Origin of the sequence: Sphingomonas canadensis (assembly GCF_026013525.1) — a bacterium.
In the GTDB taxonomy this organism is placed as follows: domain Bacteria; phylum Pseudomonadota; class Alphaproteobacteria; order Sphingomonadales; family Sphingomonadaceae; genus Sphingomonas; species Sphingomonas canadensis.
Window position 1 is genome coordinate 1 of record NZ_JAPDRA010000009.1, and the last position, 203,019, is coordinate 203,019.

The 203,019-nt window shown below is 68.0% G+C and carries 183 protein-coding genes, 1 tRNA gene and 1 pseudogene; 82 read left to right on the top strand and 103 right to left on the bottom strand.

The genetic code is table 11. The features are described from left to right. The 4 genes from OM513_RS15815 to OM513_RS15830 form a co-directional block, all read right to left on the bottom strand. The coding region (locus tag OM513_RS15815) for an adenosylhomocysteinase (RefSeq protein ID WP_264945785.1) at positions 1–134 on the bottom strand (134 nt) is incomplete at its 3' end. Positions 135–253: 119 nt separating this feature from the next. Continuing rightward, positions 254–2,023 carry a hypothetical protein gene (locus tag OM513_RS15820; RefSeq protein WP_264945559.1) on the bottom strand — a complete coding sequence of 590 codons (1,770 nt, stop codon included), beginning with the start codon at positions 2,021–2,023 and terminating at the stop codon, positions 254–256. 47 nt (positions 2,024–2,070) lie between these two features. After that, complete coding sequence (locus OM513_RS15825; protein WP_264945561.1) at positions 2,071–2,754, bottom strand: GNAT family N-acetyltransferase; 684 nt, start codon at positions 2,752–2,754, stop codon at positions 2,071–2,073. A gap of 21 nt (positions 2,755–2,775) precedes the next feature. After that, complete coding sequence (locus tag OM513_RS15830; RefSeq protein ID WP_264945563.1) at positions 2,776–3,336, bottom strand: YqgE/AlgH family protein; 561 nt, start codon at positions 3,334–3,336, stop codon at positions 2,776–2,778. A gap of 98 nt (positions 3,337–3,434) precedes the next feature. Here OM513_RS15830 and OM513_RS15835 point away from each other — a divergent pair, with 98 nt between their 5' ends. The 3 genes from OM513_RS15835 (at position 3,435) to OM513_RS15845 (ending at position 5,857) form a co-directional block, all read left to right on the top strand. Then, on the top strand, positions 3,435–3,917 hold the full coding sequence (locus OM513_RS15835; RefSeq protein ID WP_264945564.1) for a peroxiredoxin: 483 nt from the start codon (positions 3,435–3,437) through the stop codon (positions 3,915–3,917). A gap of 109 nt (positions 3,918–4,026) precedes the next feature. Continuing rightward, positions 4,027–4,269, top strand: a complete 243-nt coding sequence (locus OM513_RS15840) for a hypothetical protein (RefSeq protein WP_264945566.1) — start codon at positions 4,027–4,029, stop codon at positions 4,267–4,269. A 148-nt stretch (positions 4,270–4,417) separates the two neighbouring features. Next, positions 4,418–5,857 carry an AMP nucleosidase gene (locus OM513_RS15845; protein ID WP_264945567.1) on the top strand — a complete coding sequence of 480 codons (1,440 nt, stop codon included), beginning with the start codon at positions 4,418–4,420 and terminating at the stop codon, positions 5,855–5,857. Positions 5,858–5,869: 12 nt separating this feature from the next. Here OM513_RS15845 and OM513_RS15850 read toward each other — a convergent pair whose 3' ends face one another. Genes OM513_RS15850 through OM513_RS15865 form a run of 4 tightly spaced genes read right to left on the bottom strand, consistent with a single transcriptional unit; the run spans position 5,870 to position 9,781 of the window. Beyond that, entirely contained in the window at positions 5,870–6,637 is a 768-nt protein-coding gene (locus tag OM513_RS15850) for an SIMPL domain-containing protein (protein ID WP_264945568.1), read from the bottom strand. Positions 6,638–6,669: 32 nt separating this feature from the next. Then, a complete protein-coding gene (locus OM513_RS15855; protein ID WP_264945569.1) occupies positions 6,670–8,535 on the bottom strand; it encodes a M2 family metallopeptidase in 1,866 nt (621 codons plus the stop codon). A 60-nt stretch (positions 8,536–8,595) separates the two neighbouring features. Further along, positions 8,596–9,357, bottom strand: coding sequence for an alpha/beta fold hydrolase (locus OM513_RS15860; RefSeq protein ID WP_380916358.1), 762 nt, complete (start codon positions 9,355–9,357; stop codon positions 8,596–8,598). Further along, positions 9,338–9,781 (bottom strand): GFA family protein, encoded by a 444-nt coding sequence (locus OM513_RS15865; RefSeq protein ID WP_264945570.1) that lies wholly within the window; start codon positions 9,779–9,781, stop codon positions 9,338–9,340. Before OM513_RS15865 ends, OM513_RS15860 begins: the two co-directional genes overlap by 20 nt. A gap of 117 nt (positions 9,782–9,898) precedes the next feature. Here OM513_RS15865 and OM513_RS15870 point away from each other — a divergent pair, with 117 nt between their 5' ends. The 3 genes from OM513_RS15870 to OM513_RS15880 are packed head-to-tail and all read left to right on the top strand — an operon-like array spanning position 9,899 to position 13,082. Next, positions 9,899–10,348, top strand: coding sequence for a MarR family winged helix-turn-helix transcriptional regulator (locus OM513_RS15870; protein WP_264945571.1), 450 nt, complete (start codon positions 9,899–9,901; stop codon positions 10,346–10,348). Then, positions 10,341–11,441 (top strand): HlyD family secretion protein, encoded by a 1,101-nt coding sequence (locus OM513_RS15875; protein WP_264945572.1) that lies wholly within the window; start codon positions 10,341–10,343, stop codon positions 11,439–11,441. Before OM513_RS15870 ends, OM513_RS15875 begins: the two co-directional genes overlap by 8 nt. A gap of 51 nt (positions 11,442–11,492) precedes the next feature. Next, positions 11,493–13,082: a DHA2 family efflux MFS transporter permease subunit gene (locus OM513_RS15880; RefSeq protein WP_264945573.1), complete on the top strand. Its 1,590-nt coding sequence runs from the start codon at positions 11,493–11,495 to the stop codon at positions 13,080–13,082. 102 nt (positions 13,083–13,184) lie between these two features. Here the strand turns inward: OM513_RS15880 and OM513_RS15885 are convergent, their stop codons facing one another. Further along, a complete protein-coding gene (locus tag OM513_RS15885) occupies positions 13,185–14,213 on the bottom strand; it encodes an aspartate-semialdehyde dehydrogenase (protein WP_264945574.1) in 1,029 nt (342 codons plus the stop codon). A gap of 189 nt (positions 14,214–14,402) precedes the next feature. Between OM513_RS15885 and OM513_RS15890 the strand changes: the two genes are divergently transcribed. Then, on the top strand, positions 14,403–14,774 hold the full coding sequence (locus OM513_RS15890; RefSeq protein WP_264945575.1) for a hypothetical protein: 372 nt from the start codon (positions 14,403–14,405) through the stop codon (positions 14,772–14,774). 138 nt (positions 14,775–14,912) lie between these two features. On the opposite strand, the gene OM513_RS15895 is transcribed toward OM513_RS15890, so the two are convergent. From OM513_RS15895 to OM513_RS15915, 5 genes are all read right to left on the bottom strand, one after another. Next, complete coding sequence (locus OM513_RS15895; RefSeq protein ID WP_264945577.1) at positions 14,913–16,778, bottom strand: ABC-F family ATP-binding cassette domain-containing protein; 1,866 nt, start codon at positions 16,776–16,778, stop codon at positions 14,913–14,915. A gap of 95 nt (positions 16,779–16,873) precedes the next feature. After that, positions 16,874–17,671 carry a hypothetical protein gene (locus tag OM513_RS15900; protein ID WP_264945578.1) on the bottom strand — a complete coding sequence of 266 codons (798 nt, stop codon included), beginning with the start codon at positions 17,669–17,671 and terminating at the stop codon, positions 16,874–16,876. Beyond that, positions 17,671–20,304 (bottom strand): TonB-dependent receptor, encoded by a 2,634-nt coding sequence (locus OM513_RS15905; protein ID WP_264945579.1) that lies wholly within the window; start codon positions 20,302–20,304, stop codon positions 17,671–17,673. Before OM513_RS15905 ends, OM513_RS15900 begins: the two co-directional genes overlap by 1 nt. A gap of 76 nt (positions 20,305–20,380) precedes the next feature. Continuing rightward, complete coding sequence (locus OM513_RS15910) at positions 20,381–21,718, bottom strand: DUF418 domain-containing protein (protein ID WP_264945580.1); 1,338 nt, start codon at positions 21,716–21,718, stop codon at positions 20,381–20,383. A 120-nt stretch (positions 21,719–21,838) separates the two neighbouring features. Beyond that, positions 21,839–24,058 (bottom strand): S9 family peptidase, encoded by a 2,220-nt coding sequence (locus OM513_RS15915; RefSeq protein ID WP_264945581.1) that lies wholly within the window; start codon positions 24,056–24,058, stop codon positions 21,839–21,841. A gap of 123 nt (positions 24,059–24,181) precedes the next feature. Here OM513_RS15915 and OM513_RS15920 point away from each other — a divergent pair, with 123 nt between their 5' ends. Further along, positions 24,182–24,580 carry a surface-adhesin E family protein gene (locus tag OM513_RS15920; protein ID WP_264945583.1) on the top strand — a complete coding sequence of 133 codons (399 nt, stop codon included), beginning with the start codon at positions 24,182–24,184 and terminating at the stop codon, positions 24,578–24,580. 7 nt (positions 24,581–24,587) lie between these two features. Here the strand turns inward: OM513_RS15920 and soxR are convergent, their stop codons facing one another. Continuing rightward, positions 24,588–25,034 carry a redox-sensitive transcriptional activator SoxR gene (soxR, locus tag OM513_RS15925; RefSeq protein WP_264945584.1) on the bottom strand — a complete coding sequence of 149 codons (447 nt, stop codon included), beginning with the start codon at positions 25,032–25,034 and terminating at the stop codon, positions 24,588–24,590. Between the two features lie 83 nt (positions 25,035–25,117). On the opposite strand from soxR, the gene OM513_RS15930 reads away from it, so the two are divergent. After that, positions 25,118–25,492, top strand: coding sequence for a VOC family protein (locus OM513_RS15930; protein ID WP_264945585.1), 375 nt, complete (start codon positions 25,118–25,120; stop codon positions 25,490–25,492). Between the two features lie 65 nt (positions 25,493–25,557). Here OM513_RS15930 and OM513_RS15935 read toward each other — a convergent pair whose 3' ends face one another. Next, a complete protein-coding gene (locus tag OM513_RS15935) occupies positions 25,558–26,436 on the bottom strand; it encodes a methylenetetrahydrofolate reductase (protein ID WP_264945587.1) in 879 nt (292 codons plus the stop codon). A gap of 97 nt (positions 26,437–26,533) precedes the next feature. After that, entirely contained in the window at positions 26,534–27,937 is a 1,404-nt protein-coding gene (gene ligM / locus OM513_RS15940) for a vanillate/3-O-methylgallate O-demethylase (protein WP_264945589.1), read from the bottom strand. 196 nt (positions 27,938–28,133) lie between these two features. Between ligM and purU the strand changes: the two genes are divergently transcribed. Then, complete coding sequence (gene purU, locus OM513_RS15945) at positions 28,134–28,994, top strand: formyltetrahydrofolate deformylase (protein ID WP_264945590.1); 861 nt, start codon at positions 28,134–28,136, stop codon at positions 28,992–28,994. 69 nt (positions 28,995–29,063) lie between these two features. Here purU and OM513_RS15950 read toward each other — a convergent pair whose 3' ends face one another. The 7 genes from OM513_RS15950 to OM513_RS15980 form a co-directional block, all read right to left on the bottom strand. After that, on the bottom strand, positions 29,064–29,960 hold the full coding sequence (locus tag OM513_RS15950; protein ID WP_264945591.1) for a bifunctional 5,10-methylenetetrahydrofolate dehydrogenase/5,10-methenyltetrahydrofolate cyclohydrolase: 897 nt from the start codon (positions 29,958–29,960) through the stop codon (positions 29,064–29,066). A gap of 43 nt (positions 29,961–30,003) precedes the next feature. Next, on the bottom strand, positions 30,004–30,873 hold the full coding sequence (locus OM513_RS15955; protein WP_319951625.1) for an amidohydrolase family protein: 870 nt from the start codon (positions 30,871–30,873) through the stop codon (positions 30,004–30,006). A 57-nt stretch (positions 30,874–30,930) separates the two neighbouring features. Beyond that, complete coding sequence (locus tag OM513_RS15960; RefSeq protein ID WP_264945593.1) at positions 30,931–32,448, bottom strand: aldehyde dehydrogenase family protein; 1,518 nt, start codon at positions 32,446–32,448, stop codon at positions 30,931–30,933. 134 nt (positions 32,449–32,582) lie between these two features. Further along, positions 32,583–34,688 carry a PQQ-dependent dehydrogenase, methanol/ethanol family gene (locus tag OM513_RS15965; RefSeq protein WP_264945594.1) on the bottom strand — a complete coding sequence of 702 codons (2,106 nt, stop codon included), beginning with the start codon at positions 34,686–34,688 and terminating at the stop codon, positions 32,583–32,585. Positions 34,689–34,735: 47 nt separating this feature from the next. Continuing rightward, complete coding sequence (locus OM513_RS15970; RefSeq protein WP_264945595.1) at positions 34,736–36,301, bottom strand: AMP-binding protein; 1,566 nt, start codon at positions 36,299–36,301, stop codon at positions 34,736–34,738. A gap of 1 nt (position 36,302) precedes the next feature. Then, positions 36,303–37,085, bottom strand: coding sequence for a glutathione S-transferase family protein (locus OM513_RS15975; protein ID WP_264945596.1), 783 nt, complete (start codon positions 37,083–37,085; stop codon positions 36,303–36,305). After that, the gene (locus tag OM513_RS15980; RefSeq protein WP_264945597.1) at positions 37,082–37,846 is read right to left on the bottom strand and encodes a glutathione S-transferase family protein; all 765 of its coding nucleotides are present in this window, start codon (positions 37,844–37,846) and stop codon (positions 37,082–37,084) included. Before OM513_RS15980 ends, OM513_RS15975 begins: the two co-directional genes overlap by 4 nt. Positions 37,847–38,130: 284 nt before the next feature. On the opposite strand from OM513_RS15980, the gene OM513_RS15985 reads away from it, so the two are divergent. Beyond that, complete coding sequence (locus tag OM513_RS15985) at positions 38,131–39,246, top strand: 5-methyltetrahydropteroyltriglutamate--homocysteine S-methyltransferase (protein WP_264945598.1); 1,116 nt, start codon at positions 38,131–38,133, stop codon at positions 39,244–39,246. Positions 39,247–39,278: 32 nt separating this feature from the next. Here OM513_RS15985 and OM513_RS15990 read toward each other — a convergent pair whose 3' ends face one another. Then, the gene (locus tag OM513_RS15990) at positions 39,279–40,649 is read right to left on the bottom strand and encodes an MFS transporter (RefSeq protein WP_264945599.1); all 1,371 of its coding nucleotides are present in this window, start codon (positions 40,647–40,649) and stop codon (positions 39,279–39,281) included. Positions 40,650–40,821: 172 nt separating this feature from the next. Between OM513_RS15990 and OM513_RS15995 the strand changes: the two genes are divergently transcribed. Then, positions 40,822–41,577 carry an IclR family transcriptional regulator gene (locus OM513_RS15995; protein ID WP_264945600.1) on the top strand — a complete coding sequence of 252 codons (756 nt, stop codon included), beginning with the start codon at positions 40,822–40,824 and terminating at the stop codon, positions 41,575–41,577. 211 nt (positions 41,578–41,788) lie between these two features. Here OM513_RS15995 and desA read toward each other — a convergent pair whose 3' ends face one another. Further along, positions 41,789–43,180: a syringate O-demethylase gene (gene desA, locus OM513_RS16000; protein WP_264945602.1), complete on the bottom strand. Its 1,392-nt coding sequence runs from the start codon at positions 43,178–43,180 to the stop codon at positions 41,789–41,791. A gap of 299 nt (positions 43,181–43,479) precedes the next feature. On the opposite strand from desA, the gene OM513_RS16005 reads away from it, so the two are divergent. Further along, positions 43,480–45,105 carry an MFS transporter gene (locus tag OM513_RS16005; RefSeq protein ID WP_264945603.1) on the top strand — a complete coding sequence of 542 codons (1,626 nt, stop codon included), beginning with the start codon at positions 43,480–43,482 and terminating at the stop codon, positions 45,103–45,105. Between the two features lie 32 nt (positions 45,106–45,137). Here OM513_RS16005 and OM513_RS16010 read toward each other — a convergent pair whose 3' ends face one another. Together OM513_RS16010 and OM513_RS16015 are read right to left on the bottom strand one after the other, a co-directional pair. Then, positions 45,138–45,614, bottom strand: coding sequence for a DUF3237 domain-containing protein (locus tag OM513_RS16010; RefSeq protein WP_264945604.1), 477 nt, complete (start codon positions 45,612–45,614; stop codon positions 45,138–45,140). Then, positions 45,611–47,080 carry a carotenoid oxygenase family protein gene (locus tag OM513_RS16015; protein WP_264945606.1) on the bottom strand — a complete coding sequence of 490 codons (1,470 nt, stop codon included), beginning with the start codon at positions 47,078–47,080 and terminating at the stop codon, positions 45,611–45,613. Before OM513_RS16015 ends, OM513_RS16010 begins: the two co-directional genes overlap by 4 nt. Positions 47,081–47,334: 254 nt before the next feature. Between OM513_RS16015 and OM513_RS16020 the strand changes: the two genes are divergently transcribed. Next, entirely contained in the window at positions 47,335–48,645 is a 1,311-nt protein-coding gene (locus OM513_RS16020) for an MFS transporter (protein WP_264945608.1), read from the top strand. Positions 48,646–48,699: 54 nt separating this feature from the next. Here OM513_RS16020 and OM513_RS16025 read toward each other — a convergent pair whose 3' ends face one another. The 4 genes from OM513_RS16025 to OM513_RS16040 are packed head-to-tail and all read right to left on the bottom strand — an operon-like array spanning position 48,700 to position 52,186. Further along, positions 48,700–49,527 (bottom strand): beta-etherase, encoded by an 828-nt coding sequence (locus OM513_RS16025; RefSeq protein ID WP_264945609.1) that lies wholly within the window; start codon positions 49,525–49,527, stop codon positions 48,700–48,702. 29 nt (positions 49,528–49,556) lie between these two features. Then, positions 49,557–50,312 (bottom strand): glutathione S-transferase family protein, encoded by a 756-nt coding sequence (locus OM513_RS16030; RefSeq protein WP_264945611.1) that lies wholly within the window; start codon positions 50,310–50,312, stop codon positions 49,557–49,559. Positions 50,313–50,335: 23 nt separating this feature from the next. Then, positions 50,336–51,268 carry an SDR family NAD(P)-dependent oxidoreductase gene (locus OM513_RS16035; protein WP_264945612.1) on the bottom strand — a complete coding sequence of 311 codons (933 nt, stop codon included), beginning with the start codon at positions 51,266–51,268 and terminating at the stop codon, positions 50,336–50,338. A 3-nt stretch (positions 51,269–51,271) separates the two neighbouring features. After that, the gene (locus tag OM513_RS16040; RefSeq protein WP_264945613.1) at positions 51,272–52,186 is read right to left on the bottom strand and encodes an SDR family NAD(P)-dependent oxidoreductase; all 915 of its coding nucleotides are present in this window, start codon (positions 52,184–52,186) and stop codon (positions 51,272–51,274) included. A 332-nt stretch (positions 52,187–52,518) separates the two neighbouring features. On the opposite strand from OM513_RS16040, the gene OM513_RS16045 reads away from it, so the two are divergent. Genes OM513_RS16045 through OM513_RS16060 form a run of 4 tightly spaced genes read left to right on the top strand, consistent with a single transcriptional unit; the run spans position 52,519 to position 54,928 of the window. Then, complete coding sequence (locus OM513_RS16045; protein WP_264945615.1) at positions 52,519–53,238, top strand: nuclear transport factor 2 family protein; 720 nt, start codon at positions 52,519–52,521, stop codon at positions 53,236–53,238. After that, positions 53,238–53,633 (top strand): nuclear transport factor 2 family protein, encoded by a 396-nt coding sequence (locus OM513_RS16050; protein WP_264945616.1) that lies wholly within the window; start codon positions 53,238–53,240, stop codon positions 53,631–53,633. Before OM513_RS16045 ends, OM513_RS16050 begins: the two co-directional genes overlap by 1 nt. After that, positions 53,630–54,052, top strand: coding sequence for an acyl-CoA thioesterase (locus OM513_RS16055; protein ID WP_264945617.1), 423 nt, complete (start codon positions 53,630–53,632; stop codon positions 54,050–54,052). The genes OM513_RS16050 and OM513_RS16055 overlap by 4 nt, the downstream gene beginning before the upstream one ends. Positions 54,053–54,064: 12 nt before the next feature. Next, positions 54,065–54,928, top strand: coding sequence for a CmcJ/NvfI family oxidoreductase (locus tag OM513_RS16060; protein ID WP_264945618.1), 864 nt, complete (start codon positions 54,065–54,067; stop codon positions 54,926–54,928). 45 nt (positions 54,929–54,973) lie between these two features. Here OM513_RS16060 and OM513_RS16065 read toward each other — a convergent pair whose 3' ends face one another. From OM513_RS16065 to OM513_RS16075, 3 genes are read right to left on the bottom strand one after another with little or no spacing between them, the layout of a single operon-like run. Beyond that, entirely contained in the window at positions 54,974–55,924 is a 951-nt protein-coding gene (locus OM513_RS16065; RefSeq protein WP_264945619.1) for a tyrosine-type recombinase/integrase, read from the bottom strand. Continuing rightward, positions 55,921–57,702 (bottom strand): hypothetical protein, encoded by a 1,782-nt coding sequence (locus tag OM513_RS16070; RefSeq protein ID WP_264945620.1) that lies wholly within the window; start codon positions 57,700–57,702, stop codon positions 55,921–55,923. Before OM513_RS16070 ends, OM513_RS16065 begins: the two co-directional genes overlap by 4 nt. Next, entirely contained in the window at positions 57,683–57,820 is a 138-nt protein-coding gene (locus OM513_RS16075) for a hypothetical protein (protein ID WP_264945621.1), read from the bottom strand. The genes OM513_RS16070 and OM513_RS16075 overlap by 20 nt, the downstream gene beginning before the upstream one ends. A 170-nt stretch (positions 57,821–57,990) precedes the next feature. Between OM513_RS16075 and OM513_RS16080 the strand changes: the two genes are divergently transcribed. The 5 genes from OM513_RS16080 (at position 57,991) to OM513_RS16100 (ending at position 62,557) form a co-directional block, all read left to right on the top strand. Further along, positions 57,991–58,530: a shikimate kinase gene (locus OM513_RS16080; protein WP_264945622.1), complete on the top strand. Its 540-nt coding sequence runs from the start codon at positions 57,991–57,993 to the stop codon at positions 58,528–58,530. Beyond that, positions 58,527–59,627 carry a 3-dehydroquinate synthase gene (aroB, locus tag OM513_RS16085; RefSeq protein WP_264945624.1) on the top strand — a complete coding sequence of 367 codons (1,101 nt, stop codon included), beginning with the start codon at positions 58,527–58,529 and terminating at the stop codon, positions 59,625–59,627. The genes OM513_RS16080 and aroB overlap by 4 nt, the downstream gene beginning before the upstream one ends. Positions 59,628–59,731: 104 nt before the next feature. After that, positions 59,732–59,887, top strand: coding sequence for a hypothetical protein (locus OM513_RS16090; RefSeq protein ID WP_264945625.1), 156 nt, complete (start codon positions 59,732–59,734; stop codon positions 59,885–59,887). An 80-nt stretch (positions 59,888–59,967) separates the two neighbouring features. Next, positions 59,968–61,848: a M1 family metallopeptidase gene (locus OM513_RS16095; protein WP_264945626.1), complete on the top strand. Its 1,881-nt coding sequence runs from the start codon at positions 59,968–59,970 to the stop codon at positions 61,846–61,848. Between the two features lie 4 nt (positions 61,849–61,852). Continuing rightward, positions 61,853–62,557, top strand: a complete 705-nt coding sequence (locus OM513_RS16100) for a hypothetical protein (RefSeq protein ID WP_264945627.1) — start codon at positions 61,853–61,855, stop codon at positions 62,555–62,557. Here the strand turns inward: OM513_RS16100 and OM513_RS16105 are convergent. The 6 genes from OM513_RS16105 to radA all read right to left on the bottom strand — a co-directional run bounded on the left by OM513_RS16105 (position 62,545) and on the right by radA (position 68,603). Next, positions 62,545–62,892, bottom strand: a complete 348-nt coding sequence (locus OM513_RS16105; RefSeq protein ID WP_264945628.1) for a DUF423 domain-containing protein — start codon at positions 62,890–62,892, stop codon at positions 62,545–62,547. The genes OM513_RS16100 and OM513_RS16105 overlap by 13 nt on opposite strands. A 79-nt stretch (positions 62,893–62,971) precedes the next feature. Next, the gene (locus tag OM513_RS16110) at positions 62,972–64,762 is read right to left on the bottom strand and encodes a cation:proton antiporter domain-containing protein (RefSeq protein WP_264945630.1); all 1,791 of its coding nucleotides are present in this window, start codon (positions 64,760–64,762) and stop codon (positions 62,972–62,974) included. Continuing rightward, positions 64,762–65,205 carry an iron-sulfur cluster assembly scaffold protein gene (locus tag OM513_RS16115; protein ID WP_264945631.1) on the bottom strand — a complete coding sequence of 148 codons (444 nt, stop codon included), beginning with the start codon at positions 65,203–65,205 and terminating at the stop codon, positions 64,762–64,764. The genes OM513_RS16110 and OM513_RS16115 overlap by 1 nt, the downstream gene beginning before the upstream one ends. Positions 65,206–65,286: 81 nt before the next feature. Beyond that, positions 65,287–65,847 (bottom strand): CvpA family protein, encoded by a 561-nt coding sequence (locus OM513_RS16120; protein ID WP_264945632.1) that lies wholly within the window; start codon positions 65,845–65,847, stop codon positions 65,287–65,289. A gap of 83 nt (positions 65,848–65,930) precedes the next feature. Beyond that, positions 65,931–66,491 carry a lipocalin family protein gene (locus OM513_RS16125; protein ID WP_264945633.1) on the bottom strand — a complete coding sequence of 187 codons (561 nt, stop codon included), beginning with the start codon at positions 66,489–66,491 and terminating at the stop codon, positions 65,931–65,933. Positions 66,492–67,232: 741 nt separating this feature from the next. Beyond that, positions 67,233–68,603, bottom strand: a complete 1,371-nt coding sequence (radA, locus tag OM513_RS16130; protein WP_264945634.1) for a DNA repair protein RadA — start codon at positions 68,601–68,603, stop codon at positions 67,233–67,235. A 112-nt stretch (positions 68,604–68,715) separates the two neighbouring features. Between radA and OM513_RS16135 the strand changes: the two genes are divergently transcribed. Then, positions 68,716–69,867: a glycosyltransferase family 4 protein gene (locus OM513_RS16135; protein ID WP_264945635.1), complete on the top strand. Its 1,152-nt coding sequence runs from the start codon at positions 68,716–68,718 to the stop codon at positions 69,865–69,867. Positions 69,868–69,883: 16 nt separating this feature from the next. Here OM513_RS16135 and OM513_RS16140 read toward each other — a convergent pair whose 3' ends face one another. The 3 genes from OM513_RS16140 to ubiM form a co-directional block, all read right to left on the bottom strand. Then, positions 69,884–70,216, bottom strand: coding sequence for a DUF2218 domain-containing protein (locus tag OM513_RS16140; RefSeq protein ID WP_264945636.1), 333 nt, complete (start codon positions 70,214–70,216; stop codon positions 69,884–69,886). Positions 70,217–70,287: 71 nt separating this feature from the next. Further along, positions 70,288–70,878 (bottom strand): PadR family transcriptional regulator, encoded by a 591-nt coding sequence (locus OM513_RS16145; protein ID WP_380916359.1) that lies wholly within the window; start codon positions 70,876–70,878, stop codon positions 70,288–70,290. Positions 70,879–70,963: 85 nt separating this feature from the next. Beyond that, complete coding sequence (gene ubiM, locus OM513_RS16150; RefSeq protein WP_264945638.1) at positions 70,964–72,127, bottom strand: 5-demethoxyubiquinol-8 5-hydroxylase UbiM; 1,164 nt, start codon at positions 72,125–72,127, stop codon at positions 70,964–70,966. A gap of 254 nt (positions 72,128–72,381) precedes the next feature. Between ubiM and OM513_RS16155 the strand changes: the two genes are divergently transcribed. Further along, the gene (locus OM513_RS16155) at positions 72,382–73,704 is read left to right on the top strand and encodes a replication-associated recombination protein A (protein ID WP_264945639.1); all 1,323 of its coding nucleotides are present in this window, start codon (positions 72,382–72,384) and stop codon (positions 73,702–73,704) included. Between the two features lie 14 nt (positions 73,705–73,718). Here the strand turns inward: OM513_RS16155 and OM513_RS16160 are convergent, their stop codons facing one another. Further along, the gene (locus tag OM513_RS16160; RefSeq protein WP_264945640.1) at positions 73,719–74,528 is read right to left on the bottom strand and encodes an energy transducer TonB family protein; all 810 of its coding nucleotides are present in this window, start codon (positions 74,526–74,528) and stop codon (positions 73,719–73,721) included. Between the two features lie 222 nt (positions 74,529–74,750). Between OM513_RS16160 and OM513_RS16165 the strand changes: the two genes are divergently transcribed. The 4 genes from OM513_RS16165 to OM513_RS16180 all read left to right on the top strand — a co-directional run bounded on the left by OM513_RS16165 (position 74,751) and on the right by OM513_RS16180 (position 77,505). After that, entirely contained in the window at positions 74,751–76,205 is a 1,455-nt protein-coding gene (locus tag OM513_RS16165) for a serine hydrolase domain-containing protein (RefSeq protein ID WP_264945642.1), read from the top strand. Further along, positions 76,202–76,549 carry a hypothetical protein gene (locus OM513_RS16170; RefSeq protein ID WP_264945643.1) on the top strand — a complete coding sequence of 116 codons (348 nt, stop codon included), beginning with the start codon at positions 76,202–76,204 and terminating at the stop codon, positions 76,547–76,549. Before OM513_RS16165 ends, OM513_RS16170 begins: the two co-directional genes overlap by 4 nt. Then, positions 76,546–77,412 (top strand): hypothetical protein, encoded by an 867-nt coding sequence (locus tag OM513_RS16175; RefSeq protein WP_264945645.1) that lies wholly within the window; start codon positions 76,546–76,548, stop codon positions 77,410–77,412. The genes OM513_RS16170 and OM513_RS16175 overlap by 4 nt, the downstream gene beginning before the upstream one ends. A 17-nt stretch (positions 77,413–77,429) precedes the next feature. Next, positions 77,430–77,505, top strand: a tRNA-Thr gene (locus OM513_RS16180). 61 nt (positions 77,506–77,566) lie between these two features. Here OM513_RS16180 and OM513_RS16185 read toward each other — a convergent pair. Beyond that, complete coding sequence (locus tag OM513_RS16185) at positions 77,567–78,619, bottom strand: amidohydrolase family protein (protein WP_264945646.1); 1,053 nt, start codon at positions 78,617–78,619, stop codon at positions 77,567–77,569. 141 nt (positions 78,620–78,760) lie between these two features. Here OM513_RS16185 and OM513_RS16190 point away from each other — a divergent pair, with 141 nt between their 5' ends. After that, positions 78,761–79,717, top strand: coding sequence for an NAD(P)-dependent oxidoreductase (locus tag OM513_RS16190; protein ID WP_264945648.1), 957 nt, complete (start codon positions 78,761–78,763; stop codon positions 79,715–79,717). A gap of 12 nt (positions 79,718–79,729) precedes the next feature. Here the strand turns inward: OM513_RS16190 and OM513_RS16195 are convergent, their stop codons facing one another. Continuing rightward, a complete protein-coding gene (locus tag OM513_RS16195) occupies positions 79,730–80,158 on the bottom strand; it encodes a GlcG/HbpS family heme-binding protein (RefSeq protein WP_264945649.1) in 429 nt (142 codons plus the stop codon). Positions 80,159–80,183: 25 nt separating this feature from the next. Then, the gene (locus OM513_RS16200) at positions 80,184–81,683 is read right to left on the bottom strand and encodes an FAD-dependent oxidoreductase (protein WP_264945651.1); all 1,500 of its coding nucleotides are present in this window, start codon (positions 81,681–81,683) and stop codon (positions 80,184–80,186) included. A gap of 80 nt (positions 81,684–81,763) precedes the next feature. On the opposite strand from OM513_RS16200, the gene OM513_RS16205 reads away from it, so the two are divergent. Both OM513_RS16205 and OM513_RS16210 read left to right on the top strand, forming a co-directional pair. Beyond that, the gene (locus OM513_RS16205; RefSeq protein WP_264945652.1) at positions 81,764–83,041 is read left to right on the top strand and encodes a Rieske 2Fe-2S domain-containing protein; all 1,278 of its coding nucleotides are present in this window, start codon (positions 81,764–81,766) and stop codon (positions 83,039–83,041) included. A gap of 176 nt (positions 83,042–83,217) precedes the next feature. Then, a complete protein-coding gene (locus tag OM513_RS16210; protein ID WP_264945653.1) occupies positions 83,218–84,489 on the top strand; it encodes an MFS transporter in 1,272 nt (423 codons plus the stop codon). A gap of 69 nt (positions 84,490–84,558) precedes the next feature. Here the strand turns inward: OM513_RS16210 and OM513_RS16215 are convergent, their stop codons facing one another. Next, on the bottom strand, positions 84,559–85,398 hold the full coding sequence (locus OM513_RS16215; protein ID WP_264945654.1) for a p-hydroxycinnamoyl CoA hydratase/lyase: 840 nt from the start codon (positions 85,396–85,398) through the stop codon (positions 84,559–84,561). Then, entirely contained in the window at positions 85,388–85,891 is a 504-nt protein-coding gene (locus tag OM513_RS16220) for a MarR family winged helix-turn-helix transcriptional regulator (protein ID WP_264945656.1), read from the bottom strand. The genes OM513_RS16215 and OM513_RS16220 overlap by 11 nt, the downstream gene beginning before the upstream one ends. A 112-nt stretch (positions 85,892–86,003) precedes the next feature. On the opposite strand from OM513_RS16220, the gene ligW reads away from it, so the two are divergent. Beyond that, positions 86,004–87,011: a 5-carboxyvanillate decarboxylase gene (gene ligW / locus OM513_RS16225; protein ID WP_264945657.1), complete on the top strand. Its 1,008-nt coding sequence runs from the start codon at positions 86,004–86,006 to the stop codon at positions 87,009–87,011. A 9-nt stretch (positions 87,012–87,020) separates the two neighbouring features. Here the strand turns inward: ligW and OM513_RS16230 are convergent, their stop codons facing one another. Then, positions 87,021–88,211: an alpha-hydroxy acid oxidase gene (locus tag OM513_RS16230; protein WP_264945658.1), complete on the bottom strand. Its 1,191-nt coding sequence runs from the start codon at positions 88,209–88,211 to the stop codon at positions 87,021–87,023. A gap of 25 nt (positions 88,212–88,236) precedes the next feature. Then, positions 88,237–89,346, bottom strand: a complete 1,110-nt coding sequence (locus OM513_RS16235) for a 5-methyltetrahydropteroyltriglutamate--homocysteine S-methyltransferase (RefSeq protein ID WP_264945659.1) — start codon at positions 89,344–89,346, stop codon at positions 88,237–88,239. Between the two features lie 161 nt (positions 89,347–89,507). On the opposite strand from OM513_RS16235, the gene OM513_RS16240 reads away from it, so the two are divergent. Continuing rightward, complete coding sequence (locus tag OM513_RS16240; protein WP_264945660.1) at positions 89,508–91,217, top strand: thiamine pyrophosphate-requiring protein; 1,710 nt, start codon at positions 89,508–89,510, stop codon at positions 91,215–91,217. 21 nt (positions 91,218–91,238) lie between these two features. On the opposite strand, the gene OM513_RS16245 is transcribed toward OM513_RS16240, so the two are convergent. Together OM513_RS16245 and OM513_RS16250 are read right to left on the bottom strand one after the other, a co-directional pair. Then, the gene (locus OM513_RS16245; protein ID WP_264945661.1) at positions 91,239–92,690 is read right to left on the bottom strand and encodes an aldehyde dehydrogenase family protein; all 1,452 of its coding nucleotides are present in this window, start codon (positions 92,688–92,690) and stop codon (positions 91,239–91,241) included. 84 nt (positions 92,691–92,774) lie between these two features. Further along, positions 92,775–93,422: a MarR family winged helix-turn-helix transcriptional regulator gene (locus tag OM513_RS16250; RefSeq protein ID WP_264945662.1), complete on the bottom strand. Its 648-nt coding sequence runs from the start codon at positions 93,420–93,422 to the stop codon at positions 92,775–92,777. A 171-nt stretch (positions 93,423–93,593) separates the two neighbouring features. Between OM513_RS16250 and OM513_RS16255 the strand changes: the two genes are divergently transcribed. Beyond that, complete coding sequence (locus OM513_RS16255; protein WP_264945663.1) at positions 93,594–94,868, top strand: aromatic ring-hydroxylating dioxygenase subunit alpha; 1,275 nt, start codon at positions 93,594–93,596, stop codon at positions 94,866–94,868. Between the two features lie 166 nt (positions 94,869–95,034). Here OM513_RS16255 and OM513_RS16260 read toward each other — a convergent pair whose 3' ends face one another. From OM513_RS16260 to OM513_RS16320, 13 genes are all read right to left on the bottom strand, one after another. Continuing rightward, the gene (locus OM513_RS16260; protein ID WP_264945664.1) at positions 95,035–96,033 is read right to left on the bottom strand and encodes an amidohydrolase family protein; all 999 of its coding nucleotides are present in this window, start codon (positions 96,031–96,033) and stop codon (positions 95,035–95,037) included. Between the two features lie 18 nt (positions 96,034–96,051). After that, positions 96,052–96,705: an RraA family protein gene (locus OM513_RS16265; RefSeq protein ID WP_264945665.1), complete on the bottom strand. Its 654-nt coding sequence runs from the start codon at positions 96,703–96,705 to the stop codon at positions 96,052–96,054. A 2-nt stretch (positions 96,706–96,707) separates the two neighbouring features. Beyond that, positions 96,708–97,373 carry an RraA family protein gene (locus OM513_RS16270; RefSeq protein WP_264945666.1) on the bottom strand — a complete coding sequence of 222 codons (666 nt, stop codon included), beginning with the start codon at positions 97,371–97,373 and terminating at the stop codon, positions 96,708–96,710. 16 nt (positions 97,374–97,389) lie between these two features. After that, entirely contained in the window at positions 97,390–98,403 is a 1,014-nt protein-coding gene (locus tag OM513_RS16275) for a DODA-type extradiol aromatic ring-opening family dioxygenase (RefSeq protein ID WP_264945667.1), read from the bottom strand. Positions 98,404–98,490: 87 nt separating this feature from the next. Continuing rightward, positions 98,491–99,243 (bottom strand): HD domain-containing protein, encoded by a 753-nt coding sequence (locus OM513_RS16280; protein ID WP_264945669.1) that lies wholly within the window; start codon positions 99,241–99,243, stop codon positions 98,491–98,493. Between the two features lie 3 nt (positions 99,244–99,246). Beyond that, a complete protein-coding gene (locus tag OM513_RS16285; RefSeq protein WP_264945670.1) occupies positions 99,247–100,548 on the bottom strand; it encodes an MFS transporter in 1,302 nt (433 codons plus the stop codon). Positions 100,549–100,639: 91 nt separating this feature from the next. After that, entirely contained in the window at positions 100,640–101,431 is a 792-nt protein-coding gene (locus OM513_RS16290) for an alpha/beta hydrolase (RefSeq protein ID WP_264945672.1), read from the bottom strand. Continuing rightward, positions 101,428–101,856 (bottom strand): Zn-ribbon domain-containing OB-fold protein, encoded by a 429-nt coding sequence (locus tag OM513_RS16295; RefSeq protein ID WP_264945673.1) that lies wholly within the window; start codon positions 101,854–101,856, stop codon positions 101,428–101,430. Before OM513_RS16295 ends, OM513_RS16290 begins: the two co-directional genes overlap by 4 nt. 7 nt (positions 101,857–101,863) lie before the next feature. Continuing rightward, positions 101,864–103,036, bottom strand: a complete 1,173-nt coding sequence (locus OM513_RS16300) for a thiolase family protein (RefSeq protein WP_264945674.1) — start codon at positions 103,034–103,036, stop codon at positions 101,864–101,866. A gap of 3 nt (positions 103,037–103,039) precedes the next feature. Beyond that, positions 103,040–103,843, bottom strand: coding sequence for a crotonase/enoyl-CoA hydratase family protein (locus OM513_RS16305; protein ID WP_264945675.1), 804 nt, complete (start codon positions 103,841–103,843; stop codon positions 103,040–103,042). A gap of 32 nt (positions 103,844–103,875) precedes the next feature. Continuing rightward, on the bottom strand, positions 103,876–105,957 hold the full coding sequence (locus OM513_RS16310) for an acetate--CoA ligase family protein (RefSeq protein ID WP_264945676.1): 2,082 nt from the start codon (positions 105,955–105,957) through the stop codon (positions 103,876–103,878). 179 nt (positions 105,958–106,136) lie between these two features. Next, positions 106,137–109,055, bottom strand: a complete 2,919-nt coding sequence (locus OM513_RS16315) for a TonB-dependent receptor plug domain-containing protein (RefSeq protein ID WP_264945678.1) — start codon at positions 109,053–109,055, stop codon at positions 106,137–106,139. A gap of 123 nt (positions 109,056–109,178) precedes the next feature. Further along, complete coding sequence (locus OM513_RS16320) at positions 109,179–109,916, bottom strand: SDR family oxidoreductase (RefSeq protein WP_264945679.1); 738 nt, start codon at positions 109,914–109,916, stop codon at positions 109,179–109,181. A 193-nt stretch (positions 109,917–110,109) separates the two neighbouring features. Here OM513_RS16320 and OM513_RS16325 point away from each other — a divergent pair, with 193 nt between their 5' ends. From OM513_RS16325 to OM513_RS16335, 3 genes are read left to right on the top strand one after another with little or no spacing between them, the layout of a single operon-like run. Then, positions 110,110–111,273: an acyl-CoA dehydrogenase family protein gene (locus OM513_RS16325; protein WP_264945681.1), complete on the top strand. Its 1,164-nt coding sequence runs from the start codon at positions 110,110–110,112 to the stop codon at positions 111,271–111,273. After that, positions 111,270–112,406 carry an acyl-CoA dehydrogenase family protein gene (locus OM513_RS16330; protein WP_264945682.1) on the top strand — a complete coding sequence of 379 codons (1,137 nt, stop codon included), beginning with the start codon at positions 111,270–111,272 and terminating at the stop codon, positions 112,404–112,406. Before OM513_RS16325 ends, OM513_RS16330 begins: the two co-directional genes overlap by 4 nt. A 14-nt stretch (positions 112,407–112,420) precedes the next feature. Next, positions 112,421–114,073, top strand: coding sequence for a thiamine pyrophosphate-requiring protein (locus OM513_RS16335; protein ID WP_264945683.1), 1,653 nt, complete (start codon positions 112,421–112,423; stop codon positions 114,071–114,073). Positions 114,074–114,095: 22 nt separating this feature from the next. On the opposite strand, the gene OM513_RS16340 is transcribed toward OM513_RS16335, so the two are convergent. After that, positions 114,096–115,184 carry an aldo/keto reductase gene (locus OM513_RS16340; protein WP_264945685.1) on the bottom strand — a complete coding sequence of 363 codons (1,089 nt, stop codon included), beginning with the start codon at positions 115,182–115,184 and terminating at the stop codon, positions 114,096–114,098. Between the two features lie 93 nt (positions 115,185–115,277). Here OM513_RS16340 and OM513_RS16345 point away from each other — a divergent pair, with 93 nt between their 5' ends. Beyond that, complete coding sequence (locus tag OM513_RS16345; RefSeq protein WP_264945686.1) at positions 115,278–116,735, top strand: aldehyde dehydrogenase family protein; 1,458 nt, start codon at positions 115,278–115,280, stop codon at positions 116,733–116,735. 47 nt (positions 116,736–116,782) lie between these two features. Here the strand turns inward: OM513_RS16345 and OM513_RS16350 are convergent, their stop codons facing one another. Next, complete coding sequence (locus OM513_RS16350) at positions 116,783–116,953, bottom strand: hypothetical protein (RefSeq protein WP_264945687.1); 171 nt, start codon at positions 116,951–116,953, stop codon at positions 116,783–116,785. A 70-nt stretch (positions 116,954–117,023) separates the two neighbouring features. Then, positions 117,024–117,791: a FadR/GntR family transcriptional regulator gene (locus tag OM513_RS16355; protein ID WP_264945689.1), complete on the bottom strand. Its 768-nt coding sequence runs from the start codon at positions 117,789–117,791 to the stop codon at positions 117,024–117,026. 204 nt (positions 117,792–117,995) lie between these two features. On the opposite strand from OM513_RS16355, the gene OM513_RS16360 reads away from it, so the two are divergent. The 5 genes from OM513_RS16360 (at position 117,996) to OM513_RS16380 (ending at position 124,303) form a co-directional block, all read left to right on the top strand. Next, positions 117,996–119,345: a Rieske 2Fe-2S domain-containing protein gene (locus OM513_RS16360; protein ID WP_264945690.1), complete on the top strand. Its 1,350-nt coding sequence runs from the start codon at positions 117,996–117,998 to the stop codon at positions 119,343–119,345. Between the two features lie 3 nt (positions 119,346–119,348). Further along, the gene (locus tag OM513_RS16365) at positions 119,349–120,554 is read left to right on the top strand and encodes a pyridoxal-phosphate-dependent aminotransferase family protein (protein WP_264945691.1); all 1,206 of its coding nucleotides are present in this window, start codon (positions 119,349–119,351) and stop codon (positions 120,552–120,554) included. A gap of 92 nt (positions 120,555–120,646) precedes the next feature. Next, a complete protein-coding gene (locus tag OM513_RS16370; protein WP_264945693.1) occupies positions 120,647–121,945 on the top strand; it encodes an MFS transporter in 1,299 nt (432 codons plus the stop codon). Between the two features lie 104 nt (positions 121,946–122,049). After that, positions 122,050–123,006, top strand: coding sequence for a PDR/VanB family oxidoreductase (locus OM513_RS16375; protein ID WP_264945695.1), 957 nt, complete (start codon positions 122,050–122,052; stop codon positions 123,004–123,006). Position 123,007: 1 nt separating this feature from the next. Next, positions 123,008–124,303, top strand: coding sequence for an MFS transporter (locus OM513_RS16380; RefSeq protein WP_264945697.1), 1,296 nt, complete (start codon positions 123,008–123,010; stop codon positions 124,301–124,303). A 19-nt stretch (positions 124,304–124,322) separates the two neighbouring features. On the opposite strand, the gene OM513_RS16385 is transcribed toward OM513_RS16380, so the two are convergent. Both OM513_RS16385 and OM513_RS16390 read right to left on the bottom strand, forming a co-directional pair. Next, positions 124,323–125,486: an FAD-dependent oxidoreductase gene (locus tag OM513_RS16385; protein WP_264945698.1), complete on the bottom strand. Its 1,164-nt coding sequence runs from the start codon at positions 125,484–125,486 to the stop codon at positions 124,323–124,325. A gap of 5 nt (positions 125,487–125,491) precedes the next feature. After that, positions 125,492–126,883 carry an FAD-dependent oxidoreductase gene (locus OM513_RS16390; RefSeq protein WP_264945699.1) on the bottom strand — a complete coding sequence of 464 codons (1,392 nt, stop codon included), beginning with the start codon at positions 126,881–126,883 and terminating at the stop codon, positions 125,492–125,494. Positions 126,884–127,019: 136 nt separating this feature from the next. Here OM513_RS16390 and OM513_RS16395 point away from each other — a divergent pair, with 136 nt between their 5' ends. Further along, a complete protein-coding gene (locus OM513_RS16395; RefSeq protein WP_264945700.1) occupies positions 127,020–127,835 on the top strand; it encodes a nuclear transport factor 2 family protein in 816 nt (271 codons plus the stop codon). 6 nt (positions 127,836–127,841) lie between these two features. Here the strand turns inward: OM513_RS16395 and OM513_RS16400 are convergent, their stop codons facing one another. The 8 genes from OM513_RS16400 to OM513_RS16435 form a co-directional block, all read right to left on the bottom strand. Continuing rightward, positions 127,842–128,768, bottom strand: a complete 927-nt coding sequence (locus OM513_RS16400) for a ketopantoate reductase family protein (protein WP_264945701.1) — start codon at positions 128,766–128,768, stop codon at positions 127,842–127,844. Between the two features lie 7 nt (positions 128,769–128,775). Further along, complete coding sequence (locus tag OM513_RS16405; protein ID WP_264945702.1) at positions 128,776–129,279, bottom strand: aromatic-ring-hydroxylating dioxygenase subunit beta; 504 nt, start codon at positions 129,277–129,279, stop codon at positions 128,776–128,778. After that, complete coding sequence (locus tag OM513_RS16410) at positions 129,276–130,625, bottom strand: aromatic ring-hydroxylating oxygenase subunit alpha (protein WP_264945703.1); 1,350 nt, start codon at positions 130,623–130,625, stop codon at positions 129,276–129,278. Before OM513_RS16410 ends, OM513_RS16405 begins: the two co-directional genes overlap by 4 nt. Beyond that, on the bottom strand, positions 130,622–131,950 hold the full coding sequence (locus tag OM513_RS16415) for a spinster family MFS transporter (protein ID WP_264945704.1): 1,329 nt from the start codon (positions 131,948–131,950) through the stop codon (positions 130,622–130,624). The genes OM513_RS16410 and OM513_RS16415 overlap by 4 nt, the downstream gene beginning before the upstream one ends. After that, complete coding sequence (locus OM513_RS16420) at positions 131,947–133,575, bottom strand: thiamine pyrophosphate-requiring protein (RefSeq protein ID WP_264945790.1); 1,629 nt, start codon at positions 133,573–133,575, stop codon at positions 131,947–131,949. The genes OM513_RS16415 and OM513_RS16420 overlap by 4 nt, the downstream gene beginning before the upstream one ends. Then, positions 133,575–134,525, bottom strand: a complete 951-nt coding sequence (locus OM513_RS16425) for a TauD/TfdA dioxygenase family protein (RefSeq protein WP_264945705.1) — start codon at positions 134,523–134,525, stop codon at positions 133,575–133,577. The genes OM513_RS16420 and OM513_RS16425 overlap by 1 nt, the downstream gene beginning before the upstream one ends. A gap of 76 nt (positions 134,526–134,601) precedes the next feature. Next, complete coding sequence (locus tag OM513_RS16430; protein ID WP_264945707.1) at positions 134,602–137,049, bottom strand: TonB-dependent receptor; 2,448 nt, start codon at positions 137,047–137,049, stop codon at positions 134,602–134,604. A gap of 168 nt (positions 137,050–137,217) precedes the next feature. Further along, entirely contained in the window at positions 137,218–137,979 is a 762-nt protein-coding gene (locus tag OM513_RS16435) for an IclR family transcriptional regulator (protein ID WP_264945791.1), read from the bottom strand. 87 nt (positions 137,980–138,066) lie between these two features. Between OM513_RS16435 and OM513_RS16440 the strand changes: the two genes are divergently transcribed. Further along, positions 138,067–138,471 (top strand): nuclear transport factor 2 family protein, encoded by a 405-nt coding sequence (locus OM513_RS16440; RefSeq protein WP_264945708.1) that lies wholly within the window; start codon positions 138,067–138,069, stop codon positions 138,469–138,471. After that, entirely contained in the window at positions 138,468–139,838 is a 1,371-nt protein-coding gene (locus OM513_RS16445) for a spinster family MFS transporter (protein ID WP_264945710.1), read from the top strand. The genes OM513_RS16440 and OM513_RS16445 overlap by 4 nt, the downstream gene beginning before the upstream one ends. Here OM513_RS16445 and OM513_RS16450 read toward each other — a convergent pair. The 3 genes from OM513_RS16450 to OM513_RS16460 are packed head-to-tail and all read right to left on the bottom strand — an operon-like array spanning position 139,823 to position 142,439. Continuing rightward, on the bottom strand, positions 139,823–140,284 hold the full coding sequence (locus OM513_RS16450; protein ID WP_264945711.1) for a DUF3237 domain-containing protein: 462 nt from the start codon (positions 140,282–140,284) through the stop codon (positions 139,823–139,825). The two genes, OM513_RS16445 and OM513_RS16450, sit on opposite strands and share 16 nt — an antisense overlap. Further along, complete coding sequence (locus OM513_RS16455) at positions 140,281–141,930, bottom strand: CocE/NonD family hydrolase (protein WP_264945712.1); 1,650 nt, start codon at positions 141,928–141,930, stop codon at positions 140,281–140,283. Before OM513_RS16455 ends, OM513_RS16450 begins: the two co-directional genes overlap by 4 nt. Before the next feature lie 26 nt (positions 141,931–141,956). Then, on the bottom strand, positions 141,957–142,439 hold the full coding sequence (locus OM513_RS16460; RefSeq protein ID WP_264945714.1) for a DUF3237 family protein: 483 nt from the start codon (positions 142,437–142,439) through the stop codon (positions 141,957–141,959). A gap of 82 nt (positions 142,440–142,521) precedes the next feature. On the opposite strand from OM513_RS16460, the gene OM513_RS16465 reads away from it, so the two are divergent. The 6 genes from OM513_RS16465 (at position 142,522) to OM513_RS16490 (ending at position 151,062) form a co-directional block, all read left to right on the top strand. Next, positions 142,522–142,983, top strand: coding sequence for a MarR family winged helix-turn-helix transcriptional regulator (locus OM513_RS16465; protein WP_264945715.1), 462 nt, complete (start codon positions 142,522–142,524; stop codon positions 142,981–142,983). 118 nt (positions 142,984–143,101) lie between these two features. Beyond that, the gene (locus tag OM513_RS16470) at positions 143,102–144,340 is read left to right on the top strand and encodes an MFS transporter (protein WP_264945716.1); all 1,239 of its coding nucleotides are present in this window, start codon (positions 143,102–143,104) and stop codon (positions 144,338–144,340) included. A gap of 102 nt (positions 144,341–144,442) precedes the next feature. Beyond that, entirely contained in the window at positions 144,443–145,447 is a 1,005-nt protein-coding gene (locus tag OM513_RS16475) for a LacI family DNA-binding transcriptional regulator (protein ID WP_264945718.1), read from the top strand. Positions 145,448–145,640: 193 nt separating this feature from the next. Continuing rightward, on the top strand, positions 145,641–146,798 hold the full coding sequence (locus OM513_RS16480; RefSeq protein WP_319951626.1) for a glycoside hydrolase family 68 protein: 1,158 nt from the start codon (positions 145,641–145,643) through the stop codon (positions 146,796–146,798). Positions 146,799–147,112: 314 nt separating this feature from the next. After that, positions 147,113–149,311, top strand: a complete 2,199-nt coding sequence (locus OM513_RS16485) for a TonB-dependent receptor (protein WP_264945720.1) — start codon at positions 147,113–147,115, stop codon at positions 149,309–149,311. After that, positions 149,311–151,062, top strand: coding sequence for a tannase/feruloyl esterase family alpha/beta hydrolase (locus tag OM513_RS16490; RefSeq protein ID WP_264945721.1), 1,752 nt, complete (start codon positions 149,311–149,313; stop codon positions 151,060–151,062). Before OM513_RS16485 ends, OM513_RS16490 begins: the two co-directional genes overlap by 1 nt. A gap of 92 nt (positions 151,063–151,154) precedes the next feature. On the opposite strand, the gene OM513_RS16495 is transcribed toward OM513_RS16490, so the two are convergent. The 3 genes from OM513_RS16495 to gcvA all read right to left on the bottom strand — a co-directional run bounded on the left by OM513_RS16495 (position 151,155) and on the right by gcvA (position 154,253). Then, on the bottom strand, positions 151,155–152,228 hold the full coding sequence (locus OM513_RS16495) for an alpha/beta hydrolase (RefSeq protein WP_264945722.1): 1,074 nt from the start codon (positions 152,226–152,228) through the stop codon (positions 151,155–151,157). Positions 152,229–152,266: 38 nt separating this feature from the next. Continuing rightward, positions 152,267–153,262 carry an alpha/beta hydrolase gene (locus tag OM513_RS16500; protein WP_264945723.1) on the bottom strand — a complete coding sequence of 332 codons (996 nt, stop codon included), beginning with the start codon at positions 153,260–153,262 and terminating at the stop codon, positions 152,267–152,269. 82 nt (positions 153,263–153,344) lie between these two features. Further along, on the bottom strand, positions 153,345–154,253 hold the full coding sequence (gcvA, locus tag OM513_RS16505) for a transcriptional regulator GcvA (protein ID WP_264945724.1): 909 nt from the start codon (positions 154,251–154,253) through the stop codon (positions 153,345–153,347). Between the two features lie 179 nt (positions 154,254–154,432). On the opposite strand from gcvA, the gene OM513_RS16510 reads away from it, so the two are divergent. The 5 genes from OM513_RS16510 to OM513_RS16530 all read left to right on the top strand — a co-directional run bounded on the left by OM513_RS16510 (position 154,433) and on the right by OM513_RS16530 (position 163,132). Beyond that, on the top strand, positions 154,433–155,629 hold the full coding sequence (locus OM513_RS16510; RefSeq protein ID WP_264945725.1) for an aspartate aminotransferase family protein: 1,197 nt from the start codon (positions 154,433–154,435) through the stop codon (positions 155,627–155,629). A 94-nt stretch (positions 155,630–155,723) separates the two neighbouring features. Continuing rightward, the gene (astD, locus tag OM513_RS16515) at positions 155,724–157,133 is read left to right on the top strand and encodes a succinylglutamate-semialdehyde dehydrogenase (RefSeq protein ID WP_264945726.1); all 1,410 of its coding nucleotides are present in this window, start codon (positions 155,724–155,726) and stop codon (positions 157,131–157,133) included. Positions 157,134–157,238: 105 nt separating this feature from the next. After that, complete coding sequence (locus OM513_RS16520; RefSeq protein ID WP_264945727.1) at positions 157,239–158,258, top strand: 2-oxoadipate dioxygenase/decarboxylase family protein; 1,020 nt, start codon at positions 157,239–157,241, stop codon at positions 158,256–158,258. After that, complete coding sequence (locus tag OM513_RS16525) at positions 158,255–159,682, top strand: FAD-binding oxidoreductase (RefSeq protein WP_264945728.1); 1,428 nt, start codon at positions 158,255–158,257, stop codon at positions 159,680–159,682. The genes OM513_RS16520 and OM513_RS16525 overlap by 4 nt, the downstream gene beginning before the upstream one ends. Before the next feature lie 96 nt (positions 159,683–159,778). Then, positions 159,779–163,132: a hybrid sensor histidine kinase/response regulator gene (locus OM513_RS16530; protein WP_264945730.1), complete on the top strand. Its 3,354-nt coding sequence runs from the start codon at positions 159,779–159,781 to the stop codon at positions 163,130–163,132. Here the strand turns inward: OM513_RS16530 and OM513_RS16535 are convergent. Together OM513_RS16535 and acs are read right to left on the bottom strand one after the other, a co-directional pair. After that, complete coding sequence (locus OM513_RS16535; RefSeq protein ID WP_264945731.1) at positions 163,109–163,747, bottom strand: response regulator transcription factor; 639 nt, start codon at positions 163,745–163,747, stop codon at positions 163,109–163,111. The two genes, OM513_RS16530 and OM513_RS16535, sit on opposite strands and share 24 nt — an antisense overlap. Beyond that, positions 163,744–165,693 (bottom strand): acetate--CoA ligase, encoded by a 1,950-nt coding sequence (gene acs / locus OM513_RS16540; protein ID WP_264945732.1) that lies wholly within the window; start codon positions 165,691–165,693, stop codon positions 163,744–163,746. The genes OM513_RS16535 and acs overlap by 4 nt, the downstream gene beginning before the upstream one ends. Before the next feature lie 182 nt (positions 165,694–165,875). Here acs and OM513_RS16545 point away from each other — a divergent pair, with 182 nt between their 5' ends. From OM513_RS16545 to OM513_RS16565, 5 genes are all read left to right on the top strand, one after another. Beyond that, positions 165,876–167,273, top strand: coding sequence for a porin (locus OM513_RS16545; protein WP_264945733.1), 1,398 nt, complete (start codon positions 165,876–165,878; stop codon positions 167,271–167,273). Between the two features lie 29 nt (positions 167,274–167,302). Further along, positions 167,303–168,970 (top strand): MFS transporter, encoded by a 1,668-nt coding sequence (locus OM513_RS16550; RefSeq protein WP_264945734.1) that lies wholly within the window; start codon positions 167,303–167,305, stop codon positions 168,968–168,970. Positions 168,971–169,085: 115 nt separating this feature from the next. Next, positions 169,086–169,595, top strand: coding sequence for a GNAT family N-acetyltransferase (locus OM513_RS16555; RefSeq protein WP_264945735.1), 510 nt, complete (start codon positions 169,086–169,088; stop codon positions 169,593–169,595). A 10-nt stretch (positions 169,596–169,605) separates the two neighbouring features. Then, on the top strand, positions 169,606–171,498 hold the full coding sequence (locus OM513_RS16560) for an AMP-binding protein (protein WP_264945737.1): 1,893 nt from the start codon (positions 169,606–169,608) through the stop codon (positions 171,496–171,498). A gap of 206 nt (positions 171,499–171,704) precedes the next feature. Continuing rightward, entirely contained in the window at positions 171,705–173,687 is a 1,983-nt protein-coding gene (locus OM513_RS16565) for an asparagine synthetase B family protein (RefSeq protein WP_264945738.1), read from the top strand. Positions 173,688–173,714: 27 nt separating this feature from the next. On the opposite strand, the gene OM513_RS16570 is transcribed toward OM513_RS16565, so the two are convergent. Both OM513_RS16570 and OM513_RS16575 read right to left on the bottom strand, forming a co-directional pair. Next, positions 173,715–173,852, bottom strand: coding sequence for a hypothetical protein (locus OM513_RS16570; protein WP_264945740.1), 138 nt, complete (start codon positions 173,850–173,852; stop codon positions 173,715–173,717). Between the two features lie 91 nt (positions 173,853–173,943). Next, complete coding sequence (locus tag OM513_RS16575; RefSeq protein ID WP_264945741.1) at positions 173,944–174,579, bottom strand: phage tail protein; 636 nt, start codon at positions 174,577–174,579, stop codon at positions 173,944–173,946. Between OM513_RS16575 and OM513_RS16580 the strand changes: the two genes are divergently transcribed. Genes OM513_RS16580 through OM513_RS16595 form a run of 4 tightly spaced genes read left to right on the top strand, consistent with a single transcriptional unit; the run spans position 174,578 to position 177,350 of the window. Then, entirely contained in the window at positions 174,578–175,675 is a 1,098-nt protein-coding gene (locus tag OM513_RS16580; RefSeq protein ID WP_264945743.1) for a hypothetical protein, read from the top strand. The two genes, OM513_RS16575 and OM513_RS16580, sit on opposite strands and share 2 nt — an antisense overlap. After that, positions 175,668–176,585, top strand: coding sequence for a sulfotransferase domain-containing protein (locus tag OM513_RS16585; RefSeq protein ID WP_264945744.1), 918 nt, complete (start codon positions 175,668–175,670; stop codon positions 176,583–176,585). Before OM513_RS16580 ends, OM513_RS16585 begins: the two co-directional genes overlap by 8 nt. 23 nt (positions 176,586–176,608) lie before the next feature. After that, on the top strand, positions 176,609–176,884 hold the full coding sequence (locus OM513_RS16590; RefSeq protein WP_264945746.1) for a PqqD family protein: 276 nt from the start codon (positions 176,609–176,611) through the stop codon (positions 176,882–176,884). Continuing rightward, the gene (locus OM513_RS16595) at positions 176,871–177,350 is read left to right on the top strand and encodes a lasso peptide biosynthesis B2 protein (protein ID WP_264945747.1); all 480 of its coding nucleotides are present in this window, start codon (positions 176,871–176,873) and stop codon (positions 177,348–177,350) included. Before OM513_RS16590 ends, OM513_RS16595 begins: the two co-directional genes overlap by 14 nt. On the opposite strand, the gene OM513_RS16600 is transcribed toward OM513_RS16595, so the two are convergent. From OM513_RS16600 to OM513_RS16620, 5 genes and pseudogenes are all read right to left on the bottom strand, one after another. Further along, positions 177,347–179,056, bottom strand: a complete 1,710-nt coding sequence (locus OM513_RS16600) for an ATP-binding cassette domain-containing protein (RefSeq protein WP_264945749.1) — start codon at positions 179,054–179,056, stop codon at positions 177,347–177,349. The two genes, OM513_RS16595 and OM513_RS16600, sit on opposite strands and share 4 nt — an antisense overlap. A 32-nt stretch (positions 179,057–179,088) precedes the next feature. Then, entirely contained in the window at positions 179,089–180,087 is a 999-nt protein-coding gene (locus OM513_RS16605; RefSeq protein ID WP_264945750.1) for a sugar kinase, read from the bottom strand. A gap of 18 nt (positions 180,088–180,105) precedes the next feature. After that, on the bottom strand, positions 180,106–181,554 hold the full coding sequence (uxaC, locus tag OM513_RS16610; protein WP_264945752.1) for a glucuronate isomerase: 1,449 nt from the start codon (positions 181,552–181,554) through the stop codon (positions 180,106–180,108). 248 nt (positions 181,555–181,802) lie between these two features. Next, a pseudogene (locus OM513_RS16615) lies at positions 181,803–183,116 on the bottom strand (MFS transporter); the annotation flags it as partial. 223 nt (positions 183,117–183,339) lie between these two features. Then, positions 183,340–183,918, bottom strand: a complete 579-nt coding sequence (locus OM513_RS16620) for a DUF924 family protein (RefSeq protein WP_264945753.1) — start codon at positions 183,916–183,918, stop codon at positions 183,340–183,342. Between OM513_RS16620 and mtaB the strand changes: the two genes are divergently transcribed. Genes mtaB through OM513_RS16635 form a run of 3 tightly spaced genes read left to right on the top strand, consistent with a single transcriptional unit; the run spans position 183,918 to position 186,710 of the window. Beyond that, positions 183,918–185,159 (top strand): tRNA (N(6)-L-threonylcarbamoyladenosine(37)-C(2))-methylthiotransferase MtaB, encoded by a 1,242-nt coding sequence (gene mtaB / locus OM513_RS16625; protein ID WP_264945754.1) that lies wholly within the window; start codon positions 183,918–183,920, stop codon positions 185,157–185,159. The genes OM513_RS16620 and mtaB overlap by 1 nt on opposite strands. Beyond that, a complete protein-coding gene (gene ftsY / locus OM513_RS16630) occupies positions 185,156–186,091 on the top strand; it encodes a signal recognition particle-docking protein FtsY (protein ID WP_264945756.1) in 936 nt (311 codons plus the stop codon). Before mtaB ends, ftsY begins: the two co-directional genes overlap by 4 nt. Further along, positions 186,084–186,710, top strand: coding sequence for a septation protein A (locus tag OM513_RS16635; RefSeq protein ID WP_264945757.1), 627 nt, complete (start codon positions 186,084–186,086; stop codon positions 186,708–186,710). The genes ftsY and OM513_RS16635 overlap by 8 nt, the downstream gene beginning before the upstream one ends. An 84-nt stretch (positions 186,711–186,794) precedes the next feature. On the opposite strand, the gene OM513_RS16640 is transcribed toward OM513_RS16635, so the two are convergent. Beyond that, a complete protein-coding gene (locus OM513_RS16640) occupies positions 186,795–187,415 on the bottom strand; it encodes a superoxide dismutase (RefSeq protein WP_264945759.1) in 621 nt (206 codons plus the stop codon). Between the two features lie 219 nt (positions 187,416–187,634). On the opposite strand from OM513_RS16640, the gene OM513_RS16645 reads away from it, so the two are divergent. Then, positions 187,635–188,195 carry a urate hydroxylase PuuD gene (locus OM513_RS16645; protein WP_264945760.1) on the top strand — a complete coding sequence of 187 codons (561 nt, stop codon included), beginning with the start codon at positions 187,635–187,637 and terminating at the stop codon, positions 188,193–188,195. A 45-nt stretch (positions 188,196–188,240) separates the two neighbouring features. Here the strand turns inward: OM513_RS16645 and pspF are convergent, their stop codons facing one another. Then, positions 188,241–189,302 carry a phage shock protein operon transcriptional activator gene (gene pspF, locus OM513_RS16650; RefSeq protein WP_264945762.1) on the bottom strand — a complete coding sequence of 354 codons (1,062 nt, stop codon included), beginning with the start codon at positions 189,300–189,302 and terminating at the stop codon, positions 188,241–188,243. 407 nt (positions 189,303–189,709) lie between these two features. Between pspF and pspA the strand changes: the two genes are divergently transcribed. From pspA to OM513_RS16690, 8 genes are all read left to right on the top strand, one after another. Continuing rightward, entirely contained in the window at positions 189,710–190,378 is a 669-nt protein-coding gene (pspA, locus tag OM513_RS16655; protein ID WP_264945763.1) for a phage shock protein PspA, read from the top strand. 4 nt (positions 190,379–190,382) lie between these two features. Further along, positions 190,383–190,649, top strand: coding sequence for an envelope stress response membrane protein PspB (gene pspB, locus OM513_RS16660; protein WP_264945764.1), 267 nt, complete (start codon positions 190,383–190,385; stop codon positions 190,647–190,649). A 1-nt stretch (position 190,650) separates the two neighbouring features. Further along, positions 190,651–191,028, top strand: a complete 378-nt coding sequence (gene pspC, locus OM513_RS16665; RefSeq protein ID WP_264945765.1) for an envelope stress response membrane protein PspC — start codon at positions 190,651–190,653, stop codon at positions 191,026–191,028. A 33-nt stretch (positions 191,029–191,061) separates the two neighbouring features. After that, positions 191,062–191,352 (top strand): hypothetical protein, encoded by a 291-nt coding sequence (locus tag OM513_RS16670; RefSeq protein WP_264945766.1) that lies wholly within the window; start codon positions 191,062–191,064, stop codon positions 191,350–191,352. A gap of 66 nt (positions 191,353–191,418) precedes the next feature. After that, positions 191,419–191,703 carry a hypothetical protein gene (locus tag OM513_RS16675; RefSeq protein WP_380916361.1) on the top strand — a complete coding sequence of 95 codons (285 nt, stop codon included), beginning with the start codon at positions 191,419–191,421 and terminating at the stop codon, positions 191,701–191,703. Positions 191,704–191,714: 11 nt separating this feature from the next. Further along, positions 191,715–191,984 (top strand): hypothetical protein, encoded by a 270-nt coding sequence (locus tag OM513_RS16680; RefSeq protein ID WP_264945768.1) that lies wholly within the window; start codon positions 191,715–191,717, stop codon positions 191,982–191,984. A 34-nt stretch (positions 191,985–192,018) separates the two neighbouring features. Next, entirely contained in the window at positions 192,019–192,288 is a 270-nt protein-coding gene (locus tag OM513_RS16685) for a hypothetical protein (RefSeq protein ID WP_264945769.1), read from the top strand. A gap of 71 nt (positions 192,289–192,359) precedes the next feature. Then, a complete protein-coding gene (locus OM513_RS16690) occupies positions 192,360–192,548 on the top strand; it encodes a hypothetical protein (protein WP_264945793.1) in 189 nt (62 codons plus the stop codon). Between the two features lie 189 nt (positions 192,549–192,737). On the opposite strand, the gene OM513_RS16695 is transcribed toward OM513_RS16690, so the two are convergent. The 5 genes from OM513_RS16695 to OM513_RS16715 all read right to left on the bottom strand — a co-directional run bounded on the left by OM513_RS16695 (position 192,738) and on the right by OM513_RS16715 (position 198,346). Continuing rightward, entirely contained in the window at positions 192,738–193,673 is a 936-nt protein-coding gene (locus OM513_RS16695; protein ID WP_264945771.1) for a BKACE family enzyme, read from the bottom strand. Between the two features lie 10 nt (positions 193,674–193,683). Further along, complete coding sequence (locus tag OM513_RS16700) at positions 193,684–195,171, bottom strand: NAD-dependent succinate-semialdehyde dehydrogenase (RefSeq protein WP_264945772.1); 1,488 nt, start codon at positions 195,169–195,171, stop codon at positions 193,684–193,686. Then, the gene (locus OM513_RS16705) at positions 195,168–195,638 is read right to left on the bottom strand and encodes a nuclear transport factor 2 family protein (protein WP_264945774.1); all 471 of its coding nucleotides are present in this window, start codon (positions 195,636–195,638) and stop codon (positions 195,168–195,170) included. Before OM513_RS16705 ends, OM513_RS16700 begins: the two co-directional genes overlap by 4 nt. A gap of 437 nt (positions 195,639–196,075) precedes the next feature. After that, positions 196,076–197,098, bottom strand: coding sequence for a helix-turn-helix domain-containing protein (locus OM513_RS16710; protein WP_319951627.1), 1,023 nt, complete (start codon positions 197,096–197,098; stop codon positions 196,076–196,078). A gap of 87 nt (positions 197,099–197,185) precedes the next feature. Further along, positions 197,186–198,346, bottom strand: coding sequence for an iron-containing alcohol dehydrogenase (locus OM513_RS16715; protein ID WP_264945777.1), 1,161 nt, complete (start codon positions 198,344–198,346; stop codon positions 197,186–197,188). A 213-nt stretch (positions 198,347–198,559) separates the two neighbouring features. Here OM513_RS16715 and OM513_RS16720 point away from each other — a divergent pair, with 213 nt between their 5' ends. Then, on the top strand, positions 198,560–199,339 hold the full coding sequence (locus OM513_RS16720; RefSeq protein WP_264945779.1) for an SDR family oxidoreductase: 780 nt from the start codon (positions 198,560–198,562) through the stop codon (positions 199,337–199,339). Positions 199,340–199,456: 117 nt separating this feature from the next. Here OM513_RS16720 and OM513_RS16725 read toward each other — a convergent pair whose 3' ends face one another. After that, positions 199,457–201,355: a nuclear transport factor 2 family protein gene (locus tag OM513_RS16725; protein ID WP_264945781.1), complete on the bottom strand. Its 1,899-nt coding sequence runs from the start codon at positions 201,353–201,355 to the stop codon at positions 199,457–199,459. 344 nt (positions 201,356–201,699) lie between these two features. Here OM513_RS16725 and OM513_RS16730 point away from each other — a divergent pair, with 344 nt between their 5' ends. Together OM513_RS16730 and OM513_RS16735 are read left to right on the top strand one after the other, a co-directional pair. Further along, on the top strand, positions 201,700–202,863 hold the full coding sequence (locus tag OM513_RS16730; protein WP_264945783.1) for a hypothetical protein: 1,164 nt from the start codon (positions 201,700–201,702) through the stop codon (positions 202,861–202,863). 46 nt (positions 202,864–202,909) lie between these two features. After that, positions 202,910–203,019: S-adenosylmethionine synthetase N-terminal domain-containing protein (locus OM513_RS16735; RefSeq protein WP_264946603.1), on the top strand; the 110-nt coding region annotated here is incomplete at its 3' end.

The following is a 203,019-nucleotide window of genomic DNA, read 5'->3' on the forward strand; positions in this document are numbered from 1 at the left end:
CCCGCACCAAACTCCTCGCGAAGCGCCATCAAACCCGGCATCTCCGTCTCCGCAATCTCGATCTCCTTGCGACCAAATGCCGCAAGTCCAAGATCCTTCACGATGTAATCAGGGGTGTCGAGCACGGTAGCCACTTACGCTTCTCCAGATGCGTGAACGGGGGACGCCGGGAATCACCCGGCCTTCGCACGTGCAGTAACGGCTGGGACGGCGATTGGCAATCGAAACATAAAGATATCTTTATATGTACTCCTCAGCCCCGCCGCATCGCGCAATAGCGCCAGTTGGTGGCAGGCAGTTCGATCGGCCGGGCGCCCGCATTGGTGAGACGCAGCACCAGCACTCCCGCCCCTTCGGGATGCGCCGTCCAGGCGAGCGCGGGCGGAAGCTCCTGCGCCGCCACGGGGTTCGCGAAGACGACATGGCCCTCTGCATCCAGGCCCGTGACCGGCAGGCGGAGGCTGACCCCTCCCTGCGGCGGGACCGGGACCGGCGGCGCAGCAACCACGCCGTTGAGCATCCCGTTGATCCGCGTGCCGTCGGCGAACGCCAGGGGAGACAGCATCTCCATGGGCGCGCTGGACCAGAACATCGTGCCGCGGCCATTGTTGCGCAGGCCGGTGACGGTCAGCACCTCGGGCAGGCGGCCGCTTTCCCAGCGCGCCGGATTGGAGAGCGCGGCCCAGGCCTCCTCCACGCAATCCTCGAACCGGAAGCAGGTCCCGCCCGAAAGCCCGCCCTCATCCCCCGCGCCGAAACCCTTGCCGTTGGCGTGGAAAAACCAGCGTCCACGGGGGTTTGGCCCATCGGCGCGGGGTTCGGGAAGCCCCCCCAGCCAGGCCAGCCCGCGCACGATGATCTCGCAATTGGTGCATCCGCGCGCGTCTATCAGCGCCGCGGCATAGGAGCGCACGACCCGCTCGATCACCACCTTGCCGGTCGCGCGGATCTGGAAATTCAGGGTCCCGCGCGGCGCCTCGCAATGGAACATGTCGACGTGGAAGTTCTTGACCACGGGCGACCCCTGGAAGTCGAAAACCAGGTCCGTCGCCGCGCCGTCACCTTCCGAGATGCAGCCGGTGACGCGCACCGCATCCGATCCGAACACCGCGAAGGCCGAGCGCTGGCGGGGGTGGCCGTAAACCCGGCAATTCTCGATCGTGCTGACGTTGCTGGCGGAGTTGCTCTCGGTCGCGCCGGGCCACACCGGGCCGTGATCGCTCCCCGCCCCCGTCTGGAGCACCAGCGCGCGGGCGAAACAGCCCTGATAGAGATTGTCGCGCCAGGCGCTGGCCAGGCAGAAGGTGGCGATCGCGCCATATTCGAGCTGGGCGAAGCTGCACCCCCGCACGACATTGGCATAGGATGCGCCGATGTGGATGCCGGTCTGGCCCGCGGCGCCGGTGCCGCGGAAATGGAAGTTGCGGATATCGTAGCGCGAGCGCCCGATCGTCACCATCGCGTCGGCCTGGTCGCGCGGCAGCCGCGCGAAGATCACGCCCGGACCGGCGATGCGCAGCGTGGCGCCGCCGCCATCGATATCGACCGCCGCCGAAGATGGCACCGTGGGGAGCCGCAACCCCGCCTCCAGCCGGAAGGTGCCGCCCAGGAAGCGCATCGGATAAGGCCGCCCGCGCGCCTCCACGAAATCGAACATCGCCTGGATCGCGGGCGCATCGTCATGGCTGCCGTCGCCGCGCGCGCCGAACTGGAACGGATTGAGATCAGGCTCCGCGAGCTCCCACCAGCCGCCGTCGCGCGAGCGGAAGCCGCCGCGATGCGACAGTTCGCCCCCCGCGCGCCGGTACAGCGCCTGGCCGCCGTCGCCCGGCACCTCATAGCCCAGGCAGAGCACGACCATCGCCGTATCGGCGATCGCGGCCTCCATGGCCGCCGCGCGGCTGGCGATGACGAGCGGAACCTCGCTGCCGCCCGGGGCCGCCCCGGCGGGCACCGCAGCGGCGGCGGTTGCGGCGGCCAGCGCGGCGCCGGTCAACAGGGTGCGTCGGGTTGGCGGCGGCATGGCCGGGAGCCTAGGGCGCGGGCTCTTCGCCCGCAATCGCCCGAATCTCAGCCGCGCACCAACACCGTCGCCAATATCTCCGCGCGGAAGCGGAAGCCGAGCGATTCATAGAGCGCGATGGCGCCCGCGTTGCTGGCGTAGCTGTGGAGAAAGGGCGTCTCGCCGCGCGCCAGGATGCCGGCGATCACGCGCCGCATCAGCGCCCCGGCATAGCCGCGCCCGCGCCAATCGGGATGGGTGCAGACGCCGCTCACCTCGGTGAAGCCCGCGGGCTTGAGCCGTTCGCCCGCCATCGCCACCAGCCGCCCGTCCACCCGCACGCCATGGAAATCGCCCAGCCGGTGGGTGCAGGCGGCATAGGGGCCGGGACGGGTGAGCATGGCCAGCGCGAACATCTCCGCCGCGTCCCCCTCCCCCAGCGGCGCGATCGCGAAGGCGGGCGGCGGCGCAGGCGTCAGCTCCGCAAGCGTCATCTGGTGCAGCATCGCCGCGCGCGCCACCACCGTTCCGGGCAGCGGCGGCACCGGCCCGGACTCGACGAGCCACAGTTCGCCCTCCTCCGGCATCAGCGCGGCGAGCGCGGCCTGGGACGCGGCCGATCCATCCGCAGCCGCGCCGAACAGCCCATGGTCGCGGCGCATCCGCACGGCGAGCGGGCCGCCCTCCGCCAGCGGCGACTGGCGGCCGGTCAGCGCGCTCCAGGCGGGGCGATCAAGCGGGTGGCCGGTCATGGCGCCGTACCTGCGCCGCGCTCAGGCCCGGCCGGTGCTGTTCGAAAGCAGGCGTGGATCGATGCCAGCGGCGGCGAAGGCGCGTTCCCAGCGGTCTTCGGCCGCAACCCCGTAGAGCAGTTCCGTATCGCCCGGCGTGTTGAACCAGCCGTGGCGCGTCAGTTCGCTGTCGAGCTGCCCCTCGCCCCAGCCGGCATAGCCGAGCGCGACCAGCCATTGCGCGGGGCCGGCGCCCTCCGCGATCGCCTTCAGCACGTCGATCGTGCCCGAAAGCGACCAGCGGCCCGCGACGTCGATCGTATCCTGTCCGCCCCAATCGGTGGAATGGATCACGAAGCCGCGCCGCGGCTCCACCGGGCCGCCGAAATGCACGTCCACATCGGGCACGTCGCCCGGCGCGATATCGAACTGGCGCAGCAAATCGTGCAGCCCCAGCCCCTCGATCGTCTCGCCGATGCCGATTCCCAGCGCGCCCTCGCTATCATGGGCGCACATCGCGATCACCGCGCGTTCGAAGCGCGGATCGCCGATTCCCGGCATCGCGAGCAGGAACTGGCCGGTAAGGAACTGGGGCGAATCCATCCTGTTGCAACATATCTGCGCCAGGCCGCCTTCGCCACGCTTGAAAATGGCGGCGGCAACGCCAATTGGTGCGGGACTATTCCAGGAGGAGGACCCCCATGACGATCCAGGCCGGTGACCGCGTTCCCAATACCAAGCTGTTCAAGGTCACCCCGGGCGGGACCGAGCCCGTGCAGAGCGAGGATTATTTCGCCGGCCGCACGATCGCGCTGTTCTCCGTCCCCGGCGCCTTCACCCCCACCTGCTCCGCCAAGCACCTGCCCGGCTTCGTCGAGAAGGCCGCCGAGCTGAAGGCCAAGGGCATCGACGAGATCGCCTGCACCGCGGTGAACGACGCCTTTGTGATGACCGCCTGGGCCAAGGCGAGCGATGTGGGCGACAGCGTGACGATGCTGGCCGACGGCAACGGCGATTTCGCCAAGGCGCTGGGCCTGGAGATGGACGGCAGCGGTTTCGGCCTGGGCGTGCGCGGCAAGCGCTTCTCGGCGGTGATCGCCGACGGCGTGGTAAAGCAGCTCAACGTCGAAGGCCCTGGCGAGTTCAAGGTGAGCACCGCCGAATATATGCTCGAATCGCTCTGATCCGGGCCTTGGCGCCGGCCCCCCGGCGGACCGGCGCCACGAACCGGCCGGCGATCAGGAACCGGCGGCGCCCGCCGGAGTTGGTCATCAAAGCATAGGAGGACTGCACATGGTCACCGATACCCCCGGTTCCGAGACCCCCGCCCCCAAGCCCGAGGCGGAAGAGCCCAAATCGTTCCTGGAACAGGCCCAGGAAGCCATCGAGGACGCTTTCGAAGCCACGGTGGAAACCGTGAAGGAGCATCCGGTGGCATCCGCGGCGATCGCTGCGGGCGCGGCGGCCGCGATCGGCGGCGCGGTGTTCGCGGCCAGCAAGCTGCTGGGCGGCGACGACGAGGCCGACAAGGGCTGATCTCCCGGTCGCGGCACCTCTGCGCGCGGACATCCGGTTCCTCCCCCGGTCAACTGGGGGAGGATTTCCGGCCGTTACACGCGGCGTTTCGTTACGCTCGCGGCATTGGCGGCTTGCCAGAATCGCCCCTATGGCTTAGCCGCCGAAGATGACTCAAGCTTCCCAAATCGTAGAAGAGCTGGACCGGCTCTATCGCGCCTCCGTCGAGCGCCTGCAGGCAGCCATCGAGCGCTACCTGACCGACGGCACCCCGCCCGATCCGCAATCGCGCAACGACGGGTCCTTCGCCTATCCCGAAATCCGCCTGTCCTATCGCGGCGGCGTGAACGAGCAGCAGGCGCCGATGCGCTCCTTCGGCCGACTGACCGATCCGGGCGAATACCGCATCACCGTGACCAAGCCGGCGATGTTCGCGGAATATCTGATCGAGCAGCTCACCTTCCTGATCGAGGACTATGACGTGCGCGTCATGGCCCAGCCGGGGCGGCAGGAGATCCCCTTCCCCTATGTGCTCGATCCCGGCCATGCGCTGAGTCTGGAGCAGGTTTCGGTGATGGACCTGGCCCGCCATTTCCCCGCGACCGAGCTGGCGCATATCGGCGACGAGATCGCCGACGGGTTGTGGATATCCCCCGACGAGAGCCGCCCGCTGGCGCTGTTCGACGGGCTGCGCACCGATTTCAGCCTCGCGCGGCTGCGCCACTACACCGGCACCGCGACCGAGCATGTGCAGCAATATATCCTGTTCACCAACTATCACCGCTATGTCGACGAATTCGTCCGCTGGGCCTGTACCCAGCTTGGCCCGGACAGCCGCTTCACCGCGGTATCCGGCCCCGGCGGGATCGTGATCGAGGACGGCGACGATCCGGACAAGCTGCTGACCGACAGCGCCTGGCGCCGCCACCAGATGCCGGCATGGCACCTGATGGCGCCGGGCCGCACGGGCATCACGCTCGTCAACATCGGCGTCGGCCCTTCCAACGCCAAGACGATCACCGATCACATGGCGGTGCTGCGGCCCGAGGCGTGGCTGATGATCGGCCATTGCGGCGGGCTGCGCCCCAGCCAGCGGATCGGCGACTATGTGCTGGCCCACGCCTATCTGCGCGACGATCATGTGCTGGACGACGTGCTGCCGCCCGAAATCCCGATCCCGGCGATCGCCGAGGTGCAGCTCGCGCTGGCGCGGGCGGCGGAAGTGGTTTCGGGTCAGTCGGGCGACGAGCTGAAGCGGCGGCTGCGTACCGGCACGATCGTGACCACCGACGACCGCAACTGGGAGCTGCAGATCTCGCGCTCCTCGCTGCGCTTCTCGCTCAGCCGCGCGGTGGGCGTGGACATGGAGAGCGCGACGCTGGCGGCGCAGGGATATCGCTTCCGCGTGCCCTATGGCACGTTGCTGTGCGTGTCGGACAAGCCGCTGCACGGCGAGCTGAAGCTGCCCGGCCAGGCCAACCGCTTCTACGAGCGCGCCATCGCCGAGCATCTGAAGATCGGTATCGAGGCGGTGGAGGAGCTGCGCCGCGAGGGCGCGAAGCTGCACAGCCGCAAGCTGCGCGCGTTCAACGAGCCGCCGTTCCGGTAAGGGAGGCCTAGCTTATCGCGTCAGCTGAAATTCGACGACCAAGCTGACTGGTACCACCGTCTCGTCCGAAGCAGGTCCCGGGGCGGCGACATTCGTCATGAAGCTCATAAACTCCATGAAGATGCTCGTTGTTGCAGCCACGAAATCCTGGCGCTCGCTGATCTTGACGACGGTCGCGCGGCGAAGCCCCAGGGTCACGGCATAAGCGTTCGCCTCGTCCTGAGCCTTGGCGATCGCGTCGGCCTTGGCCTTGCGCATCGGGCCGACATAGTCGTCGAGCAGCGCAAGCACGGTCTTCTCCGTCGCGCCGCCGCTGGCCTTCACCGCGGCCTCCGCACCCGAAATCGCGGCGCGGCTCGTGGCGTCGAACGTCACTTCCTCAGTCGCAATATATCCGGGCGCCGCGCTCTCCTCCTCGCCCGTCGTATCGCTCGATATTTCGCTCACCATGTCGAGCGTGACGTTCGGCTTGCTGCGCGTCCCAAAGCTCGAGATCAGGCCGGCCAGCGACCTGGGCGGGCCAGCCAGCGGTCGCGCTTCACGGATGTTCAGCGCAGCCAGCGACTGAACCAGCTTGGCGCGGTTCGCCGCCAGCACCGCAGATGCCGCCGCCTCGTCCTTGCCCTTCGCGGTCAGCTTGACCGAGAAGCGGAAGCGCTGCGCGGGCACCGTCACTTGTCCGTTTGCCACGATTTCCACCGTGACCGGCCCTGGGTTGGCCTGCGCGAAAGCGGTGGCGGGCGCAGCCAGCAACGCCAATGCGAGTGCGTATCTGATCATCCAGTATTTCCCTCTGTATCCCGCGCCGACCCTTACCAGCCCTCGGGCTGGCCCTTCGTCTGCTCGTCGAGCCAGTCCTTCAGCGGGCCGAAATATTCGACCAGCGCCTTGCCCGATATCTCGCGCGTGCCGGTGAAGGCCTCCAGCGCGTCGGGCCAGGGCTTGGACGCGCCCATCGCCAGCATCGCGTTCAGCTTGGTGCCGACTTCCTTGTTGCCGAAGAAGGAACAGCGGTGGAGCGGCCCCTTCCAGCCCGCCTGCTCGCACGCGGCCTTGTAGAACTGGAACTGCAGGATCCGCGCGAGGAAATAGCGCGTGTAGGGCACGTTGTTGGGAATATGGTATTTCGCGCCCGGATCGAACTTGTCCTCGCCGCGCGGCTCGGGCGGGGTGATGCCCTGATACCGCAGGCGCAGCGCGTTCCAGGCGGAATTGTAATTGTCCGTCTTGGTCTCGCCCGAAAAGACGCCCCAGCGCCACTTGTCCATCAGCAGGCCGAAGGGCAGGAACGCCACCTTGTCCATCGCCTGGCGCAGCAGCAGGCCGATGTCCTTGTCGGCGCTGGGCACCTTCGACGGATCGAGCAGGCCGATCTGCACCAGATATTCCGGCGTGATCGAAAGCGCGATGAAATCGCCGATCGCCTCGTGGAAACCATCGTTCGCGCCGGTGCGATAGAGCAACGGCTGATCCTTGTAGGCGCGCTGATAGTAATTGTGGCCCAGCTCATGGTGGATCGTGACGAAATCGTCCGAATTCACCTTGATGCACATTTTGATGCGCAGATCGTCCTTGTCGTCCAGATCCCAGGCGGAGGCGTGGCACTGGACCTCGCGGTCGCGCGGCTTCAGGAACTGCGAGCGGGTCCAGAAGGTGTCGGGCAGGCCCGCGAAACCGAGCGACGAATAGAAATTCTCGCCCGCCTTCACCATCTTGAGATGGTCATAGCCCTTCTGCTGGAGCAGCTCGCCGACATCGAAGCCCAGGTCGCCCGATCCGGGGGGCGCGACGATGTCGTAGATGTTGCCCCATTCCTGCGCCCACATATTGCCGAGCAGATCGGCACGGATCGGGCCGCTGGCGGGCTGCACCGCGCTGCCGTACTTCTGGTTGAGCTTCATGCGCACATAGCGGTGGAGCGAATCGTACAGCGGCTTCACCTCAAGCCACAGCTTGTCGGTGAGCGCGGCGAACTCGTCGGCGGGCATGTCATAGCCGGAACGCCACATCGCGCCGACATCCTTGAAGCCCAGCTCGCCCGCGCCCTCATTGGCGATGCCGACCATCTTGGCATAGTCCGCGCGCATCGGCGCGCCGACGTTGTTGTGCCAACTGATCCACATCTCCTTCAGCTCGGCGGGGTTGCGGTTGGTCCCCATCTCCGCCTCGATGTCGCTGCCGCTGATCTCCTTGCCGCGCAGCGTGCCCCGGCCCTTGCCGTACATCGATCCGATGCGCGTCGCGATCTCCGAAAGCTCACCCGCCGCGCCGGGCCGCGTGGGCGCGGGCAGCACAATCGCGCTGCGCAGGATGTCGAGCTTGCGCTTGGTATCGGGCGAGAGGTCCTTGACGTTCTGGTACTTGGCGGCCTCCAGCGCGAACTTCACCGCCATCTCCGTCCCGCGCGCGCCATAGGCGGCGACCAGCGCGTCGGTATCGTCGGTGATGAAGGTCGCGTTGATCCAGGCGACCCTGCCCGCCTCTAGGTTGAATTCATAGAATTCCTTCTCCGCCCGGGCGACGAAGGCGTCCGCCTCGGCCGCGGTCGGCTCCTGGGCGGCGGCCGCGGCGGCGGGCTTGGCCTTGGCCTTGCCGGTCTGGGCGGCGGCGGGAACGGAAACGGACGGAAGCGCGAGCATCGCGGCGAGCGCGAGCATCGAAGTGCCGATACGGATCATGAAGAAAGCCTCGAACTCGATTTCGGGATGGACGGAGACTGCGCGCCGGGGCGCCGCCGGTCAAGCGGCGAGGAAATCGGCGATCGCGCGGCCCAGTTCGGGCCGGGTGACGGAGCTCATATGGTTGCCCGGCACCTCCACCAGCGTCGCATCGGGCAGCAGCGCGGCCAGCTCGCCCGCCGGCCCGTTGTCCTGATCCTCCGCCCCGCACACCACGAGCACCGGCGCGGCGATCGCCGCCACCGTCTCGCGCGGGGTATCGACGAAGGTGTCGAGGATATGGATCAGCGCCTGGGGATCGCCCTTTGTGGTCTTCAGGAACGCCTCGGTCATCCATTCGGACGAGCCGCGCTGGAAGCTGCCCAGGCCGGTGAGCACGCGCCGGAAATATCCGCCCCGCCCCTCCGTATGGATCAGTCCGCGTAGCCCCATGCCGGAGAGCACCACGCGGCGCGGCGCGGCGCCGTTCGCCAGCATCCGCACGCTGGTCCGCGCGCCGAGCGAATAGCCGCCCAGGTCATAGTCGGTGAGGCCGAGATGTTCGATCAGCGCCATGCCGTCGCGCATCAGCACATCGGGCGGATAGCTGGCCGCGTCGTGCGGCCTGGCGCTTTCGCCGTGCGCGCGCAGATCGGGCATGATCACGCGGAAGCCGCGATCGGCGACCTGTTCGGCATGGCCATAGCGCAGCCAGTTGACGAAGGCGTTTGAGAAATATCCGTGGATCAGCACCACGGGCCGCCCCTCCCCCATCTCGTGCCACGCGAGCTGGGTGCCGTCGAAGCTGGTGAAGCGATGCGTCTCAGTCGGGAATTTTGCCAACGGCCTCGATCCAGCGTTCGTTGAGCTTGTCATAACTGTCGCAGCGGTGCCGCGGCACCGCGGAAGTGTCGATCCACGCTTCGTGCAGGCTCTCCGCGCCGAAATGATGGATCGGGCGGAAGCGCGACGGATCGTCGAAGCTGCCCACGGTCAGGTCTATCTTGCCGCTGTCCGGATAGGCGAACGTCAGCGGCGTGCCGCATTCGCGGCAGAAGCCGCGCGCCGCGATCGGCGACGAGGCGTAGTGGTCCGGCTCACGCTCCCAGGCCACGGCCGCAACCGGCACGTTCTTGAACGCGATCGAGACGCCGCCCGTGGCGCGCTGGCACATGCGGCAATGGCACAGATAGGCGTCGTCGCTGTCGATCGACACGCGATAGCGGATGCGCCCGCATTGGCAGCCGCCGGTCATCTCCTGGGCCATGCGCCCCTCCTAGGCCCGAGCCCCGCCATCCGCAACTTTCCCGGCTTGCGCGCGTTTTCGCATTGCACCATAGGTTGCGCATTGCAATTCATATGCATGCTTATTATATGCCCCGCCATGACTGATACCTTCGGCTTTACGCTAACCGAGCTTTCGCGGCTGATGCGGCGCGGGTTCGATCTGCGCGCACGCGCGATCGGGGTAACGCGCGCGCAATGGCACACGCTGTTCATGCTTTCGCGTAACGAGGGCATCAACCAGGGCGGCCTGGCCGACCTGCTGGAGGTGGAGCCGATCACGCTGTGCCGCATGATCGACCGGCTGGAGGAGGCCGGGCTGGTCGAGCGCAGGGCCGATCCGGCCGATCGCCGCGCCTGGCGCATCTACCTGACCGAAGCCTCGCATCCGCTGCTGGACAAGCTGCGCGGGCTGGGCGTCGAAATGAACGAGCAGGCGCTGGCAGGGCTTTCGCATGGCGAGCGCGATCAATTGCTGGCACTGCTGGCGCGGGTTCGCGCCAATGTGATTCGAGAAGCCCCCCAGGGCTCGGAGGCGATCAATGGCTGATGCGGACCCCAAGATGACCAAGCCCGAAGCCGCCATCGAAATCGAGGCCCCCGCCCCGCTGCCGGGCGCGGACGCCGACGCGAAGCCGCGCCGCCGCTGGGTTCGTCCCGCGCTGATGTTCGGGGTGCCCGCGGTGGTGCTGGCGGTGGCCGGCACGATCTGGATGACCTCCGGCGGCAGCGTCTCGACCGACAATGCCTATGTCCAGCAGGACAAGGTCTCGGTCTCCAGCGACGTCAGCGGACGGATCGTCGAGGTGGCCGTGCGCGAGAACCAGGAGGTGAAGGCGGGCGACCTGCTGTTCCGCATCGATCCGGAGCCTTATCGCATCGCCCTCTCCCAGGCGGAGGCCGCGATCGCGGGCGCGCAGGTGCAGCTCCAGACGCTGCGGGCCAGCTATGCCGGCACCGGCGCCGACATCCAGGCCGCGCGAGACCGCATCGTGGCCGCCGAGCAAGACTATGCCCGCCAGTCCGAACTGCTGAAGCGCGGCTTCACCACCCGCGCGCGGGTGGAGGACGCGCAGCACGCGCTGGAGCAGGCGCGCGCCTCGCTGGAAAGCGCCCAGGCGAGCGCGGCCGAAGCGCGATCGAAGCTAGCGACGGGCGCCGCCGTGCCGGGCGAGAACCCCGCCATCGCCGCCGCCCGCGCCCAGCGCGACAAGGCCGTATGGGACCTTTCCCGCACCGAAGTCCGCGCGCCCGCCGCCGGCACCGTCAGCCAGGCAGACCGGCTGCTGGTGGGCCAGATGATGATGACCGGCCTGCCCGCGCTGACGCTGGTGGCCAACGGCGGATCCTGGGTCGAGGCCAATTTCAAGGAGACCGACCTGGACGAGATGCGCGTGGGCCAGTGTGCCACCGTGAAGCTGGATGCCTATCCCGGGCTTAAGCTGAACGGCCATGTCGCCTCGATCGGCGCGCTTACGGGCAGCGAAACCTCCGTGCTGCCGGCGCAGAACGCCAACGGCAACTGGGTGAAGGTGACGCAGCGCGTGCCCGTGCGCATCGTGCTGGACCAGGCGAGCCCGCGCCAGCTCATCGCCGGGCTTTCCAGCCATGTGACGGTCGACTTCACCAAGATGTGCAAGTGAACCGCCCCCGCGCCGCACCGGCGCGGGCGGCGGCGTAGAAAGAGCGTAGCGATGGCGAGCGCCAGCCCCAGCACCCCGGCAGAAGCCGCCCCGCCCGCGCCGCCACGGCCCGGTGTGGCGGCGCTGCCCGTCAGGAACCGCGCGCTGCTGACGCTGGGCGTGATGCTGGCCACGATCATGCAGATCCTGGACACCACGATCGCCAATGTCGCGCTGCCGCACATGCAGACCGCGCTGGGGGCGACCGCGGACACCATAACCTGGGTCCTCACCAGCTATATCATCGCCACCGCGATCGCGATCCCGATCACCGGCTGGCTTTCCGACAGGATCGGATCACGCAACCTGTTCCTGATCTCCGTGGTCGGCTTTGTCCTCGCCTCCGCGCTGTGCGGCATGGCGACCAGCCTGGCGGAGATGGTGCTGTTCCGCATCCTCCAGGGCGTGTCGGCCGCGTTCATGAACCCGCTGAGCCAGACGGTGATGCTCGACATCAACCCGCCCGAACGCCAGGCGCAGGCGATGTCGATCTGGGGCATGGGCATCATGATCGGCCCGATCCTCGGCCCCGTGCTGGGCGGATGGCTGACCGAGAATTTCGACTGGCGCTGGGTGTTCTACGTCAACCTGCCGATCGGGGTGTTCTGCTTCGCGGTGCTGTGGGCGCTGCTGCCGTCGCGGCCGATACGAAAGCGGCAGTTCGACCTGTTCGGCTTCGCGCTGTTCTCGCTGGGCATCGCCGCGCTCCAGCTCATGCTCGACCGTGGCCAGGGCGAGGACTGGTTCGGATCGACCGAGATCTGGATCGAGGCGCTGGTGGCCGCAATCGCGCTGTGGATGTTCGCGGTGCATATGGCCACCGCCAGGAACCCGATGTTCGAGCGCGAGCTGTGGAAGAACCGCAACCTGATCACCGCGATCGGCTTCATGCAGGTGATCGGCGTGGTGATGATGGCCACGATGGCACTGCTGCCGCCGATGCTGCAGACGCTGTACGGCTATTCGGTGCTGGATACGGGCCTGCTGCTGATGCCGCGCGGGCTGGGCGTGCTGATCACCATGTTCGTTTCCGCCCAATTGGTGATGCGCGGGGTGGACGCGCGCTGGGTGGTGGGCGTGGGGCTCAGCATGGCGGCCTGGTCGCTGTACGAGATGACGCACTGGACGATCGAGATGAACTCCTGGCCGTTCATCTTCTCGGGCTTCATCCAGGGGCTGGGCATGGGGCTGGTGTTCATGCCGCTGAACGGCATGGCCTTCGCCACCCTGCCCCCCAAATATCGCACGGAAGGCGCCAGCCTGCTCAACCTGTCGCGCAACATCGGGGCGTCGGTGGGCATCTCGCTGTGCACCACGGTGCTGGCGCGCAGCATCCAGACGAGCCATGCGGACCTGGTGCCCCACCTCACCGCGCCGGGCCTCGACGGCTTCGATCCGAACCTGTTGCGGATGATGGGGCCGACGGGCGATTCGATCATGGCGATGGCCGACGCGATCGTGAACCAGCAGGCGGCGATGATCGGCTACCTGAACGATTTCAAGGCGATGATGATCGTCACCGCGCTATCGATCCCGCTCGTGCTGCTCCTGCGCCGTCCCAAGACGCCGATCGCCAACGATCCCGCCGCCGCGGGGCATTGAGGCCCTGGGATCGGCCAGGCAGCGCCATCGCGGCGAGCCGTCCCAGGCCGCGCGCAGGGGGCATACGCCCGGATCGGGGCGTCCCCGTGCCTGCGATCCCGCTCAGTCCGCCTTCTTCAGATGCCGCCGGCCGAGCAGCTCGGCGATCTGGACCGCGTTCAGCGCGGCGCCCTTGCGCAGATTGTCCGACACGCACCACAGCGCCAGGCCGTTGTCCACCGTCGGGTCCTCGCGCACGCGGCTGACATAGGTGGCATATTCGCCGACGCATTCGACGGGGGTGACGTATCCGCCGTCCTCACGCTTGTCGACCAGCATCACGCCGGGCGCCTCGCGCAGGATCGACTGGGCCTTCTTCGCGCTGATCTCGTCCTCGAACTCGATATTGATCGCCTCCGAATGGCCGACGAACACGGGCACGCGGACGCAGGTGGCGATCACCTTGATCTTCGAACCCAGGATCTTCTTGGTCTCCACCACCATCTTCCATTCCTCCTTCGTCGATCCGTCGTCGAGGAAGCTGTCGATATGGGGGATGACGTTGAATGCGATCTGCTTGGTGAACTTCTGCGGCTCGGCCGGATCGCCGACGAAGATGTTGCGGCTCTGCTCGAACAGCTCGTCCATCCCCGCCTTGCCCGCGCCGGAGACCGACTGATAGGTCGCCACCACCACGCGCTTGATCCTCGCCGCGTCGTGCAGCGGCTTCAGCGCCACCACCATCTGGGCGGTGGAGCAATTGGGGTTGGCGATGATGTTCTTGCGCTTGTAGCCGTCGATCGCTTCCGGGTTCACTTCGGGCACGATCAGCGGCACGTCCGGGTCCATGCGGTAGAGCGAGCTGTTGTCGATCACGACGCATCCGGCCGCGGCGAATTTTGGCGCATAGATCTTCGTCGCCTCGGACCCGATGGCGAACAGCGCGATATCCCAGCCGGCGGGATCGAAATGCTCGATATTGCGGACCTTCAGCATCCGCCCGGTCTCGCCGAACTCGATCTCGTCGCCGGTCGATCGCGCGCTGGCGACCACGGCGATCTCGTCCGCGGGGAATTCGCGCTCGGCGAGGATGTTCAGCATCTCGCGCCCGACATTGCCCGTCGCGCCCGCGACAACCACCCGATAGCCCATGATATTCCTTCCGTTATCCGGCCCTCAGGTGGCGATGCCGCTTCCCAATGCCAAGAGATCGCCGCGCGCCTAGCAGAGCGCCCCCCGCAGGCATAGCGCCGCAGCGCGCCTGCCCAGCACGCCCGCCCGGCGCGAAGGCCATTCAAAATCCGGATTTCCCACGACGCCGGACCCGATTAGGAGGGCGCCATGATACTGCCGATCATACTGCTGGCGATGCTCGCCCCCTCCCCCGCCCCCCAGGATTCGGAGGCCTGGAAAAAGGAATATAATGTGCTGGTCGACCGCCGGCAGGGCTATCTGGACAAGATGAAGGCTGAGGAAGGCGCCGCCAAGACCGCCGCGACGCAGGAAGAGGGGTGCGCCCACCTGAAAAACGCGATCGGCTATACCCGGCTCGCCCAGGTCGACGCGCGCGACGGATGGGATCTTGCGGATGAGCACGGCGAGACATTCTATGCCGACGTTTCCAGAAGAATGTTCAGCATGCTTGTCGAGCTTGAGAAACGCTACCTTGATGCGCATCGGACATTCTGCGGAGGCGATCCGAAGTTCGATTGATCATTTTCCCCGGCGAAGGCCGCGGAAAGACCTCAGGCGCTAAAGCCGGGTGCGTTTCATCTGACCCGTTCGCCCGTCGGAAAGCGCAGGGCGAACGGCCTGGAGCCTGTCCTGTTCAGGCGGCGCCGGCGCGACGCCCTACGCCGCCAGCCGCTCCAGCGCCTCGCTGGCTTCCATCCAGGTCGTCTCGGCGGCCTCGATCTTCTTCTCCAGATCGGCGCGGCGCTTCATCAGCTCGGTCATCGTCAGCTTCGCAAGATCGGGCGTGGCCGTGGCGGGATCGAACATCGCCCGGTCGATCGCGCTGCGCTTCTCGGTCAGCTTGGCGAGTTCGCTCTCGGCCGCCTTGGCCGCCTTGCGCAGAGCCGCCGCGGCCTCGCGCTCCTCGGCCTCCCTGCGCTTGGCCTCCTGCTTCTGGGCCTTTGTCTGCTTGCCCCCGCCGGCGTCCTTCGCCAGCACGAAGGCGACATAATCCTCCATGCTGCCGTCGAAATCCTTCGCGGTGCCGTTGTCGACCAGCACCAGCCGGTCCGCGGTCATTTCCACCATGTGCCGGTCGTGGCTGATGATCAGCACCGCGCCGGTATAGGCGTTCAGCGCCTGCACCAGCGCCTCGCGCGCATCCACGTCCAGGTGGTTGGTCGGCTCGTCCAGGATCAGCATGTGCGGCGCGTCGCGCGTGATCAGCGCCAGCGCCAGCCGCGCGCGCTCGCCGCCCGAAAGCTTGCCGACCTTGGTCGTCGCCTTGTCGCCCGAAAAGCCGAACCGGCCGAGCTGGCCGCGCACCGCCGCCGGCTTCGCATCGCTCATCAGCCGGGCCATGTGGTCCAGCGGTGTGTCCTCGCGATCCAGCTCCTCCACCTGATATTGGGTGAAATAGCCGACCTTCATGCGTGAGGAGGCGTTCATCTCGCCTTCCATCGGCGCCAGTTGCGCGGCGAGCAGGCGGGCGAAGGTGGTCTTACCGTTGCCGTTCCGGCCGAGCAGCGCGATGCGATCGTCGGGATCGAGCCGCAGGTTCAGCCGCCGCAGGATCGGCGTGTCGCCATAGCCCACCGACGCCATGTCGAGCGTGATCAGCGGCGGGCGCAGCTCCTCCGGATTGGGAAAGTCGAAGCTGAGCGAGGGATCTTCCAGCACGGCCGCGATCGGCTGCATCTTCGCCAGCATCTTGACGCGCGACTGCGCCTGCTTCGCGGTGGAGGCGCGGGCGGAATTGCGCGCGATATAGTCCTGCAGCTTGGCGCGTTCGGCCATCTGCTTCTCGCGCGCCGCCGCCTGTTGCGCCTGGCGCTCGGCGCGCTGGCTCTCGAACGCATCATAGCCGCCCGGATAGAGCGTCAGCTTGCCGCGATCGAGGTGGAGGATGTGATCGACGACATTGTTGAGGAAGTCGCGTTCGTGGCTGACCAGCAGGATCGTCGCGGGATAGGATTTCAGGAAATCCTCAAGCCACAGCACCGCTTCGAGATCGAGGTGGTTCGAAGGCTCGTCGAGCAGCAGCATGTCCGGCGCGGAGAACAGCAGCGAAGCGAGCGCCACGCGCATCCGCCAGCCGCCCGAGAAGCTCTCCATCGGCCGCTGCTGCATCTCCTCGTCGAAGCCGAGGCCCACCAGGATGCGCGCCGCGCGCGCCGGGGCCGAATAGGCGTCGATGTCGTTCAGCCGCTCATAGATATGGCCCAGCCGCTCCGGGTCCTCGCAGGTCTCGGCCTCGGCCATCAGCGCGGCGCGCTCGGTATCGGCCGCCAGCACGCTTTCGATCGGGGTGATGTCGCCGCCGGGCGCCTCCTGCGCGATATAGCCCAGGCGGGTGTTGCGCGGCATCTCCACGCCGCCCGTGTCCGGCTCGATCTGTTCGGTGATGACCTTGAGCAGCGTGGACTTGCCCGCGCCGTTGCGCCCGATCAGCCCGATCCGGCCGCGCGGGGGGAGCGCGGCGCTGGCGCGATCGATGATCGTGCGCCCGCCCAGGCGGACGGTGATGTCTTGCAGCGATAGCATGGTGGGGTGCGCTCTAGCGGGGCGAACGGGCGGACGCCAGAACCAAGCGGCCGTGCCGCGTCATCCCGCCCCCCGGCCGGGGCAGGACAAGGGGTTCAGCGCGCCGTCACCACGGGCACGCGGGCGGCGACCATTTCGGCCTTCCCGCGCGAGATGCCCCACAACAGGCGCGGATCGACCGGGTCCCAGGCGATCGCCTGCCCCTCGACAGGCACGGCGATGGTTGTCACCAGCTCCAGCACCGGTCCGGCCTGGGGAAGCTTCAGCACATACATCTCCGGACGGTCGTGGCCGGTGACGTAGAGATAGCCGTCGCGGTTCCAGTCGCCGCCCGACGCGCTCTTGGGCGCCATGCGGGCCAGCACCTCGGGCGGGAAGATCCAGGCGCCCTGCTCGGCGAAATCGGCCGAATAGCGGACCAGCGTGGTCCAGCGATTGTCGCGGCCGGGCTCGCCGCCCTTGCCCTCGTAATTGGCGAAACAGGCCCACCAGCTTCCGTCGTGCCAGGTCAGCCAGGTGAGCGATCCCCTGCCCGGCCCCAGGCTGCGCGAGGAAACGGGCCGCAGCGTATCGGCGTCGAAGGTCTCGACCGAGCTCGCCATCGGCACGTCGGGATAGTTGGACGCCGCGCACACCAGCCGCCGCGCATGGAGCGTGCAACTGTTCATATGCTTGTAGCGCCGCGGATCACCCTGCCAGCGCGCCGCAACCTTGCCGGTGCGGCGGTCGATCTTGGCGATCCGGGCGTTGTCGATGGCGTAGAGATAGCGGGCGTCCGCCACCACGCCCTGGTTCGCCTCGGGCGCGCCGATCCGCTGCTCCTCCACCGCGGCGGGGCCGGAGGGCTCCGCCTGGGCGGGGGCGAGCAGCAGGATCAGCGCGGCGAGCAGCATCAGAACTTCGCCGATACGCCGGCGTAGAAGGTCCGGCCATAGCGTTCGTTCTGGGTGACCCAGCCGGTGTGATCGCGGTTCCACTGATACTGGCGGGTCGGCTCGTCGGTCAGGTTCTGCGCCTCGGCGAAGAGCGTGACGTTGGGCAGCACGGCGATGCTGAACTTGGCGTCCAGCCGGCGCAGGTCGTCGTTATACTGATCCTGCTCGGCGGTGCCCGCCACCGCCACCGACAGCAGCGAATAGCCGGTGTTGTGATAGGCGACCGAAGCCTCGACGATGCCCTTCTGGTAGAAGAGCTGGGCGCCGTAGAGATACTTCGACTGGCTGGGGAAGGTCGAGGAACGGCCGTTGGGCAGGTCCAGCGACGAATCGGTCAGCGTCGCGTTCAGCTCCACGCCGAAGCCAGAGAGAAGGCCCGGCAGGAAGGTGAACTGCTGCTGATAGGCGACCTCGATGCCGTAGATCTCGCCCTTGTCGGCGTTCAGCGGCTGGGAGAAGCCCAGGACGTCGTACTGGCGGCCGGCGAAGGTCACATTGGTCATCGAATAGGCGTTGGTGAAGATCGGGTTGTCGATGAACTTCGCGAAGGCGCCGATGCTGACCAAGCCGCCGCGCTGGAAATACCATTCCAGGCTGCCGTCCAGATTGTGCGCGCGATAGGGCTTCAGATCCGGGTTGCCGGCCGAATAGCTGCCCTCGAACGTGCCGGGCAGCGTGCCGGGTTCGTAGCTGAGGTTGCCGCCGGGGCTGAGCTGGTTGTAGTTGGGGCGGCCCATGCTCTTGGTATAGGCCAGGCGCACCACCACTTCCGGCGTGGCGTCGACGCGGACGATCAGGCTGGGCAGCCAATCGTTATAGCCGATGTCGCGGCTGTCCGGCACCACGCTGGCCGAACCGCCCAGCGGCGTTTCCAGGCGGAAGCCGGTGATCGTGCCGCCGGTATGCTCGTACCGCAGGCCCGGGGTGACGGTGACCACGCCGAAGCGCAGGTTGGCCATCGCGTAGAGCGCGGTCACGTCCTCATCGATGTTCATATCGTTGAGCGTGGCGTTCGACAGCGAGGTCGCCGCGTCCTTCACGAACATCGCGCTGGAAAGGTTGGCGGCGGTGAAGGTGCGGATCGCGTCGATATCGATCGTCGGGCCGTTGCTGTACGGCGTGTCGCCGTTGCGCGGATAGACGCTGACCGTATCGCCCGCGAGGCCGAACTGCTGGAGCGTGAAGCGGTTGGCGGAACTGCCGCGCGTCCAGGTATCGTTGGCGGCGTCGAAGCTCTTGTCGGTCGCGCGGAACTTGGCGCCGGCCTTTACGAAGCTGCCCGCATCCAGCCCGTCGAGCGTCCAGGTGAGGTCGAGGCGGCCCTGCCAGATGTCTTCCTCGCCGCTTTCGAGCTGCTCGGTATACTGGCGGAAGTTGAGCTGCGAGGTCGCGCATTCGGTGCGCGGCTTGGCGGAGAACACCTTTTCGGTGAAATCGAAGTCGACCGTGCCGGGGTTGCAGCGGAACTGCCAGAGCTGGTTCGGCTCATAGACCTCGTTGTGGACGCGGGCGATGGTCCAGTCGGCCTTGATCGCGCCGAACGTGCTGGAGCCGCCCACCATGCCGGCCAGGATCGACTTCTCCTTATATTCCTGGCGCAGGTCCTGGCGGCGTTCCGGGCCGGTGCCCGCGCCGGTGCCGACGTTCGCCGTCCCGGTGACGGTGCCGGTCAGCCCGTCCGGGTTCATCGTGAAGGCCGGGGTGCCGACCAGCGCGGCGGTGGCGAAATCGAGCCGGTAGCGCTGGCGGTACTCGTCCTCGGTGAACTTCGACCAGATGCCGCGGACATAGAACTGATGATCGTCCGACGGGCGCCAGTCGAGCGACCCGGTGGCGCCGATGCGCTCACGGTGCAGGCTGTAGTCCGTATACTTGATGTTGGTCGGCAGGCCGCCGCGCGCCGCGCCCGCGACCGTGCGCCAATCGTCCGGATAGAGGCCGTAGCTGGCGTAGGTGCGATCCGAATAGCTCATGCCCAGCATCAGGCCGAACTGCTCGTCGCTGCCGAAGCGGCCCGCAACGCTGGCGTCGCCGCGCACGGGCGCCTTCTTGTTCAGCTCCTGATAGCCGACCTGGCCGTTGAGCAGCAGGTTGAACGGCTTGTCGAAATCGAACGCGGTCTGGGTGACCAGGTTGATCGAACCGCCGATGCCCTGGCCGTCCATGTCCGCGGTCTTCGCCTTGGCGATCTCGACGCGGTTGAGGAGCTGGCCGGAGATGACGTCGAGCGGCAGCGAGCGCGTGGTGCCGTCCGGATTGCCCACCTCGATGCCGTTGACGGTGTAGTTGTTGAGGTCGGAAGGCACGCCGCGCACGGCGACATAGCGGCCCTCGCCCTGATCATAGGTGACGCCCACGCCCGGCAGGCGCTCCACCACCTCGGCCACGTTGCGATCCGGCAGGCGGCCGATCTCGTCCGCCGCGGCGACGTCGATCACGCCGATCGCGTCGCGCTTCAGGTCGATCGCGCGCTCCTGCTGCGCACGCTGGCCGGTGACGACGATCTCGCCGCTATCTTCCTGGGCTTCCTGGGCATGCGCGGGAAGAGCCAGCGCGGCGGCGGCCACGGTGGCGAGCAATACGGACTTCATGGATGCGATCCCCCTTTGGTGGTTGAGGGGGCCGCTAGGCGCGATCGGCGACTCCGCGGCGACCGGCCGGGGACTCTTATGTTGCAGTTGCGAGATGATTTTGCGACGGCCGCCGGAACGGCTGGCGCTGGACATAGGCCAGGCTGCGCCACAGCCATTCCAGCGGGCCGCTGGCGAAGAAGCGCAGCCACAGGTTCGCCAGCACGAGCTGCGCGGCGATCGCGGCGAGCACGATGCCGTAGAGCTCGGCCCAGCCGAGCTTGCCCCACAGCCCCGGACCCCAGGGCGCGAACAGGATCCACATGCCCAGGATCGTCTGGAGGAAGTAGAGCGAGAAGGCCATGCGCCCTGCCGCCTTGAACGGAGCGAGCAACAGCCTCCCCGCGGCGGCGCGGACCAGCAGGTTGATCAGCGCGACATGGCCAATCGACACCGCGATCCGCGCGATCTCCGTGGTCATCCAGAAGCTGCGCGGCAGCGGCAGCATCGTCAGTGCCTCCTGCGCGCCGATCCACCGCAGCGGCATGCCGGCCGCATAGCAGGCGAGCATCAGCAACAGATAGAAGCGCGTGCTGCGCCCGCCCTGGATCACCCCCCATTTGAACAGCGCCAGCCCGATCAGCATCATGCAGAACGCCTCCGGCACGGTATCGATCAGCGACGGGGCGACGAAGGTGATCCAGGTGCCGATATTATATCCGGCATAGGCCAGGAGCCCGGTGCGCGACTGTTCCTCCTGCTTTCGCAGCCCCGCGATCTCCTCGCCCCCGGTGCGGCGGCGCTCGACCGACTTCTGCCAGTCGGTCAACGCCTTCCTGTCCTTCTCGCTCAGCGCCTTGCCCTCGGCCTGCAGCTTCTGGGCGGCGACGGTGCGCGCCATCAGGTCGGCACGTTCGGCATAGCGGATGCCGCCGGAGACGAGGACATAGGCGGCGAACGCCAGCCCCAGCCCCAGCAACAGCTTCGGCCCCAGCTTGCGGAACGGGAACAGGAACAGCGCGGCCAGCGCATAGACGTGCAGGATGTCGCCCGCCCACAGCAGCACGAAGATGTCGAACAGGCCGAAGGCGAGCAGCCACAGGTTGCGCCGCGCATAGAGATCGGCGACCGCCACCGGCCCGTCTGGCTCCATCGCGCGGCGGGCGAGCACCATCAGCCCCGCGCCGAACAACAGCTCCAGCATGCCGCGCTGCGTGCCTTCCAGCACCACCTGCACCGCCGTCCAGCTCGCCTGATCGAGCGGCGTCGAGCCGACGCTGCGCGGATCGACGAACAGGTCCGCCAGCCGCGTCGCCATGTAGGGGATGTTCATGAAGAAGATGCCGAGGATGGCGAAACCGCGCAGCATGTCGATCACGTCGATGCGCGATTGCCCGGTAACCGGCGCGAGTTGGGTGCCGCCCGTTTCGCTCATGCCCCGTCTCCCCCTGGATGCCCGGGACGGGAGGCTAGGCGTGTGTCCGGATCGTGTCGATAGTGTCGATAGGGTGCGGCGCTCCTCCCCGGCTTCGGCTCCGGGGAGGAACGGCGCGGCCTATTTCTCCAGGCTGCGGTCCAGGAAGCCGAGGATCGTCTTCCACAGATGCACGCTGACGCCCGGGCCGCCCACGCGATGGGTCTGGCCCGGGTAGAGCATCGTTTCGAACGGCACCGCGCCCTGCTGGAGCTTCGCGAGCATCACCGTGCTGTGCTCCAGCACGACATTGTCGTCGGCCATGCCGTGGATGATCAGCAGCGGATCGGCGATCTTCAGCGCGTCGCCCACCGTATCGGCCTTGGCATAGGCCTCCGGCACCTCGCGCGGGTCGCCCATGTAGCGTTCGGTATAATGGGTGTCATAGAGTTCCCATTTACTCACCGGCGCCCCCGCCACCCCCGCGGCGAAGGTGCCGGGCGCGGCCTCCAGCATCTTCAGCGTCATGTACCCGCCATAGGACCAGCCATAGGTGGCGACGCGATCCGGATCGACGAAATCGAGCGACTTCAGATAGGCCGCGCCGGCAAGCTGGTCGGCGACTTCCACCCCGCCCATCGCGCGATAGATATGGTCTTCGAACGCCTTGCCGCGATTGGCCGAGCCGCGGTTGTCGAGCTGGAACCAGATGTAGCCGCGGGCGACCAGATATTGCTGGAGCGCCCCGCCCCACTGGCGGCTGACCTGCTGCGCGTGCGGGCCGCCATAATGCTGGAAGAACACCGGATAGCGCTTGCCGGGCTCCAGCGGGGGCGTGATCATCTCCCACTGAAGTTCGGTGCCGTCCGCGGCCTTGATCGTGCCGAAGCTGCGCTCGCGATGCGCGGCGAGATAGGGGTGATAGGGGTGCGCCGGATCGGCGACCGCGTTCTGGTTGATCCAGGCGACGCGCTTGCCGTCCGCATCGGCGAGATAGGTCTGTGGCGGCTGGCCCGGATTGGATCGGGTGACGATCGCGCGGGTGGCGCGCGTATCCATCGTCGCCATGTTCCACCAGCCCGCATCGGTCAGCCGGGTGATGCGGTTCCCGTGCGCCAGATCGAGCAGGTACAGATGCCGTTCGAGCACGCCGTCGCGGTTTCCGGCGAAATAGAGCCGGCCCTTGTCCTCATCCAACCGGACGAGCTGGAACACCTCCCAATCGCCCTTGGTGAGCTGGGTCCATTTGCCCGCCTTCCAGCGATAGAGATGGCCGTGGCCGTCGCGTTCGGACCACCAGATCAGCCCGCCGTCGCGCGTGGGGGTCAGCGCGTTCGAAAGGTTCACCCAGCTCCGCTCGCCCGATTTCTCGGTGAACAGCAGCGTGGACCTGCCGCTGTCCGGATCGATGCTGAGCAGGTCCAGCGTCTTCTGGTCGCGGCTCTGGCGCTGGACGAGCAGCGCCTTGCCGCCCCAGGCCCATTGCACGCGGGCCAGATAGATGTCGGTTTCCGTCCCCAGATCAGCCTTCACCTTGCCGCTGCCGTCGGGGCGCATGATCCACAGTTCGTTGCGCACATTGGGCGTGCCCGCCTTGGGATAGCGCTGGTCATAGACGCGCGTGCCCTCGGCGCCGATCGCGGCGCGGCTGACGATGCCGACCGGCGCCTCGTCGAAGCGCTGGACGGCGATGCGGGTGTCGCCGGGCGCCCACCAATAGCCGTCGAACCGGTCCATCTCCTCCTGCGCGACGAACTCCGCCTCGCCCCAATGCACGGTGCCGCCGCCGTCCTGCGTCAGCACGCGCTCGCCGCCGCCGGCCAGATCGACCAGCACCAGATTCTGGCCGCGCACGAAGCTGGCATAGCGTCCGCCGGGGCCCACCTCCGGGTTGAGCGCGTCGCGGCTGTTGCCGGGCAGCTTGCGGACGTTGCCCTCCAGATCGGCCAGGTAGAGTTCGCCGTCGAGCGGAACGAGGATCGATCGGGCGTCGGGCGACCAGTCATAGGAAACGATGCCGCGGATGCCGCCGATGCGCGCGCGCTCGCGCTGCATCTTCTCCGCCTCGGACAGCTCGGCGCCGGAGCCGATCTTGCGGGAATCGACCAGCATGCGCCATTCGCCGCTGGCGGTATCCATCGCCCACAGGTCGAAACGGTCGCGCTCCTCCTCGCGGTTGCGCAGCACGGTGAGCCATTTTCCGTCCGGCGACAGCTTCATCGCACGCGGCTGAGCGCCCGCCAGATCGGGGCTGGCGAAGACGCGCTCGAGCGTGAGTTGCGGCGGCTGGGGACCGGGATCAGCGGCCATTGCGGGCGCCCCCGACGCGAACAATACCAGCCCCATCAACCATGCGCGCATTCCCAAGACTCCGGGTTTCCGATCCCCGCGGCCGCGGGGGTTGCACGTTATCGCGGCTGGCATCGCGCGCGTAAAGCTCCGCGGCATATGGGCAGCCACGCCTGCGGATGATAGCATCGGGCCATGCGCATCCCGATCCGATTGCTCGCCTGGCCCGCCGCCGCCGCCGCACTGCTTTCCGCCGCCCCGGCGCTGGCCGAAGACTGGCAGGTGCTCACAACCAGCAAGGAGGGCATTGTGTTCTGGATCGACCGCGATTCGATCCAGACGGTGGAGGGCTATCCGCAGGCCTGGACCAAATCGGACTATAGCGCGGTCGAAACGGGCGACGTCAGCGAGCGCAAGGCGCTGGAGGATTATGACTGCGCCGCGCGGGCGCTGCGGCTGCGCCGGACGATCGCCTATGGCCGCGACGGCAATGTGCTTCGCACGCTGAACCAGACCGCGTCGGAGGCGAAGTGGTCCCCCGTGCAGGAAGGATCGATCGGCGACGCCAAGATCGCCGAGGTCTGCGGCGGATAAGGCCGCCTCACCCCATCGCGTAGCGCGGGCCGGGGCCGGCCTTCGCGGCGCGGTCTTCCGGATTGTAGAGCGCGCAGCGCCGCAGGCTCAGGCAGCCACAGCCGATGCAGTTTTCCAGGTTGCCGCGCGTCCGCTCCAGCGCGGCGATGCGATCGTCCAGCGCACGCAGCACGCCCTTGCTGATCCGCCGCCAGTCCGCCTGGGTGGGCGTGCGCCCTTCCGGCAGGCCGCCCAGCTCCGCCGCGATCTGGGGGATGGTGAAGCCGAGCTGCTGCGCGATCAGCGCGAACGACAGGCGGCGGATGTCCGAGCGCAGGAAGCGCCGCTGGCCGCCCGCGGTGCGGAACGGATGCACCAGCCCCTTCGCCTCATAGAAGCGGATCGCCGAGACGCTCAGTCCCGTGCGGGCGGCGAGATCGCCGATCGTCAGCACTTCGTTCCCGCGCCCAGCCATCGCCCTTTGCAAATCCCTTGACCTCAACTTAGCTTGAGGTTGTAGCGGGCTTGGGCAGGATGAATCAAGCTGGAGGAGCCGCCATGCCCTATCTCGAACATGTGAACCTGACCGTGCGCGATCCGGAGCGCACCGCGGCGCTGATGGCGCGGCTGTTCGGCTGGCATGTCCGCTGGTCCGGGCCGGCGCAGATGGGCGGGCGCACGGTGCATGTCGGCGACGATCGCTGCTATCTCGCGCTCTACACGCTCGAAGGCGAGGCGACGCCGGCCGAACGCTTCGTGAAGGGGCGCCCGTTCAACCATGTCGGCGTGCTGGTCGAGGATCTAGACGCGATCGAGGCGCGCGTGGTGGCGGAGGGGCTGAAGCCTTTCAGCCACGGCGACTATGACCCCGGCAGGCGCTTCTACTTCCTGGATTATGACGGCAGCGAGTTCGAGGTGGTCAGCTATCGCTGACCCCGGCCGTGCCGGATGCCCGGGCGGGAGCCGTCTTCAGGCGTGCCGAAGACGGCCCCGGCCGGTCACGCGCCGGCGTGGCGCCGTTCGTATTCGCTGATCCATTCGAGCGTCTTGGTCATGCCGCCGAATGGATAGAAGTGCAGCCGCACCCGGCCGTGCTCCGGCCCCAGCCCGCGCTGGAAGGCGTCGACCAGCTTGTCCGGCCCCGCGCTGCCCAGCAGGTTGGTGACCGAGATGCCGTATTTCTTCAGCACCGCGGTGGACGCGCCGACGCCGCAGCGCGCGGCATAGGCGAGCAGGCGCTTGATCCCCGCAGGACCGGGCACGCCGATCCGCACCGGGCAATCGATGCCGCGCACGCGCAGTTCCTTCAGCCACGCCAGGAACGCTTCGGGATCGAACCCGAACTGGGTGACGATCAGCGGCGACATGCCGCGCCGCGCGATCTCCGCCACCTTCGCTTCCAGCACCTCCCAGGTCTGGGCGACGGTCATGTTCGGATGGCCCTCGGGATGGCCGCCGACGCCGATGGCCTGGACGCCCGCGCGCTCGAACGCGCCGGTGGCGATCAGTGCCGATGTGTCGGCGAACGGCCCCTGCGGCTCGGGCGGATCGCCCGCGACGATGAAGCAGCGCTTCACCCCGGCGCGTTCGACCACCGCCTTCAGATAGCCTTCGAAATCATCGGTCGAAAGGATGCGGCGCGCGGAGAAGTGCGGCATCGGTTCGAAGCCCAGCTCGCGCACCGCGGCCGTGGCGGCGATGCGCGCGGCGACCTCCTCGCCAGGCAGGAAGGTGACCGCGATCGGGGTCTCGGCGGGGATGAGCGGCGCGGCGTCGCGCAGCGCCGGCTCGTCCTTGGCGGTCATCTCCAGGCTGAAGCCTTCGGTGATGATCGCGGGGGTCTTGTCCCAGTTGGGATGGATCAACTGCGTAGCCATGGCATTCCTCTCGGGCCTCCCGGGCCGGATGGACGCCCGGCCGCGATGATCCTCGCGGTCCGGGCGTTCATCCTGTGCGCCTTGCGGCTGTGGAGCCTCAGGCGGTGCGGCCGGTGCGCCAGCCCTCCTGATAGGTTTCGCGCGCCACGTTCGAGTAGGGAACGGGGCTGACGACCGCGCGGACCTCGATCTGCTTGTGCGGCTCGACCGTGGTCTTGCGGGTGTTCGGGCCTTCGCCCCAAACGACGCGCAGCTCGGTGCCGACCGGGATCTCGTGATCGATGGTCGCCAGGCTGAGCGCCTTCTTCTCATTGTAGGAATAGCCGGTGAACATCGACAGGCCGACCGTGGTGCCGCCCGCATCGACGACGCGATCGGCGTTGGTGTTGGCATAGTTGGCCAGCGGCAGATCGAAGAACTTGTACTGCTCGCCCTCCGGATCGAACAGCGAGCCCATGACCTTCTTCATGTCGTCCGCGTTCCAGGCCAGCGTCACCTTCTTGCGCTGGGTGGCCGGATCGAGCTTCTCCAGCGCCTCGCGGCCGTGGAAATCGTGGTCGAACTTGACGAACGGGCCATAGCCCAGCTCCCACGGGTTGAGGTAGTAATCCTCGATGTTGTCGGAGACGAAGCTGCCGCCGATCGCGCCGGTCGCCTCATAGGACGAAGCGCTCAGCCACTCGCGATAGCCCTTGAGCTTGTCGCCGGTGTAGATCGCGGGCAGCGGCGAGGGGATCCAGCCGCTTTCCAGCGTGTTCGACGGATAGGCGCGGCTGCCGACCGGGATCAGGCCGAATTCCTTGCCGGCTTCCAGGATCGCGGCGCGGATTTCTTCCTGGGTCTCATAGGGGCCCCAGATCTCCAGGCCCGGCGCACCCGCCATGCCGTGGCGCAGCGTGCGGATCGTGTGGCCGGCGATGTTCATCGTCGACATGTTGAAGAACTTGAGCTGCTCCAGCGGGCCGCCGTGCAGCTTCTCGATCACGTTCCACGCCTGGGGGCCCTGGATCTGGAAGCGCCACGAGATGCGCTTCACCGGCTTGCCCATCGGGCGGCTGGGCGAACGATCGTCATGCACGATCTCGACGTCGTAGCCGCCGGTCTCGCCATGGTACATCAGCCAGTTCGCGGCGGGCGCGCGGCCGACGTAGACGAACTCTTCCTCGGCCAGCCAGAAGATGATGCCGTCGCCGATCACATGGCCATAGGGCGTGGTGGGGACGTACTGCTTGGCCTTGTTGACGGTCCAGCCCTTGGGGCTGTTGATCATGGTGTCGGTGAGGAGCTTCAGCGCGTCCTTGCCGCGGATGTAGAGGTCCACCATGTGGTGGGTCTGGTCGAACAGCACCGCGGAATGCTGCCACGCCCACTGCTCGCTGCGCCAGTTCGAGAATTCCGGCGCAACTACGGGGTAGACGTAAGCGCCAATCTGCGAGTTGCGCAGCATTTCCACGGGGTTACCCGCTGCGTTGAGCACCTCCTCCAGATTCTTCGCGGTCATATCGCTCTCCTACTTCGACAAGATCGGCGCCCACGGCAAAACAGGAAGCCGGTCTCTGCTCCCTGCCCGCCGATCGCGCCGGGTTTCAAAATTCGTTCGCACTGCATACAAAACTTTGTATGTAGGACAAACAGTTTATTGCATCGGTGAACCGCACAAAATTGCGGCACGAAACGACGAGGGACGAGGAAGCACCATGGGAAATGCCTTCACGCTCACGCTATCCTGCGACGACCAGCCTGGGCTGGTGGCCGCAGTCGCGACCATGATCGCGTCGAGCAACTGCAACATTCTGGAAGCGCAGCAATTCGACGATCGCGAATCGGGCCGCTTCTTCATGCGCGTGGTTTTCGAGCGGCTTGAGGGGGCCGCCGAGCTGGACGGGCTGCGCGCCGCCTTCAAGCCGCTGGCCGACCGATTCGCGATGACCTGGAAGCTGCGCGACAACGACACCCGCACCAAGGTGATGCTGATGGTGTCGAAGTTCGACCATTGCCTGGGCGACCTGCTCTACCGCCACCGGATCGGCGAGCTGAACATCGATCCGGTGGGCATCATCTCGAATCACCCGCGCGAGGCGCTGAACCTCACGCTGATCGGCGACATCCCCTATCACTATCTGCCGATCACCAAGACCACGAAGCCGCAGCAGGAAGCGCAGATCAAGGAACTGGTGACCGCATCGGGCGCCGAGCTGGTGGTGCTGGCGCGCTACATGCAGATCCTGTCGGACGACCTCGCAAGCTTTCTGTCCGGCCGCTGCATCAACATCCACCACAGCTTCCTGCCCGGATTCAAGGGCGCCAAGCCGTATCACCAGGCCTATGCCCGCGGCGTGAAGATGATCGGCGCGACCGCGCATTACGTCACCGCCGACCTCGACGAAGGGCCGATCATCCACCAGGACGTGGAGGCGATCAGCCACGCCGATTCGCCCGAGGATCTGGTGCGCAAGGGCCGCGACATCGAACGGCGCGTGCTGGCGCGCGGCGTCCACTATCATGTCGAGGACCGGGTGCTGCTCAACGGCAACCGCACCGTCGTCTTCCGCGACTGAAGATCCGGACCGGAACCGCGGGGATCGCCGCGGTTCCGGAAATCCGGCCTTGCCCCGGCCCAACCGGACCTATTGCAACGCGGCCACGCCGGGGATCACCCGCCCCGCCGCGGCCAGCCGGAATCGCGCGGCCTTCAGCGTGTTTTCCATCAGGCAGGCGATCGTCATCGGGCCGACGCCGCCGGGAACCGGGGTGATCGCGCCGGCGATGTCCTTCGCCTCGTCGAACGCCACGTCGCCGACGATGCGGTGGCCGCCCTCCGGCTTTGGCACGCGCGTGGTGCCCACGTCGATCACCACCGCGCGCGGCTTGATCCAGTCGCCGCGAACCAGGCCGGGCTTGCCCACCGCGCTCACCAGGATGTCGGCGCCACGGCACACGAAGCGCGTGTCGCGGGTGTGGATATGCGTCATCGTCACGGTCGCGCGCGCCTCCAGCAGCAGCGCGGCCATCGGCTTGCCGACGATGTTCGAGCTGCCGATGACGACCGCGTGACTGCCGGTCAGATCGGGGACGATCGACTGGATGATCTTCATGCAGCCGAGCGGCGTACACGGGATCAGCCCGCGCTCCGCCCCCTGCGACAACAGCCCGGCGTTGAGCGCATGGAGCCCGTCCACGTCCTTCGCCGGATCGATCGCGGCCATCACGCGCAGCGTGTTGATCGCGCCCGGCAGCGGGAGCTGGACCAGGATGCCGTCGATCTCGTCGCGCGCGTTGAGCTTCGCGACCTCGGCCAGCACCTGTTCCTCGGTCACATCGGCGGGCAGGCGGACCAGCTCCGACACGAAGCCCACCTCGCGCGCCAGCTTGACCTTGCTGTTCACATAGACGTGGCTGGCGGGATCGTCGCCCGCCAGGATCACCGCCAGCCCCGGCGCGCGCGGCAGCGCGGCCATGCCGGCCTTGACCTCCTCAGCCACCTTTCGGGCGAGCGCGCGCCCGTCGATCACATGCGCCGTCATCGCTTATACTCCATCACGGGGCGTAAAAGGGCGAGCGCGGCCGTCAAAGGCTCAGCACCTTCGCGGCATTCTCCTTCAGGATCAGCGGCATCACCTCTTCGCGGAAGCCAGCCTCCTGCGCGGCGGCGATCCATTTGTCCGGGCGGATCAGCGGGAAATCGGAACCGAACAGCATCTTATGCTTCAACTGGGTGTTGGCATACTGGATGAGCTGCTTCGGGAAATATTTGGGCGACCATCCGGACAGGTCGATGAAGACATTCTCCTTGTGCAGCGCCATCGACAGGCTCTGGTCGGTCCAGGGCCAGCTCGGGTGCGCCAGGATGAACTTCATGTCGGCGAACTCGGCCGCGACCTCGTCGATCAGCATCGGCTCGCCCCACTTCAGCTTCACGCCGCCGCCCGCGCGCATGCCGGTGCCCATGCCAGAATGGCCGGTGTGGAAGATCGCGGGCAGCTTATAGTGATCGATCACCTCATACAGCGGCCAGGCGATGCGATCGGCGGGGTGGATGTCCTGGACGATGCCGTGGAACTTGAATCCCTTGATCCCGTGGTTCTCGATCAGGTCGCGGGCCTCGCGCGCGCCCAGCTTGCCCTTGCGCGGATCGATCGACGCGAAGGGGATGACGATATCGTCATGCTGCGCAGCAATTTCCGCGATTTCGTAATTGCTGATGCGCTTGGCGCCCAGCGCGGATTCGCTGTCCACGGTGAACAGGCAGAAGGCGACATTCTGTTCGCGGTAGAAGGCGATCGTTTCCGGTATGGTCGGCCGCTTGCGATCGGTCTTGAAATAGCGCGAGGCCGCGTCGAAGAATTCCGCCATCACCGGGTCCTCCGGATCGTGGCACGAAACCTCGGCGTGGACGTGGACGTCGATGGCGGTGAACTTGGCGGGATCGATCGGCATTGGGGCTCCTGAACTCCCTCTCCCCTGCCCCTCCCCGAATGCGGGGAGAAGGCGAAATCACAACTGGATGATCACCGATTTGAGCTCGGTGTACATCTCCACGCCCTGGCGGGCCTGTTCGCGGCCCAGGCCCGATTGCTTGAAGCCGCCGAAGGGCAGCGCCGGATCGATCACCGCATGGCAATTGCCCCAGACGGTGCCCGCCTTGATCTTGGCAGCCAGCTTGTGCATCGCGCCCACGTCGCGCGTCCAGATGCCGGCGCCCAGGCCGTAACAGCTATTGTTCGCCTCGCGCGCGACCTCGTCCAGATCGTCGAAGCGCTGCGCCACCACCACGGGGCCGAAGATCTCCTCCTCGACCACGCTCATGCCCGGCTTCACGTCCACCAGCACGGTGGGGTTGACGTAATAGCCGCCCTCCGAAGCGGGCGCGTCGCCGCCCACCGCCACGCTGGCGCCGTCGCGCTTGCCGGCCTCGATATAGCCCATCACGCGATCGAACTGCTCGGCGGAGACCAGCGGCCCCATATGCCCTTCGGGATCGAGCGAGGCGCGCGGCGCCCAGAAGCTGGCGGCGCCCGCCACGCCCTCGATCAGCTTGTCGAAGATCGAGCGGTGGGCATAGAGGCGCGATCCGGCGATGCAGACCTGGCCCGAGTTGAAGAAGATCGCGCCCGCCGCACCCGGTGCCGCGGCCTCCACGTCCACATCGGGCAGCACCACCACCGGCGACTTGCCGCCCAGCTCCAGCGTGACGCGCTTCAGCGTGTCGGTGGCGTTGCGATTGATGATCTTGCCGACCTCGGTCGATCCGGTGAAGGCCACCTTGTCCACGTCGGGATGCTTGACCAGCCGGTCGCCCGCGGTCTCGCCCAGGCCGGTGATCACGTTGATCACGCCCGCCGGGAACCCGGCCTCCGCCACCAGATCGGCCAGGCGCAGCGCGGTGAGGCTGGTCTGCTCGGCGGGCTTCAGCACCAGCGTGCAGCCCGCGGCCAGCGCCGGGGATATCTTGAGCACCGCCATCAGCAGCGGGAAGTTCCACGGCACGATCTGCGCCGCCACGCCCACCGGCTCGCGGCGGACATAGGAATGGAACATGCCGCGCGGCACCGACGAGGGCTCGATCATCTCGCCGCCCAGCTTCGATGCCCAGCCGGCCATATAGTGCATCATGCCGACCGCGCCGGGCACGTCCACCGCCGCGGCCATGCCCTTGGGCTTGCCGTTGTCGATCGCCTCCAGCTCGGCGAACTCTTCGGCATGGGCAGCGATCAGATCGGCCAGCCGGTGCATCATCCCCTCGCGCGCCAGCGGCGGCAGGTTCGACCAGCGGCCGTCGTCGAACGCAGTGCGCGCGGCGGCGACGGCGCGATCGACATCGGCGTCGGATGCGTCGACGATCCGCGTCACCTCGCGCCCGCTCGACGGGTCCATCACCGGCACGGTCTTGTCGTGCGAGGAGGACACCCATTCGTTGTTGATGAACAGCGCCGGCCGGCGGCTCAGCGCCCGCTTGGCGGCATCGGAGTAGGCGTGCTGCGACAGGCGCGGCAAGGCGGCCATCTCATTCATCGATCACTCTCCTGCTCTGGTCTTCTGGCGCGGGAATCGGTGGGCCGGATAGCAATATTTGTTGATGTTGCATACAATTTTTCGCCCTCCCCGGCCCCGCGATGCTGCGCAGCGCGAAGCCGGGGGAGCGGGCGTCACTGCGGGCCGATCTGCTTGTCTTCATTGGCGCGCTTGATGACGTAGAGGCGGATCCGGTCGATCTGGTCCGCGCTCATCACGTTGGACCAGGCGACCATGCCGTTGGCCTTCAGCGCGCCGTCATGGACGATCATCTGCCAGTTCTGCGGGTTATGCAGTACGCTGGAGTGGCGCAGGTCCGGCGTGATGCCCCCCCCGACGGCCGAATCGCCGTGGCAGGTGCCGCAGAAGCGGCCGTAGAGGTTCGCCCCCTCCGCGATCGCCTCCGGCGTGCCGGTGACGGGCGGCGGATCGAGCGGCAGCTTGTCGTTGGGCGGCGGCGCGGGCAGCTTCGCGGTGCCGCCCACCTTGAACACCAGCAGGCGGCTGATGTTGCGCACCGGCCCGGACTTGTCGGAGAGGACCCCGGTGGCGAGCGGCCACACGCCGCCCCAGCCCGCCAGCACGGCGACATATTGCTCGCCGTTGATCGTGTAGGTGATCGGCGCGGCGATCACGCCGGTCTGCGCGTCGAAGTTCCACAGCTTCTTGCCGTCCGCCGCCGAATAGGCCGCGAAGCCGCCCGCCGCATTGCCCTGGAACACCAGGTCGCCGCCGGTGGAGAGCAGGCCGCCGTTCCACGGGCCGGGATAGTCCACGCGCCAGCGCTCCTTCTGCGCCACCGGGTCCCAGGCGATCAGCACACCCTTGGTCGCAGCCTTGGCGCCTTCGCGCACCGCGGGAACGGCGGGCATCGCGCCCGCGGCCATGTTCACGCCGACGTTGAAGCCCTGCGCCGCAGGCTTCCAGTCGGGTTCGGGGAAATAGGGGAAGGCGGCGACCTGCGCGGGGATATAGACCAGCCCCTGCTTCGGGTTGAACGCCATCGGGTGCCAGCTATGCGCGCCGCCCGCGCCGGGCATGCCGATCCACGGCTTGCCAGTCTTGTAATAGCGCGCGTCGGGGTTCTCGATCGGCCGCCCCGTCTTGGGATCGAGGCCCGTCGCCCAGGTGACCGGCACATAGTTGTTGCCGGAGATGAACTGCCCCGTCTCGCGATCCAGCACGTAGAAGAAGCCGTTCTTCGGCGCGTGCATCAGCACCTTGCGCGGCTTGCCGCCCATGGTCAGGTCCGCGAGCATGATATGCTGGGTGGCGGTGAAGTCCCATGCCTCGGCCGGGGTCTCCTGGAAATGCCACACATATTCGCCGGTCTTCGGGCGGATCGCGACGATCGACGAGAGGTAGAGATTGTCGCCCCCCTGCGGCGAACGATATTCGGGGTTCCACGGCGATCCGTTGCCGGTGCCGATGTACAAGAGGTCGAGATCGGGATCATAGGCCATGGCATCCCAAACGGTGCCGCCGCCGCCCAGCTTCCAATATTCGCCGGTCCAGGTCTCCGCCGCCTTCTTGAGATGGTCCTCCTTGTCCGATCCGGGCTCGCCCGGGACGGTGTAGAAGCGCCACATCTGCTCGCCGGTCTTCGCCGAATAGGCGGTGACATAGCCGCGCACGCCGAATTCGGCGCCGCCGTTGCCGATGATCACCATCCCCTTGATCACGCGCGGCGCGCCGGTGATCGTGTAGCTCTTCGACTGGTCGACGGTGACCTTTTCCCAGTTCACCTTGCCCGTATTGCGATCGAGCGAGATCAGCCGCCCGTCGAGCGTGCCCAGGAACAGGCTGTCGCCCCAGGCGCCCAGCCCGCGGTTGACCACGTCGCAGCACGCCTTGACCGCCGTCTCGCCCGGAACCTTGGGATCATATTCCCACAACAGCTTGCCGGAGATGCCGTCATAGGCCTTCACCTTGGACCAAGCCGTGGTGATGTAGATCTTGCCGTCGATGACGAGCGGCGTCGCCTCCTGCCCGCGCGCGGTGTCCAGGTCCGCGAACCAGGCGAGGCCTAGCTGTCCGACGTTGCCCGCGTTGATCTGGTCCGCCGGGCTGAAGCGCTGCTCGTCATAGGTGCGGCCATAGCTCATCCAGCTCGACGTATCCCCGGCCGCATCCTGCAGCTTCTTCGCGCTGACCGCCCCGGGCATGTCGCCGTTGCCGCCGCCGCATCCCGCAAGCACGAGCGCCAGCCCCGCGGCCGCGCCGATCATCCACCGTGTCATCACCCTCTCCCCAGCGTGCCGGACGTTGCCGGCTGCTCAACGCATCATCAGTTCACCATGCGCGCGGCATCGCCCCAATGCTGGGCGCGCAACGCTTTCTTGTCCATCTTGCCCGCGGGCGTGCGCGGGATCTCGTCGACGAATGCGACGCTCTTGGGCGCCTTCACCCCGCCCAGCCGTTCGCGGGCATGCGCGATGATCTCCGCCTCGCCGATGCCGTCCGCGACGACGATGGCGTGGACCGATTCGCCCCATTTGTCGTGCGGCACGCCGATCACCGCGCATTCGCGGACCTGCGCCAGCTCGGTCACGGCGGCCTCCACCTCGGCGGTGAAGACGTTGAACCCGCCGGTGACGACCATGTCCTTCTTGCGATCGACGATATAGAGATATCCGTCCGCATCGCGGAAGGCGACATCGCCGGTATGGTGCCATCCGAACGCGCGCGCCTCGGCCGTCGCCTCGGGCATCTCGAAATATTCCTTCGAGACCAGGACGCCGCGCACCACGATCTCGCCGCGCTCGCCGGGCGGCAGCAAATGCCCCTCATCGTCCATGATGCCCACCTGCACCGATCGCGTCGGCCGGCCGCAGCTCGCCAGCCGCCCGGGATGGTCGCCCGCAGCGGCGGCCGCGACCACCTCCGGCGGGAGCCAGGTGGTGATCATCGGGCTTTCGACCTGGCCATAGGCCTGGCACATGCACGGCCCGAACACCTCGACCGCCTGGCGCAGCTTCTCCGGGCTGACCGCCGAGCCGACCAGGATGAAGATCGCCAGCGACGATGTGTCGCGCCGCCCCAGATCGGGCGAGCCGAGCAGGCCATAGAGCGCGGTCGGCGGCAGATACATGTGCGTGACGCGATATTCCTCGATCGCCGCCAGCACCTTTTCCGCGTCGAAGCCGGGCAGGATCACCTGGGTCGCGCCCAGGATCATCGTCCCCAGCGCCACCGGCCCCGCGGCATGGGTGGCTGGCGCCACGACCAGCGAAACCGGATCGGACGTCCGCCCGCCGACCGCGTCGGACAGCGTTTCCAGCATCGTGCCCCAGCCCAGGTTGGTGACGTTCACCCCTTTCGACGGCCCCGTGGTGCCGCCGGTGGGGAAGATGCCGACGATCTCGTCCATCCGCCCGAACGGATCGGAGAAATCGGGCAGGTCACCTTGCGGGAACGGCGCGATGAACTCCTCCAGCGAGGGATCGGCGCCGTTGCGCCGGTCCAGGCAGACGAAGTGGCGCAGGCCCGGAACGCGCGCCTTCAGCTCGGCGACATCGGCCTCCATGCTGGAATGATAGAACATCCAGCCGCAGCGGACATAGTTCAGGTAGCCCGCGTTCGCGTCGATCGCGTTGCGCGTGTTGACCGGGATCCACTTGCCGTTCGCGCGCCACATCGCGAGCAGCGCGACCATGATCGCCGCGCTGTTGGGGCCATAGAGCGCCACCGGCTGCTGGTTCTCGAACCCGTTGGCGTACATCGCGGTCGCGATCCGCTCGGTCAGCAGCTTGACCTCGGCGAAGCTCAGCCGCTCGCCGCTTGCCGCGTCGATCAGGCAGGCGCGCGACGGATCCAGATCGTGTCCGCGGTCGAAATAGTCGATCGAGCGCATGTCAGCCCCAGCGGTTGATTTCAGGCCCGGGAGCCCAGGCATCCTGCGGCGCCGGGACGGAGGCGAGCGCCAGCGCGCGCGCCACCGACGGCCGCGCCTTCACCCGCGCCAGCCATTCGCGCGTCCGCGGCGCACCGGCGAAGCCATCGGGCACCAGCGCGGCCATGCCGGCGAGCCAGGAATAGGTTTCCAGATCGGCGATGCTGAAATCGCCGAACAGCCATTTGCGCCCGCCCGCGAGCCGCGCCTCCACACGCTCGACCGCCTGGGCGATCTTGGCGCGGCTGTCCGCCACCTGCGCCTCCGGGAAATCGCCCGCGCGGACCGCCTTCCAGCGTTCGGCCAGGTCGATGCTGGCGATCGCACCGGTTAGCTGCGCGAAGGCGGGTTCGGCCATCTCGGCCAGCCGTGGCGCGAGATGCGCCTGCGTGCCCAGGAAGGCGGCGGCGGGCGCGGCGCGCTCGATCACCTGGCGGCACCACGCCATCATCTCCCACCGGGCATAGGGATCGGCCGGGCGCAGCGCAGGGCCGCCGCCCGCATCGTCCAGATAGCAGGCGACGAACACGCTGTCCGCCATCGCCACCCCGTCCGCGACCAGCACCGGCCCCTCCCCCTCGATCGAGAGCGAGACCTCGAAGGGACAGGGCACGGCCCCGCCGTGACGCTCCCCGGCGGCGAGATCGATGCGGCGCAGCTCGACCGGCGCCTGCTTCTCGAAGGCGGCGGCGAGAACGGTGAGCGACGGGCCGTTGGGCTCGCCGTGATAGAGGATGGCGGTCATGCGGGTTCGCTCTCCAGGATGCTGACGCGGCTGGCCATCTGGGTCCGGCCCATCGCCCAGGTCTGCCTGGTCGCGGGGCGCGCATAGATGGCGCGCAGCCAGCGCATGATGTTCGGGGTCAGCGCGTCATTGGCCAGCCCCGGCTGCGACAGCGGCAGCGCATAGCCCGAGTTGAAGCCGTTGATGTCCGCCAGCGAATAGACATCGGAGCCGAGCCATTCGCGCTCGCCCAGCGCGCGTTCGAGCAGATCGATGCCCAGCGCGATGCGGCGCTTGCTCTCCGCCATCTCCGCCTCGCTGAAATTGCCGCTGATCGCCTTGCGCCAGGCGACGCGGCGCTCGGGCAGCGGGATGCGCCCGATCGCGGCGTCCAGCTCCTCCGGATCGCGCTGGCGGACCGAGGGGCCGACGAAGACGCTCCATCCCACCATCGAAAAGCTCGGCCCAAGCCACTGGTCCATGAACTTCATCCACCAGCGCACGCGCCAGCGGTCCGCCGCGCCCGCGGGCATCAGTGCGGGGCCGTCGAACGCCTCATCGACATATTCCATCATCGCGGTGCTCTCGGTCAGCACGCGGCCGTCATGCACCATCGCCGGGATCGTCCCCTGCGGGTTCACCGCCAGATATTCGGGCTTGTGTTGATCGAAGTTGAGCAGATCGAGATAGCGGCTCTCGAACGCCACGCCCTTTTCCACCAGCGCCAGCATCGGCTTGCCGGAATTGGCGTTGGGCTCCCAGTGGTACAATGCAACGCTCATCGCGCACCCATCCCGCTGCGGACGGGGCGGCGCCCATCCTGATTTTCATATGCGCTACGTACCGTCCGGGGGCGGCGCAACGCGGCATCCACGCGGCAACCCGCCCGGCGTTTCATGCTGTGAAAGCAGGCAATTTTGCCGACCGGGGCACGCCGGCTCCGGGCCACGCCGCGCCCGCGCCGCGGCGGGCGGCGCAGCAATTTCGGGTATTCACGATATAAAGATGTCTTTATGTCGCGGGACGAATCCCATATGCAACGCATACAATCAACGGAGTTCAAAGCATGTCCCACAAGCCCCCCTATCGCGCCGACCACGTCGGGAGCTTCCTGCGCCCGGCCGAGCTGCTCGACGCGCGCGCCAAGTTCCACGCCGGGGAGATCGACGCGGCCGCGCTGCGCGCCGTGGAGGACGAGGCGATCCGGGGCGTGGTGAAGTTCCAGGAGGATCTGGGTCTTCAGGGCATCACCGACGGCGAGTTCCGCCGCACCTTCTTCCACACCGATTTCCTGCTCCAGCTCGACGGGATCGAGGAGCAGGGCGGCATGGAGGTCGCCTTCCAGCACGCCGCCGGCAAGGAGGTGAACTTCGCCCCGCCGAAGATGGTCGTCACCGGCAAGGTGAAGCATTCCAAGCCGATCCAGCGCGCCGATTACGAATTCCTGGCGAGCGTGGTCAGCGAAACGCCGAAGGTCACCATCCCCTCCCCCACGATGCTGCACTTCCGCGCGGGCCGCGAAGGCATCAGCGAGGAAGCCTATCCTGACATGGCAGAGTTCTTCGCCGACGTGGGCAAGGCCTATCAGGAGGAGGTCGCCGACCTGGCCGCCGCCGGCTGCCGCTACCTCCAGCTCGACGACACCAACCTGGCCTATCTGTGCGACGACAAGCAGCGCGAGAACGCCCGCAAGCGTGGGCTCGATCCCAACGACCTGCCCCGCCACTATGCCGGCATGATCAACGATGCGATCGCCCGGGCGCCCGCCGACCTGTTCACCGGCGTCCACCTGTGCCGCGGCAACTTCCGTTCGAGCTGGGCGGCAGAGGGCGGCTATGAGCCGGTCGCGGAGGTGATGTTCAACGAGCTGAAGATCAACGCCTTCTTCCTGGAATATGACGATCCCCGCTCGGGCGATTTCGCGCCGCTGCGTTTCCTGCCGAAGGGCAAGATCGTCGTCCTGGGCCTGGTCACCACCAAGCTGGGCGAGCTGGAGAGCCGTGACGACGTGCTGCGCCGGATCGAGGAAGCGGCGAAGTTCGCGCCGGTCGATCAGCTCGCGCTCAGCCCGCAGTGCGGCTTCTCCTCCACCGTCCACGGCAACGACATCGAGCTGGAGCAGCAGGCCGCGAAGATGCGCCTGGTGATCGACGTCGCCAAGGAGGTGTGGGGCACCGTCTGACCCGGCCGGATGTGGCGTGGCGCGGGTCATCTTCAGGCCCGCGCGCCCACGTCGACGCCGCCCGCGGCATAGGCCCGGCCATAGGGCGCCATGCCCTTCCAGAAGATGTAGATCGCGGGCAGCCCGGCCAGCAGCCCCATCGCCGCCAGCGCGAAGCGGATGTTCGCCTCGCCGAACACATATTGGCTGAGCGCGCCGACCACGATGGGGCCGAGCCCCATGCCGATCACGTTCATGATGAACAGGAACAGGAAGGTCATCTGGCCGCGCAGCCGGTTGGGCGTGACCGACTGGATCGCCGCATTCTCCGGCGCCGCCGCCATGATCGAGGTCATCGCCGCGACGAGCGAGAAGGCCACCGCCAGCCACGGGCTGGGCATCAGCGGGAACAGGATGCCGAAGGGCACCGAGAAGAGGGTGGAGATCACCACCACCCGCATGTTGGCGTCCGCCAGGCCCTGCTTCTGGAACCGCTCGGCCAGCCAGTTGCCCAGGATCAGCCCGAGCGGCATCGAAACCAGGATGCTGAACCCGATCGCTACGCCCACCTCTGACGGCCCCCAGCCGAAGGTGCGGCTGTAGAACGCCGCACCCCAGTTCTGCTGGCCGAACATCTGGGCGGAGCGCAGCCCCATGCCGGCGAACAGCGGCAGGTAGATCGGCCAATGCTGCCGCGCGAGCTTGAACACCTCGCTATAGGGGATGCGCTCCGGAATGCCGCCGCGGCGCGGGGGCTCCTTCACCGTCAGCATCAGCAGCGCAACGATGAACCCGGGGATCGAGATCGTCATCAGCACGATCTGCCAGGGGCGCAGCGGCCCGGTGAACGGCAGGCTGACGCCGTCCAGCGTCATCGCCCAGGCGATCAGCGCCGCACCGCCCAGGAAGGCCAGGCCGTTGCCGAGCACGAACCCCACCTGCATCACCGATATCGCGCGCGGCAGGCGATGCGGCGGGAAATAATCCGACATCATCGAATAGGCCGAAGGGCCGCTGGTCGTCTCCCCCACGCCCAGTCCGACGCGCGCGACGAAGAGCTGCGCGAAACTATGCGCCAGCCCGCAGGCGAAGGTCATGATCGAGAAGATGAACAGCCCGCCGGAGAAGATCAGCTTGCGCGTGCCGCGATCGATCCAGCGCGCCACCGGCAGACCGAACACGGCGTAGAAGAAGGTGAAGGCGAACCCCATCACCAGGCTCATCTCGATATCGCTGAGCTTCAGGTCCTGCTTGATCGGCTCGACCAGCAGGTTGAGGATGCCGCGATCGAGGAAGTTGACCATCACCGCCAGCGCCAGGACGATGACGCAGTACCAGCCCTGCGCCGCGGGCGGATAGGGCGCGTCCGCGCCGGCCGCCGCCGGGCTCGCCTCCGCCGATGCTGGCTGGTTGTGCAGGTTCATCGCCCTCTCCTCACGCGCGGGCCGCGTTCGGCTCCGTCACGCCATCGCAGCCGGGAAGCGGCACCCGGGTCAAGAAGTAGAAAAACTGATAGGGTTGGGGGTAGCCAAGCCGCCGACACCCCTTGCCAGAGGAAATACACCGTTTCATGCTTGTGAAAATTTCGAGGGGATGATGGGAAGCAGCGAGACACCGGCCACCGTCAAATCGGCGATGCGGACGCTCGACATTCTGGAATTCCTGGTTGGCCAGGGACGGCCGCTGGCGGCGCACGAGCTTTCCAGCGCGCTGGCGATTCCGGTCAGCAGCCTGTCCTACCTGCTCTCGACGCTGGTCGAGCGCGGCTATCTGGAGCGTGCGGGCCGTCAATATGCGCCGGGCGCGGCGCTGGCGCGGCTGAACCCGAATCGCGAAGGGCCGACGCTGGCCGAGCGCGTCGCGCCGCTGGTGCGCGCGGTGAGCACCCAGCTCAACGAGACCGCGAGCTTCTTCGTGCAGCGCGGCGACGAGCTGGAGGCGCTGGCGACCGAGACGGGCAACCAGTCGCTGCGCTATGCGCTCGATATCGGCCAGCACGCGCCGATGCACGCCTTCGCGGCGGGCAAGGCGCTGCTCGCCCGGCTGCCCGCGGAGGCGCTGGACGCCTATTTCGCCGGCTCCAAACGGCGCGCCTACACCGCCAACACGATCACGGACGAGGCGGCGATCCGCGCCGAGCTGGACCAGATCCGCCAGACCGGCATCGCCTTCACGCGCGAGGAGCACACCGCGGGGATCATCGGCATCGGCCGCGCGGCGATGGCCGACGGCGGGCTGGCGGGCGCGTTCAGCGTCGCCATTCCGGTCGCGCGCTGCGACGCCGGGGCCGAACGCGCCGCGATCGACGCGCTGAAGCGCGCTACCGCGCTGCTGGGATCGGGCGAGGACTGAGAGGCGGCGGCAGCATCGTCCCCCCTACCCTCCCCCGCAGGGGCGAGGGGGACCATGCGGAGCATGGTGGAGGGGGAGGACGTACAACGGCTCGTTCTGGAATCCGCCCCCTCCGTCGCCTGCGGCGCCACCTCCCCCTGACGGGGGAGGATGGGGGAGCGGCCGCACCTGCCCGGAAGCGCAGGCGGGCGGCCGCCGCCCCAGCCGCGGATCAGGCCGTCTGGCGGGTGCGCCAGCTATCGGCATAGGCGTCGCGCGCGACCTCCGAATAGGGCGCGGGGCTCACGGTCGCCTTGATCTCGGTCTGCACATGCGGCTCGACCGTCAGCTTCCGCGTGCCGCCGTTGGGCTCGCCCCACAGCAGCGATACCCGGGTGCCAGGCGCCGCATATTCGGGCTGCAGCATCGCCAGCGTGAGCATCTTGCCCTCGTTCGAGCTGTAGCCGATCCAGGTCGATACGCCCGCATGCTTGCCGTCCGCCAGCACCGCGTCATAGGGGTGCATCGAATAGACCGCGCTGGGGAATTCGAAGAACTTCGCACGGTCGCCCTTCTGGAAGTTCGAGCTGATCGCGCGCAGCACGTCCTCGGTATCGAGCGCCAGCGTCACCTTCTGGCGGTGCGCGTTGCCCGACATGCGCTCCAGCGCGTCGCGGCCGACGAAGTCATGGTCGAACTTGACGAACGGGCCATAGCCCAGGTCCCACGGCGTCAGATAATAATCCTCGATCCGTTCGGACACGAAGCTGCCGCCGATCGACGCCTTGTAGCCATAGCTGTTCTCGCTGATCCACTCGCGGAACGCGCGGCTGCCCTCGCCGGTGTAATAGGCGGGCAGCGGCGACGGGATCCACGCGCTTTCCAGCGTGTTCGACGAATAGGCGCGGCCGCCGACCAGGCGCATCCCGAATTCCTTGCCCGCCGCGACCAACGCAGCATGGACCGCGGCATAATCCTCCCACGGGCCGAACAGCTCATAGCCCGGCTGGCCGGCCATGCCGTGGCGCAGCGCGCGCACGTCCTTGCCCGCGATCTTCAGCGTGGTCATGTTGAAGAACTTGAGCTGCGGCACCTCGGCGCCCGTCGCCCTCTCCATGATCTTGAAGGCGTTCGGGCCCTGGACCTGGAAGCGATAGTTCTTGCGCTTGCCGTCGCTGCGCATCGCGGTGCGCTCGTCGCGCTCCACCTTCACGTTCCAGTTGCCGGTGGCGGCATGGAACTCCACCCATTCGATCACCGGCGCGCGGCCGACCAGGTTGAAGGTGTTTTCCGCCAGGTAGAAGAGGATCACGTCGCCGATCACATAGCCTTCGGGCGTGACCGGGATGAACTGCTTGGCCTTGTCGACCGTGAAGCCCTTGAAGCTGTTGATGCCCAGATATTCCAGCATCGCGAAGGCATCGGGACCGCTCACCTCCAGATCGACCATGTGGTACGACTGGTTGAACAGCACCGCCGTGTTCTGCCAGCCCCACTGTTCGTCGCGCCAGTTGGTGTATTCGGCGGGAACGCCGGGATAGACGTTCGGCCCGGTCTGCTGGTTACGCAGCAGCTCCACGATGTTGCCGGCGCCGTTGAGTGCCGCTTCCAAGCTCCTGGTCATTCGATCTTCTCCCAATCCTTCCGGCTTCGCGAGCGATCCGGCCGGGCGCCGCTTTGCCGCGACCCGATCTTTCATACTCGTGAATCGTTCGCCTATACGAAATATCGTGACCGGACCAGCGGAATCCGCCGCGGGGAGGCGGGCAGAGATGGTAGAAATTGTTCCAGTTGCAGCCGGGCCGCGGCTGCTACCACTATGGCCCGGCGCAACCGGCAGAACGCGCGGGCGCGGCATGGAGGGGAAACGGCAATGGCCAATCCGGCGGGATCGCGATCGGGGCAGCGCAGGACGCGGAGGGCATGAGCGGCGCGGAGGCAAAATCCCCTCCCCCGCTCGGCGGGCGCGCGGCCTGGTATGCGCTGACGCTGGTCAGCCTGGTGCAGGCGATGTCGATGGTGGATCGCCAGATCCTTGCGATCCTGGTGCCGCGGATCAAGGCGGACCTGCACATCGCCGATGCCGAGATGGGGCTGCTCTACGGCACCGTCTTCGCACTGTTCTACGCCATCTTCTCGCTGCCGCTGGGGCGGCTGGCGGACGGATGGATCCGCACCCGCCTGCTGAGCATTTCGATCCTGGGCTGGTCGGCGATGACCGCGCTGGCGGGTTTCGCCAACAGCTTCGCGACGCTCGCCGTTTCGCGCCTGGGCGTGGGCATCGGCGAGGCGAGCGCGCAGCCGGCGGGCATGTCGTTGCTTTCAGACAGTTTTCCGAAGGAGAAGCGCGGCATCATCGGCGCGGCGATGTCTGCCGCGATCGCGCTGGGGCTGGGCGGCGCGCTGGTGCTGGGCGGGTTCACCGCCGACTGGTGGGACCGGACCTGGCCCGCCGGGCAGGCGCCGTTCGGCTTCAAGGGCTGGCAGGCGGCGTTCCTGGCCGCTTCGATCCCGGGAATCGTGATCGGTATCCTGATCGGCCGCATGCCCGAGCCCCGGCGCGGCGCAGCCGACGGGCTGACCCCGCATGAGGACCCCCACCCCTTCGCCGCGAGCTGGCGCACGCTGGCGGCGATCCTGCCCGTCACCTGCTGGCTGAACCTGGCGCGGCTGCGCGCGGGCGCCGGCGCGATCGCGCTGAACGCGGCCGGGCTGATCGCGATCGTGCTGGCGATGTACGGCGTCACGCTGTGGACCGGATCGCTGCGGCCCAACGCGCCGCCGCTGATGATCGGCGGCATGGCGATCAGCGGCAACGCGCTGCAATGGTCGATCGCGGGCTTCGGCTGCTATGTGCTGCTCAACTGGCTGCAATCGCTGCGGCTGACCGACCGGCCCGCCTTCGTGCTGATCCTGCGTTCGCCCGCCGCGCTGCTGGTGCTGGCGGTGGCGTCGCTCCAGACGGTGATCAACTATGGCGTGATGGGCTGGACGCCCGCCTATCTGATCAAGCATTTCCACCAGTCGCCGACGCAGGTGGGGCTGATGTTCGGCACGATATCGGCGGCGATCGGCATCCTGGGGCCGGTGATCGCAGGCCCCGTGGCCGATTGGACGCACAAGCGCGTGCCCGGCGGGCGGCTGTACGTCACGCTCGGTTCGCTGGCGCTCTCGCCCTTCTTCGCGCTCGCCACCTATCGCGCGGAGGATATCGGCGGCTTTTACCTGTGGTTCAGCCTGTTCTCGATCCTGCTCACCCTCTGGCTTCCCTCGATCTATGCGACGCTGATGGACCTGGTGCTGCCGCGGATGCGCGGGGTGATGATGAGCTTCTACATCCTGGTGATGACAATCCTGGGGCTGGGCGTCGGCCCCTTCTGGGTGGGCATGGCGAGCGATCTGAACGGCGGCGACCTGGGATCGGCGATCCTAAGCGTCTTCTGGCTCGCGCCCGCGATCGTGGTGCTCACGGCGCTGGCGATCTGGCGCCTACCCCGCGACGAAGCCGCCATGCTGGACCGCGCGCGGGAGGCGGGAGAGGCGGTGTAGGACCGCTCCCCGCTCCCGGCCGGGAGGGCGGATCAGGTCACCCGCCACACCCACAGCCGGATGCCCGCCGCATAGCGGGCGCCCGAGCAGACGAAGATCGATCGGTTCATCCAGTCATAGCGGCCCGCGGGCGCGATGAATTCCGGCACGGTGCGGAAATAATAATCGGCCGGGTCCACCGCCTCCCCCGCCGCCAGCCGCGCCATCACCTCCGGCGGGCCGTGGCGCAGCCCCTTGTTGCGGATCTGGATGATCACGCCGTCGTCGGTCCTGATCGCGTAGATGGCGTCGGCCACCGTCACACCATCGTGGCGCGTAAGCTGCCAGTCCGCGGCATTGCCCATCAGGCTGCCGCGGATGCTCGGCCCTATCACCGATCCGCCCTCGAAGATCGGGATGATCCGCCGCGCGCCATCGGCGGTTTCGCCGATCGGCACGGGCACGCCCAGGCTGCCCTGCGCCTCATAGACGAACTCCAGCCCGGGAACGATCGCGCCTTCCGGGATCACGCGGCCAGTCCCAGTTCCTTCGCGGTCGCCCAGTTGCCGTGCAGGCCGAAGCGCAGCCGGACCGGGATCTTCGCGGTCGCGATCGGCCCCTTCTCGATGTCGAGCGCGTCGAACAGCAACAGGTCGCTGCGATGCTCCTCCAGCCGGTTGCACACCATCACGATCCAGCCGTCGCCTTCCGGCGCGTCCTTGGAACGCGGGATGAAGCACGGCTCCTGCAACGACGACACCGGGCCGCACCACCAATGCTGTTCGGCGCCGGTCTCCAGGTCCTTGAGGAACAGGCAGTTCATCAGGAAGCCGCCCGCGGAGCCGCCCTTCAGCTCCACCGGACGCTTCATGTCCATCTCCAGCATCCAGCCGTAGCGATAGGGAAGCCCGGCGAAGCGATCGTCGATGCGCGGGAATTCGCCGGAGGTCTCGCTCAGCACGGTCACCGAATCGAATGCGTCGGAGTTGGAGGCCATGTCGACCGTCCAGCGCTTCATCTGGGTCATCGCCTCCATCGGGTTGAACGGCGCGCCGTGAACGTCCGGGAAGAAGGGGAACATGTTGTTCTTCGCCTCCGGCACGTCGAAGTGGATCTTGGTGCCTTCCTGAAAGGCGTTGAAGACGTGGCTGGCGAAGCAGTTCTCGCGCTTGAACCAGCGGATGTCGTCCGCGGTCGCGCCTTCGCGGCGCGGAAGCACGCCCAGATAGACCGGCAGCGTCGTATCGAAGCCGAAATGCGGCAGGCCCTTTTCCAGCCGCTCCCAGTTCCCGATCGATGGCACGATGTGGAACACGGCATAATCCTCCGTGATCCCGAAATCGTGCATCATGCAGTAATAGGGCACCTTGAACCACAGCTCGCGCAGCAGCGTGCCGTCCGGCGCTACCTCGTAATAGGTCACGTCATCGGTGCAGAGCCCGCTGGCGGCATAGCCGAACGCGATCATGTTGCCCGTGCGCGGATCGACCTTCGGATGCGCGGTGAAGGTCTGGCCGGTCATCTTGCCTTCGAAATCGGTGTAGCCGTGCGTATCGAGCGTGCCGGCGTCGACCAGCACCGCGGGCGAATCCTCCTTCAGCGCCCACAGCTTGCCGCCGAACGGAAAGGCATTGGTGTTCGCCGTGCCGCGATACATGCCCTTCACGGTTTCATCGTCGCCGATCGGGTTGCGATAGGCGCCGAACAGCCCCTTGCCCGCCTGGCGCTCCGCCACGAACTTGTCGGTGCGCACCCAGCGCTGGCGGTAGTCGACCTTGCCGCCATGGATATGGAACATGCTGATCGATCCGTCGCCGTTGAACGCGATGTCGTCGCCCAGCTTCGGCGGGAACTGCGGATCGGGCTGGACGCGATAGAAGGCGCCGTCGATCTCCGGCGGAATCGTGCCCGTCACCTCCAGGTCGAGAACCTCGCCCTCGAAACGCATTGGCGTGTTGAAGCCGGTGAAGGAAGGGGTGTCGGGAAAATGGGTCATGGCGTCCGCTCCATGGAATCGTTATTTGTATTCAACACTAACGAATTTTAGGGTCGCGCGCACCTTGTTCCGGATCAATTTCCGCCCCGTGGAATGCGCCCTGCCGCCGCGTGCGCGACAGGGTGGCGCAAGGGCGGCAGGCGGGCGGCACAGGACCGCGGCACAGGGGCTTAGCAGCTAGCCAAGCCAAGGTTTCGCCGTCACAACGGCGGCGAAGCGGCCACAGGCAGCCAACATCGGGAGGGGTTACGAAAATGGCAGCAAATGATCCGCGCCACATCCTGGACGAAGGCCGCATGTCGGTCCGCCAGTGGATCGTGGTCGCAATCATGATCGCGCTGAACGCGCTCGATGGCTTCGACGTGCTTTCCAGCGCGTTCGCCGGGCCGGGCATCCGCAAGGAATGGGGCGTTTCCCCCGCGGAGCTGGGCGTGGTGCTTTCGGCCGAACTGGTCGGCATGGGCGTGGGATCGGTGCTGCTGGGCGGCATGGCGGACAAGTTCGGCCGGCGCCCGGCGATGCTGCTGTGCCTGGCGATCATGGCGGCGGGCATGTGGCTGGCCACCACCTCCACCGCGCCGATGATCCTGGCCACCTGGCGCCTGATCACCGGTCTGGGCATCGGCGGCATGCTGGCCGCGATCAACGCGGTGACCGCGGAATATTCGAACAAGAAGGCCCGCAGCGTCGCCATGTCGCTGATGGTGATCGGCTATCCGCTGGGCGCCACGCTGGGCGGCATCGTCGCCGCATGGCTGCTGCGCGACGGCGAATGGCGGCTGGTGTTCGAATTCGGCGCGATCTGCACCGCGGTATGCATCCCGCTCGTCTATTTCCTGGTGCCCGAGACGATCGATTATCTGAACCAGCATCGCCCGGCGAACGCGCTGACGCGGATCAACAAGACGCTGAAGCTGATGGGCCATCCGCAGATCGAGGATCTGCCCCCGGTCCCGGCGGAGAAGGCCAGGACATCCGTGTTCGACATCCTGAAGCCGGGACTGGTCGGCACCACGCTTACGCTGACGGCCGCCTATCTGTTCCACTGCATCACCTTCTATTTCACGCTGAAATACTCGCCCACGATCGTCGGCGATTTCGGGTACAGCCAGAGCCAGGCGGCGCAGGCGCTGGTTTGGGCCAACGTCGGCGGCGCGACCGGCGGTTTCATCTTCGGCTTCTTCATGCAGCGCTTCGGCATCAAGGGGCCGACGGTGATCATGCTCCTCGCCTCGGTGGTCGCGGTTGCCGCGTTCGGGCTCGGCCAGACCACGCTGACCGGCTGGTATATCGCGGTGTTCTTGACCGGCATCACCACCAACAGCGCGATCGTGGGCTGCTACGCCGCCTTCGCACGCGGCTTCCCCACGCATGTCCGCGCCACCGGCACCGGCTTCGTGATCGGCGCCGGCCGCATCGGCGCGGTGGGATCGCCGCTGCTGGCAGGCGCGCTGTTCCAGAGCTTCGGCGGATATCAGGAGGGGCTGTTCGTCACCGCCTGCATCATGGCGGTGGGATCGGCGATCGGCGCGATCGCCTTCATGACGCTGAAGCTGAAGGACTGAACGGGCTCCCCGTCCCCCGCCGGCCATGCCGGACGGCGGGGGCGCAAGCCGGCGTTACCCGGTCGCCCGTTCGGGCATCTGCGTGCTCTGCGGCCCCTTGTTGACCGGCGCGGCCATGCCCGCATCGCCCTTCACAAAGGGTTCGGGATCGCCGTCACGCAGCTTCAGGCCGAACAGGCTGTGCATGCCGGGGTGACGCCCCAGCCCGCCGTATAGATCGAAGCCGCGATCGAGCCAGTCGCGCAGCGGATCGTCCTCGGTCAGCGGCGGCGTCTTCGCCACCGATGCGGTCCACAGGAACACCGCCAACGCGCTGAAATCGGCGTAGTTCGGGCTATCGCCGCCCAGCCATCTGCTCTCCTTCAGCAACTGGCGCAGCGGTTCGAGCTGCGGCGGGACCAGCGGCAGCCGGTCCTCGCGGCCGGCCTGGACCTCCTCCAGCTTCTGCCCGCCCAGGAACCATTGCTCGCGGCTCCAGCGGACATATTCCTGGTCCTGCGGCAGCGACAGGTCGTGATAGTCGAGGATGTAGCAGCGGAACCACGGCCCGATCGCGGTGCGCCACAGCCAGCCGTCGATGAACTTGGTGAGCAGCTTCATGCTCGGCCCCTCGAACAGCATCGGCCGATCGGGGTATTTTTCGTCAAGATATTCGGCGATCAGCCAGCTATCGAGCACCCATTCGCCATCGTCGACGATGCAGGGCGCGCGCTCGCTGCGCCCGCCGGTGCGCTCCAGGATGCCGGTGAAGCCGCCGGGGACGATGTCGATGTCGAACCCCTTGTGCGCCAGCGCATATTTGGTGCGCCACACGAACGGGCTGATGGTGCAGCCCGACGCGAGCTGAAGGTCATAGAGCGTGATGCGGTTGTTCCGGGCCATGCTTCGATCAATCCCTGTCGCTCGGAGGTTCAGGCGGCCTCGGTCTTGCGCGGGGTCATCACCTCGCGCTTCGACCGGGCGAACATCTCCTGGGCCGCGGGCCGCGCGTTGATGCGCGCGATCCAGTCAACCAGATGCGGCGTATCCTGCGGATTGACCACGTCGGCGAAGCCCTTCTCCATCCCGTTGGCGATGGCGAAGTTGCAGACATCGGCCAGCGTGTAGCTGTCGCCCGCCAGCCACGGACTCTCGGCCAGCCGCGCCTCCAGCCGGGCGACCGAGACGCGGACCTTGCGCATCTCCTCCTCCAGCACCTCCTTGGGGAAGCCGGCGCGCGCATTGCGCCATTTGGTCACCTGCTCGGGGATCGGGATGTGCTTCATCTTCTCCTCGAACTCGTCGTCGGGGATCGATCGCGCCAGCGGGCCGATCATCCGTTCCCAGCCGATCGTCGAGACGCACCAGCAGAAATATTCGTCGACCCATTTGGTCCACACGCGCATCTGTGCGGTCTCCCACGGGTCTGCCGGGCGCAGCTTCACCGCGCAATCGGGGAAGGCATCTTCCAGATATTCGCAGATCACCGTGCTTTCGGTGACGATGCGCCCGTCATGGTCCAGCGCGGGCACCTGGCCGCGCGGATTGATCTTCTTGAACCACGCCTCATGGTGCTCGAACACCGCAGGGTTCAGGAAGCGCTGGTCGAAATCCAGCCCCTTCTCGTAGAGCGCGAGCAGGGGCTTCAGCGAATTCGCGCCCGGCCCGAAGCTGTAAAGCGTCAGCATCTGTATCTCTCCTGGCCGGCGCCTTACGAAAGGCCGCCGGGCACCTTCTGCTGGCCGTCGTAGACCGGGTTGTACATCAGCGTGCCGAACTGGCGGACCAGCGCGGCGCGGGGTTCGTTCAGCGGTTCGTCCGGGATCGCGCGCAGCAGCGCTTCGTTGCGGGCGACGATGCCGTCGCGGAATTCCGGGTGCGACATGATGAACAGGTCGCCGCGCCGGATGCCGCGCAGCACGCGCTCGCCCACCTCGTCGATGGGCATGAACACGGCAGGATCGAAGCCCGGCATCGGCCGCGCGTCGCGCGTGCCCGGGGCGGGCGGCGGCGGCGCATCGTTGCGCAGATGCTCCGGACGCACCGCATTGGTGTTGATCGCCAGCGCGGTCTGCACCGGGCCGGGGAAGAACACCGAGGCGCCGATCGCTGTGCCCTTCAGATCGGTGGCGAGCGATTCCATCATCCCCGCCACCGCGAATTTCGAGGTGCAGTAGAGCCCGGCCCCGCCCACCGCGGAAAAGCCGCCGGTGGAAGAGGTCACCACCACCTGCCCCGCCTCGCCATGCGCCAGCATCCGCGGCAGCAGCGTGACGAGCCCGTTGACCACGCCGCCGACATTGACGCTGAGGCAATAGTCCCAGTCCTTGTAGGTCGCCGTGGTCATCGGCCCCACCACGCCCACGCCCGCGTTGAGCGCCAGCACATGGATGTTGCCGAACGCGGTCTCAGCCTCGTCGGCCGCGCGCACCCAGGCTTCGCGATCGGTGACGTCGAACTGGATCGCATGCACCGCCAGGTTGGTCCTGGAGAATTCCTCCATCGCCGTGTCGATCGCGGACTGGCGCAGATCGGCGATCACCACCTTCATGCCTGCCCGCGCGAACACCCGCGCCATGCCCAGCCCCATGCCGCTGGCGCCGCCGGTGATGAAGGCGGTCTTGCCGCTCACGTCCTCCAGCATCGCTCAGCCCTCCTGCTTGGGCTGCATGAACACGCGGGCGCGGTCGGCCGCCCAGTTCATCAGCGCCTCGGTGCGCTTCTTCGCGCCTTCCGGATCGGCTTCCAGCGGAAGCACCGCGTCCACGATGTTGCGGAAGTGCTTTTCCAGCATCTCCTTCGATTCCGGATAGGGGATGATGTAGAGCGCCCCCTCCTCGATCCCGCGCCTGACGTGGCCGGCCAGCTCCTCGGGCTCCATGCCGTGCTGGTAGATGCTGTGGAGCGAATCGATCGCCTCCTGCGTCTCGACATAGCCGGAGTTGCCGAACCTGGCCGGGCGGATGCGCACCGCCTCCGCGATGTTCGACTTGATGTTGGCCGGGCACAGCACCGATACCCCGATGCCGTATTTCGCCAGCGACTGGTGATAGCCCTCCATCAGGTTGATCACCGCCGCCTTGGCCGCCGAATAGGGGGCGGCCAGCGCGCTGCCCATGAAGCCGCCCATCGAAGATACGGTGACGATATGCGCCGGCTTCCCCGCCTTGATCATGCGCGGGACGAAGGTGACCATGCCGTTGACGACGCCGCCCAGATTGACCCCGATCAGCCAGTCGAAATCGTCGTAGGTGGTGTTTTCCACCGGGCCGAAGCTGTTGACGCCCGCGGTGTTGAACAACAGCGTGGGCGGGCCGCCGAACGCGGCCTCCACCTCGTCGGCGGCGCGGGCATATGCCTCGCGATCCGTGATATCCAGCGGGATGCCGTGGGCGGCGATGCCCTCTGCCTTCAGTTCGTCCAGCGCGCTGGCGATCGCATCGGCGCGCACGTCGGCGATTACGATCCTCGCGCCTGCCCTGCCGAACACCTTGGCCTGGCCCAGCCCGGCGCCAGAGGCACCGCCGGTGATGAACGCCACCTGGTCCTTGAAATCCTTCATCATCCCCTCGTCGCTGTCTGTGTCTCTTGCGGACCTGACCCGACCGTGCGGTTTCGCACGGCGCCCTACAAGGCAGATCGTAGTCATGGAATTGGCGCTAACAGCCAGCGGCGGGGACCGCGCCGGGCGAAGCCGGGCGGCACGGCCTGGCTGGTAGCGGGAATGATAGGATCGGCGGGCAACTTGCGGCCGGACGCGCGCTCTGCTGGTCTTGCCAACGCGCGCCGGCCGGGGCGATGCAGGCCCCGGGACAACATCGTGGGATTCTGCGGTGCCCGGCCGCATGACGCGGCCGGGCATCTGCGGGAAAACAACAGGACAGGAGAGAAGAATTGCCGGACGAGATCGCCGCGCTCAAGGAGCGCCTCGACAAGCTGGAACATGCGCTGGGCATCGAGCAGGACGTCAACCAGATCCGCCGGGTGCAGTACACCTATGGCTATTTCATCGACAAATCGCAGTATAACGAGGTGGTCGACCTGTTCGCCGACGACGGCGAGGTCTGGTTCCTGGGCGGCATCTACAAGGGCAAGGCGGGCGTCCGCAGGCTCTATATCGAACGGTTCCAGACCCAGTTCACCCAGGGGCACAACGGCCCGCGCTATGGCTGGCTGCTCGATCACCCGCAGCTCCAGATGGTCATCGACGTCGCCCCCGACCGCAAGACCGCGCAGGTCCGCGGCCGATCGATGATGCAGGCCGGCCTGCACGAATCCGCCGAGGGCCAGCAGCGCGCCTGGTGGGAAGGCGGCCTGTACGAGAACGAATATGTCCGCGAGGACGGCGTGTGGAAGATCAAGGCGCTGCGCTATTACCCGTTCTGGCACGGCACCTTCCAGGACGGCTGGGCGAAGACGCCGATCGACTTCATCCCGATGGCGGGCGAGGCGGATCTCTATCCCGGCAACCCGCTCGGGCCAGACACGTTGATCGATCCGCGCCCGCGGCTGTGGCCCGCCACCGATACGGTGCCCTTCCACTATCCCCACCCCGTCACCGGCCAGCCGATCGCGATCGACAACAGCCGCGCGCGCGAGGGATATAAGGACTGATGGAGCCGGAGGAGCGCCGCGCGATCGAGTGGGAATGCACCCGCCTGATCAACCTCTACGCCAACCTGAACGATCAGGGCCGGTGGGAAGAGGTCGCGGCGCTCTATACCCACGGCGGATCGATGACGCGGCCCACCGCGCCGGACGCGCCGGTGGTGGGACGCGAAGCGCTGCTCGCCAGCTTCCTCGCGCGGCCGCCGCGCACCAGCCAGCATGTCTGCGCCAATATCGTTATCGACGTGGAAAGTAACACATCGGCAATGGGTTACAGCGTGATCCTGTTATTCACGGCAAAGGATTCCCCGCCGCTGGCCGGGCATTACGCCGACCGGTTCGAAAAGACCGCCGAGGGCTGGCGCTTCGCCGAGCGGCGCGGCGGGCTGAGCTTCGCATGACGCCCTTCTTCACCCGCGCCCTGCGTATCGAATGGGGCCAGTGCGATCCGGCGGGCATCGTCTATGCGCCGCGCTACCTCGACATGTTCGGGGAGACCACGATCCTGCTGTTCGAACATGCCGGGCTGCCCCGCAAGCGCGACATGCTGCGCGAGATGAACGTCGCGGGCTTTCCGATGGTGGACGTGCAGGCGCGCTTCCTGCGCCCCGCCGCCTATGGCGACGATGTGATCATCGAATGCGCCGCGCCCGAATTCGGCAATTCCAGCTTCACGGTGGCCCAGCGGCTGCTGCGCGACGGCGCGCTGTGCGTCGAATGCACCGAGAAGCGGGTGTGGACGGTGCCAGATCCGGAACGCCCGGGCGGCCTGAAGGCCGCGCGCGTGCCCGACGCGGTGCGCGCGCTGTTCGCTGGTTGAGAGAGGAATCCGATGGCGACCATCGCGAGGAGCAAGGCGCCGGCGGCGGTAGAGACGACAATCGACTATCTGCTGCCCACCTCCCGGATCAACCGGCGCTTCTGGGCGCCCGGCGCGGAACTGAACACGGGCGAATACAAGCCCTATCCGGTCACCATCCGCAACGCGCGGCTGGCGCCCCGGCCCTTCACGCTCGACGAGCACGGCTTCTGCATCGCGCGCCACCGGACCGATATCGACTTCCGCGATCCGGAGGCGGCGAAGGCCTATCCGCCGCAGGTGGCGGAGGTGGTGAAGACGCTCACCGGCTGCGATCTGGTGGTGCCGATGGGCGGCCAGCTCCGCTCGCCGGTTATCAGCGGCCCCGGCATCCAGCCGCCCGCGGCGGAGGCGCATGTCGATTTCAACACCAGCACCGCGCACAAGATCGCCAAGGGCATCTATGACAAGGCCGTCCCCGGCGGCCCCGGTTTCGACCGGTTCATCGCCTTCAGCCTGTGGCGCACCTTCTCCGATCCGCCGCAGGACTGGCCGCTGGCGCTGTGCGACTATCAGAGCGTGCTCGGCGAGGACGGCGCCTCGAACGTCAAGGTGGACGTGGATGAGATCCCCACCGGCGACGCGCTGTTCGCCCCGATCGAGGGCGAGGAGGAGATGACCGCGGCCACGGTCTTCTACCACAATCCCGCGCACGCCTGGTGGTATTTCCCGGACATGACCGCGGACGAGGTGATCTTCATCAAGTTCCATGACAGCGATCACAGCCGGGCGTGGCGCGCGCCGCACACCGCGTTCCACGACACCAGCCGCCCCGACGCGCATGTCCGCGAAAGCTACGAATTCCGCGCGATCGCCTATTTCAGCAAGCCGGCATGACGATCCGCACGGCCGCGGCGGCGTGAGCGAGGCGGAAAGCCGCCGCTACTCCCCCGCGCCCTCTGGCTTCGCCGCTCCGCCCGGTGCCTTCCGCAGCGCCTCTCCCAACGCCTCCCCCAACGGATGCCGTTCGTTCACCAGATCGACCAGCCGGCGGCTGTCGACATGGGTGTAGATCTCGGTCGTGGCGATATCGGCATGGCCCAGCATCGCCTGCAGCGCGCGCAGGTCCGCGCCGCCCTCCAGCAGATGCGTGGCGAAGGCGTGGCGCAGCACGTGCGGGCTCACCCGGTCGGGCGGGATGCCCGCCTCCCCCGCCAGCGCGCGGACGAGCTGATAGAGCCGCACGCGGCTGAGGTGCGACTTGCCCGAGGGGAACAGCCAGGGCTTCGCGGCCGGCACATGCGCGCGCCACACCCCCACCGCCGCCCGCGCGCGATCGGAGATGGGCACCAGCCGCTCGCGCCCGCCCTTGCCCTTCAGGATCAGGTACGGCCGGTCCGGGTGGATGGCGTTGCGCGGCAGGCTGACCAGCTCGGTCGCGCGCAGCCCCGATCCATAGAGCAGCTCGATCAGCGCGGCGAGGCGCAGGTCGCGGAGGTCCATCGGCACGCGCGCGATCCGTTCGGCGATCGCGGCGAACATCCGGTCCACGTCGGCGGTGCCCAGCACCTTGGGCAGCCCGCGCGCCGCCCCGGGCCGGGGCAGCGCGCTCCCCGGATCGTCGCGGCGCAGCCCGTCATCGCGCAGGAAGGCGAAGAAGCGCCGCAGCGCCGCCGATTTGCGCGCCACCGTCGCCCGCGCCAGCGCCGCCCATTCGCCCGCCAGCCGCTCGATATCCTCGCGCGCCGCCTGGCCCAGCCGCCCACCCAGCGCATCGGACGCGAGCCGCAGGTCGGTCTCATAGGCGGCGATGGTATTGGGCGCGGCGCCGGCCTCCGCGCGCATCATCTCCAGGAAACGCTCGATCAGCGCGCGGTCTTCGAGGCTGCTCAAGCCGCCCGCGTGATCGCCTCTACCGCGATCATCCGCGCGAACTGGCCCAGTCCGGCCAGCCGCAGCGCCCGGGTGATGTGATAGAGCGCCTCGGGCGTCACCCGCTCCCACGAACGCGATTGCATGCCGACCGCCGCCAGCAGCGCCACCGATCCGGGATCGCGGCGGTTGCCCGCCATGTCGATCGCGCGGGTCCAGGAGTTCGCGCCGTCCAGGTCGAGCGCCAGCCCGCCCGCGGCCCGGCGCGCGGCCCCCGCCTCCATCTTGCCGAGCCCGGCAAGCGCGGCCAGCGCCAGTTGCGCCTTCCGCTCGCCCGCGCCCGAACGATAGGATTCGAAATCGGACGCGCTGAGCAGGCTGCGCGAGGCATCGGCCATCGCCAGCATCATCCAGCCGTCGCTGCCCCGCCGCGCCACGCCGCGCCAGGCGAGCGCCGGCCCCTCGATCCCCGCCGACAGCATCGACGCGATCAGCCGGTCGGCATCCCCCGCGAAAGCCGCGTCCGGCGCCACCGCCGCCGCCGCCCGCGCGGTCAGCACCAGCCGGGCGTAGCGGATCGTCGGCCGCTCGCTCGTCCAGATCGTGCGCAGCGCCGCCACGCGATCGGCCGAGGCGGCCGCGGTGTAGGCGGTGCGCAGCTCCCGCGCGATGGCCAGATCGGCGCTGTCCGCCTCGCCGAGCTGCTCGATCTCGCCATAGAGGTCGACCAGGCCGGAGCTGGAGAAGACGCCTGCCGCCGCCGCCAGCTCGGCGTTGGTCACCCGGTCGCGCGGCTCCGGCGCCGGCGCCAGCGCCTGCCAGTAACGGACCTGCGGCCCCACCGTGGCATAGAGCGAATCGGGGATGGTCTCCCCGGTCCCGACGGCCAGGCCCCAGCGCCATGCGCTCAGCCGCTGGACGCCGTCCCATTCGATGGTCACCGCGCCGCCGCGCGCGCCCAGGCCCAGCACCTTTTCGGCCAGCAGCATGTCCAGGTTGCCACGCGCCGTGCGGCCGCGGGCCTGATCGAGCAACTGGCGCCCGCGCGCCTGCTGCCCCTCAAGGCCCGCGCACATCGCGCGCGCCAGCCGCCAGCCGGTCGAATCCACCACGCGCAACGCGGGCTCGGCCAGCGGGCACATGCCGGCCGGATCGGCGCTGGCCAGCGCCGCCTGCATCGCCACCTCGAACAGGCGGGGGGTGTAATCCTCCACGTCCACCGCCTGCACCACCATCCGCGCCGCCACCGGCTCGCCCATGCGCACCAGCAGCCAGGCGCGCTCGGCGGCATAATCGGCGCCGTTGATGTTGCGCGGGGTGCGCGTCGGCGAAAGCAGCGCGCGGCGCAGCGCGATCGAGGCCCAGCGCGACGCCACGGGCGCCTGCATCCGGCGCATCAGCGTGGCCAGGAAACGGCCGTCGCCGCGGCCGAAGGCGTTGACGGGGAACGGCGGGTTGCCGCGCGCGACCGCGCCGATCACGTCGAGCGAACGGCGCGCGTTATCGGGAAGCTCCCCGGCATTCAGGTCCACGGGCGGCAGATCGGCTGCTGCCACTTCGTTCCCGGCAGGCAGCGGCTCCGCCGGACCTGCCGCGGGCGATGCCGGCGCGGCGGAACCAGACGAAGGCGCAGGCGCGGGCGCGGGGCGCGGCGCAGGGGCCGGCGCGGGCGGATCGTCGAAACCCGGCGGCAGCAGCGATTCGGGGGTTTCCTGGCCCTGGGCCGGCACCAGCCCCGCAGCCGCCACCCCCGCGAGCAGCAGTGCGGCGACGGCGGCCCTAGTTCGCGAGATTTTCAAGCGTTACGCCCTTTTCGACGCGCACCGGCTCCTTGTGCGTATCGCGCATGGAGAGGAAGATCAGCCCGCCGATCAGCAGCACCAGCACTACGGCAAGCAGGACGAGCGAACGGGGCATGCGGCGGTTTCCGTGAACGATGAGATGTATCGGGCGGCCTTTTGCCCGAGGGCGACCCCGGCTGTACAGGGGCTTGTTCGCTCCGCCCGCCCCGGCGCGGGCGGATGCGGGCCGCGCGCCGGGCGAAAAAACCGGTGCGGCGCCGCGAAAATGCTCTATCCCCCCGCGCGATGACCGAGGGACACGTCACCGCAGGCCGCTGGACGGGCAAGCCCATCGTGCTGGTGGGGCTGATGGGCGCCGGCAAGTCCACCGTCGGACGGCGGCTGGCGCAGCGGCTCGACCTGCCGTTCGTCGATGCTGACAATGAGATCGAATCGGCCGCGGGCATGAGCATCTCCGACATCTTCGACCGGTTCGGCGAGCCCCACTTCCGCGACGGCGAGCGCCGCGTGATCGCCCGGCTGATCGACGGCACGCCAAAGGTGATCGCCACCGGCGGCGGCGCGTTCCTGAACGACGAGACGCGCGGACTGATCCTGGATCATGCGCTGGCGGTGTGGCTGGACGCGGAGCCGGAGGTGCTGGCCGATCGCGTGCGCCGCCGCAACGATCGCCCGCTGCTGCGTGGCCGCGATCCGCTGGAGACGCTCAGCGAGCTGGCCAAGGTCCGCAATCCCTTCTACGCGATGGCCCCCATCCGCGTGCAGAGCGTGACCGCACCGCACGAATCCACCGTGAATTCCATCCTGAGGGCACTGGGCCTGTGACCATCGTTCCCGTCGCGCTGGGCGACCGAAGCTATGAGGTGCGGATCGAGGCAGGGCTGCTCGCCCGCGCGGGCGATCTGCTTGCCCCGCTGGCGCGCGGGCGGCCGTTCGCGATCGTAACCGACGGCAATGTCCTTCCCCATCTCGCGGCGTTGCAGGCAAGCCTGGAGGCGCACGGCCTGGGCAGCGAGGCGATCGTCCTACCCCCCGGCGAGGGCACCAAGAGCTGGGCGCAGCTCGAAGCGCTGACCGACCGGCTGCTGGAGCTGGGCATCGAGCGCGGCGACCATGTGATCGCGCTGGGCGGCGGGGTGATCGGCGATCTGGTGGGGTTCGCCACCGCGATCCTGAAGCGCGGCTGCAACTTCGTCCAGATCCCCACCACGCTGCTCGCCCAGGTCGATTCCTCGGTGGGCGGCAAGACCGCGATCAACACCCGCGCGGGCAAGAACCTGATCGGCGCCTTCCACCAGCCCCGGCTGGTGATCATCGATCCGCTTGTGCTGGAAACGCTGCCCCCCCGCGAGCTGCGCGCCGGCTATGCCGAGGTCGTCAAATACGGGCTGATCGACGATTTCGCCTTCTTCGAATGGTGCGAGGCGAACGGCGCCGCGCTGCTGGCGGGCAGCCTGGCGGCGCGCGAGCATGCCATCGCCCATTCGGTCGCCGCCAAGGCGCGCATCGTGGCCGAGGACGAGCGCGAGACCACCGGCGCCCGCGCGCTGCTGAACCTGGGCCACACCTTCGGCCATGCGCTGGAGGCGGAGACCGGCTTTTCGGACCGGCTGCTCCATGGCGAGGGCGTGGCGGCGGGCATGGCGCTTGCCTTCGGCTTCTCGGCGCACAAGGGGCTGTGCCCCGGCCAGGACGCCGAGCGCGTCGCGGCGCACCTGCGCGCCTGCGGCATGCCCGAAGGCCTGGCGGCGGCGGGCGTTGACGCGAGCGGCGCCCGGCTGGTGGAGCATATGCTGCACGACAAGAAGATGTCGGCGGGCACCCTGCCGTTCCTGCTCGCCCGCGGCATCGGCCGGACCTATCTGGACAAGACCGTCGACCTGGCCGAGGTCGCAGCCTTCCTCGACGCACAGCCGCGCTGATCCGGGACGGCTTGCCGCGCGCGGAAGCCTCAGACCCGGTTGATCGCCGGGCCGCGCCTTGCCTATTGTCGCCGCAAGGGTCGTAGCCAAGGAACACCGCAAAGGTGAAGCTGATCGGACGGATTCGCTGCCTGTTCAGGCCGCACAAACGCTCCCACTCGCGCGCGCGGCAGGTGGAGGGCGTCTATCACAGCGTCTGCCGCCACTGTGGCACGGCGATGTATCGCGATCGCGACCGCAACTGGCGGGTGACGCGCTAGGCCCGCGCCCGCATCGCCGGGAGGACGCGAAAACCCCCGCTCAGTTGCGGTTCATCCGCGCCCGGCCTAGCTAGGGCGCCATGCGTATCCTTATTGCCGCCGCGGCGCTGGTCGCCGCCCTCCCCGCCGCCGCCCAGACGGCCCCCCAGTCGATCCCGTCGCCGATCCTCACCACGCCCGAGGCGAAGGACGTGTGGACCCACGCCCAGCCGGAGGTGGCGCGCGTCACCCATGTCGCGGTGGACCTGACCGCGGATTTCGACGCGAAGATCATGTCGGGCAAGGCCGTGCTGGACGTGCTCGCCGCGCCGGGCGCGCGCGAAATCGTGCTTGACGTCGACGATCTGGACATCGCCGCGGTCACCGATGGCGCGGGCAAGGCGCTGGAATGGACGGTCGGGCCGCGCGACAAGGATCTGGGATCGGCGATGACCGTCAAGCTGGACGGCGCGGCCAGGCTGGTCATCACCTACAAGACCCGGCCCGGCGCCGCCGCGCTCCAGTGGCTGCCGCCGGAGATGACCGCGGGCAAGACCAGGCCCTATCTCTTCAGCCAGGGCCAGGCGATCCTCAACCGCACCTGGATCCCCACCCAGGACAGCCCCGGCATCCGCCAGACCTGGGAAGCCACGATCACCGTGCCCGAGGGGCTGGTCGCGGTGATGAGCGCCGAGCGGATCGACGGCGCCAAGGGCAAGGCCGCGGGCAAGAAGATGCGCAGCTTCCGCTTCCGCATGGACAAGCCGGTGCCGCCCTATCTGATCGCGCTGGCGGTGGGCGACCTGAAGTTCAAGGCGCTCGGCCCGCGCTCCGGCGTGTGGACCGAGGCGGCGATGCTCGACAAGGCGGCCTATGAATTCGCCGATATCGAGAAGATGATCGACGCGGCGGAGGCGCTGTACGGCCCCTATCGCTGGGGCCGGTACGATATGCTGCTACTGCCCCCCGCCTTCCCCTATGGCGGGATGGAAAACCCCACGCTGACCTTCCTGACGCCCACGATCGTGACGGGCGACCGTTCGAACACCGATGTCGTCGCGCATGAGCTGGCGCATAGCTGGTCGGGCAATCTGGTCACCAACGCCACCTGGTCCGATTCCTGGCTCAACGAGGGCTTCACCACCTATTTCGAGAACCGGATCATGGAGGCGGTGTACGGCGCCGAGCGCGCGGCGATGTATGCCGATCTCGACTGGGACGGGCTGGTCCGCGACATCGCCGAGAACGGCGGCCAGACCGGCGCGACGACGCGCCTGCACGGCGATCCGGGATCGACCGCGGGACAGCTCGACTATTTCAAGGGTTCGGTGTTCCTGCGCACGATCGAGAAGACCGTGGGCCGCGACAAATGGGACGCCTATCTGCGCGGCTATTTCGATCGCCACGCCTTCCAGCCGCAGACGAGCGCCGGCTTCCTGGCGGACCTGCGCGAGCATCTGCTGAAGGGCCAGCCGGAGCTGGAGCTGACGCTGCAGCTCGATCGCTGGGTCTATGCGGCGGGCCTGCCGGACAATGCCGTCCACGTCACCAGCACCACGCTGGCGGCGGTGGATGCCAAGCTGGCGGCGTTCAAGGCGGGCGGCCCGGCCTCCGCGGTGCAGCCGCAGGGCTGGAGCACGCAGGAATGGCAGCGCTTCCTGAACGGCCTTCCGCGCGAGATGAGCGCGGAGCGGCTGAAGGAGCTGGACGAGACGCTGGGCCTCTCCGCCTCGCCCAACGCCTATGTCCGCTCGGCCTGGTATGTGCTGGCGATCGGCAACCGCTACGATCCCGCCACCGCCGGGATGGGCGACTGGCTGAAGGGCGTCGGCCGCGGGCTGCTGATCCGTCCGGTCTATGCCGCGCTGATGGCGCAGGGCGACTGGGGCAAGCCGCTCGCCGAACGCTTCTTCGCCGGCGCGCGTTCGTCCTACCACCCCTTCACCCAGGGCCAGATCGAGAAGATCGTCGCGGGGAAATGAGTCTATGACCGGTTTCGGCATCCTGCTCGCGGCGGCGCTGTCCGCACCCGCGCCGCTCCCCGCGCAGGAGGCGGCCGACCCGTGCGCGGCGCCGGAGAGCTACGCCCATTGGCTCGCCATCGAGCGCAAGCCGTCGCGCCCCGGCGGCACGCTGAGCATCACGCCGACGCGCGGCCTCTCCTATGTCTGGGAGGACGAGCCCGCCGCCTGCACCGGCGATTGGCAGGTATCGCACCCCAAGATGGTGACCGTCGCGGCCGACCGCCGCTCGCTGATCATCTCGAAGAAGGCGAAGCCGGGGACGGTGGTCACCATCTCCTATCTGGCGCGCGGGCAGCGGCGATCGGCGCAGATCCGCATCGTGAGCAAGGACGCGATCGTGCTGACCGGCACGCGCACGCAGACCGCGATGGAGGGCTGCCCCAACGCCCAGCCGGTCGGCGAGCTGGAGTTCCGTGACGACGGCGGCTTCTCCGTCACCTTTGAACCGTTCGAAACCTATCGCGACTATTGGGGCCGCTTCACCTTCGATCCCGCAAGCGGCACGGTGGAGATGACCACCAGCGGCGGCAACTTCGTGCCCCCGGACCTGAAGCTGAAGGGCAAGGCGACGCTGGACGCGGGCGGGCGGCTGGTGCTGTCGGGCGTGCATCTGGGCACCCGCAACGGCGCGCCGCCGCCGGAACAGGGCTGTACCTATATCTTCTGACCGCCGCCGCGCGCGGCGCCGATCGCCAGGCAGATCCAGCCCGCGATCATCGCCGCGCCGCCGATCGGGGTAACTGCCCCCAGCCAGCGCGGCCCGCCCAGCGCCATCACATATAGCGTGGCCGCGAACAGCCCGGCGCCGCCCACGAACAGCCAGGGCGAAATCCGTGCGCCCATCCGGAGCGCCACCAGTGCGGCGACAGCGTGGACGAGCTGGTAATGCCCGCCCGTGCGCAGCCATTCGGCCGCCTGCCCCTCTGCCCCATGCGCGCCGAACGCCCCCGCGATCACCGCCAGCGCACCCGAAAGCGCCGCGAGCACCGTCAGCAGCTTCACAATCCAATCTCCATCGTCATATGGCGCATGCCCGCTCCCGCCAGGGCAAAGCCGATCCGCTCGCGGAGCGGCCGGTTCTTCACGGGCGCGGCCCTTCCATGTCCTCGGCCTCGGCGGCGGCTTCGGCGGAGGCGTGGGTGAACATCATGCCGCGCGCCGCGCGCAGGTCGCCGGTCTGCTTCTGCACCTGCAGCCGTTCCTGGTCGCGGCGGCGGTATTCGGCCTCGGTCCGGTCGATCTCCGCGCCGTCCACGCCCACCGAGTCCATCGCGCGCCGCGCCATCACGATCGCGCTTTCGTACATCTCGCGCACCGCGCCCGCGATCGGGGCGCCCTTCATCTTCATCACCGATCGCCGGTCGAACGCGCGGACGAAGATCGTCGCCTCCGGAAAGGCATGGTGGATCGCCTCCAGCGCCTCGGTATCCAGCTTGTCGCCGTCCTGGCAGAACAGCAGCAGCTCTGCCTCCGCCGCGCCCGCCTGGCGCAGGATGTCCACGCGGGTACCGTCGCCGTAATAGACCTTCATGCCGAAGCTGCCGGCGGTCTCGATCATCGCCACATCGGTGTCGACCAGCGTGACGCTGATCTTCTGGCCGATCAGCATCTGCGCCACCGTCTGGCCGAAGCGGCCATAGCCGATCACGATCGCGTTGCTGCCGTCGGAGCTGGGGCGTTCCAGCCCTTCCGCGCTCGGTTCCGGCTGGGCGCGCAGCCGGGCGGTGGCCATCATCAGGAACGGCGTGGTCGCCATCGACAGCGTCACGATCGCGCCGAACACGCTTGCCGCCTCATTCTCGATCAGGAAGGCCTGCTGCGCCTCGGCGAACAGCACGAAGCCGAACTCGCCGCCCTGGCTGAGCAGCAGGCCCAGCGCGAACGCCTGGCGCCATTTCATCCCGAACAGCATCGCCAGGCCCATGATGATCCCGGTCTTCACGACGATCAGCGCCGCCGCCATGCCCGCCACGAACAGCGGCCGTTCCGCGATCGCGTGGAGGTTCAGCGTCATGCCCACCGCCAGGAAGAACAGCCCGAGCAGGATCGAGCGGAACGGCTCCACGTCCGCCTCCAGCTCGTGGCGATAGGGCGAATCGGCCAGCATCACGCCCGCCACGAACGCCCCCAGCGCGGGCGAAACGCCCAGCGCGTCCATGATCGCCGCGCTCGCGATTACCGTGAACAGCCCGGCGAAGACGAACATCTCGCGCTCGCCCAGATTGCCGATCAACCGGAACAGAGGGCGCAGCAAATAACGGCCCGCCAGCACCAGCCCCGCAATCGCCGCGAGCGTATAGACCGCCAGCAGCCAGCCCGGCGTGCCCGCCGCATGCGCCGGATTGCGCGACATCGCCGCGATGATCGTGATCAGCGGCACGATCGACAGATCCTGGAACAACAGGATCGAAAAGGCGCGCTCGCCCAGCGGCGTGCGCATCCGCCCGGCCGATTGCAGCATCGGCAGCACCTGCGCCGTGGAGGAGAGCGCCAGCGGCAGGCCCAGCGCCAGCGCCGCCTCCACGCTGAAGCTGGTGCCGATCAGGATCACCCCGCTCACCGCCAGCCCGCACAGCGCTACCTGCAGCGTGCCCAGCCCGAAGATGTCGCGCCGCATCCGCCACAGGCGGCCCGGGCTCAGCTCCAGCCCTACCAGGAACAGCAGCAGCGCGATGCCCAGCTCGGCGATGCCCATCTTGCTCTGCGCGCCGCCCACCAGGCCCAGGATTTGCGGCCCAACGATCGCGCCTGCGACCAGATAGCCCAGCGTCGCGCCCAGCCCGAGCCGGCGGAACAGCAGCACGAAGACGAGCGCGAAGCCGAGCAGCGGCACGCCATCGTGCAGCAGCGCGATCTGGGCGTGCTCCTCCATCAGGCCGCGCGCCCGGTGGCCGCCGCCGCCTCTGCCGCGGCCTCGGCCACCGCCTCGAACGCCAGCCGGATCGATGGGTGGCGCGCGCTGTGTGGACGGGCGGCCGCGAACAGCTCCAGCCCCGGCCAGTCCGGCGCCGCATCGCGCGCGCCCGCCAGCCATGCGGTTAGCTGGTCGCGCGCGCCGGCCAGTTCGGCGGGGCTCCGCCCCTTCGCCGATGCCGCCATCAGCGCGGCGGAAGCCTGGCCCAGCGCACAGGCGCGTACCAGCATCCCCACCGCCGCCACGCGGCCCGCGCCGTCCAGCGCGACGTCCACCGTCACCCGGCTGCCGCACACCGGCGATCGCTTCTCGGATGTCGCCATCGGCGCCTCCAGCCGTCCCGCGAAGGGGATCGAGGCGGCCAGCCGCAATATCTCGTTGTTATAGAGCGGCGCGTTCATCGGCCCCGATGTAGGCCGCGTGCCCGAAGGGTCAAATCAAATCCACGTGCAGCGCGGATGCGCTTTCCGCACAGGCTGGGATCAGCGGATCTCGATCGCATTGCCCGCGGCGGCATTGTCCTCGCCACCGAACACCGGCTCGCCCCGGCGGCGGCGGTCCACGAAGTCGGCGATGCCCGCGCTCGTCCAGTTGAGCAGCGGATAGGTGCGCGAATCGACCACCCAGTCGGGCCGGTGCTTCGGCCCGCCGCCCAGCGTGTCGATCACCAGCATCAACAGCAGAAAGCCCAGGCTGGCCAGGATCAGCCCCTTCACCGCGCCGAAGCCCAGCCCCAGCGCGCGATCGATCGGGCCGAGCACGCCGGTGCGCACCTGCGCGCCGATCGCGCGTGCGCCCATCCGCCCGCCGAAATAGGCCGCGCCCGCCAGGATCACGAAGCTCAGCACCGCCGCGCCCCCGGCCGTGCCCACCGGCTTCGCCAGCGCCTCCGCCAGCGGCGCGTGGAACAGCTTGAGCGCGATCACGATGAGCACCCAGGCGAGCAGCGACAGCGCCTCGGTGACGAAGCCGCGCATGAAGCCGAACGCCGCCGCCGCGCCCACGCCCAGCAGCACGATCATGTCGAGCGCGCTAAATCCCATCGCCTTGTCCCTCGCCCGGCCGTCCGGCCGCCCCGCGCCTTGATATTCCGGGCCGCGGGCGCGCGAAAGCGCCAAGTTGCGTGTCAGGCGTGGCGCGTGCGCCGCAACGCCCAGCGATCATAGCCAAGCTGCTCGACGCGCTTCAGGATCGCCTCGAACTCGGCGGTCTCCAGCTTCGGCTCGCGCGCCAGCACCCACAGGAAACGCCCCTCGGGCTCGCCCACGATCGCCCACTCATATTCCTCGCCATGATCGAGGACCCAGTAATCGCCGGTATAGAGCGGGCCGAAGAACGACACCCGCAGCTTGGCGCCCATATCCTCGTCGGCCACGATCGCGCGACCGCGCACCTCATGCACCTCGCCATCGGGCCACACGCGCCCGCGATTGACGATGCGGATTTCGCCGTCGCCGCGCAGCGAATATTCGGCGGTGCAGGCGTCCAGCCCCTTCTGGTACCGGTTTTCGTGCCGCGCCAGCTCATACCAGGTGCCGAGATAGCGGGTGAGGTCGACCGGCTTCTGCGGGCTGGGCACGGCGGGGTTGATCACCGGCGGCCGCGTAGCGCGCGAATAGACGATCGCGCCCCCGATAGCCGCCGCAGCAGCCCCCGCCGCGATCTTCAGGAGGGTGGATTGTTTCATGCCGCCAATGTGGCGCGTCGCGCGGCGGAATTCCAGCCGGTGCGTGGGCGTTTCGCGGTGCAACTGGCAAGACCCGACAGACATCCCCGGGTTGTGCGCCACAGCCTCCTCAACAACGCAACTGCGGGCGATTCCCGACGCTTCCGCCGCAGATGAGAGCCGTTGCCAGTTGGGATCGAGACAACAAACATGTCGGGGGCGCAATCTACTCGCCTCCCCCGACATACGGCAAATTGCTCTTAGGCCTTCGCGCCACTTGCATTACAGGTTTTCAGTCTCTTCAGCTTTCCGCTGGAATGTGACAGACTCCATGAATCACGAAGTGGATTAAAAGATATTTGCGGATTGAATGTATCATAACACTCTTGGAGACAATCATATAGAACCTCCCCTTCATTCATAATACACAGTTCCGCATCATAATTATATCCACCGTATCTACTATAACAGTAGTTTGCCCTTATATTATAAGTCTGCCAGCATTGTGCTTGGCATTGCTCAAGTGTTTGAGCGCCAGCGCTCACACTCCAAGAAAATATAGATACAATGGACATAATGGTCAGCATTCTCATAAATGTAATCCTTTCTTCGAGTAAAGATTAGTTTACATTAATGCGACCACGCTATATATCATAATGTAAAGATAGAAAATATCAATATAAATGTTCAATAAATAAATAAATGAATTTCACTCTAAGAATATTATTCGAAATCCAATGAAAATCAATTTCTTGTACCTGCCTACCGCCCCAGCAGGTGATCCACCAACTGCCCCAGCCCCTTGAAGCCGGAGAGCGCCAGCCCGCTCTCCCCGCCCGTCGCGGCGGCGGGGGCGAGCGCGCGGGAGAAGCCCAGCTTCGCGGCTTCGCGGCAGCGCAGGTTGGTATGCGCCACCGGCCGCACCTCGCCCGAAAGCGCGACCTCGCCGAACGCCACGCAATCGGCGGGCACCGGCCGTTCGGACAGCGCGGAGACCAGCGCCGCCGCCACCGCCAGGTCCGCCGCCGGATCCTGCACGCGATATCCGCCCGCGATGTTCAGATAGACCTCGCACGACGAGAAGCTGAGCCCGCAGCGCGCCTCCAGCACCGCCAGGATCATCGCCAGACGGCCCGAATCCCAGCCCACCACCGCGCGGCGCGGCGTGGCGCCGCTGGCCAGCCGCACCACCAGCGCCTGGATCTCCACCAGCACCGGCCGGGTGCCCTCCAGCGCGGGGAACACGACCGTTCCCGTCACGCTCTCGTCGCGATGCGTCAGGAACAGCGAGGACGGGTTGCCGACCTCGCTCAGCCCCTCCGCCTCCATCGCGAACACGCCGATCTCGTCGGTGCCGCCGAAGCGGTTCTTCACCGCGCGCAGGATGCGGTACTGGTGGCTGCGCTCGCCCTCGAAGCTGAGCACGGTATCCACCATATGCTCCAGCACGCGCGGGCCGGCGATGCTGCCGTCCTTGGTGACGTGCCCCACCAGCACCACCGCCGTTCCGCGCTCCTTGGCGAAGCGGATCAGCTCGCCGCTGCTCGCGCGCACCTGGCTCACGGTGCCGGGGGCGCCCTCGATCAGGTCCGAATGCATGGTCTGGATCGAATCGATGATCAGCAGCGCGGGCGGCGCTCCCTGGCCGAAGGTGGTCAGGATGTCGCGCACCGATGTCGCCGCCGCCAACTGCACCGGCGCATCGCCCAGCCCCAGCCGGCGTGCGCGCAGCCGCACCTGGTCCGCCGCCTCCTCGCCCGAGACATAGGCCACGCCCTGCCCCGCCCGCGCCAGCCGCGCCGCGGCCTGAAGCAGCAGCGTGGACTTGCCGATCCCCGGATCGCCGCCGATCAGCGTCGCGCTGCCTTCCACGAAGCCGCCGCCCAGCGCGCGGTCCAGCTCGGCGATGCCCGTCGCCATCCGCTCGGGCAGTGGCACATCGGCGTTCAGCCCCGAAACCTCGATCGCGCGGCCGCCGGACTGGAGGTTGTGGCGTGCCTGGAACACCGTCACCACCGCGCCGGCATCCTCCACCATCGTATTCCATTCGCCGCAGTCGGCGCACTGGCCCGCCCATTTGGACGCAATCGTGCCGCATGCCTGACACACATATCGTTTCTGGGGTTTCGCCATGGAAACGCTCTACCTAAAGCGGAACGATAAGGGAACATCCGCCGTCACATCCGGCCGCACCCCTCAGCGTGCGATGGACGCGGCGCGCCCCACCGGTTATTCGCCGAAGCGAATGCACGCTTCCGATCTCCGTGTCGCGCTCTTCAGCGGCAACTATAATTACGTGCGCGATGGCGCGAACCAGTCGCTCAACCGGCTGATGGGCTATGTGATGGCCCAGGGCGCGAAGGTGCGCGTCTATTCCCCCACCACCAGCACGCCGGCGTTCGAGCCGACCGGCGATCTGGTCAGCGTGCCCTCGCTCCCCTTCCCCGGCGGGCGCAGCGAATACCGGCTGGCGCTGGGCCTGACACCGGGCGCGCGGCGCGACCTGGAGGCATACCAGCCCAACCTGATCCATTGTTCGGCGCCCGAATTCCTGTGCCACGGCGCGCTGAAATGGGCGGAGAAGCACGGCATCGCCCGCGTCGCCACCGCGCAGACGCGGTTCGAGACCTATTTCCGCTATTATGGCCTGGGCTTTGTCGAGCCTTCGATCATCCGGCTGCTGACGCGCTTCTACAACCGTTTCGACGAGGTGATGCCCACCGGCCCGATGATGGTCGACCTGCTGCGCAGCTATGGCGTCACCGTGCCGATGAGCATCTGGTCCCGCGGGGTGGACCACGCCAAGTTCAATCCCGCCCGCCGCGACATGGCCTGGCGCCGCAGCATCGGCATCGGCGACGACGAGGTGGTGGTAGGTTTCCTGGGCCGGCTGGTGCTCGAAAAGGGGCTCGACGTCTTCTCCGACGTGATGGCCATCCTGCGCGAGCGCGACGTGCCGCATCGCGTGCTGGTGATCGGGGAAGGGCCGGCCCGCCAGTGGTTCGCCGATCGCGTGCCGGAGGCGGTGTTCGTCGGATTCCAGGTGGGCGAGGATCTCGCGCGCGGGGTCGCCTCGATGGATATCTTCTTCAATCCCTCGATCACCGAGAGCTTCGGCAACGTCACGCTGGAGGCGATGGCATCGGGCGTCGCGGTGGTCGCCGCGCGGACCACCGGGCCGGTGGGCCTGGTGGAAGAAGGTGTGTCAGGCATCCTGGTCGAGCCCGGCGACAACGAAGGCTATGCCGCCGCTATCGCCGGCTATGCGCTCGACGCCGGGCGCCGCCAGGCGGCGGGCGAGGCGGGCCATGCGATCGCCCAGCGCTTCCACTGGGATCGCATCAACCAGGCCGCGCTCGACACCTATCTCCGCGCTGCCGAGAAGCGCACCCAATAGCCGCGCGCGGCGCGGGTCACTCCCAGGGATAGCTTAGCGGCGCCTCGCGGAAGGCGAACCGGTCGACATGCCGCTCGACCGCGCCCTTCAGGCCCTGAAGCTGGCCCTCGATGCTCGCTTCGATGCGGATGCTGAGCGCGTCCGGCCCGGCATCCAGCGTCACCAGCGCATCGCCCGGCCAGTCCGCGCCGCGCGCGTTGCGGGGGAAGCGGATGGTGCCGTGCTCGGGGGTGAATTCCACCTCCAGGTTGTGCGCCCAATGCTTGCAGACCTGCTGGAGGTAGCGGCTGGCGTGCGCCGTCGGCACGCGGGCGGTGGCGGTGGCGGTGGCCGCCGTAGTGGTCGTCATATCTTCGTCTCCCTTGGCCGGCGGCGGCACGATGCCCAGCCGCCGGCGCAGCAATTCCAGTCGCGGCACGCTTACAGCCGCTCGATCTTCTGCACCGCTTCGTCCAGGATCGCGGCGATCTCGTGCAGCGTCTCGCTGTCCGCCTCGCCGTCGCCCAGCCGTTCGCCCAGCACGGTCTTCAGGTTGCGCATCGCGCGGCGCACCGGTCCGCCGCGCGAACGCTCGCGGATCGAGCCGAGATCGGCGAGCCGCGCGAACAGCGCCTCCACCATCTCGTCGCGCTCGGTCAGGTGGGCCTGGCCCGCGACGGTGATGGCATAGACCTTCTTCGCGCCCTCGGCCTGCTGCTCCTCGATCAGGCCCATCTCGCCCAGCAGCGTCAACGTCGGATAGACCACGCCGGGGCTGGGGGCATAGGCGCCGCCGCTGCGCTCCTCGATCTCGCGGATCAGGTCGTATCCGTGGCGCGGCGCTTCCTCGATCAGCTTGAGCAGCAGCAGCCGCAGCTCGCTGCCGTCGAACATCCGGCGCCTGCCGCGTCCACGGCCGCCACCGCCGCCATAATCCACTTCCCATTCGACCTCGAACGGTCCCCAGCGGCGATGTCCGCCGCGTGGGCCGCAATGGCGGGCTGCGCGCTGCGCGCGATGTCTTCCAAACATGCTAAAATGCTCCATTAGCGAATCAAGATACGCTTAAGATATATCTTGAAGGCGAACATGCAACCCCTATCAGGGAATCATGCCCTCAGTTGGCGGTGAGCATCGCCCGCACGCCGCTGCGGAACAGCGGCATCCGCGCGCCGATGCGCAGCGCCGCGCCTCGCGCCGCGCGTGCCGCCAGCCGCTCGTCGGTATAAAGCTTCACGATCATGTTGGTCGCGGCGTAGAGCGGCCGCGCCGCCATCCGGTGCCCCGCCTCATAGCTGCGCAGCACGCCCTCGCTCCCCGGATCGCGCCCGCCGCGCACCGCATCGGCCACCAGCCGCGCGAGCAGCGCCTGCCCCGACAGGCCCAGGTTGAAGCCGTGCGCCGTCACCGGATGCATCCCCACCGCGGCATCGCCGATCAGCGCCGCGCGCGCCGCCGCGAAATGGCGCGACCAGGTAGTGATCAGCGGATAGGCAGCCCGCGGGCTCGTCACGCGCATCTGCCCGAGCCGCCCGGCGGAACGCCGCGTCAGCTCCTCGCCCAGCGCGCCGTCGGCCATGGCGTTGATCCGCGCGATCTCCCCCTCGGGCAGCGTCAGCGCGACCGACGACTGGTTCCCGTTCAACGGCAGCAGCGCCAGCGTCTGGCGGCGGCCGAACCATTCGGTCGCCACGCCCGCATGCGGCTTTTCATGCTGCACGCGGCAGACGAGCATCGAACGGCCCAGCCGGTTCACCTCGGCGGCGATGCCCAGATGCTCGCGCACCGGCGAAAGCCGCGAATCCGCCGCCACCAGCAGCTTCGCGCGCAGCCTCTCGCCCGAAGAGAGCAGCACCTCCGCGGCACCGGCGCCGGTGCGCGCATAGTCCACCGCAGCGCCCGTCACGGTACGCAGCCCGGGCTGGCCCGTGGTAACCTGCCACAGCGCCTCGCGGATGCGGTGGTTGGAGACAAGCCAGCCGAGCTGCCCCTCCCCTTCCGGATCGAACTCCAGCGCGAACGGCGAGAATCCGTCGATCACCCGCGCGGCGACCAGCGGCGCGACATCTTCCGCCGGCAGCCGCTCCCACACGCCCAGCCGCTTCAATATGCTCACGGAGCCATGCGTCAGCGCGATCTCGCGCCCGTCATAGCGAGGGCGCGCCAGCTTCTCCGCCGGCTGGCGCTCGACCAGTACCACCTCCAGCCCGCAGCCCGCCACCGATCGCGCGAAGGCCAGTCCGGCGGGTCCGCCGCCCACGATGATGACGTCGCAATCCATTGCCCGGCTCCTTGTCGCGCGCGAACCTGCCCGCCCGCGCGCCGCCGCGACATGCGCCAGGTCAAAAAACGCGCGGCCCGCGTGCAAGATCGGCGGCGCTGGCCTATCTTGGCAGTGCTTCGGCGCCGCCGAAGCGATGCGGCGCCAGCCCGCTCCCCCACCCGGCCACCCAGCGGCAGCATCTTGTGGGTGGCCGGGTGGGGTAGCAAGCTGGCGCCGCTTCAGCGAAGCTGAAAACCAATCCGGGACCCGCAATGGCCGACCTCTTCGCCGCCGACGACCAGACCGCCTCCCCCGCCCCGCCCCCGGCCGGGGCGCCGCTTGCCGACCGGCTCCGCCCGCAGCGGCTCGACGAGGTGGTGGGCCAGGAGCATCTCACCGGGCCGGAGGGTGCGATCGGGCGGATGGTGGCCGCGGGCCGGCTGTCGTCGATGATCCTGTGGGGGCCGCCGGGCACGGGCAAGACCACCACCGCGCGGCTGCTTGCCGATGCGGTGGGGCTGCGCTTCGTGGCGATCAGCGCGGTCTTCTCCGGCGTGGCCGATCTGAAGAAGGTGTTCGCCGAGGCGCGCGAGCATGCCCGGATGGGCAAGCGCACGCTGCTGTTCGTGGACGAGATCCACCGGTTCAACCGGTCGCAGCAGGACGGTTTCCTGCCCTATGTCGAGGACGGCACCGTCACGCTGGTCGGCGCGACGACCGAGAACCCCAGCTTCGAGCTGAACGCCGCGCTGCTCAGCCGCGCCCAGGTGCTGATCCTGCGCCGGCTGGATCATGCCGCGCTCGGCAAGCTGCTCGATCGTGCCGAGGCGATGGAGGGCCGCCCCCTGCCGCTCACGGGCGACGCGCGCGAAGCGCTGGTGGCGAGCGCGGACGGCGACGGACGCTTCCTGCTCAACCAGGCGGAGACGCTGTTCTCGGTCAGCTTCCCCGCCCCGCTCGACCCCGCCGCTCTGGGCGAGTTCCTCCAGCGCCGCGTCGCGGTCTACGACAAGGATCGCGAGGGGCATTACAATCTGATCTCCGCGCTCCACAAGGCGATGCGCGGCTCCGATCCCCAGGCATCGCTCTACTATCTCGCGCGCATGCTGACCGCGGGCGAGGAGCCGCTCTACGTGCTCCGCCGCATCACCCGCTTCGCCAGCGAGGATATCGGGCTGGCCGATCCCCAGGCGCTGGTCCAGTGCCTGGCGGCGAAGGACGCCTATGAGTTCCTGGGCAGCCCGGAGGGCGAGCTGGCGATCGTCCAGGCCTGCCTCTATTGCGCCACCGCGCCCAAATCGAACGCCGCCTATGCCGCGCAGAAGGCCGCCTGGCGCAGCGCGAAGGAAACCGGCAGCCTGATGCCGCCGCAGAACATCCTCAACGCGCCGACGAAGCTGATGAAGGACATCGGCTATGGCAAGGGCTACGCCTATGACCATGACAGCGCGGAGGGCTTCTCCGGCTCCGATTACTGGCCGGAGGGAATGGCGCCGCAGACCTTCTACGATCCCGTCGACCGCGGCTTCGAGAAGCGCATCCGCGAACGGCTGGACTATTGGGAAGGGCTGCGGCGGGAACTGCGCGGGCGATAGCGCCCGCCGCGGCGCTATCCGCCCCTGAGCCGCGTGATCTGGATTCGCAGCCGTGGATGATCGAACTGGGGGGTTCGGATCGGCCGCCCCTGCGCATCGCGTGCGGGGCTGAACCGCGCTCGCGACTGGAGCGTGGAGCACAGCGTCGTGTCGAATGCCTCGACCCCGCTCGGCATCAGCAGGCGGCATTCATCGACGCGCCCCTGTGCGTTGATCCAATAGAGGAGCGCAAACTCCCTGACGCCGTCTGCCCAGTCGATGAACTCGTGAAGACTGCCGCCCGGCCTTGTCACGGCGCGCTCGATATCCTCCCGCTTCACTCCCCAGCCGTCGTAGAGTTCGCCCATGCAGTTCTGAAGCGCGGTCCAGGCGGCGGGAAATCCGCCGAGCTGCATCTCGATATCGCCGTGTGCCTTCGTCCAGAAGCGGAGCCGTTCCTGCACCTCGCCAAGCGGATGCTGCTGAAGGTTCAGCATATATTCGCGCATCCGGTATTTGCCCGCGACGAAGATGTTATAGTGAAGGTCGCCCGCCATTCGCCGCCCGTCGATGAACATGACCGCGCGGCCATCGCTGCGCTTGCCGCCATCGCCCTCGGTCGCGACCCTGAGCCACACGGTCGGCGTGACCGGTTCGAGCGTGATCTGCAATCGCGTCGGCACCCCGCCTGTCGTCAGGCTGCGATCGAGCACGCATTGCATCTCGCCCTTCACGACGGTCCAGTTGCCCGCAGCCTCGATCCGCACCATGGGTGCAGCGGAAATACTCTGCGCCGCCGCGGGCGACGCCAGAAGCATCCCGGCAAATGCGATATTACGAAGCATCTTCAATCCCCCGTTCCCGATCGCCCACGCCCCGAATCCGGAATTTCATTCCCGGAGGAACGACAGGATGCGTTCTTGCCGGCCGCCGCCAATATGCTTGAACCATCGAAGTACGCCACAGCTATTTCCTGCGTCTTTCTTCGCCCACGCCGGTTTGTGTCGCGGGTATGGGTAAGCCAGAGTAGCCTTCAAATGCGGCGCATCCTGTGCTTCACATCGCGGATGATCCGGCGCCTCTACCCAGCAATCGCGGCCGCGCTGCTCCTCACCGCCCATCCCGCCGCCGCGCAGCAGCAGCCGTCCGCCTACACGCGCAGCATCGCGGCGGGGTACAAGGCGCTGATGCTATGCGGCGCGATCTTCAACGCGGGCCGCACCCAGGCGCAAGCCGAGGCGCTGGAGCTGACCGGCATCTATCCCGAATATGACGCGATCGTGCCGACGCTTAAGGCCAGCGTCCGGCGGTTTCTCGTCGATCCCGCGATGATGCTGTCGGGAGTCCAGTGGCGCGGGGACGGCGATCCGCGCCGGCGCGCCTATTGGAGCGGCGAGGTGATCGTCCCCTTTGACGACCGCCTGCCGCCGCGCGTCGCGACCTGGTATTCGGGCATCGGCTGCACGATCCACCGGCTCGGCCGCGACACCGGCTACACCACGGGCGCGGTCGACTGGACCGACGATCGCCCGCTCAATCCGGGCTTCGGCAGCCTCGACGATCGCCCCTGGCCGATCGGCGAAGGCGGCATCGGCCCCCGAACCCTGCCCGCGCTGGAGGCCCCGATCGCGCGCGCGCTCGAAGGCGGCTTCGGCGGCCGCACTACCGGCGTGCTGATCGTGCAGAACGGCAGGATCGTCGGCGAGCGCTATGCCGAAGGCTTCGGCCCGCACGTCAGCCAGCGCACCTGGTCGGTCGCCAAGAGCATCGCGGGCACGCTGATCGGCATCGCCAACGGCCAGAATCTGATCACGCCGGCCACCGGCTCCTTCCTCCCCACCGATGACGATCGCGGCCGCATCAGCGTCGATCAGCTCCTGCGCATGGCCAGCGGGCTGCGCAGCATCGCTCCCGGCAACCGCACCGACGACATCTATTTCGGCGGCACCACCGTCGACGAGGAGGGCACCTTCTGGCCGATCGAGGCGCTGCCGGGCACGCGCTTCCGCTATGCCAATCTCGACACGCTCCTTGCCGTCCGCGCGCTCCGCAAGGCGCTCGGCGACGACAATCGCTACCACCGGCTGCTCGAAACCGATCTGTTCGCCCGGCTGGGCATGACCCGCACCGTCGCCGAGGGCGACATCGCCGGCAACTACGTCCTCTCCAGCCAGGTCTGGTCCACCGCGCGCGATCTTGCCCGGCTGGGTCTGCTCTGGCTGAACGACGGCGTGTGGCAGGGCAAGCGCATCCTGCCCGAAGGCTGGATGAAATATATGACCAGCCCCTCCGGCCCCCAGCCGCCGAACAACCCCGGCTGGGGCTATGGCGCCACGCTATGGCTGGCGGATGCCTCCACCGGCCTGCCGCCGGGCAGCTATGCAGCGCAGGGCAATCGCGGCCAATATATCCTGGTCATCCCCGCACACGGGCTGGTGATCGTCCGCCGGGGCGAGGATCGCAACGGCACCGCGTTCGACATCTCCGCCTTCGGCCGCGCGGTGGTGGCGGCGCTGCCGTGAGGGACTGGGACGATGCCGTCGCCTTCGCGCGCACCCTGCCGGAGGTGGAGGTCGCGCCCTGGTGGGGAACGCCCTGCCCGAAGGTCAACGGCAAGGGGCTGATGTCCCCCGGCCGCGAGCCGGGCAGCTTCGCGCTGATGGTCAGCCAGCCGGAAAAGCAGCTATTGTTCGAAACCGATCCGGACACCTTCTGGCAGACCGATCACTATCGCAACTATCCGATGCTGCTCGTCCGCTACGGCACCCCGGCGCGCGAGCGGATCGAGCTCTACATCCGGCGCGCCTGGTGGGACCGCGCGAAAAGGCCCCAGCGCATCGCCGCGGGGATGGCGGAACGGCCGTGAGCGGCGCGCCCGCGTTCGACGAGTTCATCGCCATCGACTGGTCGGGCCAGGCCATCGCCCGGCCACCGGGACTGGCGGTCGCGCGGGCCGTGCCGGGCCGGAGCGCGCCACGGCTGGTGCGAGAGGGCGAGCGCTGGTCGCGCCAGCAGATCCTCGACTGGCTGCTGGATCTCGCAAAGGCAGGAAGGCGCGCGCTGATCGGCCTCGATCTCTCCCCCGCCTTCCCCTATCTGGACCAGCGCGGCTATTTTCCCGGCTGGCGCGAAAGCCCGCCGGACGCCAGGGCGCTGTGGGAACGCGTGGATTCGATCTGCGCCGCCGATCCGCATCTTGCCGCCACCAGCTTCGTCGCACATCCCGTCGCGGGCGGCCATTTCCGGCGGCACCGGCTTCCCTCACCCTTCGAAGGACCCGGCCGCTTCCGCCTGTGCGAGCAACGCCAGTTCAGCCACAAGCTTCGCCCGTCGAGCTGCTTCAACCTGATCGGCGCCGCGCAGGTGGGGAAATCGAGCCTCACCGGCATGCGCGTCCTCCACCGGCTCGGGGGCCGCATCCCGGTCTGGCCGTTCGATTCCGTTCCGGAAGCCGGGCCGGTGATCGTCGAAATCTACACCACCATCGCCGCGCGGGCAGGCGGGGTTACGGGAGGCAGCAAGGTCAAGGATGCCGTTTCGCTGGACAAGGCGCTGGGCAAGCTCGCCAGCAACCGCCATGCGCGCCTCACGAGCTACACCGATCACAACACCGACGCGATGATCACCGCGGCATGGATGCGGATCGCTGCCGGCGAAACGGCGCTCTGGCACCCGCAAGGGCTGGAGCAGGTCGCGCAAACCGAAGGCTGGACCTTCGGCGCCGGCTGAAGCATGGGGAGCCCGTCGCCGGATTAGCTCAGTTGGTAGAGCAGCGGTTTTGTAAACCGAAGGTCGCGGGTTCGAGCCCTGCATCCGGCACCATCCCCATCGCGGCGCCTGTTGGGAGAGGCCGGAGCAAGACGCTGCCCCGGCCCCGCGATCGTCAGACCTTCAGCTTGAACAGCCGCCGGGCGTTGTCCTGGAAAAACGCCTGCTTGGCCTCGGCGCTGATGCCCATGGCCTCCAGCTCGCCGACTTCCTCGGGCTTGTACTGATAGGGGTAATCCATCGCGTACATCACGCGGTCCACCCCGATCGTCTCCTGCAGGAAACGGATCGGCGGCTCCCATGCGACGCCGCTGTTGGTGTAGTGGAAGTTGTCGCGCATGTAATCGGACACGCGGCGCTTCAGCGCGGGCATCGTTTCATAGCGCCCGGAAGCGAAGCTGGCCTGATGCATGTAATCGAGCCGGTAGAGCGTGAACGGCAGCGATTCGCCGACATGGCCCAGCACGAGCTGCAGCTTCGGGAACCGGTCGAACACGCCCGCCACGATGATGCGCAGCGCATGCAGCCCGGTCTCGACGCTGAAGCCCCAGATCGCGCCGTCCAGCCCGCGGCCCAGCATCGGCTTGATCAGCCCGTCGCTGGGCGAGGACGGGTGGAGATAGATCGGCACGTCCAGCGCCTCGGCAGCCTCGAAGATCGCCCAGTATTTCGGATCGTCCAGATACTGGTGCTGGGTGTGCGAATTGATGATCACGCCCTTCAGGCCAAGCTTGGATACGCCGCGCTCGATCTCCTTGGCGGCGGCGGCGGGATCCTGCGGCGCGCAGGCGGCGAGCCCGTCGAACCGGTCGGGGCGGCGCGCGATCGCATCGGCCACCCAATCATTGGCATAGGCCGCGAATTCGGTCGCGTCGGCGGCCTTCATCACCTGCACGCCGGGCGAGGTTAGCGCCAGCACGGCGAAATCAACCCCGGCCGCGTCCATATGCGCCAGCCGCACATCGCCCACATCGGTCAGGTGATCGCGAATGAAGCGGCAGCGCGCGCTGTCGGAGCTGCTGTAGAAGCCCCACATGCTGTTGAAGCCGATGTCGTCCACCGCCTTCTCGTCGATCAGCCGCTTGTAGCGCTCCAGCATCTCGGGCGGGCAGAACGCCTCTTCGGTCGCGATCCGCTTGTAGGGCCGGTCTCCGCTCGCTGCCGTCATTTGCGCCTCTCCATTGCTTGCGTCATGCCATCGCCACTAGCAAGCCCGCAGCGCGGCTGTCTATATAATGATATGATAGTTACATGATTGAAGGCACGCGACGGGCGGAAGGCCCCGCGGCCTTTTCCGGGGAGGAAGCCGATGCCGCGTGTTGCCGTTACCCTGCCCTATTTCGATTTCTTCCCGGATCTGTGCGACGAACTGGCCGCACGCTATCCCGGCACCCGCTTTCCGGAGGGGCGCAGGCTGCTTCAGGGCGATGCGCTGGCCGAATATCTGCAAGGCTATGATACCGCCGTGATCGGCGTGCAGCGCTTTACCGAGGACGTCCTGAGCCGCTGCCCAGACCTGAAGGTCATCTCGCTCTGCTCCGCCGGCGTGGATCATATCGATCCGGCGCTGCTCAACCGCCACGGCATCCGCATGTGGTGGACGGCGGGCATCAACAAGGTGTCGGTGTCGGAACTGGCGGTGTCCTATATGGTGCTGGCGCTGCGGCGCGTGCATCAGTTCTCCGCCGTGCTGCGCGCCGGCCAATGGGCCGGGCCGATGGGTTTCGGCGGAGACCTTCGCGGCAAGACCGTGGGCGTCCATGGCGTCGGCCATATCGGCAAGGCGGTGATCGAACTGCTCCAGCCCTATGGCGTCCATATCCTGGCGTGCGACCGCGTGGACATTTCCGCGTTCGCCGCGCGCTTCGCGAATGTCGAGGTGGTCGGGCAGGACGCGCTGTGGGAACGATCGGACGTGGTCAGCATCCACCTGTCGCGCAACCGGTCTACGCTGGGGCTGTACGATGGCGCCGTGCTGGACCGGATGAAGCCGGGGGCGGTGCTGATCAACTGCGCGCGCGGGGGCCTTGTGGACGAAGCCGCGCTGGCCGAGCGGCTGGAGTCCGGCCATATCGCGGGCGCGGCGTTCGACGTGTTCGCCGCCGAGCCTGCCAACGGCAATCCGCTGCTGGATCTGCCCAACTTCCTCGGATCGCCGCACATCGGAGCCACGACGCGCGAATCCTGGCGGGCGATGCTGCGATCGGGGATGGCCGGGATCGAGCGGGCCTATGAGCCCGTTCCCGGCGCCTATCCTTTCGACTGAGCCGGGGGGAGCTTAGCCCGCGGCGATCAGGCCCGCCGCGGCGATGCCCGCCAGCGCGCAAAGCTCGTCATTATCCGAAGTATCGCCGGTCACGCCCACGGCGCCCAACACCTCGCCCGCGTTGTCGATGACGATCACGCCGCCCGCCGCCGGGATCACGCCATGCTGCGAAAGCCCCCCGAGCGCGCCGACGAAGGTGGGCCGTTCGACCGCCATCGTCCCGATCGTGCGCGAGGAGACGCCGAGCGCCAGCGCGCCGCCAGCCTTGCCGCAGGCGATCTGCGGCCGCATCGTCGAACCGCCGTCGCCGCGCGCGAAGGCGATCAGGTGCCCGCCCGGATCCAATACCGCGACGCTGAGCGGCTTGAGCTTCAGTTCAGCCCCCTTGGCGAAGGCGGCGGCAATGATCTGATTCGCCTGCGCGAGCGAAATACGGTTCATCTTGTTGTTCTCCGGAGATTCGGGGTCAGGCCATCTCGACGTTGAGGCCGCGGCTCGCAAGCGTCTGGCGCACTTCGGCCAGCCGGACCTTCGATCGATCGAGGTTCAGCCCGCCTTCCGCCAGCAGCCTGCGCACCTCGGCCACATCCACGCCGCGGGGGGCAACGCCATCGCGTACCGCCACCGCCGCGGCCGTGCCCGCTGCCTCGCCCATCGCGATACATTCGGGCATCAGCCGCACGCGCTGGTGCGCCTCGGCGTCGAACGACACCGTCTTTCCCGCGACGATCAGATTTTCCAGCCCGGCGGGCAGCAGGCAGCGATAGGGGATGCCGAGCAGCGCGACCTCGATCGGCAGTTCGGCCAGATCATGCCCCTTGCCGCCCTCGCTGCCGTCCGGCTTGTGCCGCACCCAGCCCTTCACATTGGGGCCGCGATGCACCTTCAGCGCGATCTCGTCCTCGAACACCGCGCCATCGAAGATGTCGTCACGGTTCAGCGTATAGTCGCCCACGATCCGGCGGCTGTCGCGCACGCCGATCTGCGGCGCCATGTCGATCAGGAATGCCTGCTCCATCCCCGGGATGCGCCGGACGAAGGGCAGGAAATCGCGCGCTCGGCGGCGGCCCTCGATCTCCGCCCCGCTCAGATCCGCGGCATTGGTAGGATCGCGGTTGAGCACCTGAACCGCATAGAGATAGCCGATGCCGTTGCGCAGATTGGCCGGCGTCGCGCCGAAGATCGAGATATGGTGGCCGAAGGTGCCGGGCAGGCTGCCCTCGCGCTTCCCCTGCTCCACCAGCGATTTCCAGCCGGTCAGATGCACATATTGCGCGCCGTCCAGCGCGTTGGCGGGCGTACCCCAAAGCTTGGAGAAATCGTCCGGATTGGCGCGGGCATGCTCCTGCATCCGCTGCCAATCCACCCCGCCCATCCGGCACAGCATCATCATCGGCTGCGGATCGGCTGGCGGATGCAGCGCCACCCCGGCGCGCGCCGCGACATCGGCGTCGCCGCTCGCATCGATCACGACATCGGCCAGGATCGCCTGGCGCCCGGACTTGTTCTCGACGATCACGCCGCGCACGGCGTTGCCCTCGGTCACCACGTCGACGACCTGGGTGTTCAGGAGGATACTGACGCCCGCCTCGACCAGCATGTCGAGCACACAGAGCTTCATCATCTCCGGATCATAGGCCAGGTTGAAATATTCCGGCAGGAACTCGGCCGGCCCCGCGTCGCAGGCGGCAAGCCGCTGCTGCAGCTCGCGCAGGATGCCGCTGATGTTCTCGCAGCTCAGGAATTCGGTGACGAACGACATCGGGCCGGTGCCGCCGACAACCGAATTGCGCTCGATCACCATCACCTCGGCGCCGTTGCGCGCGGCGCGGATCGCGGCGGGATAGCCGGCGGCCCCCGCCCCCACCACCAGCACCTGCACGCGCGCGATCACCGGCGTCTCGCGCGCGGCCTCGACGATGGTTTCCCGGCCACCGGGGGCCGACTGAGTCGTTGCTGTTTCCATATTACTGTCATATCGTTTGTTTGATTGCGATCAACCCGCGCCGATCGAAAATGCGACGCCGCCGGACAGGGAGAAGGATGATGCTGAGCAGGGAGGATAACGAGCTGCTGACCCGGATCGGCCCGGGAACCCCGATGGGCGCGATGATGCGCGAATACTGGTTTCCCGTCGTCCGGTCGGCAAAGCTGGAGGCGGGCGGCGCGCCGGAGCGCGTTCGTCTGCTCGGCGAGAATTTCGTCGCGTTCCGCAGCCCCGACGGGAGCGTCGGCTTCATCGACGAGGCATGCCCCCATCGCTGCGCGTCGATGGCGCTCGCCCGCAACGAGGAAGGCGGGCTGCGCTGCATCTTCCACGGCTGGAAGGTGGATGCGCTCGGAAGCGTGACCGATTGCCCGACCGAGCCCGAGGCGCGGCGCGAGATATTCGCCGCCAAGGTGCCCGTGCGGCGCCACCATGCGCGCGAGATGGCGGGCATGCTTTGGGTCCACATCGGCGGACGCGAAGTGCCGCCGCCGCTCCCCGATTTCGAATGGTCGTCGCTGCCCGCCGAACAGCTCCAGCCGCAGCGCGGCGTCATCCGCTGCAACTGGCTGCAGGCGCTGGAGGCGACGCTGGATTCGGCGCATGTCGGCTTCCTCCACTCGCGCGACGGCGCGCTGCGCGGCACCCGGGGCCAGCGCTCCGAATCCACCTTCATGCGCACCCACAAGACGCCGCGCTTCGAATTCGAGGTGCGCCCCTATGGCTTTCGCGAGGCCGCGATCCGCGATCTGCCGGACGGCGAATGCTACACCCGCATCCGCGAGGTGGTTCTCCCCAATTATTCCATGATCCCGCGCCTGCCCGGGCACACCGGCGTCACCGTGATCTCCGTCCCGATCGACGACGAAGCGGTGATCCAATGGTATCTGCGCTTCGACATGGACCGGCCGATCGATCCGCAGGCCTATCTGGAGTTCGGCTCGGACTCGCTCGATCCGGACTATTTCAATTCGGACATGGGCGATGCCGGCAACATGTGGCACCAGGACCGCGAGGCGATGAAGGCGGGGCACTGGAGCGGCATCGTCGGCCGGACGAACGCCTATGAGGACTTCATCGTACAGGAATCGATGGGGCCGATCGTCGATCGCAGCCGCGAGTTCCTGGGCGCCGCCGACGTGGTGATCTCGCTCGCACGGCGCCAGTTGCTCCAGGCGGTGAAGGCGCATCGCGAGGAAGGCATCGTGCCGTTCCTGGGCCGCGAGCCGCGGCTGGGCGCCCTGCGCGCGCTTTCCGCCACCTATCCCCAGGGCGAGGACTGGAAGCGGATCGACGCCTTCAATCCGCCGGAGATGGCCTGGGCCGGCGCGGAATGACCCGCGCCGCGCCGCAATTGTAGACTGAGTAAACAAAATCGCTTGCTGGCGGAAAGCGCGTTGGGATAGCCTCCGGTCCGGACGACGGCGTCGATCCGGCGGGGGGCCGCGCGCCATCCCCTCCCGGAAATGAGAGCGCCGCGAAAGGGCCGGTCGCGCCCCGCGGAGGATAAGCCATGTTCAATTTCGACGCCGCGTTCCGGGCGGAGTTCCGCACGAGCTGGGCGGTGCTGCTGATCGCCTTCTGTACCTTCCTGTTCGGCTTTTCGGCCCCGGCCTATGTCCTCCCCTTCGTCTTTCCGGAGGTGATCGAACATTTCGGATGGACCCGCGAACAGGCGATGTTGCTGGCGTCGTCCAAATATGCCGTGGGTGCGATCTGCGCGCTGGTCGTGGGGCGGTTCGTCGATCGCACGGGCGTCTGGCTGGCGCTGGTGGTCAACGTGTCGCTGGGCGGCATCGCGCTGCTCAGCTTCCTGTGGATCCAGTCGCTCACCGCCTATTACGCGCTCGGAATCCTGCTGGGCTTCGCCTCGGGCGGTACGATGGTGGCGCTGAAGGTGCTGATCTCGCGCGCCTTCCACCATTCGCAGGCGACCGCGATGGGCGTCGCGCTCATGGGGTCCGTGGCGGGATCGGTGGTACTGCCCTTTGCGATCGGCGGAGCGATCGACGCCTTTGGCTGGCGCGCGGGTATCGCCTGGATGTCCGCCGGCATCTGGCTGGCGGCGGTTCCGATGCTGGTGTTCGGCCTGCTCTCGCCGCGGATGGCGTTCGGCCGCCGCGAGGATGCGACGCAGGCCGAACGCGCGACGGGCGCCGCGGAGCGTAGCGAAACGCTGCGCCGCGTGATGCGCGAGCCGCGCTTCTGGCTGATCGGCACCGCGGTTTTCCTGGTGGCGCTGGTCGATCAGGCGTTCACCCAGCATCAGGTGCTGATCTACAGCGATGCCGGAATCAGCCGCACCTGGATGGAGATCGGCGTCAGCACGATCGGCGTGGCGGGGATCGTCACCCGCCTGATCGTCGGCAACATCTTGGACGCGACATCGAACCGCGGGCTGGCGGTGCTGTGGTGGCTGCTCAGCCTGTCGGTGCTGATGGCGTTCGCGCTGGCCAGCCCGGTGATCTTCATCGCCTATATCCTGTTCCGCGCGATGGGGCATTCGGCGGTGCTGCTCGACACTATCACCATGACCAAGCACGTGTGGGGCAAATCGGCGCAGCTTGGCACATTGCTGGGCATCTACACCGCCTTCGTCAGCGCCGGCTTTGCGGTCGGTCCGTGGCTGATGGGCTGGCTGCACGACGTCTCCGGCTCGTACGGCCCGGCCTATATCCTGTTCGCGATCATCCCAGTCGTGGCGTCGCTGCTGATCTGGCGGGTCGAACCGGTGTTCTGGAAGCAGCTCCGCGCCAGCCGGAGCGAGGCTGGTCCGGCGGCCTGAGCCCGAACGCAGATCGGGCGGCCATCCCCTGGAGGACGGCCGCCCGATCCGGTCTTCCTGGATTCCGGCTCATGCCTCTTCGACGCGCCGGTATCCTTCCAGGCCCGGACGATAAGACTTGTCGTCCAGGAACTGCGACATGCCCTTGCTGCGGCCGCGCTCGGGATCGGAAGCCGCCGCGGATGCCGCCATCGCGCCCAGCATCGCCTCAGACGTATCCCAGTCCAGGCTTTCGACGAACTTGAACGCCGACTTGGCGTGACGAAGCACGGTGGGATTCTTGCTGAGCAGCGTGCGCGCCAGCGTCTCGGTGGCGGCGCGCAGTTCGGCGAGCGGGACGGAACGGTTGACCAGCCCCATCTCGGCCGCCTTCTGTCCGCCGAACGGCTCGCCGGTCATGATGTACCACAGCGAATCGCGGTGGTTCATCACCTGCGCCACCGCGCGGGTGACGTTGCCGGCGGGGATGATCCCCCAGTTGATCTCCGAAAGGCCGAAGGTCGCCTCATCGGCGGCGATCGCCAGATCGCAGGCGACCAGCGGCGTGAAGGCACCGCCGAAGCACCAGCCGTTCACCATCGCGATCGTCGGCTTCGGATAGTGCATCAGCCGGCGCCACATCCAGTCGGTGGCCGCGCGGCGATAGCGCGCCTGGACGACGGCCGACATGCCCTGCGTCTCGCGGAAATATTCCTTCAGGTCCATGCCGGCCGAAAAGGCCTCGCCCTCGCCCGAAAACACGATCACGCCGACGTCCTCGCGCAGCTCGAGCTGGTCGAGCACCTGCATCATCTCGCGGTTGACCGTCGGGCTCATCGCATTGCGCTTCGCCGGGCGGTTCAGCAGCACCCAGGCGATGCCGTCGTCGATATCGACCTTCACGGTTTCGAAGGAGAATTCACTCGTCATTGCCCACAGGCTCCTTTCGTTCGAGTATCGCCACCGAGCGGATCAGGAAGCGGACCACCAGGTCGCGTTCCTCCCCGCTCAGCCCATCCATCAATTGCTCTTCCGCCCGGCGGGCCGCCGCGCTCACCTCGGCCAGGCCCGCGCGGCCGCGCGGAGTCATCGAGATCAGCGAGATGCGCCGGTTGGCCTCGCTCTCGCGGCTGGTAACCAGTCCCTTGGCCTTGAGCTGCGCGACCTGCTGCGTCACGGCCTGCGGCGTGACCCGCTGCGCGCGCGCCAGATCGGCGGCCGAACAAGGCTCCAGCCGGCGCAGGAACGACAGCATCGTATAGTCGCTCGACGTCATGCCATGCGCCCGCGTCATCTCATCGAGCGCGACCTTCGCGGCGGAATAGGAACGCTTGATAAGGTACAACAGCCTGTGCCGGGGCCAGATCGCCGGGGTCTCATCCGCCCGTCCAGCAGCGGTGTCGCGCGCGTGATCGCTGGTCATGGAACGGCTCCGTGAGTTCGATATCAACCTTGTTTATATCAAGGACCTTGATAACATTCGCCAACCGATGTCAATCGGGGATTGCCGGACAGAGCAACACAGGAGGGGTCCCATGCGCCTGATCGCAACCGAGGAAGCCGTATCGTTCCAGCCGATCGTCGACGCGCTGAACGCGCATGCGCGCACCGACGACGACAGCCTGGACATGATCCTGGTCCGCGACATCTATGGCGACAATGGCATCCGCAACGCGATGATCCCCCGCCTGACCGACATCACCGGCGAGCGGCTGGCGCAGATGGATCAGAACGGCATCGACATGCACCTGCTGTCGCTCACCGCGCCGGGCGTCCAGATGTTCGCGCCGGACAAGGGGACGGAAATGGCGCGCATCGCCAACGACCTGATGGCTGAGGCGGTACGAGCCAATCCCACGCGCTTCGCGGGCTTGGGCACCTTCGCGCCGCAGGACCCGCATCGCGCGGCGCTTGAGGTGGAGCGCGTGGCGAACACGCTCAAGCTGAACGGTCTGGTCATCAACAGCCACACCAACGACCGCTATTACGACGATCCCTTCTTCTACCCCGTGTTCGAGGCGATCGAGGCGAGCGGGCTGGCGCTTTATATCCACCCGCGCGCGCCATCGAAGATGATCGACAAGGCGTTCCGCGATTACGGGATGAACTCGGCCATCTGGGGCTATGGCATCGAAACCAGCACCAACGCGATCCGCATGATCCTGTCGGGCCTGTTCGATCGCTTTCCGAAGCTGAAGATCGTGCTGGGCCATATGGGCGAGGCGATCCCGTTCTGGCTGTGGCGGCTGGATTTCATGCACGGCTATGCCGCCACCGCGTTCGGCGGCGCGCCCAAGCTGAAGCTGAAGGTGTCCGAATATTTCCGGCGGAACTTCGCCATCACCACCAGCGGCGTCGAGAACCACCCGGCGCTGCGCTACTCGGTCGAGGTGCTGGGGCCGGAGAATGTGATGTGGGCGATCGACTATCCCTACCAGCCGATGGCGCCCGCGGTGCAGTTCATAAAGACCGCCCCCTTCGCCGAGGATGTGAAGGCGATGATCGCTGGCGGCAACGCCGCGCGGATATTCCGGATCGACTAGATTGGGCGGCTAGGACGGCCCGGCGGGGATTTCCGCCGGACTGCGCCACAGCAGTCCGGCGTCGAGTTCGGAGAGGTCGCGCGCGCCGCAAAGCCCCATGGTGCGGACGAACTCCTCCTTCAGCAGGTCCAGCGCATATTCCACGCCCGCCTGTCCGCCCGCGGCCAGCCCATAGAGCGGCGCACGCCCAGCCAGTACACCCCGCGCGCCCAGCGCCAGCGCCTTGGCGATGTCGCTGCCGCGGCGGACGCCGCTGTCCACCAGCACCTCGGCCCGTCCGGAAACCGCCGCGACGACATCGGGAAGCGCCTCAAGCGTCGCCGCCGCGCAATCCAGGCTGCGGCCGCCATGGTTCGAAACCACGATGCCGTCCACGCCCAGGGCGACCGCCCGCTCCGCGTCATCGGGACGCAACAGCCCCTTGAGCACGAAGCGGCCGGGCCAGCCGTCGCGCATCCGCGCGACCTCGTCCCAGGTGAGCGAATCCCCCCGGAATCGCGCGCGCGGCGCCGCCTCCCGGGTCACGGCGTGCGCCAGCGGCCGTGGCAGGTTCGCCTGGGCGGGCATCCCGCCCTCGCGCAGGTATCGCAGCATCACGGCGGTGAACCAGCGCGGATGCGACAGGATATCGGCGGCATTGCCGAAGCCCAGGCGGAACGGCGAGGCGAAACCGTTGCGGCGGTTATACTCGCGGTTCGGGGATACCGGGATGTCGGCGGTCACGACGAGCGCCTCGCAACCCGCGGCGCGAGCGCGTTCGACGACGGCCATCGACAGCGAACGGTCCTCCCACAGATAGAGCTGGAACCACAGCCGCCCGCCCGCGCGGCAGATCTGCTCCACCTCCATGTTGCTGGCGGAGGATATGGCGAAGGGCACGCCCGCCGCAGCCGCAGCCCGGGCAAGCAGCAGATCGCCATGATGGCGCACCATCCCCGCCCCGCCCGTGGGCGCGACCGCGAGCGGAAAGGCGGCGGGACCGCCGAGCAGTTCGCCAGCCGGATCTGCACGCGATACGTCGCGCAGCACGCGGGGCAGCAGCCGCACCCGGCGGAACGCCGCTACGTCGCGCTCCAGGCAAAGCTCGTCCTCGGCGCCGCGATCGATGAATTCGAAAAGGCCGCGCGGCAGGAAACGCCGCGCGGCCTCGCGAAGATCATGGATATTGTGGCAACCGAAGGCGGCGGCTTTTCGCGTCACCGGCCGCCTCCGCGATGCCGGACGATCAGCCCCAAACTTCCTCGGCGACCTTGACGACCAGCGCCAGCTTCGCCTTTTCGTTCTCGATCCCCATCATGTTGCCGCCGATGCCGCTCGAAAAGCCGCACTGCGGCGACAGCGCGAGCTGATCGATGTCGACGAACTTGGCCGCTTCCTCGATCCGGCGCTTGAGCTCGTCGACGGTTTCCATCTCGCCATGCTTGGTCGTCACCAGGCCCAGCACCACCTTCTTGCCCTTGGGGACGAAGCGGAGCGGCTCGAAACCGCCGGCGCGATCCGAATCATATTCCAGGAAATATCCGTCGATATTCAGCTCGTTGAACATAACGTCCGCCACGGGCTCGTAACCGCCCTCGGCCACCCAACGGCCGGCGAAGTTGCCGCGGCAGACGTGCATGCACACCGCCATGTCGTCCGGGCGGCCCGCGATCGCGGCGTTGATCAGCCGCGCATAGACGTGCGGAAGCTCATCGGGATCCTCGCCGATGCTGGTCTGCACCTGGGCACGCAGCGTGGGATCGCACAGATAGGCGAAGTTGGTCTCGTCAATCTGCAGATAGCGGCATCCCGCGTCGACCAGATCGCCGATCTCCTGGGCATATACCGCCGCCAGATCGGTGTAGAACTCATCCATCGTCGGATAGGCGGTGGTATCGATCGCTTCGCGTCCGCCGCGGAAATGCATGATGGAAGGCGACGGAATCGTGATCTTCGGCGTCTCTTTCGTCACCGATTTCAGATATTTGAAATCGTCGACGAAGATCGGGTCCGGACGGCCCAGCTTTCCGGTGACGCGCACCGTGTGGGGCTTGTTCTCCACCGTGCCCTCGGAGCTGCGGAAGGTGCTCTTGTGCGCCGACTGATGCGGCTCGACATTCTCGAAGCGCAGCAGGAAATCGGTGTGCCAGCTTCCGCGGTTATACTCGCCGTCGGTGATCGAATGGAGGCCGATGTCCTCCTGCAGCGCCACGACCTCGCGAACCGCCTGCTCCTGGATCGTCTTCAGCTCTTCGGCGCTGATCTCGCCGGCCGCGCGGCGCTGGCGCGCCTCGATCAGATAGTCGGGGCGGATGAGGCTGCCGACATGGTCCGCGCGAAACGGGGCTGGCTTCAAGACGTCTCTCCTTCGATTGATTCTCGAAACAATTTTTGTAGTTTCAGGAAACTATTTTCAAGCGAAAACGCGGTTCGCCCGTCGCATTTGCGTCAGGATGGGCCATGCGCGGATCGTTACCGGAGTCAACAAGCCCCAAAGAGGGCCGAGAGGAGTAGAACATGACGGGCACCACGAAGCCGGCGGGCGCGGAACCGGTGATCGAGACAACGGCCGGAGAGATTTTTCTCCGCCGCCTCGCCGCCAACAGGGTGGAGTATCTGTTCGCCAACGGCGGCACCGATTTCGCTCCGGTGATCGAAGGCTATGCGCATGCCCAGATCACGGGGTTCGCGGTTCCCGCGCCCGTGCTCGTCCCGCATGAGACGGCGGCATTGGGGATGGCCCATGGCTATTATCTCGCTACCGGGCGGCCGCAGGCGGTGATGGTGCATACCAACGTCGGCCTGGCCAATTGCGTGATGGGCGTGCTCAACGCCGCGTCCGATCAGGTTCCGATGATCGTCGCCAGCGGCATCACGCCCGCTACCGAGACCGGCCCGCTCGGCCACCGCAATTCGCCGATCAACTGGGGCCAGAACATGCGCGACCAGACGGCGATGGTGCGCGAGCCGGTGAAGTGGGACGCCACTCTGGCGCATCCGGAGCAGATGGCGGGGCTGGTCGATCGCGCGATGGCGATCGCCACCTCCTCTCCCCGCGGCCCCGTGTACCTGGGGCTGCCGCGCGAGACGCTGTGCGGCGTCACCCCCTATCGCGAGACGCCGCCCCGCAACGCGCCGGCCACCGCGGCGCCCCACCCGGAAGCCGTTGCCCAGGCCGCGAAGCTGCTGGGCGGGGCGGAGAACCCGCTGATCGTGGCGTTCCGCGTCGGCGCGCGCGATGGCGGCTTCGACAAGCTGACCGCCTTCGCCGAACGGCATGCGATCCCGGTGGTGGAATTCTGGCCCTCCCAGCCTTCGATCGCGGGCACATCGCCCATGCACGCCGGCTTCGATCCGGCCGAGGATCTGGCGGCGGCGGATGTCGTGCTGGTGCTCGATTCGATCGTGCCCTGGCTGCCGCACCGCCATGGCCTGGCCGAGCATGCCAAGGTGATCCAGGCCGGCCCCGATCCGCACCAGCTCGAAGCGCCACTGCGCGGCTTCGCGGCCGATGTGGCGCTCGTCGGCGAATCTGCCGCGGTCATCGATGCGCTGGACGCGGCGATGCCCCGGCGCGACATCGCCGCGCGCTTCGAGACAATATCCGCCCGCAACGGCCGCCGCCGCGCCGCGCTCGATGCTCGCGCCGCCGATTCCGGCCCGCCGCTCAGCGCCGCCCATGTCTCCCGCGCGATCGCACGGCTGGTGGGAAGCGAAGGCTGCGTGGTGAGCGAACTCGGCGCCAAGCCCGAACATATGCCGGAACTGCGCGCCGGCCAGTATTTTCAGAACGCCATCTCCGGCGGGCTCGGCTGGGGCCTGCCCGCGGCGCTGGGCGTACAGCTCGCCGATCGCGACCGGCTGGTGGTGGCGACGGTGGGCGACGGCAGCTATATGTTCGCCAATCCGGTCGCCTGCCACCAGATCGCGGAGGCGCACGGCCTGCCGATCCTGACGATCGTGTTCAACAACGGCATCTGGGGCGCCGTGCGCGGATCGACACTGGGCATCTATCCCAGCGGCCATGCCGCGCGGGCAAATGTGATGCCCATCACCTCGCTGGAGCCCCTGCCCGACTTCTGCAAGATCGCAGAGGCGTCGCGCGGATGGGCCGCGCGCGCCGAAACCGCCGAAGCGCTGGAGGCCGCGCTGGCTGAAGCCGCCCGTGTGATCCGCGAGGAACGGCGCCAGGCACTGATCGAGGTGAAGGTTGCCCGCCACGCCTGAGCGTGCCGGACAACCGAAAGCTCAGGCGGCCGGCCGGCTGATAACCTGCAGCTCCTGATAGGACCGGATGCCGAGCACCCCGTGCTCGCGTCCGTAGCCGGATTCCTTCATCCCGCCGAAGGGCACGTCGGACTCGTTCAGGCCGTGGCGGTTGATCCACACCGTGCCCGCCATCAGCCGTCCGGCCACCTCCCGCGCGCGCGCCTCGTCGCGGCTCCACACCGACGCGCCCAGGCCGAAGCGCGAATCATTCGCCCGCGCGATGGCCGCATCCACCGAAGCGAAGGTCAGTACCGGCAGCACCGGTCCGAACTGCTCCTCGCGCACCAGCGGCACTTCCTCGTCCAGCCCGGCGATGATGGTCGGCTGGATGAAATAGCCCTCGCCCTCCGGCACCTGGCCGCCCGTCAGCACCTGCGCGCCCGGCCGGGCCAGCGCGTCGGCGAGATAGGCCTTCACCTTCTCGAACTGCACCGCGTTCTGGATCGGCCCCATATCCATGCCGGGCGTGCTGCCCGGCCCGACCTTCAGCGCACCCACCTTCGCCACCAGCTTCTCCAGCAGCGCGTCACGCACGCTTTCGGCCACATAGACGCGCTTGATCGCCATGCAGATCTGGCCGCAGTTGAAGAACCCGCTGCGCGCGATACCTGCCGCCGCCGCATCGAGATCGGCATCGTCCAGCACCAGCGTCGCGTCGTTGCCGCCCAGTTCCAGCGTGACGCGCTTCAACGTGGCCGCGGCGCTGGCCAGCACCTTCTTGCCCGTGGCGACCGATCCGGTGAAGCTGATCTTGTCGATATCCGGATGCGCGGTCATCCAGGCGCCCAGATCGTTCCCTCCGGCAACGACGTTGAGTACGCCCGGCGGCAGCAGATCGGCCGCCAGGCGCCCCACCGCCAGCGTGGTGAGCGGCGTATAGGGCGACGGCTTCAGCACCAGAGTGTTCCCGGTGTAGAGCGCCTGCGCCACCTTGTGCATCGCCAGCGCCACGGGGAAGTTCCACGGTGCGATGGCGCCGACCACGCCGAGCGGGTGATAGCGCAGCTCCACCTTGCCGCGATCGCTGTCGCGCAGCACCTCATCCGGCAGGTCCAGCGACGCGAGCTGCTTCATATGGTGGCCGGATACCGCCAGTTCCATCCGCGCCTGCTCGATCGGCTTGCCATGTTCGTGGGTGAGCAGCGGAGCCAGCTCCTCCGCCGCCGCGGAGATGCGATCGGCCAGGGCGAAGATCAGCTCGCGGCGGCCGTCATATCCCAATGCAGCCCAGGCGGGGAACGCCCCCCTGGCGGCGGCGACCGCAGCGTCGAGATCGGCCGCTGACGCATCGGGGCACAGCGCAAAGGCACGTCCCGTCGCCGGATCGACCACCTCGAACGAAGCATTGCCCGATACCAGCCGCCCGCCGATCAGGTTGCAATCCGCCCCCGGCACCAGCGCCAGACGATCGCGTGCCTCAACCTCTCCCATGCCATCACCTCCGAAATCTGCTTTCGGATGACCATGAATATTGTTGTCTGAATCCACAACCCGAATTTCGCGGGTGGGCGGAATCTACCCCTCGGCAGCCAGATATTTGCCTAGCATGTCGTGCAACTGGCGGGCGAAATTGCGGTCAAGCTCAAAGGATCGCGCTTCTTCCGGCGAATCGGATTCGGGCATGGGGGCCACCGCCGGCGTCGCCGATGCCAGGTCTCCGCCGCTCTCGATCAGGCCGCTCGTGCGGTCCAACTGCTGTTCAAGCGTGGTCAGGAACGACAGGAATGCGTCCACCTGGGCGGATGCGAACGGCAATTGCAGCAGATCGTTCAACGCCAGCGCCATCGCAAAGGTCTCCGCGTGCACCGCCTTGCCCTGTTCGGTAAGCTGCAGCAGCACCGAGCGGCTGTCCGACGGGTTTACCAGCTTCTCCATGATGCCGCGCTCGACCAGCGCCGAGACGACCCGGCTGGCGTAGCTCTTCTCCAGATTCGCCGCGGCGGCCACGCGCTTGAAGGACACCGATCCATAGCCGGCGGTAATGCCGATCACCCGGCATTCGGGCAGCGAGAGATTCAACTGCTTGCGATAATATTGCTCGGATATGCGCTCAGAAATCCGGGCAACGCGATGGAGCCGGAACGTCAGCAGATTTCGAAAACTGGGCGGCGCCTCTTTCCGCTTACCCTTTGCTGTTGCCACGCAAATCCCCTGTTGCAGCATCGCGGCAACATAGCGGCGCGCGTGCGCCGCACAAGAAACGCGCGCGCGTGGCGAGGCGCAAGTGCGATACGGGCTTGACGATTTTTGTTGTCTTAGACAATTAAATTGCATCAAGGGAAACCGCGCGACAGCCGGCAGGGCGGCGGGCGCAAGATTGGAGAGGCGGATCCGATGCTGTCGAAGGAGCAGAATGAGCTGATGACCCGCGTGGGTCCCGGCACCCCGATGGGCGAGTTGCTGCGCCGCTACTGGCACCCGATCGCTGGCGTCAGCGAGTTCGAGGCCAAGGCGACCAAGAACGTCCGGATCATGTGCGAGGACCTGGTCCTCTACAAGGATCTCTCGGGCAACTTCGGCCTGATGGACCGCCACTGCCCCCATCGCCGCGCAGACATGAGCATGGGCATGGTCGAGGCGTGCGGGCTGCGCTGCAGCTACCACGGCTGGCTGTTCGACCATGACGGCAAATGCACCGACCAGCCCTATGAAGACACGGCGAACCCGCAGGGGCGCTATAAGGACAAGGTGAAGATCAAGGCCTATCCGGTGCGCGCGCGTGCCGGGCTGCTTTGGGCCTATATGGGTCCCGCCCCGGCGCCCGAGCTGCCCGACTGGGAACCCTTTTCATGGAAGAACGGGTTCCGCCAGATCGTGATCTCCGAACTGCCGTGCAACTGGCTGCAGGGGCAGGAAAATTCGATGGACCCGATCCATTTCGAATGGATGCACGCCAACTGGAGCAAGCGGTTGCGCGGCGAGACCGGCCCCTATGGCCCGAAGCATCTGAAGATCGATTTCCGCGAATATGACTATGGCTTCACCTACAACCGCATCCGCGAGGATACCGACGAGAACCACCCGCTGTGGACGATCGGCCGCGCCTGCCTGTGGCCGAACGCCATGTTCACCGGCGATCACTTCGAATATCGCGTGCCCATCGATGACGAGCGGATGATGAGCGTCGGCTGGTTCTTCACGCGCGTGCCGAAGGACGCCGAGCCCTATGTGCAGGAAAGCATCCCCGTCTGGAACGGTCCGATCAAGGATGAGAACGGCGACTGGATCACCAGCCATGTGATGAACCAGGATTTCGTGGCCTGGATCGGCCAGGGCACCGTTTCGGACCGCACCGAAGAGAATCTGGGGCTGAGCGACAAGGGCATCGGCATGATGCGGCGCCAGTTCCTGCGCGACATCGAAAAGGTACGCAACGGCGAGGATCCCAAGGCGATCATTCGCGATCCGGCGGCCAACCATGCGATCCCCCTGCCCACCATCCACCGCGACGCGGTGACCGAGGGGATGACCGCCGAGGAGATCAAGGCCGGCGGCGCGCTCCACCTGAAGCGCTTCATCTTCCAATATGGCCAGCCCGAGCATGTCCGCCAGGCGCAGGAAGCGGCGATGGGCATCGCACAGGACAACAAGGGCTACGTCGACGCCTGAAGCGCGGCGGCGGACCGGCTTGGGGGCGCGGTGCCCCCTGCCCTGTCCCGCAACGGAATCTTCGCTCCCTCCTCCTGCGAGCGAAACAAACTGCCCGGCCGGATCGCTCCGGCCGGGCATCTCTTTATCCGGGCACGCACTTCCCCAGGCAGATGCCTAGCGCGGCTCAGACGTCGAGATTGAACACCCTGCGCGCATTATCCTCGAAGATCAGCTTGCGGTCCGCTTCGCTGAGGAAGTCGAACTTCTGGATGAACGGCGCGATGTGATCCATCTGATGGCCGGTGGCGGGATCGACGGTCGATCCGACGCCCGGACATTCGGAGCCGAACAGGCAGCGCTCCGGCCCCACCGTCTCGATCAGCAGGCGCAGCGCGCCTTCGGTGTAGAGCACGGTATCGAAGTAGAGCTTCGCCATCCGCTCCGAGAACAGATGCTTGGTGCGGCGCGACTGGGATTCGAAGCGGCCGAACTGATAGGGGATCGCCCCGCCGCCGTGGCTGACCACCACCTTCAGATCGGGGAAATCGTCGAACACCGAAGATGTACACAGATTATAGGTCGCGATCGTCTCTTCGTTGATGAAGTGGAGCGAATAGGGCGTGCGCTCCGATTGCGATCCGGTGGCGTGGATGTGCGCCGGCAGGTCCAGCTCGCACAGCTTCTCGTACAGCGGATACCAATAACGATCGCCCAGCGACGGCGCCTCTTCCGCGCCGTTCTCATAGGGATCGGGATTGAGCAGGAAGCCCTTGAACCCCATCGAGACGCAGCGGTCCATTTCCGGGAACACCGCCTCGATCGCCTCGCCCGCCACCTGCGGCAGCCCCGCGACGGGGATGAACAGGTCCGGCAGCAGCGTGCATTGACGATGGATGAGCGTGTTCACCTCTTCGCAGAACCAGTGGACCACGCGCGACGGCTTGGCCGAGTTCATCATCTGGAACGGGCGCGGCGAGATGAGCTGCATGTCGGTGCCATGCTTGTGCAGCAGCTCGATATGGCCGTCGGGCCAGGTTTCCTTGTGGTGCGCGGCGGCGATGATCTGCTCGTCGGTGACTTTGACGCTGCCGCGGCCGTGCGACCCGCGATGCGCGAGCAGGCTCGCCTTGTACGCCCAGAGCTCCACCGGAGCGCTGACGTGGCCGTGGCAATCGATGATCATCCCTGGAGTCCTCTCTGATTACTGCTGCCGGGTCTGCAGCGAGTGGTATTTGAACTGCTTGCGTGCGTCGTCGAGGCGCATGCCGGAGCGGCAGGCGGCGCGGATGCGTTCCTCGGCGGCGTGGATCTCCTCGGCGGCGGCGAGGACGGCGTCCTCATGCTCGCGGGGGATCACCACCACGCCATCGGCGTCGCCGCGGATCAGGTCACCCGGCGCCACGCGCGCGCCGCCGATGTTCACCGGGCAATCCATCCGCTCCACCTGGACGCGGTCCTTGCCGGTGCGCATCCAATGGCCTTTCGAAAAGACCGGGTAGCCAAGCTCGCGGCACAGCGCGACATCGCGGCTGATCCCGTCGATCAGCGTCCCCGCCAGCCCGCGCCGGTGCGCGATCTCGGTCAGGATATCGCCCCAGATCGTCGCGTCGTCGCGCCCGCCGTTGTCGATCACCACCACATGCCCGTCGGGTACGTCGTCGATATAGTCGCCCACCGTCCCCGCCGGCTTGCCCGCCGGTCCGCAGATCATCGTGAACGCGCGGCCCGCCATCCGGAACCCCGGATCGCGCCCCGATATGCCATAGCATTGTCCCACGATCCCAAGGCGATCCAGCGCGTCCGACAGCGTCGCCGTATCCAGCGCGGCCGCGCGCGCCACATTGCCATCCGCCATCATCAGTCCTCGCGTTTGAGCATATATTCGTAGTTGGCGCCCAGTACCGCGCTGGCCGGCTCGTCGGCCTCCAGCCGCCGCGTCATCTCCGCCTCGCGCCGGGCGATATCCTCGGCGGCGTCGAGCACGCGATCGATATCCGCGGGCGACACGAACACCGCCGCGCTGGAATCGCACACGACGTAGAAGCCGGGCTCGACGGTGAACCCGCCGACGATGACGGGCACGTCGGTCGCGTCCTCATAGACACGGTTGCGGGCGGTGCGCGCGGTATAGCCGCGGCAGAAGACCGGAAAGCCGATCTCCCGCGCCTCGTCCACGTCGCGCACCAGCCCTTCGGCGATCACCCCGAAAACACCCTTCTGCCGCGCCGCGCGCGACAGGATTCCGCCCCAGCAGCCGGCGTCGATCCCGGTGGATTGTTCGACGACGATGACGTCTCCCGCCCCGCTGGCGTCGATCGCGGCGGCGCCCAGATGCACCGGCGGGCGATCGGCGGGCGCATTGCCGGCCTTCAGCTTCACCGTATGCACGCGCCCCGCGATGCGCGAGCCGGGGGATGCCGAGCGCAGGCCCGTGACGCAGCCGTCGAGCCCCAGCTTGTCGAGCGTATCGGAAACCGCGCAGGCATCCAGCCTGCGGAGCCGTTCGAGGCGCTTGTCGCCCATTTTCACCAACCGTCCCTTACTGCCAGGCCACGAATCCGTTGGCGGTACCGGTGCCAGCCTCCGAACGATAGCAGGCCTCATAGCCGACCACGTCGCCCTTGAGGTTGGTATCGAATAGCGCGCCGGCAGCCGCGATCCAGGTCTTCAGTTCCGAAGTGCCGGACTGAAGGTGCTTGTCCTCGATCGCGCACAGCGCCTCGGCATCGCGGTTGCGCAGCGCTTCGAAGAACTTCTGGTCGAACGCCTCGTCGATCACGAAATGGCTCATCCCGCCCGATCCGAACACGGCCACGCGCAGATCCTTGTCCCATCCGCGGATCACCTGGCCGATCGCCCGGCCCAGCTCGAAGCAGCGGCGCGCGGTCGGCTGGTTGGGCGGGAAGAAGGTGTTGATGATCACGGGCAGGTTGGGAACCACCTGATCGCGCATGATCTGGCGATAGATGAAACCCAGCGAGTGTGGCGCCCCGCTAGACCAATGGCCCGGCGGTTCCGGCAGGCGCTTGGACACGGCCAGATCCCAGCCCTGGGGAACCAGCTCGCGGCACACCTTCATGCCCAGTTCGGGCAGCGTGGGATATTCGCGGCGCTCGGGCGGGCTATGGCCCGGCTCCGCCTCATGGATCCCCGGGGGCATGCGGCTCGCCTGCTCGGGCGTGGCCGGCTGGTCCCAGATGGTATCGCCCAGATAGATGGTCACCGCAGGCGTGACATCCTCAAGGAACAGCTCGCGCTGATCGTTGCCCATGATGACGGCGACGTCCACCTTCGCCGCGGCGAAGCGGTCCGCCATTTCCGCGATCGCGCGCTGGCATCCGTCGGAACGGCGCTCGCGCTCGGCGAGCGAGCAGGCCTCGGCCAGCCCCTCGTCCTTGCGAAGCGCCACCAGCGAGTCGAAGTCATAGGTCTCGCCGCGGAACGGATGCTGCTGGTTGCGCTTGTCTGCGGCTACGCGCAGCAGCCACTGCTCCGGAGTGGTCGAAAGCGTCGGCCCGTGCGACGTCCACATTCCAAGAACGATCTCTGCCATGGCTGTATTTCCTCTGCCTTGAACGTCTCGATTTTGTAGACTGAGTAAACAATATGCGCGCGGCTTACAACATTTTCGCGCGGGCTTTCAGAGAAAACGGGTGGGCATCATGATCGTCCGCCACATGTGCGCGGAGGGGCTGTCGTCGAAGCCCAGGCCTTCCTCCGGCTGGCGGAAATTGCGGCCGATGATGTCGGTGAATTCGTCGAGTTCGACCACCACATCCGGATCGAACGAATAGAGGTCGTTGATCGTCACCAGCCGCGCGCTCATGTACCATTTGTGGTTGCGCGCGGCCTGATAGGCGCGATCGATATGCGGATCGGGCCGGTAATCCGCGCCGAAAAAGCGGACATAGGCCTCCGGATATTCATAGCCCACCGATTCGTCCGGATAGAAGCGCACCACCTGATGCTGGCGGACGGCCCAGGCGACCTCCGGATCGACATAGGGCTCGATCAGTTGCGCGCCCCAGAAGCCGTGATCGGCGCGGATGAAGCCCAGCACCGATATGTCGTGCAGCAGGCAGGCCAGCACGATCTTCTCGTCGTGCCCCGCCCGCAGCGCCAGCCGCGCGCTTTGCAGCAGATGCGCCGACGGGCCGAAGCGATAGCGGAAATAGTCGATCAGCGTCGGCTTGGCCGGCATCGGCTGGAGCCGCGGATCGGGGCCCATCAGGAACGGGCGCCCCTCCGGATTGTCTGGCACGGGCCGTTCGCGCACCGGATCGACATCGCCAGAGACATAGATGATCGACTTGACCGCGAGCGCGTCAAGCTGACGGCTCATCTGCTCCTCGAGCGCGTCCGCCTTGTGGTGAAGCTCCTGCAGCCGATCCATGGTTCAGGCGCCTCCGGTCGCCGCTTCCAGCCGGTTGCGATACACCGGCTGCACGCGCGAGAGCATCAGCGCCGCGACCAGCGCCAGTGCGACGAACAAACCGAACCCGATCGTGTAGCTTCCCGTCGAGTCATAGATCGCCGCCAGCACCGCCGGTCCCGTGGCCGATCCCAGCGAGAAGAAGCCGGTGATCACGGGCAGCACGCGGTTCATGTGCTTCGGGCCATAGACATGCTTGGCAAGCACCGGCCCCTCGCACACCAGGCCACCATGCGCCACGCCGAGCGCGAAGCTGAACACCAGCGCCGTGGCATAGTTGGAAACCGGGAACGCCAGCAGCACCATCACCGCGATCAGCAGGTACCACAGCATCACGCCGCGCACCGAATAGGTGTCGAAGAACCAGCCGGCGACGAATTTCGAGAGCATGCCGATCAGGAAGGTGATCGAAAGCGCGCTGACCGCGAGCTTGGGGCTGAGCCCCGCCTCGCGCGTGAAATAGAGCTGCGAATTCTGGAACAGCCCCTGGTCCACGCCCGCGATGATCATCACGCTCAGGATGATGCACCAGAACATCGGCTGGCGGATCAACTGGCCATAGGTGACATCCAGTTCCGCCGAACGGACCGCCGCGGCCGCTTCGGGCGTCTGGCGGACGCCCTTCTCGCCGGAAATCTCGGGGAGCAGTTCCTCCTCGGTGGGATTCTGGTTGGCGAGGAGGATCAGCGGCACGGCCACCGCGAAGATGCCGATGCCGATCAGCGCGAAGGTCATCCGCCAGCCGAGTTCGGGCATCACCGCGACGATATACCAGGGAAACACGATTCCGCCGATGCTGGAGCCCACCAGCGCCATCGCCCCGGCCAGCCCCACGTTGCGGATGAACCAGCGCGACACCATCAGCTTGATGCAGAGCAGGACCGCCCCCTGTCCGAGCCCGATCAGAAAGCCGGTGAGATAATAGGTCCATACCGAATGCACCGCCAGGAAGGCGGCGAACCCGATCGCCTGGAGGGTCACTACGGTGATGAAGACGGGTTTCAGCCCGAACCTGTCGACCAGCGGGCCTATCAGGAATATCGCGACGACCGCCCCGGTGATCCCTTTCCAGGTGTAGATCAGCGTCGCGGTGGTGCGCGACCAGCCGAATTCGTGGATCACCTCGTTATAGACCAGCGGCATGCTGGCGGTCGGCCCGCCGAACGCGAAGAAGAAGATCAGGAAGCCGGCGGCCACCACCTTCCACCCCGGATACCCGAAGTCGGCATTCAGGATGCCCCTGCCCGTCGTCGCCTTGCTAGCCATGGACGATCCCCTCCACGCCGGCGCCAGGAGCGGGCCGGCGAGTCTATTTATATTATTGTCAGACGTATCGATTGCGCATCCGGAGTGTCAATCATCTTGTTGTCATATGCAACGATTTTTGGGCCGGGGAGGCCGGCGCATTCAGCACGCCCTGCCAGCCCAGGAACAGGCGTGTGCGATCGTGGCCGCGCGCGACCTCTGCCGGCGGATGCTCGGCGGTGAGATGCCCGTCGCTGCACATCGTTACCAGCTCAGCAGGCACGCCGGAAGCGACCAGCGCCTGCTCCAGCAGCACCGCGTCCCTATAGGGCGCGCGCGGATCGCGATCCGAATGAACCAGCAGCGTCGGTGGAAGCCCGGGCCGCACGGCGTGGAGCGGCGACAGGGACAGCGCCACGCCCTCCGGATCGTCCGCCTCCTCCAGCCAGGCCACGGGATCGCCCGCCGTCAGCCGCTCCTCACGGTATCGCGCGAGATCGCACTGGGCGTTCCACGCCACCACGGCCGCCGGAGGATCCGCGGCGCGATAGGCGGTTGCGAGCGCGAGCAGACCGCCCGCCGAATGCCCGGCGGCGACGATGCGGCCGGCGTCCAGCCCGTGCCCGGTTCCATGTTCACGCACCCATTCCAGCGCCGCCAGGGCATCGTCCGCCGCGGCCGGCGCGGGCGCCGCCCCCGCCAGCCGATAGGCGGGTGCCGCGACCGCCAGGCCCATCGCATTCCATGCCCCGGCATGCTGGGCGGCCGAAGCCTTGCTGCCCATCCGCCAGCCGCCGCCGTGGAAATAGATCAGCACCGGGTGCGGTCCCGGCCCTTCCGGCACGTACAGGTCGATCGCCCCGTGCCAGCCGCGGACCTCGCGATAGGCGAGGTCCGCGATCACCGGTCTGGCTCGAACAGCAGCAGGTGGCGGCCGTCGGACAGCGGATGCCAATAGGGTTTCACCCGCAGCCCCTGGGCCAGTTCCTCTTCGGTGCAGCGGATGATGTTGCTCATCACGTTGACGCCTTCGTCCAGCGTCACCATCGCGACGATATAGGGCTCGCGATCGCGGAAGGGCGGGCGCGCGCGCCGCACGATGGTATAGCTGAACACCTGGCCCAGGCCGGAGACCTCCCGCCATTCCAGGTTGCCGCGCCGGCCGGTGTGGATGCTCGTCGGGCGCGGATAGAACTGATAGGCCCCGGCGACGCGATCATACTGGATAACCAGCCTTTTCTCGCGCGTGGCTTCCCAGAAGGGAGCCGAGAAGCTGCGCGCGGGCGGCAGCGGCCGTTCGATGTCGAGCATGTCGTTGAGCTGGGTCATGCCGCCCTCATGCGTTCGGGGTGAGGATCAGGACGGTGCTGGTGTTCCAGTTGCGGCCATAGGGAATGCCGCCGATGCCGGTCACCAATGCGTTCGCGGTGTTCTTCACCTGCCGCTCGCCGCCTTCGCCGAAGAGCTGGCGCACAGCCTCCACCAGGTTGGTGCCGCCTCCCGCAAGTCCGCACTGGCCCGCCGAAATCTGGCCGCCGCCGGTGTTGAGCGGCAGATCGCCGGAGAACAGGAAGTCGGTCTCGTGGATATAGGCCGCGCCCTCGCCATGCTTGCAGAAGCCCAGCATCTCCAACTGCATCATGATGGCGATGATGAAGTCGTCATAGGGGTGGAAGGAGCCGATCTCCCCCGGCTTCATCCCCGCCTGGGCAAAGGCGCGCTCACCCGCGATGCGATGCCCGGTCACCGTGGGATCGACGATCGCGCGCTGCGCACCGACATTGGTGCGCTCACCATAGCCGACCGGCACGGCGCAGCGCGCGAGGCCGCGCTTCTCGGCCGCCTTGCGCCCGGTGACCAGCACGCCGCTGGCGCCATCGCACGGCATCACGCAATCGAGCAGCCGGATCGGATCGTTGATCATCCGCGAGTTGACATAATCATCGACCGTGATCGGCTTGCGCAGCTTCTCGCACGCATTGGGGTTGCGCAGCGCATGTTCGCGCTGGGCCACCGCCAGCTTGCCCAGCGCACGGAAATCCAGCCCGAACTTGTCGTCATAATAGCGGCTTAGCATGCCGAACGCCGCCGGGGCGCCCAGATAGCCGAACGGGCTGGTCCATTCCGCGCCATAGGAGCGCGGCCGTCCGTTGTTCTCGGCAACCGCCGTATCGGCGAACAGGCACAGGACATTCTCGGCCAGCCCGGCGTCGATCGCCGCGCACGCCCGCGCCACCGCGCCGACCGGCGAGCAGCCGCCGATATCCACCGTCTGGCAGAAGTTCAGCTCCAGCGCGAGCTGGTCCGCCACCGTCTGCGACCAGAAGTTGTTGCCCGCGCCGGTCTGCGACGAAGACAGGATCAGCCCGTCGATCTCGTCATGGGCGAAGCCGGTGGCCTCCAGGATGCCGTCGAGCACCTCGGCCGCGAGTTCCCAGACGTCCACCTCGCTGCGGGGGACGATCTTGGTTTCGGCATAGCCGACGATCGCATTGTCGCTGAGCGCCATGGGTCAGACCCCTCCTTCCGGCTTGGCGGTGGGGGCGACCACCTTGTTCTCGCCGCGCTCGACGAAGGCGGCGATGCGGCTGGTGTCGCCGCCGCCGCGCGACGCTCCGCCGATCAGCGCCTCGAAGAACAGGCCGTCGCCGTGGCCCATGTCGTTGAGCCGCGGCAGGCCGGCGCAGATCGCCCAATTGGTGGTCGGCGCGTTGGTGGCGATCGCGCGGGCGAGCTCCTTGGCCTTTTCGAGCGATTGACCGGCGGGCACGACATATTGGCACAGGTTCACGCGCTCACCCTCTGCCGCGCTCAGCACGCGCCCGGTAAGCATCATGTCCGCCATGCGCGCATAGCCCATCAGCCGCTGGATGCGCACCGCGCCGCCGCCGCCCACGAAGATGCCGCGCTTGGCCTCCGGCAGAGCGAAGAAGGTGCTTTCGTCCGCGACGCGGATGGCACAGGCCGAAGCGATCTCCAGCCCGCCGCCGATGCAGGCGCCCTGAAGCGCCGCAACCCAGGGAATCGGCCCGCGCGCGACCAGATCGAGCGGAACCGTCCAGCGGCCGCGTTCCCAGGGCTTCAGCGGGTTGCTGCCGCCGATCCGCGACGCCGCCTCCGCCAGATCGAGCCCGGCGGAGAAATTCCCGCCATGACCGAACAGCACGCCGACGCGCGCCTCGCCCGCCGCGCGCTCGAACGCGGCGTGCATCTGTTCCATCACCGCGGTGTTGACCGCGTTGCGCTTCGCCGCGCGATCGATGCCGACGATGGCGACATCGCCATCCAGCTCATAGGTTACCAGGGATTCGCTCATCGCTGCTTCCTTCAGCTCGTCCGCCACGGTGCTCAGGCTTCGCTGGCGATGACGAGCGCATCCACCGCGGTAAGGCCCTGGCCATCGGGATGGACGAACACGGGGTTGAGGTCGATCTCTTCGATCTGCGGCACGGTCAGCATCAGCCGGCCGACCAGCGCTGCCGTCTCCGCCACCGCACGCACGTCTACCGGCGGGGCGCCGCGAACGCCGCCGAGCAGCTTGGCGCTGCGCAGCTTGCCCAGTTCCGCCACGATATCGTCCACCGCCAGATCCGCCGGCATCAGCCGCACATCGCCCAGCGCCTCGACCCAGATGCCGCCCAGGCCGACAAGGACCACCGGCCCCCATTTCGGATCGCGCTTGGCGCCGATCATCAGCTCCAGGCCCTTCTCGGCCATGCGCTCGACCAGTACGCCATCGAGCGCCAGTCCGGGCGCGGCGCGCGCGACATTGTCGTGCAGCGTCTGCCATGCCGCGCGCAGGCCATCGGCGTCGCGGATGCCCAGCATCACGCCGCCTGCCTCGGTCTTGTGCGCCAGCGCGCCCGCCTGGGCCTTGATGGCGACGGGATAGCCGACCCGCTCCGCGGTCGCCACCGCGTCCTCGACGGTGCGGGCGAGCGCGCCTTCCGGAATGCGGATGCCGATCGCGGCGAGCAACTGCTTGCCGAACCATTCGGGCTGCGCGCCCTTGCCCAGCGCGGGCAGGTTTTCAAACGGCGCATAGCTCGCCGATCGGGCATTGCGCTCCAGAGCGCGGCCGTAATGGGTGACGCGGGCTATCGCGCGCATCGAGCGTTCGATCGAGCGGCTGAGGATCAGCCCGTTGTCGAGCACCGCCTGCGCGAATTCCGCATCCAGCTCCGGCGCGGGGAATGCCAGGATGGCGGGCTTGTCGCGGCCCTTCAGCGCACCGACGAAATAGGGACCATAGGTGTTCTGCGACCTGGCCGTGCCGCTGTTGATCGCCACGATCACGCTGCCGAGATTGGGATCGTCCATCAGCGCCCCGGTGCCGATCCCGGTAAGTTCCGGCTGCCAGATCGCCTGGGTTCCCAGATCCAGCGGATTGCGGGGCGGGATATAGGACGGCAGCTTCGGTTCGAGCGCAGCGCGCACTTCCTCGGTGAGCGGCGGCATCTCCAACCCCTCGCCCTCAAGAAAGTCATGCGCGATCGCGCAAAAGCCGCCCGAGAAGGTCAGCATGCCCGGCCCGGCGACCGGCGGGGTTGGATAACGCGCCAGGATCTCGGCCACATCGACCAGTTCCTCCAGCGTATCGACCAGCGTCACGCCCGCGCGCGACATATGGACCTGCATCGACGCATAGTCCCCCGCCAGCGCGCCGGTGTGCGACTGGACCGCTGCCCGGCCCTTTTCGCCGCGCCCGGGATGGATCGCCACCACCGACTTGCCGGCGGCACGCGCGCGGCGGGCGGCGGCAAGAAACTCCTGCGGCTTGCGCACCTCCTCAAGGTACAGCGCGATCACCGTCGTCGCCGCGTCCAGCGTGAAGAAATCGATGAAGTCGGCCAGGCCGATGTCTGCTTCGTTGCCGGTCGCGACGGTATAGGACATCGGCAGCCCGCGCGCGGCCAGCGTCAGGCTGGCATAGGCCATCAGCCCGCCGCTCTGCGAAACCATCGCGACCGCGGGGTTCTTGCCGCCCACCGGGGTACGCGCGACGACGCGGGCATTGGCGAAGCCGATCGGCATGCCGTCCACCAGGTTGGTATAGCCCAGGCAGTTCGGCCCCAGCATCGCGATGCCGCCGTCGCGGGCGATGCCGACCAGTTCATCCTGCGCGGCGCGATTGCCGACCTCGGCAAAGCCCGAGGAGAAGACCGTGACCGCGCGCACGCCACGGCGCGCACAGGCCTCCATCGCATCCTTCACCGCAGCGGCGGGAAGCGCGAACACGGCGAGATCGACGCCCTCGGGCAGGTCGTCGATGCTCTGGGTTACCGGATAGCCGTCGATATCGCCCTCGGCACGGCCGATGACGTGGATATCGCCCGCATAATTGTTGAGCTTCAGATTGGTCAGCACCGTCCGCCCGGCCGTTGCCGGCTTGGACGAAACGCCCACGATCGCGACCGAACGCGGCCGCATGAACAACTCAACGGCCGCCGCACCGGTTGCTGCGGCCTGAATATCCTGAACTTCGCGGGCAATTACCATCGTTACGCTTTCCGCAGGCAGAATCACGGCCCCTCGGCCAAGCCGGGGGCCGTGAAGGTTGAACGGTGCCCGGGGCGGCAGGCGCGATGCCCGCCGCCCCATCGGGCGGTTTAGAATTCGAACCGCACGCCGATCTTGTAGCTGCGGCCGATACGGTCATAGAAACCGGCGAGCTGCGTCGCCGGGAACGGCGGATCCACGTTCAGCAGGTTGTTCACCACGCCATAGAGCTGGATCTTGTTGTTCCCGCTGTCGACGATGTTCACCGATCCGCTCCAGTTCAGATAGAAGCGGGAGTCGACGTTCATCGGCCCGACCGAGATCGGCGATGCGGCGTTGTAATCCGGATCGCCCGGCTGGACGAGCGTGGCATCGACGATGCCGCTGTCGATCCAGCGCCCGGTGAAGGTCGTCGAGAACAGGTCGTTCGAATATCCCAGGCTGGCGTTGAGCTGCCAGTGCGGGACGCTCGTCGCGCCGGTGTTGAGGCCCGAGGTGAACCCGCCGAGCTGGCCCGCGCGATCGATCACGCTGCCACGGGTCTGGATGATGCCCGCGGCGTTGTAGGTCGGCGCGATGCCCAGGCCATCGTCGGAGACGAGCTTGTGGACATAGGAGCCATAGAGGCGCGTCGAGAAGCGGCCGCCCAGTCCATCGAAGCGATAGGCGACCTCGAAATCGACGCCGTCAGTCTTCAGCGATGCCAGGTTGAGCAGCGCCTGGGTGACCGACACGATCTCCGTGCTGGTGCCCGACCCCGTCAGCACGACGTTGGAGCAGAAGGTGCCCGCACCGCCGCCCTGGATCTCGGCATAGCAGTTGTCGAGAATCTGCTGCGCCGGATAGTTGGAAATCGCGCCGCCGATCTTGATGTTGTAATAGTCGACGGAGACCGACAGGCCCGGGATGAACCGCGGCTCGAACACCGCGCCCAGCGTCAGCGTATCGGCCTTTTCCGGCGCCAGCGTGGGGCTGGGCTTGAAGATGACCTGATACGAACGCGACACGCCGTTGAACGGATTGCGCAGCGTCGACTGGGTGCTGGTGCTGGCGAAGAGCTCCGAGCTGTTGGGCGCACGGATGTCGCGCGAGCGCGTTCCGCGGAGCCGGACGCCATCCAGCGGCTCCCAGGTCAGGCCCGCCTTCCACGTCGTGACGCCGCCCGACGATTCATAGTCGGTGTAGCGGATCGCGCCGTTGAACTCGAGCGACTTGAAGCCGGCCATGTCCTTCGCCAGCGGCACCACCACCTCGGCATAAGCCTCCTTGGTGTTGAACGAACCGGCATAGGGCTGCGGGTTGGAGAAGTTGTAGCCGCGAGCCTCGGCGATCGAGTCCACGATGCTCTCCGCCTTGTCCTGGCGGTATTCCGCACCCACCGCGAGCGAGACAGGCCCCGCCCAGGTCGAGAACGGCTCACCGCGCAGGTTGGCCGCGACCACCGACTGCGAGATGTTGATCTGCTGGAACTGGGTGCCGTTGACATAGTCGATGGCAGCCGCGCTCATCGCGCCTTCGCCGAACAGGTTCAGCGGAACGCAGCCCAGCGCACGCGCGGTGTCGTTGCGGCAGACGATCTGTCCGCTCGGCAGCTTGATCGCGTCATAGGCCCAGAGGAAGTTCTGCTGGATGCGCATGTTGCGGATCTGCGAATTGAGCGAGTTGTGGCCGTACTGGGCATAGGCGTCCCAGGTCCAGCCGCCGCCCAGATCGCCCTCCACGCCACCGACGACGCGGTAGGTGGTGTTGAAGTTCACGATCCGCGTGCGCGAGAAGTCCGGGTTCGATCGGCCCATGTAGAACTGGGTGATGCCGTTGGCGTCCATGATCGACGCGACGGACGCGGGCAGAAAGGCGTTGTCGCGGCGGATCAGGATGGCGTTGGCGCCGGAGACCGCCGTGTCGCGCGGCATCGGTCCCGAATAGTTCGAACCCGAGCTGCCATAGCCGCCCTCGACGAACACCTTGATCGAGTCGTTGACCTCATAGTCGAGCTTCGCGACCACCGAGTGGCGGTTGATCGGCAGCACCAGCGTATGACCCGAGCGGGTGTGGACGCCGGCCGAGCTGGAGAAGTTGATCGACGAGCCACCGGTTTCGGTGCCGTAGGTGAAGCTGCCCACGGTGCCCGGCGTCGGGAAATAGATGCCGCGCAGCACGTCCACGCCGTTGGCGGCGTTCGTGTCCGCGTTGACGCCCAGGATGACGCCGCCGACGAGCGAGTTCACATACTGAACGCCCGTGGCATACATGCGCGAAGGCGTGCCCGCGGGACGGGAGGTAGCATAGGAGACGACCTCGTCGCCCCGCGCCGCCCAGTCACGCTCGAAGAAGCTCGCGACACCATCGGACTTCACATATTCGCCGCCGATGATGAAGCTGCCGCGGCCGTCCGCGAACTTGGTGCCCCAGGCCAGGCTGGCGCGGCGCTCGAAATTGTCGCCCTCCTCGGCGATGCCCAGCGAAACGTCGCCCTTCAGCCCTTCCAGGTTGCGCTTGAAGATGACGTTGACCACGCCCGAAATGGCGTCGGAGCCATAAGCCGCCGAAGCACCGCCGGTCACCACCTCGACCCGCTCGATCATCGCGGTCGGGATCAGGTTCATGTCGACCTGGCCCGTCGAGGCGGTCGGCACGTGGCGGCGGCCGTCGATCAGGGTCAGCGTGCGGATGTTGCCCAGCGCGCGCAGGTCCGCGAAGGTCGCGCCCGACAGGTTCGACGACTGGGTATTGGTCTGGTTGGTGACGCTCGGGCGGAACGACGGGATTTCGTTGAGGAAATCGCCGACGTTGCTGAGGCCGCGCGTATCGAGCGCCTCCGAAGTCAGCACCGTGGTGGGCGTCGGCGCGTCGAAGCCGCTGCGCGCAACGCGCGATCCGGTGACGATGATCTCGCCCTCGCGTGGAGCCTCGTCAGACGCGGCCGGCGTGTCCTGATCGCCTTGCGCGTCCTGCGCATAGGCGGGCGTTGCAACTGCCAGCGCCGCTCCGAAAGCGGCCGTGGCGAGCAACCAAGTACGATGTTTCATGCTCCTCTCCCGTATCCCGCGGTTATTTCCGGCCGCGGTCCCTTATCGATGGATAACTAGCCCCGGAATGGACCCTGTCAATATAATCATCTAACTATAATACTCTTTGCGCTTCCTCCGTCATCAGCCCCTCCCCAGGAATGGCATCGTGTTGGGAAGCATGGTTCCCTCGACGAAGTTCACATGGTCCGGCAGATCCGCCATGGCGAGCACGGCACGCGCCGCGACATCGGCGCCGATCGTCCTCCCCGGAGAGGGGTCCGCGGGTGGCGCGCTCCCTCCGCCCAGCTCCGTCCCGACAATGCCGGGATGGAAGATGGAGGAGGCGATCCCGTGCGCCCGCCCATCGATGGCAAGCGAATGGTTCAGCCCCGAAAGCGCGAACTTGCTGGCGGCATAGGCTGCGGTGTTGGGCCGCGGCGTGATCGCCGAAAGGCTGCCGATATGGATGATCCGCCCCGCACCCTGCCCGCGCATGATGCGAAACGCCTCACGCGCACAGAAGAAGGCGCCGGTAAGATTGGTGTCGATCACCTCGCGCCAGCGCTCGGCAGTGAGTTGATCGGTGGGGGTATGATCGGCGACGCCGGCATTGTTGATAAGGACATCGATCCGGCCGAAACGATCCATGCCGGCCTGGAACAGCGCCGCCACATCGCCTTCGTCGCGCACGTCGCACGCAACCGCGACGGCCGCGGCGCCCAGCCCCTCGATCTCCGCGACAAGGGCGTCGAGGCGGTCCTTGCGCCGCGCGCCGAGCACCAGCCTGGCCCCCGCCTCCGCAAAAGCGATCGCCACTGCGCGGCCCAGCCCGGCACTGGCACCGGTAACGACTACGACCCTGCCTTGGACATATGCCACGTCCGCCGCCTCTCCCTCACATGGACCCTGTCGCCTGGCCCGTCTGGCGCGGGCCTTCATCGCAACGGAGCCGATAGATTCATTGTTGCGCGAATCGATGCTTGTGACAACTATATATCTTGACGCCGGCGATATAAAGCGCCTTGTCATTCAGGCGCCGGGGCACCTGCCCCGGAACGGGAGAGGAGTCGGGATGTATACCGAGGAAGAGGAGGCCTTCGCGGCCGAGGTCCGCGCCTTCGTGCGCGAAAATTGCCCGGAAACGGTGCGCGAGAAGGTGATCGGCGCGATGCGCATCACGTCCGACGAACGCCGCGCCTGGCATCGTGCCTTGCACGCGCGCGGCTGGGCCGCGCCGCACTGGCCCGCCGAATATGGCGGCACGGGCTGGAGCGCGGTGCAGACCTATATCTTCGCGGAGACGCTGTCGGAGGAAGGCGCGCCGGACCTCGGCTCCTTCGGCCTCAAGATGCTCGGCCCGACGCTGATGCGCTATGGCAGCGACGAGCAGAAGGCCCGCTATCTGCCCCGCATCCTTTCGGGCGAGGACTATTGGTGCCAGGGCTTCTCGGAGCCCGGCGCTGGATCCGACCTCGCATCGCTAAAGACCCATGCGGAATTCGACGGCACCCATTGGGTGGTCAACGGCCAGAAGATGTGGACCACCATGGCGCATGAGGCGAACATGATGTTCGCGCTGGTGCGCACCGATCCCTCCGCGCCCAAGCCGCAGATGGGCATCTCCATGCTGCTGATCGATCTTGCGACCCCCGGCATCGACATCCGCCCGATCCTGCTGCTGAACGGCGAGCGCACCACCAACGAGGTGTTCTTCGACAATGTGCGCGTGCCGGCCGAGAATCTGGTGGGCGAGCCGCACAAGGGCTGGACCTATTCGCGCGTCGTGCTGGGCAACGAACGCCTGAGCATCGCGCGCATCGGCCTCAATCGCCGCCAGCTCGCCAAGCTGAAGCGCATCGCCGATGCGGATGGCCTGCTCGATGCGCCGCTGTTCCGCGCGCGCGTGGTGGCGGCGGAGATCGAACTGACCGCGCTGGAGGCGATGGCGGTGGGCATGCTGGAGCGCGCCCGTGCCGGCCTGGCCCCGGGGATCGAGGCCAACATGCTGAAGATCAAGGGATCGGAATTGCAGCAGACGCTGGCGCAATTGCTTGCCGAGGCGCTCGGCCGCCGCGCAGCGCCCTATGGCGCCGATGCGATCGACCCCGAACGGCCCTGGGCGGCGGCGCTGTTCAAGAGCCATTTCGATACCCGTGTCGTGACCATCTACGGCGGATCGAACGAGATCCAGCGCAACATCATCGCCAAGACGCTTGGCCTGGGAGCAGCCCGATGAACCTTTCCACCACCCAACTGGATACCGCCCGGCCCGCCGACGAGGGTTCCGAGATCCGCGGCCTGCTGCGCCAGTCGCTCGAAACGCTGCTGAGCCGCATCTATTCCTTCGAGCAGCGCAGCGCGGGCCGCGCCTCGCCCGGCCGCGAGGTCGAAGGTGCCTGGGAGGCCTATGCCGAACTCGGCCTGCTGGCGCTGACACTGCCCGAGGAACATGGCGGATTCGCCGCGGAGCTGGCCGATATCGCGATGGCGGCGGAGCTGATGGGCGGATCGATGACGGTCGAGCCCTATCGCCCGACGATGGTCGCGGCGCGGCTCATCGCGGCGGCGGGAGCGCCCGATCAGCAAGCACGCTGGCTACCCGGCGTGGCGAGCGGCACCGTCCGCGCCGCGCTGGCGCATGAGGAAGGCAGCGGCCGGCTGGCGGCTCCGATCGCGGCGGCGGCCGTGCGAGAGGGCGAGGGCTGGCGGCTGAGCGGCCGCAAGACCGTGGCCGCGGGCGGCGACAACGCCGATGTCTTCGTCATATCGGCGCTGACCGATGGCGAGACCGTGCTGTTCGCGGTGCCCGCCGGTGCGGTGAAGCGCCGCGCCTATCGCTGCTTCGACTGGACCGGGGCGGCCGACCTGGATCTCGACGGACTGGTGCTGCCCGCGGACGCGCTGATGCCCGGCGGCGGCGATGCGCTGGCCCGCGCGCTGGACGAGGCGACGGCGCTGGCCTGTGCCGACGCGGTGGGCGCGATCCGTGCCGCCAACCGGCTGGTCCGCGAACACACCGGCACGCGCAAGCAGTTCGGCCGCTCGCTCGACAGCTTCCAGGTGTTGCAGCACCGCATGGTCGACATGGCCATCGCCGAGGAACTGGCCGCGCCGATCGCCGAATCCGCGATCAAGGCGTGTGAGCTTGCCGCACCGGCCGACCGGGCGCGTGCGGTGTCCGCGGCCAAGGTGAAGGTCGGGGATTCGGCGCGGCTGGTCGGCCAGGAATGCGTGCAGCTTCACGGCGGCATGGGGCTTACGCAGGAATATCCCGCGTCGCACCTGTTCGCCCGGCTGGGGCTGTTCGAGCGCGCGCATGGCGACCGCGACGATCATATCGAGCGCTACGCCGCACTGATGTCGCGCTGAACGGAGAGGAACGCATGACGAAGATGCAGGCCGGCGCCGCGATCGCCGAGATCCTGAAGCGCGAGGGCGTGGACACCTTCTTCGCCTATCCGCGCAATGCGGTGATCGAGGCGGCGGCGGACGCGGGAATCCGGACCGTGATCGTCCGGCAGGAACGCACCGGCCTGCACATGGCGGACGCGCTTTCGCGGCTCAGCCGGGGCGCACGCATGGGCGTGTTCGGCATGCAATATGGTCCCGGCGCCGAAAGCGCGTTCGGCGGCGTCGCCCAGGCCTATGCCGAAAGCGTGCCGGTGCTGGTGCTGCCCGGCGGGTTTCCCACCCGCACGGCGCACCTGCCCGGCAATTTCAATTCCACCGCGGTGATGGGCCATGTCGCCAAGCATGCCGAGCCGCTGAGCGCGGTCGCCGAGATCCCGAACGTGATGCGCCGCGCCTTCACCCATCTGCGCAACGGGCGCCCGCGCCCGGTGGTGGTCGAGCTGCCGTCAGACGTGATGTACGGCCAGCCGTTCGAAGGGCCGCTGGAATATGCGCCGGTGGTCCGCACGCGCTATGCGCCGGACGCGGAGTCGGTGGCGCGCGCGGCCGATGCGCTGGTCGCGGCCGGACGCCCCGTGCTCTACGCCGGCCAGGGCATCCACTGGTCCGAAGCCTATGCCGAGCTGAAGGAGCTGGCCGAACTGCTCGCCGCCCCGGTCTGCACCAGCCTGCCGGGCAAGAGCTGCTTCGATGAGACGCACCCGCTGGCGCTGGGCTCCGGCGGCGCGGCGATGCCGCGCACGGTGCGCCACTTCCTGGACGCGGCCGACGTGATCGCCGGGCTGGGATGCAGCTTCACCGAGACCGCGTTCGGCGTGGCGATGCCGCGCGGAAAGACCTTCATCCAGGCCACGCTGGACCCCGCCGACATCAACAAGAGCGTGGCCGTGCAGCACGCGCTGGTGGGCGACGCCAGGCTGGCGCTGCGGATGCTGATCGACGCATGCCGCGATCGGATCGGCGCGGACGCACGCGATCCGTCCGCCACCGTCGCGGAAATCCGCGCGGTGGAGGCCGAATGGCTGGCGCACTGGATGCCCAAGCTCACGTCGGACGCCACGCCGATCAGTCCCTATCGCGTCCTTTGGGACCTGCAGCACACGGTGGACGTGGACAATACGATCATCACCCATGACGCGGGATCGCCGCGCGACCAGCTCATGCCGTTCTGGAAGACGCGCGTTCCGATGAGCTACATCGGCTGGGGCAAATCGACGCAGCTCGGCTATGGCCTCGGCCTCGCGATGGGGGCCAAGCTGGCCTGCCCGGACAAGCTGTGCATCAACGTGTGGGGCGATGCCGCGATCGGCTTCACCGGCATGGATTTCGAAACGGCGGTGCGCGAACGCCTGCCGATCCTGTCGATCCTGCTCAACAATTCGGCGATGGCGATGGAGCTGCCCGTGATGCCGATCGCGACGGAGAAGTTCCGCGCCACCGACATTTCCGGCAACTATGCCGCGTTCGCCCAGGCGCTGGGCGGACATGGCGAGCGGATCACCCGCGTTGAGGATATCGTGCCGGCGATCCGGCGCGGGATCGAGGCGACGATGCGCGGCCAGCCTGCGCTGCTGGAGTTCATCACCTCGCAGGAAACCGAGGCTTCGCGCTATCCGCTGCGCTGAGTGCCCGGAGCGGCGGCGGGCCTCAGGCCTTGCCGCCGCCGCCCTGGCTGGGCGATCCGGCCCCGGGCTGGGAAAACACGCCGTTGATGCGCGTGCCGCCGCTGATCGATCCGATGGCACGGCGCGCGAAATCGCCCGGATAGGGGATGCGCGGCTTGCTCACCTCGTCCAGCGCGGCGAGGTCCTCCGCCGGCAGTTCGATCCGGGCCGAGGCGGCGTTTTCCGTAAGCTGATCGATCGTGTGCGCGCCGAGCAGGATCGTTCCCATCGCCGGCTGCACGCGCAGCCAGGCAAGCGCGGCCTGCGACGGGCTGACGCCGTTGCGCTCCGCCACCGCGATCAGCGTGTCGAGGATCGCGTCGCTGCGATCGTCGAGCGCGCGGGTGACGAACACCGCCCGCCCCTCCGCGTTGTGGCCCTCCGGATCGCCCTTGCGATAGCGGCCGCTGAGCGCGCCGTTGCGCAGCGGCGACCAGGCGGCGATGTTCATGCCATAGGCCTGGGCCATCGGCACATGCTCGATCTCGATGCTGCGTTCCATCAGCGAATATTGAAGCTGCAGCCCGGCGATCGGCATATGGTTGCGCCACTGCGCGATCCAGTGCGCCTCGGATATCTTCCACGCCGGCGTGTTCGAAAGGCCGACGTGCAGGATCTTGCCCGCCGAAACCAGATCGTCGAGCGCGCGCAGCGTCTCTTCCATCGGCGTGTACGGATCCCACAGGTGCATCCAGTAGAGATCGAGCCGGTCGGTACGCAGGCGGCGCAGCGATCGTTCGCAGGTCTGGATGATCGCCTTGCGCCCCGCCCCGCCCGAATTGGGATCGCCCGGCTGCGTGTTCGATCCGAACTTGCTCGCGATCACCAGCCGGTCCCGCGCGCCCGGTTCGGCGGCCAGATAATCGCCGATGATCACCTCTGCCTCGCCCCCGCCATAGCTGTTGGCGCAATCGAGGAAATTGCCGCCAAGCTCGCGATAATGCGCGATCATCCGGCCCGCCGCCGCCGCGTCGAGGCTCCAGCTCTGGCTGCCGCCGAAGTTGAACGCGCCCAGCGCGTAACGGCTGACGCGCAGCCCGGAGCGGCCAAAGGTAATGAAGTCGTCGAGCATGATTCGCCTTCCCGCAGCTTGCCGAAACTATCGTACTGTCATATTGTTTAACCCACGTGCGCGAAAGCCCCGCGCGATGCAAGGACCATGTTGATGAGCGATACGATCGAAGCCCCCGCCCCTGCCCTGGACGTTCCGGCGATCGCATCCGGCATGCTGATCGACGGCGCGATCGTGGCGGGCGAAGCGTTCATCGAGGTGGTGAATCCGGCGACCGGCCTGCCCTTCGCCCTTGCCCCGGACGCGACACGCGCACAGCTCGATCGTGCCGTGGCCGCCGCGCGCCGCGCCTTTCCGGCATGGGCCGCGACGCCGATCGAGGAGCGCCGCGCCACCGTGCAGCGCATCGCCGCACGGCTGCGCGAGCATGCCGACGCGATCGGCGCGCTGCTGACCGCCGAGCAGGGCAAGCCGCTGCGCGACGCGATCGGCGAGACGCGCCGTGCGGCCGATCATATGGAGGCGCTGGTCGCGCTCGACATCTCCGGCCAGTTGCTGCGCGACGACGGGAAGGAGCGCGTGTGGATCCGCCATCGCCCGCTGGGCGTGGTTGGCGGCATCACGCCATGGAACGTACCCGTGATCCTGGCGATGGTGAAGGTGGCGCAGGCGCTCTACACCGGGAACACGCTGGTGCTGAAGCCGTCGCCCTTCACCCCGCTCTCCACGCTGGCGGTGGGCCAGGCGATCGCGGACGTGGTGCCGGCCGGGGTGGTCAACTTCGTCAGCGGCGGCAACGATCTGGGCGCCTGGATCACCGGCCATCCGGACATCGCCAAGATCAGCTTCACTGGATCGGTGGCCACCGGCCGCCGCGTGATGGAAAGCGCCGCGGGGACGTTCAAGCGCGTGACGCTGGAGCTGGGCGGCAACGATCCCGCCATCGTGCTGCCCGATGTGGACATCGACGCGGCGGCCGAGGGGATCGTGCGCAGCACCTTCGCCAATTGCGGGCAGGTGTGCATGGCGATCAAGCGCGTCTACCTCCACAGCGCGATCCGCGATGCGATGATCGCGGCGATGGCGGAAAAGGTGCGCGCGATCCGCATCGGCCCGGGCGACGACCCCGCAAGCACCATGGGGCCGATCCAGAACCGCATGCAGTTCGAAAAGGTCGCCGCGCTGATCGATGCGGTGCGCAACACGCCGGGCGCGGAGATCGTGACCGGCGGCACCGTCCACCGCGGCGGCGGCTATTTCATCGAGCCGGCGATCGTCACCGGCCTCTCCGACGATTCCCCGCTGGTGCGCGACGAGCAGTTCGGGCCGGTGATGCCGGTGATGGTCTATGACGATATCGAGGATGCCATCGCACGCGCCAACGCCACCGAATTCGGCCTGGGCGGATCGGTGTGGACCCGCGACGTGGCGGCGGGCCAGGCGATCGCCGAGCGGATCGAGGCGGGATCGGTATGGGTCAACCGCCACCTGGGCAATGCCAAGGATGTGCCCTTCGGCGGCGCCAAATATTCCGGCTATGGCCGCGAACAGGGCGTGGCGGGGATGCTCTCCTATACGGAGATGCAGGCGGTGGCGGTGCCGGTCGCCTGACGGAGGCCGGGCCGGCCCCGGCCTTGCCGGGCGGCCCGCCCCCTTGCCTACAGGTTCACCAGTTCCGGATCGTGCGACATCGCATAGGCGAGTTCGTCGGCATCCTCGATACGCAGGCCGCCGCGGACGGGGCGCGCGTCCTTGATGCTGGTCACGCCCTTGCGATCGCAGACGCACCAGCCGGTTTCGTCCGGGCGGATGTCGTAACGGTCCGGCACGGCGCTGCTCTCCCTGTCGATCGGCGGCCGCAAACTATAATATAGTCAGATTCTTCCGCAAGCAGTTCGTTCAGTCCTGCGTGCTGGAGAAGGCGGGCGCTTTCTTGCGCGATTTGCCGCTAGCCTGCTTCAGACGGTACAGCATCGATTGCCGCCGGTTGAGCAGATGCCTGCGCATCGCGCCGAACGCGCCCTCAGGATCGCGTGCCTCGATCCGCTCCAGGATGCCGTTCAGCCCTTCGTAGCGGAATTCGTTCGATGCGTCGGAATCGATCGCGTTGAACAGGTTTAGCAACGCATGCTCCAGCGCGTGCATCAGCGTGACCAGCGTCCGCGATCGCGACGCCTCGACGATCGCCGCGTGGAAATCCAGAATGCGCTCCACCGACGCGCGACGGCTGAGGTTGGGCGCCATCACCGCCTCCAGCAGCCGGCGCAGCTCCGCGATCTCCTCGTCGGTGGCATGTTCGGCGGCAAGCTCGGCCGCGCGGCACTCCACGCCGATGCGCGCGTCGAAAATCTCCTCCGGCGTCACCTGGACGAGCATGAACTGCACCGCCAGCGCGGTGGCGAACTGGTCCGGCCGCCCTTCCGATATGGTGGCGCCGCCGCCCGATCCGGTTTTGATCGTGACGACGCCCAGCGCCTCCAGCCTGCCCAGCGCCTCGCGAATCGGCACGCGGCTGGTGTTGAACATCTGGGTGAGCTGCGCCTCGGTTCCCAGGAACTGGCCCGGCTCCAACTGGCCGGAAAACAGCGCCTCGATCACCTGATCGACGATGCGCGTCGCAAGCGATTGGGTGCGGATCGAGCTGAATACGGAACGGGGGGGTGGCACGATCTGACGATGATCCCAGAGAGTTCGGTAACGCGCAACAACAGGCAGACAATATTACAGATTTCCCGAACCGATCAACCGCGCCCCCGCATGAACGCCCGCCCGGTCGCTTGACAGGGGGTTCCGGCGCCCCCTAAACTGTATTACAGTTATACCATCGCAGCCTTGCTGCGGCCGACAGACAAGCGGGACAAGAGGAAGCCGATGCGAGCCGATGAAAACGAGCTGTTGACGCGGGTTGGCCCCGGAACGGCGATGGGCGCGCTGTTGCGCGAATACTGGATACCGGCGCTGATGCCGGACGAGCTGGTGGCGGGCGGCGCCCCCGTGCGCCTGCGGCTGCTGGGCGAGAATTTCCTCGCCTTCCGCTCGCCCGATGGCCAGGTCGGCGTGGTCGATCACCAGTGCGCGCATCGCTGCGCATCGCTCTTCTATGGCCGTAACGAGGAAGGCGGCATCCGCTGCGTCTATCATGGCTGGAAGTTCGCCACGAACGGCCAGTGCGTCGAGATGCCGAGCGAGCCGCCGGAGACCGACTACAAGGCCCGCGTGAAGATCCGCGCGCTGCACGTCGCCGAGAAATATGGCGTCGTCTGGGTTCATATGGGCCGGCGCCAGACACCCCCGCCGCTCCCCCATTTCGATTGGGACGAGCTGGAGGAAGGCCAGCAGCTCTCCGTCAGCTTCATGATGCGCGAGTGCAACTGGCTCCAGGCGCTGGAGGGTGACATCGACACCTGCCACGTCGGCTTCCTGCATCTGGGCGCCGCCAGCCCCGACGATTTCGAGGAAGGATCGATCAACTATTACCGACAGCAGCCGGAGAATCTGGCGCCCAAATATGAGGCGCTCGAAACCGCCTATGGCAATCTCTATTGCGCCTATCGCCACGCGGGGCCGGACCAGCTCTATCACCGCATCGGCCAGTTCGCGATGCCGTTCTGGACGATGGCGCCGTCGGAGCCGATGGACCATATCCGCGCCCGCGCCTGGGTGCCGATCGACGATTATCATTCGATGCTGATCGTGATCGGCGGCCCGCGCACCGCGACGACGCTGACCAAGGAAGGCAAGCCGATCGCGGGCACCAGCGATCCGATCAAGTTCCTGCCCAACACCACCGACTGGCTGGGCCGGTTCCGCATCGAGGAAAACCCCCGCAACGACCACCTGATCTCACGCGACGTTCAGCGCGACGCCAGCTACACCGGCATCCAGGGGATTCCGGTCCAGGACCAGGCGGTGACCGAGAGCATGGGGCCGATCGTGGACCGGACCAAGGAGCATCTGGGCACCAGCGACCGGATGATCATGCTCACCCGCCGCCGCCTGCTGCGCGCCGCCACCGCGCTGCGCGACCAGGGAACCGTGCCGCCGGACGTGGAGGACGCCGAGGCGTTCCACTATGTCCGCGCGGGCTTCGCCGTCCTGCCGCGCGAGCGCGACTGGCTGGAATATTACAACGAGCGGCGAACCGCGTGGAGCAAGGGCGCGGCCGAGCCGATCGAACGCCTGGCCCGCACCGGCGCCCGAGCACCCGAAAAGGCAGCCTGATTCATGACCCGACCCAGTTACCAGCCCGGCCGTCACTTCCTGCAACTGCCGGGGCCGACCAACACCCCGCTGCGCGTTTCGGAAGCGATCGCGCGCCCGACGATCGATCATCGCGGCCCCGAGTTCCAGGCGCTGGGCCATGAGGTGCTGTCGCGCGTGCGCGCCATGTTCAAGACCGAAGGGCCGGTGATCATCTATCCCTCCTCGGGCACGGGCGCCTGGGAGGCCGCGCTGGTGAACGCGCTGTCGCCCGGCGATCATATCCTGATGTACGAAACCGGCTGGTTCGCCACGCTCTGGAGCCGGCTGGCGGCGCGGATCGGGCTGGTGCCGGAACTGCTTCCCGGCGACTGGCGGACCCCGGTGGACGCCGCGGCGATCGAGACGCGGCTGCGCGAGGATCGCGCGCACGCGATCAAGGCGGTGTGCGTCGTCCACAACGAAACCTCGACCGGCGTTACTTCCGATATCGCATCGGTGCGCCGCGCGATCGACGCGGCCGGGCATCCGGCGCTGCTGATGGTCGACACCGTCTCGTCGCTGGCTGCGGCCGATTACCGGCACGACGAATGGGGCGCCGACGTCGCCGTCTGCGGATCGCAGAAGGGGCTGATGCTGCCGCCGGGGCTTTCCTTCAACGCCGTATCGCAGAAGGCGCTGCGCGCGTCGGAGAGCGCCGGTTTCGTCCGGTCCTATTGGGACTGGGGCGAGATGCTGGCGTTCAACCGCGACGGTTTCTTCCCCTACACCCCCGCCACCAACCTGCTCCAGGGCCTGAAGGTGGCGATCGACATGCTGGAGGAGGAAGGGCTCGACGCCGTCTTCGCGCGGCACGAACGCGCCGGCCGGGCCACGCGGGCGGCGGTGCGGCACTGGGGCTTCGAGGTGCAGTGTATCGATGCATCTGCGGATTCGCCCGTGCTGACCGGCGTGCGCATGCCCGAAGGGCATTCGGCGGACGCGCTGCGCGCCGCCATCCTGGAACGCAGCAACATGAGCCTGGGCAGCGGCCTGGGCCAGCTAGCCGACAAGGTGTTCCGCATCGGCCATGTCGGCGATTTCAGCGATCCGGCGACGCTGGGCACGATCGCCGCGATCGAGGCGGCGATGCGTGCCACGGGTGTCCCCCATCGATCGGGCGGCACCGAAGCCGCGATCGAGGTGCTGGCGGGGGAAGAAACCCCGGTGCCCAGCACCCAGGCCGCCTGAACGGAAGGATGCCCTGCATCCGGCGATCACGACGAACCATGCACTGACGCGGCACAGACTCGCGCGGGCGATATGACGAGGGAGGAGCCCCGATGCAGAACCTGCTGACGATCGACCGCGCGCGCCAGATCGCTGCCGCTCTGCGCTATCCCGGATGGCGTGCGGTGGCGGTCGCCATCTGCATATTCTTCTTCGCGTTCGGCGCGCCGATGACGATGCCGCTCGTCTATCCGGAGGTGATGAAGGAGTTCGGCTGGTCGCTCACCCAGGCGACGCTGATCTATACCTACAAGAGCCTGACCGGGGCGGTGATGGCGATCTTCATCATCGGCCCGCTGGTGGACCGGATCGGTCTTAAGCCCGTAATGGTCGGCGCGATGCTGGCGGAGGCCATCGGTCTTTCCTCGTTCCTGTTCGTCAGTTCGTTGTGGAGCTATTACCTGTCCGGCTTCCTGATCGGGATCGGGCAGGCAGCGGTGATCATCACCGTGCGGCTCTACATATCGCGCTGGTTCGTCCGCAACGTGGGGCTGGCGAACGGCATCGCGATCATCGGCACCAGCTTCGGCGGCATCGCCTTTCCGCTGATCGCGAGCCAGCTCATCCCGCTCTACGGCTGGCGGATGGCCTTCGCGGGGCTCAGCCTGGGCGTATTCTGCGTATCGATCCCGCTGGCGCTGTTCGCGCGGACCAACCCCAGCGAGGCGGACGTGCTGCCCGACGCGGCGAAGGTGGCGAACAACGCCGATCCGGACAGCCTGCGCGCGGCGGAACTGGACATCAGCTATCGCGAGCTGTTCACCCAGCGCACCTTCTGGCTGATCGCCATCGCCACCTTCCTTTCGGCCGGGGTGGACCAGGCGGTTTTCCAGCACAGCATCTTCTACCTGACCAAGGAGGCCGGGCTGACGCGCACCGTGGCGGCCAGCGCGCTTTCGGTGACCTTCCTGATCGGCATCTTCGCCAAGTTCGGCGCGGGCGCGGTGTATGACCGCTTCTCGGTCAAGGGGGTTTCGGGGTGGAACATCCTGCTGGTCGTGGCGCTGCTGATGCTGCTGCCGGTGCAGGGATATGCGACCGCGCTGACCTTCGCGATCGTGATGGGCGTGGCGCATGCCGGGCTGGTGGTGGACGGGCCGGTGGTTTCCAAGCACGTCTACGGCCCGCGCTACATGAACCGGGTGCTGCCGATCTTCGCGGGCTTCAACACCATGGGATCGGCGACGGGGCCGGTGCTGCTGGCGATGTTCTACGATCATCAGGGCAGTTATGTGATGGGCATCAGCATCTTCGCGGTGCTGGTGGTGATCGCGGCGGCGATGCTGTGGCAGGTCCGGCCCTTCTATCGCGAGCGCCTGCGCGCGCTGGGAGGGGATCAGGGAGCGTCCTGAACCGCCGGCGGCCTTGACAGGCGGCAATGCACGCGGAAGGCGAACCCTAATATCGTAATATCTCTCGCGGCCATTCGTGCCGCGGGTTCGAAGAGGCAACGGCAATGCAACGCCCATGGCTGGAACTGCGGATCATATCCCGGCGGATCGAAGCGCAAGACATCGTAGCGCTCACCCTGGCCGCGCCCGACGGCAGCGCGCTGCCCGCGTTCAGTGCGGGATCGCATATCGATGTGGAGGTCTCGCCGGGGCTGATCCGGCAGTACTCGCTGTGCAACGATCCGGCGGGCAGCAGCCATTATGAGATCGCAGTGCTGCGCGATCCGGCGTCGCGCGGCGGATCGATCGCAATCCAAGAAGGCTTCGGCGAGGGCGATACGATCCGCGTGAGCGAGCCGCGCAACCACTTCCCGCTCCAGCCGGTGCGCGGCAAGGCGCTGCTGATGGCCGGCGGCATCGGCGTCACCCCGCTGCTCTGCATGGCCGAACGGCTGAGCGCGACCGGCGCCGATTTCGCGCTCCATTATTGCGCACGCACCCCGGCGCGCACCGCCTTCCGCGACCGCATTGCCGCCTCCCGCTTCGCGGACCGGGTGCGGTATCACTTCGACGACGGCCCGGACGGGCAGCGGCTCGATCCCGCGGCGCTCTTCGCCAACTGCGGCGAGGCGGATGTCTATGTCTGCGGACCGGCTGGCTTCATCGACTGGATCTGCTCCGCGGCCACTGCCGCCGGCATCGCGCAGGACCGGGTTCATCGCGAATATTTCTCGGCGGTCCCGGCCGAACCGGTGCCGGGCGGCGACCTTCCCTTCCGGCTGCGGATCGCCAGCTCCGGCGAGACGATCGAGGTCGCCGCGGACGAAAGCGCCGCCGCCGCGCTCGCCCGCCACGGCATCGAGCTGCCGATTTCGTGCGAACAGGGCATCTGCGGAACCTGCATCACCCGCGTGATCGAGGGCGAACCGGATCATCGCGACATGCTGATGCTCGACGGCAACAGCGAGTTCACGCCCTGCTGCTCGCGGGCACTGACCCCTGAGCTCGTGATCGACCTTTAGGGTGGGGCGTACAAACAGCGATCCGGGCGGCGCGGCACCGGCCCGGGCGCGCCATCGCAGCGCGCTCTCCGACCGCAGGTTCCTGGTCTACACCATGGCCAATGGCATCTCCTCGCTGGGCCTGTGGGTTCAGCGGCTGGCGATCGGATGGCTGTCGTGGGAGCTGACGCATTCGGAGATATGGGTCGGCGTCATCGCCTTTTCGCTGATGGGGCCAACCTTCTTCCTGTCCCCCTTCTTCGGGGTGTGGATCGACCGGCTGGAGCCGTTGCGCACCGCGACGGCGATCAACGTGCTGACCGCGCTGTGGGCGACGATGCTGGCGCTTTTCTCGCTCGCGGGAATGCTGCGGATCGAGATGCTGTTCGCGATCTCCGTGCTGATCGGCATCACTTCCGCCGCCTATGCGCCGACGCGCATCTCGATCCTGCCGGCGCTGGTCCCGCGCGAACTGTTGCCCAGCGCGATCGGGATCAGCGCGATGATCTTCAACGGATCACGCCTGCTGGGTCCTGCGATCGCCGGGGCGGTGCTGGTGGCGCTGCCGATGGCAGCGGCGTTCCTGATCAACGCGATCACCTATGCCCCGCTGATCTACGCGCTCGCCAAGGTCCGCTCCGCACCGGCCCCCAAGCCGCCCAAGGAACCGTTCTTCCGCCAGCTCGCGGAAGGGTTCGCCTATGCCGGCACGCATCCCTTCATCCGGCTTCAACTGTTGCTGACCGCTTGGGGAGCGTTGTTCGGGCGATCGATCCTGGAGGTTCTGCCCGTCTATGCCGACCGGCTCTATGCGGCGAGCACAGGCGGGCTGGCGATACTCTCCGGCGCGGCGGGTGCGGGCGCGCTGGTCGCGGCCTTCCTGTCATCGCGGCAACGGTTCGACAGCCGCGGGCTCCAACTCGGCAGCATCTCGCTCGCGGTGGTGAACGCCGCCGCGCTGCTGGTGCTGCCGGTCTACGACAATCTGTGGCTGGGCGCCTTCTGCGTGATGCTGGTCGGCTTCGGTTCGACAGGATCGGCAGTGCTTTCGCAGACGCTGGTGCAGGTCGAGGTCGAGGACCGCATCCGCGGGCGGGTGAGCAGCCTGTGGGGCATGGCCAGCCTGGGCGGATCGGCCTTTGGCGGACTGACCCTGGGCATCCTGCTGCGCCTGCTGGACGTGCATCACGCCACGCTGGTTACGGCCGTGATCGCGCTGGTGATGCCCGCGATAGCCTGGCGGATCGTGTGGCGCCGCAAGCCCGAGCCCCGGCGCGGCCTGGAATCCGCCCCGCTGGAGACCGTGGCTCCCGAGTGATTCCAGGAGCCACGCTGGCTCAGGCGGCGGCCGCCTCCAGGTCGCGCGGGGTCACGCCGCTGCGCACCGCCTCGGCCGCCGCCCGGCCGGCGGCATCGCCCAGCGCCGCGCAGTCGATACCGGCACCCGAACGGGCGTAGAAATCCGGATCGAACGAGGCGGCACGCCCCGCGACGAGCAGATTGTCCACGCCCTGCGGCAACAGGCATCCGAAGGGCACCGCCGCGCCCGGCGCCCCATCGGCGAGCGTCGCATCGCCCGCCACATGCCGCGAATGCGTGAGCGCCAGCGTCCCCGCGACATCGACCAGGAAGCTCTCCTCGAACCCCGGCACCGTCTTCAGGAAGGCCAGGAACGCGCGCATCAGCTTGCGCCCCTCGGTCTCGCTGACGCTCAGGTCCCTGCTGTTCCACGCCTGCCGCCCGCCGAAGCGCGGCCCGGCGACGAACGCGATCCCCCGCTCCCGCGCCAGGGGCGTGATACCATAGAGCGCGATCGTATCGGGCTGGCGCGGATCGAGCCGTCCCGCCCGCTTGGCCTCGGCGACCAGCGCCGGCCAGTGTGCGCTGCCTGCCAGCGCGCGATCGAAATCGATGCCGCCGACGCGGGCGTTGATCCCCAGCGGCGTTTCGCCCGGTTCCCGCACCGCGGCACCGGCCCGCACCGCCAGGTCCGCATCGCCGGTGGCGTCGATCACCACCTTCGCGCGCACGGCAAAGCGGCCCGACTTGTTCTCCACCATCGCGCCGCGTACGGCGCCGTCATCCAGGATCGGATCGGACACCCAGGTCGCGAGCAACAGATGCCCCCCCGCCTCGCGCACCAGATCGAGGCAGGCATATTTCAGCGCCTCCGGATCATAGATCAGCGCCCCGCCGGCAGTCTCGTCCGCAGCCGCGTTGCCGCTTGCGCGCAACCGTTCGAAGATCTCGGCGGAGATTCCACCGGACCCTTCGGTCAGCCCGATATCGAACGCCAGCGGCCCGTTGCCGCCAAGGACGACATTGCGCTCGACCAGCAGGGTATCCGACCCCGCCCGCGCAGCCGCGACCGCCGCAGCCACGCCGGCAAGACCACCGCCGCAGACGAGCACGTCCACCGACCGGTAGACCGGCGTCCGCCGCGCCGGCAGGGTGATTTCCACGGGCTTGTCCGCGGCCTGGAGGCTTCTTGCTTCGGTCATCGCGTTCAATCCCGCACCATGTGATGGACCTTGGCCTTGGCGATATCGATCGCGCCCTCGGCCAGATTCTGCCCCTGCTCGATCAGCAGGTCGCGTAGCACATCGATATCGACCCGGCGCGGCGCGATGCCCTCGCGGCAGGCCAGCGCGGCCGCAGTGCCCGCCGCCTGGCCGAACGCCATGCAATCCGGGATCTGCCGGCAGCGCGAATGCGCCTCGTAGCTCATCGACACCGTTTTGCCCGCGACCAGCAGGTTATCGATCTCCTGCGGGACGAGGCAGCCGAAGGGCACCCCGAAGACGGAGGTGACCATCTTCGCATTGGCCAGCCGCTCGCGGAACTCGGCGGTCGCCTCGCTGCCGTCGGTCGGGTGGCGGACGAAGCCCATCGTGTCGGGCAGCCGGTGATAGCGCTTGAAGATATCGGTGGGGTGGAAGATCCCGCCCAGGATATCCTCGCGCGTCAGGGTATATTCGCCCAGGACGCGGCGGGAATCGCGCACGCCGATCATCGGCGCGGCCTTGATCAGGAATGCGTTCTCGAACCCCGGCACCGTGCGCAGGAAGGGCATGAACTCGCGCACGCCCAGCCGGGTGCGCACCTCCGCATCGGTCAGGTCGTCGGCGTCATAGGGATCGCGGCGCAGGATACGGATGCCATAGATATAGCCCATCTCCCCCTCGCGCGTGGACGGGGCGATGCCGAAGTTGGAGAAATTGTCGAGGTACACGTCCTCGGCAAGCCGTCCGTCGGCCTTGGCAGCCTTCACCATCTCCGCGCGTCCGGTGCGGTCCTGGCTCTTGGCGTAATCGACGCCGCCGATCTGGAACAACATCACCATCGGCTGCGGGAAGTTATACTCCTGCATCGGCGCATTGGCGCGCGCGGCGATGTCCGCGTCGCCGGTGCAATCGATCACCACATCGGCAAGGATCACCTGGCGGCCCGACTTGTTCTCGATCACGACGCCCTTGATCGCGCCATCCTCGACGATCGCATCGGTAACCTGGGTGTGTGCGAGCAGCTCGGCGCCCGATTCCTCGAACAGGTCCCACAGGACGAATTTCAGCACTTCGGGATCGAAGGGGACGGCGAAATGCCCCTCCTCCAGATCGGGGTCCGCGCCACCCGAGGCGCGCAGCCGCTGGATCACTTCCTTCATGATGCCGCCGGTGAAGAAGGCCTGGTGATATTCGGTGACGAACGATCGCGGGCCGGTGCCGCCCAAGGTGGTGTCGCGTTCGATCGTGAGTACGCGCGCGCCGTTGCGCGCCGCGCTCACCGCCGCCGCCACGCCGGCCGCGCCGCCGCCGCAGACCAGCACGTCGACCTTGTCCAGCACGGGCAGGGCGCGCGCCGGCTCGTCGATAAATTCTTCGGAGTTTCCGGATGCCATGGATTTAGGGAACCATTCCGCTTGAGGTGCGCGAAAGCATATAACTGTATTATTATTATGCAAGGCGAAAAGCACTTGCGCTGCCCCCCCCGTACGCGAAGATGGCACCGGCACCGAATGCCGGCGGGAGGGGATGATGGACTTTTCGGCCTATGAAGCGCTGTTCAACACGGGCGACGATCGCGCGCTGGTCGAAACCTTCTTTCACGAGGACGTCCGCTTCACCGGCGGCACGCGCGACTATCGCGGGCGCGATGCACTGCTCGCCTTCCTGAAATGGGCGCATGACGGCGTGCGCGAGGTGATGCGCCCCCAACTCGTGCTGCAGGACGCGGATCATCTGTTCGCGGAGATCGACATGGATTTCCACGCGACCAGCGAGCGTGCCGATTTCCCCTTCGGCCATCTTTACCCCGGCGATTCGGTGACCGTGAAGTTCTTCGTCACCTATCGCCTCAGCAACGGCCGGATCGTGGAGCTGAAATCGATGACCTGGGCGCCCGGCAAGGGCGTCACCACCCTGCCCCGCCTGGGCGGACATCCCAGCCAGATCGCCGCCTTCCACGCCTATGTCGCCGCGTTCAGCAACGCCGATTGCGATCGCTTCCGCCAGTTCTACGCGCCCGATGTGGTGCTGACGCTCAATCCCCGCATCCCGCCGATCCACGGGCCGCAGGGCATCGTCGATTTCTATGGCCCGATGTTCGAACGGGTGCGCGAACGGCTGGATATCCATTCGGTCGAGGCAAGCGACAGCGCGATAACGCTGGACGCGACCATGTGCCTTACCGCCATCGCGGATGCGCCCGATTTCGTGATGGGGCCGATGCGTACCGGCGACCGGATCGAGGGCCGGGTGTTCGTCGACTATGCCCTGCGCGACGGGCTGATCGCGCGGATCGGCGTGCGCAGGCAGGGTGACATGATCACCCATCGCCACGCTGCCCATTGAACTGCGCTACCCCAGCTTCAGATAGCCGCGATCGATCATCCGCATCAGCGCGGCTAGCGTCGCGTTGACCGGGGCTTCCAGCCCGGCGTCTGCCGCGGCGCGCACGATCGCGCCGTTGATCGCGTCGATCTCCGTGGTGCGGCCGGCCAGACGGTCCTGGAGCATCGACGCCTTGTGGTTGCGATGATTGGCGAGCGCATAGGCGACCTTGGCGCTGATCGCACCCGGGTCCACCGCGATCCCCCGCGCCTGGGCGACCGCCACGGTTTCCCGCACCACCGCCATCGCGATGTCGCGCCCCTCCTCGCAGTCCAACTGGCCCACGGTGGCGCCCGTGATCGCGGCGGTGACATTAAGTGCCGCGTTGAACGCCGCCTTTTCCCAAACTGCGGCGGCGGCATCGGCCAGCACCGCGGTTTCGAACCCCGCACGGGCGAACAGTGCGCCCGCCGCGTCCGCTCCCCCGCCCGCCGCAGCCACGAAACCGCCCAGCCAGACCCGCCCATGCCCGGTCACGCGCACCTCGGTCGCGCCATGCAGGTCGGCGGGCTGATCGGTCACCCCCATCAGCGTGCGTTCCGCGCCGAACACCTCCGCCAGCGCCTCGGCGTTGCCGATCCCGTTCTGCAGCGTCAGCGCGTGGCAGCCCGGGCCGGCCAGATGCGCCACCGATGCGATGGCGGGGCCGCTGTGCATCGCCTTCACGAACAGGATCAGCAGATCCGGCCTATCGCGCACCTCGCCGGCCAGCGCGGCGGGAATGCGGACGCGGCGCGAACCGCGCTCGTCGGCGATGCCGATCCCGTCGCGATTGAGCAGCGCGATGCGCGGGCGATCAACGTCGATCAGCGTCACCCGCGCCCCCGCCTCGCCCAGCCGGGCCGCGAACAGGCAGCCCATCGCTCCCGCGCCAACGACGACAATCCGCTCCATGGCAGCCTCAGATCGAATAGAAGTCCACGACCGTGGGGATCGTGTCGTTCAGCAGCAATATCTTCTTCGCGGCGATCCGCCAGCCGCCGTCCTCAAGCCGCAGCGTGTGGCGATAGCGGCCGAAGAACTGGTGCGTGCGCGCCGCGCGTACATCGTGCAAATGGACGACGAAGGCCGACGCCACCTCCGCCTCCGCAGCGCCGGCGCTGATGACCCTGACGTTGCTGATGCAATGCAGGCACCGCGGGCGGGGTCGCGACGCGACCGACTGGCCCGATCGCGCGCGGTACACGCGATCCTCCAGTCCCGCGCGGCCGGAATAATAGATCAGCGAAAGCTCGCGATCAGGGTCGGCGGTCGGCGTCTCCTCGTCGCGCCATGCGGGCATCCAGAACAGCGCGTCGGCGGTGTACATGGCCAGCCAGCCGTCCCAATCGCCCTCGTCAAGCAGCTCCGCCTCGCGATAGAGCAGCGCCTCCGCGTCGGCACGGCTGATCGGCTGCACCGTCATGCGCCGCGCGCCATCGCCGGCGCCATGCGCTGGAGCCAGGCGCGATAATAGCTGTGGTAGAGCGTCTCGTCGCAGAGCTGCGAATCCGCCAGCACGCTGCGTTCCGCCCCGGCGCCGATCGCCGCGGACAGCGCGTTGCCGCCCTCCTGGCTGGCCATGGCGCCGCGCGCATAGCCCTGGAGCCAAGGATCGACCCGCCCGGCGAAGCCGCGCTGGCAGCTTTCATAGGCTACCGTATCGTCCGGCGTGGCCATGCCGGAGGGATTGAAGAAATCCTCATACTGGCGGATCCGCAGCCGCCGCGCCTCCGCGCTCTCGCCGCGCGGCGCCAGGCACCAGGTGCGCATCAGCGTGCGCCCGGGCGCCAGCGGCTGGATAATGCGCAACTGGCTCGACGCATTCTCCGCCACCTGCAGGTTGGGAAAGATGGTGAGGTTGCGCATGTTGAAGATCCAGTCGCGCGCGGCCTCCCCGTGGCGCGCGCCCAGCGCCCCCGCCTGCTCGAACAGCGGATGCGTCTCCGATATGCCGATCCGCCCCCAGTTGAGCACATGGCCGTTGGCGAAGCTGTAGCTGCCGCCCTGGACGCCTTCCGATTCCTCGCTCCAGGCCTGCGACTGTTCCCAGATCGACCGGACGGCCGCCGGGCCACCCGCCTGCTGCCGCCGCTCCAGCACCCGGATGTAGGAAGGATGCGCCGAGGTGAAGTGATAGGCGTCCGAACAGTTTTCGAGCTGGAGCTTCCAGTTCGCGTCATAGGTGAAGGTCACCGCGCCGGGCACCAGCTCGATCCCCTCCTCCGGCTGGCCGACGACCAGGTCCAGGAAGCGCGCGGCCTCGCCCAGATGTTCGGCCAGCGCGGGCACATCCGGGTTCAGGCTGCCGAACAGGAAGCCGCGATAGCCCTCGAAGCGGGGCAGCGGGGCCAGATCGTGGCTGGCGCCGGTGAACGCTTCGGAATAGCAGCCCGCGCGCTGCCACTTGATCCCCCGGTTGCTCCCGGCGCTGTCGAACGTCCAGCTATGATAGGGGCAGACGTGGAGCCGTGCGTTGCCGCTCTGGATCTGGGCGAGCTGCGCGCCCTTGTGCGGGCAGGAATTGACGAAGGCGCGAAGCCGCCCGTCCCCATCGCGGCTCACCAGCACGGGTACCCGGCCCGCCGCGGTGGTGAAGAAATCATGCGGCCCCGGCGCCTGGCTTTCCAGCCCCAGGAAGACCCAGCCGCCCTCGAAGACGTGCCGCATCTCCAGCGCGAACACCTCGGGATCGGTGAAGATCGCGCGATCGACGCGGAACACCCCCTCATCAGGGCGATCATCGATCAGCGCGGCCAGATCGACGGTCATGCGCCGCGGGCGGGCTCCGCGGCCCCGTCCTCGTCCCGCGCGCCGCCGGCCGCCGCATACAGCACCGCCGCCCGCCAGAAGCACAGCGCCGCCAGGACCGGGGTGACCGCAATCATCAGCATGGAATAGCGGATCGCGTGATCGCCGAAAGAGGCATGCAGCAGATCGTTGAGCAGCCCCACCGCGCTCGGCCCGAGTGCGTTGCCGATCAGGCTGGCGCCGAGCAGCACGAGCGAGATCGCCAGCGCGCGCCGCCGTTCCTCAACGATGTTCACCACCGCCGCGAAGATCGGCGCCTGGTGGATCAGCGTGAAGAAGCTGCTGAGCGCGAAGCCGCCGACCCAGGCCCAGTGCGAATTGCCGAGCAGGAACAGCGCCTCGGCCGGCCCTGCGAGCAAACAGGCGATGGCCGGGATGCCGATGCGCCAGAAGACGCGATCCTTCGGCAGCCGGTCGATCAGCGCGCCGCCGATCAGGATGCCTGCCAGCCCGATGAAGCCGCGCGCCGGGCCGATGATGCTGGCCACCTCGCCCACGCCCAGATTGTGGACGCGCACGAAGAAGGTGGGCGTCCAGGCTCCTGCCGCCCAAACATTGGCGCCCATCAGCGTAACGCCCGCGAAGATCCAGGCGAAGCAGCGGTTGGCGAACAGCGCGCCGATATCGCCCCACAGCCCGCGTGCCAGCGAAAGCCGCGGCGGCGGCGGGGTGAGGCGCTGCGGCTCGCGCACGGTGAGGAAGAAGATCACCGCGAGCAGGATGCCCGGCGCGCCCATCACCATGAACATCGCCCGCCAGCCGTGCGTCTGGGCGATCCAGCCCGCGATCGGAAAGAAGACGATCGACGAGATCGAGCTGGCAGTGCCGAAAATGGCGAGCGCAAGCGGCCGGCGGTCCGCCTTGAACAGGTCCGCCAGGATCGAGTTCGACGGCGGCATCCCGCACGCCTCCCCCGCCCCCATCAGCAACCGGGCGAGCGCAAGTTGCCACAGGTTCGCGACGAAGCCGGTGAACGCCGTCATCATGCTCCAGAAGGCCAGGCCCGCCGCGATGATGTTGCGGCGGTTGGCGCGATCCGCCAGCCAGGCGATCGGCACGCCCAGCACCGAATAGAACAGGATGAACGCCAGTCCGGAGACAAGCCCCAGCAGCGTATCCGAAGACCCCATCTCCTTCTTGATCGCCGGCAGCGCCAGGCCCAGCAGCGATCGATCGAGATAGTTGAAGACCGAGATCATGGTCAGCAGGAACAGCGGCCACGTCGCCGTCCAGGGCCAGGGCGAACGCGCGCCGCCCGCGGGCGTGCCGGAGGGATTGGCGCTCATAGCCGCGACGCCCGCGTTTCCTGCGCGGTCAGGAACTCGACCAGCGCGGGCTGGCCGCGCAGCGTCGCCTCGATCCCGCGCCGGATCGCCGGCACGATCTGGTCCGGGGTGCTCACCTGCTCGCCATGGCCGCCCAGCGCGCGGGCGAAGGCGGCGTAATCGCCCGATATGTCGGTGGCGCGGAAACGTTCGGTCGCGACGGGCATGATCGGCAGCTCGATGGCCATGGCGGAGTTGTTGAGCAGGATCGAGAGGATCGGCAGGCGTTCGCGCACCGCCGTTTCGAAATCCATGCCGGTGAAGCCGATCGCGGCATCGCCCCACACGTTGATGCACAGCTTGTCCGGGCAGGCCAGCTTGGCCCCCATCGCGAGGCCGAGGCCATAGCCGAGTTGCGTCGATTTGCCCCAGCCGATGTAGCTCAGCGGCGTTCGCGACTTCCAATAGGGCGTGAGCTGGTCGCGCGGCGATCCGGCGTCATGGGTGATGATCGTGTTGGCGACATCCACCGTACGCTGCAGGTCCCACAGAACGCGATAGGGGCTGAGCGGCGTATCGTCGCTCTCCAGCAGCGGCAGCCACCCGGAAAGCCAGCGCGCCTCCACCTCGGCGATCTCGCGCGACACGGGGCCGGGATCGCGGGCGCCGTCCAGCCGTTCCCGGCATGCCGCGACCAGCATCGCCAGCGTCAGCTTCGCATCGCCTGCCAGCGCGTCGATGCACGGAACGCCCTTGTTGATGTCGGCGGGGTCCAGCGTGGCGTGGACGATCCGGGCGCCCGCCGGCATCGAAACGCCGAACGCAGTCTCCGAAAAACTGCATCCGATGCCGAAGATCAGGTCCGCGCGATCGAGGAAATGGCGCAACTGCCCCGGGATCGCCGCGCCGCCGGAGCCCAGCGCCAGCGGGTGCGTCTCGTCGAAGCAGCTCTTGCCCTCCAGGCTGGTCGAAACCGGCGCGGCCAGCAGCTCGGCCAGTTCGCGCAGTTCGTCATAGGCCTCGGCCCAATGGACGCCCTGGCCGGCATGGATCACGAGCCGCTCGGCTGCGATCAGCCGCTCCGCCACACGGGCCACCGCCTCCGGATCGGGCGCGGTGCGCACCGTCACCACCGGTTCATAGACGAGCGGCTGGGGCACCTCCTCCTCCAGCACGTCCCACGGCATCTCCACCAGCGCGGGCCGCAGCCGTCCGTTGCGCAGCGCAGAGAAGGCGCGGCGCAGAATCGCGGGCGTGTCCTCCGCACGGAGGATCGGCTCGCACGTCTTGGTGATGTCGCGCATGGAGACGCTGGCGTTGTAATTGTCCGGCACATGCGCCAGCCGCCGCGCATAGCCCTGCGGCAGCACCAGCACGGGCACGCTTTCCGAATATGCCTGGGCGACGCCGCCATAGGCATTTTCGGTGCCCGGGCCGTGCTGCATCGCGAAAACGCCCATCCGCTTGCCGCGCGTCATCCGCGACAGCGCGTCGGCCATGTGCAGGCCGGTACGTTCCTGGCGGACGATCACGGTACGAATACCCCCGGCCGCCGCCTGCTCCAGCACGGCGTTGCGGGGGTATCCGAAGATGACGTCTACATTTTCGCGCTTCAGAATCTCGGCAATCGCCGCACTGACCTTCATCACCGGGGCAGACTTCCCGGCCCCAGCGGACGCTCGCCGATCACGGTGGTGCGGATCAGGTGGCGCCGTTCGTACTTGAAGTCATGGACGCCGCGGTGAAGCGTGAAACGATTGTCCCACACGATCAGCGTGTCCTTCTTCCACTTGATCCGGCAGTGATAATGAAGGTGCTGCGCCAGGCTCTGGAGATAGGCGAGCAGCGCCTTGCTCTCGTCCTCGCTCCAGCCCACGAAGCGCTTGAAATAGGCGCTGGTGGCGAACAGCGCCTTGCGCCCCGTTTCCGGGTGGACGCGCACCGCCGGGTGGATGCTCTCAAGCTGGTCCTCGCCGAAATCATGGCTCTCGCGCAGCCGCAGCCGCTTCTCGGGCGCCAGCTTTTCGTTCTTCGACCAGATATCCTTGCCCGAATAGACGACCTGCAGCCCGTCCAGCAGCGCCTTCATGCCGTCGGACAGATGCTCATAGACCAGATAGGCGTTGGAAAAGGCGGTATCGCCGCCCCATTGCGGCACCTCCAGCGAGCGCATCACGATGCACTTGGGCGGGCGCGGCAGGAAGGGGCTGTCGGTATGGAAATGCTCGAAGGAGGGAACGACGTTCTCGGGCTCGTGCGCTTCGCGGCGCACCTCCTGCATGTCGCGGTGGCCGTCATAGATCGGCGCCTGAGGCAGTTCGGTGATCTCGCCGAAATAGCGCGAGAAGGCCTTGTGCTGCTCCGGCGTCAGATCCTGGTCGCGGAACACGATGACAAGGAACTGCTCGAACGCCTTCATCACCTCCGCCAGCACCGCGTCGCTCAGCGGCTCGCGCAGGTCGACGCCGCTGATCTCGCAACCGCAGGCGCCGGAGATCGGCTCCACGCCGATGTGCCGGAACTCGGGCATCGGCAACCCGGCCACGATGGGCGTACCGACGGTGCCGCCATTGTCTACCACGGATAACTTGCGCACGTCGGATACTCCCTGACCGGACCGGATGATTTGGGTGGCCCGGGCGGCGCACCAGCGCCGCCCGGGCCTGCCGCCATCAGAAGCGGCGCTTGATGGTCAACGCCCAGGTCCGGGGCTCGGCGGGCGAGCCCTGGATCGAGTTGGTCGACCCGCGATTGTCGAAGATGTCGGTATAGTAGAATTTGTCGGTGAGGTTGCGCACCTCGGCCGAGAATTCCCAGTCGCTGCCTTCCGGAACGAAGGACAGGCGGGCGTTCACCAGCGTGCGTCCCTGCACCAGGCCGAACACGTCCACGCCGCCGGTGGCCGCATCGACGTTGTTCGCGTTGCGGTTGAACGCATCCTCGTGCGTCATGTCGACGCGCGGGGTGATGGTGCCGAAGGGCGCCTCGATCTGGTACTGGGCGCCGATGCTCCACTGCCACGGCGAGATATAGACGCCCTTGTCCTCAAGCCCGATGCCGGCGGTTGCCGCGATCGCGCTGATCGAGGTGTACTTGAAGTTCAGATACGCCAGCGACGCATCGATCGAGAGGCCGCGCACCGGGCGCAGCGACAGCTCGGTCTCGAAGCCCTTCACCGTCGCCTTGCCGGCGTTGAGCGGCAGCGCGCAGGGCGTTGCCGGAGCGCCGGTCAGCGGACAGCTCGACACCGAAACCAGGATGTCGTTGTACTTGTTGATGAAGGCGGATGCGTTCAGGCGCACCTTGCGATCGAAGAAATCGCTCTTGAAGCCGGCCTCATAGGCGTCGAGCGTCTCCGGCCCGTGCGGCAGCGCCTGGGCGGGGAAGAACGGACGCGGATTGATGCCGCCGCCCTTGAAGCCCGTCGAGAACTGGGCATAGGCCATCAGCCCGTCGGTGAAGCGATACTGCGCGGCAACGCGATAGTCGAAGCGATCGCCGCTGTACTCGCCGACCAGCCCGTTGAGCGGAGCCAGCGAAGCCGGCACCGCGCCGCCGGTCGACGAACCCGGAATGCCCAAGCGGCCATAGATGAACTGCTTCTTCTGGTCCGTGTAGCGCAGGCCGCCGACCAGCGTCAGATTCTCGATCGGAGTCACCTCGGCGTTGATGAACGCGGCCTTGGTGGTCGCCGGGATCGAGTTATCCTCGATGAAGTTCAGCGTGGTCAGCGTGACGCGCGAACGGTTGCGGCTGCGCTTGTGGAAATAGAAGCCGCCCACGGTGACATGGATGATATCGGCCAGCTCGGCCGACAGGCGGACCTCCTGGCTGAACTGGCGGTTGAAGATCTGGTTCGCCTGGATCGTAGGCGACAGCGGCGAGCCATCGGCCGAGGAATAGACGCCGTCGAACTTGCGATAGGAGGTGATCGAGGTGAGGTTCACCTTGTCCGCCAGATCGGCGCTGATCGTGGCCGACAGGCCCCAGCTATCGATCGCCGACTTGAGCGGCGCCTGCCACGCCGCGGTGCCGTCCCGCGGGGCCAGATCGGTGTAGTTCTCGTAGCTGGTGTACGGGCTGTGGCTGAACGTGTCCTGGGCGAAGTTGCCATAGGGCGAGTAGCTGATGAACTGCGACCCCGTGGAGGTGCCGTAGACATTGCCGTTCAGCACATAGGCCGCCGACGCCGGGGTGGCGACACCCGTCAGCATCGCGCCGGGCACCGCATTGCGGCCGACGTAGATCAGCGTGGTCGGCCCGGGCTCACTGTTATCCTCGGTGACGTCGCCCGCCAGGTCGACGGTGATGCTCGACGAGGGCTTCCAGCGCAGCGCCAGGCGCGCCGCGACATAATCCTTGCCGCCTTCGGTGCCCAGCTTGCAGCCGTTGCCGGTGACGGAGGTGGGAACCGTCGAGCCCGGATGGGTGCAGGCATAGTCATAGCGGGTGACGTAGCCGTCCTTGTGGACGCCCGCCGCCGAAATGCGCGCGTAGAGCGTGTCCGGAACCAGCGTGAAGTTCGTCGCGCCCTTCACCTCGACGCGGTTGAAGCTGCCGATGGTGGCGGAAAGATAGCCGTCGGTCGAATCGTCAGGCTTCTTCGAATAGAGCTTGATCGCGCCGCCGATCGAGTTCTGGCCGGCCAGCGTGCCCTGGGGGCCGCGCAGGATCTCGACGCGGTCGAGGTCGACCAGGTTCAGCATCGATCCGTGCAGCGTCGGCAGATAGACGTCGTCGACATAAAGGCCGACGCCCGGCTCAAGCGCGAAGGTGGTGTCGCGCTGGCCGACGCCGCGGATATACGCCACCACGGCGGGGCCATAGGTCGCCGGCGTCTGGCGCAGCGTGACGTTCGGCGCCGATCCGCCAAGATCGGCCAGGTTGGTCTGGCCCCGCGCCTCAAGCGTGTCGCCGGTCACCGCGGTGATAGCGAGCGGAACGTCCTGAAGATTCTGGTCGCGGAACTGCGCGGTGACGACGATCTCCCCATCGTCGGCCGCCTCGCTGTCCTTCGACTGGGTATCGCCCTGCGCGGCGGCAGGCACGGCGGCGCCGAGCGCTCCCGCAAGTGCCAGCAGCGAAGCCGCCGCCTGGAGCCTGGTAAGCTGGAAAGCCATTCTGATCCTCCCCGAATTGCACGCCTGCCTTTTCCGGCATAGCGTGCGCTAAGGGATATGTTGATCAATCAACTGTCAAGTTGCATTCCGGAAAACGAAACTAGATTTCCGGAATACGGAATGGCTTTTCCGGTCGTTTCGGCTGCGCTCATCGCGGATGCGAATTCCTCAGCTATGCGAAATGGCCGCCATTTCGCTGAGCCGCCGCGCCGCGCCGCGGACGGCGAGCGCCAGATCGTCCTCCAGGTGGAGCTGATAGCGTTTGGACGGCATCGTCACGCCGATGCACCCCAGGATCTCGCGCTCCGCGCCGAAGACCGGGCCGGAAACGCCGGCGATGTCGATCGCCGGATCATAATATCGGGCCACGCCCTCCACACGGATGGCGGCGAGCTCCGCCTCCATCTCCTTGCGGGTCGATCGGGCGCGGCCGGTGAGCGGCCCCGTGCTGTTTTCGCGCATCACCGCCTCGATCTCGCCGGGCGGGAGGAACGCCAGCACGGCCCGGCCAAGCGACCCCCAGGGCAGCGATATCTCCCCTCCCCGCTCCACCGCGAAACGCAGCGGATGCGGGGTATGGACCATTTCCGAGATGATCGCCCTGCGCTGCGCCGGGCTGTAGACGCACAGCACCGCGGTTTCGTGAAACTGTTCCACCAGGTCCTGCAGCAACGGCCGGGCGCTGCGCCCAAGATCGAATCGCGCCACCAGTTGCGAGGCCAGCCGGTGCAGCTCCCGCCCGGGCCGGTAGCTCTGCCCCGCCCCGCGCTCGACCAGGCCGGAGCGCAGCATCACCTGCAGCAAACGATGCACCGAGCTGACCGGCAGGTCCGCACGCAACGCAAGCTCGCCCAGCGCGAACCGCGGCGGGCCGCTGGCGATGAGCTTCAGCAGATACGCAAGCCTGTCGGCCGCACCCTTTGGCACCATGGTCACGTCGTGGCTCGATTCTGTTGTTGATCGATCAACTTAATTGCCCGATGTAAACGCTCCAAGCCAAGGGGAGGAGCGCCGGCGATGCCGCTGCGTGCCATGTTCGAGGAATATATCGCGGAGTTCAACGCGGGAAACGCGAGCGGGTACAGCCGTTTCTACGCGCCGGATGTCGCCTTCCGGAATGGCGCGGGCGATTCGCTCAGGGGCGCGCAGGCGATCGTCGATTATTATACCGGGCTGAAGGCGGACGTGGCGCGATCGATCGCGGTGCAGGGCCTGCTGACCGGCGAACGCAGCATCGCCGCGGCGCTGGCGTCCCAGTTCACCGCGCTTTCCGATCATGTCGTGATCGGCCCCACCACGCTCAGGTCCGGCGACCGGCTGTCGATCGAGAGCATCGCGCTCTATGAGATCGAGGACGGCAGGTTCGCGCGGATCGAGGCCACGACGCTGCGCCGCGCCGTTTTGCGTAAGGATGAGATATGAACACCAGTGAGAACGGCGCCGAGGCCGGCGCCTATCCGCGCCGCCTGATGATCTTCATGCTGTTCCTGATCTGCGTGCTGAACTTCGCGGACCGGGCGGTGTTCTCCGCGCTGGCGCAGGTGATCAAGGCCGACCTGCGGCTGACCGATCTTCAGCTCGGGCTGCTGCAGGGGCTGGTGTTCGCGCTGCTCTACGCGGCCGTGGGCCTGCCGATCGGGCTTATGGCCGAACGCTTTTCGCGCAAGCGGATCATCGCCGGGGCCACCGCGATCTGGTCCGCCGCCACGCTGGCGACCGGGCTGGCGGGCAGCTTCGCCCAGCTCGCCGCATCGCGGCTGATCGTCGGCATGGGCGAGGCGGGCTTCACCCCGCCCACGGCATCGATGGTGGCGGACGTGACCCCGCGCAACCGCCGCGCATCGACGATGGCACTGGTGATGCTGGGCACGCCGGCGGGCATCTTCCTGGGCGCGACGCTGGCGGGGCTCATCGCATCGCACTGGGACTGGCGCACCGCGTTCCTGGCGTTCGGCCTGCCGGGAATCGTGATCGCGCTGATCTTCGTCTGGATCGTGCCCGAGCCGGTGCGCGGACAGGCCGATGGCGCCGCCGCGTCAAAGGAACCCGCGCCGCCGGTAGGCGTGTTCCTGCGCGCGGTCGCGAGCAATCGCCCGCTGGTCTGGGTGATCGCGGGGGGCAGCCTGGCGGGCTTCGGCATGACCTCCATCTCCCAGTTCCTGGCGGTGTTCCTGGCGCGCACCTTCGATCTGGGCGTGCGCGAGGCGGCGGCCAGCTTTGGCAGCGTATCGGGCATCTCGATCGCCGTCGGCCTGCTCGTCGGCAGCTTCGGCACCGACCTGCTTTCGCGGCGCGATCCGCGCTGGCCGGCCTGGGGCGCCGCGATCGGGCTGGTGTGTGCGCCGCCGATCTATTGGGCGGCGTTCCACGCATCGTCGTTCGCGATGTCGATCGTGCTGCTGCTGATCGCGGGATCGTTCCTGCTGATGTTCTTCGGCCCCACCACGGGGATGATCCAGAACCTGCTGCCCGCCCGCATGCGCGCGAGCGGCGTGGCGCTGTACACGCTGCTCTACACGCTGATCGGATCGGGCCTGGGGCCGGTGTTCGTCGGCGGGATGAGCGACGTGTTCGGCGCGCGGGCCTATGCCGGAGACTATGCGGCCGCCTGTCCCAGCGGGCTCGCGCCCAAGGGCGCCACGGCGGCGCAGGCGGCCGCTTGCGCCGAAGCCTCGGCCGCCGGGATGCAGATGGCGCTTACGCTCGCGGTATTGTCGTTCCTGGTTGCCGCCTTCTGCTTCTTGCGCGCGGCGCCGGGGCTACGCCAGCACGCTCAGACCAGCGCGTAATAGCGGAACAGCGAGCGGTCCGGATCGGTCCGGCGCTCGCCGCCGCCCACGATCACCGTGCGCGTCAGCCAGTCGTGTGGCCCGGCCGGCACGCGAAAATAGGGCGTCAGGCGGAAATAGGAGGGCTGCGGCTCGCCCGGCTTGGGGCGGACCAGATAGCCCATATTGCGGATGTAGATCATCGTCCCGTCGTCCGCCTGGAGCAGATAATGGGCGGCCAGCTCGATCGTCCCGTCGTCGCGAACCGTGGCATAATCGGCGCCGCTGTGGGGCACCACCGTGCCGCTGAGCCGCGGGCCGGAGATGGTGCCGCCGATCGCGGGCGTATAGCCCTGACTGCCGCCGCCGGGCAGCGGGCCGAAGATCGCGCGATCGGCGCCGAACAGCACCTCGATATCGAAGACATGCTCCAGGCGGCAGTCTGCCGGGCTTGCTGCGGGGCTCATGGCGCTTCCTTGCGATCGGGAATGAAGGGAAGAAGGATCGAGGCGTCGAACGCCCCGCCGGTATGGAGCACATGCGCGCCGGCGTTGCGCGTCTCCTCATGCAGCGGGAACGGCAGCATCACGCCCTCCTCCCGCCGGTAGATGTCCGCACCCGCGATCACCAGGCGCAGCGTCTCCCCCGCGGCGAAGCGGGCGGAGAAGGGCCACAGCTCGATCTCCACCGGCACGCGCTCGCCGGGGGACAGCCGCTCCTCCGCGGTGTGCAGATGTACCGGGCGTTCGGGCAGCGTCCGTTCCGGATCGAGCGCGCGGTGGCTCACCCGCTGCCAGCCGAGCGCCACCGGGCCGTTCTCGTAAAAGGCGTAGAAGGTGAAGCCCACCGGATCGCCCGCGGCGTCCAGCTTCTGCAGCGCGACGAACAGGTCCATGTCGTCGCTGCCGTCCGCCTCCACCCACAGCCGAACGCTGGCGTGGCCGGTAATCTCCGTGTCCGCGTCGAAGCGCAGGTCGAAATGCGCACTGCCGGCGCGCGCGTCGTAACGCAGCGCCGCCGGGGCCGGGCCGGCCTCCGTCATGCGCCCGCTCGTCGCGTCGAGCCACAGGCGGCGATACGCGGTGCGCGCCAGCGGCCATTCGCCCTCGGCCCGCTCCTCGGCCACGCCGTGCCGCTCGCGGACCTCGATGCGCACCGGGGGCCATGCCGCGACCTGGGTCGGCCGGTCGCGCATATAGCGGTCGAAGAAGGCGAGCTGCCGCGCGCGGCTTTCCGGGCGATAGTAATGCGCCCATTTCTTCTGGCCGTGGACCTCCAGCCATTTCTCCGCCGATCCCATCCGCCGCCACGCCTCTATCGTGCCGCGCAGGTGCAACCCCTGATCGGACCAGCTCGCCACCACATAGGCGGGCTGGCAAATCCCCTCCAGGTCCAGCGCCTTGGACTCCCAATATGCGTCGATCAGCGGATGCGCACGCACATTGGCCCAGGTGTCCTCGGTGCGGTTGAGCGACCATTGGATATTGTCGTTCGCCCGCGGCAGGAACCCGGTTTCCAGGATGCCCCCGTGATAGGCGAACTCGCGATACCAGTCGGAGAAGCCCTCCCACGGATTCAGCGCGGCCAGCGGCCCCGGGCGCAGCGGGGCGACCAGATACTGGATGGCGGCGAGATAGGAGACCCCCGTCATCCCCACCCGCCCGTTGCCCCAGGGCAGGCGGCCGAGCCATTCGATGGCGTCGGCGCAATCCTCCGCCTCCTGGATGCCGTTATGGTGGAAGTCGCCGCCCGAAAGCCATGCGCCGCGCGGATCGGCCACCGCGACGCCATAGCCCTGGCGGCCCCACCACAGCGGATCTGGCGCCTCGAACGCGGTAAGATCCGAAAGCCATTCGGGATCGACGCCCGATCGCGGCCAGAACACCTTGTTGGTCAGCGCATGCTTGCCATAAGGCCCCCAGGCGAGCAGCAGCGGGACGTCCGATGCTGCGCCCTCCGGCCGGTAGAGGTCGCAGAATATCTCCACGCCGTCGCGCAGCGGGATGCGGCAGTTGCGCTCGATCGTCAGCCCGCGCTCGTTCCACTGGACGTGGTCCGCAGGCGGCAGCGGCGGCTTGGTGGGATGGGTGTGCGGATCGGTGCCGGCGCGCATCAGCGGCCGGAAACGCTCCCCGCCGCTCACAGTACGACGAAGTAATGGATGCGGTTGGCGCCCGGGATCTTCTCCGCCACGCCGACGAACACGTGCCGCGAAAGCCAGTCGTGCGGCCCCTCCGGCGCATCGAAGCGGGGGGTGACGCGCATGTAATAATCGCTGAAATCCACCGGCAGGTTCTGGCGCATCCGCTCGCCGATATCGTCGCTGCGCGCCCAGCGGAAACCGCGGTTCTCCAGATAGATGATCGCCCCGTCGTCGGCTTCCAGCAGGTAACGCGCGTCGAAATCGATCACGCCGTTGGGGCGCGTCAGCGGGAAATCGCCGCCGGACATCGGCACCACGCGGCCGTTGAGCCGCGGCCCTTCCACCACGCCATCCGCGGCATAGATCGCCGCGCGCATGTCGCCGCGGGCGGGCGGCTTCACCCAATAGGGGCGCGACAGGGTGATGGAGATGGTGAAGGCATGCTCAAGGCTGGGCATGAAGGGATGCGTAGCGTCCATCCCGCTGGGCTAGACGCTCGATAGTTGATTTGTCAACATGATGGTATTGCATTCCTGCCTGACATTTGGCAGCGCAATCGCGATGTCGCTGCCCCCCACCTGGGACCTGTTCGGAGAGGATCATCTTCCCCACCGGCTGCAGTTGCTGGCGAAGATGATCGACCGCGAGACATCGGGCCAGTTGATGCGCGAATTCTCGATGTCGCTGGCGGAATGGCGCGTCCTTGCCTTCATCTGCGCGGCCGGACCGTCGAGCGCGGCGGACGTCGGCGCCGCCAGCGCGATCGACAAGGCGGAGGTGAGCCGCGCGACCGCGAAGCTGGTGGCGGACGGCCTCATCGAGCGGAACGCGGATCCGGCGCACCGCCGCCGCATGATCCTGGCCCCCACCCCGCTGGGCAGCGAGACGCATCAGCGCATCCGTGATCGCCGCCGCGCCTTTTTCCAGCACATCCTGCGCGACGTCTCCGCCGAATCCCGCGAGGAGATCAATCGCGCGCTCCGCAGAATAGCGCTCAGCCTGGTGGCGGCGCGCGACCAATAACAGGGCCGGCGCAGCCCCGGCCCGACGCCGCCGCACCGTGTTGTGCAATCGATTGTTGCCGGTATAAGTGCCGGAAAGAGCGCGCGCAGCCGCGCCCGTGGAGAGGGGAATCCCATCGATGCAGAATCCGCCGGAAACCGGAGCCGCGCCGGGATCGCTGCTGCTGAAATCGCTCGTCTTCCTGATGTTCGCGATGTTCGCGATGACCACCGATTCGGTGGGCACCGTGATCCCGGAGGTGATCCGCGAGTTCGAACTGGGCCTCACCGCCGGCGGCGCCTTTCAATATGCCACCATGTCCGGCATCGGCCTTTCGGCGATCGGGCTCGGCTTCCTGGCGGACCGGATCGGACGCAAGGCGACGATCGTCACCGGCCTGGGGCTGTTCGGAATCACCTCTGCGCTGTTCGCCGCGGGCCATGATTTCCTGTTCTTCGTCGCGCTGCTGTTCGTATCCGGCCTGGGCATCGGCATCTTCAAGGCAGGCGCGCTGGCGCTGATCGGCGATCTTTCGCGGTCCACGCGCGAACATGCGCGGACGATGAACCTGGTGGAGGGCTTCTTCGGCATCGGCGCGATCGTGGGGCCGGCGATCGTCGCCTGGCTGCTGCTCAACGGGGCGAGCTGGAAATGGGTCTATCTGGTCGCGGCGGCGCTGTGCGCGGCCCTGCTGGCAGGCAGCGCCTTCGCCCGTTTCCCCGCCCCGCTGGTCGCGCGCGAGCGGCCGGCGCGCGCGGGGGAAGCGCTGCGCATGGCAGCGGACCCGACCGCGCTGTTTTTCGGCACGGCACTGATGCTGTATGTGGGCGCGGAAGCCGCGATCTATGTCTGGGCGCCCACCTATCTCGCCGGGTACAGCGGCGACTGGGCGTGGCTGGCCGCCTATTCGGTGGCGGTCTTCTTCGCGTTGCGCGCGGCGGGGCGGTTCCTGGGAGTGTGGCTGCTCGCCCGGTTCGACTGGACGGCGGTGCTGCTCGCGTGCAGCGGCGCGATGGCGCTGCTGTTCTGGGTGGCGGTTGCGGGCGGGCGCGACGCGGCGGTATTCGCCCTGCCCGCCACCGGGCTGTTCATGTCGGTGCTCTATCCCACCATCAATTCGACCGGCATCAGTTGCTTCGACAAGGGGCGCCACGGGTCGATCGCCGGACTGCTGCTGTTCTTCACCTGCGTCAGCGCGGTGGCCGCGCCGCTGGCGATGGGTGCGCTGGGCGAATGGCTGGGCGACAGCCGCTGGGCGATGGTACTGGGCGCGGCGATGGCCACGCTGCTCACGGCGCAATGCTGGTGGAACCGGCTGCGCCAGCCCTTCGCCGCGCGGCTGGCGGCGCGCGACCATGACGATTACCATCCCGCCTGAGGCGCCCGCCCCGCCCGGGCGCTGAAGACCGGCTTGATCGCGCGGCGGTGTGCGACCATTGGGGACGCGCCGGACAGATGCCGGAGGAGGACGAGGGGCAGATTGTCGAAGAAGGTCCGCACCATCTACGACCTCGCCCAGTTGGCGGGGGTTTCCGCGGCCACCGTTTCGCGCGCACTGGCGGGCAAGGATCTGGTCAGCGCGGAAACCGCCGAACGCATCCGCAAGCTGGCGCAGGCGCACGGCTTCCGTCCCAGCGCGGTGGCGCGCAACCTGCGCACCCGCCGCCGCGGCGCCATCGGCGTGGTGATCCCGCTGGGCCACGAACGCGGCCAGCACATCTCCGACCCCTTCTTCATGACGATGATCGGCTGCCTGGCCGACGAGCTTACCGAACGCGGGTTCGATCTGCTGTTGTCGCGCGTCATCCCGGATCGCGAGGACTGGCTGGAAGCGATGGTGGACGCAGACCGGGTCGACGGCCTGCTGATCATCGGCCAGTCTGACCAGTCCGCCGCGCTGGACGCGGTAGCGCGCCGTTATCTGCCGATGGTCGCCTGGGGCGCGTTCGAACAGGGGCAGATCCATTGTTCGGTGGGCACCGACAACTTCCTGGGCGGGCGGATGGCGGCGCAGCATCTGCTGGATCGCGGGTGCCGCCGGATCGCCTTTCTGGGAAATCCGCTGCCGATCGAGATCCGCCAGCGGCTGGATGGCGCGCGCGCGGCGGTGGCGGGCGCGGCAGGCGCATCGCTGATCGAAATCCCGACGCACCTGACCGCAGAGTTGAGCGCGGCCGAGATCGCGGCATTCCTGGATAGCGCCGATCCGCGCCCGGACGGCATCTTCGCCGCTTCGGACCTGATCGCGCTCAACGCCATCCCGCTGCTGGCAAGCCGCGGGCTTTCGGTGCCGGGCGACGTGCGGATCGTGGGCTATGACGATCTGCCGATATCGCGCAGCATCCTGCCCCCGCTGACCACGATCCGCCAGGATATCGCGACGGGCGCGGCCCAGTTGGTCGATTGCCTGCTGAAGCGCATCGAGGGGAAGCAGACCGGATCGGTGGTGCTGAACCCGGAGCTGATCGTCCGCGCTTCCACCTGACCCGGCACGCGATCCGGCGGCAGCCGGTTTCGCCGCTTTATTTCCACCTCCAGATGCAATCGATTGTAAATTTATTGCCGTCCCGCTAAGCGGTGTGGATTAAAGCATTGGGAGATGGATTGTTGCAGGCGGAACCGAACGGGGCAAGACGCATGCCGCCCCCTTTCGCGACCCGTGCGCCGGGGAGGATGCATTGACCGCCACCTCCCGCGATGCCTCCGCGCAACTGGCCGAAAGCCCGGCTCGCTGGACCGCGCGCCACGTCGCGACGATCGCGAACACTGCTTGCGAACGGGTGCCGCTGATCACCGGGGGCGACTTCGCGCCGATCGGCGGCGGCATCGGCATTTGGGACGCATGGCCGGTTCAGGCCAGCGACGGATCGATCGCCCGGCTTGGTGACGGCAGTTCGCTCTGGATGGCGCTGGGGGCGCCCTGGTTCGACGATCCCGACGAGCGGCACGGTCATGCGCGCATCCACCTGTTGCGGCATGGCGAAGGGGGGGGCTGGCACCACCTCGGCCCCGCGATGCCCGACGGATTTTCGCCCGGCAGCCGCGAATGGTCCGGCTCGGCGCGGCTCGATCGCACGGGCCGGCGGCTGACCCTCTATTTCACCGCCACCGGGCGTCGCGGGGAGGCGGCCCCCAGCTTCAATCAGCGGATATTCGCCGCGGAGGCGGAACTTGCAGCCGATGGGGGTGCGCCGCGCCTCACCGGATGGCACGCGCTGCGGGAAATCGTGATACGCGATCCGGCCCATTATATGGACCCGGCAGAGGGATCGGGGAGCGTCGGCACGATCAAGGCGTTCCGCGATCCGGCCTGGTTCCGCGACCCCGCCGACGGGCGCGACTATCTGCTTTTCGCGGGATCGCAGGCGGGCTCCCGGTCTGCATTCAACGGCGTGATCGGCGCGGCGGTGGCCGATCCGGCGGCGCCGGGGAACTGGCGCACCCTGCCGCCGCTGCTGAGCGCAGATGGGCTGAACAATGAATTGGAACGGCCCCACATCGTCCACCACGGCGGGCGCTATTACCTCTTCTGGTCCACCCAGGCGCATGTGTTCGATCCCGCCGGCCCGATCGGCCCCACGGGGCTCTACGGCATGGTTTCCGATCGCATCGGCAGCGGCTGGGAGCCGCTGAACGGCACCGGGCTGGTGTGCGCCAACCCGCGCGAGGCGCCCTGCCAGGCCTATAGCTGGCTGGTGCTGCCAGACCTGAGCGTGACCAGTTTCGTCGATCACTGGGGCGGCACGTTCGAGCCGGGAACCCCGCGGCGCTTCGGTGGCGGCTTCGCTCCTTTCCTGCACCTCCGGCTCGACGCGGGCCGCGCCGCGCTGGCCTGAGCCACCGCCCCCCGCGGCGTCCGGGATGGGCGCAGCCCCGCGGGCTGGCGGTGCGCACCGCCGCGAACCGATCCCGCGGCGCATCTTGATCCTTCCGCTTCGTCGCTACCGCGACACCGATTGCAGAAATCGGGCCGGGCCGCATACCCCCGCCAAGCTGGCCGTTATCATAGGTATACAAAATAATATTCTTTATCAAAGTCATGGAATCACCCCCGGAACCGCCGGAATATTGCAATCGATTGCCATCACTGTTACGAAGCCGCTCAGCGGGCGCGAAACGCGCCGCAGGGAAGGACCGAGGGGAGGATCACATGAAGGATCGGATTCGCGCGATCGCGTCGACGACTGCGCTGGGGGCCGCGCTGCTTTGGGCATCCGCCGCGGCGGCGCAGGACCAGGAACAGGAAGCACCCGCGAACGACAGCGGCGTCGCCGACATCGTCGTCACCGCCGAACGGCGCGCGGTGAACCTTCAGGACGTGCCGATCGCCGCCACCGCCATCACCGGCGAACAGTTGCGCGACAAGGGCGTCGAGCGCCTGGCGGATCTGCAATATGCCGCCCCCTCGCTCTCGATCACCGATCAGGGCCTGACGCAATCGGTCAACATCCGCGGCATCGGCATCGCCAGCGGTTCACCGGCGGTGGCAAACGGCGTCGCGACCTATATCGACGGCGTTTTCCAGCCGCCGATCCTCACCGCGTCTAGCTTCTTCGACATCGGCACGATCGAGGTGCTGCGCGGCCCCCAGGGCACGCTGGTCGGATCGAATTCCACCGGCGGCGCGATCTTCGTGAACACGCAGAACCCCAGCACCGACAAGGTGAAGGGCTATGCCGAGGCCAGCTACGGCAGCTATGACGCGATCGGGCTGCAGGGCGCGCTGAACCTGCCCATCAGCGACACGCTGGCGGTCCGCGTCGCGGGCACCACGCGCTGGCGCGACAGCTATTATACCGACATCGGCCCCTTCGCGAACGAGCCCGGCAAGCTGGACGAGCAGGCGGTGCGCGTCGGCGTGATGTGGCAGCCGGCCAATTTCCGCGCGCTGGCGAAGGTCGAATGGATCGACAAGAACACCGGCGGCTATGCCTATCGCCCGATCGCCGGCAGCGCCTTCGCCGCCGATCGCCAGCCCGATTTCCGCACGCTGACCTACAACTCGCCGACCCTCAACTATGAGCGCGCGATCAACGCCAGCCTGGAGCTGCGCTACGAGCTGGACAGCGGCACCGTGCTGCGATCGGTGAGCGGCTATACCAACAAGCGGATCAACAACCTTTACGACAGCGATGGTTCGCGCCTGGACCTGCAGGCAATGGACCAGTTCGTCCGCGAGCGGCAGTGGACGCAGGAGGTGAACATCATCTCCCCGCTCGACGGCGCGTTCAACTGGATCCTCGGCGGCTATTTCCAGAAGAACAAGATCGACGTGATCATCCAGACGACGGCCGCGTCGATCACCGATCCCACCGATATCCTGAACTTCCAAAACAAACAGACACTCGGCGCCTTCGCACAGGGCGGATACAAGGTCACCGACGCGGTGGAGGTGCAACTGGGCGTCCGCTATTCGCACTATAAGGTGGATGGCGACGGCAGCGTGATCATCGGCGCCGGCGGCCCGATCTTCGGCCCCAGCGGCCTGCAGGTCGCCGATCTGAAGGGCAGCCATGAGGACGGCCGTCTTACCGGCAAGATCGGCGTCAACTGGAACCTGGGCGGCGAGAACCTGATCTATGCCTTCGCCGCGCGCGGCTACAAGCCGGGCGGCGCCAACTCCGCGACCTCCGAATTCGGCCCGGAGACGGTGTGGGATTACGAGATCGGCTGGAAGGCGAGTTTCCTCGACAACCACCTGCGCACGCAATTCGGCGCCTTCTACATGGAGTATAAGGACTTCCAGTTCGACGCGATGGATACCTCCACCGGCCAGAACAGCGTCCTCAACATCTCCAACGCCAACATCAAGGGCTTCGAGCTCCAGGCACAGGCGCGCGCCAGCGGGTTCGGCTTCGACGCGGGCCTGGCCTATGTCGATTCGAAGCTGGCGGCGGTATCGATCGTCAACACGCGCGCGCTGCCAGCGCTCAACCAGTTCGGGCCGCAATGCCCCGTGGGCACGCCGTCGAACCCGCCGGTGTGCTTCGATTTCGGCCCGTACCAGACGATCGCGGGGGGCGGCCCGAACCTGTTCTCGCCCAAATGGTCGTACAATTTCGGGCTGCAGTATGAGGCCGATCTGGGCGGGGGCCTCTCGCTCACGCCGCGGGTCAACTATGCCCATGTCGGATCGCGCTGGACCAACCTGCTCTATTCGCCCGCAACCGACTATCTGAAGGGCTATGGGCTGCTGTCGGCGCAGATCACGCTGCAGAAGGACCAGTGGAAGCTGGAGGGCTATGCGACAAATCTTGCCAACAAGGCCTATGTCAGCGGGCAATCCGTGAACAACGAGTTCTACAGGGCGCCGCGCGAGTTCGGCATCCGCATCTCGACGCGGTTCTGATGCGCGGCCGTCTCGCCACCGCAGCTTCGCTGGCCGCACTCGCCTGCGCGGCTTGTACCGCCACCTCCACGCCCGTCGCCGATACCGGCGGCGGGCCTGCCCCGGCGGCGGACGCGCGCTGCGCCGCCATCGCGGGGAAGATGAACGCGCGGCTGGGCGCCGACACACGGATAACCGCCGCGGAATATCGCCCGGCAGGCCCCATGGCGGCGCCGCCCGGCCCTCCCGGCTTCGCGATGCCGCCCGTGGACCTGCCCGACCATTGCGAGATCGGCGGCACGATCAACCCGCGCACCGGGATCGATGGCCAGAGCTATGCGATCACCTTCCGCCTGCGCCTGCCGGAAAACTGGAACGGCCGCTTTCTGATGGAGGGCGGCGGCGGCACCAACGGGATCGTTGGTGAGGCGATCGGGCGGATGGCCGGCGGGCCGGTGCCCGCGCTGGCACAGGGTTATGCCGTGCTCGCGCAGGATTCCGGGCACAGCAACGCCACCAACAGCGTGGCCGAAAAGGGCGGCGCCACCGCCTTCGGCTTCGATCCCCAGGCACGCGCCGATTATGGCGGCGCGTCGCTTGCCCCGGTTACGCTGGCAGCGCGGGACATCGCGACCGAATTCTACGGAAAGCCGCCGGAATTCAGTTATTTCGTCGGCTGCTCCAAGGGCGGGCAGGAAGGGATGATGCTCGCACAGCGCTATCCCGATCTCTACGACGGCATCATCGCGGGAGCGCCCGGCTTTGCCCTGCCGCGTGCCGCGATCGCCGAGGTCTGGGACACGCAGGCCTTCGCCTCGGTCGTAAGGGCCAAGGGCGAGGAGGTGACGCTCGCCAGCCTCGCCGCCAGCTTCGGCAACACGGACCTCGCCGTCGCGCGCGATGCCGTGCTCAAGGCGTGCGACGCCGGTGACGGACGCGAGGACGGGCTGATCGGCGCGTTCGAACAATGTACCTCGGCCAAGGTATTGCCCGAGCTCGAACGCCGGATATGCACCGGCGCCAAACAGGACGGATGCCTGTCGCGGCCCCAGGTGGATGCGCTGATCCGCGTCCATGACGGCCCGCGCAATTCGAAGGGCGAGGCGCTCTACGCCGGCTTCCCCTGGGACGCTGGCTGGGCGGACATGGGCTGGCGCGTGTGGAAGATCGGCTCGCCCGACGGCCGCATGCCGGCGATCAACGTCGCGATGGGCACACCCGCGCTCGCCGCGATCTTCACCACCCCGCCAACCGCGCCGGGAGCCACGCCGGTTCAGGCGCTGGCCTATGCCATGGGCTTCGATTTCGATCGGGACGCGCCCGGCATCTATGCAACCGGAGGCGCCTTCACGCGATCGGCCTGGCAGGATATCGGCGCGCGCTCGCCCGATCTCGCGGCCTTCGCGCGGCGCGGGGGCAGGATGATCGTGCCGCACGGGGTTTCCGATCCCGTGTTCTCAATCAACGACACGATTGCGTGGTGGAACGATGTGAACGGCAGGTCGCACGGCAAGGCCGCCAGCTTCGCGCGCGTCTTCCCGGTTCCCGGCATGGCGCACTGCATGGGCGGCCCCGCCACCGATCAGTTCAACGACTTCGCCGCGCTGGTGGACTGGGTGGAGAAGGGCAAGGCGCCCGACCGGATCGATGCGAAGGCAGGGCCGATGTCGCCCTGGCCGGGTCGTTCGCGCCCGCTCTGCCCCTATCCCAAGATCGCCCGTCCAAAGCCGGGCGCGACCGGGGATACGGCCGAAGACTTCGTGTGTAGCTGAGACCCGGGGGGGCCGATCCCATTGAACCTGCCCGCTCCCCGGCATTCCCGGGGCAGCGGGCAGGCGCCGATTCAGCGAAGCTGAAAACGACTCTAAACGGCCGGCTGCCCGAAGGCGCGGCGCAGCGCGTTCAGCTTGGCCCCGGTGAACTGGCGCGCCTGGGGCGTATCCGCCGCCATCCGGTCAAAGCCGTGATAGGCCCCCGGCACCACCAGCAGCTCCGCCGGAACGCCCGCCTCGGTCAGCCGCCGGGCGTATTCGATGTCCTCGCTGACGAACAGGTCGATCCCGCCCACCGCGATGAAGGCGGGCGCCAGCCCCTCCAGCTTCTCCACGCGCGCGGGCACGCCGGCCGCGGGCACGTCCGCCCCGCCGGGCTCCACGCCCAGAAAGGATTTCCAGCCATAGCGGTTCGCCTTGGCATCCCAGCCTACCGAACCGATGAACGGCGGTGTCTGGCGCGTGCTGCCGGTACGATCGTCGAGCATCGGATAGATCAGCGCCTGGAGCACCAGCGGCACCTCTCCCCGGTCGCGCGCGGCGATCGCCAGCAGCGCGGCATGGCCGCCGCCCGCGCTCTCGCCCAGCAGCGCGATCCGCTTCGGATCGACGCCCAGTTCCGCCGCGGAACGATACATCCACAGCAGCCCGGCGTAATTGTCCTCCACCGATCCGGTGAAGCGGGTTTCCGGGGCAAGCCGGTATTCGACCGATACGATCACGCAATCCAGCGTCCGCGCCAGCTCCTGAAGCGGGCGCACCTCACCCTTCGCGGTGCCCAGGATATAGCCGCCGCCATGGGTGTGGAGGATGCCGGGGCGGCTGCCGCCGGCGCGCGCGTTGATCACCTGCACCGCAACGTCGGGCTGGCCGCGGCTGCCGGGAACCTTGCGCTCCATCACCGGCACGTCCGCCAGCGGCGGCTGGACGAATGCCGCCCCGCCCTTGCGCGCCTCCACGATCGTGGCGTCGTTGAAGCCGGGCATGCTGGCCATCATCGCCAGAACCTGCTGCGCCGATGCGCGCAACTCGGGCGCCACGTGCGCCAGCGGATCGGCGGACGCCCTGCCCGCCCCCGCTGCCAGCGCAGTCCCGCCCCGCGCGGCCAGTGCGGAGAGCAGCGCCGCGCCGCCCATCCTGCCGAAATCCCGCCTGCTGAATCCCATCGTCATCCTCCCATTGCCGGTTCCTTGCCGGCCGATCCTCAACGCGGTCCGGGCAGATGCCGGTCCAGCCACAGCGCGAATTGGGGCAGCCACTGTCCCCAGGGGCGATCGGCCGGGCCAACGCCGAAGCCATGCCCGCCCTCCTCGAACAGATGGACCTCCACCGGACGCCCCGCCGCCTTCAGCGCGCGCATCATCAACAGGCTGTTCTCGACCGGCACGGCCGTATCGTCCTGGCAGTGGGCAAGGAACACGGGCGGCGTCTGCGCGGTGACATGCCGGGCGGGCGAACGCCGGTCGATCAGATCGGCCGGGGGATTTTCGCCCAGCAACTGCCGCGCCGACTCCGCGTGCGTAACCGGCGCTTCCGCGCTGATGACCGGATAGACCAGCCCCATCGCGGTTGGCCGCGCATCGATCGCGTCCACCGCGTCGCGCGGCGCATGGAGCCGCTCCGCAAATCCGGTGGCCAGCGAGGCGCCCAGGTGCCCGCCGGCCGAGAACCCCACGGCGGCCACCGCCGCAGGATCGATCCCGTAGCGCGCGGCGTTCGCGCGGATCAGCCGCATCGCGCGCTGCGCATCCTGCAACGGCACGTCCGCCCGGTCTCGCCAGCCCTCGCCCGGCAGGCGATAGGTGAGCACGAACACGGTATAGCCCCGCGCCGTCATCTCGCGCGCGACGTCGACGCCCTCATTGAGGATCGAGACGAAGATATAGGCGCCGCCCGGGATCGAAAGCAGCGCCCTGCCGTTCGGCCGCTTCGGGCGGAACACGTGCAGCTCCGGCCGCTCGACATTGCGGAGCCAGGGCGCGGGCCAGTCCTTCGGCACCGGCTTTGCCGCGAACCCGCCGGACGGAGGGCCATCGGGCCAGAGCGGCAGCACCTCCGCATCGCGCCACACATCGGGGATGGGGGGCAGCACGGGATATTCCTGCGCGCGTGCCGGGCTGACCGCCAGCGCCGCCGACGCCGCCGCCAGGAAACCGCGCCGATCGAAACCCGCGCGCAAAAATCGAACCTTGCCGGCCATCCGCTTCTCCCCTCGGTCGTTGATCTGCCGCCTTGGACCGCTCGCGAACTATATCGCCCCGGCGGCGTTACGCAATCGATTGCTATATTCTCTCCGCCTCCGCGCATTCGCGCAGCATCCAGGCGCGGAAGGCATGGAAGGCCGGGCTCTGCGCCCGCCCCTCGGGGAAGACCAGATAATAGGCGCCGCCCGCCGACGCGGTGGCCGGAAAGGGGCTGATCAGCCGCCCCTCCTCCAGTTCCGGCTCGATCAGGAACCGCGGGATCAGCGCCACCCCCGCGCCCGCCACAGCCGCCTGCGCCAGCATCAGGAACTGCTCGAAGGTGGCACCCGGCACCGGCGCCACGTCGGGAATCCCGGCATCGGCGAACCACGTCGCCCAGGCGTTGCGCCGCGATGCCAGCGCCAGCAGCGGCACACGCAGCAGGTCGGCCGCCGTGCGCACCCCGTTGCGCTCAGCGAATTCGGGCGAGAGCACCGCCACCGATTCCTCGCGGAACAGATAGTCGTGGTGCGCGCCCGGCCAATCCGGCGCGCCGAAATGGATCGCGGCGTCGAACGGCTCATCGGCGAAGTCGAACTCGGTCGACCGGGCCGAGAAGCTGATCACGATATCGGGCACCTGCGCCGTCAGCCGCGGCAGCCGCGGCGCCAGCCAGCGCATGCCGAAGCTGGGCAGCGTCGCCACCGCCAGCTCGCGATCCGGATGCCGCTCGATCGCGCGCGCGGTGGCGCGGCGGATGCGATCCAGCGCCGGGGCCACCGCATCGGCATAGTCGCGCCCCTCCGCGGTCAGCATCACGCCGCGTCCGGCCCGCTCGAACAGCTCCAGTTGCAACCAATCCTCCAGCAGCGCGATCTGGCGGCTCACCGCGCTCTGCGTCAGCCCCAGCTCGTCCGCCGCGCGCGAAAAGCTGCCGTGCCGCGCCGCGGCGGTGAAGCTGTGCAAGGCGCCGGTCGGCGGCAGCAATCTGCGACGGGCCTCATCCATTCCGATTGCTCATGGATTTGTTCGCGATTGTCGTTTCACTAGCCCATGGCGAACCGGGTATGAAGCCCCGATTACGCGCGATGGCATGCGGATTTCGCATGCGGATATTCGCGATCGGCAAGTGTGACGCGGCCCGCGCGAACGCCCGGCACGCGCCCCTGCCCGGATGGAGACGTTGGATGTCCGATACGCTGATGGCGGTCTATAACCGCCCCTCGCTCACCTTCGAACGCGGCGAGGGGAGCTGGCTCTACACCGCCGATGGCACCGCCTATCTCGATTGCATGGCGGGCATCGCCACCAACGCGCTGGGCCATTGCCACCCCGCGCTGGTCGCCGCGCTCACCGCCCAGGCGAACCGCATCTGGCACCTGTCCAACGTGCTGCGCGTCCCTGGGCAGGAGGTGCTGGCGGACAAGCTGACCGCCGCCTGTTTCGCCGACACCGTGTTCTTCGCCAATTCGGGGACCGAGGCGGTGGAATGCGCGCTGAAGACCGCGCGGCGCTATCACGCCCATCGCGGCAATCCGGAGCGGATCGACGTGATCGGCTTCGCGGGATCGTTCCACGGCCGCACCTATGGCGCGATGAACGCCGCCGGCAACCCGGCTTATACCGATGGTTTCGGCCCGCGCCTGCCCGGATATGTCCAGTGCCGGATCGACGCGCTTGAGGATATCCGTTCGGCCATCTTCGCCCCCACCGCCGCCGCGCTGATCGTTGAGCCGGTGCAGGGCGAAGGCGGCGCCCGCGCGCTCGACGGCCACTGGCTGCGCCAGATACGCGAATGGTGCAGCCAGGCGGGCGTGCTGCTGATCCATGACGAGATCCAGAGCGGCATGGGCCGTACCGGGCGGCTGTTCGCGCACCAGTGGTTCGAAGGCTGCGCGCCGGACATCATGACGGTGGCCAAGGCGCTGGGCGGCGGCTTTCCGGTCGGCGCGTGCCTGGCCACGCGCGCGGCTTCGGAGGCGATGACCTTCGGCAGCCACGGCTCCACCTTCGGCGGCAATCCGCTGGCAATGGCCGTCGCCAACGCCGCGTTCGACCTGATCCGCGATGCAGCGCTGATGCCGCATGTTCTGCGCATCGCCGCACGGCTTTCCGAAGGGCTCGACGATATCGCGCGCCGCTATCCCGACGTGGTGTCGGACGTGCGCGGCAAGGGATTGCTGATCGGCGTGCGGATGGTGGTGAACAACCGCGAGTTCATGGGGCTCGCGCGCGACCAGCGCCTTCTGGTGGCCGGCGGCGGCGAGAATTGCGTGCGCCTCCTCCCCCCGCTCAACCTCTCCGCGGCCGAGGCGGCCGAGGCGCTGACGCGGTTCGAGGCTGCATGCCGGGCCGCGCGCGCGGCGCTGCCACAGGCGGCCTGAAACGCGGGCGGCGGGCTTCCGCGCCATTGGCCCACCGGCTAGGGTCGGGCAATATCGCCCCGCCCCCGCCGGGCACCAGAAATCAGGTACGAACATGACGATCTTGCGCTCGACAGACCCCGCCACCGGCGAAGCCGTGTGGGAAGGCCCGGAGGCGGACGCCGCCGCCTGCGCCGCCGCGGTGGCGCGGGCGCGCGCCGCCTTCCCCGGCTGGGCCGCGCAGGATCTCGACGCGCGCATCGCGCTCGCCCGCCGCTATGCCGAGCGGCTGACCGCCCGCCGAGCCGAGCTGGCCGAGCTGATCGCGCGCGAGACCGGCAAGACGCGGTGGGAGAGCGACGCCGAGGCCGGATCGATGATCGGCAAGGTGGAGGTCTCGATCGCCGCCAACGCCGAGCGCACCGGCACGCGATCGAGCGACACCGGCTTCGGCAAGGCGATCCTGCGCCACCGGCCGCATGGCGTGATGGCGGTGCTGGGGCCGTACAACTTCCCCGGCCACCTGCCCAACGGCCACATCGTCCCCGCGCTGCTGGCCGGCAACACCGTGGTGTTCAAGCCTTCGGAGCTGACCCCCGCCGTCGGCGCGCTGATGGCCGATGCCTGGCGTGAGGCCGGGCTGCCCGATGGCGTGCTGGAACTGGTGCAGGGCGGACGGGATAGCGGCGCGGCGCTGATCGCGCAGGATATCGACGGGCTGCTCTTCACCGGCTCCGCCACGGCGGGCGCGCATTTCCGGCGTATTTTCGCCGATCGGCCGCAGGTGATCCTGGCGCTGGAGCTCGGCGGCAACAATCCGCTGATCGCATGGGATGGCGATCCGGATGCGGTCGCCTCGATCGTGGTCCAGTCCGCCTATATCACCACCGGCCAGCGCTGTTCCTGCGCCCGGCGGCTGATCGTGCCGCAGGGTGCCGCTGGCGACGCGATCGTCGAGGCGGTGGCCGCGCTGGCGGCGCAGCTCCGCATCGGCGCCTGGAACGATGCCGAGACCGCGTTCATGGGTCCGCTGATCTCCGCCGCCGCCGCCGATACGGCCGAGGCGCGCGTGGCCCAGTCGATCGCGGCAGGCGCCCGGCCGGTGCTGACGCTGCGCCGCCTCGATCGCTCGCCCGCCTTCGTCACGCCCGCGCTGCTCGACGTCACCGGCATCGCCACCGCCGACGAGGAGCTGTTCGCCCCCGTGCTCACCGTGCGCCGCGTGGCGGATTTCGACACCGCGATCGCCGAGGCGAACGCCACCCGCTTCGGCCTTTCCGCGGGCCTGGTGAGCGATGACGAGGCGCTGTGGCAGCGCTTGCTGGCGCACAGCCGCGCGGGGATCGTCAACCGCAACCGGCCCACCACCGGCGCGGCGGCGGCGATGCCCTTCGGCGGGATCGGCGAATCCGGCAACCACCGCCCCAGCGCCTGGTACGCCGCCGATTACTGCGCCTATCCTGTCGCCAGCTTCGAGGCGGCGCAGGTGCGCGACGATCGCGCGGCGATCCCCGGACTGCGCTGACCGGCGAGCGGGAGAATTCATTCCATATCCGAATGAATCCATGCCGCATTGTCGCTATTCGCCGGCAAGCGCCCTTCCTACAGCGCGTCCCGAAGGAGATATTCCATGACGGATGCGCATGCTAACAACCTCCACCGGCTGATCGCGGCCTGCGTCGGTGCCGATCGCGCCCGCGCGCTGCTGGAAATGCTGCGTATCGATCCGGCGTTCGGCGAGGCGCGTCCCACGGTCAGCCGTGCCGAGATGGCGATGGCGCTGAACGCCCTGCTGTTCGGCGATCTGCTGGAGCGCGTGCCCTCCGGCGCGGCCTATGTGCATCGCGTGATCGACGCGGGCGGGCGCATCGCCTTCGATCACGGCGCGCTGCGCACGATCCGCTTCCCCTCCGGCCCCACCGGGGCGCTGCCCGGCGGGATCGATGCCTTCACCCGCATCCTGGCGCCGCTCGGCTATGCCCATGCCCGCGCCTATCCCCTGCCCGCGCTGCGCATGACCGGCCACGCCTGGTGCCACCGCGATCTGCCCGAGGCGATCCCGCAGTTCTTCGTCAGCGAGCTGCACGTCGATCGCTTCTCCGAAGGCTTCCAGCAGTCCGCCGCCCGCGTCTTCGGCGCCTCACGCGACCCGCTCGACGGCGCCGCGCTGGAGGTCCTGGCGGCGTTCGAGGGCGGCGCTCAGGTGCCCTTCGCGCTCGCGGTTTCGGTGCTGCCCACGCTCGCCGCCGCCTTCGATCGTCAGCATGAGCCCTGCGCGCTCGCCGATTATGAGGCGCTGCTCTCCGAATCCGCCGAAGCCGCCTGGATCGCGACCGAGGGCAACGCCTTTAACCACGCCACCGATCGCGTGGCCGATGTGGACGCGCTGTCGGCCGAGCTGCGCGCAGCAGGCATGCCGATCAAGGACAAGGTGGAGCTTTCCGCGGGCGGCCGCGTCCGCCAGACCGCGCTGCGCGCCGATCCGGTCCTGCGCCGTTTCCGCCACGAGGGCGATATGGTAAGCCGCAGCGTGCCCGGCAGCTTCTATGAATTCATCACCCGCGATGTCGATCCCGCGACCGGCAGCCTCGATCTCGCGTTCGACAGCAGCAACGCGCAGGGCATCTTCGCGATGACCAAGGCCGCGTGACCCGGCCCGCGCCCGATCTGGCCGCCGCGCTGCGCGACGCCATCGGCGAGGGGCAGTTGCTGTTCGCCGCGCCCGATCTGGCCGGTTACGATCAGGACGGGCGCGGGCCGGGCGGCGCCGCGCTGCTGGTCGCGCGCCCGCGTTCGGCGGACGAGGTGGCGGCGGTGCTGCGGATCGCCCATGCCCATGGCGTGGCGGTGGTGCCCCAGGGCGCGCGCAGCGGGCTGGCCGGCGCGGGGCTGGCGGACGGCTCGGTCGTGCTCAGCCTGGAGCGTGTGGCCGGCCCGCCCCGCATCGACGCGGAGAACCGCACCGCGGAGGTTGACGCCGGCGTGCCGCTCTCCGCGCTCAATGCCGCGGCGGCCGAACATGGCCTCACCTTCCCGATCGATCTGGGCGCCGATCCGACGATCGGCGGGATGATCGCCGCCAACACGGGCGGCGCGCGCTTCCTGCGCCACGGCGACGTCCGGCGCAGCCTGCTCGCGCTGGAGGTGGTGCTGGCCGATGGCCAGGGCACGCAAATGCGGCTCGGCAATCCGGTGTGGAAGGACAATTCGGGGCTGGAGCTGAAGCAGCTCTTCGCGTCGAGCGCGGGCGCGCTGGGCGTGGTGACGCGCGCCACCGTGGCGCTCCAGCCGCTGCCCGCGAACAGCGTCTGCGCGCTGGTGGCGCTTGCCGAGCCGGCCGAGGCGCTAGCGCTGCTGCTGGCGCTGGAGCGCCGCGCGGGGACGCTGTTGAGCGCGTTCGAGGGCATCTCCGGCACCGCGCTCGATCTTGCGCTCTCCCATGTCCCCCGGCTCAAGCCGCCCTTCGCGGGCGGGAGCCCGCCCTATTGCGCGCTGGTCGAGCTTTCGGCGGGCGACGCGATCCCGGCGGACCTGCTGATGGACATATTGGGCGAGGCGATCACCCCGATGATCGAGGACGGCCGTGCCACCGATGCTGTGATCGACGAGGGCCGATCGCTATGGGCCGTGCGCCATGCCATTCCGGAGGGGCTGCGCACCGCCGGGGCGGTGATCGCCTGCGACATCGCGGTGCGCCGAGGCGATCTGATGCGCTTCCGCGAAGAGGCCGCCGCCGCCGTTTCGGCCCGCTGGCCGGAGCTGGTGATCGCCGATTTCGGCCATTGCGGCGACGGCGGACTGCACTTCAACATGGTCTGGCCCCGCGCGCTCGGCCCGATCCCGGCGGGGCTGGCCGAGGAGGTGCGCCGGCTGGTGTTCGCGATGGTGGTCGATGGCTATCACGGCAGCTTCAGCGCGGAACATGGCATCGGCCCGCGCAACATCGATCATTATGTCCGCTTCACGCCGGAGCCGGTGCGCGCGCTCGCCGGGCGCGTCCAGCGGCTGATCGCCCCCGCGGGCATCGGCCGCGTCGATTTCGGCGCCGGGGCGGAGGACGGTTCGCCCGCCTGAGGCGCAATGCCGCATTGACGCGGCAGATCGATCCGCGCCAGCATCGCGCCACGCCCGGCACCAGGCCCGGCGGCGATGGGGGAGCATGGCACGGCGATGAGTCTGCTGACGGCAGCGCTGCTGGCACTCACGCTGATCCTGCTGCTGTTCGTCATCGCCGCGGCGGTGGAGGCGCGCGGCGCCGCGATCGCCCGCCGGCCCGCGCTGCGCCATCACACCTACACGCTGGCGCTTGGCGTCTATTGCACGAGCTGGACCTTCTACGGATCGGTCGGCAGCGCGGTACGCGACGGGTGGAGCTATCTGCCCATCTATGTCGCCCCGATCATCCTGCTGATCGCCGCGCCGCGCTTCCTCGGCAAGCTCGCGCATGCGGTGGCGGAGGAGCAGACCACCACCGTTTCGGACTTCATCGCCGCCCGTTTCGGTCATGACGTGGTGGTGGCGCGGCTGGTCACCATCATCGCGCTGCTCGGCACCATCCCCTATCTCGCGCTCCAGCTCCGCTCGATCGGCGCCGCGCTCTCGATCGTTTCCGGCACGGATGTCGCGGCGCAGGCGATGCTGATCGCGGCGCCACTGCTGGCGCTGTTCGCGATCCTGTTCGGCGCGCGCCGGTTCGAGCTGGCGGGTCGAAGCGAGGGGCTGCTCTACGCCATCGGGCTGGAGTCGGCGATCAAGCTGCTGGCGCTGACGGCGGTGGCCGGGTTCGCGGTGTACCTGCTGGCGAACAGCCCCGCCGCCGATTTCGACGCGGGCGTGGCGGCGCTGCGCACCGGCTTCGCGCCCGAACGGCTGTCGATCGACGTGGCGGTGATCCTGCTGATCTCCGCGCTCGCCATCGTCGCGCTGCCCCGCCAGTTCTACATGGGGCTGGTGGAGGCGCGCGAGGCCGACGATCTGGTGCGCGCGCGCCACGGGCTGGCGCTGTACCTGATCGCGATGGCCGCGCTGATCCTGCCGATCGCGCTGGCGGGAGTCACCGTGCTCGGGTCCGGCGTGGCGCCCGACCGCTATGTTCTCGCGCTGCCTGCGATGGAGGGCGGCGGGTTCGTGCTCGCGGCGGCGCTGCTCGGCGGGATCAGCGCCGCGGCATCGATGGCGATCGTCGATTCCACCGCGCTGGCGACGATGGTCTCAAACGATCTGGTCTTCCCCACGCTGATGCGCGCCACCGCGCCGGGCGAAGCGGGTGCGATCGGCCGGCGGATGCTGGTGGTGCGGCGGCTGTCGATCCTGGGGATCGTGTCGCTGGCGCTGGTGTGGGCGCTGCTCGTCTCCGAACGCAGCTCGCTCGCCTCGATCGGGCTGATCGCCTTCGCGGCGATGACGCAGTTCGGCCCCCATCTGGTGCTGGCGGCGACGGGCAAGGGCCGCGATCCGCTGGCCGCGCGCGCCAGCCTGTCGGTGGGGCTCGCGCTGTGGCTGTACACGCTGGCGCTGCCGCCGGTGCTGCCGGCCGAATGGCTCGCGGCGCTTTCGGGCACGCTCGCCGATCCGCTGCGGCTGTTCGGCATCGGCAATGCGGCGCCGCTTTCGCATGGCGTGATCTGGAGCGTCGGGGCGAACCTGCTCGTCTATGCGCTGGCCGCCGCGCGCAATGTCCAGGCGCCCGCGCTCCCCCGCCTCACCCGCGCCGAACGGCCGGTGACCAACCTTGCCGGGCTGGTCCAGCTCACCGCCAGCTTCGTCGGCAAGGAACAGGCGGAACGCGAGTTCCCCGATGCCGCGGCCGACCGGCCGGTCGACCGCCATTCCGCCCGCCGCGCGCGTGAGCTGATCGCGCAGGTGGTGGGCGCCTCCTCGGCCCGCGCGCTGGTCGCCTCGGCGCTGGCTGGCGGCACGGTGAGCCTCCAGGATGTCGCCCGCCTGCTCGACGAGGGCGGCCAGAGCCTGCGCTTCTCGCGCGGGCTGCTCGCCTCCACCTTCGAGAATATCGACGCCGGGATCAGCGTGGTCGATGCCGATCTGAACCTGGTCGCGTGGAACACGCGCTACCTCGACCTGTTCGATTATCCCGCCGGCATGGTGCGCGTGGGCGTGCCGGTGGCGGAGCTGATCCGCTATAACGCGCGCCACGGCGATTTCGGGCCGGGCGACGTCGAATATCATGTCGCCAAGCGGCTGGAGCATCTCCGCCGCGGACAGGAGCACAGCTTCGAACGGCTCCGCCACGACGGCAAGGTGATCAAGACCGTCGGAGGCCCGATGCCCGGCGGCGGCTATGTGATGTCCTTCACCGACATCAGCGAGGAAGCCCGCGTGCGCGAGGAACTGCGCCGAACGCTCGACGAGCTCGAACAGCGCGTCGCGGACCGGACGCAGGCGCTGAGCGAGGCCAACCGGCTGCTCGCCAACGCGGATCAGGACAAGACCCGTTTCCTTGCCGCCGCCAGCCATGATCTGCTCCAGCCGCTCCACGCCGCCCGGCTGTTCACCGCCGCGCTGCAACGGGATGCCACCGCCGCGCAACAGGATATCGTCCACCGCGTCGAAAGCGCGATCGTGGCAGCGGAGGATCTGCTCCGCTCGCTGCTCGACATCAGCCGGATCGACGCGGGCGGCGTAACCCCCGTCCCCGCCGCGATCGGCCTGGCGCCCTTCCTGTCGGACCTGGCCGAGACGATCCGCCCGATCGCCGAGGCCAAGGGGCTGCGCCTGCGCATCGGCCCGCTGCCCGGCAGCGTGGAGAGCGACGCGGGGCTGCTGCGTTCGGTGATGCAGAATTTTCTCAGCAACGCGGTGCGCTACACCTCGCACGGCGGCGTGCTGGTCGGCGTGCGGCGGCGCGGCGGCGAATGGCGGATTGACGTGGTCGATACCGGCGTCGGCATCGCCGAGCCGCAGATCGAGGAGATTTTCGCCGAATTCACCCGGCTGGGCCAGGTCGAGGTCGAGGGGCTGGGCCTGGGGCTGGCGCTGGTCCGCCGCATCGTCCGGCTGATCGGCGGACGGATCGAGGTCCGCTCGCAACCCGGCCGGGGCAGCCGCTTCAGCCTCTATCTCCCCGCGCTGGAAACCGGCGCCGGTACGTGGCGAGCGGCCTCCCCCGCGCCCGCGCCGGTCCCCTCCGGCATCACGCGGCCGCTGCGCATCCTGGCGGTGGACAATGACGAACGCATCGTCGAGGCAAGCATCGCGCTGCTCGAACGGCTCGGCCATCGTGCCACGGGCGCCAGGGGCATCGCCGGCGCATTGGCCATCGAGGGGCCGTTCGATGCCGCGCTGGTCGATTACCACCTCGATCACGGCGAGGACGGGCTGGACCTGATCGCCCGGCTGCGCGCGCGCCATCCCGGCCTGCCCGCGCTGCTCGTCACCGCCGAGACCAGCCCGGATCTCCGCGCCCGCGCCGCCGCGATGGGGATCGGCATCCTGCACAAGCCCGTCGCGCCCGGCGCGATCGAGGCGTTCCTGGCCGAAGTGTCAGTGGCGCAGATCGAGCCCTAGCGAACGCGCCACCAGCGCCGCCTGCGTGCGGTTGCGCACGTCCAGCTTGCGCATGATCGCGGTCATATGCGCCTTCACCGTCGCCTCGCTGATGTTCAGCCCGTGCGCGATCTGCTTGTTGAGCTGGCCGTCCAGCACCGCCAGCAGCACCTTGAGCTGGGTGGGCGTCAGCCCGGCCACCGTCTCGCGGATCGCCTCCATCCCCGCATCGCCCTCCGGCGCTGGCGCGGGGCGCATGGGCCGCCCGCCGCCCACCGCCCGGGCGATGGCCGCCTCGATCGCGGCCAGATCGCTGCCCTTGTGGAGAAATCCGATCGCCCCGAACGCGCGCGCCTCGTCGGCGGCGGCGGCGCCCTCGGCGCTCGACACCACCAGGATCGGCACCTCCGGGCATTCTGCATGGAGCATCGCGATCCCCGAATAGCCCACCGCGCCCGGCATCTTGAGGTCGAGCAGGATCAGCCGCAGCGCCTCCGCCCCGGCCGCGGCGGCGGCGGCGGAGGCGAGCGTTCCCGCCTCCACAATCGCCGTGCCGGGCAGCGCGCGTTCCACCGCAAGGCGCAGCGCCTGGCGAAACAGCGGATGATCGTCCGCGATCAGGACGGTTCCGCTCACGCCTCCGCCAGTTGCGGCCTGTTCGCGAGCAGGTGATCGACGACCGAAGGATCGGCCAGCGTCGATGTGTCGCCCAGGTTGCTCACGTCATTCTCCCCGATCTTGCGCAGGATGCGGCGCATGATCTTGCCGCTGCGCGTCTTGGGCAGCGCGGGGGCGAACTGGATCACGTCGGGGGTGGCGATCGGTCCGATTTCGTGGCGCACCCACTGGATCAGCTCCCTGCGCAGCGCCTCGTCGGGCTCGACATCAGCATTGGTGGTGACGAACGCATAGATGCCCTGGCCCTTGATGTCATGCGGCATCCCCACCACCGCGGCTTCCGCGACGGAGACGTGCGCCACCAGCGCGCTCTCGATCTCGGCGGTGCCCATGCGGTGGCCGGAAACGTTGATCACATCGTCGATGCGGCCGGTGATCCAATAATATCCATCCTCGTCGCGCCGGCATCCGTCGCCGGTGAAATACTGGCCGGCAAAGGTGGTGAAATAGGTCTGGAAGAACCGCTCGTGATCGCCCCACACGGTGCGCATCTGCCCCGGCCAGCTATCGGTTATCACCAGGCATCCGTTGCCCGCGCCCTCGATCTCGGTCCCGTCGTTGTCGAGCAGCGCGGGCCGCACGCCGAAGAAGGGCCGCGTCGCCGATCCCGGCTTCAGCGCGGTGGCGCCGGGCAGCGGGGTGATCATCGTGCCCCCGGTCTCGGTCTGCCACCAGGTATCGACGATCGGGCAGCGCTCCTCGCCCACCACCTTGTGATACCATTCCCACGCCTCGGGATTGATCGGCTCGCCCACGCTGCCCAGCAGGCGCAGCGTGCTGCGGCTGGTGCGCGTCACCCAATCGTCGCCCTCGCGCATCAGCGCGCGCAGCGCGGTGGGGGCGCCGTAGAATATCTCGACGCCGAACTTGTCGACCACCTGCCAGAATCGCGAGGGATCGGGCCAGTTGGGCACGCCTTCGAACATCACCGTCGTCGCGCCGTTCATCAGCGGGCCGTAGACGACATAGCTGTGGCCGGTGACCCAGCCGATGTCGGCCGCGCACCAATAGACCTGGCCCGGCCGGTAATCGAAGACATATTGGTGGGTGATCGACGCCCATACCGAATAGCCGCCGGTGGTGTGCAGCACGCCCTTGGGCTTGCCCGTCGATCCAGAGGTATAGAGGATGAACAGCGGGTCCTCCGCGCTCATCTCCTCGGGCGGGCAATCGGGCGATTGCGCGGCGACGGCATCGTGCCAGTCGATGTCGCGGCCCGGCTGCATCGCCACATCGGCGCCCGTGCGGCGCAGCACGATCACCGTCTCCACGCCGGGGCATTGGGCCAGCGCCTCATCGACATTCGCCTTCAGCCGCACGCGCTTGCCGCCGCGCAGCCCCTCGTCGGCGGTCAGCACGATGCGGCTGTCGCAATCGACGATCCGGCCCGCCAGCGCATCGGGCGAGAAGCCCGCGAACACGATCGAATGGATCGCGCCGATCCGCGCACAGGCCAGCATCGCCACCGCCGCCTCGGGCACCATCGGCAGATAGATGGTCACGCGATCGCCGCGCCCCACGCCCTTCGCCTTCAACAGGTTGGCGAAGCGGCAGACATCGGCGTGCAGCGCGCGATAGCTGATTTCGCGGTGCGGCTCGGCGGGATCGTCGGGCTCCCACAGAATGGCGATCGCTTCGCCGCGTTCGGCCAGGTGCCGGTCGAGCGCGTTGGCGGACAGGTTCAGCGTGCCGTCCGCGAACCAGGCGATGCCGAAATCGGCCTCGTGGAAGCTCGTCTCCTTCACCCGGGTGAAGGGGCGGATCCAGTCGATCCGCTGCGCCTGCTCGCGCCAGAAGCCCTCCGGATCCTCGATCGACCGGGCATACATCTCGCGATAGCGCGCCTCGTCGATCAGCGCGTCAGCCGCCCAAGCGGCGGGCACGGGGTAAAGCGTCTCTCCCATCATTTCCTCCTGTGACCGGCGAGGATCTTTCGGCTCCGCCTAGCCCATCGCACCCGCCACGGGAGCTTAGACTTAGGTCTTATATCTACGACCTTTGCAGGGATGGCCGCCTGCCCGCTGCCGCCGCACTCTCCGCCATGCCCCAGGAAAGACGAGAGAACACCGGGTAGGGAGATGATGTCATGCTGAGGCGAAGGACGGCGGCGATCGCGCTGCTGCTCACAGCCAGCGCGCTGGTGGCGCCGGGCCAGGCGTTCGCACAATCCGCCACGCGCGAGGCAGCGCTCGCCAGCCGGCTGGAGAAGCTGGAGGCAGAGATTCAGGCGCTGCGCAGCGATCTGGCCGCCGCGCGCGGCGAGCTGGCGCAGACCACCGCCGTCGCCCAGAAGGCCGCGGCAAAGGCCGATGCGCCGCCCGCGCAGGCCGCGGCCCAGCCCGCCACCGCCCCGGCGGACGGCTTCCGATCGGGCGCCACGACGATCAAGCTGGGCGGCTATCTGAAGCTTGTCGCCAGCAACAGCCGCTTCAGCGATGGCGAGGTTGCCACCAACTCGCTCGGCCGCGACTTCTATTTGCCCCAGGCGATCCCCACCGCGGGCGGCCCCGCTTCGCGCGTGCAGGATTTCAGCGCCAAGCAGGCGCGCTTCTGGCTGAACCTGTCCACCGACGTCGCCGGCCATTCGCTCAAGGGCTATGTCGAGACCGATTTCCAGACCTCGCCCGGCACCCAGGGATCGCAGCGCACCACCAACGGCTATAATCTCGCGCTGCGCCGCGCCTGGCTTCAGGTCGACAAGTTCACCTTCGGCCAGGATTGGTCGACCTTCCAGTACACCGGCGCCCTGCCCGAGAGCACCGACTATGTCGGCGTGACCGAGGGCACGGTGTTCGTCCGCCAGCCGCTGATCCGCTATTCGGCGCCGCTGGGCGGCGGCATGACGCTGCACGTCTCGGCCGAGAACGCGGAGTCGGGCACGGCTACGCTGGGGTTGCCCACGCTGATCGAGAACGGCGACGACAGCTTGCCCGATTTCGCCGCGCGGCTCACCTGGGCCGGCAGTTTCGGCGAGCTTTCGCTGGCGGGCCTGGCGCGCCAGGTGCGCGTGGCCAACGGCGCGGCCTCCGACTCCAGTTTCGGCTGGGCGGCCAGCGCGGCGGGCAAGATCTACCTTGCCGGCGACAAGTCGAGCGACGTCCGCTTCATGGCCACCTATGGCAGCAACGCCGGCCGCTACATCGGCCTCAACTTCGCGCCTGACGCCATCTATGTGCCGGCCAGCGGCACGCTGGCCGATGTGCGCGAATTCGCCGCCTTCGCCGCGGTGCGCATCGGCCTGACGCCGCAGATCCGGCTGAACCTGATGGGCAGCTATCAGGGCGTCGATTACGACGCCGCACTTGCACCCGCCGCGCTGGCGGGCTTCAACGATCAGGCGTGGAGCGCCGCGGCCAACCTGTTCTGGTCGCCAGTCAAGAATGTAGACCTGGGTATCGAATACCGGCACGGCGAACGCCGGGTGGTAGGCGGCGCGCAGGGCAAGCTCGACCGGCTCGAACTTGCCGCAAAGTACGGCTTCTAAGGGCTCGTCAGGGGAGAGGAAGGACAATCATGGCAACGTCATACGACAAGCTGCCCAAGCACCATAAGGCGACGCAGAGCGAAAAGCTCGTCATCACCGCCTCGTCGCTTGGCACGGTATTCGAATGGTATGATTTCTATCTGTACGGCCTGCTGGCCACGATCATATCGTCGCAGTTCTTCTCGGGCGTGAACGAGACGACCGGGTTCATCTTCGCGCTCGCCGCCTTCGCGGCCGGCTTCGCGGTCCGCCCGTTCGGCGCGCTGGTGTTCGGCCGGATCGGCGATCTCGTCGGCCGCAAGAACACCTTCCTGGTCACCATGGGCCTGATGGGCCTTTCGACCTTCGTCGTCGGCCTGCTGCCCTCCTATGCCACCATCGGCGTGGTGGCGCCGATCCTGCTGGTCGTGATGCGGCTGGTGCAGGGGCTGGCGCTGGGCGGCGAATATGGCGGCGCGGCGACCTATGTCGCCGAGCATGCGCCGGACAACAAGCGCGGCCTCTACACCAGCTTCATCCAGACCACGGCGACGCTGGGCCTGTTCGCGGCGCTGCTGGTGGTGATCGGCACGCGCACGCTGATCGGCGAGGATGCGTTCAAGGAATGGGGCTGGCGCGTGCCGTTCCTGGTCTCGATCGTGCTGCTGGCGGTGTCGATGTGGATCCGCATGCAGCTCGCCGAGAGCCCCGTCTTCCAGAAGATGAAAGAAGAAGGCACCACCTCCAAGGCGCCGCTGACCGAGGCTTTCGGCCAGTGGAAGAACGCCAAATGGGTGCTGGTCGCGCTGCTCGGCGCGGTCGCCGGCCAGGCGGTGGTCTGGTACACCGGCCAGTTCTACGCGCTGTTCTTCCTTGAGAAGATGATGCTCGTCGACGGCGCCACCGCCAACATCCTGATCGCGGTCGCGCTGGCGCTGGGCACGCCCTTCTTCATCTTCTTCGGCTGGCTGAGCGACCGGATCGGGCGCAAGATGATCATCATGGCCGGCTGCGCGCTGGCGGTGTTCACCTATTTCCCGGCGTTCCACCTGCTGTCTGAGGCGGCCAACCCCGCCCTTGCCCGCGCCGCGGCCAGCGCCCCGGTGTCGGTCGTCACCAACGCGGACGATTGTTCGCTGCAGTTCGATCCGGTGGGCAGGAACAAGTTCGACAGCAAGAGCTGCGACATCGCCAAGGCCTTCCTGGCCAAGAACGCGATCAGCTACCAGAATGTCGCGGCGCCCGCGGGCACGGTCGCCTCGGTCCGCATCGGCGGCCAGACGATCGCCGCGCCCGATCCCGCCACGCTCTCCGGCGATGCGCGCAAGGCCGCGATCACCAAGTTCCAGGGCGATGTGAAGGCGGCGCTGAAGGCGGCGGGCTATCCGGCCAAGGCCGATCCGGCGGCGATCAACAAGCCGCTGGTCGTGGCGGTGCTCTTCTACCTCGTGCTGCTGGTGACGATGGTCTACGGCCCGATCGCGGCGATGCTGGTGGAGCTGTTCCCCACCCGCATCCGCTATACGTCGATGTCGCTGCCCTATCACATCGGCAACGGCTGGTTCGGCGGCTTCCTGCCCACCACCGCCTTCGCCATGGTCGCGGCCACGGGGGACATCTACTACGGCCTCTGGTATCCGATCGTGGTGGCCGGGCTGACGCTGGTGGTCGGCCTGCTGCTTCTGCCGGAAACCTTCCGCCGCAACATCGACGATTGACGCCCCGTGCGGGGAAGGCGGGAGCAATCCCCCTTCCCCGCCGGAATTTTCGCTGGATCAAAGTCATAGGCCGCCGCAACGGGCAAGGCGCGGCGGCCATCAGGGGAATGCTGCCATGTCCACCGACGAACGCCTCCACACCCGCTCCGGCCTTGCGGTCGCCGTCCGCCCGGCGACGGAGGAAGACGAGGCCGCGCTGGCCGCCTTCTTCGACCAGGTGAGCGGCGACGATCGCCGCTTCCGCTTCTTCTCCGCCGCGGCGCACGTCAGCCACGACCAGCTCGAGCCGCTGATCCACGCCGATCACTTCCGCAGCGAGAGCTTCCTGGGCTTCGACGCCGCCAACGGCGAACTGATCGCGTCGGCGCTGCTGGCCAGCGATGCGGCGATGGACACCGCCGAGATCGCGATATCGATCCGCAGCGACTATCGCGGCCGCGGCGTCGGCTGGGCGCTGCTCGATTTCCTGGGGCGCGAGGCGCAACGCCGCGGCCTGCGCCGCGTGATCGCGATCGAGGCGCGCGAAAACCATGCCGCGATCGAGCTGGAGCGCGAGAAGGGCTTCACCCCCGAACCGTTCGACGACGATCCCTCGCTCGTCGTCCTTTCCAAGAGCTTCCGATAGGACCCGGCAGATGAGCGATTCCTACCGCCAGGCCTGGGATGCCAGCGTCCGCGATCCCGAGGCGTTCTGGGGCGCCGCCGCGCGCGCGATCGACTGGTTCGTGCCGCCGGAGCGCGTGCATGGCGCGGATGAAGGCTGGTTCGGCGGGGGCGTGCTCAACACCGCGCACAACTGCCTCGATCGCCATGTCGCCGCCGGGCGGGGCGATGCGGCCGCGCTGATCTATGACAGCCCGGTCACCGGCCAGCGCCGCGAATACAGCTACTCCGAACTGCTGGCGGAAACCGGGCGCGTGGCCGCGATGCTGCGGCGGCTGGGCGTGGCCAAGGGCGATCGCGTCGTCCTGTATATGCCGATGATCCCGCAGACCGTGTTCGCGATGCTGGCCTGCGCGCGGATCGGCGCGGTGCATTCGGTGGTGTTCGGCGGCTTCGCCCCGCTGGAGCTGGCGAAGCGTATCGACGATGCCGCGCCGCGCGTGCTGCTCACCGCCTCCTGCGGGATCGAGGGCAGCCGCGTCATCGCCTACAAGCCGATGGTGGACGAGGCGCTGGCGCTGGCCGATCATCCGGTGGAGCGGGTGGTGGTGTTCCAGCGCGACGCGCTGCAGGCCGGGCTCACCGCCCCGCGCGACCTGGACTGGGCGGAACTCGGCGCCGAAAGCGCCGCCGATCCGCTGCCCGCGCCAGAGCCGATGGCGGCGAACGACCCGCTCTATATCCTCTACACCTCCGGCACCACCGGCACACCCAAGGGCGTCGTGCGCGAACATGGCGGCCATGCCGTCGCGCTCGCCTGGTCGATGGCCAACATCTACGGCATCGGCGCGGGGGACCGTTTCTGGGCGGCGTCCGACGTGGGCTGGGTCGTGGGGCACAGCTACATCGTCTATGCGCCGCTGCTCGTCGGCGCGACGACCATATTGTTCGAGGGCAAGCCGGTGGGCACGCCCGATCCGGGCACCTTCTGGCGCACCATCGCGGCCAACCAGGTCAAGATATTCTTCACCGCCCCCACCGCGATCCGCGCGATCCGCAAGGAGGATCCGGACGCCGCCTTCCTGGCCCAGACGGGCACCGGCGGGCTGCGCGCGATCTTCCTGGCGGGCGAGCGCGCCGATCCGGACACCATCGCCTGGCTGGAGGAGAAATCCGGCCTGCCGGTGATCGACCATTGGTGGCAGACCGAGCTGGGCTGGCCCGCGATCGCGACCTGCTTCGCGCTGGGCGACCTGCGCCGCAAGCGCGGCAGCGCGGGCTTCCCCGTCCCCGGCTACGCCTTCGAGGTGCTCGGCGAGGACGGGCGGCCCGTGCCCACGGGCGCCAGCGGATCGGTGACGATCAAGGCCCCGCTGCCCCCCGGCGCGTTCCGCACGCTGTGGAACAACCAGGCGGGGTTCGATCGCAACTTCGAAAGCTTCCCCGGCCATTATGAAACCGGCGACGCGGGCCATTTCGATGCGGAGGGCTTCCTCCACATCATGGGCCGCACCGACGACATCATCAACGTCGCCGGCCATCGCCTGTCCACCGGCCAGATGGAGGAGATCGTCGCCCAGCAGGACGGCATCGCCGAATGCGCCGTGATCGGCGCCGACGATGCGGTGAAGGGCATGATCCCGGTCGCCTTCGTCGTGCCGCGCGCGGGCGCCGCCGATGCGGATACGCTGGTGCGCCAGGTGATCGCCGCCGTCCGCGCCGAACTGGGCGCCGTCGCCGCGCTGAAGACCGCGCATGTCGTGCCCCAGCTTCCCAAGACGCGATCGGGCAAGATCCTGCGCAACCTGCTGCGCAAGCTGGCGAACGGCGAACCCTTCGCCACGCCCGCCACGATCGAGGACCCGGCCGTCCCCGGCCTGATCGCGGCGGCGCTGCAGAAGGCGCACGATAGCGAACGCGTGTGATCGCGCCGCGCGGCCAAGATCGTTCTTGACCGTGCCGGGCGAACCGACCAAAGCCGCCTAACCTGCGGATTTCCGCGGGTTTCGGCCGGATTCCGGCCCGGCATCGCGCGCATCGGGGCATCGTTCCGCCCGGATCGCGGCATGCGGGGCGGCGCCCGTGCCGCGTGCCGCTTGCCACCACCGGTTTCTGCGAGAACAATCCCCGCATGAGTGCGATAGGCGCGATCTTCCACCGCGACGGCCGGCCGGTCGAACGCCGCGCGCTCGATCGGATGCGCACCAGCCTCAGGCTCTATGGCCCGGATCGCGATGGCGTGGAGGCCGACGGCTGCATGGGCCTGGTGTGGACCCATATGATCGGCTTCACCCCGCAGGACCGTCAGGAATTCCAGCCGATGGCGCTGCCCGGCGGCGCGATGATGGTGTTCGCCGGGCGGCTGGACCATGGCGAGGAGCTTTGCGCCGCGCTGGGACTTCCGGCCGCGCGCGCCGCCACCATCACCGATTGCGAGCTGGCGCGGCGCGCGTGGGAGGCGTGGGGCCAGGATTGCGCGCGGCGGCTCCACGGCGATTTCGCCTTCATCGTCGCCGATGCCCGGCATCGCCGGATCGTGGCCGCCCGATCGCCGCTGCGCGGCCATCCGATCCATTATGTCGAGCAGCCCGACCGCATCGTGCTGGCGTCGATGCCCAAGGGTCTTTTCGCGCTGGGCGACGTCCCGCGCGAGCTGGACGACCAGCAGCTTGCCGACATGCTGGTGCTCAACTTCCAGGACCGGGAGGCCACCTGCTTCAAGGGCGTGCACAGCCTTCCGCTCGGCCATATGCTCGTGGCCGGACCGGACGAGTTCCGGATCACCCGCTTCTACGACATCGCCGATACGCCGCCGCTGCGCTATGCCCGCGACGCCGACTATGTCGAGCGCGCCCGCGAACTGGTGGAGGCCGCCGTCGCCAATGCGATGCGCAGCGTCGAGACACCGGCGGTGAAGCTGAGCAGCGGGCTCGATTCCACCTGCGTCGCGGTGACCGCGCTGGGCCTGCTCGATGCGCGCGGCAGCGGCGAGCGGCTGTTCTGCGTGACGGCGGTGCCGGAGCCGGGCTGGGACGGCCGCGCGTTCGGCGCGTGGCGGGTCGGCGACGAGAGCGGGCCGGTGCGCGCGCTGGCGGAGCGCTATCCGGCGCTGGACGTCCATTTCATCGATTCGGCCGGCGTCTCGCTCGACCAGGGGATGGAGCAAGTGCTCGCCGCGGCTGACATGCCCATGCGCAACGTCACCAACATGCACTGGGGGCAGGAGCTCAGCCGGACGATCCGCGCATCGGGCCGGCGCGTGGCGCTCTCGGGCGGCGGCGGCAATGCCACCATCAGCATGTCCGCAGCCAGCCAGGTGATCGCCGGCCTGTTCCGGCACGGCCATTGGCTGAGCCTCGCGCGGGAGCTTCGCGCGTTCAACGAGCGCCAGGGGAACCGGCGCTGGCTGGGCTTCGGCAATCTGGTGAGCCTTGCGCTCGTGCCAAACATGCCGCGTGGGCTATACGCCGCCTATCGCCGCCGGTGGCCGGCCAGCTTCGAGATCGGCTGGCAGCGCTATTCGGCGATCCATCCCGATTTCGCATCCGGAATGGGCATCGAGCAGCGATTCCGCGAGCTGGGATGGAACGATGCTTTCCAGCCGGCCGCCGATCGCCGGACGCTGCTTGCCTCCATGCTCGATCGCGGTGTCCGCCATCGTGGCGGCGCCTTTTCGCTTGCGTCGCAGGCAGTGCGCGGCGTGCAGGGACGCGATCCGCTGGGCGACCGCAGGCTCGTGGAATTCTGCTACGCGATACCCGACGACCAGTTCTACCGGCAGGGCATGGATCGCAGGCTTGTCCGGCGCCTGATGGCGGACCGGCTGCCCGGCGAAGTCCTGACCGCGCCGCGCGGGCGTCAGGCGGCAGACTGGCACCTGCGCCTTACGCGCGATCTGGCGCGGTTCGACGCGGAACTCGACGTTCTGGCGGAAGATCCCCAGGTCGCGCAGCGGATCGACATCCCGCGGCTGCGGGCGGCGCTTCATGCGCTGCCGGCGCAAACGCCACTGACACGAAACGACCATCCCGATCTTGCGATCGCGATGGTCGGTTTCACCCGCGCGCTAGCAATGGCGCGGTTCATCCGGTCGATCGAGGGGCGCAACCGCTAGAAAGCAACGCCGCGCCCCGGATCGAAATCAGCTCTCGGAGAAGCCGGTATCCTCGGTATCGGCGTCGCTGCCGGCGGCATAGCCGGAAGCAACATGGCTCATATTGGACGAAAGCTCGACCAGCTTGGGCGCGACCCAATCGAGGATCGTCTGATCTCCGCGCATAGGAACACTCATGGTAAGCTCCGAAATCTAAAAACCGCGACCTTGCCGCAGTTCAATATTGATAAAGCGGCAAGTCGCCAATCGCAAAGACTTAGTTACGCGACGGGAAGATTCCTTCCAGCGCGATGCACCACTGCAACGTCAGATAGGGCTGCAGGGTCGAGAAAGGCTGGCTGCCGCCGTTGGTGTTCACCGTCACGGTGGTCGCCGCGGTCGCCGCGTCCATGATGTGAACCGTGGGGTCGCCGGTGTAATAGGTGTTGTTCGTTCCGGTCACCGCGAAACTGTTGCGCACCGGAGTCGGCGTATCGGCCTGGACGCCGCCGGCAACCTTGATCTGGGTGGTCGCGGTCGCGGTATGATTGTGGATCGGCATCTGCAGGATGTTCAGCGTCGTGTTCTCGGTGCCGCCGGCCTGGCCCATCGAGTAGGGCGAAAGACCCGGACCCTGGCCGTTGCTGATCGGAACGCGGCCGCGCAGATCGGGCAGCGCGAAGGTGGTCTGGCCGTTGCCGCCATAGGTGGTGCCCAGCAGCGAGAACAGTGCGGTGTTCGACGCGATCGACAGGATCTGGCCCGAGGCCGTGGCCCAGCCGCGCGGGCAGAAATTAGCACCGGTCAGCATGAGCTGGCCGATGAAAGGCTCCGCCTGCGCCTGCGCGGGCGCGGAATAGCAGCCCATCGACGCCGTCGCGAGCAGAGCAAGAGTGAGATGCTTGGCCTTCATGCTATCGTTCCCCATTCCTGTTGACGCGGCTCTCGCTTATGCCCCACTGCGGAGGCATCAGCGGAGCCCTGATGACTCGCACGCTGCGGCGGTATATCTGGTTTCCCTGCCGATCGTAAGATGCAAAATACAGGCGAAACGATTCGGACTTTCCCAGGGTCGCCAAAGTCAATCTGGTGTCGATGTGAACAATTCAGCGCTGCCCTTTACTGTTTCCGCCGATCTTGACTTGGGCCAGAGGATATCTCCCTATCTGGTCGACGGCGCGGCAGACGTCGAAATTCGCCGCGGCGAAGTACCCGAAACATTAGGCGAAGAAAAATCCGGCGATCTTCCTTATCAGATCAGCGGATCGCGCATGCTGCTCAAGGTGCCGAGCGGCATCCGCTATCTGATCGAGGACGGGTGCAGAATCGTCTATTCGCGCTCCGCCGAGCATGAAGATGGCGACGTGTCGCTGTTCTTGCTCGGCTCGGCATGGGCCGCACTCTGCTATCAGCGCGGCCTGATCCCGCTCCATGCCAGCGCCGTCTATATCGACGGAAAGGTGCATGCGTTCACCGGCCGGCCGGGCGCAGGCAAGTCGACGCTGGCAGCGGCGCTTTCGGCGCGTGGCCATCCCTTCTTCACCGATGACGTGCTGATCATCGATCCCGCACGGCTCAGCCCCGATCCCCTGTGCTTCACCGGCCAGAAGGATCTGAAGCTGTGGCGCGACGCGATCGAACTCACCGGCGCCGCCCGGGGGGTGCCCGTGCGCAGCGTCGCCGGCTTCGACAAGCATTACGCCACTCCGACGAACCCCACGGGCGCTGTCGCCGGCGTGATGGCCAGCCTGGTCGTGCTGCGCGAGGGCGGGCGCAATTCGGAGCCGGAGATCACTCCGATCCGCGGGGCGCCGGCCATCAACGCGCTGCGTCGCGCGGTCTATCGGCCCATCTTCGCGGAAAAGATCCTGGGCAACCGCGCCTTGTGGCAAGGGCTGGCCGGGCTCGCGGGCAAGGTGCAGGTCATGCGGTTCACGCGGCGGATGATGCCGGATGAGTTCGATTCGGGCGTTGCCTTCATGGCGCGCTGGATCGAAGCGCATGATTGAGGGTGCGCTTCCCCCGATCGCGCCGCCCCGCGAAGCGAACCCGGGGGGACGGATCGTCTGGCTGGCGTCCTTCCCCAAGTCGGGGAACACCTGGACGCGCATCCTGCTGGCCAATTTCCTGGGCGAGCTGGAACAGCCCGAGGAAACCGACGATCCGATCGCGGCAGTCGGCCAGATCAGTTCGGATCGCTCTGCCTTCGACAACATCACCGGCATTTGCTCGGGCGACCTGACCGTCGCGGAGACCGATCTGCTCCGGCCGCTGGTGTACCGGGAATGCGCGCGGAGCACGCCGCGCGCGCATTTCTTCGTCAAGGTGCATGACGCCTGGCAGCGCAACCGTGCGGGAGAGGGCCTGTTTCCCGCCGATTGCTCGCGCGGCGCGATCCTGCTGGTGCGGCATCCGATGGACGTGTGCCTGTCGTTCGCGTTCCACCGCGGCCAGGCCGATTGCACGCAGACCGCGCACCACATGAGCCGGCCCAATTTCTCGATCGGCCGCCGCAGCCATGCGCAGATCCCCCAGCAGACGCTGGGCTGGTCGGGCCATTATCTGTCCTGGACGCGCCAGACCGAAATCCCCCTGCTCGTGGTCCGTTACGAGGATCTGCTCGCCGACACCGTCACGGTGTTCGCCCGCATGCTGACATTCCTCAAGATCGAGGGCGCGGACGACCGCGAGCGCGTGGCGCGTGCGGTGGAACTCTCCCGCTTCGACCGGCTGCGCGAACGTGAGGACCGCGCCGGTTTCCGCGAGACCGCGCCCACCGCCGAACGCTTCTTCCGATCGGGCCGATCCGGCGAGGGGATCGAATCGCTTCCCGCCGAGCTGCGCGACAAGTTGTGGCACGATCATGCGGCGGTGATGGAGGAACTCGGATATTCCAAGTCCGGCGTCATCCGCCTATGAGCGGGGCAAGGGGAGAGTTGCCAGTGAACGCGGATACCATCGTCGCCCAGGGAAAGAACCAGGTCGAAGCCGCGGCCGATGGCGAGCTGGTGCTGATGCATGTGGAGAGCGGCCGTTTCTTCACGCTCACCGGCCCGGGCATCCGCGTCTGGCAGCTCATGTCTCAGCCGCTGGCGCTCGGCGCGCTTGCCGATCGGCTGACCGGTGAGTTCGCGGTGGAGCGCGACCAGTGCCTCGCCGACGTCGCCGCCCTGTGCGAGCAGCTCAGCGCGGCCGAGCTGATCGATGTCTCCCCGTGAATTCCTGCGCAAGCTCCGCGGCTATCCGGTGTCCGAATGGCGCTGGATGGTCGAGGCGGGGCTGTCGCTGGCCTGGGCGCGCTTCCTGATCCGTTTCGTGCCGTTCCCGCGCTGGCGCGGCCGGATGGGGCCGATCGGCGAAGGGGCGCCGATGCCCCCCCTGGCCGGGGCACAGCGCGCCACCGCCTATATGGTGCGGCGCTGGGTTCAGCGGGTCGCGGCCAACGCATCGTTCACCGCCAACTGCCTGCCGCAGGCGATGGCGGCGCGCTGGATGCTCGCGCGGCGCGGCATCGCCACCGAACTGCACATCGGCGCCCGCCCCGGCACGCGCGGCGACCGGCCGATCGATCTCCACGCCTGGCTGCTGTGCGGCGACCTGTGCCTGACGGGCGAGCGCGAACGCCATGCGTTCGAGGCGTTCCAGGCCTCCAGCCGCCGCGCCCCGCCGGGCCTCAACGCCTAACCCGCCGCCACCCCGTCGGCGACGCGGATCACCCGGTCGCACCAGGCCAGGCTCTCCTCGCGATGCGAGATCATCAGGATCGTCGGCCGCGGGTCCAGCGCCTTCAGCCGGTCGAGCAGCGCCGCCTCCCCCGCCGCGTCGATCGCGTTTGCGGCTTCGTCGAGTACCAGCAGCCGCGGCCGCCGCAACAGCGCGCGCGCCAGCCCGATCCGCTGGCGCTCGCCGCCGGAAAGCATCGCGCCGCGCTCGCCCACCACCGTGTCCAGCCCCTGCTCCATCCGCGCCACCAGCCCGTCCGCGCCGGTTAGCGCCAGCGCTGCGGCCATCTCTGCCTCGTCCGCCGAATTGCCCCAGGCCAGGTTGCGCCGCAGGGTATCGTGAAACAGGAAGCCCTCTTGCGAGACATAGGCGATCGCGTCCGCCCAGCCCGCGCGGCGGGCGGGATCGAGCGGCACGCCGCCCACCGTCAGCGTGCCCTGCTGCGGATCGAGAAGGCCGACGATCAGGTCCACCATCGTCGTCTTGCCCACGCCGGACGGGCCGGCGATGCCCACGAACTCGCCGGGCGCGATCGTCAGGCTGGCGGACCTGAGCCCGCGCCCGCCGGGATGCAGATAGCGCACGCCGGAGAGCACGATCGGACCCGGCGGCGGCGGCACTGGCGCCACCGTGTCCTTCTGCCCGGCCGCGAGCAGCTCCGCCTCCAGCGCACGCACCGATTCGAAGGCGGGCAGCGCGAAGACGAAATTCTGCCCCGATTGATAGAGCTGCAGCGCCGGGCCGCTCATCCGCGCGAAGATCAGCACCAGCGTGATCAGCACCGCGGGCGGCACCGCCAGCCAGCCATAGCCGATCAGCACCACCATTCCGCCCAGCAGCGAGGAAAGGATCGCGAAGCTGCGCCGCCCGCCCGCCTGCCGCGCCTGAAAATCGAGCTGCCTGCCACGAATCTCGCGCTGGATGCTGGCGAATTCGTCGACGAAGCCCGCCTGCTCGTTCTGCGCGGCCGCGGTCTTCAGCCCGGCGAGAAAGCTCGCCGTGCTCGCCATCAGCGCCTGGCCCGCGCGCACCATGCCCTTCCCCAGATCGTGGACCCGCCCCTGCGCCGAGACGAACAATATCGCGCCAAGCCCGAGCAGCGCGATCGCCGCCCCGGCCAGCGCGGGCGCCAGCGAGATGGCGATGCCTAGCTGGATCACCAGCATCGCCACCGAGACGATGCCCTGCACCATGAAGAAGGACGCGGTGCCCAGCCGCTGGATCTCCGTGGTCACCAGGTTGGTGATGCGCGCGTGGCGCATGGCCGCAACGCTGCTCCACGGCGCCCGCGCCAGCGCCGCTACGGCGCGCACCCGCTCGGCCTCGATGAAGCCGGTCTGGAGCCGCGCCAGCGCCATGTCGCGCGCGAACTGCACCACGGCGCGCAGCATCCCCAGCGCCACGAACACCGCCACCAGCAGGCCAAGCTGCGCCACCGGGGTCTCCAGGCCGAAGCCCGCCAGCATCCGGCCGACGCGCCCGTTCCCGCCTTCCACCACCACGCCCAGGATCGGCACCAGCAGCAACAGCCCGGCTCCGTCCAGGATCGCGCCCCCGGCCACCAGTGCGCCCGCGCGCACCCCGCGCCAGCCGGAATAATCCGCCACCGCGCCAAAGAGCGCGCGGGAGGCGGAGAGCAGCTTCACGATCATGGTCCGGCGCGACATCGTCCGGGCTCTAGCGGTCTTGCGCGCCGGTGTCAGCGGCGGACGTCGCGCCCGCCCGCCAGGAAGGCGTCGATATCCGCCTGGCGGAACAGGCTCATGTCGCCGGGCAGCGAATGCTTGAGCGCGGCCAGCGCCAGCCCGGACTCCGCCGCCGCCTCGATCCCGTGCGCGATGCCGTGCAGCACGCCCGCGGCAAAGGCATCGCCCGCGCCGATGCGATCGACGATCCCTGCGATCAGCACCTCATCGGTCTGGTGCCAGCCGCCCCGGGCATCGACGCGGGCGGCGAGGCGATGGCTGTCGGCGTCATCCACGTGCCGCGCGGTGGAGGCGATCACCTGGAGCCTCGGGAAAGCGTCGAACGCCGCCTCCGCCGCCTCGCGCCGCCGCTCGGGTCCGTCGCCGGAAAATTCGCGGCCGAGGAGGAGCGAGACGTCGCGATGGTTGCCGAACAGGATGTCGGCCTCGCCCACCAGCCGCGTCAGTATCTCGCGCGGGTCGGAGTCCCATGCCTCCCACAGCCGCGCGCGATAATTGCCGTCGAACGACACCGGCACGCCCCGTTCGCGCGCGGCCCGCGCCGCGGCCACCGCGGCGGCGGCGGTGTTCGGCCCCAGCGCCGGGGTGATGCCCGAAAGGTGCAGCCGCGTGACGCCCGCGAGCAGCGCGTCCCAGTCCCATCCATCGGCCGGGGCGAGCGCGAACGCCGATCCCTCGCGATCATACACCACCTCGGACGCGCGCAACCCCGCGCCCGGATTGAGGAAATAGAGCCCCAGCCGCCCCGGCAGCGTCCGCACGCCGCAGGTATCGACGCCGTGCCGCCTCAGCTCCCCCGTCACGGCCCGGCCCAGCGCATTGTCCGGCACCGCGCTGGCCATGCGCACGGCATGGCCCAGGCAGGCCAGCCCCACCGCCACATTGGCCTCCGCCCCGCCCGCGCACACGTCCAGCGCGGGCGACTGGAGCAGCAATTGCCGCCCCGGCGCGGAAAGGCGAAGCAGCAGCTCGCCGAAGAACAGCGTCGTCATCGCGCCCTCATGCCCCGTTCAGGCCGCCGCCGCCACCGGCGCGGGCGCCGGCTGGTCCAGCTTGTACGCGCGGCGCACCAGCCCGTTGGTCAGCTCGTGCGCAAGCTCCGCCGCCTCCCAGTCGAGCAGCCGCCCCTCGGCCACCAGCCGCGCCAGGAAGCCGCAGTCCACCCGCCGCGCCACGTCATGCCGCGCGGGGATCGAAAGGAAGGCGCGCGTATCGTCGTTGAAGCCCACCGTGTTGTAGAAGCCCGCGGTTTCCGTCGTCATCTCGCGGAAGCGGCGCATGCCCTCCGGCGAATCGTGGAACCACCAGCTCGGCCCCAGCTTCAGGCACGGATAATGGCCCGCCAGCGGCGCCAGTTCGCGCGCGTAGCTGGTCTCGTCGAGCGTGAAGAGGATGATGCTGAGAGCGGTAGAGGTGCCGAACCGGTCGAGCAGCGGCTTCAGCGCATGGACGTAATCGGTGCGCGTCGGGATATCGGCGCCCTTGTCGCGCCCGTGGCTGGCGAACAGTCCGCCGTTGTGGTTGCGGAAGCTGCCCGGATGGATCTGCATCACCATCCCGTCCTCCACGCTCATCGCCGCCATCTCGGTCAACATCTGCGCGCGGAACAGCTCGGCGTCGGCGGGAGTCCAGGCGTCTGACAGGATCGTGCGGAACAGCCGCTCTGCCTCGTCATGGCTCAGGTTCGCGGTCTGGGCGGTCACATGGCCATGGTCTGTCGCGGTAGCGCCCGCCGCACGGAAATCGGCCCGGCGCCGGCGGTGCGCCGCCAGATAGCCGTCCCAGCTCCACACATCCTCGCCGGTCTTGTCCGCAAAGACCTTCATCGCGTCGTGGAACTGCTCATGCTCCACGTCGATCACCGCATCGGGGCGATAGGTGGTGACGACGCGCCCGTCCCACCCGCTGGCATGGATCGCATGGTGCGCGCCCAGATCGTCCTGCGGCCCCTCGGTCGTCGCCAGGAAGGCGATGTTGAACCGGTCGAACAGCGCGCGCGGGCGGAAGGCGTCGGTGGCCAGCTTCGCGTTGATCGTGTCGTAATAAAGGTCTGCCGTGGCGGCATCGAGCTGCACCTCGATGCCGAACACCTCGCCGAACACATGCCCCAGCCACATCGCGGAAGGCGTGCCGCGGAACAGGTGCCAATGCTCCGCTAGAGTCCGCCATGCCTTGCGCGGATCGGTGGCCGGCGTCCCCGCCTTGCTCGGCACGCACAGCGCGTCCAGCGGCACGCCCTGCGAATAGAGCATCCGGTAGAGATAATGATCGGGCGAAAGCAGCAGCTCGGTGGCGTTCGACCAGTTGGCGTCGGTCGCGAACCAGGCCGGATCGGTGTGGCCGTGCGGGCTGATGATGGGCAGCCCCGCCACTTCTGCATAGAGCGCGCGGGCGATCCCCCGCGTGCGCTCCTCTGCCGGAAACAGCCGGTCGGGATCGAGCTTCAGTGGCTTGGCCATCATGTCCTTCCTCAGGGGTTCTTTTCGCCGAACAGCCGGTCCGCGAGCACGCCCAGCAGCGCCACCGCCGCGCAGGCGGCCAGCAGCCCGTAATAGGCGCCGTCGCTCAGGCAGGGAGTCCCCGCGCCCATCCACACCGGCACGCATCCTTCCGCCGCCCGCTTGCCGGAGGCGAGGAAGATCACCACGCCGACCAGCCCCGCGACCGACGCGACGATCGGCGCCCAGGGCGTGGAGGCACGGAACTTCTCCACGCGCGCCAGCCGCGGCGACAGCAGGTGGACCGAAAGCACGGCGAGGAAATAGGCCGCCCCCGCCACCACGAACAGCGGCGTATAGGTGCCCAACCGGTCCAGCACGTCGCCGGCATATTTCGACATCAGCGCGCCGCCGATCGCGCCCACCGTGCCGCCGATGCCGATCACCGCCCCCACGGCGAAACGCGGGAAGGTGTCCGAAGGCAGGGTGTAGAGATTGGCGGAAAAGCCCTGGTGCGCCGCGGCGGCAACGCCGATGATCACCACGCTGACCCACAGGTTGGGAACCGATGTGGCGAACACCACCGGCAGCACGAACAGCGCGCAGACGAACATCGTGATCTTGCGCGCGCGGTTCACGTCCATGCCCGATTTCATCAGCCGCCCGGAAAGCCAGCCGCCCGCGATGCTGCCCACGTCCGAGATCAGGTAGATCGCGCCCAGCGCCAGCACCGCGGTGGGCGTGCTCCAGGTCTTCAGGTCCACGCCATATTGCGCGCCCAGGAAGCCGGGCAGCCAGAACAGGTAGAACCACCAGATCGGATCGATGAAGAACTTGCCCAGCGCGAAGGCCCAGGTCTCGCGCGTGGCGAGCAGCTTCAGCCACAGGCCCGGCGTCTTCACGTCCGGATCGGCCGGGTCCTGGGTGATATGCGCCAGCTCGGCCTGATCCACCTTGGGATGCTGGGCGGGATCGTCGCGGTAGAACGCCAGCCAGGCCACCAGCCACAGCACGCCGAAGATGCCCGTCACCACGAACACCATCCGCCAGCTCATGCCCATCTGGGCGATCATCAGATAGACGATCAGCGGCGTCAGGATCGCGCCCACGTTCGATCCGGCGTTGAACAGGCCGATCGCGAAGGCGCGCTCCTTCTGTGGAAACCATTGCGCGACCGATTTCACGCCCGCGGGGAAGTTGCCGGATTCGCCGATGCCCAGGCCGAAACGCGCGGCGGCGAACTGCGCCACGCTATATGCCCCGCCATGCGCCACATGCGCGATCGTCCAGATCACCACCGCGACGGCATAGCCCAGCCGCGCGCCGATCGCGTCCACCACCTTGCCGAAGCCGATATAGCCGATGGCATAGGCGACCTGGAACCACACGACGATGTCGGCATAGGTGCGCTCGTCCATGTGCAGCGCGGGATCGTCCATCATGGTCGGCTTCAGCAGGCCGATCATCTGGCGGTCGATATAGTTGATCGCGGTCGCGGCGAAGAGCAGCGCGACGACCACCCAGCGATAGCGCCCCATGCGCTCCGCGGCCGATTGGATGGCCGCCTCCCCGTTGTTGGTCATCTCACCCCTCTCCTTCACTCGTTGACGCGACTGTTAGCGCTAACTTTGGCCCGAGCCAACGCCGAAATGCCGTGCAGGCACGGCGAATCCCGGCTTATGACACCGGTTACCATCACCCTGTCGCGCTATCCCGCGCGGGTCAAGGGGTGAGTGCGCCGGGGTCGCCGCCGCCCATCGGATTACAATGTGGGATTCCGGCCGCCCGGCCTCCGCACCGGATGGTTCACCACCCCGCGCCGGGCTGGCTCAGATAGGCCCGCTCCTCCGCCGTCGATTCGCGGCCCAGCGCGGCGTTGCGGCCGGGAAAGCGGCCGAAGCGGCGGATCACCGCCTGGTGATCGCGCGCGAAGGCCAGCGGCTCGGGATCGCCCAGCGCTTCGAACAGCCGCACGCATTCGGCCTGCGCCTCCGGGTCCTCGGCGTGCATGAAGGGCAGATAGAGGAACTGGCGCTGTTCCGCGCGCATCCCCGCGTCCCATCCCTTCGCCAGCGCCGCGCGCGCCAGCTCCAGCGCCAGCGGATCGGCGGCGAAGGCCCGGGCGCTGCCGCGGTGGATGTTGCGGCCGAACTGGTCGATCAGGATGATCGCGGCCAGCAGCGTTTCGGGATCGCCGCGCCACGCCGCCGCGCCGCTTTCCACCACCTGCTCGCGCAACCCGCCGAACAGCGTCGATATCTCCGCATCCAGCGCCGCCGACTTGGCGAAACGCTGTTCCGGCATCACCAGATCGAACCAGAAGCCCAGCACCGCGCGCGCCTGCGCGTGGACATCGCGGTCCGCCACACCTAGATCGTCGGCCAATGCCCGCCTCCTCTCCTCATGTGATCAGTCTCGGCTGCCGGCTGAACATCGCCGAGAGCGAGACGATCCGCGCCCTTCTGACGGGGCGTGACACCGTCGTGGTGAACAGTTGTGCCGTCACGGGCGAGGCGGTCAAGGCCACGCGGCGCGCGATCCGCCGGGCGCGGCGCGAACGGCCGGACGCGGAACTGGTCGTCACCGGCTGCGCGGCGCAGATCGATCCCGCCGCCTTCGCCGCGATGCCGGAGGTCGATCGCGTCCTGGGCAATGCCGAAAAGCTCGCCCCCGCCGCCTGGGCGCCGGGCGGCGCGGCGGTGCAGGTGCAGGACATCATGGCGGTGCGCGATGTGGCGCCGCACCTGGCGGCCGCCTTCGCCGAGCATGCCCGTGCCTTTGTGGAGGTGCAGAACGGCTGCGACCATCGCTGCACCTTCTGCGTGATCCCCTATGGCCGGGGCAACAGCCGGTCGGTGCCCGCGGGCGCGGTGGTGGAGCGGATCGCCGCGCTGGTGGACGCGGGCCATGCCGAGGCGGTGCTGACCGGCGTGGACCTGACCAGCTATGGCGCGGACCTGCCCGGATCGCCCACGCTGGGCGCGCTGGTGGAACGTATCCTGCGCCATGTTCCGGGGCTCCGGCGGCTGCGGCTCTCGTCGCTCGATTCGATCGAGATCGACCGCCGGCTGTTCGCGCTGCTGACGCAGGAGCCGCGTGTGATGCCCCACGTCCACCTCTCGCTCCAGGCGGGCGACGACATGGTGCTCAAGCGGATGAAGCGCCGCCACTCGCGGGTGGACGCGGTGCGCATCGTCGAGCGGCTGAAGGCCGCCCGGCCGGAAATCGCGATCGGCGCCGACCTGATCGCCGGATTTCCCACCGAAACCGCGGCGATGTTCGCCAACACGCTGGCGCTGGTCGGCGATTGCGACGTGGTGCATGGCCATATCTTCCCCTACAGCCCCCGCGCGGGCACCCCGGCAGCGCGGATGCCGCAGGTGGCGCCGGAGGTGGTGAAGGCGCGCGCCGCGATGCTGCGCGAGGCCGCCGCCGCACGCCGCGCCGCCTGGCTCGCCGGGCTCGCGGGGACGGAACAGGAAGTGCTGGCCGAGCGTCCCGGGGATCGCGGCCATGCCGGGAATTTCGCCGAGGTGCGGCTGGCCGCCCCGGCACGGGTTGGAGAGATTGTGCGCGTGCGCATCGAAACGGAAGGCAACGGCATGCTGATCGGGGTCCGGGCATGAGCGGCCCTTCATGGCATCAGCGCCTGCTCGGCGGGCTCAAGAAGACGTCGGACCGGCTGCTGGGCAACCTGGCCGGCCTGGGCGCCGCGCGGCTGGACGAGTCCACGCTGGAGGAGATCGAGGAGGCGCTGATCGCCTCCGACCTGGGGCCGGAGACCGCGGCGCGAATCCGCGCCCGGCTGGCCGATGGCCAGTATGAGCGCGGCATGGAGGAGCTGGGCATCCGCCTGGTCGTCGCCGACGAGATCGAGAAGTCGCTGGCCCCGGTGGCCAAGCGGCTGCAGGTCGAGGCCTTTCCGCGGCCCCAGGTGATCCTGGTGATCGGCGTCAACGGATCGGGCAAGACCACGACCATCGCCAAGCTGGCCAATCTGCTGATGGAACAGGATTATTCGGTGCTCCTGGCCGCCGGCGACACCTTCCGCGCCGCCGCGATCGGACAGCTTCGCACCTGGGCCGATCGGATCGGCGTGCCGATCGTCTCCGGTGCCGAGGGCGGCGACGCGGCCGGCATCGTCTATGAGGCCGTCAAGCAGGCGACCGAAAAGGGCATCGACGTGCTGATCGTCGACACCGCCGGGCGGCTGCAGAACAAGCGCGAGCTGATGGACGAACTGGCCAAGATCCGCCGCGTGCTGGGCCGGCTCAATCCCGCCGCGCCGCACGACGTGGTGCTCGTGCTCGACGCCACCACCGGCCAGAACGCGCTCAACCAGATCGAGGTGTTCAAGGAGGTGGCGGGCGTCACCGGGCTGGTGATGACCAAGCTGGACGGCACCGCGCGCGGCGGCGTGCTGGTGGCGGCGGCGGAGAAATACGGCCTGCCGATCCATGCGATCGGCGTGGGCGAGAAGGTGGACGACCTGCGCCCCTTCGACGCGCGCGAGGTTGCGCGGATCATCGCAGGCGTGGAAGAATTGACCAATGGCTAGCGCATCCCCCCGTCCCGAGGCTTCGCCGCTGCTGCGCATGGGCGTGGACATCGGCCCGCTGCTGATCTTCTTCGTCGTCTATCTGTTCGCGCCCTATGGGCTGGACATCCAGAAGCTGCTGGCGGCCACCGCCGCCTTCATGGTGGCGATGGCCGTGGCCATGGCGGTCTCCTGGTGGAAGACGCGGCACATCTCGCCGATGCTGTGGATCTCCGGCGGACTGGTGCTGGTGATGGGCAGCCTGACGCTGTGGTTCCACAACGAGGCCTTCATCAAGATGAAGCCGACGTTCGTGTACCTGCTGTTCGCGATCGTGCTGGGCTATGGGCTGTGGGCGCGCAAGCCGCTGCTGGAGCTGCTGCTGGGCAAGGCCTATCCCGGGCTCTCCGCGCGCGGATGGCGGCTGCTGACGATCAACTGGGCCATCTTCTTCATCGCGATGGCCGGGCTGAACGAGCTGGTGTGGCGGACGAGCAGCACCGCCTTCTGGGCCGGCTACAAGCTGTGGGGCGCGATCCCGCTGACGCTGGTCTTCGCGATCGCCAACATCCCGATGCTGCTCAAGAACGGGCTCCAGCTCGAAAAGCCCGAGGACCTGCCTGTCCCGCCCGAGGAATAGGCCGCACGAGGAATAGGCCCCCCGGCGGAACACGGCGGCGGGCGGCCCCCTCCCCCGGTGGCGGAGGAAGGGGCCGGGGCCGGATCAGCCCTGATCGGCGCGGCTGGCGCCCTTGCCGTCCAGGTTCTGGGCAACGAAGTCCCAGTTGATCAGGTTCGCGGTCACCGCGTCCAGATAGGCCGGGCGGGCGTTGCGATAATCGACGTAATAGGCGTGCTCCCACACGTCGATCGTCAGCAGCGGCACCATGCCTTCATAGACCAGCGGCGTATCGGCATCGTGCAGCGATCCGATCTTCAGCGTGTCGCGATCCAGGATCAGCCAGCCCCAGCCGCTGGCGAAATGGTTGACCGATTCCTCCTTCAGCTTGGCGACCAGATTCTCGGTCGTGCCGAAGCTGTCGGCGATCATGTCGGCCAGCTTGCCGCTAGGCTGCTGCTTCTCGCCGGTCAGGCCCAGCCAGAAGAAGCTGTGGTTCCAGATCTGGGCGGAGTTGTTGAACAGCCCCTTGTTGCCCTTGTCCTTGGCGGCCTGGATCACCTCGGAGAGCTTGCGGCCCGCCAGGTCGGTGTTCTCGATCAAGCCGTTGGTCTTGTCGACATAGGCCTTGTGGTGCTTGCCATGGTGGAATTCCAGCGTCTCCGCGGACATGTGCGGGGCAAGCGCGTCCTTGTCGAAAGGCAGGGCGGGAAGTTCGAAGGCCATGGGAAACTCCTCTTTACCGGGGGATTGTCGACCCGGGTCGGGCGGTTCAACGAACCGCCGCCCGGATCGGTCCCGGCCCACCTAGGCCGCGCCGCAGCCGCCCGCAACGGGACGGGGGCGCAACGAATCGTTGCGCCGTGCAAATGAAAACGTGCAGAACAGCCGTTCAGGCGGCCGGCCGCTCCTGGCCGTCCAACGACAAGCAGGGGGTGCTTCGCGATGGACAAGTTCTTCGGCAATCTTCACGCGGTGCTGGCGGTGGGCCTGGCGCTGGCGATCGGACTGATGTTCGCGCCCTATTACGCGCCGCCCGGCGTGGCGATCGGGGTGTTCCAGTGGCTGCACGTGTTCTTCGGCATCGTGTGGATCGGCCTGCTCTATTATTTCAACTTCGTGCAGATCCCGACCATGCCGGAGATCCCGGCCGAGCTTAAGCCCGGCGTTTCCAAGTACATCGCGCCCAAGGCGCTGTTCTTCTTCCGCTGGGGCGCGGCCTTCACGGTGCTGACGGGCCTGATCCTCGCCTATCTGTACGGCGAGCTGCACGAGGCGCTGAAGCTGGAAGAGAGCGCGCGACTGATCGGCATCGGCATGTATCTGGCGCTGATCATGGCGTTCAACGTGTGGTTCGTGATCTGGCCGAACCAGAAGAAGGCGCTGGGCCTGGTCCCCGCCGACGACGCGGCCAAGGCCAAGGCGGCCAAGACCGCGATGATCTTCTCGCGCACCAACACGCTGCTTTCGATCCCGATGCTGCTGTGCATGGTGGCGTTCCGCTGATCGTCCAGGGGCGGGCCCGGCCCGCCCCTCACGCCCGCGTGGGCGCTATCCGCCCGCGCCCAGCAGCTCGTGGCGCTTCAGGGCGTGGCGGAGCTGATCATAGGTAAGGCCCAGCGCCTCGGCGGTGGCGCGCTGGTTGAAGCGATGCTCGGCCAGCGCGCGCGTCAGCAGCTCGCGTTCGAAATTGGCCACCCGCGTCTTGAAGTCGCGCGGGCCATCGGCCTGGGGCGCGACGAGGGTCCGGTCCGCCTCGGGCGCTTCCGGGGCGGCCCCATCCGCCGCAGCGGCCGGCGCAGCCGCGGCGGGAACGGCGCTGTGCGCCATCGGACGCGGGCGATAGGGCGACTGGAAGGGATCGAGCTCGATCGCATCCACCGGCCCCTCCTGCTCCCAGCGGTAGACGGCGCGCTCGACCACGTTGCGCAGCTCGCGCACGTTGCCCGGCCATTCATAATTGTTGAGCTGATCGAGCGCGGTCGGCCCCCAGCCGGGCCAATCGTTCCAGCCGATCTCGGCGGCCATGCGGCGGCCGAAGAAATCGGCCAGCACCTGGATGTCACTGCGGCGCGCGCGCAGCGGGGGCAGCGTCACCACCTCGAAGCTCAGCCGGTCGAGCAGGTCGGCGCGGAACTTCCCCTGCTCCACGCGCGCGGGCAGATGTTCATTGGTCGCCGCCACGATGCGCACGTCCACCTGGATCGGGCGCGAGGAACCGATGCGCGTAACCTCGCCATATTCCACCGCGCGCAGCAGGCGATCCTGCGCCGCCATCGACAGCGTGCCCAGTTCGTCGAGGAACAGCGTGCCGCCGTCGGCCTCCTCGAAACGGCCCGCCCGCGCCTTGGTGGCGCCGGTGAAGGCGCCCGCCTCATGCCCGAACAGCTCGGCCTCGATCAGCGTCTCGGGCAGCGCGGCGCAGTTCATGATGACCAGCGGCTGATCCCAGCGCGGCGACAGGCGGTGCAGGCGCTCGGCCACCAGCTCCTTGCCGGTGCCGCGCTCGCCGATCACCAGCACCGGCCGGTCCAGCCCGGCGGCGCGGCTGGCGCGTTCCAGCGCGTCGAGAAACGACGAGGATTGGCCGATGACCTGGGTGGTGCGTTCCATGCCGCGACCCTTTGGCGTATTTTCCCAACTGTTGGCAAGACTACAAATGTAATCTGAACGCCAACTGAATGGGGAATCCGCCAAAAACCGCAGAAATCAGCCATTTTTCGAAATTGGCACGCATCCTGCGAAACTGTTTGGCAAGCCCGCTGATGGGCCACCAGACAAACTCAAAGGTTCAGGACGAAGACAATGACCAACACCGCCGACAACTTCCGCAACGCCTTCTTCGCGGTCGCCTTCGCGTTCGTCGCCAGCATCACGCTGGTCGCCGGCACGGTCGCGGCGCCGCTGGCGTAAGCCGGACTTACCCGCTGGTCCGCCCCGGCCAGCGGGCCCTCCGCCGGGAGGGGGACCCCCTACCCCCTCCCGGCGGCACAGCCAAGGTTACGAAGGAGTAGAAACCGATGGGCATTTTCTCGCGTACCCGCGACATCATCGCCGCCAACGTCACCGACCTGCTCGACAAGGCGGAAGACCCGGCGAAGATGGTCCGGATGATCATCATGGAGATGGAGGAGACGCTGGTGGAAGTCCGCGCTTCCGCCGCCCGCACCATCGCCGATCAGAAGGAGATGCGCCGCCACATCGCCAAGCTGGAAAAGCTCCAGGAGAGCTGGACCGAGAAGGCGGAACTGGCGCTGAGCAAGGACCGCGAGGATCTGGCCAAGGCCGCGCTGCTGGAGAAGCAGAAGGCCGCCGACATGTGCGAGCAGCTCGAGGCCGAGATCTCGGTGCTCGACGAGGCGCTGAAGACCAGCGAGGAAGACATCGCCAAGCTGCAGACCAAGCTGCGCGAGGCGCGTGCCCGCCAGAATTCGATCGTCACCCGCCTGGAGAGCGCCAACAACCGCGCCCGCATGCGCGAGATGTACAACGGCAGCCGCACGCACGACGCCTTCTCGCGCTTCGAGATGCTGGAGCGCCGCGTGGACATGGCCGAGGGCCGCGCCGAAGCCGCCGGCCTGGGCGCGATGCCCAAGTCGCTGGAGGAGGAGATCGCCGAGCTGCGTTCGTCCGAGAAGGTCGATGCGGAGCTGGAAGCGCTGAAGAAGCGCCTCGCGAAGAAGGGCTGATCCGATGGAGGACGTATTTGTTCCCATCGTGATCGTCGGGATGCTCTTCATCGGGCTTCCCTGGGTCCTGATGCACTATATCACCAAGTGGAAGCAGGCCGCGACGATCACGGGCGAGGACGAGAAGCTGCTCGACGAGCTGCACTATCTCGCCCGCCAGCTCGAGGAGCGGCTCCAGACGGTCGAGCGGATCATCGCCGCCGACAATCCGGATTTCCGCCCCACGCACCGCTCGGAACCCGAGCCCTATGACTTCAGCCGGAGGAATTGAGATGTCCGCCAGCCGCACCCGTTTCTATCTCGACAAGCAGAATGCCAAGTGGCTGGGCGTATGCTCTGGCCTGGCGGATTACACGGGCGTCGAGGCGCTCTGGCTCCGGCTCGGCTTCGTGCTACTGACCTTCGCTATCTTCCCGCTCAATCTGATCGCCTATGTGCTGATCGCCTGGATGGCCCCGGCCCGCCCGACCGGCCTGTACCAGACGCCGGAGGATGCGAAGTTCTGGCAGGGCGTGCGTTCGAACCCGAGCCGCTCGACCGCCGAGGTCCGCTCGAAGTTCCGCGACATCGATCGCCGCCTGGCCGACATCGAGGTCTATTACACGAGCCGCAACACGCGCCTCGCCGACGAAATCGACAGCCTGCGCTGATCACGGCAGCGGCTGGCAACAGGGAGAAACACGATGGACTGGGGTGGACCCGCCTTCGTCATCGCGATCATCGCCATCTCTACCGCAGGATGGGTGATCAACAACTGGATCCGCGCCAAGCACGGCTATCCGGTGGAGAATGAGTGGAGCGGCCTTTCCTCCAAGGGCGATGGCGACGCCGATCGCAAGATCGCGCTGCTCGCCGCCGACAACGACCGGCTGAGCGGCCAGATCGCCCGGCTGGAGGAGCGGATCGCGGTGCTCGAGCGGATCGCCACCGATCCCGCCGAGCGCACCGCCCGGGCGATCGACGCACTGCGCTGATCCGGGAATTCTGAGGGGTATGAAGCAATGAACGAGAAGCTGATCTTCGTGCAGTCGATCTTCCCGATGATCGCGGTGATCGTCTCGGTCTCGATCGGCGGATGGGTGCTCACCACCTGGCTGCGCATCCGCAACGGCTATCCGCTGGACGGAAGCTGGGGGCAGGCGCTCTATCCGACCAAGAATGACGAGACGGTGGAGCGGGTGAAGCTGCTGAGCCAGGAGAACGCCCAGCTCCGCGCCGAACTGGGTTCGATCAAGGACCGGCTGGCCAATGTCGAGCGCATCGTCACCGACAGCGCGCACAGCCTGGACCGCGAGATCGAATCGCTGCGCGGCACGCGCAACTAAGGGAGGAAGCCATGCCGGTATCGGTGCTGTTTTTCTTCATGATCGTGGTCGGCATCCCCGTGATCGGCGGGATCGGCTTCGCGGCCTTCGAGCGCTGGCTGAAGCATAACGAGAAGATGGCGAACGCGCTCAACGCCGAAACCGCCGAACGGGCCGCGCAATATGCCGCCCAGGTCGAGCGGCTGGAGCAGCGGGTGCGCGTGCTGGAGCGGATCGTGACCGACCGCGGCATGGGCATCGCCGAAGAGATCGAACGGCTGCGCGAAGAGCCGCTCAACTGAGCGCCGGCGCAGCTAACAAGGGAGCGAGACGGAAATGAACCCGTTCGAAATGGTGCTGGGGATCATCATCGTGGTGACCATCGGCAGCATCCTGAAGGCCCGCTACGGCGTCCGCAAGGACGCGATGGGCAACGAATACCACGTCAACGACACCGCGACCGCCGCCGACAACGCCCGGCTGCGCGACGAGATCCGCGCGCTCAAGGAGCGGGTCCAGGTGCTCGAGCGCGTGGTAACCGACAACGAAAGCGGCGCACGCATCGATCGCGAGATCGAGAAGCTCCGCGACAAGAACAGCGTCTGACGGAGGACGATGTGACCAGCGATCCCAATCTCTACATCACCCTTTCGGTTTCGGGCCTGGCGGGCCTGGGCATGGTGACGATGGCCGGGCTGACCGGATGGCGCGAGTGGCTGTCGCTCAAGCGGCAGGAACTCGCCGAGCGGACCGTGGCGGGCGCGGACGCCCCCGCCGCCCCGCCGGTGGCCTCGCGCATCGAGATCGCCGACCTGAAGGAACGCATCCGCAAGCTGGAGGCCATCGCCGCGGGCGTGGACCTCTGATCCCCCCGCCCCCGGCCGCGCGCCGGGGGCCGGGGCGGCCCGCCGCACGGCCAGGGCGGAACCGCCCCTAGAGCGATTTCCAGGCAGGTGGAATCACCTGCCGGTTCGGAAATCGCGTGCCGGTTCGGAAATCGCGGCAAACAAAGGAAAATAGAGCGGAGATCCGGCGCAGCCGGATCGAAAACCGCTCTAGAAACCCACCTGGTCGCCGCCCTTCAGGCCCAGCATCGCGCGCGCCTCGTCCGGGGTGGCGACGGGGCGGCCCAGCTCTTCCAGGATCGTGCGGATCTTGCGCACCTGATCGGCATTGCTGCGGGCCAGCTCGCCCGCGCCGATATACAGGCTGTCCTCCAGCCCGACGCGGACGTTGCCGCCCAGCAGCGCCGATTGCGTGCAGAAGGCCATCTGGTTCTTCCCCGCGGCAAAGGCGGAGAAGACATAATCCTCGCCGAACAGGCTGTCGGCGATGGTGACCATGTGGCTCAGGTTGCGCGGATCGGCGCCGATGCCGCCCAGGATGCCGAACACGCCCTGGATCAGGAACGGCGGCTCGATCAGCTTGCGGTCGGCGAAATGGGCCAGCGTGTAGAGATGGCCGATGTCATAGCATTCGAACTCGAAGCGCGTGCCCAGATCCTGGCCCACCTCGCGCATGATGCGTTCGATATAGCCGTTGTCGTTGTACATGATCCGGTCGCGCGCGCCCTCGACATAGGGGCGCTCCCAGGGGTGCTGCCATTGCTGCACCCGCGCCGCGGCGCCCGAAAAGTCGAAGATCAGCGGCCCCATGTTGAGCGAGGCCAGCTCGGGCCGCGCCGCCTTGGCCCCCTCCAGCCGGGCGTCGAGCGACATGGTCGCGCTGCCGCCGGTGGAGATGTTGATCACCGCGCCGGTGGATTGCTTGATCCGCGGGAGGAAGGCCATGAAATGCTCGGCCGCCGGGCTGGGGCTGCCGTCGATCGGATCGCGCGCGTGCAGGTGGAGGATCGCCGCCCCCGCCTCCGCCGCGCCGATCGCGGCCTCGGCGATCTCGTCCGGCGTCACCGGCAGGTGCGGCGACATCGAGGGCGTGTGGATCGATCCCGTGGGCGCGCAGGTGATGATCACCTTGCCTGGCTTGCGCATGGCCTTCTCCTCAAAGCCCTGCGTGGCAGAGATATTTCATGTTGAGATATTCGGCGAGGCCGTGGCGCGAGCCCTCGCGCCCCAGCCCGGACATCTTCACGCCGCCGAACGGCACCACCGCGGTGGAGATCAGCCCGGTGTTGATGCCCACCATGCCGCTTTCGATGTCGCGGCCGACGCGCGCGATCGTGGCGGGATCGGACGAGCACATATAGGCCGCCAGTCCGAACGGTGTGGCGTTGGCCAGCGCCACGCCCTGTTCGATCGTGTCGAACGGGATCACCCCGGCCAGCGGGCCGAAGGTCTCCTCGCGCGTCAGCAGCGCATCGGCGGCCACGTCGCGCACCAGCGTGGGGGGCATCAGCCGCCCGCCCGCCGCCTTGCCGCCGATCAGCAGCTTGCCGCCGCCGGCCACGGCCTCGTCCAGATGCTCCTCCACCTTGGCCACGCCGGGCAGGTCGATCAGCGGGCCGATGTCGGTCGCCTCGTCGAATCCGTCGCCGAAGCGCATCCGCGCGATCCGCGCGGTGAGCGCGATCAGGAAGGTCTCATAGATGCCGCGCTGCACATAGATGCGGTTCGCCGCGACGCAGCTCTGGCCCGAATTGCGGAACTTGGCGACCATCGCGGTATCCAGCGCGGCATCCAGATCGGCATTGTCGAACACCAGCAGCGGCGCGTTGCCGCCCAGCTCCAGCGAAAGCCGCTTTATCTGCGCGGCGGAGGCCTGCATCAGTTGCGCGCCGATCTCGGTCGATCCGGTGAAGCTGATCTTGCGCACCACCGGCGATGCGGTGAGCAGATCGCCGATCATGCTGGCCTTGCCGGTGATGACGTTCAGCACGCCGCGCGGCAGCCCCGCCTCCTCCGCCAGCACCGCCAGCGCCAGCGCGGCGAGCGGGGTCTGGCTGGCCGGCTTGGCGACCATCGTGCAGCCCGCGGCAAAGGCGGGCGCGGCCTTGCGCGTGAGCATCGCGAGCGGGAAGTTCCACGGCGTGATCGCGGCGCAGACGCCCACCGGCTCATGCTCCACCATCAGCCGGCGGCCGGGCACGTTGGCGGGGATCGTCTCGCCGAAGATGCGCCCCGCCTCCTCGGCATAGAATTCGATGAAGCCGGCGCCATAGGCCACCTCGGCCCGCGCCTCGCGGATCGGCTTGCCGTTCTCCAGCGTGATCAGGCGGGCAAGGTCCTCCTGATGCGCCATCACCAGATCGTACCAGCGGCGCAGGATCGCGCCGCGCGTCCGCGCCAGCTCGCGCGACCAGGCGGGGAAGGCACGTTCCGCCGCGTCGATCGCCGCCTGGCATTCCCCGCGCGCGAGCGAGGGCACGCTGCCGATGACCGCGCCGGTGAACGGATCGTCGACCGCGATCGTCAGGCCCGACGCGGCGGATATCCAGGCGCCGTCGACATAGGCCTGGCCGCGATGCAGGTCCGCCCGCGCGAGCGCGCCGCGAACGGCTGCGGCGGGCTCGGCGGTGGCGGCGCCGCTCATTTGGAGTCGCCGTCCAGCGTCGGGTTGGTGATCGGCACGTCGCTTTCGAACAGATGCTCGAAACGGCGATAGGTACACAGCCACTTGCCGTCGACGCGGCGGAACTTGTCGGTGGCCAGCGATACGGTGACGGGCACCTTGCTGGGCAGCGGCTTCACGCCGTTTTCGGCATAGAGGAACAGATAGTTGGTCGCCTCCGCCGTGTCCGGCCCGGTGAACCACGCGCGATAGTTGGTGAAGGCGTGGACGGCCAGCCGCGGCCCCTGGGCCACGCGCCAATCATAGAACTGCTGGATCTTGTCGCGCCCGTGATAGGAGGCGAACTGGCCGTGGAACTCGGCGTCTTCGGTATAATAGTCGGATGCGTTGCGGCCGCCGTTGGTGTCGATCTCGTGCCAGTAATGGGAGAGCTGGAGCGACAGCTCCGCATTGAGCCTGATAAGTTCGTCCGTAACCGACACACGCATCCCCTGGGTTCGTTGATTCAAGAAGGTGACGCCGTCCGGTGCCATGCGGCGGCGGCCCGGTCTTGTCCGGGGGGGAATAGACACTTGCGCTGAACGGATTAGCGGGCGGGCGATGACCGGCGGCGGCCGTGCCGGATCGCCCCCGGCGAAGGCCGCGGCACAGGCACGATTTCAGTTGGATGGCAGGCGCCCCTGGCTTCGCTTGGGCGGCCCCTCATCGATCAAAGTGAAAGCCGCACAGGGCATCGCACCCCGAATCTGAATCGCCCTCTTCGACCGTTCGCCCTGGGCGTGTCGAAGGGCAGCCATCCACGGGCGTATCGCAAGCGGTTAGGTGCCCTTCGACACGCTCAGTGCGAACGGGTCAGGTTAAAAGCACCCTGCCGCGGTCTCCCGCAACTTGAAGCGTCTCGTCCCGCGCCGGGAAAGCCGGGGCCTCAGTCGAGCGCCGTGCGCCTGTAGTCGCGCGGGGCCGCGCCGAACTGGTCGCGGAAACAGCGGGTGAAATGGGCCGCGCTGTTGAAGCCCCAGCTAAACGCGATCTCCGTCAGCGTATGGCCGTTCCAGGCGCGGTTGCGCATCTGGCGCGCGCATTCCTCCAGCCGGCGGCGCAGGATATAGGCCGACACCTTCTCGCCGGAGATCGAGAACACCGTGCGCAGATAGCGCGGCGACAGGCGGAGCGCCGCGGCGATCGAAGCCGGGGTCAGCTCCGGATCGCGCAGATTGTCCTCCACATAGCGGACGATCTCGTTGCGGCGCTGCCACAGCGTCGCCGATCCGGTGGAAACCGATTCGAAGCCCATGGTGTAGGACATCGAGATCATCTCGAGCAGGTAACGCGCGACGCGGCCCTCATAGCCCGAGAATCCCGGCTCCACCCGTTCGCTCAGCGACTGCACCATCGCCGCCAGCGTGCCCGTGAGCCCGATCGCGCGCCCGAGCTGGAGCCCGCAGAACTGCTCCGGCGTGGGCAGATATTCGCGCAGCACCTCCGAAGGCACGCGCACCATGATGGTGGTCGATACGTCGTCGGTCACGAAATGATGCGGCAGGCCGGTGTCGACCAGCACGATATCGCCTTCCGACAGCCGCGCTTCATGGCCGCAATGGTGGAAGGTGCTGCTGCCCTGCGCCTGGAGCAGGAAATTGTAGAGGCGCGGCGCATTGCGCACGATATGCCGCCGCGCGCGTTCCGCGCTGTAGTTGCAGTCCACGGAGAGCCGCGCGAGCTTTACCGGGCCGATCTGGCCGATGCGCAGCTCCGCGTCGAAGCGGTTCTGATCCGTGGTAGCGAATTCGACGTTGCTCATGCGCGAGGAATAGATCGCATTCCACGCGGCCGTGCGCCCCATTACCGGTAAACCGGCCGTGCTCAACCTCTCCATCCGGCCTTCCCTCCCTGATGCGGTCCCCGCCTCTTCCGGGCAGGTGGAACCGCTAACGCTGCACAACTCCATCTTTCCCTTGCTCACGCCGCGCGGGCTCCGTGTCAATCCATGCGCCGATCCCCCGATGGGGCATCCGCCGGGCGGGCTGCCCGGACACTATAGCGCCGCCTCGAAAATGCGCACAGCGTCCGCCCCTGTCACGGTGCGGGGGTTGCGCTCCAGCAGGCGGGTGACGGTCATCGCCGCGGCGGCCATGCGCGGGATGGCGTCGGCACCGATCCCGAACGCCGCCATGTGCCGCTGGATGCCGCAACGCTCCGCCAGCGCGACGATGCGATCGACGCCCAGCAGCGCCACCGTGCGGTCGTCGCCCGCCTCGGTAACGCCCATCGCGCGGGCGACCGCGGCATAGCGCTCCGGCGCCGCTTCCAGGTTGAAGCGCATGACGTGCGGCAGCAGCAGCGCGTTCGCCACGCCGTGCGCGATATGAAACTCGCCGCCCAAGGGATAGGCGAGCGCATGCACCGCGGCGGTGTTCACCGGCCCCAGGCACATGCCGCCGTACAGGCTGGCGAGCAGCATCGCCTCGCGCGCGGCCAGATCGTCGCCCTGGTTGCACGCACGTTCGATGCTGCCGGCGATCAGCCCGATCCCGGCCAGTGCCAGCCCGTCGGCGATCGGATGCGCGAAACGGCTGGTATAGGCCTCGATGCAATGGGTGAGCGCGTCGAAGCCGGTGGCGGCCGTCACCGCGCGCGGCATGGTGACGGTCAGCTCCGGGTCCAGATAGGCGGCGTCGGGAACCAGGTGGCGGCTGACGACGCCCTTCTTCAGATCCTCGTCCTCGTCGCCCAGGATGGCGATCGGCGTCACCTCGCTGCCCGTGCCCGCGGTGGTGGGGATGCAGGCGAGCGGCAGCGCGCGCCGTTCCAGCCGGTCCACCCCGATCACGTCGCCGATCGCCTGCGCACCGTCGAACAGCGCGGCGACCAGCTTGGCCACGTCCATCGCGCTGCCCCCGCCAAGCCCCACGACCATGTCGGCACGCGCCGCACGCGCGGCGGCCAGCGCGGCATCGAACTCGGCCAGCGTCGGCTCGCCCGCCAGGCCGTCCCAGATCGTCACGCGGACGCCCAGCGCCTCCAGCCGGGCGGCCATCGGCGCGCACAGCCCGCGCGTGGGCGGGGTGGTCACCAGGAACAGCGATGCGGCCCCCGCCGCCGCCAGATCCTCGGCGCAGCGCAGCGCCGCCCCCCTGCCGAACGTCAGCGATCCGACGTTGAAAACCGTAACCAGCCGCTGATCGAACGCCGTCATCAGGATACACCAAAGCCAAGGATATTCACGACCAGCCTAACCCCGGCCCCCACCCCCGGCTTGACCGAAGCGGCTCGCCAAGTTGAGCCGGGCAGATATATTTTCGGGCACGCCGAACATGGTTGCAAAGCCCGGAAATCCGCCATTACTGCCCCGCCCGAAGCGCCGCCGCTGGGCCGCGCGAACCATGGCAACGGGCAGGGGAATTCGCACATGACCGATCAGTTGTTCAGCGTCGCGGGCAAGACCGCGCTCGTCACCGGCGGCACCGGCGGGATCGGTCGGATGATCGCCGAGGGGTTGTGCCGCCGGGGCGCCCGCACCTGGATATCCGGCCGCGACGCGGATCGCACCGCCACCGCGGCGGCGGAGATCGCGGCTGCGACCGGCGGCGCCTGTTTCGCCGTGGCGGGCGACCTGGAGAGCGAGGACGGCCCCGCCGCACTAGCCGCCGCCTTCGCCGCGCAGGAACAGCGCCTCCACCTGCTCGTCAACAATGCGGGCGCGGGCGAGGTGAGCCCGATCGACGACACCACCGTGGCGGCGTGGGACCGGGTGATGGACACCAACCTGCGCGGCCTGTTCTTCCTGACGCAAGGCTTGCTGCCGCTGATCCGCGCCGCCGCGACGCCGGCCGATCCGGGCCGGATCATCAACATCGGATCGATCGGCGGGCTGCACATCCCCAATTGGGAATCCTTCCCCTATGGCGCGTCCAAGGCGGCGGTGCATCATCTCACCCGCGCGCTGACCAAGCGGCTGGGGCGCGATCACATCACCGTCAACGCCATCGCGCCCGGCCCCTTCCCGTCGAAGATGAACAACGTCGAATCCGAAGCGGTGAAGAAGAGCATCGCGACCTATATCCCGCTCAACCGCGCGGGAACGCCGGAGGATGCGGAGGGGCTGGTGGTCTTCCTCGCCTCGCGCGCCGGGGCCTATGTCAACGGCAGCACGATCCCGCTCGACGGCGGCTATATCGCCGCGCTTTGACGCATCCCCCCTCCTCCCCTGCCAGGGGGAGGTGGACCGGCGAAGCTGTTGGAGGCGGGAGAATTCCAGAACAGGGCGGCGCGCGTCCTCCCCCTGGCGGGGAGAATATCGCGCCGCTCAACCCCCCGCTCCATCCCCCGGAAGCTGGTAGCCATGCCGGGTCATGCTCGCGTCGGGGATCACCAGCGCGGGCACGCAATCGGGGCAATGGCGCTCGGGCACCCGGCCGCTCACCGGGTTCCGGTAGTGGAACCACATCGGCAGGATGCCCGGCCATTCGACCGGATCGCCGGTGCCGCCGCGGAAATGCCCGGCGCGGCGGCCCAGCGCGGTCATCGGCACGTCGGGCGGATAGCGTTCCAGCAGCGGACTGGGCCGGGGCTTCGCGCCGGGTTCCGCGGGCGCCACCGCCGCCCAGCCGCCGCGCCAGTCGACGGATGTGAAATAGGGCTCGTCGATCGTCAGGCTCCACAGCCGCCAGATGCCGTCCTCCAGCACCGCCTGGTCATTGGGGTACATCCCCGAATGGAAGGCGGCGGCATAGAAGGCGCCGGGGCGGCTCGGCTCCTTCCAGGTGCGCGGCTGGAACAGCCGCACGCGGATGTTCGCCGATCGCCCGTCCTCGGAGACATGGATCACCGGCTGGGTGCGCCAGTGATAGGAGATGCCCGGCCGCGTCTCGGGCGAAGCGCCCCACATCGCGTTGGCCGCGCCGTCGATCCGCGCGCGGCCGAGGTAATAGCCCGCGAAGGGCGACTGCTTGTTGCCCTTCTCCGCGAAGATCGCCGACATCTCCGTCCAGCGGAAATCGTCGAGATAATAGCCATAGGCCGACGAGACATTCTCCGCCCCGTCCCAGGCGGCGGCGCGCGCGAGCACCAGCCCGGCGGCCGCGGCACGGGCCGCGCGGGTGGCGGCGGGCACGGGCTTCGCGGGCGGATCGGCGGGGCCGGTCAAGGGCTCGGGCAAAGCGGACGGCGCAGGCATCGCGCCCCTGCCCCAGCCATCGGCGTAATCGCACTCCATCACAGGAAAGCGGCGCAACTCCTTGAGTTTCCAGATACCGTCTTCAATAACGAAGCGGTTGTCGAACACCGCCAGCGCCCAGCGGCCCCTGCCCATGCTGCCCAGCATCCCCAGCTCGATGCCGCGCGCACGCGCCTCGCCGCGCTCCGGATCGGCGCGGACGATGGTGGCGAACTGCGGCCAATCGTTGAGGTCGCCCTGCCCCAGCCCGGCCGGTCCCATCGTCTCCAGCGCGCGGCGCACCCCGTCGCGCCCGCGATGCACGCCGCCGATCTCCGCCGCGCAATCCGCCGCCAGCAGGTCGGTCACGTCATCCCACATCCGCCGGTCGACATAATAGCCGCACGCCGCCTGGAGGTTGCGCACCGCGTCCTCGGCGGCCAGCGCGGCGGCGCGGCGCTCGATCTCCGCCAGCGCGGCGCGCGCGCGCGGTGCCGGACCTTCGCGCGGGGGAAGCGGCACGCCGCAACTATCCGGGCTGAAGTGATAGGGCACGATCGGCAGGTCGGCGTCGCCGATGTTGGTCCAGCCATCGGCATAGCTGCCCTCGAACTGGGGGAAATAATGCGATCGGGCGATGCGCCAGCCGCGCCGCCCGCGGACATAGGCGTTCTCATAGATGCCGCCCTCGATCCGCGCGCCGCCCCGGCCGTCGCCCAGCAGCGAGAGGCCCATCCAGCGCCCCAGCGCGCTACGCCCGCCGGGCGAAAGGCTGACCAGCGGCTCGTCGATCAGCTCCGCATGGAGCGCGCCCGGCCCGCCGCCCCCGCGCCGCGCCAGCCAGGCGGCGGTCGCGCGGCGGCCGCGCACCTCCTCCTCGCCCCAGCGGAACACGCCCCGTTCCGCCATCAGCGCCGCCGCCGCGTCCCAGCGCCCCGCGAGCAGCAGGTGCGACCAGCGCCGCTGCAGATCCTTCACCGCGCGTACCGATTCGATGCGGTCGAGCTGGTCCGCGATCGCGTCGATCGGCCGGTGGGACGGGTTGGGCAAGCGCGCGCTCCTGCGGTTTCTGCGCGGCACCACAGGCACAGCCGGCGCCCCGCGGCAAGCGCGCCGCCGTTCCTGCGCGATCGTTGAGCCCCGCCGGTCAAGCCGCTGCTCCCGCCGCCGGACCGTTGGGCCGCGTCCCACCAAAGGCGATGGGACCGAATGTGGTATCCTTGCCGCCGCCGCCATGCACCCTTTGCGATGCGCGCCGGGCCTGCCCGGCCACGAAGCGAATACGCACGAAGGGAGAGGCAATGGTGCAGATGGAAGGCGCGACGATTGCGCGCAAAGCGGCAGGCCCGGCGGCCCCCGCGGCGGCGCCAACGGTTCCCCCCATGGTTCCCCCCATGGTTCCCGAAGCCGCCAAGGACGGCGCTCCGGCCCAGAATTTCCGCTTCTACGACAACCGTCAGAAGTATCTGATGTTCGTCAACACCTGCTCGGAGAAATGGGTGGTCGCCGATCGCGTCGCCCGCGAGCTGGACAAGCTGGAGCCCCGGCCGCCCGCCCTGCGCTTCTTCGACGCGGGCATGGGCGACGGCACGGTGCTGGCCCGGGTGATGCGCGCGATGCACCAGCGCTTTCCGCGGTTCCCCTTCCTGATCGCCGGCAAGGAGATCAGTCTGGAGGACGTCCGCCTGACGCTGGACAAGATGCCCGATCGCTTCTTCGAACATCCGGAGACCGTGCTCGCGGTGACCAACATCTCCTATGCCGAGGCGCCCTGGCTCCAGCCCGGCAAGCCCGAAGCGGCGGAGAAGCTGGTGTGGAAGGCCGTGCCGCTGCGCGGGCACACCACCGCCGAGTTCGAGCGCGAGATACTGGCGCTCCAGCCCTTCCTGGCGGAGAACTGGCGGACCAAGGTTTCCGAGAAAACCGGCAGCATGATCCCGGAAACGCCGACCGTGCTGATCCTCTATCGCGCCGATTGCGAGTTCCTGCTCAACGACGTGATCCCGCAAAAGGGCCAGGCGCGCGCCGATTACGATCTGGTGCTGGCCAGCCAGCCCTTCCGCCTGCGCGCGCCGACCGAGTTCAAGGCGCGGCGCGTGCTGGCCCCGCTGGCGCGCGCGCTGGGCGTGGGCGGGCGGCTGCTGGGCATCCATTCGGCGGGCAACGATCCGGGGCTGGAGATCGTCCAGCGCGTGTGGCCGGGCGAAGACCCCTTCACCACCTCGCGCCGCATGCTGATCGAGGCGACGCGCGACGCGCTGGGCGCCGAAGCAGCCGGTTTCCGCTTCGATGCGCTGCCCAATTCGGAGGCGCTGTTCCGCTACGAGATGCACACGCTGCCCGACGAGATCGACAGCGAGAGCGCGTCGATCGGCACCTCCACGCTGCTCGCCGCCTGGAACGCCGCCACCTATGTGGCGCAGATCGAGGACGAACGGCTGACCGCCGCCATGGCCAGCTCCGAATATCTGGAGGCCACCCGCGCGGTGCTCCGCAAGAACGGCGAGCTTTGGTTCAACGACGAAAGCTATGTGATCACGCGCCTGCGTAGCGCCTGATCCGCCTCACCCACCCCAGAAATTTATTCAAGGAATCAATCAGATGGTGCGTTCCAGCTATCTTTTCACGTCGGAGTCGGTGTCGGAGGGACATCCGGACAAGGTGTCGGACCAGATCAGCGATTCGATCGTGGACCTGTTTTTGTCGAAGGATCC

Excerpts from the sequence above, each read along its gene's own strand:
- OM513_RS15820 (WP_264945559.1), bottom strand. The coding sequence starts at position 2,023 with ATGCCGCCGCCAACCCGACGCACCCTGTTGACCGGCGCCGCGCTGGCC.
- OM513_RS15825 (WP_264945561.1), bottom strand. The coding sequence starts at position 2,754 with ATGACCGGCCACCCGCTTGATCGCCCCGCCTGGAGCGCGCTGACCGGC.
- OM513_RS15830 (WP_264945563.1), bottom strand. The coding sequence starts at position 3,336 with ATGGATTCGCCCCAGTTCCTTACCGGCCAGTTCCTGCTCGCGATGCCG.
- OM513_RS15835 (WP_264945564.1), top strand. The coding sequence starts at position 3,435 with ATGACGATCCAGGCCGGTGACCGCGTTCCCAATACCAAGCTGTTCAAG.
- OM513_RS15840 (WP_264945566.1), top strand. The coding sequence starts at position 4,027 with ATGGTCACCGATACCCCCGGTTCCGAGACCCCCGCCCCCAAGCCCGAG.
- OM513_RS15845 (WP_264945567.1), top strand. The coding sequence starts at position 4,418 with ATGACTCAAGCTTCCCAAATCGTAGAAGAGCTGGACCGGCTCTATCGC.
- OM513_RS15850 (WP_264945568.1), bottom strand. The coding sequence starts at position 6,637 with ATGATCAGATACGCACTCGCATTGGCGTTGCTGGCTGCGCCCGCCACC.
- OM513_RS15855 (WP_264945569.1), bottom strand. The coding sequence starts at position 8,535 with ATGATCCGTATCGGCACTTCGATGCTCGCGCTCGCCGCGATGCTCGCG.
- OM513_RS15865 (WP_264945570.1), bottom strand. The coding sequence starts at position 9,781 with ATGGCCCAGGAGATGACCGGCGGCTGCCAATGCGGGCGCATCCGCTAT.
- OM513_RS15870 (WP_264945571.1), top strand. The coding sequence starts at position 9,899 with ATGACTGATACCTTCGGCTTTACGCTAACCGAGCTTTCGCGGCTGATG.
- OM513_RS15875 (WP_264945572.1), top strand. The coding sequence starts at position 10,341 with ATGGCTGATGCGGACCCCAAGATGACCAAGCCCGAAGCCGCCATCGAA.
- OM513_RS15880 (WP_264945573.1), top strand. The coding sequence starts at position 11,493 with ATGGCGAGCGCCAGCCCCAGCACCCCGGCAGAAGCCGCCCCGCCCGCG.
- OM513_RS15885 (WP_264945574.1), bottom strand. The coding sequence starts at position 14,213 with ATGGGCTATCGGGTGGTTGTCGCGGGCGCGACGGGCAATGTCGGGCGC.
- OM513_RS15890 (WP_264945575.1), top strand. The coding sequence starts at position 14,403 with ATGATACTGCCGATCATACTGCTGGCGATGCTCGCCCCCTCCCCCGCC.
- OM513_RS15895 (WP_264945577.1), bottom strand. The coding sequence starts at position 16,778 with ATGCTATCGCTGCAAGACATCACCGTCCGCCTGGGCGGGCGCACGATC.
- OM513_RS15900 (WP_264945578.1), bottom strand. The coding sequence starts at position 17,671 with ATGCTGCTCGCCGCGCTGATCCTGCTGCTCGCCCCCGCCCAGGCGGAG.
- OM513_RS15905 (WP_264945579.1), bottom strand. The coding sequence starts at position 20,304 with ATGAAGTCCGTATTGCTCGCCACCGTGGCCGCCGCCGCGCTGGCTCTT.
- OM513_RS15910 (WP_264945580.1), bottom strand. The coding sequence starts at position 21,718 with ATGAGCGAAACGGGCGGCACCCAACTCGCGCCGGTTACCGGGCAATCG.
- OM513_RS15915 (WP_264945581.1), bottom strand. The coding sequence starts at position 24,058 with ATGCGCGCATGGTTGATGGGGCTGGTATTGTTCGCGTCGGGGGCGCCC.
- OM513_RS15920 (WP_264945583.1), top strand. The coding sequence starts at position 24,182 with ATGCGCATCCCGATCCGATTGCTCGCCTGGCCCGCCGCCGCCGCCGCA.
- soxR (WP_264945584.1), bottom strand. The coding sequence starts at position 25,034 with ATGGCTGGGCGCGGGAACGAAGTGCTGACGATCGGCGATCTCGCCGCC.
- OM513_RS15930 (WP_264945585.1), top strand. The coding sequence starts at position 25,118 with ATGCCCTATCTCGAACATGTGAACCTGACCGTGCGCGATCCGGAGCGC.
- OM513_RS15935 (WP_264945587.1), bottom strand. The coding sequence starts at position 26,436 with ATGGCTACGCAGTTGATCCATCCCAACTGGGACAAGACCCCCGCGATC.
- ligM (WP_264945589.1), bottom strand. The coding sequence starts at position 27,937 with ATGACCGCGAAGAATCTGGAGGAGGTGCTCAACGCAGCGGGTAACCCC.
- purU (WP_264945590.1), top strand. The coding sequence starts at position 28,134 with ATGGGAAATGCCTTCACGCTCACGCTATCCTGCGACGACCAGCCTGGG.
- OM513_RS15950 (WP_264945591.1), bottom strand. The coding sequence starts at position 29,960 with ATGACGGCGCATGTGATCGACGGGCGCGCGCTCGCCCGAAAGGTGGCT.
- OM513_RS15955 (WP_319951625.1), bottom strand. The coding sequence starts at position 30,873 with ATGCCGATCGATCCCGCCAAGTTCACCGCCATCGACGTCCACGTCCAC.
- OM513_RS15960 (WP_264945593.1), bottom strand. The coding sequence starts at position 32,448 with ATGAATGAGATGGCCGCCTTGCCGCGCCTGTCGCAGCACGCCTACTCC.
- OM513_RS15965 (WP_264945594.1), bottom strand. The coding sequence starts at position 34,688 with ATGACACGGTGGATGATCGGCGCGGCCGCGGGGCTGGCGCTCGTGCTT.
- OM513_RS15970 (WP_264945595.1), bottom strand. The coding sequence starts at position 36,301 with ATGCGCTCGATCGACTATTTCGACCGCGGACACGATCTGGATCCGTCG.
- OM513_RS15975 (WP_264945596.1), bottom strand. The coding sequence starts at position 37,085 with ATGACCGCCATCCTCTATCACGGCGAGCCCAACGGCCCGTCGCTCACC.
- OM513_RS15980 (WP_264945597.1), bottom strand. The coding sequence starts at position 37,846 with ATGAGCGTTGCATTGTACCACTGGGAGCCCAACGCCAATTCCGGCAAG.
- OM513_RS15985 (WP_264945598.1), top strand. The coding sequence starts at position 38,131 with ATGTCCCACAAGCCCCCCTATCGCGCCGACCACGTCGGGAGCTTCCTG.
- OM513_RS15990 (WP_264945599.1), bottom strand. The coding sequence starts at position 40,649 with ATGAACCTGCACAACCAGCCAGCATCGGCGGAGGCGAGCCCGGCGGCG.
- OM513_RS15995 (WP_264945600.1), top strand. The coding sequence starts at position 40,822 with ATGGGAAGCAGCGAGACACCGGCCACCGTCAAATCGGCGATGCGGACG.
- desA (WP_264945602.1), bottom strand. The coding sequence starts at position 43,180 with ATGACCAGGAGCTTGGAAGCGGCACTCAACGGCGCCGGCAACATCGTG.
- OM513_RS16005 (WP_264945603.1), top strand. The coding sequence starts at position 43,480 with ATGAGCGGCGCGGAGGCAAAATCCCCTCCCCCGCTCGGCGGGCGCGCG.
- OM513_RS16015 (WP_264945606.1), bottom strand. The coding sequence starts at position 47,080 with ATGACCCATTTTCCCGACACCCCTTCCTTCACCGGCTTCAACACGCCA.
- OM513_RS16020 (WP_264945608.1), top strand. The coding sequence starts at position 47,335 with ATGGCAGCAAATGATCCGCGCCACATCCTGGACGAAGGCCGCATGTCG.
- OM513_RS16025 (WP_264945609.1), bottom strand. The coding sequence starts at position 49,527 with ATGGCCCGGAACAACCGCATCACGCTCTATGACCTTCAGCTCGCGTCG.
- OM513_RS16030 (WP_264945611.1), bottom strand. The coding sequence starts at position 50,312 with ATGCTGACGCTTTACAGCTTCGGGCCGGGCGCGAATTCGCTGAAGCCC.
- OM513_RS16035 (WP_264945612.1), bottom strand. The coding sequence starts at position 51,268 with ATGCTGGAGGACGTGAGCGGCAAGACCGCCTTCATCACCGGCGGCGCC.
- OM513_RS16040 (WP_264945613.1), bottom strand. The coding sequence starts at position 52,186 with ATGAAGGATTTCAAGGACCAGGTGGCGTTCATCACCGGCGGTGCCTCT.
- OM513_RS16050 (WP_264945616.1), top strand. The coding sequence starts at position 53,238 with ATGGAGCCGGAGGAGCGCCGCGCGATCGAGTGGGAATGCACCCGCCTG.
- OM513_RS16055 (WP_264945617.1), top strand. The coding sequence starts at position 53,630 with ATGACGCCCTTCTTCACCCGCGCCCTGCGTATCGAATGGGGCCAGTGC.
- OM513_RS16060 (WP_264945618.1), top strand. The coding sequence starts at position 54,065 with ATGGCGACCATCGCGAGGAGCAAGGCGCCGGCGGCGGTAGAGACGACA.
- OM513_RS16075 (WP_264945621.1), bottom strand. The coding sequence starts at position 57,820 with ATGCCCCGTTCGCTCGTCCTGCTTGCCGTAGTGCTGGTGCTGCTGATC.
- OM513_RS16080 (WP_264945622.1), top strand. The coding sequence starts at position 57,991 with ATGACCGAGGGACACGTCACCGCAGGCCGCTGGACGGGCAAGCCCATC.
- OM513_RS16095 (WP_264945626.1), top strand. The coding sequence starts at position 59,968 with ATGCGTATCCTTATTGCCGCCGCGGCGCTGGTCGCCGCCCTCCCCGCC.
- OM513_RS16100 (WP_264945627.1), top strand. The coding sequence starts at position 61,853 with ATGACCGGTTTCGGCATCCTGCTCGCGGCGGCGCTGTCCGCACCCGCG.
- OM513_RS16110 (WP_264945630.1), bottom strand. The coding sequence starts at position 64,762 with ATGGAGGAGCACGCCCAGATCGCGCTGCTGCACGATGGCGTGCCGCTG.
- OM513_RS16115 (WP_264945631.1), bottom strand. The coding sequence starts at position 65,205 with ATGAACGCGCCGCTCTATAACAACGAGATATTGCGGCTGGCCGCCTCG.
- OM513_RS16120 (WP_264945632.1), bottom strand. The coding sequence starts at position 65,847 with ATGGGATTTAGCGCGCTCGACATGATCGTGCTGCTGGGCGTGGGCGCG.
- OM513_RS16125 (WP_264945633.1), bottom strand. The coding sequence starts at position 66,491 with ATGAAACAATCCACCCTCCTGAAGATCGCGGCGGGGGCTGCTGCGGCG.
- radA (WP_264945634.1), bottom strand. The coding sequence starts at position 68,603 with ATGGCGAAACCCCAGAAACGATATGTGTGTCAGGCATGCGGCACGATT.
- OM513_RS16135 (WP_264945635.1), top strand. The coding sequence starts at position 68,716 with ATGCACGCTTCCGATCTCCGTGTCGCGCTCTTCAGCGGCAACTATAAT.
- OM513_RS16140 (WP_264945636.1), bottom strand. The coding sequence starts at position 70,216 with ATGACGACCACTACGGCGGCCACCGCCACCGCCACCGCCCGCGTGCCG.
- OM513_RS16145 (WP_380916359.1), bottom strand. The coding sequence starts at position 70,878 with ATGTTTGGAAGACATCGCGCGCAGCGCGCAGCCCGCCATTGCGGCCCA.
- ubiM (WP_264945638.1), bottom strand. The coding sequence starts at position 72,127 with ATGGATTGCGACGTCATCATCGTGGGCGGCGGACCCGCCGGACTGGCC.
- OM513_RS16155 (WP_264945639.1), top strand. The coding sequence starts at position 72,382 with ATGGCCGACCTCTTCGCCGCCGACGACCAGACCGCCTCCCCCGCCCCG.
- OM513_RS16160 (WP_264945640.1), bottom strand. The coding sequence starts at position 74,528 with ATGCTTCGTAATATCGCATTTGCCGGGATGCTTCTGGCGTCGCCCGCG.
- OM513_RS16165 (WP_264945642.1), top strand. The coding sequence starts at position 74,751 with ATGATCCGGCGCCTCTACCCAGCAATCGCGGCCGCGCTGCTCCTCACC.
- OM513_RS16185 (WP_264945646.1), bottom strand. The coding sequence starts at position 78,619 with ATGACGGCAGCGAGCGGAGACCGGCCCTACAAGCGGATCGCGACCGAA.
- OM513_RS16190 (WP_264945648.1), top strand. The coding sequence starts at position 78,761 with ATGCCGCGTGTTGCCGTTACCCTGCCCTATTTCGATTTCTTCCCGGAT.
- OM513_RS16195 (WP_264945649.1), bottom strand. The coding sequence starts at position 80,158 with ATGAACCGTATTTCGCTCGCGCAGGCGAATCAGATCATTGCCGCCGCC.
- OM513_RS16200 (WP_264945651.1), bottom strand. The coding sequence starts at position 81,683 with ATGGAAACAGCAACGACTCAGTCGGCCCCCGGTGGCCGGGAAACCATC.
- OM513_RS16205 (WP_264945652.1), top strand. The coding sequence starts at position 81,764 with ATGCTGAGCAGGGAGGATAACGAGCTGCTGACCCGGATCGGCCCGGGA.
- OM513_RS16210 (WP_264945653.1), top strand. The coding sequence starts at position 83,218 with ATGTTCAATTTCGACGCCGCGTTCCGGGCGGAGTTCCGCACGAGCTGG.
- OM513_RS16215 (WP_264945654.1), bottom strand. The coding sequence starts at position 85,398 with ATGACGAGTGAATTCTCCTTCGAAACCGTGAAGGTCGATATCGACGAC.
- OM513_RS16220 (WP_264945656.1), bottom strand. The coding sequence starts at position 85,891 with ATGACCAGCGATCACGCGCGCGACACCGCTGCTGGACGGGCGGATGAG.
- ligW (WP_264945657.1), top strand. The coding sequence starts at position 86,004 with ATGCGCCTGATCGCAACCGAGGAAGCCGTATCGTTCCAGCCGATCGTC.
- OM513_RS16240 (WP_264945660.1), top strand. The coding sequence starts at position 89,508 with ATGACGGGCACCACGAAGCCGGCGGGCGCGGAACCGGTGATCGAGACA.
- OM513_RS16245 (WP_264945661.1), bottom strand. The coding sequence starts at position 92,690 with ATGGGAGAGGTTGAGGCACGCGATCGTCTGGCGCTGGTGCCGGGGGCG.
- OM513_RS16250 (WP_264945662.1), bottom strand. The coding sequence starts at position 93,422 with ATGCTGCAACAGGGGATTTGCGTGGCAACAGCAAAGGGTAAGCGGAAA.
- OM513_RS16255 (WP_264945663.1), top strand. The coding sequence starts at position 93,594 with ATGCTGTCGAAGGAGCAGAATGAGCTGATGACCCGCGTGGGTCCCGGC.
- OM513_RS16260 (WP_264945664.1), bottom strand. The coding sequence starts at position 96,033 with ATGATCATCGATTGCCACGGCCACGTCAGCGCTCCGGTGGAGCTCTGG.
- OM513_RS16265 (WP_264945665.1), bottom strand. The coding sequence starts at position 96,705 with ATGGCGGATGGCAATGTGGCGCGCGCGGCCGCGCTGGATACGGCGACG.
- OM513_RS16270 (WP_264945666.1), bottom strand. The coding sequence starts at position 97,373 with ATGGGCGACAAGCGCCTCGAACGGCTCCGCAGGCTGGATGCCTGCGCG.
- OM513_RS16275 (WP_264945667.1), bottom strand. The coding sequence starts at position 98,403 with ATGGCAGAGATCGTTCTTGGAATGTGGACGTCGCACGGGCCGACGCTT.
- OM513_RS16280 (WP_264945669.1), bottom strand. The coding sequence starts at position 99,243 with ATGGATCGGCTGCAGGAGCTTCACCACAAGGCGGACGCGCTCGAGGAG.
- OM513_RS16285 (WP_264945670.1), bottom strand. The coding sequence starts at position 100,548 with ATGGCTAGCAAGGCGACGACGGGCAGGGGCATCCTGAATGCCGACTTC.
- OM513_RS16295 (WP_264945673.1), bottom strand. The coding sequence starts at position 101,856 with ATGACCCAGCTCAACGACATGCTCGACATCGAACGGCCGCTGCCGCCC.
- OM513_RS16300 (WP_264945674.1), bottom strand. The coding sequence starts at position 103,036 with ATGGCGCTCAGCGACAATGCGATCGTCGGCTATGCCGAAACCAAGATC.
- OM513_RS16305 (WP_264945675.1), bottom strand. The coding sequence starts at position 103,843 with ATGAGCGAATCCCTGGTAACCTATGAGCTGGATGGCGATGTCGCCATC.
- OM513_RS16310 (WP_264945676.1), bottom strand. The coding sequence starts at position 105,957 with ATGCGGCCGCGTTCGGTCGCGATCGTGGGCGTTTCGTCCAAGCCGGCA.
- OM513_RS16315 (WP_264945678.1), bottom strand. The coding sequence starts at position 109,055 with ATGAAACATCGTACTTGGTTGCTCGCCACGGCCGCTTTCGGAGCGGCG.
- OM513_RS16325 (WP_264945681.1), top strand. The coding sequence starts at position 110,110 with ATGTATACCGAGGAAGAGGAGGCCTTCGCGGCCGAGGTCCGCGCCTTC.
- OM513_RS16330 (WP_264945682.1), top strand. The coding sequence starts at position 111,270 with ATGAACCTTTCCACCACCCAACTGGATACCGCCCGGCCCGCCGACGAG.
- OM513_RS16335 (WP_264945683.1), top strand. The coding sequence starts at position 112,421 with ATGACGAAGATGCAGGCCGGCGCCGCGATCGCCGAGATCCTGAAGCGC.
- OM513_RS16340 (WP_264945685.1), bottom strand. The coding sequence starts at position 115,184 with ATGCTCGACGACTTCATTACCTTTGGCCGCTCCGGGCTGCGCGTCAGC.
- OM513_RS16345 (WP_264945686.1), top strand. The coding sequence starts at position 115,278 with ATGAGCGATACGATCGAAGCCCCCGCCCCTGCCCTGGACGTTCCGGCG.
- OM513_RS16360 (WP_264945690.1), top strand. The coding sequence starts at position 117,996 with ATGCGAGCCGATGAAAACGAGCTGTTGACGCGGGTTGGCCCCGGAACG.
- OM513_RS16365 (WP_264945691.1), top strand. The coding sequence starts at position 119,349 with ATGACCCGACCCAGTTACCAGCCCGGCCGTCACTTCCTGCAACTGCCG.
- OM513_RS16370 (WP_264945693.1), top strand. The coding sequence starts at position 120,647 with ATGCAGAACCTGCTGACGATCGACCGCGCGCGCCAGATCGCTGCCGCT.
- OM513_RS16375 (WP_264945695.1), top strand. The coding sequence starts at position 122,050 with ATGCAACGCCCATGGCTGGAACTGCGGATCATATCCCGGCGGATCGAA.
- OM513_RS16385 (WP_264945698.1), bottom strand. The coding sequence starts at position 125,486 with ATGACCGAAGCAAGAAGCCTCCAGGCCGCGGACAAGCCCGTGGAAATC.
- OM513_RS16390 (WP_264945699.1), bottom strand. The coding sequence starts at position 126,883 with ATGGCATCCGGAAACTCCGAAGAATTTATCGACGAGCCGGCGCGCGCC.
- OM513_RS16395 (WP_264945700.1), top strand. The coding sequence starts at position 127,020 with ATGGACTTTTCGGCCTATGAAGCGCTGTTCAACACGGGCGACGATCGC.
- OM513_RS16400 (WP_264945701.1), bottom strand. The coding sequence starts at position 128,768 with ATGGAGCGGATTGTCGTCGTTGGCGCGGGAGCGATGGGCTGCCTGTTC.
- OM513_RS16405 (WP_264945702.1), bottom strand. The coding sequence starts at position 129,279 with ATGACGGTGCAGCCGATCAGCCGTGCCGACGCGGAGGCGCTGCTCTAT.
- OM513_RS16410 (WP_264945703.1), bottom strand. The coding sequence starts at position 130,625 with ATGACCGTCGATCTGGCCGCGCTGATCGATGATCGCCCTGATGAGGGG.
- OM513_RS16415 (WP_264945704.1), bottom strand. The coding sequence starts at position 131,950 with ATGAGCGCCAATCCCTCCGGCACGCCCGCGGGCGGCGCGCGTTCGCCC.
- OM513_RS16420 (WP_264945790.1), bottom strand. The coding sequence starts at position 133,575 with ATGAAGGTCAGTGCGGCGATTGCCGAGATTCTGAAGCGCGAAAATGTA.
- OM513_RS16430 (WP_264945707.1), bottom strand. The coding sequence starts at position 137,049 with ATGGCTTTCCAGCTTACCAGGCTCCAGGCGGCGGCTTCGCTGCTGGCA.
- OM513_RS16435 (WP_264945791.1), bottom strand. The coding sequence starts at position 137,979 with ATGGTGCCAAAGGGTGCGGCCGACAGGCTTGCGTATCTGCTGAAGCTC.
- OM513_RS16440 (WP_264945708.1), top strand. The coding sequence starts at position 138,067 with ATGCCGCTGCGTGCCATGTTCGAGGAATATATCGCGGAGTTCAACGCG.
- OM513_RS16445 (WP_264945710.1), top strand. The coding sequence starts at position 138,468 with ATGAACACCAGTGAGAACGGCGCCGAGGCCGGCGCCTATCCGCGCCGC.
- OM513_RS16450 (WP_264945711.1), bottom strand. The coding sequence starts at position 140,284 with ATGAGCCCCGCAGCAAGCCCGGCAGACTGCCGCCTGGAGCATGTCTTC.
- OM513_RS16455 (WP_264945712.1), bottom strand. The coding sequence starts at position 141,930 with ATGCGCGCCGGCACCGATCCGCACACCCATCCCACCAAGCCGCCGCTG.
- OM513_RS16460 (WP_264945714.1), bottom strand. The coding sequence starts at position 142,439 with ATGGACGCTACGCATCCCTTCATGCCCAGCCTTGAGCATGCCTTCACC.
- OM513_RS16465 (WP_264945715.1), top strand. The coding sequence starts at position 142,522 with ATGTCGCTGCCCCCCACCTGGGACCTGTTCGGAGAGGATCATCTTCCC.
- OM513_RS16470 (WP_264945716.1), top strand. The coding sequence starts at position 143,102 with ATGCAGAATCCGCCGGAAACCGGAGCCGCGCCGGGATCGCTGCTGCTG.
- OM513_RS16485 (WP_264945720.1), top strand. The coding sequence starts at position 147,113 with ATGAAGGATCGGATTCGCGCGATCGCGTCGACGACTGCGCTGGGGGCC.
- OM513_RS16490 (WP_264945721.1), top strand. The coding sequence starts at position 149,311 with ATGCGCGGCCGTCTCGCCACCGCAGCTTCGCTGGCCGCACTCGCCTGC.
- OM513_RS16495 (WP_264945722.1), bottom strand. The coding sequence starts at position 152,228 with ATGGGATTCAGCAGGCGGGATTTCGGCAGGATGGGCGGCGCGGCGCTG.
- OM513_RS16500 (WP_264945723.1), bottom strand. The coding sequence starts at position 153,262 with ATGGCCGGCAAGGTTCGATTTTTGCGCGCGGGTTTCGATCGGCGCGGT.
- gcvA (WP_264945724.1), bottom strand. The coding sequence starts at position 154,253 with ATGGATGAGGCCCGTCGCAGATTGCTGCCGCCGACCGGCGCCTTGCAC.
- OM513_RS16510 (WP_264945725.1), top strand. The coding sequence starts at position 154,433 with ATGTCCGATACGCTGATGGCGGTCTATAACCGCCCCTCGCTCACCTTC.
- astD (WP_264945726.1), top strand. The coding sequence starts at position 155,724 with ATGACGATCTTGCGCTCGACAGACCCCGCCACCGGCGAAGCCGTGTGG.
- OM513_RS16520 (WP_264945727.1), top strand. The coding sequence starts at position 157,239 with ATGACGGATGCGCATGCTAACAACCTCCACCGGCTGATCGCGGCCTGC.
- OM513_RS16530 (WP_264945730.1), top strand. The coding sequence starts at position 159,779 with ATGAGTCTGCTGACGGCAGCGCTGCTGGCACTCACGCTGATCCTGCTG.
- acs (WP_264945732.1), bottom strand. The coding sequence starts at position 165,693 with ATGGGAGAGACGCTTTACCCCGTGCCCGCCGCTTGGGCGGCTGACGCG.
- OM513_RS16545 (WP_264945733.1), top strand. The coding sequence starts at position 165,876 with ATGCTGAGGCGAAGGACGGCGGCGATCGCGCTGCTGCTCACAGCCAGC.
- OM513_RS16550 (WP_264945734.1), top strand. The coding sequence starts at position 167,303 with ATGGCAACGTCATACGACAAGCTGCCCAAGCACCATAAGGCGACGCAG.
- OM513_RS16555 (WP_264945735.1), top strand. The coding sequence starts at position 169,086 with ATGTCCACCGACGAACGCCTCCACACCCGCTCCGGCCTTGCGGTCGCC.
- OM513_RS16560 (WP_264945737.1), top strand. The coding sequence starts at position 169,606 with ATGAGCGATTCCTACCGCCAGGCCTGGGATGCCAGCGTCCGCGATCCC.
- OM513_RS16565 (WP_264945738.1), top strand. The coding sequence starts at position 171,705 with ATGAGTGCGATAGGCGCGATCTTCCACCGCGACGGCCGGCCGGTCGAA.
- OM513_RS16570 (WP_264945740.1), bottom strand. The coding sequence starts at position 173,852 with ATGCGCGGAGATCAGACGATCCTCGATTGGGTCGCGCCCAAGCTGGTC.
- OM513_RS16580 (WP_264945743.1), top strand. The coding sequence starts at position 174,578 with ATGCTATCGTTCCCCATTCCTGTTGACGCGGCTCTCGCTTATGCCCCA.
- OM513_RS16575 (WP_264945741.1), bottom strand. The coding sequence starts at position 174,579 with ATGAAGGCCAAGCATCTCACTCTTGCTCTGCTCGCGACGGCGTCGATG.
- OM513_RS16585 (WP_264945744.1), top strand. The coding sequence starts at position 175,668 with ATGATTGAGGGTGCGCTTCCCCCGATCGCGCCGCCCCGCGAAGCGAAC.
- OM513_RS16595 (WP_264945747.1), top strand. The coding sequence starts at position 176,871 with ATGTCTCCCCGTGAATTCCTGCGCAAGCTCCGCGGCTATCCGGTGTCC.
- OM513_RS16600 (WP_264945749.1), bottom strand. The coding sequence starts at position 179,056 with ATGTCGCGCCGGACCATGATCGTGAAGCTGCTCTCCGCCTCCCGCGCG.
- OM513_RS16605 (WP_264945750.1), bottom strand. The coding sequence starts at position 180,087 with ATGACGACGCTGTTCTTCGGCGAGCTGCTGCTTCGCCTTTCCGCGCCG.
- uxaC (WP_264945752.1), bottom strand. The coding sequence starts at position 181,554 with ATGGCCAAGCCACTGAAGCTCGATCCCGACCGGCTGTTTCCGGCAGAG.
- mtaB (WP_264945754.1), top strand. The coding sequence starts at position 183,918 with ATGCCCGCCTCCTCTCCTCATGTGATCAGTCTCGGCTGCCGGCTGAAC.
- ftsY (WP_264945756.1), top strand. The coding sequence starts at position 185,156 with ATGAGCGGCCCTTCATGGCATCAGCGCCTGCTCGGCGGGCTCAAGAAG.
- OM513_RS16635 (WP_264945757.1), top strand. The coding sequence starts at position 186,084 with ATGGCTAGCGCATCCCCCCGTCCCGAGGCTTCGCCGCTGCTGCGCATG.
- OM513_RS16640 (WP_264945759.1), bottom strand. The coding sequence starts at position 187,415 with ATGGCCTTCGAACTTCCCGCCCTGCCTTTCGACAAGGACGCGCTTGCC.
- OM513_RS16645 (WP_264945760.1), top strand. The coding sequence starts at position 187,635 with ATGGACAAGTTCTTCGGCAATCTTCACGCGGTGCTGGCGGTGGGCCTG.
- pspF (WP_264945762.1), bottom strand. The coding sequence starts at position 189,302 with ATGGAACGCACCACCCAGGTCATCGGCCAATCCTCGTCGTTTCTCGAC.
- pspA (WP_264945763.1), top strand. The coding sequence starts at position 189,710 with ATGGGCATTTTCTCGCGTACCCGCGACATCATCGCCGCCAACGTCACC.
- pspB (WP_264945764.1), top strand. The coding sequence starts at position 190,383 with ATGGAGGACGTATTTGTTCCCATCGTGATCGTCGGGATGCTCTTCATC.
- pspC (WP_264945765.1), top strand. The coding sequence starts at position 190,651 with ATGTCCGCCAGCCGCACCCGTTTCTATCTCGACAAGCAGAATGCCAAG.
- OM513_RS16670 (WP_264945766.1), top strand. The coding sequence starts at position 191,062 with ATGGACTGGGGTGGACCCGCCTTCGTCATCGCGATCATCGCCATCTCT.
- OM513_RS16675 (WP_380916361.1), top strand. The coding sequence starts at position 191,419 with ATGATCGCGGTGATCGTCTCGGTCTCGATCGGCGGATGGGTGCTCACC.
- OM513_RS16680 (WP_264945768.1), top strand. The coding sequence starts at position 191,715 with ATGCCGGTATCGGTGCTGTTTTTCTTCATGATCGTGGTCGGCATCCCC.
- OM513_RS16685 (WP_264945769.1), top strand. The coding sequence starts at position 192,019 with ATGAACCCGTTCGAAATGGTGCTGGGGATCATCATCGTGGTGACCATC.
- OM513_RS16690 (WP_264945793.1), top strand. The coding sequence starts at position 192,360 with ATGGTGACGATGGCCGGGCTGACCGGATGGCGCGAGTGGCTGTCGCTC.
- OM513_RS16695 (WP_264945771.1), bottom strand. The coding sequence starts at position 193,673 with ATGCGCAAGCCAGGCAAGGTGATCATCACCTGCGCGCCCACGGGATCG.
- OM513_RS16700 (WP_264945772.1), bottom strand. The coding sequence starts at position 195,171 with ATGAGCGGCGCCGCCACCGCCGAGCCCGCCGCAGCCGTTCGCGGCGCG.
- OM513_RS16705 (WP_264945774.1), bottom strand. The coding sequence starts at position 195,638 with ATGCGTGTGTCGGTTACGGACGAACTTATCAGGCTCAATGCGGAGCTG.
- OM513_RS16710 (WP_319951627.1), bottom strand. The coding sequence starts at position 197,098 with ATGGAGTTGTGCAGCGTTAGCGGTTCCACCTGCCCGGAAGAGGCGGGG.
- OM513_RS16715 (WP_264945777.1), bottom strand. The coding sequence starts at position 198,346 with ATGACGGCGTTCGATCAGCGGCTGGTTACGGTTTTCAACGTCGGATCG.
- OM513_RS16720 (WP_264945779.1), top strand. The coding sequence starts at position 198,560 with ATGACCGATCAGTTGTTCAGCGTCGCGGGCAAGACCGCGCTCGTCACC.
- OM513_RS16730 (WP_264945783.1), top strand. The coding sequence starts at position 201,700 with ATGGTTCCCGAAGCCGCCAAGGACGGCGCTCCGGCCCAGAATTTCCGC.